217 protein-coding genes, 1 pseudogene and 1 riboswitch (2 of these 219 only partly in view) are annotated in these 223,973 nt (G+C 67.7%); of the genes and pseudogenes, 84 read left to right on the top strand and 134 right to left on the bottom strand.

Translation table 11 applies throughout. The annotated features are described in order from the left end of the window. From FB547_RS07895 to FB547_RS07880, 4 genes are all read right to left on the bottom strand, one after another. Positions 1-642, bottom strand: partial view of a polysaccharide biosynthesis tyrosine autokinase gene (locus FB547_RS07895; RefSeq protein ID WP_145741096.1) — the beginning only. The gene continues 1,611 nt to the left of window position 1, outside the view; 642 of the gene's 2,253 nt are visible here — the first part of the coding sequence; the start codon lies at positions 640-642; its stop codon lies off the left edge, out of view. Then, positions 639-1,094 (bottom strand): low molecular weight protein-tyrosine-phosphatase, encoded by a 456-nt coding sequence (locus FB547_RS07890; protein ID WP_145741094.1) that lies wholly within the window; start codon positions 1,092-1,094, stop codon positions 639-641. The genes FB547_RS07895 and FB547_RS07890 overlap by 4 nt, the downstream gene beginning before the upstream one ends. Continuing rightward, positions 1,091-2,254 carry a polysaccharide biosynthesis/export family protein gene (locus FB547_RS07885; protein WP_145741092.1) on the bottom strand — a complete coding sequence of 388 codons (1,164 nt, stop codon included), beginning with the start codon at positions 2,252-2,254 and terminating at the stop codon, positions 1,091-1,093. Before FB547_RS07885 ends, FB547_RS07890 begins: the two co-directional genes overlap by 4 nt. A gap of 371 nt (positions 2,255-2,625) precedes the next feature. After that, positions 2,626-3,318, bottom strand: a complete 693-nt coding sequence (locus FB547_RS07880; RefSeq protein WP_145741091.1) for a phosphatase PAP2 family protein — start codon at positions 3,316-3,318, stop codon at positions 2,626-2,628. Between the two features lie 111 nt (positions 3,319-3,429). Between FB547_RS07880 and mscL the strand changes: the two genes are divergently transcribed. Then, positions 3,430-3,861, top strand: a complete 432-nt coding sequence (gene mscL / locus FB547_RS07875; RefSeq protein WP_145741089.1) for a large conductance mechanosensitive channel protein MscL — start codon at positions 3,430-3,432, stop codon at positions 3,859-3,861. Positions 3,862-3,884: 23 nt separating this feature from the next. Here the strand turns inward: mscL and pdxA are convergent, their stop codons facing one another. The 3 genes from pdxA to FB547_RS07860 are packed head-to-tail and all read right to left on the bottom strand — an operon-like array spanning position 3,885 to position 7,053. Further along, entirely contained in the window at positions 3,885-4,943 is a 1,059-nt protein-coding gene (pdxA, locus tag FB547_RS07870; protein WP_145741087.1) for a 4-hydroxythreonine-4-phosphate dehydrogenase PdxA, read from the bottom strand. Further along, entirely contained in the window at positions 4,940-5,713 is a 774-nt protein-coding gene (locus tag FB547_RS07865) for a Nif3-like dinuclear metal center hexameric protein (RefSeq protein ID WP_145741085.1), read from the bottom strand. The genes pdxA and FB547_RS07865 overlap by 4 nt, the downstream gene beginning before the upstream one ends. Then, entirely contained in the window at positions 5,710-7,053 is a 1,344-nt protein-coding gene (locus tag FB547_RS07860) for an MFS transporter (RefSeq protein ID WP_145741083.1), read from the bottom strand. The genes FB547_RS07865 and FB547_RS07860 overlap by 4 nt, the downstream gene beginning before the upstream one ends. 288 nt (positions 7,054-7,341) lie before the next feature. Between FB547_RS07860 and FB547_RS07855 the strand changes: the two genes are divergently transcribed. Then, the gene (locus tag FB547_RS07855; protein ID WP_145741081.1) at positions 7,342-8,502 is read left to right on the top strand and encodes a S1C family serine protease; all 1,161 of its coding nucleotides are present in this window, start codon (positions 7,342-7,344) and stop codon (positions 8,500-8,502) included. A 4-nt stretch (positions 8,503-8,506) separates the two neighbouring features. On the opposite strand, the gene tatC is transcribed toward FB547_RS07855, so the two are convergent. From tatC to FB547_RS07810, 9 genes are all read right to left on the bottom strand, one after another. Then, positions 8,507-9,322 carry a twin-arginine translocase subunit TatC gene (gene tatC / locus FB547_RS07850; RefSeq protein ID WP_145741079.1) on the bottom strand — a complete coding sequence of 272 codons (816 nt, stop codon included), beginning with the start codon at positions 9,320-9,322 and terminating at the stop codon, positions 8,507-8,509. Positions 9,323-9,400: 78 nt separating this feature from the next. After that, complete coding sequence (tatB, locus tag FB547_RS07845; RefSeq protein WP_124957405.1) at positions 9,401-9,859, bottom strand: Sec-independent protein translocase protein TatB; 459 nt, start codon at positions 9,857-9,859, stop codon at positions 9,401-9,403. A 13-nt stretch (positions 9,860-9,872) separates the two neighbouring features. Then, complete coding sequence (tatA, locus tag FB547_RS07840; protein WP_012746329.1) at positions 9,873-10,121, bottom strand: Sec-independent protein translocase subunit TatA; 249 nt, start codon at positions 10,119-10,121, stop codon at positions 9,873-9,875. A 65-nt stretch (positions 10,122-10,186) separates the two neighbouring features. After that, positions 10,187-10,546 (bottom strand): histidine triad nucleotide-binding protein, encoded by a 360-nt coding sequence (locus FB547_RS07835; RefSeq protein WP_145741077.1) that lies wholly within the window; start codon positions 10,544-10,546, stop codon positions 10,187-10,189. Further along, positions 10,536-10,925 (bottom strand): DUF4870 family protein, encoded by a 390-nt coding sequence (locus FB547_RS07830; RefSeq protein WP_145741075.1) that lies wholly within the window; start codon positions 10,923-10,925, stop codon positions 10,536-10,538. The genes FB547_RS07835 and FB547_RS07830 overlap by 11 nt, the downstream gene beginning before the upstream one ends. 13 nt (positions 10,926-10,938) lie before the next feature. After that, the gene (locus FB547_RS07825; RefSeq protein WP_012746326.1) at positions 10,939-11,319 is read right to left on the bottom strand and encodes a phosphoribosyl-ATP diphosphatase; all 381 of its coding nucleotides are present in this window, start codon (positions 11,317-11,319) and stop codon (positions 10,939-10,941) included. Continuing rightward, positions 11,316-11,714 carry a phosphoribosyl-AMP cyclohydrolase gene (gene hisI / locus FB547_RS07820; RefSeq protein ID WP_186454139.1) on the bottom strand — a complete coding sequence of 133 codons (399 nt, stop codon included), beginning with the start codon at positions 11,712-11,714 and terminating at the stop codon, positions 11,316-11,318. Before hisI ends, FB547_RS07825 begins: the two co-directional genes overlap by 4 nt. A gap of 31 nt (positions 11,715-11,745) precedes the next feature. After that, entirely contained in the window at positions 11,746-12,525 is a 780-nt protein-coding gene (gene hisF / locus FB547_RS07815) for an imidazole glycerol phosphate synthase subunit HisF (protein WP_145741072.1), read from the bottom strand. 21 nt (positions 12,526-12,546) lie between these two features. Next, positions 12,547-13,383: a D-hexose-6-phosphate mutarotase gene (locus FB547_RS07810; RefSeq protein WP_145741070.1), complete on the bottom strand. Its 837-nt coding sequence runs from the start codon at positions 13,381-13,383 to the stop codon at positions 12,547-12,549. A gap of 189 nt (positions 13,384-13,572) precedes the next feature. On the opposite strand from FB547_RS07810, the gene FB547_RS07805 reads away from it, so the two are divergent. Further along, positions 13,573-14,880: a dicarboxylate/amino acid:cation symporter gene (locus FB547_RS07805; RefSeq protein WP_145741068.1), complete on the top strand. Its 1,308-nt coding sequence runs from the start codon at positions 13,573-13,575 to the stop codon at positions 14,878-14,880. An 8-nt stretch (positions 14,881-14,888) separates the two neighbouring features. Further along, a complete protein-coding gene (locus FB547_RS07800; RefSeq protein WP_145741066.1) occupies positions 14,889-15,809 on the top strand; it encodes an amino acid ABC transporter substrate-binding protein in 921 nt (306 codons plus the stop codon). Between the two features lie 12 nt (positions 15,810-15,821). Here FB547_RS07800 and FB547_RS07795 read toward each other — a convergent pair whose 3' ends face one another. The 32 genes from FB547_RS07795 to FB547_RS07640 all read right to left on the bottom strand — a co-directional run bounded on the left by FB547_RS07795 (position 15,822) and on the right by FB547_RS07640 (position 47,965). Next, complete coding sequence (locus FB547_RS07795; protein WP_145741064.1) at positions 15,822-16,994, bottom strand: AAA family ATPase; 1,173 nt, start codon at positions 16,992-16,994, stop codon at positions 15,822-15,824. A 23-nt stretch (positions 16,995-17,017) separates the two neighbouring features. Beyond that, entirely contained in the window at positions 17,018-17,761 is a 744-nt protein-coding gene (gene hisA, locus FB547_RS07790) for a 1-(5-phosphoribosyl)-5-[(5-phosphoribosylamino)methylideneamino]imidazole-4-carboxamide isomerase (RefSeq protein WP_012746319.1), read from the bottom strand. 63 nt (positions 17,762-17,824) lie between these two features. Continuing rightward, positions 17,825-18,481, bottom strand: coding sequence for an imidazole glycerol phosphate synthase subunit HisH (hisH, locus tag FB547_RS07785; RefSeq protein ID WP_145741045.1), 657 nt, complete (start codon positions 18,479-18,481; stop codon positions 17,825-17,827). A gap of 19 nt (positions 18,482-18,500) precedes the next feature. Next, a complete protein-coding gene (hisB, locus tag FB547_RS07780) occupies positions 18,501-19,109 on the bottom strand; it encodes an imidazoleglycerol-phosphate dehydratase HisB (RefSeq protein ID WP_145741043.1) in 609 nt (202 codons plus the stop codon). Next, entirely contained in the window at positions 19,106-20,197 is a 1,092-nt protein-coding gene (hisC, locus tag FB547_RS07775) for a histidinol-phosphate transaminase (RefSeq protein ID WP_145741042.1), read from the bottom strand. The genes hisB and hisC overlap by 4 nt, the downstream gene beginning before the upstream one ends. Then, positions 20,194-20,565: a hypothetical protein gene (locus FB547_RS07770; RefSeq protein ID WP_145741040.1), complete on the bottom strand. Its 372-nt coding sequence runs from the start codon at positions 20,563-20,565 to the stop codon at positions 20,194-20,196. The genes hisC and FB547_RS07770 overlap by 4 nt, the downstream gene beginning before the upstream one ends. A gap of 32 nt (positions 20,566-20,597) precedes the next feature. Continuing rightward, positions 20,598-21,920: a histidinol dehydrogenase gene (hisD, locus tag FB547_RS07765; protein WP_145741038.1), complete on the bottom strand. Its 1,323-nt coding sequence runs from the start codon at positions 21,918-21,920 to the stop codon at positions 20,598-20,600. A gap of 14 nt (positions 21,921-21,934) precedes the next feature. Then, positions 21,935-22,576 carry an ATP phosphoribosyltransferase gene (hisG, locus tag FB547_RS07760; protein WP_021005882.1) on the bottom strand — a complete coding sequence of 214 codons (642 nt, stop codon included), beginning with the start codon at positions 22,574-22,576 and terminating at the stop codon, positions 21,935-21,937. Continuing rightward, a complete protein-coding gene (gene murA / locus FB547_RS07755; protein WP_145741036.1) occupies positions 22,573-23,862 on the bottom strand; it encodes a UDP-N-acetylglucosamine 1-carboxyvinyltransferase in 1,290 nt (429 codons plus the stop codon). The genes hisG and murA overlap by 4 nt, the downstream gene beginning before the upstream one ends. Positions 23,863-23,899: 37 nt before the next feature. Next, a complete protein-coding gene (locus FB547_RS07750) occupies positions 23,900-24,142 on the bottom strand; it encodes a BolA family protein (RefSeq protein ID WP_012746311.1) in 243 nt (80 codons plus the stop codon). A 19-nt stretch (positions 24,143-24,161) separates the two neighbouring features. Further along, the gene (locus tag FB547_RS07745) at positions 24,162-24,917 is read right to left on the bottom strand and encodes an ABC transporter permease (protein WP_145741997.1); all 756 of its coding nucleotides are present in this window, start codon (positions 24,915-24,917) and stop codon (positions 24,162-24,164) included. Between the two features lie 5 nt (positions 24,918-24,922). Continuing rightward, positions 24,923-25,870 (bottom strand): ABC transporter ATP-binding protein, encoded by a 948-nt coding sequence (locus FB547_RS07740; RefSeq protein ID WP_124957422.1) that lies wholly within the window; start codon positions 25,868-25,870, stop codon positions 24,923-24,925. 87 nt (positions 25,871-25,957) lie between these two features. Next, positions 25,958-26,230 (bottom strand): lipid asymmetry maintenance protein MlaB, encoded by a 273-nt coding sequence (locus FB547_RS07735; protein WP_124957423.1) that lies wholly within the window; start codon positions 26,228-26,230, stop codon positions 25,958-25,960. Between the two features lie 4 nt (positions 26,231-26,234). Further along, positions 26,235-26,894 carry a phospholipid-binding protein MlaC gene (locus FB547_RS07730; protein ID WP_145741035.1) on the bottom strand — a complete coding sequence of 220 codons (660 nt, stop codon included), beginning with the start codon at positions 26,892-26,894 and terminating at the stop codon, positions 26,235-26,237. Between the two features lie 183 nt (positions 26,895-27,077). Next, a complete protein-coding gene (locus FB547_RS07725) occupies positions 27,078-27,824 on the bottom strand; it encodes a VacJ family lipoprotein (RefSeq protein WP_145741033.1) in 747 nt (248 codons plus the stop codon). After that, positions 27,821-28,312 (bottom strand): outer membrane lipid asymmetry maintenance protein MlaD, encoded by a 492-nt coding sequence (gene mlaD / locus FB547_RS07720; protein ID WP_012746305.1) that lies wholly within the window; start codon positions 28,310-28,312, stop codon positions 27,821-27,823. Before mlaD ends, FB547_RS07725 begins: the two co-directional genes overlap by 4 nt. 38 nt (positions 28,313-28,350) lie before the next feature. Then, positions 28,351-29,133, bottom strand: coding sequence for a lipid asymmetry maintenance ABC transporter permease subunit MlaE (gene mlaE / locus FB547_RS07715; protein WP_145741031.1), 783 nt, complete (start codon positions 29,131-29,133; stop codon positions 28,351-28,353). A gap of 82 nt (positions 29,134-29,215) precedes the next feature. After that, complete coding sequence (locus FB547_RS07710) at positions 29,216-30,076, bottom strand: ABC transporter ATP-binding protein (protein ID WP_145741028.1); 861 nt, start codon at positions 30,074-30,076, stop codon at positions 29,216-29,218. Between the two features lie 65 nt (positions 30,077-30,141). Further along, positions 30,142-31,620, bottom strand: coding sequence for a glutamate synthase subunit beta (locus tag FB547_RS07705; RefSeq protein ID WP_145741027.1), 1,479 nt, complete (start codon positions 31,618-31,620; stop codon positions 30,142-30,144). Between the two features lie 34 nt (positions 31,621-31,654). Next, a complete protein-coding gene (locus tag FB547_RS07700) occupies positions 31,655-36,403 on the bottom strand; it encodes a glutamate synthase-related protein (protein ID WP_145741025.1) in 4,749 nt (1,582 codons plus the stop codon). Positions 36,404-36,586: 183 nt separating this feature from the next. Next, positions 36,587-37,282 carry a transposase gene (locus FB547_RS07695; RefSeq protein ID WP_145741023.1) on the bottom strand — a complete coding sequence of 232 codons (696 nt, stop codon included), beginning with the start codon at positions 37,280-37,282 and terminating at the stop codon, positions 36,587-36,589. Positions 37,283-37,316: 34 nt separating this feature from the next. Beyond that, positions 37,317-38,201, bottom strand: coding sequence for a class I SAM-dependent methyltransferase (locus tag FB547_RS07690; RefSeq protein ID WP_145741021.1), 885 nt, complete (start codon positions 38,199-38,201; stop codon positions 37,317-37,319). Next, a complete protein-coding gene (locus FB547_RS07685; protein WP_145741019.1) occupies positions 38,198-38,773 on the bottom strand; it encodes a DUF1415 domain-containing protein in 576 nt (191 codons plus the stop codon). The genes FB547_RS07690 and FB547_RS07685 overlap by 4 nt, the downstream gene beginning before the upstream one ends. Further along, complete coding sequence (locus tag FB547_RS07680) at positions 38,770-40,026, bottom strand: CynX/NimT family MFS transporter (protein WP_145741017.1); 1,257 nt, start codon at positions 40,024-40,026, stop codon at positions 38,770-38,772. The genes FB547_RS07685 and FB547_RS07680 overlap by 4 nt, the downstream gene beginning before the upstream one ends. Further along, on the bottom strand, positions 40,023-41,153 hold the full coding sequence (locus FB547_RS07675) for a deoxyguanosinetriphosphate triphosphohydrolase (RefSeq protein WP_145741015.1): 1,131 nt from the start codon (positions 41,151-41,153) through the stop codon (positions 40,023-40,025). Before FB547_RS07675 ends, FB547_RS07680 begins: the two co-directional genes overlap by 4 nt. A gap of 22 nt (positions 41,154-41,175) precedes the next feature. Further along, positions 41,176-42,288: a 3-dehydroquinate synthase gene (gene aroB / locus FB547_RS07670; RefSeq protein ID WP_145741013.1), complete on the bottom strand. Its 1,113-nt coding sequence runs from the start codon at positions 42,286-42,288 to the stop codon at positions 41,176-41,178. A 31-nt stretch (positions 42,289-42,319) separates the two neighbouring features. Then, positions 42,320-42,868 (bottom strand): shikimate kinase, encoded by a 549-nt coding sequence (locus tag FB547_RS07665; RefSeq protein ID WP_145741012.1) that lies wholly within the window; start codon positions 42,866-42,868, stop codon positions 42,320-42,322. A 23-nt stretch (positions 42,869-42,891) separates the two neighbouring features. Next, the gene (pilQ, locus tag FB547_RS07660) at positions 42,892-45,042 is read right to left on the bottom strand and encodes a type IV pilus secretin PilQ (RefSeq protein WP_145741010.1); all 2,151 of its coding nucleotides are present in this window, start codon (positions 45,040-45,042) and stop codon (positions 42,892-42,894) included. Next, positions 45,039-45,581, bottom strand: coding sequence for a pilus assembly protein PilP (locus FB547_RS07655; RefSeq protein WP_145741008.1), 543 nt, complete (start codon positions 45,579-45,581; stop codon positions 45,039-45,041). The genes pilQ and FB547_RS07655 overlap by 4 nt, the downstream gene beginning before the upstream one ends. Next, positions 45,578-46,261 carry a type 4a pilus biogenesis protein PilO gene (locus FB547_RS07650; protein ID WP_145741006.1) on the bottom strand — a complete coding sequence of 228 codons (684 nt, stop codon included), beginning with the start codon at positions 46,259-46,261 and terminating at the stop codon, positions 45,578-45,580. Before FB547_RS07650 ends, FB547_RS07655 begins: the two co-directional genes overlap by 4 nt. A 7-nt stretch (positions 46,262-46,268) precedes the next feature. After that, on the bottom strand, positions 46,269-46,889 hold the full coding sequence (locus FB547_RS07645; RefSeq protein ID WP_145741004.1) for a PilN domain-containing protein: 621 nt from the start codon (positions 46,887-46,889) through the stop codon (positions 46,269-46,271). Further along, on the bottom strand, positions 46,886-47,965 hold the full coding sequence (locus FB547_RS07640; protein ID WP_012746289.1) for a pilus assembly protein PilM: 1,080 nt from the start codon (positions 47,963-47,965) through the stop codon (positions 46,886-46,888). Before FB547_RS07640 ends, FB547_RS07645 begins: the two co-directional genes overlap by 4 nt. A 238-nt stretch (positions 47,966-48,203) precedes the next feature. On the opposite strand from FB547_RS07640, the gene FB547_RS07635 reads away from it, so the two are divergent. Beyond that, complete coding sequence (locus tag FB547_RS07635; RefSeq protein ID WP_186454127.1) at positions 48,204-50,612, top strand: penicillin-binding protein 1A; 2,409 nt, start codon at positions 48,204-48,206, stop codon at positions 50,610-50,612. Positions 50,613-50,622: 10 nt separating this feature from the next. On the opposite strand, the gene cyaY is transcribed toward FB547_RS07635, so the two are convergent. Further along, positions 50,623-50,955 (bottom strand): iron donor protein CyaY, encoded by a 333-nt coding sequence (cyaY, locus tag FB547_RS07630; protein ID WP_145740999.1) that lies wholly within the window; start codon positions 50,953-50,955, stop codon positions 50,623-50,625. A 63-nt stretch (positions 50,956-51,018) separates the two neighbouring features. Here cyaY and lptM point away from each other — a divergent pair, with 63 nt between their 5' ends. Continuing rightward, positions 51,019-51,240 carry an LPS translocon maturation chaperone LptM gene (gene lptM, locus FB547_RS07625; protein ID WP_145740998.1) on the top strand — a complete coding sequence of 74 codons (222 nt, stop codon included), beginning with the start codon at positions 51,019-51,021 and terminating at the stop codon, positions 51,238-51,240. Next, complete coding sequence (gene lysA / locus FB547_RS07620; protein WP_145740996.1) at positions 51,237-52,520, top strand: diaminopimelate decarboxylase; 1,284 nt, start codon at positions 51,237-51,239, stop codon at positions 52,518-52,520. Before lptM ends, lysA begins: the two co-directional genes overlap by 4 nt. Positions 52,521-52,550: 30 nt before the next feature. On the opposite strand, the gene FB547_RS07615 is transcribed toward lysA, so the two are convergent. The 5 genes from FB547_RS07615 to FB547_RS07595 all read right to left on the bottom strand — a co-directional run bounded on the left by FB547_RS07615 (position 52,551) and on the right by FB547_RS07595 (position 58,641). Then, complete coding sequence (locus FB547_RS07615) at positions 52,551-53,219, bottom strand: sulfite oxidase heme-binding subunit YedZ (RefSeq protein ID WP_145740994.1); 669 nt, start codon at positions 53,217-53,219, stop codon at positions 52,551-52,553. 27 nt (positions 53,220-53,246) lie between these two features. Then, the gene (msrP, locus tag FB547_RS07610) at positions 53,247-54,257 is read right to left on the bottom strand and encodes a protein-methionine-sulfoxide reductase catalytic subunit MsrP (RefSeq protein ID WP_145740993.1); all 1,011 of its coding nucleotides are present in this window, start codon (positions 54,255-54,257) and stop codon (positions 53,247-53,249) included. Between the two features lie 117 nt (positions 54,258-54,374). Beyond that, positions 54,375-55,691, bottom strand: coding sequence for a c-type cytochrome biogenesis protein CcsB (ccsB, locus tag FB547_RS07605; protein WP_145740991.1), 1,317 nt, complete (start codon positions 55,689-55,691; stop codon positions 54,375-54,377). After that, positions 55,688-57,856 (bottom strand): cytochrome c biogenesis protein ResB, encoded by a 2,169-nt coding sequence (locus FB547_RS07600; protein ID WP_145740989.1) that lies wholly within the window; start codon positions 57,854-57,856, stop codon positions 55,688-55,690. The genes ccsB and FB547_RS07600 overlap by 4 nt, the downstream gene beginning before the upstream one ends. Positions 57,857-57,972: 116 nt before the next feature. Then, the gene (locus FB547_RS07595; RefSeq protein WP_145740987.1) at positions 57,973-58,641 is read right to left on the bottom strand and encodes a c-type cytochrome; all 669 of its coding nucleotides are present in this window, start codon (positions 58,639-58,641) and stop codon (positions 57,973-57,975) included. A gap of 70 nt (positions 58,642-58,711) precedes the next feature. Here FB547_RS07595 and yihA point away from each other — a divergent pair, with 70 nt between their 5' ends. Then, positions 58,712-59,455: a ribosome biogenesis GTP-binding protein YihA/YsxC gene (gene yihA, locus FB547_RS07590; RefSeq protein WP_145740985.1), complete on the top strand. Its 744-nt coding sequence runs from the start codon at positions 58,712-58,714 to the stop codon at positions 59,453-59,455. A gap of 78 nt (positions 59,456-59,533) precedes the next feature. Continuing rightward, positions 59,534-60,445, top strand: a complete 912-nt coding sequence (locus tag FB547_RS07585) for an alpha/beta fold hydrolase (protein ID WP_145740983.1) — start codon at positions 59,534-59,536, stop codon at positions 60,443-60,445. A gap of 12 nt (positions 60,446-60,457) precedes the next feature. On the opposite strand, the gene FB547_RS07580 is transcribed toward FB547_RS07585, so the two are convergent. After that, positions 60,458-61,342, bottom strand: coding sequence for a lipid A biosynthesis acyltransferase (locus FB547_RS07580; protein WP_145740981.1), 885 nt, complete (start codon positions 61,340-61,342; stop codon positions 60,458-60,460). Continuing rightward, positions 61,339-62,235 (bottom strand): lysophospholipid acyltransferase family protein, encoded by an 897-nt coding sequence (locus tag FB547_RS07575; protein ID WP_012746276.1) that lies wholly within the window; start codon positions 62,233-62,235, stop codon positions 61,339-61,341. Before FB547_RS07575 ends, FB547_RS07580 begins: the two co-directional genes overlap by 4 nt. Before the next feature lie 216 nt (positions 62,236-62,451). Here FB547_RS07575 and metK point away from each other — a divergent pair, with 216 nt between their 5' ends. From metK to FB547_RS07545, 6 genes are all read left to right on the top strand, one after another. Then, complete coding sequence (gene metK / locus FB547_RS07570; RefSeq protein ID WP_145740980.1) at positions 62,452-63,633, top strand: methionine adenosyltransferase; 1,182 nt, start codon at positions 62,452-62,454, stop codon at positions 63,631-63,633. Positions 63,634-63,781: 148 nt separating this feature from the next. Continuing rightward, complete coding sequence (locus FB547_RS07565) at positions 63,782-64,429, top strand: helix-turn-helix domain-containing protein (RefSeq protein ID WP_261380248.1); 648 nt, start codon at positions 63,782-63,784, stop codon at positions 64,427-64,429. Positions 64,430-64,459: 30 nt separating this feature from the next. Then, the gene (locus FB547_RS07560) at positions 64,460-65,221 is read left to right on the top strand and encodes an ABC transporter substrate-binding protein (RefSeq protein ID WP_186454125.1); all 762 of its coding nucleotides are present in this window, start codon (positions 64,460-64,462) and stop codon (positions 65,219-65,221) included. 39 nt (positions 65,222-65,260) lie between these two features. Beyond that, the gene (locus tag FB547_RS07555) at positions 65,261-65,911 is read left to right on the top strand and encodes an amino acid ABC transporter permease (RefSeq protein WP_145740976.1); all 651 of its coding nucleotides are present in this window, start codon (positions 65,261-65,263) and stop codon (positions 65,909-65,911) included. Then, positions 65,908-66,639 carry an amino acid ABC transporter ATP-binding protein gene (locus FB547_RS07550; RefSeq protein ID WP_145740974.1) on the top strand — a complete coding sequence of 244 codons (732 nt, stop codon included), beginning with the start codon at positions 65,908-65,910 and terminating at the stop codon, positions 66,637-66,639. Before FB547_RS07555 ends, FB547_RS07550 begins: the two co-directional genes overlap by 4 nt. 13 nt (positions 66,640-66,652) lie before the next feature. Next, positions 66,653-67,957 carry an NAD(P)/FAD-dependent oxidoreductase gene (locus FB547_RS07545; RefSeq protein WP_145740972.1) on the top strand — a complete coding sequence of 435 codons (1,305 nt, stop codon included), beginning with the start codon at positions 66,653-66,655 and terminating at the stop codon, positions 67,955-67,957. 3 nt (positions 67,958-67,960) lie between these two features. On the opposite strand, the gene FB547_RS07540 is transcribed toward FB547_RS07545, so the two are convergent. The 4 genes from FB547_RS07540 to FB547_RS07525 all read right to left on the bottom strand — a co-directional run bounded on the left by FB547_RS07540 (position 67,961) and on the right by FB547_RS07525 (position 73,671). Further along, entirely contained in the window at positions 67,961-70,090 is a 2,130-nt protein-coding gene (locus FB547_RS07540; protein ID WP_145740970.1) for a TonB-dependent receptor, read from the bottom strand. A gap of 63 nt (positions 70,091-70,153) precedes the next feature. Then, complete coding sequence (locus FB547_RS07535) at positions 70,154-70,336, bottom strand: hypothetical protein (protein ID WP_145740968.1); 183 nt, start codon at positions 70,334-70,336, stop codon at positions 70,154-70,156. After that, complete coding sequence (locus FB547_RS07530) at positions 70,333-71,520, bottom strand: PepSY-associated TM helix domain-containing protein (RefSeq protein ID WP_145740966.1); 1,188 nt, start codon at positions 71,518-71,520, stop codon at positions 70,333-70,335. Before FB547_RS07530 ends, FB547_RS07535 begins: the two co-directional genes overlap by 4 nt. A gap of 30 nt (positions 71,521-71,550) precedes the next feature. Then, positions 71,551-73,671 (bottom strand): TonB-dependent siderophore receptor, encoded by a 2,121-nt coding sequence (locus FB547_RS07525; RefSeq protein WP_145740964.1) that lies wholly within the window; start codon positions 73,669-73,671, stop codon positions 71,551-71,553. Positions 73,672-73,855: 184 nt separating this feature from the next. Between FB547_RS07525 and FB547_RS07520 the strand changes: the two genes are divergently transcribed. The 5 genes from FB547_RS07520 (at position 73,856) to groL (ending at position 80,572) form a co-directional block, all read left to right on the top strand. Beyond that, on the top strand, positions 73,856-75,460 hold the full coding sequence (locus FB547_RS07520; protein WP_145740962.1) for a phospholipase D family protein: 1,605 nt from the start codon (positions 73,856-73,858) through the stop codon (positions 75,458-75,460). Positions 75,461-75,526: 66 nt separating this feature from the next. Next, positions 75,527-77,632: a TonB-dependent siderophore receptor gene (locus tag FB547_RS07515; protein ID WP_145740960.1), complete on the top strand. Its 2,106-nt coding sequence runs from the start codon at positions 75,527-75,529 to the stop codon at positions 77,630-77,632. Between the two features lie 47 nt (positions 77,633-77,679). Then, the gene (locus FB547_RS07510; RefSeq protein WP_222431235.1) at positions 77,680-78,429 is read left to right on the top strand and encodes a DUF4198 domain-containing protein; all 750 of its coding nucleotides are present in this window, start codon (positions 77,680-77,682) and stop codon (positions 78,427-78,429) included. 169 nt (positions 78,430-78,598) lie between these two features. Then, complete coding sequence (locus FB547_RS07505) at positions 78,599-78,889, top strand: co-chaperone GroES (RefSeq protein WP_018907465.1); 291 nt, start codon at positions 78,599-78,601, stop codon at positions 78,887-78,889. Positions 78,890-78,919: 30 nt separating this feature from the next. Further along, on the top strand, positions 78,920-80,572 hold the full coding sequence (gene groL / locus FB547_RS07500) for a chaperonin GroEL (protein ID WP_028259335.1): 1,653 nt from the start codon (positions 78,920-78,922) through the stop codon (positions 80,570-80,572). 154 nt (positions 80,573-80,726) lie between these two features. Here groL and xylB read toward each other — a convergent pair whose 3' ends face one another. From xylB to FB547_RS07445, 11 genes are all read right to left on the bottom strand, one after another. Next, the gene (gene xylB / locus FB547_RS07495) at positions 80,727-82,196 is read right to left on the bottom strand and encodes a xylulokinase (protein WP_145740957.1); all 1,470 of its coding nucleotides are present in this window, start codon (positions 82,194-82,196) and stop codon (positions 80,727-80,729) included. A gap of 39 nt (positions 82,197-82,235) precedes the next feature. Then, a complete protein-coding gene (locus tag FB547_RS07490) occupies positions 82,236-83,174 on the bottom strand; it encodes an AraC family transcriptional regulator (RefSeq protein ID WP_186454124.1) in 939 nt (312 codons plus the stop codon). A 13-nt stretch (positions 83,175-83,187) separates the two neighbouring features. Continuing rightward, positions 83,188-84,156 (bottom strand): carbohydrate kinase family protein, encoded by a 969-nt coding sequence (locus FB547_RS07485; protein ID WP_145740953.1) that lies wholly within the window; start codon positions 84,154-84,156, stop codon positions 83,188-83,190. A 20-nt stretch (positions 84,157-84,176) separates the two neighbouring features. Beyond that, positions 84,177-84,848, bottom strand: a complete 672-nt coding sequence (locus FB547_RS07480) for a transaldolase family protein (protein ID WP_186454123.1) — start codon at positions 84,846-84,848, stop codon at positions 84,177-84,179. 6 nt (positions 84,849-84,854) lie between these two features. Next, positions 84,855-85,643 (bottom strand): L-iditol 2-dehydrogenase, encoded by a 789-nt coding sequence (locus tag FB547_RS07475; protein WP_145740949.1) that lies wholly within the window; start codon positions 85,641-85,643, stop codon positions 84,855-84,857. Continuing rightward, entirely contained in the window at positions 85,640-87,040 is a 1,401-nt protein-coding gene (gene dalD / locus FB547_RS07470; protein WP_186454138.1) for a D-arabinitol 4-dehydrogenase, read from the bottom strand. The genes FB547_RS07475 and dalD overlap by 4 nt, the downstream gene beginning before the upstream one ends. Positions 87,041-87,119: 79 nt before the next feature. After that, on the bottom strand, positions 87,120-88,157 hold the full coding sequence (locus FB547_RS07465) for an ABC transporter ATP-binding protein (RefSeq protein ID WP_145740947.1): 1,038 nt from the start codon (positions 88,155-88,157) through the stop codon (positions 87,120-87,122). A gap of 17 nt (positions 88,158-88,174) precedes the next feature. Further along, positions 88,175-88,999: a carbohydrate ABC transporter permease gene (locus FB547_RS07460; RefSeq protein WP_145740946.1), complete on the bottom strand. Its 825-nt coding sequence runs from the start codon at positions 88,997-88,999 to the stop codon at positions 88,175-88,177. A gap of 10 nt (positions 89,000-89,009) precedes the next feature. After that, positions 89,010-89,867, bottom strand: coding sequence for a carbohydrate ABC transporter permease (locus tag FB547_RS07455; protein ID WP_145740944.1), 858 nt, complete (start codon positions 89,865-89,867; stop codon positions 89,010-89,012). A 154-nt stretch (positions 89,868-90,021) separates the two neighbouring features. Continuing rightward, a complete protein-coding gene (locus tag FB547_RS07450; RefSeq protein ID WP_145740942.1) occupies positions 90,022-91,332 on the bottom strand; it encodes an ABC transporter substrate-binding protein in 1,311 nt (436 codons plus the stop codon). 177 nt (positions 91,333-91,509) lie between these two features. Continuing rightward, entirely contained in the window at positions 91,510-92,445 is a 936-nt protein-coding gene (locus FB547_RS07445) for a LysR family transcriptional regulator (RefSeq protein ID WP_225612785.1), read from the bottom strand. A 91-nt stretch (positions 92,446-92,536) separates the two neighbouring features. Here FB547_RS07445 and FB547_RS07440 point away from each other — a divergent pair, with 91 nt between their 5' ends. Continuing rightward, a complete protein-coding gene (locus tag FB547_RS07440) occupies positions 92,537-93,514 on the top strand; it encodes a Bug family tripartite tricarboxylate transporter substrate binding protein (protein ID WP_145740940.1) in 978 nt (325 codons plus the stop codon). Positions 93,515-93,551: 37 nt separating this feature from the next. Beyond that, positions 93,552-94,616 (top strand): PdxA family protein, encoded by a 1,065-nt coding sequence (locus tag FB547_RS07435; protein ID WP_145740938.1) that lies wholly within the window; start codon positions 93,552-93,554, stop codon positions 94,614-94,616. 7 nt (positions 94,617-94,623) lie between these two features. Here FB547_RS07435 and FB547_RS07430 read toward each other — a convergent pair whose 3' ends face one another. The 3 genes from FB547_RS07430 to tal form a co-directional block, all read right to left on the bottom strand. Further along, positions 94,624-94,953 carry a DUF805 domain-containing protein gene (locus FB547_RS07430; protein ID WP_145740936.1) on the bottom strand — a complete coding sequence of 110 codons (330 nt, stop codon included), beginning with the start codon at positions 94,951-94,953 and terminating at the stop codon, positions 94,624-94,626. Positions 94,954-95,111: 158 nt separating this feature from the next. Then, positions 95,112-96,674, bottom strand: a complete 1,563-nt coding sequence (pgi, locus tag FB547_RS07425) for a glucose-6-phosphate isomerase (protein WP_145740934.1) — start codon at positions 96,672-96,674, stop codon at positions 95,112-95,114. Between the two features lie 2 nt (positions 96,675-96,676). Beyond that, positions 96,677-97,633, bottom strand: a complete 957-nt coding sequence (gene tal, locus FB547_RS07420) for a transaldolase (protein ID WP_145740932.1) — start codon at positions 97,631-97,633, stop codon at positions 96,677-96,679. 250 nt (positions 97,634-97,883) lie between these two features. On the opposite strand from tal, the gene FB547_RS07415 reads away from it, so the two are divergent. Next, a complete protein-coding gene (locus FB547_RS07415) occupies positions 97,884-98,564 on the top strand; it encodes a lipocalin family protein (protein ID WP_145740930.1) in 681 nt (226 codons plus the stop codon). On the opposite strand, the gene FB547_RS07410 is transcribed toward FB547_RS07415, so the two are convergent. From FB547_RS07410 to FB547_RS07395, 4 genes are read right to left on the bottom strand one after another with little or no spacing between them, the layout of a single operon-like run. Then, positions 98,551-99,183 carry an HAD family hydrolase gene (locus FB547_RS07410; RefSeq protein WP_145740928.1) on the bottom strand — a complete coding sequence of 211 codons (633 nt, stop codon included), beginning with the start codon at positions 99,181-99,183 and terminating at the stop codon, positions 98,551-98,553. The two genes, FB547_RS07415 and FB547_RS07410, sit on opposite strands and share 14 nt — an antisense overlap. Positions 99,184-99,195: 12 nt before the next feature. Next, complete coding sequence (locus tag FB547_RS07405) at positions 99,196-100,245, bottom strand: ABC transporter ATP-binding protein (protein WP_145740927.1); 1,050 nt, start codon at positions 100,243-100,245, stop codon at positions 99,196-99,198. Between the two features lie 19 nt (positions 100,246-100,264). Further along, positions 100,265-102,538 carry an ABC transporter permease gene (locus tag FB547_RS07400; protein WP_145740925.1) on the bottom strand — a complete coding sequence of 758 codons (2,274 nt, stop codon included), beginning with the start codon at positions 102,536-102,538 and terminating at the stop codon, positions 100,265-100,267. Further along, the gene (locus tag FB547_RS07395) at positions 102,539-103,552 is read right to left on the bottom strand and encodes an ABC transporter substrate-binding protein (RefSeq protein ID WP_145740923.1); all 1,014 of its coding nucleotides are present in this window, start codon (positions 103,550-103,552) and stop codon (positions 102,539-102,541) included. Between the two features lie 144 nt (positions 103,553-103,696). Between FB547_RS07395 and zwf the strand changes: the two genes are divergently transcribed. Further along, positions 103,697-105,166 carry a glucose-6-phosphate dehydrogenase gene (zwf, locus tag FB547_RS07390; RefSeq protein WP_145740921.1) on the top strand — a complete coding sequence of 490 codons (1,470 nt, stop codon included), beginning with the start codon at positions 103,697-103,699 and terminating at the stop codon, positions 105,164-105,166. Positions 105,167-105,176: 10 nt separating this feature from the next. Here zwf and ygiD read toward each other — a convergent pair whose 3' ends face one another. From ygiD to FB547_RS07350, 8 genes are all read right to left on the bottom strand, one after another. Next, positions 105,177-106,109, bottom strand: a complete 933-nt coding sequence (gene ygiD, locus FB547_RS07385) for a 4,5-DOPA dioxygenase extradiol (RefSeq protein WP_145740920.1) — start codon at positions 106,107-106,109, stop codon at positions 105,177-105,179. A 61-nt stretch (positions 106,110-106,170) separates the two neighbouring features. Continuing rightward, entirely contained in the window at positions 106,171-107,169 is a 999-nt protein-coding gene (locus tag FB547_RS07380) for an ABC transporter ATP-binding protein (RefSeq protein ID WP_145740918.1), read from the bottom strand. Beyond that, positions 107,166-108,236, bottom strand: a complete 1,071-nt coding sequence (locus tag FB547_RS07375; RefSeq protein ID WP_145740916.1) for an ABC transporter ATP-binding protein — start codon at positions 108,234-108,236, stop codon at positions 107,166-107,168. The genes FB547_RS07380 and FB547_RS07375 overlap by 4 nt, the downstream gene beginning before the upstream one ends. 24 nt (positions 108,237-108,260) lie before the next feature. Continuing rightward, positions 108,261-109,172 (bottom strand): ABC transporter permease, encoded by a 912-nt coding sequence (locus tag FB547_RS07370; protein ID WP_145740914.1) that lies wholly within the window; start codon positions 109,170-109,172, stop codon positions 108,261-108,263. A gap of 72 nt (positions 109,173-109,244) precedes the next feature. Next, on the bottom strand, positions 109,245-110,831 hold the full coding sequence (locus FB547_RS07365) for an ABC transporter substrate-binding protein (RefSeq protein ID WP_145740912.1): 1,587 nt from the start codon (positions 110,829-110,831) through the stop codon (positions 109,245-109,247). A 33-nt stretch (positions 110,832-110,864) separates the two neighbouring features. After that, positions 110,865-112,139, bottom strand: coding sequence for a M20 aminoacylase family protein (locus FB547_RS07360; protein ID WP_145740911.1), 1,275 nt, complete (start codon positions 112,137-112,139; stop codon positions 110,865-110,867). A gap of 1 nt (position 112,140) precedes the next feature. Beyond that, positions 112,141-113,121, bottom strand: coding sequence for an ABC transporter permease (locus FB547_RS07355; protein ID WP_145740909.1), 981 nt, complete (start codon positions 113,119-113,121; stop codon positions 112,141-112,143). A 200-nt stretch (positions 113,122-113,321) separates the two neighbouring features. Further along, positions 113,322-114,566 (bottom strand): porin, encoded by a 1,245-nt coding sequence (locus tag FB547_RS07350; RefSeq protein WP_145740908.1) that lies wholly within the window; start codon positions 114,564-114,566, stop codon positions 113,322-113,324. Positions 114,567-114,848: 282 nt separating this feature from the next. Here FB547_RS07350 and coq7 point away from each other — a divergent pair, with 282 nt between their 5' ends. After that, positions 114,849-115,478, top strand: a complete 630-nt coding sequence (gene coq7, locus FB547_RS07345; RefSeq protein WP_145740906.1) for a 2-polyprenyl-3-methyl-6-methoxy-1,4-benzoquinone monooxygenase — start codon at positions 114,849-114,851, stop codon at positions 115,476-115,478. Positions 115,479-115,490: 12 nt separating this feature from the next. Here coq7 and FB547_RS07340 read toward each other — a convergent pair whose 3' ends face one another. Beyond that, positions 115,491-115,940: an OsmC family protein gene (locus FB547_RS07340; RefSeq protein WP_012746235.1), complete on the bottom strand. Its 450-nt coding sequence runs from the start codon at positions 115,938-115,940 to the stop codon at positions 115,491-115,493. 262 nt (positions 115,941-116,202) lie between these two features. Here FB547_RS07340 and FB547_RS07335 point away from each other — a divergent pair, with 262 nt between their 5' ends. Continuing rightward, positions 116,203-117,390, top strand: coding sequence for a porin (locus FB547_RS07335; protein ID WP_145740903.1), 1,188 nt, complete (start codon positions 116,203-116,205; stop codon positions 117,388-117,390). A 91-nt stretch (positions 117,391-117,481) separates the two neighbouring features. Here FB547_RS07335 and FB547_RS07330 read toward each other — a convergent pair whose 3' ends face one another. After that, the gene (locus FB547_RS07330; RefSeq protein WP_145740901.1) at positions 117,482-118,612 is read right to left on the bottom strand and encodes a hypothetical protein; all 1,131 of its coding nucleotides are present in this window, start codon (positions 118,610-118,612) and stop codon (positions 117,482-117,484) included. A 49-nt stretch (positions 118,613-118,661) separates the two neighbouring features. Between FB547_RS07330 and ilvA the strand changes: the two genes are divergently transcribed. Next, a complete protein-coding gene (ilvA, locus tag FB547_RS07325; protein ID WP_145741990.1) occupies positions 118,662-120,275 on the top strand; it encodes a threonine ammonia-lyase, biosynthetic in 1,614 nt (537 codons plus the stop codon). Between the two features lie 15 nt (positions 120,276-120,290). Here ilvA and FB547_RS07320 read toward each other — a convergent pair whose 3' ends face one another. Further along, a complete protein-coding gene (locus tag FB547_RS07320; RefSeq protein WP_145740899.1) occupies positions 120,291-120,914 on the bottom strand; it encodes a type II secretion system protein N in 624 nt (207 codons plus the stop codon). Between the two features lie 49 nt (positions 120,915-120,963). Here FB547_RS07320 and gspG point away from each other — a divergent pair, with 49 nt between their 5' ends. From gspG to FB547_RS07250, 14 genes are all read left to right on the top strand, one after another. After that, complete coding sequence (gene gspG / locus FB547_RS07315) at positions 120,964-121,404, top strand: type II secretion system major pseudopilin GspG (RefSeq protein WP_047783707.1); 441 nt, start codon at positions 120,964-120,966, stop codon at positions 121,402-121,404. Next, on the top strand, positions 121,379-121,843 hold the full coding sequence (locus FB547_RS07310; RefSeq protein WP_145740898.1) for a GspH/FimT family pseudopilin: 465 nt from the start codon (positions 121,379-121,381) through the stop codon (positions 121,841-121,843). Before gspG ends, FB547_RS07310 begins: the two co-directional genes overlap by 26 nt. Further along, the gene (gene gspI / locus FB547_RS07305; RefSeq protein ID WP_145740896.1) at positions 121,840-122,214 is read left to right on the top strand and encodes a type II secretion system minor pseudopilin GspI; all 375 of its coding nucleotides are present in this window, start codon (positions 121,840-121,842) and stop codon (positions 122,212-122,214) included. The genes FB547_RS07310 and gspI overlap by 4 nt, the downstream gene beginning before the upstream one ends. Continuing rightward, positions 122,214-122,897: a type II secretion system protein J gene (locus FB547_RS07300; protein ID WP_145740893.1), complete on the top strand. Its 684-nt coding sequence runs from the start codon at positions 122,214-122,216 to the stop codon at positions 122,895-122,897. The genes gspI and FB547_RS07300 overlap by 1 nt, the downstream gene beginning before the upstream one ends. After that, on the top strand, positions 122,894-123,895 hold the full coding sequence (gene gspK, locus FB547_RS07295; protein ID WP_145740891.1) for a type II secretion system minor pseudopilin GspK: 1,002 nt from the start codon (positions 122,894-122,896) through the stop codon (positions 123,893-123,895). Before FB547_RS07300 ends, gspK begins: the two co-directional genes overlap by 4 nt. Positions 123,896-124,031: 136 nt before the next feature. Next, positions 124,032-125,243, top strand: coding sequence for a type II secretion system protein GspL (gspL, locus tag FB547_RS07290; protein ID WP_145740889.1), 1,212 nt, complete (start codon positions 124,032-124,034; stop codon positions 125,241-125,243). Next, complete coding sequence (gene gspM, locus FB547_RS07285) at positions 125,240-125,773, top strand: type II secretion system protein GspM (RefSeq protein WP_145740888.1); 534 nt, start codon at positions 125,240-125,242, stop codon at positions 125,771-125,773. Before gspL ends, gspM begins: the two co-directional genes overlap by 4 nt. Positions 125,774-125,783: 10 nt before the next feature. Beyond that, positions 125,784-126,584 carry a type II secretion system protein N gene (gene gspN / locus FB547_RS07280; protein WP_145740886.1) on the top strand — a complete coding sequence of 267 codons (801 nt, stop codon included), beginning with the start codon at positions 125,784-125,786 and terminating at the stop codon, positions 126,582-126,584. A gap of 2 nt (positions 126,585-126,586) precedes the next feature. Then, complete coding sequence (gene gspD, locus FB547_RS07275; protein ID WP_145740884.1) at positions 126,587-128,908, top strand: type II secretion system secretin GspD; 2,322 nt, start codon at positions 126,587-126,589, stop codon at positions 128,906-128,908. A 5-nt stretch (positions 128,909-128,913) separates the two neighbouring features. Then, a complete protein-coding gene (locus FB547_RS07270; RefSeq protein ID WP_145740882.1) occupies positions 128,914-130,305 on the top strand; it encodes a GspE/PulE family protein in 1,392 nt (463 codons plus the stop codon). 16 nt (positions 130,306-130,321) lie between these two features. Further along, positions 130,322-131,557, top strand: a complete 1,236-nt coding sequence (gspF, locus tag FB547_RS07265) for a type II secretion system inner membrane protein GspF (RefSeq protein WP_145740881.1) — start codon at positions 130,322-130,324, stop codon at positions 131,555-131,557. Positions 131,558-131,581: 24 nt separating this feature from the next. Further along, positions 131,582-132,481 (top strand): 5'-nucleotidase, encoded by a 900-nt coding sequence (locus tag FB547_RS07260; RefSeq protein ID WP_047783717.1) that lies wholly within the window; start codon positions 131,582-131,584, stop codon positions 132,479-132,481. A 198-nt stretch (positions 132,482-132,679) separates the two neighbouring features. After that, the gene (locus FB547_RS07255) at positions 132,680-132,886 is read left to right on the top strand and encodes a hypothetical protein (protein WP_145740880.1); all 207 of its coding nucleotides are present in this window, start codon (positions 132,680-132,682) and stop codon (positions 132,884-132,886) included. Between the two features lie 26 nt (positions 132,887-132,912). Further along, positions 132,913-135,117 (top strand): phosphocholine-specific phospholipase C, encoded by a 2,205-nt coding sequence (locus tag FB547_RS07250; protein ID WP_145740878.1) that lies wholly within the window; start codon positions 132,913-132,915, stop codon positions 135,115-135,117. Between the two features lie 9 nt (positions 135,118-135,126). Here the strand turns inward: FB547_RS07250 and FB547_RS07245 are convergent, their stop codons facing one another. Continuing rightward, positions 135,127-136,380 carry an MFS transporter gene (locus tag FB547_RS07245; protein WP_145740876.1) on the bottom strand — a complete coding sequence of 418 codons (1,254 nt, stop codon included), beginning with the start codon at positions 136,378-136,380 and terminating at the stop codon, positions 135,127-135,129. 105 nt (positions 136,381-136,485) lie between these two features. Continuing rightward, on the bottom strand, positions 136,486-136,620 hold the full coding sequence (locus FB547_RS33570; protein ID WP_259347628.1) for a hypothetical protein: 135 nt from the start codon (positions 136,618-136,620) through the stop codon (positions 136,486-136,488). A 159-nt stretch (positions 136,621-136,779) separates the two neighbouring features. Between FB547_RS33570 and FB547_RS07240 the strand changes: the two genes are divergently transcribed. Then, positions 136,780-137,340, top strand: coding sequence for a phosphonate degradation HD-domain oxygenase (locus tag FB547_RS07240; protein ID WP_145740875.1), 561 nt, complete (start codon positions 136,780-136,782; stop codon positions 137,338-137,340). A 105-nt stretch (positions 137,341-137,445) separates the two neighbouring features. Next, complete coding sequence (locus tag FB547_RS07235) at positions 137,446-139,227, top strand: ABC transporter ATP-binding protein/permease (RefSeq protein WP_145740874.1); 1,782 nt, start codon at positions 137,446-137,448, stop codon at positions 139,225-139,227. Here FB547_RS07235 and queC read toward each other — a convergent pair. Continuing rightward, a complete protein-coding gene (gene queC, locus FB547_RS07230) occupies positions 139,224-139,937 on the bottom strand; it encodes a 7-cyano-7-deazaguanine synthase QueC (RefSeq protein WP_145740873.1) in 714 nt (237 codons plus the stop codon). The two genes, FB547_RS07235 and queC, sit on opposite strands and share 4 nt — an antisense overlap. Before the next feature lie 150 nt (positions 139,938-140,087). Between queC and FB547_RS07225 the strand changes: the two genes are divergently transcribed. Next, positions 140,088-141,194: an acyltransferase family protein gene (locus FB547_RS07225; protein ID WP_145740872.1), complete on the top strand. Its 1,107-nt coding sequence runs from the start codon at positions 140,088-140,090 to the stop codon at positions 141,192-141,194. A 10-nt stretch (positions 141,195-141,204) separates the two neighbouring features. Here FB547_RS07225 and FB547_RS07220 read toward each other — a convergent pair whose 3' ends face one another. Beyond that, positions 141,205-141,681, bottom strand: a complete 477-nt coding sequence (locus FB547_RS07220; protein WP_145740871.1) for a DUF1854 domain-containing protein — start codon at positions 141,679-141,681, stop codon at positions 141,205-141,207. Beyond that, entirely contained in the window at positions 141,681-143,963 is a 2,283-nt protein-coding gene (locus FB547_RS07215; protein ID WP_145740869.1) for an ABC transporter ATP-binding protein, read from the bottom strand. The genes FB547_RS07220 and FB547_RS07215 overlap by 1 nt, the downstream gene beginning before the upstream one ends. A 139-nt stretch (positions 143,964-144,102) precedes the next feature. Between FB547_RS07215 and cphA (FB547_RS07210) the strand changes: the two genes are divergently transcribed. From cphA (FB547_RS07210) to FB547_RS07190, 5 genes are all read left to right on the top strand, one after another. Further along, entirely contained in the window at positions 144,103-146,349 is a 2,247-nt protein-coding gene (cphA, locus tag FB547_RS07210; RefSeq protein ID WP_261380245.1) for a cyanophycin synthetase, read from the top strand. Positions 146,350-146,364: 15 nt separating this feature from the next. Further along, the gene (gene cphA / locus FB547_RS07205; RefSeq protein WP_145740866.1) at positions 146,365-148,932 is read left to right on the top strand and encodes a cyanophycin synthetase; all 2,568 of its coding nucleotides are present in this window, start codon (positions 146,365-146,367) and stop codon (positions 148,930-148,932) included. 170 nt (positions 148,933-149,102) lie between these two features. Next, positions 149,103-149,510 carry a hypothetical protein gene (locus FB547_RS07200; protein ID WP_145740864.1) on the top strand — a complete coding sequence of 136 codons (408 nt, stop codon included), beginning with the start codon at positions 149,103-149,105 and terminating at the stop codon, positions 149,508-149,510. Positions 149,511-149,590: 80 nt separating this feature from the next. Beyond that, positions 149,591-150,100 carry a hypothetical protein gene (locus FB547_RS07195; RefSeq protein ID WP_145740862.1) on the top strand — a complete coding sequence of 170 codons (510 nt, stop codon included), beginning with the start codon at positions 149,591-149,593 and terminating at the stop codon, positions 150,098-150,100. A gap of 165 nt (positions 150,101-150,265) precedes the next feature. Next, complete coding sequence (locus FB547_RS07190; RefSeq protein ID WP_145740860.1) at positions 150,266-150,520, top strand: hypothetical protein; 255 nt, start codon at positions 150,266-150,268, stop codon at positions 150,518-150,520. Positions 150,521-150,548: 28 nt separating this feature from the next. Here the strand turns inward: FB547_RS07190 and FB547_RS07185 are convergent, their stop codons facing one another. After that, entirely contained in the window at positions 150,549-151,328 is a 780-nt protein-coding gene (locus tag FB547_RS07185) for an SDR family NAD(P)-dependent oxidoreductase (protein WP_145740858.1), read from the bottom strand. Positions 151,329-151,447: 119 nt separating this feature from the next. Here FB547_RS07185 and FB547_RS07180 point away from each other — a divergent pair. Next, positions 151,448-152,317, top strand: a pseudogene (locus FB547_RS07180) (LysR family transcriptional regulator); the annotation flags it as partial. 46 nt (positions 152,318-152,363) lie between these two features. Here FB547_RS07180 and FB547_RS07175 read toward each other — a convergent pair. The 10 genes from FB547_RS07175 to FB547_RS07130 form a co-directional block, all read right to left on the bottom strand. Continuing rightward, positions 152,364-153,281 carry a dihydrodipicolinate synthase family protein gene (locus FB547_RS07175; protein WP_145740856.1) on the bottom strand — a complete coding sequence of 306 codons (918 nt, stop codon included), beginning with the start codon at positions 153,279-153,281 and terminating at the stop codon, positions 152,364-152,366. A 6-nt stretch (positions 153,282-153,287) separates the two neighbouring features. Beyond that, positions 153,288-155,039, bottom strand: coding sequence for an IlvD/Edd family dehydratase (locus FB547_RS07170; protein WP_145740854.1), 1,752 nt, complete (start codon positions 155,037-155,039; stop codon positions 153,288-153,290). A gap of 38 nt (positions 155,040-155,077) precedes the next feature. Beyond that, positions 155,078-156,106: a galactofuranose ABC transporter, permease protein YjfF gene (gene yjfF, locus FB547_RS07165; RefSeq protein ID WP_145740850.1), complete on the bottom strand. Its 1,029-nt coding sequence runs from the start codon at positions 156,104-156,106 to the stop codon at positions 155,078-155,080. Further along, positions 156,103-157,137 (bottom strand): ABC transporter permease, encoded by a 1,035-nt coding sequence (locus FB547_RS07160; RefSeq protein ID WP_145740848.1) that lies wholly within the window; start codon positions 157,135-157,137, stop codon positions 156,103-156,105. Before FB547_RS07160 ends, yjfF begins: the two co-directional genes overlap by 4 nt. A 145-nt stretch (positions 157,138-157,282) precedes the next feature. Continuing rightward, complete coding sequence (locus tag FB547_RS07155) at positions 157,283-158,803, bottom strand: sugar ABC transporter ATP-binding protein (RefSeq protein WP_145740846.1); 1,521 nt, start codon at positions 158,801-158,803, stop codon at positions 157,283-157,285. A gap of 4 nt (positions 158,804-158,807) precedes the next feature. Then, the gene (gene mmsB, locus FB547_RS07150; RefSeq protein ID WP_145740844.1) at positions 158,808-160,022 is read right to left on the bottom strand and encodes a multiple monosaccharide ABC transporter permease; all 1,215 of its coding nucleotides are present in this window, start codon (positions 160,020-160,022) and stop codon (positions 158,808-158,810) included. Next, a complete protein-coding gene (gene mmsA, locus FB547_RS07145) occupies positions 160,009-161,574 on the bottom strand; it encodes a multiple monosaccharide ABC transporter ATP-binding protein (protein ID WP_145740843.1) in 1,566 nt (521 codons plus the stop codon). Before mmsA ends, mmsB begins: the two co-directional genes overlap by 14 nt. Before the next feature lie 8 nt (positions 161,575-161,582). Then, on the bottom strand, positions 161,583-162,653 hold the full coding sequence (gene chvE / locus FB547_RS07140) for a multiple monosaccharide ABC transporter substrate-binding protein (protein WP_145740841.1): 1,071 nt from the start codon (positions 162,651-162,653) through the stop codon (positions 161,583-161,585). 12 nt (positions 162,654-162,665) lie between these two features. Further along, a complete protein-coding gene (locus FB547_RS07135) occupies positions 162,666-163,631 on the bottom strand; it encodes an ABC transporter substrate-binding protein (protein ID WP_145740839.1) in 966 nt (321 codons plus the stop codon). Between the two features lie 56 nt (positions 163,632-163,687). Beyond that, positions 163,688-165,139 (bottom strand): aldehyde dehydrogenase family protein, encoded by a 1,452-nt coding sequence (locus tag FB547_RS07130; protein WP_145740837.1) that lies wholly within the window; start codon positions 165,137-165,139, stop codon positions 163,688-163,690. Between the two features lie 158 nt (positions 165,140-165,297). Here FB547_RS07130 and FB547_RS07125 point away from each other — a divergent pair, with 158 nt between their 5' ends. Then, entirely contained in the window at positions 165,298-166,257 is a 960-nt protein-coding gene (locus FB547_RS07125; RefSeq protein WP_145740835.1) for a LysR family transcriptional regulator, read from the top strand. Here FB547_RS07125 and FB547_RS07120 read toward each other — a convergent pair whose 3' ends face one another. Next, positions 166,258-167,034 (bottom strand): SDR family NAD(P)-dependent oxidoreductase, encoded by a 777-nt coding sequence (locus FB547_RS07120; RefSeq protein WP_145740833.1) that lies wholly within the window; start codon positions 167,032-167,034, stop codon positions 166,258-166,260. A 137-nt stretch (positions 167,035-167,171) separates the two neighbouring features. Here FB547_RS07120 and FB547_RS07115 point away from each other — a divergent pair, with 137 nt between their 5' ends. Continuing rightward, positions 167,172-168,125: an SMP-30/gluconolactonase/LRE family protein gene (locus FB547_RS07115; protein ID WP_145740832.1), complete on the top strand. Its 954-nt coding sequence runs from the start codon at positions 167,172-167,174 to the stop codon at positions 168,123-168,125. Here FB547_RS07115 and FB547_RS07110 read toward each other — a convergent pair. After that, positions 168,115-169,002 (bottom strand): LysR family transcriptional regulator, encoded by an 888-nt coding sequence (locus FB547_RS07110; protein WP_145740831.1) that lies wholly within the window; start codon positions 169,000-169,002, stop codon positions 168,115-168,117. The two genes, FB547_RS07115 and FB547_RS07110, sit on opposite strands and share 11 nt — an antisense overlap. A gap of 117 nt (positions 169,003-169,119) precedes the next feature. Here FB547_RS07110 and FB547_RS07105 point away from each other — a divergent pair, with 117 nt between their 5' ends. Next, complete coding sequence (locus FB547_RS07105) at positions 169,120-169,992, top strand: NmrA family NAD(P)-binding protein (RefSeq protein ID WP_145740829.1); 873 nt, start codon at positions 169,120-169,122, stop codon at positions 169,990-169,992. Then, positions 169,989-170,237 (top strand): DUF2798 domain-containing protein, encoded by a 249-nt coding sequence (locus FB547_RS07100; RefSeq protein WP_145740828.1) that lies wholly within the window; start codon positions 169,989-169,991, stop codon positions 170,235-170,237. The genes FB547_RS07105 and FB547_RS07100 overlap by 4 nt, the downstream gene beginning before the upstream one ends. Here FB547_RS07100 and FB547_RS07095 read toward each other — a convergent pair. The 3 genes from FB547_RS07095 to FB547_RS07085 form a co-directional block, all read right to left on the bottom strand. Further along, a complete protein-coding gene (locus FB547_RS07095) occupies positions 170,216-171,289 on the bottom strand; it encodes an aldose epimerase family protein (RefSeq protein WP_145740826.1) in 1,074 nt (357 codons plus the stop codon). The genes FB547_RS07100 and FB547_RS07095 overlap by 22 nt on opposite strands. Continuing rightward, the gene (locus tag FB547_RS07090) at positions 171,286-172,932 is read right to left on the bottom strand and encodes a Mur ligase (protein WP_261380243.1); all 1,647 of its coding nucleotides are present in this window, start codon (positions 172,930-172,932) and stop codon (positions 171,286-171,288) included. Before FB547_RS07090 ends, FB547_RS07095 begins: the two co-directional genes overlap by 4 nt. 90 nt (positions 172,933-173,022) lie before the next feature. Next, on the bottom strand, positions 173,023-173,898 hold the full coding sequence (locus tag FB547_RS07085) for a LysR family transcriptional regulator (protein WP_145740824.1): 876 nt from the start codon (positions 173,896-173,898) through the stop codon (positions 173,023-173,025). Between the two features lie 138 nt (positions 173,899-174,036). On the opposite strand from FB547_RS07085, the gene FB547_RS07080 reads away from it, so the two are divergent. Then, positions 174,037-175,023: a DMT family transporter gene (locus FB547_RS07080; RefSeq protein WP_145740822.1), complete on the top strand. Its 987-nt coding sequence runs from the start codon at positions 174,037-174,039 to the stop codon at positions 175,021-175,023. Here FB547_RS07080 and FB547_RS07075 read toward each other — a convergent pair. From FB547_RS07075 to FB547_RS07050, 6 genes are all read right to left on the bottom strand, one after another. After that, positions 174,993-175,544, bottom strand: a complete 552-nt coding sequence (locus FB547_RS07075; protein WP_145740820.1) for a GNAT family N-acetyltransferase — start codon at positions 175,542-175,544, stop codon at positions 174,993-174,995. The two genes, FB547_RS07080 and FB547_RS07075, sit on opposite strands and share 31 nt — an antisense overlap. Before the next feature lies 1 nt (position 175,545). Further along, a complete protein-coding gene (locus tag FB547_RS07070) occupies positions 175,546-176,133 on the bottom strand; it encodes a helix-turn-helix domain-containing protein (protein WP_145740818.1) in 588 nt (195 codons plus the stop codon). 37 nt (positions 176,134-176,170) lie between these two features. After that, a complete protein-coding gene (locus tag FB547_RS07065) occupies positions 176,171-177,835 on the bottom strand; it encodes an alpha/beta fold hydrolase (RefSeq protein ID WP_145740816.1) in 1,665 nt (554 codons plus the stop codon). 42 nt (positions 177,836-177,877) lie between these two features. After that, the gene (locus tag FB547_RS07060; RefSeq protein ID WP_145740814.1) at positions 177,878-179,137 is read right to left on the bottom strand and encodes a putative Na+/H+ antiporter; all 1,260 of its coding nucleotides are present in this window, start codon (positions 179,135-179,137) and stop codon (positions 177,878-177,880) included. 109 nt (positions 179,138-179,246) lie between these two features. Next, positions 179,247-180,566, bottom strand: coding sequence for a lytic murein transglycosylase (locus FB547_RS07055; protein ID WP_145740813.1), 1,320 nt, complete (start codon positions 180,564-180,566; stop codon positions 179,247-179,249). A 126-nt stretch (positions 180,567-180,692) separates the two neighbouring features. Beyond that, positions 180,693-181,622, bottom strand: a complete 930-nt coding sequence (locus tag FB547_RS07050) for a LysR substrate-binding domain-containing protein (protein WP_145740810.1) — start codon at positions 181,620-181,622, stop codon at positions 180,693-180,695. 110 nt (positions 181,623-181,732) lie between these two features. On the opposite strand from FB547_RS07050, the gene FB547_RS07045 reads away from it, so the two are divergent. The 15 genes from FB547_RS07045 to FB547_RS06975 all read left to right on the top strand — a co-directional run bounded on the left by FB547_RS07045 (position 181,733) and on the right by FB547_RS06975 (position 193,832). Further along, positions 181,733-182,797: a tartrate dehydrogenase gene (locus tag FB547_RS07045; protein WP_145740809.1), complete on the top strand. Its 1,065-nt coding sequence runs from the start codon at positions 181,733-181,735 to the stop codon at positions 182,795-182,797. A gap of 40 nt (positions 182,798-182,837) precedes the next feature. Beyond that, positions 182,838-183,836, top strand: coding sequence for a Bug family tripartite tricarboxylate transporter substrate binding protein (locus FB547_RS07040; protein WP_145740807.1), 999 nt, complete (start codon positions 182,838-182,840; stop codon positions 183,834-183,836). 97 nt (positions 183,837-183,933) lie between these two features. After that, entirely contained in the window at positions 183,934-184,233 is a 300-nt protein-coding gene (locus tag FB547_RS07035) for a hypothetical protein (RefSeq protein WP_225612790.1), read from the top strand. A 3-nt stretch (positions 184,234-184,236) separates the two neighbouring features. Continuing rightward, a riboswitch (cobalamin riboswitch) is annotated at positions 184,237-184,500 on the top strand. A 156-nt stretch (positions 184,501-184,656) separates the two neighbouring features. Next, positions 184,657-185,502: a precorrin-4 C(11)-methyltransferase gene (gene cobM / locus FB547_RS07030; RefSeq protein WP_145741988.1), complete on the top strand. Its 846-nt coding sequence runs from the start codon at positions 184,657-184,659 to the stop codon at positions 185,500-185,502. Further along, positions 185,499-186,428, top strand: a complete 930-nt coding sequence (locus FB547_RS07025) for a sirohydrochlorin chelatase (protein WP_145740805.1) — start codon at positions 185,499-185,501, stop codon at positions 186,426-186,428. Before cobM ends, FB547_RS07025 begins: the two co-directional genes overlap by 4 nt. After that, positions 186,425-187,114: a precorrin-8X methylmutase gene (locus FB547_RS07020; protein WP_145740803.1), complete on the top strand. Its 690-nt coding sequence runs from the start codon at positions 186,425-186,427 to the stop codon at positions 187,112-187,114. The genes FB547_RS07025 and FB547_RS07020 overlap by 4 nt, the downstream gene beginning before the upstream one ends. Further along, entirely contained in the window at positions 187,111-188,208 is a 1,098-nt protein-coding gene (locus FB547_RS07015; protein ID WP_145740801.1) for a cobalt-precorrin-5B (C(1))-methyltransferase, read from the top strand. The genes FB547_RS07020 and FB547_RS07015 overlap by 4 nt, the downstream gene beginning before the upstream one ends. A gap of 17 nt (positions 188,209-188,225) precedes the next feature. Next, positions 188,226-189,533, top strand: a complete 1,308-nt coding sequence (gene cbiE, locus FB547_RS07010) for a precorrin-6y C5,15-methyltransferase (decarboxylating) subunit CbiE (RefSeq protein ID WP_186454122.1) — start codon at positions 188,226-188,228, stop codon at positions 189,531-189,533. Then, a complete protein-coding gene (gene cobI / locus FB547_RS07005) occupies positions 189,530-190,330 on the top strand; it encodes a precorrin-2 C(20)-methyltransferase (protein ID WP_145740797.1) in 801 nt (266 codons plus the stop codon). Before cbiE ends, cobI begins: the two co-directional genes overlap by 4 nt. Continuing rightward, positions 190,320-191,057, top strand: a complete 738-nt coding sequence (locus FB547_RS07000; RefSeq protein ID WP_145740795.1) for a cobalamin biosynthesis central domain-containing protein — start codon at positions 190,320-190,322, stop codon at positions 191,055-191,057. The genes cobI and FB547_RS07000 overlap by 11 nt, the downstream gene beginning before the upstream one ends. Beyond that, positions 191,054-191,458: a cobalamin biosynthesis protein gene (locus FB547_RS06995; protein WP_145740793.1), complete on the top strand. Its 405-nt coding sequence runs from the start codon at positions 191,054-191,056 to the stop codon at positions 191,456-191,458. The genes FB547_RS07000 and FB547_RS06995 overlap by 4 nt, the downstream gene beginning before the upstream one ends. A gap of 34 nt (positions 191,459-191,492) precedes the next feature. Next, on the top strand, positions 191,493-191,693 hold the full coding sequence (locus tag FB547_RS06990) for a CbtB domain-containing protein (RefSeq protein ID WP_145740791.1): 201 nt from the start codon (positions 191,493-191,495) through the stop codon (positions 191,691-191,693). A 14-nt stretch (positions 191,694-191,707) separates the two neighbouring features. After that, positions 191,708-192,502, top strand: coding sequence for a CbtA family protein (locus FB547_RS06985; RefSeq protein ID WP_145740789.1), 795 nt, complete (start codon positions 191,708-191,710; stop codon positions 192,500-192,502). Further along, entirely contained in the window at positions 192,499-193,479 is a 981-nt protein-coding gene (gene cobJ, locus FB547_RS06980; RefSeq protein ID WP_145740787.1) for a precorrin-3B C(17)-methyltransferase, read from the top strand. The genes FB547_RS06985 and cobJ overlap by 4 nt, the downstream gene beginning before the upstream one ends. After that, positions 193,476-193,832, top strand: coding sequence for a (2Fe-2S) ferredoxin domain-containing protein (locus FB547_RS06975; RefSeq protein WP_145740786.1), 357 nt, complete (start codon positions 193,476-193,478; stop codon positions 193,830-193,832). Before cobJ ends, FB547_RS06975 begins: the two co-directional genes overlap by 4 nt. A 16-nt stretch (positions 193,833-193,848) precedes the next feature. Here FB547_RS06975 and FB547_RS06970 read toward each other — a convergent pair whose 3' ends face one another. The 4 genes from FB547_RS06970 to FB547_RS06955 all read right to left on the bottom strand — a co-directional run bounded on the left by FB547_RS06970 (position 193,849) and on the right by FB547_RS06955 (position 197,727). Then, positions 193,849-195,087, bottom strand: coding sequence for a dihydrolipoamide acetyltransferase family protein (locus tag FB547_RS06970; protein ID WP_145740785.1), 1,239 nt, complete (start codon positions 195,085-195,087; stop codon positions 193,849-193,851). Next, positions 195,088-196,101, bottom strand: a complete 1,014-nt coding sequence (locus tag FB547_RS06965) for an alpha-ketoacid dehydrogenase subunit beta (RefSeq protein ID WP_145740784.1) — start codon at positions 196,099-196,101, stop codon at positions 195,088-195,090. 4 nt (positions 196,102-196,105) lie between these two features. After that, positions 196,106-197,347, bottom strand: coding sequence for a 3-methyl-2-oxobutanoate dehydrogenase (2-methylpropanoyl-transferring) subunit alpha (locus tag FB547_RS06960; protein WP_145740782.1), 1,242 nt, complete (start codon positions 197,345-197,347; stop codon positions 196,106-196,108). 101 nt (positions 197,348-197,448) lie between these two features. After that, positions 197,449-197,727, bottom strand: coding sequence for a GIY-YIG nuclease family protein (locus FB547_RS06955; RefSeq protein WP_145740781.1), 279 nt, complete (start codon positions 197,725-197,727; stop codon positions 197,449-197,451). A gap of 167 nt (positions 197,728-197,894) precedes the next feature. Here FB547_RS06955 and FB547_RS06950 point away from each other — a divergent pair, with 167 nt between their 5' ends. Continuing rightward, positions 197,895-198,206, top strand: coding sequence for a hypothetical protein (locus tag FB547_RS06950; protein WP_145740779.1), 312 nt, complete (start codon positions 197,895-197,897; stop codon positions 198,204-198,206). Between the two features lie 111 nt (positions 198,207-198,317). Here FB547_RS06950 and FB547_RS06945 read toward each other — a convergent pair whose 3' ends face one another. The 3 genes from FB547_RS06945 to glmS form a co-directional block, all read right to left on the bottom strand. Next, positions 198,318-198,665, bottom strand: coding sequence for a DUF2200 domain-containing protein (locus FB547_RS06945; RefSeq protein WP_145740777.1), 348 nt, complete (start codon positions 198,663-198,665; stop codon positions 198,318-198,320). Positions 198,666-198,673: 8 nt separating this feature from the next. Beyond that, the gene (locus tag FB547_RS06940; RefSeq protein ID WP_145740775.1) at positions 198,674-199,798 is read right to left on the bottom strand and encodes a 3-deoxy-7-phosphoheptulonate synthase; all 1,125 of its coding nucleotides are present in this window, start codon (positions 199,796-199,798) and stop codon (positions 198,674-198,676) included. A gap of 78 nt (positions 199,799-199,876) precedes the next feature. Then, complete coding sequence (gene glmS / locus FB547_RS06935) at positions 199,877-201,757, bottom strand: glutamine--fructose-6-phosphate transaminase (isomerizing) (RefSeq protein ID WP_145740773.1); 1,881 nt, start codon at positions 201,755-201,757, stop codon at positions 199,877-199,879. Between the two features lie 138 nt (positions 201,758-201,895). Here glmS and FB547_RS06930 point away from each other — a divergent pair, with 138 nt between their 5' ends. Beyond that, on the top strand, positions 201,896-202,378 hold the full coding sequence (locus tag FB547_RS06930) for an Lrp/AsnC family transcriptional regulator (protein ID WP_145740771.1): 483 nt from the start codon (positions 201,896-201,898) through the stop codon (positions 202,376-202,378). Positions 202,379-202,486: 108 nt separating this feature from the next. Here the strand turns inward: FB547_RS06930 and glmU are convergent, their stop codons facing one another. Beyond that, positions 202,487-203,905, bottom strand: coding sequence for a bifunctional UDP-N-acetylglucosamine diphosphorylase/glucosamine-1-phosphate N-acetyltransferase GlmU (glmU, locus tag FB547_RS06925; protein ID WP_145740769.1), 1,419 nt, complete (start codon positions 203,903-203,905; stop codon positions 202,487-202,489). 31 nt (positions 203,906-203,936) lie between these two features. Between glmU and FB547_RS06920 the strand changes: the two genes are divergently transcribed. Continuing rightward, entirely contained in the window at positions 203,937-204,791 is an 855-nt protein-coding gene (locus tag FB547_RS06920; RefSeq protein ID WP_261380241.1) for a DUF6279 family lipoprotein, read from the top strand. On the opposite strand, the gene FB547_RS06915 is transcribed toward FB547_RS06920, so the two are convergent. Then, positions 204,788-205,480, bottom strand: coding sequence for a Crp/Fnr family transcriptional regulator (locus tag FB547_RS06915; RefSeq protein ID WP_145741984.1), 693 nt, complete (start codon positions 205,478-205,480; stop codon positions 204,788-204,790). The two genes, FB547_RS06920 and FB547_RS06915, sit on opposite strands and share 4 nt — an antisense overlap. Before the next feature lie 168 nt (positions 205,481-205,648). Here FB547_RS06915 and FB547_RS06910 point away from each other — a divergent pair, with 168 nt between their 5' ends. After that, positions 205,649-206,053: a BLUF domain-containing protein gene (locus FB547_RS06910; protein WP_145740767.1), complete on the top strand. Its 405-nt coding sequence runs from the start codon at positions 205,649-205,651 to the stop codon at positions 206,051-206,053. Positions 206,054-206,105: 52 nt separating this feature from the next. Here the strand turns inward: FB547_RS06910 and FB547_RS06905 are convergent, their stop codons facing one another. Beyond that, positions 206,106-206,426: a DUF2917 domain-containing protein gene (locus tag FB547_RS06905; protein WP_145740765.1), complete on the bottom strand. Its 321-nt coding sequence runs from the start codon at positions 206,424-206,426 to the stop codon at positions 206,106-206,108. 166 nt (positions 206,427-206,592) lie between these two features. Here FB547_RS06905 and FB547_RS06900 point away from each other — a divergent pair, with 166 nt between their 5' ends. Further along, complete coding sequence (locus FB547_RS06900) at positions 206,593-207,576, top strand: LysR substrate-binding domain-containing protein (protein WP_145740764.1); 984 nt, start codon at positions 206,593-206,595, stop codon at positions 207,574-207,576. Between the two features lie 132 nt (positions 207,577-207,708). Here the strand turns inward: FB547_RS06900 and FB547_RS06895 are convergent, their stop codons facing one another. Further along, positions 207,709-208,326 carry a 5-formyltetrahydrofolate cyclo-ligase gene (locus tag FB547_RS06895; protein ID WP_145740762.1) on the bottom strand — a complete coding sequence of 206 codons (618 nt, stop codon included), beginning with the start codon at positions 208,324-208,326 and terminating at the stop codon, positions 207,709-207,711. A gap of 36 nt (positions 208,327-208,362) precedes the next feature. On the opposite strand from FB547_RS06895, the gene FB547_RS06890 reads away from it, so the two are divergent. From FB547_RS06890 to FB547_RS06880, 3 genes are all read left to right on the top strand, one after another. After that, positions 208,363-210,366 carry a transglycosylase SLT domain-containing protein gene (locus FB547_RS06890; protein WP_410000795.1) on the top strand — a complete coding sequence of 668 codons (2,004 nt, stop codon included), beginning with the start codon at positions 208,363-208,365 and terminating at the stop codon, positions 210,364-210,366. Position 210,367: 1 nt separating this feature from the next. After that, a complete protein-coding gene (locus tag FB547_RS06885) occupies positions 210,368-210,940 on the top strand; it encodes an MgtC/SapB family protein (RefSeq protein WP_145740758.1) in 573 nt (190 codons plus the stop codon). A gap of 115 nt (positions 210,941-211,055) precedes the next feature. Further along, entirely contained in the window at positions 211,056-211,739 is a 684-nt protein-coding gene (locus FB547_RS06880; protein WP_145740756.1) for a glutathione S-transferase family protein, read from the top strand. Between the two features lie 119 nt (positions 211,740-211,858). Here the strand turns inward: FB547_RS06880 and FB547_RS06875 are convergent, their stop codons facing one another. Beyond that, positions 211,859-212,584, bottom strand: a complete 726-nt coding sequence (locus FB547_RS06875; protein ID WP_145740754.1) for an OmpW/AlkL family protein — start codon at positions 212,582-212,584, stop codon at positions 211,859-211,861. A gap of 160 nt (positions 212,585-212,744) precedes the next feature. Between FB547_RS06875 and FB547_RS06870 the strand changes: the two genes are divergently transcribed. The 4 genes from FB547_RS06870 (at position 212,745) to otsA (ending at position 218,157) form a co-directional block, all read left to right on the top strand. Further along, a complete protein-coding gene (locus FB547_RS06870) occupies positions 212,745-214,004 on the top strand; it encodes a multifunctional CCA addition/repair protein (protein WP_145740753.1) in 1,260 nt (419 codons plus the stop codon). A 75-nt stretch (positions 214,005-214,079) separates the two neighbouring features. Beyond that, on the top strand, positions 214,080-214,856 hold the full coding sequence (gene otsB, locus FB547_RS06865) for a trehalose-phosphatase (protein WP_145741982.1): 777 nt from the start codon (positions 214,080-214,082) through the stop codon (positions 214,854-214,856). Further along, the gene (locus FB547_RS06860) at positions 214,853-216,775 is read left to right on the top strand and encodes a glycoside hydrolase family 15 protein (RefSeq protein WP_145740751.1); all 1,923 of its coding nucleotides are present in this window, start codon (positions 214,853-214,855) and stop codon (positions 216,773-216,775) included. Before otsB ends, FB547_RS06860 begins: the two co-directional genes overlap by 4 nt. Next, positions 216,772-218,157, top strand: coding sequence for an alpha,alpha-trehalose-phosphate synthase (UDP-forming) (gene otsA, locus FB547_RS06855; RefSeq protein ID WP_145740749.1), 1,386 nt, complete (start codon positions 216,772-216,774; stop codon positions 218,155-218,157). Before FB547_RS06860 ends, otsA begins: the two co-directional genes overlap by 4 nt. 12 nt (positions 218,158-218,169) lie before the next feature. On the opposite strand, the gene FB547_RS06850 is transcribed toward otsA, so the two are convergent. Continuing rightward, positions 218,170-218,499, bottom strand: a complete 330-nt coding sequence (locus FB547_RS06850) for a hypothetical protein (RefSeq protein ID WP_145740747.1) — start codon at positions 218,497-218,499, stop codon at positions 218,170-218,172. 173 nt (positions 218,500-218,672) lie between these two features. Here FB547_RS06850 and FB547_RS06845 point away from each other — a divergent pair, with 173 nt between their 5' ends. Next, positions 218,673-220,181: a PLP-dependent aminotransferase family protein gene (locus FB547_RS06845; protein WP_145740745.1), complete on the top strand. Its 1,509-nt coding sequence runs from the start codon at positions 218,673-218,675 to the stop codon at positions 220,179-220,181. Here the strand turns inward: FB547_RS06845 and FB547_RS06840 are convergent. The 3 genes from FB547_RS06840 to hisN all read right to left on the bottom strand — a co-directional run bounded on the left by FB547_RS06840 (position 220,154) and on the right by hisN (position 222,372). Next, on the bottom strand, positions 220,154-221,080 hold the full coding sequence (locus FB547_RS06840) for an ROK family protein (RefSeq protein ID WP_145740743.1): 927 nt from the start codon (positions 221,078-221,080) through the stop codon (positions 220,154-220,156). The two genes, FB547_RS06845 and FB547_RS06840, sit on opposite strands and share 28 nt — an antisense overlap. A gap of 43 nt (positions 221,081-221,123) precedes the next feature. Then, positions 221,124-221,318: a DUF2905 domain-containing protein gene (locus FB547_RS06835; RefSeq protein WP_012746130.1), complete on the bottom strand. Its 195-nt coding sequence runs from the start codon at positions 221,316-221,318 to the stop codon at positions 221,124-221,126. Between the two features lie 265 nt (positions 221,319-221,583). After that, positions 221,584-222,372: a histidinol-phosphatase gene (hisN, locus tag FB547_RS06830; protein ID WP_145740741.1), complete on the bottom strand. Its 789-nt coding sequence runs from the start codon at positions 222,370-222,372 to the stop codon at positions 221,584-221,586. Between hisN and FB547_RS06825 the strand changes: the two genes are divergently transcribed. Continuing rightward, positions 222,371-222,874 (top strand): DUF5329 domain-containing protein, encoded by a 504-nt coding sequence (locus FB547_RS06825; RefSeq protein ID WP_261380239.1) that lies wholly within the window; start codon positions 222,371-222,373, stop codon positions 222,872-222,874. The two genes, hisN and FB547_RS06825, sit on opposite strands and share 2 nt — an antisense overlap. 26 nt (positions 222,875-222,900) lie before the next feature. Here FB547_RS06825 and FB547_RS06820 read toward each other — a convergent pair whose 3' ends face one another. Beyond that, positions 222,901-223,764: a TauD/TfdA dioxygenase family protein gene (locus tag FB547_RS06820; protein ID WP_145740740.1), complete on the bottom strand. Its 864-nt coding sequence runs from the start codon at positions 223,762-223,764 to the stop codon at positions 222,901-222,903. 113 nt (positions 223,765-223,877) lie between these two features. Further along, a protein-coding gene (locus FB547_RS06815; protein ID WP_145740739.1) for a class I SAM-dependent methyltransferase crosses the window boundary here: on the bottom strand, positions 223,878-223,973 show its end. The gene runs 1,020 nt beyond the window's last position; only the last 96 of its 1,116 coding nucleotides appear in the window; its start codon lies beyond the right edge, outside the window — the gene reads right to left on this strand; it ends in the stop codon at positions 223,878-223,880.

The following is a 223,973-nucleotide window of genomic DNA, read 5'->3' as shown; positions in this document are numbered from 1 at the left end:
GCTGACCAGCAGCCGGAGGCTGCCGCCCGGAACGTTGGCCACGAGCGGGGTTCCGACGGTGCCCTTGAGCGGGGTGTCGACGTTGGGAACGAGCAGCTCGTAGCGGTTGTCCGGCCCGAGAGTCAGCATGAATTGCTTCGCTTCGAGATCCGCGGGCACGTCGAACTGCGGAACCATGATCGCCTCGGCCCCGGTCACGTAGCCGGAAAGCCCCATGAAGCCCGGGTCCGACAGCTCGGTGGCGCGCCGCGCGAGCCAACTGCCCACGATGGGGGCATAGCGCGGCTGCGCGCTGATGTACAGCTTGGTGTTCTCCACCGCCTGACCGAGGATGGCGCGCGACTTGATGATTTCGATCTCGCCCGCGGCCGGCGTCTTCACGCTCAGCAGCGACGACGCCGCATCGCCCAGGAAGCTGCCTGCCGAATTGCCGGAGTCCTCGACCTGCACGGCCACATTGGTTTCGTACATCGGCTGCCCGAAAAGGGCGTAGGCCGCGCCGAGCAGCAAGGCCACGGCAACCACGACGGCAATGAACCACCGGTGGTCGATCAGGATGTCCAGGTACTCGACGAAGTTGAACCCGTCGTTCTCCTCTTCCAGCGCGGGCATCGGCAGGGCGGCTTGCTGGGGTGCGTTCATGTCGGTTGCTGCTCAGGTTTTGTAATTTTCAAAATGCGGTCGATCCATGTCCTGGCTCCCACGTCGATGAGCGCCAGGGCATGCTCGAAGGCCGCCTCGTCCTGTTTGTAGGGATCGGGCACGTCCTGCTTGGCGGCCTCGGCGATGCGAAAGACCTTGCCGCGCACGAAGGGGTAGGCCGACTCGAGATGGCGGCGCTGCGCCATGTCCATGACAAGGATCAGGTCCGCCTGCCGGCACAGCATCTGGTTCACCTGCTGTGCCAGGTGGCCGGAAATGTCGATGCCGCGCTCCTGCATGAGCTTCTGCGCCATCGCGTCGGCCGGCTTGCCCACGAGAGCGCCGGTGCCGGCCGACACCACGCGAAGATGCGGCAGGCCCGCGGCCAGGATGCCTTCCGCCATCGGGCTGCGGCAGATGTTGCCGATGCAGACTGTCAGGACCGATTTCATCTGTGGCGGCTCCAGACTTCGTCGCCGGCGTTGATCACTTGCGCGGCCGGCAGGACCAGGCTGGCCAGGCGGTTCCAGGTAACCAGCGGCACCGAATCGATGTAGACGACGTCGCGCGGCTGCAGCGGGAAGCGTTCGGCCAGGCCCAGCGCGGCCGGGTTCTTGGCATTCAGGTGGAAGATGGCCGGCAAGCCCCGCGCGTTGTTGCGGATGACGTAGATCTGGCCCGTGTTGGCCGAAGTCAGGCTGGGGCCGCCAGCCTCGCCCAGCGCCTCATTGAGGCTGAGCCGCCCGTTGTGCATGAGCAGCGCCGACGGACGGGCAATTTCGCCCATCACGAACACCTTGCTCTCGTCGCGGTGCCGCACCTGGACCACGTCGCCGTTGCGCAGCGGAATCCTGCTCGCGTCCGCGCCCAGGTCCTGCAGGTTGGGCAGGTTGATGAGCGTGGTCTTGTCGCCGCGCGTGAGCGTCACGAACGAGCGGTCGCCATTGGCGGTGATGCCGCCGGCCCGGCTGAGGGCTTCGGCCAGCGTCATCGGCACGTCGGTGAAGATCTGCAGCCCCGGGTTTCGCACTTCGCCCTCGACAAAGGCGCGGCGGCTTCGGAAGGACTGGATGCGCACCGTGACCTGCGGCGCCTTGATGTAGGTGGCGATGCGGTCCGCGATGAGGTCGGAGGCCTCGATTTCGGTCAGCCCCTGGAGCTTGACGCGGCCGATATAGGGGAACGTGATCTGCCCGTCCGCGCCGACGATGAAGCCGGGCGCCACGCTGATGCCCGTCGGGTCTGCCTGCTGCGTGATCACCGCACCGGCATTCGGCAGCAGTTCCGGATGGTCATAGACGATCACGCCCACGACGTCGCCCGGGCCGATGGTGTAGACCGGCGATTCGCCGAAAAGCGCCTTCACCTCCGCAGGAACCGCTGCCGGCTGAGACTCGGCCATCGTGCGGATCAAGGCCGGCGAAATGGACGTGATGACGCCATCCGGCGCACCATCGGCCGGCAGGTACTGGAACTCCGGCGGCAGGCTCTGGTCCGCCTCGTAGGCGCCCACGGAATTGAAGCCCGGTGCGCAGCCCTGCAGCAATAACGCGCCCATTAGGGCAAAACCCCACCCCTTCGGGTTCACGAAGCGTGTCAAATTGATCCCCATTGCACAAATTGGTTTTCAGCAGCCGCGATTCATATGCAAGGCCCGAGCCCAGTTGATATTGGGCGGGACTTTTTTTGCCGCGGTTTGTCAAAGCAAAGCCCGCGCATCGTGGACAGGCGGGCCGGAACGAATTGTCGCTGCCCGCACATTGACCCTTTTCCGTTCAATAGATGCAAAAAATGTGTCTATATGCGGATTAACCCGGGACTCGATGGGGTTATCTCGGGAATCAATGTCTGAAGCGCCTCTTTCATTGGGAAAAGGGGCTTCGATGACACGCTTTCAGCTGTGTCTTGCAGTTTGCAAATGTGAACTATCAATTAACTGGTTGCGCGGAGCAATTGTGGCGCTCCGACCACAAATCTTCCGCGTCAATCGCCCGCCGAAAAGCTTTGCTCTTTTGTAAGAAACTGTGTGCTTTTGGCAGGCTGACGCACGGCCCTGCGGTTCTGCAGGAGATCGGCTCGGGTGAAAGGGCGCTCGATGCCCGCCATCCACGCTGCGAGGGCCTCCAGCGCGTCCTGTGTGGGTGCAGGCCGCCCCACTATGAAAAAGAGGAGCGGCAGCGCCATCGCCCAGGCGAGCCAGCGTGGTGTTTTGACCGACATGGACTGGTGCCAATGCAACAGCAAAAAGCTTGCGCTTACAACTGTTCCAAGCATCGCCCCCGTGACGACCTCTGCGGTGGAGTGAACTTCGAGGGCCAGGCGCGACGCACCAATGAAGGCGCCCCATACCCATCCCGATACCGCAGCCACCATGCGCACGTTTGGTGCGCGCCGCCGCGCCGCCAGCCAGAAAACGACCGGCCAGACGCTGGTTGCCAGCGCGGTATGCCCGCTGAAGCCGATGAAATCAAAATGGGCGCTGCCAATGCCCCAGCCCATGAAGAGGAGCTTGGACAGCATCACGATGAAACCGCAACCGCCGAATAGCAGCGCCCATCGCACCGCCGCCGGGCGCGTGCTGCGGTCGATTGCAAGCCAAATTGCAATTCCCAATGCAGTGGGCAACAGGAAGCCGCTGTCACCGAAGCCGGTGGCAATTAACCAGAAATTATTCATTAACGTGAAATATGTGCGCTTTTCTATTGGTGCGCCATCGCCGGCCGGAGCCGTTCCGAAGGCATACTTGCGGCACCTTCAACACCAGCGCTCCTGGAGCATATTGAAATCATGAGCATCCTCAGTGAGTTCAAGGAATTTGCCGTCAAGGGCAACGTGATCGATCTCGCAGTCGGCGTGATCATTGGCGCGGCATTCGGGAAGATCGTCGATTCGATCGTTGCCGACATCATCATGCCGGTCGTCGGGCTGGTGTTCGGCAAGCTGGATTTCTCGAACCTGTACGTGGTACTGGGCACCGCGCCGCCGGGTGTCGCCAACAACCTGGCCGACCTCAAGAAGGCCGGCGTGCCGGTGCTGGCCTATGGCAATTTCATCACCATCGCGGTCAACTTCGTCATCCTTGCCTTCATCATCTTCATGATGGTCAAGCAGATCAACAAGCTGCGCAAGACGCATGCGGAGGCGCCCGCGGCGCCGGTGGCACCGCCGGAGGACATTGCCCTCCTGCGCGAAATCCGCGACAGCCTGAAGCGCCCCTGAGCCGCCGCCGCGAGCCTTCCTGATCAGGCGCCCACCAGGGTTCTGGCCATGCGCAGCGCCTCGATGAGGCTCGACGCATCGGCCCGGCCGGTGCCCGCAATATCGAATGCGGTGCCGTGGTCGGGGCTGGTGCGCACCAGCGGCAGGCCTAGCGTCACGTTCACGCCCTTCTCCACGCCAAGGTACTTGACCGGGATCAGGCCCTGGTCGTGGTACATCGCAATCACCACGTCGAACTCGCCGCTTCCCGGCACGCCGGGCCTGGCGCGCGCGCGCATGAAGACGGTGTCGGGCGCATAAGGCCCGTGGGCGTCGATGCCCTCGGCCTGGGCGGCTCCAATGGCCGGTGCAATGATGTCGCACTCTTCGGAGCCGAACAGTCCGCCCTCGCCCGCATGCGGATTGAGGCCGGCCACGCCGATGCGCGGCGCCCGCCCGAGCATGCGCTGCAAGGCGCGGTGGGTGATGCGCAGCGTCTCCAGCACGCTGCCGAAGCTCACGGCCGTGATGGCGTCGCGCAGCGACATGTGGATGCTCACCAGCACGGTGCGCAACTCGTCGTTGGCCAGCATCATGCGCACCGGCATGCCGTCCACCGCGACGCCCGCGTGCGCGGCGGCTTCGGCCTGCAGCAGTTCGGTGTGGCCGGGATAGGGAAACCCGGCCGCGGCCAGTGCTTCCTTGTGCAGCGGCGCCGTGACGATGGCGGCGATCTCGCCCCGCAATGCGGCGCGTGCAGCCCAGACCACGCAGTTGCCAGCCACGCGGCCGGCTTCGGCGCCGATCCGTCCCGGCACGATGTCTTGCGCCGGCGCCGCCACCACCTGCAGCACCGGAATGCAGCCCGGCGGCATCTCGGCCGCTTCGGCAATGCGCTCGATCTGCGCCACCGGCCAGGCGGGTTGCCCCGGCGACGCCAGCGCCTGCGATGCCCGGCGCATCGCGGCCACGTCGCCGGCCACGAAAGCACCGCGCGTGGCGTCGGGCGCCTGGCGGAAAGCCTTGGCGATGATTTCCGGGCCGATGCCCGCGGGATCGCCCAGCGTGATGGCGACGGGAGCGCGGGGAGCCTGGCCGCTCATGCCGGATTGTCGATGTCGATGAACTCGTGCTTCAGCCCGAGCTGGGCCGCCACGTGGCCGGCCACCGCCTGCGCGCCATAGCGCTCGGTGGCATGGTGGCCGCAGGCCAGGAAGGCGACGCCCATCTCCCGGGCGTAGTGGGCCTGGGGTTCGGAGATCTCGCCGGTGATGAAGGCATCGGCCCCGGCCGCAATGGCCGCCTCGAAGTAGCCCTGGGCGCCGCCCGTGCACCAGGCGATGTTCTTGATCGGACGGTGCGTCGTGTCCACCAGGGTGACGGGCCGCTGCAGCACCTTCTCCGCATGCGCGGCCAGTTCCTTGGCGCTGGCAAAGGCTTCCCCGTTGTTGCGCGCGCCGAGGAAGCCCAGCTCCTGCTCGCCGAAGCGTCCCGTCGCGCCCGCATGGGCGAGCAAGCCGAGCTGCAGGCCGAGCTGCGCGTTGTTGCCAAGCTCCGGATGCGCATCGAGCGGCAGGTGGTAGGCGAAGAGGTTGACGTCGTCGCCCAGCAGCAGGCCCAGGCGCTGCTTCATCCAGCCGGTGACGCAACCGTCCTGGCCGCGCCAGAACAGGCCGTGGTGCACGAAGATGGCGTCGGCCTCGGCATGGATGGCGGCCTCGATGAGCGCGCGGCTCGCCGTCACGCCGGAGACGATCTTCCGCACCACGGTGCGGCCCTCGACCTGCAGGCCATTGGGTCCGTAGTCCTTGAAGCGCGACGGCGCAAGGAGCAGGTCGAAGGCATGCAGCAATTCATGGCGAGTGGTGCTCATCGCGCCATTGTCGCGCTCCCGATGCCGTCGCGCATCGCATGGCCGCGCGCCGCCAATGGCCACAGGGCCAGCACGAAACCCAGCCCGGCCAGCACGGCGACGTAATGCGCCGGCGCCATGGTGTCGTGCTGCAGCCAGAGCGTGAGGATCACGGGCGTCAGTCCGCCGAACACGGCATACGACATGTTGTAGGCGAACGAAAGCCCCGTGAAGCGCACCGGCGCCGGAAACGCGCGCACGCCGGCAATCGGCACGGTGGCGATGGTGCCCACGAACAATCCCACCAGGCCGTAGTGCCAGAACAGCGTGGCCGGCGCGCCGGGCAGCCCCGTGTAGAAAAGGTAAGCCGTCACGAACAGGCCGCCCCATCCGACGAGCATCACGGCGCGCGTGCCGATGCGGTCGCTGGCCCAGCCGACCAGCATGCAGCCGATGGTCAGCGTCAGCGTGGCGAGTGCATTGGCTTCCAGCGCCAGCGCAGCCGGGATGTGGTGCACCTTCTGCAGGTAGGTGGGCGTGTACAGCACCACCACCACGATGGCGGCCGACAGCACCCAGGTCAGCAGCGCCACGTAGACACTGGCCGCGCGGTGCTCGCGCAGCACGGTGCGCAGCGGCAGCTCGCGCGCCACGGTCTTGCGGTCTGCCAGCTCCTTGAAGACCGGCGTCTCGTGCAGGAAACGGCGCAGATACACCGAGACGAGGCCGAACACGCCGCCCAGCACGAAGGGAATGCGCCAGGCAAAACCGCTCACCTCCGCCGGCGAATAGTGGCGGTTGATGGCCACGGCCACGAGAGAGCCCAGCAGGATGCCGCCCGTGATGCCCGAGGTCAGCATGCCGATGCCAAAACCGTAGCGCCGCGCCGGCACGTGCTCGCCGATGAACACCCAGGCACCGGGCATTTCGCCGCCGATCGCCGCGCCCTGCAGCACGCGCATGGCCAGCAGCAGCAAGGGTGCGGCGATGCCGATGCTCGCGTAGGTAGGCAGAAGGCCGATGACCAGCGTGGGCGCCGCCATCAGGAAGATCGACAGCGTGAACATGCGCTTGCGGCCGAGCAGGTCGCCGAAATGCGCGATGACGATGCCGCCCACCGGGCGGGCCAGGTAGCCGGCGGCGAAGATGCCGAAAGTCTGGAGCTGCCGCAGCCAGTCGGGCATGTCGGCGGGAAAGAAAAGCGCACCCAGCACGGTGGCGAAGAACACGTAGATGACGAAGTCGTAGAACTCCAGCGTTCCGCCGAGCGCAGACAGGGCCAGGGTCTTGTAGTCGCGCGCGCCGAGCGCGCGCGCCGGCGCCGGCTGCGTGCCGTCCGGGGAGATTGCGTGAGAAGTCATTGCGGGCAGGGAGGTCGTTGCCGCGCGCCGGGCCGCCGAGGGATGGGAAGCGGAAAATCGGCGCGCAGGCGAAACGCCAGGCCGCGCCCACCGGGTGGGCGGCGCGGAAGGCCGGAACTCGGAGCCGTGTGGGCTCGCTGTGCGATGCTAAGGGTTATCCCTTATTGGCGCACCGGACCTTTGTCATTCTCGACCGCAGCGCGCGGTTTCTGGCGGATGGGGGTTGAGGGACAATGGACCCGTTGGCGCCGCGTGGACGGCGTATTCCCCCGTTTTATCTCAAGCTTCATGAAACGCACCTGGCTGCTCTTTGCCCAAGCCGTGACCGTCCTTTTGGCGGCCTATTTCGTTGTTGCCACGCTCAAGCCCGAGTGGATCAACCGCCGCGCCACCTCGCTGGGAGGCGTGGTGTCGATCGTCGAAGCACCTGCGGGCGTCCCCGCGGCGCCAGCGGCCGGCAGCCTGAGCGCGGCCGCAAAGAAAGCCTCGCCGGCTGTCGTGAGCATCAACACCAGCAAGGCCGCGCAGCGCCATCCCCGCAGCAACGATCCGTGGTTCCGCTTTTTCTTCGGCGACCAGGGCGACCAGCCCCAGGTCGGGCTGGGCAGCGGCGTGATCGTGAGTGCCGAGGGCTACATCCTGACCAACAACCACGTGGTCGAAGGCGCGGACGAAATCGAGGTCACGCTCAACGACAGCCGCCACACGCGTGCCAAGGTGATCGGCACCGACCCGGACACCGACCTTGCCGTGCTCAAGATCGAGATGGACAAGCTGCCCGCGATCGTGCTGGGCAATTCCGACGAGCTCCAGGTGGGCGACCAGGTGCTGGCCATCGGCAATCCCTTCGGCGTGGGGCAGACGGTCACCAGCGGCATCGTCTCGGCGCTGGGGCGCAACCAGCTCGGCATCAACAACTTCGAGAACTTCATCCAGACCGACGCGGCCATCAACCCCGGCAATTCGGGCGGCGCGCTGATCGACGTGAACGGCAACCTGCAAGGCGTCAACACCGCCATCTATTCGCGCTCGGGCGGCAGCATGGGCATCGGCTTCGCGATTCCCGTTTCCATGGCGAAGATCGTGCTCGAAGGCATCGTGAAGGACGGCCAGGTGCGCCGCGGATGGATCGGCGTCGAGCCGAACGAACTCTCGCCCGAACTGGCCGAAACCTTCGGCGTGAAGGCCGATGCCGGCGTCATCATCACCGGCGTGCTGCAGAACGGCCCCGCGGCCAAGGCCGGCATCCGTCCGGGCGACGTGATCACCTCGGTCGGCGAAAAGAAGACCGACAACGTGCAGGCCCTGCTGACCGCCGTGGCCGGCCTCAAGCCCGGCAGCACCACGCGCTTCGCGCTGCAGCGCGGCACCGACAAGATGGAACTGGACGTGACGCCGGGCCTGCGGCCCAAGAGCCCGATGCGGCAGGTGCCGAACCAGCCCGAATGACCGGTCAGGAAGACGCCGAGGAATCGGCGCTTTTCTCTTCCTCTTCGGATTTCTTGCCGGTACTCGCGAAATAGCGCGCACCGATGATGCCGACCTCGTAGAGCAGGCACATCGGCACCGCCAGCGCGAGCTGCGACACCACGTCCGGCGGCGTGAGCACCGCGGCCACCACGAAGGCCACAACGATGAAGTAGCCGCGGAAGGACTTGAGCTTCTCGATGGTGACCATCTCGAAGCGCACCAGCAGCATCACGACGATCGGCACCTGGAAGGCCACGCCGAACGCGATGTAGAGCGAGAGGATGGCTTCGACATACGAGGAGATGTCGGGCGTGGCCGCCACCGCGGCCGGCGTGAACTTCTGGATGAAGCTGAACATCTTGTCCAGCACGAAGAACTGCACGAAGGCGATGCCCGCATAGGCCAGCAGGCTGCCGAAGAAGATCAGCGGCAGCGCAAAGCGCTTTTCATGGCTGTAGAGGCCCGGCGCAATGAACATCCAGGCCTGGTACATGAGCCAGGGCAGCGCCAGCAGCACCGCCGTCATCATGAGCACCTTGAGCGGCACGAAGAACGGCGAGAACACGCCGATGGCGATGAGCTTGGCGTCCGGCGGCATGTGCGCGCGGATCGGCATCGCGATCAGGTCGATCAGCCCGCCCGGGCCCGGCCAGATGGCCAGCAGGATGCCCGCGACCGCCAGGCCGTAGACGCAGTAGAGCAGCCGGTCGCGCAGCTCGACCAGATGTTGCACGAACGGTTGCTCGGTGCCTGCCAGCTCGTCTTCTGCGTCTTTGTTCTTGTTGTCGGAATCGGCCATTGGAAAGAGAAAAAGCAGAAGAAAAGCGTGGCTTCGGCCGGCGTGCGGCGCACGAGGAACGCGCTGGTGGGAAAGCCGCTAGTTGATCTTGTGGGGACGGAAGCGGGCGACGCGCGCGGCCCCCGAGAGCGCCTTGGTGCGCACGCCGTTGCGCGCCTTGTACCACTGCGGCGTGGCACCCTGCTTCAGGCGCCAGTTCTTGCGGGGATGCCTGTATTCGGGCACCGCGGGCTCGGGTTCGGCCAGGGCCGAAAGCGTTTCGCCCGAGCCGGAGAACTGCTTCTCGAGTTCGCTTGCGCCGCTGTGGATGCTCTGCTCGACGTCCCGGGCGGCATCTTCCACCGTGCCCTTCATCTTGCGCAGTTCGTCCAGCTCCATCGAGCGGTTGACTTCAGCCTTGACGTCGTTCACATAGCGCTGCGCCTTGCCCAGCAGGGTGCCGACGGTGCGCGCCACCCGGGGCAGTTTTTCCGGCCCGATGACGATCAGAGCCACGACGCCGATCAGCGCCAGCTTCTCAATGCCGAGGTCGAGCACTTATGACCTGCGCTCAGGACTTCTGACGCGCTTCGACGTCGATGGTGGACTTGTCGCTGTTGGCCGGCTGGCCGGTCACCTGCGCTGCAGGAGCCGACGAAGCGGCGGGTGCATCGGTGGTGCTGCCGTCCTTCATGCCGTCCTTGAAGCCCTTGACGGCGCCACCAAGGTCGGAACCCATGTTCCGCAGCTTCTTGGTGCCGAAGATCATGACCACGACGAGCAGCACGATCAGCCAGTGCCAGATAGAAAAAGAACCCATGGAAGACTCCTAAGAATGTGTCCGATTTTAGTCGGGCTGAATGTGACAGTTCGGATTAATGGGATTCAGCCGCGCAGCCACGGGCGGGGGCCGCCCATGACGTGGACATGGAGATGGTGGACCTCCTGCCCGCCCTCGGCGCCGGTGTTGACGACGACCCGGTAGCCGCCCTCCGGATAGGGCCTGCAGCCCTGCTCCAGCGCGAGCCGGGGTGCCAGCGTCATGATCCGGCCCATCAGCGCGGCGTCGTCGGGGGTGAGCTGCGCCATCGAGGCGATGTGCCGCTTGGGCACGAGCATGAAGTGCACCGGCGCCCAGGGGGAGATGTCGTGAAAGCCGAACAGCTCGTCGTCCTCGTAGACCTTGCGCGAAGGAATCTTGCCTTCGATGATTTTGCAGAAGACGCAGTTCGGATCAGATGACATCTTTGGGTTCCATGGGATGGCTGCCGTTCATGCGGATCATGCCCTTCACGATCCGGTAGAGAAACCACAGCGAAATGAGGCTCCAGGCGATCCAGCCCGGCACGAGAAAGAGCAGCCAGAGCCACGAGGTCAGGATGTACAGCAGGCCCGCCCACAGCACCGAGCGGATGCGCCAGCTGAAATGCGTGGCCTGCCAGGTGCCGGCCGCGTCGTCGCGCTTGATGAAATCGATCAGCAGCGCCAGCAGCAGCAGCGCCACCGAGGCCTGCGCGCCCGGCAGGACGGCGCCAATGGCCACGATCAGGTGCAGGATGTAGCTGACCCAGCCCCAGGTCTTGAGCGAGTCGTCGGGCTCCACGTTCACGATGTCGTTGGCCATGGGACGCGTCCTTTCAATCGTTGGATGCCTCGCGGGCCTGCGCCTTGCGCAGGGCTTTTTCCTCGATGCCGCTGGTGCCCTCGCGGCGCTCGAGCTCCGCGATCACCTCGCCGGGCGAGAAACCGTAGTGCGCCAGCGCCACCATGGTGTGGAACCACAGGTCGGCCACTTCGTTCACTATTTTTGTGCGGTCGCCGCCATGGTCGGCATCCTTGGCGGCCATGACCACCTCGGTGGCTTCCTCGCCGATCTTCTTGAGAAAGGCATCGGGGCCCTTGTGCAGCAGGCGCGCCACGTAGCTCTTGTCGGGGTCGCCGCCGCGCGCGGGCAGGCGGCTTTCGATGACCGCGGCCAGGCGTGCGAGGGCGTCCGAGGTGTTCACTGTGGCTGTCATTTGTAGATCGACCCCGGGTCTTTCAAGACCGGCTCGACCACGTGCCACTGGCCCTTCTCGTATTTGCTGAAGAAGCAGCTGTGGCGACCGGTGTGGCAGGCAATGCCGGGCGCGTGGCCGAGCTGGGTGACCTTGAGCAGCACCACGTCGTTGTCGCAGTCGAGGCGGATCTCGTGCACGGTCTGCACGTGGCCCGATTCCTCGCCCTTGAACCAGAGCTTGTTGCGCGAGCGGCTGAAATACACGGCGCGCCCGAGCTCGGCGGTCTTTTCGAGCGCCTCGCGGTTCATCCAGGCGAACATCAGCACGTCGTTGCTGCCCTGTTCCTGCGCGATCACGGGCACCAGCCCGTTCGCGTCCCATTTCACTTCGTCAAGCCAATTCATGGCGGGTATTGTCCCACCGCCCGGGCGGCCCTGAAGCGGATCAAGTCCGAACGGGAATGCCCCGCGCGGCCATGCGGGCTTTCGCCTCGCCGACGGTGTGCTCGCCGTAGTGGAAGATGCTGGCGGCCAGCACCGCGTCGGCCCCGCCGGCCTGGATGCCGTCGGCCAGGTCGTCGAGGCTGCCCACCCCGCCCGAGGCAATGACCGGCACATTGACGGCGTCGCTCACCGCACGGGTGAGTTCGAGATCGAAGCCGCTCCTGGTGCCGTCCCGGTCCATGCTCGTGAGCAGGATCTCGCCGGCGCCGCGGCGCACCATCTCGGTCGCCCATTCGACGGCGTCCAGGCCGGTGTTCTTGCGCCCGCCGTGGCTGTACACGTCCCAGCCCGCGCCGCGCGTGGCGGCTTCTTCGGGGCTGCGGCGCTTGGCATCGATGGCCACGACGATGCATTGCGAGCCGTACTTCTGGGAGGCGTCGTTGATCACCTGCGGATCGGCAATGGCCGCCGAATTGAAGCTGGTCTTGTCGGCGCCCGCATTGAGCAGCCGGCGCACGTCGGCCACGGTGCGCACGCCGCCGCCCACCGTCAATGGAATGAAGACCTGCGAGGCCACCGCCTCGATGATCGGCAGGATCAGGTCGCGCCCATCGCTGGTGGCCGTGATGTCGAGAAAGGTGAGTTCGTCGGCACCCTGCGCGTTGTAGCGCGCCGCAATCTCGACCGGATCGCCGGCGTCGCGCAGTTCGAGAAAGTTGACGCCCTTGACCACGCGGCCGCCGGTGACGTCGAGACAGGGAATGATGCGTTTTGCGAGCATGGTCGGTCGTAAGGGAAGAAATCAGAGAACGCGAAGCTGCTGCCAGCCCTGCCATTGGGCGCCGGGCACGAGCATGACCTGCTCGTCGATGCGCGCGGCCTCCACGCAGAGCATGTGCCTGTAGCCATCTTCGGGCATGTCGGCGAGTTTCGCACCCAGCACGGCACCGGGGTTCCAGACCACGGTTTCGCTGCAGCTGGCGCTTTGCGCAATTTCGAGCGTGCCGCCGGGCTGCACCAGGCGCAGCGGCTTCGCGGGCGCGGCGTAGACGCTGTCGAATTCGGCATCGAAATGCAACGACGGGGCCGTTTCCACATGGCGGTCGTCGCGCAGCGAATCCCAGCGGTTGGCACCCTGCAGGCCTTCGAGGCGCACCTGCGCGATGTCGCCGACGCGCAGGTAGGTGTGCAGCGCCGCGGCGAAGCTGAACGGCCCATGGCCGGTGTTGAGCAGCGTCAGCATGGTGCGCAGCCGGCCCGCGGCCATGCCGATCTGCAGCCGCGCCTCGAAAGCGTGCGGCCAGAGCTTGCGCGTGGCCTCGCTGTCGCGCAGCCGCAGGGTTAGTTCGCCCGATGCGGCGTCGATGCCTCTGTTTTCCCAAGGCAGATTGCGCATGAATCCATGCTTGGGCAACATGCCGCGCTGGTTGAATTGGGGGCAGCAAATGGGCACGCCGCCGCGGATTGCCGCCTGCCCGTCGAACACCGCGCGGGGGCTCAGGTAGAGCCTTTGCGTCCCATCGGCCGTGGTCCAGGAAAGCAGCTGCGCCCCGTGCAAAGACACGGTGAAGGTGCTGCCATCGGCGCCGGCGGCACGCAGCGCGGGCTGGCCGCGAAACTCGATCGAGCTGATATCCATTGGAGAATTGTAGGCAGCGGAGATTCCGTGGCACGGAATTGGCATTGGACACTTAAGACTTCATTGCCGCCGCACCGGTGCCGGTTGCGTGCAGGGGACCTTCTTGGATACCCTTCGCTGCCGCGCAAGAACAGGGCGCCGGCCGATGCGCGCCCGCTCCAGAACCACACACACCTCGAAGGGACACACATGAAGAGAAAACTGCCGGCCGCCGCCTGGATCCTGATCGCCATGGTGCTCGGGATTCTTGTCGGCTACATGATCTTCACGAGCTTTCCCGACAAGAAGGCCGCAGCGCAGATCGCAGGCTACGTGTCGATTGTGTCGGACGTGTTTCTGCGCCTCATCAAGATGCTGATCGGCCCGCTGGTGTTCTCCACGCTGGTGGTGGGCATCGCGCACATGGGCGACGCCAAGTCGGTGGGCCGCGTGTTCGGCAAGTCGCTCGGATGGTTCTTCACCGCTTCGCTGATCTCGCTGGTCATCGGCCTGGTCATGGCCAATGTGCTGAAGCCCGGCGAAAACCTGGGCCTTCCGCTGCCGGACATCGGCGCTTCGGCCAACCTCGCGACGGCGAAGTTCACGCTCAAGGACTTCGTGAGCCACATGGTGCCGAAGTCCTTTGCCGAGGCCATGGCCAACAATGAGATCCTGCAGATCGTGGTGTTCTCGATGTTCTTCGGCGTGGCGCTCGCTTCGCTCGGCGACAAGGCCCGCACGCTGGTGGCCGCCATCGACGAACTCTCTCACGCCATGCTCAAGATCACAGGCTACGTGATGAAGCTGGCGCCCCTTGCCGTCATGGCCGCCATGGCGGCCACCGTTGCGACGAACGGCCTGGGCATCCTGCTGAAGTTCGCTGTCTTCATGGGCGACTTCTACCTGGGCCTGTTCGTGCTGTGGGGCGTGCTGGTTCTGGCGGGCTTTTCGTTCCTGGGCCCGCGCGTGTTCAAGCTGCTGGCACTCATCAAGGAAGCCTTCCTGCTTTCGTTCGCCACCGCGAGTTCGGAAGCGGCCTACCCGAAGATCCTGCAGGCGCTCGACCGTTTCGGCGTGAGACGCAAGATCTCGAGCTTCGTGATGCCGATGGGCTATTCGTTCAACCTCGACGGCTCGATGATGTACTGCACCTTCGCGGTGCTCTTCATCGCGCAGGCCTACAACATCCACATGCCGATCAGCACGCAGATCACGATGCTGCTGATCCTGATGCTCACCTCCAAGGGCATGGCCGGCGTGCCGCGCGCCTCGCTGGTGGTGATTGCGGCCACGCTCAACCATTTCGACATTCCGGAAGCCGGCCTGCTGCTGATCCTGGGCGTCGACACCTTCCTGGACATGGGGCGCTCGGCCACCAACGCGGTGGGCAACTCCATCGCCACGGCCGTGGTCGCCAAGTGGGAGGGCGAGTTGCTCTCCGAGAGCGATGCGGCGGTGAATGCCAAGGCACTCGACGCCGAAGCCGCAGCCACCCTCGCCCATCCGGCCCACGCATGAGGCTCGCCATGAAGGCCAAGGCCGCGCTGTCGCTTCTTCTTGCCGGACTGCTGGCGGCCGCTTCGCTTGGCGCGGCAACCCCGGCCAGGGCGCAGCAGCAGGCCCCGGAGACCTTGACGGGCACCCTCGCCAAGGTGCGCGAGAGCGGCACCATCGCCATCGGCTACCGCGAGTCATCGGTGCCGTTTTCCTTTCTCAATGCACGCCAGGAGCCTGTCGGCTATTCGATCGAGCTCTGCCGCGAATTGGTCACGGCCATTGAAGAGGCGGTGAACAAGAGCCTCGCGATCAAGTGGGTGCCGGTGACCTCCGATTCGCGCATGGATGCGGTCGAGCGCGGCACGGTCGATCTCGAATGCGGCTCGACCACCAGCAACCTCGAGCGGCAAAAGCGCGTGAGCTTCTCGCCCACCATCTTCGTCTCTGGCACCAAGGTGCTGGTGAAGAAGGGGTCGCCGATCAGGTCGTTCCGCGACCTGGCGGGCAAGCGGGTGGCCGTCACCGCAGGCACCACCAACGAGAAGACGCTGCGCGAGCTGTCGCAGAAGTTCAGGCTCGATATCGACCTGCGGGTGGCGCGGGACCATGCCGACTCCTTCGGGCTGGTGAAAAGCGGCCAGGCCGACGCCTTTGCCACCGACGACGTGCTGCTCTATGGCCTGATCGCGCGGGAAGCCGCCAAGGCCCAGTACGAAGTGGTCGGCGACTACCTCTCCTACGATCCCTACGGCATCATGTACCGCAAGGGCGATACGCAATTGGGCAAGGTGATCAACGACACCTTCCAGGTGCTGGCGCAGGACGGCGAAATCGAGCGCCAGTACAAGCGCTGGTTCCTGCGCAAGCTGCCCACCGGGGAAAGCATCGACCTGCCGATGAGCGCGCAGCTGCAGGCGATCATCCAGACGATGGCGGTGAAGGCGGAATAACCACCCGGGCGGTCAGCGCGCCGGCCACGCCCAATGCGGGATCTCGCTCATGTCGAGATTGGCGATGCGGGTTTCGCCGAAGCGCTTCTCGAGCACCACGGATTGCAGCTCGCCGCTGTCCTCGAGGGCGGCGATCAGCCGCGCGGCATGCGACACCACGATCACTTGCGACCCGCGCGCGGCCTGCGCGATCAGCCGGCCGAGCGCGGGCAGCAGGTCGGGATGCAGGCTGGTCTCGGGCTCATTGAGCACCAGCAGCGCCGGCGGCCGCGGTGTCAGCAGCGCGGCAATCCAGAGCAGGTAGCGCAAGGTGCCGTCCGAAAGCTCCGCCGCCGTCAGCGGCCGCAACAGGCCGTGCTGGTGCATCAGCGTCTCGAAGCGGTCTTCGATCGCGCGCACCTCGACGCGCGCGCCCGGAAAGGCATCGTCCACGGCGCGGTCAAGCGCCTCGCCGTCGCCGATCTCGCGGATGGTCTGCAGCGCCGCGGCCAGGTCGGCGCCGTCGTTGGCGAGCACCGGCGTGCGGGTGCCGAGCTGCGGCTGGCGCGCGGGCGCATCGGCGTCGGAGCGGAAGTGGTCGTAGAAGCGCCAGGAGCGCATCTGCTCGCGCAGCGCGAGCATCTCGGGCGCGGCTTGCGGATCGGCATACTCGGTCATCATGCTGGCGAAGGCGGGAATGGGCCGGCCGATGGCCTGCCAGCCCTTGCCCTCGCGCAGGCGCAGTGCCGCGCCCTTGCGGTCGACCAGCTGCGCCGCGGGCCGCAGCAACGCGCCGTGCCAGATGGCTTCGTGCTTGATCTCGGGGTCGCGCGAGAAGGCCGTTGCCGGAATCGGCGGCGGCAGGCCGATGTCGATGGCATAGCCGAATTCATCGGCCTCGGTGCCGGCGAAGCCCAGCTTCAGCGCAACCGGCTCGCTGCGGATAGTGCCCTGCACCGGCGCATCGCCGCGCAGCATGGCGGCCGAAAAGCGCTCGGGCCCGGCCCACAGGGTGGAAGAGAGGCCGCCCTCGCGCACCAGCGACCGGATCACGCCGCCGTTGGCAATGTCCGCCAGAAGCCGCATCGCGCGGTAGACGCTCGATTTGCCGCTGCCGTTGGGCCCGGTCACCACCGTGAGCCGCCCGAGCGGCACTGTCAGCTGGCGCAACGAGCGGTAGTTGGCAATGGCAAGCGCGGAGAGCACGCCGCGCTACGGAAGGAAGTGCCTCAGGCGCCGGCGAGTTCGTCCGCGCGGGCTTGCGCGGCGGCGAAATCGAGGTCGCCCGAATAGATGGCCCGGCCGCAGATCACGCCTTCGACGCCTTCGGACTCGACCGCGCAGAGCTGGTCGATGTCGGCCATGTTCGACAGGCCGCCCGAGGCGATCACCGGGATGGTCAAGGCCTGCGCGAGCTTCACGGTGGCATCGATGTTGATGCCCGAGAGCATGCCGTCGCGGCCGATGTCGGTATAGATGATCGATTCGACGCCGTAGTCCTCGAACTTCTTGCCCAGGTCGGCCACCTCGTGGCCCGTGAGCTTGCTCCAGCCGTCGGTGGCCACCTTGCCGTCCTTGGCGTCGAGCCCCACGATGATGTGGCCGCCGAAGGCCACGCAGGCGTCCTTCAGGAAGCCGGGGTTCTTGACCGCGGCGGTGCCGATGATCACGTAGCGCAGGCCGTCGTCGATGTAGCGCTCGATGGTGTCCAGGTCGCGGATGCCGCCGCCCAGCTGCACCGGAATGTCGTCGCCCACCTCGCGCAGGATCGCCTTGATGGCCGCGTGGTTCTGCGGCTTGCCGGCAAAGGCGCCATTCAGGTCGACCAGGTGCAGCCGCCGCGCGCCGGCTTCGACCCACTTGCGGGCCATGGCGGCGGGGTCTTCGCTGAAGATGGTGGACTGGTCCATGTCGCCCTGCTTGAGGCGAACGCAGTGGCCGTCTTTGAGATCAATGGCGGGAATGAGGAGCATGGAAGTGACGCGAGTGTGCGGAATCCGGGCTGAGGAAGGTTCGGCCCGGGCGGGAATATAAGGTCAGGGATTCCAGTGGAGGAAATTTCGGTAGAGCTGCAACCCGTGGTCCGCACTCTTCTCCGGGTGGAACTGGGTGGCAAAAATGTTATCGCGTGCGACGGCGGCGGTAAAGCATGCGCCGTAATCGGCCTCGCCCACGCTGTGCCGGGTGTCGGCCGGCCGGGCATAGAAGCTGTGCACGAAATAGAAGTAGCTCATGTCCGGAACGCCCGCCCACACGGGGTGCGGCCGGGCCTGGCGCACCTGGTTCCAGCCCATCTGCGGCACCTTGAAGCGGCTGCCGTCGGGCTGCAGCCGGCCGGCCAGGTCGAACTTGACGACCTCGCCCGGAATCAGGCCAAGCCCGTCGGTCGGGCCCTCGTCGCTGCGCGACAGCAGCATCTGCATGCCCACGCACACGCCGAAGAGCGGCTTGCTCGCGGCCGCCTCGAGCACCGACTCCTGCAGGCCGGAGTCGTGCAGTTCGCGCATGCAGTCGGGCATCGCGCCCTGCCCCGGCAGCACCACGCGCGTGGCCTTGCGCACCACCTCGGGGTCGGAGGTGACGAAGACCTGCACGCCCACCTGGTCGGCCGCATGCTGCACGGCCTGCGAGACGGAGCGCAGGTTGCCCATGCCGTAGTCGACCACGGCGACGGTATTTGCTACAGATTTCATAGCTTGGCGACGGGGATGTTCAGAGCGAACCCTTGGTCGATGGAATGACGCCGACGGAGCGTGGATCGAGTTCGAGCGCGCCGCGCATCGCGCGCGCAAAGGCCTTGAACACGGTCTCGCACTGGTGGTGCGCATTGACGCCCTTGAGGTTGTCGATGTGCAGCGTGACGAAGGCGTGGTTGACGAAGCCCTGGAAGAACTCGTAGGTGAGCTGGCTGTCGAAGGTGCCGATCATGCCGCTCGTGAACGGCACGTGCATCGCCAGGCCGGGGCGGCCCGAGAAGTCGATGACCACGCGGCTCAGCGCCTCGTCGAGCGGCACATAGGCGTGGCCGTAGCGGCGGATGCCCTTCTTGTCGCCCACGGCCTTGGCCACCGCCTGGCCCAGCGTGATGCCCACGTCTTCCACCGTGTGATGGCCGTCGATGTGCAGGTCGCCCTGGCAGTCGATCTCGAGGTCGATCAGGCCATGGCGGGCGATCTGGTCGAGCATGTGGTCGAAGAAGCCGATGCCCGTGGAGAGCCTGGCCTTGCCGGTGCCGTCCAGGTTGACGCTGACGGTGATCTTCGTCTCGGCGGTGTTGCGGGTGACCGATGCGGTGCGATCGGCGGTCTGGGGGGTGGTCATAGTGAGGCTTCGAGTGCCGCGAGCATCCGCGCATTCTCGTCGGCCGTTCCGACGGTGAGGCGCAGGCAGTTTGCGAGCAGTTCGTGCATTTTAGAAACGTTCTTCACAAGAATCCCGCGCGCCTTCATGCCCTCGAAGGCCTTGGCGGCATCGGGCACGCGCACGAGGATCATGTTGGCGTCGCTCGGCCAGGCCTTCACGCCCGCAAGCCGGCCCAGCCCCATCATGAGGCGGTGGCGCTCGTCGCGGATCTGCCGCGCCTGGGCCTCGAACACCTCGGCGTGCTCGAGCGCGAACAGTGCGCATTCGCAATTGAGCACGCTGATGTTGTAGGGCGGGCGCACCTTGTCGATCTGGGCGACCAGCGCGGCCGGGCCCATGAGGTAGCCGAGGCGGATGCCGGCCAGGCCGAACTTGCTGAGCGTGCGCATCAGCAGCACGTGGCCATGCCGCGCGAGGCGGTCGATGTAGCTCCGGGCCGCAAAGGGCTGGTAGGCCTCGTCGATCACCACCAGGCCGCCCTGCTCGCCCTGGGCCTGCACGATCTTCTCGATGGCAGCATCGTCCCAGAGGTTGGCGGTGGGATTGTTCGGATACGCCAGGTACACGAGGGCCGGCTTCTCGCGCGCAATGGCCGACAGCATGGCCGCCTCGTCGAGCTCGAAATCGGCCGTGAGCGGCACGCCGACGAAGCGCAGGCCCTGCAGCTTCGCGCTCATGGCGTACATCACGAAGCCCGGAACGGGCGCGAGCACCGCGGCGCCAGGCACGTCGCAGGCGATGGCGAGCAGCGAGATCAGTTCGTCGGAGCCGTTGCCCAGCATCAGCGAAAAGCCCTCGGGCATCTGTGCGTGCGCGGCCAGTGCGCGCTGCAGGTCGGTCCCGCGCTCGCCCGGATAGCGGTTGAGCGCCAGCGCGCCGAGCCGCGCGCCAAGCTCGGCCTGCAGCGCGGACGGCAGGCCGAACGGGTTTTCCATGGCGTCGAGCTTGACGAAGCCACGTGCGTCCTGCACTGCATAGGCGTGCATGGACTGCACGTCGGAGCGGATGCGGTCGATCGGGCGGGCGGCGGGGGAAGAAGATGTCATCGGGTGCAGCGGTAGCTGTTTCGGAGGGCGCCGGCCATGACCAGTTGGACCGGCATGTCGGCTTCGTAGCTGTCGGCGTTGCGGGTCAGCTCGGTTTGATAGAGGGAGCGTGCCATCGAAGGCTCCAGGCGCCGGCCCTCGATGCAGAAGATCGGCTTCTGGCCGTTGCGCTGCGAGGCTTCCACCCCTTCGCGCAGGCCTTCGAGCACGCCGACGAGGTAGTAGCTCGCGTAGGCCTTGCCGTCCTTCTCGCTCGCTTCGAGCGTGCGCAGTTCGCGGATGCTCATGGCGTGCGCCGAGCCCGCCGCCGCGAGCGCCAGCAGCCATGCCGCCGCGCGCGAACGATGAAAGGAACGGCGTCGCGCCATCTTGCTTTGCTCCAGCCGGCGGCGGGCGGGCTTCAGATCCTGCGCAGCCGCATGCGCGCCGCCTCGGCGTGCGCCTGCAGGCCTTCGCCTTCGGCCAGCGTGACGGCGATAGGGCCGAGCACCTGCGCGCCGGCTTCGCTCACTTCGATGAGGCTCGAGCGCTTCTGGAAGTCGTACACGCCCAGCGGGCTCGAGAAGCGCGCCGTGCCGCTCGTGGGCAGCACGTGGTTGGGGCCCGCGCAGTAGTCGCCCAGGCTCTCGCTGGTGAAGGCGCCGAGGAAGATCGCGCCGGCGTGGCGCAGCAGCGGCTCCCAGCGCTGCGGCTCGCGGCTGCTCACCTCCAGGTGCTCCGGGGCGATGCGGTTGCTGATCTCGCAGGCCTCTTCCATGCTCCTGGTGTGGATGAGCGCGCCGCGGCCGTTGAGCGAAGCGGCGATGATCTCGGCGCGCGGCATGCCGGGCAGCAGGCGGTCGATTTCGGCCTGCACGCGGTCGATGTACGCGGCATCGGGGCACAGCAGGATGCTCTGCGCGAGCTCGTCGTGCTCGGCCTGGCTGAACAGGTCCATCGCCACCCAGTCGGGCGGCGTGCTGCCGTCGGCCAGCACGAGGATTTCACTCGGGCCCGCGATCATGTCGATGCCCACGGTGCCGAACACGCGGCGCTTGGCGGCGGCCACGTAGGCGTTGCCGGGGCCGGTGATCTTGTCGACCGCGGGAATGGTGGCGGTGCCGTAGGCCAAGGCGGCCACGGCCTGCGCGCCGCCGATGGTGAAGCCGCGCGTCACGCCGGCCACGTAGGCGGCAGCGAGCACGAGCTGGTTCTTCTCCCCTTTAGGAGTCGGCACGACCATGATGATCTCGCCCACGCCCGCCACGTGCGCCGGAATGGCGTTCATCAGCACGCTCGACGGATAGGCGGCCTTGCCGCCCGGCACGTAGATGCCCACCCGGTCGAGCGGCGTGACTTTCTGGCCCAGCAGCGTGCCGTCGGCGTCGCGGTAGCTCCAGCTCTCACCGCCGGCCTTCTTCTGGGCCTCGTGATAGCTGCGCACCCGGCGCGCGGCGGCTTCGAGCGCATCGCGCTGCGCCGCGGGCAGTGCCTCGAATGCGGCCTTCAATTCGGCTTGCGTCAGTTCCAGTTCGGGCAGCGTCTTCGCGTCCAGCTTGTCGAAACGGTTCGTGTATGCGAGCACCGCCTCATCGCCGCGCTTCTGCACGTCGGCCAGGATGTCGGCCACCACCTTCTCGATGGCCGCGTCGGCATCCGCGGACCAATGCAGCCGCGCCTTGAATTCAGCGTCGAAGCTGGCTGAAGCCGTGGACAGGCGAAGGGGGGCTGCTTTCGAGGTCATGGGGACGGAAGGGTTCAGGCGGAAGGAATGGCCGACGCGAAGGCGTCGATGATGCGGCGGATCGGCTCGCGCTTGAGCTTGAGCGCGGCCTGGTTGACCACGAGGCGCGCGCTGATATCCATGATGCGCTCGACCTCGACCAGGTGGTTGGCCTTGAGCGTGCTGCCGGTCGAGACCAGGTCGACGATGGCGTCGGCCAGGCCGGTGAGCGGTGCGAGCTCCATGCTGCCGTAGAGCTTGATCAGGTCGACGTGCACGCCCTTGGTGGCGAAGAAGTCGCGCGCCAGGCCCACGTACTTGGTGGCGACCCGAAGGCGCGAGCCCTGCTTCACGGCCGAGGCGTAGTCGTAGTCGGCCCGCACTGCCACGCTGAGGCGGCAGGCCGCGATGCGCAGGTCCAGCGGCTGGTACATGCCCTGGTTGCCGTTTTCGAGCAGCACGTCCAGACCGGTCACGCCGAGGTCGGCGCCGCCGTACTGCACGTAGGTGGGCACGTCGGAGGCGCGCACCAGCACCACGCGCACGTCGGGCCGGGTGGTGGCCAGGATCAGCTTGCGCGATTTTTCGGGGTCTTCGGTGACCTCGATGCCGGCCGCGGCCAGCAGCGGCATCGTCTCTTCGAAGATGCGGCCTTTCGAGAGCGCCAGGGTGATCATGCGGCGGCTCCCGAAATGCGTTCGATGTCGGCGCCCAGGCCGCGCAGCTTGGCTTCCATGCGGTCGTAGCCGCGGTCCAGGTGGTAGATGCGGTCGACCAGCGTCTCGCCCTCGGCCACGAGGCCGGCGATCACCAGGCTGGCCGAGGCGCGCAGGTCGGTCGCCATCACGGTGGCGCCCGAGAGCTGCTGCACGCCCTCGACCATCGCGACCTTGCCCTCGACGTGGATCGTCGCGCCCAGGCGCACCATCTCGTTCACATGCATGAAGCGGTTCTCGAAGATGGTTTCAGTCACCATCGAGGCGCCGCGCGCGATCACGTTGAGGGCCATGAACTGGGCCTGCATGTCGGTCGGGAAGCCCGGGTATTCGGTGGTGCTGAAGCTCTGCGCCTTGAGGTGCTCGCAGGCCGGCGCGCTGGAGCTGATGCGCACGCCGCCTTCTTGCGCCGCGACGGTGCAGCCGGCGTCGCGCAGCTTGTCGATCACCGCGTCCATGTGGTCGGCCCGTGCATGGCGCAGGAACACGTCGCCGCCCGTGGCCGCAACGGCGCACAGGAAGGTGCCGGCCTCGATGCGGTCGGCCACCACGGCGTGCTCGCAGCCGTGCAGCCTCTCCACGCCCTGGATGCGGATGTGGCTGGTGCCGTGGCCCTCGATCTTCGCGCCCATGCGGATCAGCATTTCGGCCAGGTCGACGATCTCGGGCTCCTGCGCGGCGTTTTCGAGCAGCGTTTCGCCCTCGGCGAGCGCCGCCGCCATGAGGAAGTTCTCGGTGCCGGTGACGGTGACCATGTCGGTCAGGATGCGCGCGCCCTTCAGGCGGGTGCGCCCGGCCGGCAGGCTGGCGATCATGTAGCCGTGCTCAACCACGATCTCGGCGCCCATCGCCTGCAGGCCCTTGATGTGCTGGTCGACCGGCCGCGACCCGATGGCGCAGCCGCCGGGCAGCGACACCTTGGCATGGCCGAAGCGCGCGAGCAGCGGACCCAGCGCCAGCACGGAGGCGCGCATGGTCTTCACCAGTTCGTAGGGCGCCTCGGGGTTGCTGAGGTCGCCCGCATCGAGCCGTACCGTGCCGTTGTCGTCGCGCTCGGCCGAAACGCCCATGTTGCGCACCAGCTTGAGCATGGTCGACACGTCCTGCAGGCGCGGCACGTTGTGCAGCGTCACGGGCTGGTCGGTCAGGAGCGCGGCGCACAGTTCCGGCAAGGCTGCGTTCTTGGCGCCGGAAATGAGTACCTCGCCGCGGAGCTGGCGCCCGCCGCGAATCAGAAGTTTGTCCATCGAATTTCCAGCGAATCAGGGCCCGGGGGCCGGAGAGTTATTTTTCCAACGCCGCCCATTCGGCCGGCGTGTAGGTCTTCATCGAGAGCGCATGCACCTCGTCGGTATGCATTTTCGCACCCAGGGTCGCGTAGACCCGCTGATGGCGCTGAATCGCGCGCTTGCCCTCGAATTCGGCCGAGACGATGGTGGCGTACCAATGCCGGCCGTCGCCTTCGAGCGTGATGTGCTCGCAGGGAAGGTGGGACTGGATCAGGGCCTGGAGTTGTTCGGCGGTCATGGGGATCTGGAAAAAGCGGTCAACCGCGGATTTTGTAGCCGATGCGCAGCAGGTGGACGGCAATGGCGCTCACCACCAGCCAGGCCGCGCCGACGATGCCCAGGCTGAGCCAGGGCGAGGCGTCGCTCACGCCGAAGAAGCCGTAGCGGAAGCCGTCGATCATGTAGAAGAACGGGTTCAGGTGGCTCACGCCCTGCCAGAACGGCGGCAGCGAGCCGATCGAATAGAACACGCCCGAGAGAAAGGTCATGGGCATGATCAGGAAGTTCTGGAACACCGCCATCTGGTCGAACTTCTCGGCCCAGAGCCCGGCGATGAGCCCCAGCGTACCGAGCATGGCGGAGCCCAGCAGCGCGAAAACGAGAATCCAGACGGGCGCAACGAAGCTCGGCATCGCGAAGAACATCGTGACCACGAACACGCCGAGCCCCACGGCCAATCCGCGGATTACCGACGAACCCACGTAGGCAAAGAACCAGCCCCAGTGCGACAGCGGCGTGAGCAGCACGAACACCAGGTTGCCCATGATCTTGCTCTGGATGATCGAGGACGAGCTGTTGGCGAAGGCGTTCTGGAGCACGCTCATCATCACGAGGCCCGGCACCAGGAAGGCGGTGTAGCCGACCGAGCCGTAGACCTTCACATGGTCTTCGAGCACATGGCCGAACACCATCAGGTAGAGCAGCGCGGTGAGCACCGGCGCGCCGACGGTCTGGAAGCCGACCTTCCAGAAGCGCAGCGTTTCCTTGTAGAGCAGCGCGCGCCAACCCGTCACCGCCATCATCTTGCAACCTCCAACGGCGTCTGCTCGCCCGCCATCAGGTCGATGAACACGTCTTCCAGGTCGGCCTTGCGCATTTCCACGTCTTCCACTGCGACGCCGGCTTCGCGGATCGCAGCCAGCAGTTGTTCGACTTCATGGGCGTTCTGCGCCGGCAGCTGCACGATGCGCCCGGTGATGCGCGCGTGCTGCGCGATGGCCCAGGGCAGCATGGCGTCGGTCTTGAAGCGCAGCACGTTGCTGGCGGCCGACTTCAAGAGCTCGCTGGTGCGGTCCAGGGCGATCACCTTGCCGAGCTTGAGCATCGCGATGCGGCTGCACAGCGCCTCGGCCTCTTCGAGGTAGTGGGTGGTCAGCAGCACGGTGCTGCCCTCTTTGTTGAGCCTGGCGACGAACTGCCAGAGCGTCTGGCGCAATTCGACGTCGACCCCGGCGGTAGGCTCGTCCAGCACGATCACGGGCGGCTTGTGCACCAGCGCCTGCGCCACCAGCACCCGGCGCTTCATGCCGCCCGAGAGCTGGCGCATGTTGGCCGTGGCCTTGTCGGCCAGGCCCAGGCTTTGCAGCAGCTCGTCGATCCAGGGCTCGTTGTTCTTGATGCCGAAGTAGCCCGACTGGATGCGCAGCGATTCGCGCACGTTGAAGAAGGGGTCGAACACCAGCTCCTGCGGCACGATGCCGAGCTGGCGCCGGGCCTCGGCATAGTCGCGCTGCACGTCGAAGCCATGGACGCTGATGGCGCCGGCCGTGGGACGGGACAGGCCGGCCAGCATGCTGATGAGCGTGGTCTTGCCCGCGCCATTGGGCCCGAGCAGGCCGAAGAACTCGCCCGGCTCGATCTGGAAGCTGACCTCGTCGACGGCGCGCAGCCCCTGCTTGCCTTGGGCCCGCTGCTGTCTGGAGGGAGGGTAGGTCTTGGAGACCGATTGGAATGAGATCGCGGGCATGGGAGCCGGCGATTTTACGGGCCCTCCCCGCAGGCCGCTTGGCGGCGGCCGGATGCCCTGACGCGGCCGCTGCCGGGCCGCCTGCGGTCAGGGCGCCGCCGGTAGAAGCCCCGCGATGCCGTAGAGCGCAGCCAGTTCGCGCAGCCGCGGCGAAAGCCCCTTGACCGCGAAGCCCCGGCCGAGCGCGCTCGACTCGCGGCGGCACTCCAGCAGCACCGCCAAGGCCGAGGAATCGAACTGCGCGAGCGCGCTGGCGTCCACCACCGTGGATGTGTCGGTCTGCCCCGTCAGCCCCTGCTGCAGCATGCGCATGCAGGCCGGGGCTTCATCGTGGGTGAGTTTGGAGGGCAGGACCAGCATGGCCTCAGCTCTTGCCGTTGTTGCCCTTGTTGCGCGCCGCCAGCGCTGCAATCAGGCCGTCGATGCCGCGGGCGTTGATTTCCTGCGAGAACTGGGTGCGGTAGGTGTCGACCAGCCAGACGCCCAGCACATTGAGGTTGTAGACCTTCCAGCCGCCACCCTGGCCGGGCGTTTTCTCGAGCCGGTAGTCGAGCTGCACCGGATCGCCGCGGCCCTTGACCTCGGTGCGAACCAGCACCTCGGTATCTTCAGGCGACCCGCGGAACGGGCGCACCGTGACCGTCTGGTCGCTCACCTGGTCGAGCGCGCCGGCATAGGTGCGCACCAGCAGGGTCTTGAATTCTTCCTGCAGCTTCTTCTGCTGCTCGGGCGTGGCCTGGCGCCATGCCGGGCCGACGGCGGAGGCCGTCATGCGCTGGAAGTTGACGTTGGGCATGATCTTGCTGTCGACCAGCACCATGATCTTGTTGATGTCGCCCGCCTTGATGGAGGTGTCGGCCTTGATGGTTTCGAGCACGTCGGTCGACAAACGCTTCACCAGCGCGTCAGGCGCTTCGTCGGCGGCCTGCGCCGGACGCACAAAAGCCGTCGCGGCACCGAAGAGCAAGGCGCTGGCCAGCACCAGGCGGCCGAAGCCGCGCCGTTTCAAGATCTTGTTGTTCATGACAATCCCTTCGAGTTTGAAAATCTGCAGGCGGGCGAAGGCCGCGCCTCCTGCAAAGAACGTGTTCGACAGGTTCCCGGCCGACCAGGTTCCTGAAGCGCAGGTGAAGCCCTGAAACCGGATGCAAGCGGGAAAACCACTTGTCCGGCTGCGAAAAGCCCCTCTTCCGCGCCTTTTTGTATTTTATTTTCCGCCTTCGTCGTCAGGCGGATTGCCGTCGTAGACGTCGTTGCGGCGATGCTGCAGGAAGGCGTCGCGCGTGAAGGTGTACTTGTCGAGCGCCGCATCGTCGAGCAAACGGCCGGCGCGCAGGTACTTCGCCCGGGTATCGACAGCCTCTAGGAAAGACAGCGAATTGCGCCAGGCCACGTCGTTCATGTTGCCGAGCACGCTGCCGGCGCGGTCCACCGGCAATGCGGCCGTATCGCGCAGGGTCGACGGGCCGAACACCGGCAGCACCACGTACGGTCCGGCGCCCACGCCCCAGCGGCCCAGCGTCTGGCCGAAATCCTCTTCGTGGCGGTCGATGCCCGCCTCGGTGGCAATGTCGAGAAGGCCGCCGAGCCCGAACAAAGTGTTGACATTGACCCGCATGAAGGTCTCGGCACTGTTCTGCAGCTTGAGCTGGGCCACGCTGTTGACGAAGCTCCAGACGTCGCCCAGGTTGCCGAAGAAATTGCCCACGCCGGTGCGCACCATGGAAGGCAGCACGCGCTGGTAGGCGGTGGCCACGGGCACGAGCACGGCCTCATCGACCGTGTCGTTGAAGCGGGTGACGCCTCGGTTCATGGGCTCGAAAGGGTCGGCCGGATTGGCTCCGGGACCGGTTGCGCATCCCGCGATGAGCGAAAAAGCGAATGCTGCACCCGCCCAGCGGGCGTATCTCGCTATGTTATTGATAGCAAAGGACGAAAAAAAGCTTGTTTTCATTTCTTGTTGGCTGTTCCCGGCGTCGAAGTGTTTCCTTCGGCCGCCTTGCTGTAGAGGAACTGGCTGATCAGGTTTTCCAGCACCACGGCCGACTGGGTCGAGGTGACGGTGTCGCCGGCTTGCAGGTTCTTCTCCTCGGCGCCCGCCTCGATTCCGATGTACTGCTCGCCGAGCAGGCCACTGGTCAGGATCTTGAGCGAGCTGTCCTTGGGAAAACTGTAACGGTTTTGCAATGCCAGTGTGACGCTGGCCTGAAAAGACTTGTCGTCGAACGAGATGGATTCCACGCGGCCGACCACCACGCCGGCGCTCTTGACCGCCGTTTGCGGCTTGAGGCCGCCGATGTTGTCGAAACGCGCGGTGACGTTGTAGGTCTTCTGGAAATTCAGGCTCAGCAGGTTGGCCGACTGCAGCGCGAGGAACAGCAGCGCCGCGCCGCCGATCAGCACGAACAGGCCGACCCAGATGTCGTTGTTGGAACGTTGCATGGTTTGCACTCTCTAGAACGATTGGAGCCGGAGCTCCTTCAAATACTGAACATCATGGCCGTGAGCAGGAAGTCGAGCCCGAGCACCGAGAGCGACGCCATCACCACCGTGCGCGTCGTCGCGCGCGACACGCCTTCGGGCGTTGGCTGGGCCTCGTAGCCCTGCAGCAGCGCGATGAAGGTCACGGTGAAACCGAACACGATGCTCTTGATCACGCCGTTGCCCACGTCGCGCCAGACGTCGACGCCGCCCTGCATCTGGCCCCAGAACGCGCCCGGGTCGACACCCAGCATCAGCACGCCCACCACGTAGCCGCCCATGATGCCGACCGCGCTGAACACGGCCGCCAGCAGCGGCATCGTGATCACGCCGGCCCAGAAACGCGGCGCAAGAATGCGCTGCACCGGGTCGACCGCCATCATCTCCATGGCGCTGAGCTGCTCGCCGGCCTTCATGAGGCCGATCTCCGCGGTGAGCGAAGTACCGGCACGCCCCGTGAACAGCAGGGCCGCCACCACCGGCCCGAGCTCGCGCACCAGGCTCAGTGCCACCAAAAGTCCGAGCGCCTCGGACGAGCCGTAGCGCTGCAGCGCGTAGTACATCTGCAGGCCCAGCACGAAGCCGACGAAGAGCCCCGACACCGCAATGATGGCCAGCGAGTAGTTACCCAGGAAATGGATCTGGTCGCGCACCAGGCCGAAGCGCTGCAAGCTTCGTGCCCCCCGCACCAGCAGGCGCAGGAACAGCTTGGCGCCGTAGCCCAGGTCGGCCAGCTTGCTGCGCACGGCAAAGCCGATGTCGGCGGGGTTCCACCAGCTCATGGCTGCCCCCACGCTCGGCACTTCGTGCCCTCGCTGCCCCCCGAGGGGATCTTCGCTTGCTGGGGGCGGTCCATCGCTGCGCTCATGCCTGCCCTCCTCCATTGCCGAAATCTTCCTCGATGCCGACGACGGGGTAGTGAAAGTGCACCGGCCCGTCGGGCAGTGCATTGACGAACTGATGCACCAATGGATCGGCGCTCTCGCGCACCTCTGCAGGCGTGCCCTGCGCAGCGATGCCGCCGTTGGCCAGGATGATCACGTGGTCGGCGATGCGGAAGGTTTCCTCGAGATCGTGCGACACGACGATGCTGGTCAGCCCCAGCGTGTCGTTGAGCTGGCGGATCAGCCGCGCGGCCGTGCCGAGGGAAATCGGGTCGAGGCCGGCAAAGGGTTCGTCGTACATCACGAGGTCGGGATCGAGCGCAATGGCGCGCGCGAGGGCCACGCGCCGCGCCATGCCGCCGGACACCTCGCTGGGCATCAGGTCGCGCGCGCCGCGCAAGCCCACCGCGTCGAGCTTCATGAGCACGATGTCGCGCACCAGCGCTTCCGAGAGCTGCGTGTGCTCGCGCAGCGGAAACGCGACGTTGTCGAACACGCTCATGTCGGTGAACAGGGCACCGAACTGGAACAGCATGCCCATGCGGCGCCGCGCCTTGTACAGCCCGGCGGCATCGAACCTGCCGACGTCCTGGCCGTCGAAAAGCACCTCGCCGCGCTGCGCCCGCTGCTGGCCGCCGATGAGCCGCAGCACGGTGGTCTTGCCGCCGCCCGAGGCGCCCATCAGCGCCGTCACCTTGCCGCGCGGCACGGCAAACGACACACCGCCGAGGATCGCCCGCGCGCCGTAGCCGAACGAAACGTCGCGGAATTCGACAAAGGGGTGTGGCGGTGGTGCGGCTGATTCCATCTCAATAAAAAAGCCGGGCACCTTCTCAGGCATCCCGGCATGCGGTTTCCGCGAATGATAGCGGGGCCGTGGCCGGCCCCGCAAAACTGAAACAAAAATCAGCGCGGCAGGTCGCTGAAACCCATCAGGAACTCATCCACCGAGCGCGCAGCCTGGCGCCCTTCGCGAATCGCCCACACCACCAGCGACTGGCCGCGGCGGATGTCGCCTGCAGCAAACACCTTCGGCACGTTGGTGGCATAACCACCAACGAAGTCGACCGTGGCCTTGGCGTTGCCGCGCGCATCCTTCTCGACGCCGAAGGCCTCCAGCACGTTGGCCACCGGGCTCACGAAGCCCATCGCCAGCAGCACGAGGTCGGCCTTGAGGATCTGCTCGCTGCCGGCCACTTCCTGCATGCGGCCGTCTTTCCACTCGACCCGCACGGTCTTCAGGCCCGTGACCTTGCCTTTTTCGCCGATGAACTCCTTGGTGGAAATGGCGAACTCGCGCTCGCAGCCTTCTTCGTGGCTGGAGCTCGTGCGCAGCTTGATCGGCCAGTAGGGCCAGGTCAGCGGGCGGTTTTCTTCCTCGGGCGGCTGCGGCATCAGCTCGAACTGGGTGACGCTGGCCGCGCCATGGCGGTTGCTGGTGCCCACGCAGTCGGAGCCGGTGTCGCCGCCGCCGATCACGATCACGTGCTTGCCGTCGGCGCGCAGCTGGCCCTTGACCTTGTCGCCTGCGTTGACGCGGTTCTGCTGCGGCAGAAACTCCATCGCGAAATGAATGCCGTCGAGATCGCGGCCGGGCACCGGCAGGTCGCGCGACTGCTCGGCGCCGCCGGTCAGCAGCACGGCGTCGAACTCCTTCTGCAGCTGCTCGGGCGTGACGGTTTCCTTGGCCAGGTTGGTGACCTTGGAGCCCTTGCCCAGCGGGTCCTTGGCGGCACCGACGATGACGCCGGTGCGGAAGCTCACGCCTTCGGCCTTCATCTGCTCGACGCGGCGGTCGATGTGCGTCTTCTCCATCTTGAAGTCGGGGATGCCGTAGCGCAGCAGGCCGCCGATGCGGTCGTTCTTCTCGAACAGCGTCACATCGTGGCCGGCGCGCGCGAGCTGCTGCGCGGCCGCCATGCCGGCCGGGCCCGAACCCACCACCGCCACCTTCTTGCCGGTCTTGTGCTTGGCAACGCGCGGCGCCACCCAGCCTTCGTCCCAGGCGCGGTCGATGATGGCGTGTTCCAGCGACTTGATGCCGACCGGGTCGTCATTCACGTTGAGCACGCAGGCGGCCTCGCAGGGCGCGGGGCAGATGCGGCCGGTGAATTCCGGGAAGTTGTTGGTCGAGTCGAGCACCGCGAAGGCGTTCTGCCAGTCGTTGCGGTACACGAGGTCATTGAAGTCCGGAATGATGTTGTTGACCGGGCAGCCGCTGTTGCAGAACGGCGTGCCGCAGTCCATGCAGCGCGCGCCCTGCACCTTGGCCTGCTCGGGCGTCAAGGCAACGACGAATTCCTTGTAGTGCTTGACGCGCTCCTCGACGGGCTTGTAGCCCTCTTCGATGCGCTCATGCTCCATGAAGCCGGTGATCTTTCCCATCGTGCTTTCCTCTGTTCTTCGTTTTCGTTGCCGCTCAGACCGCAGCCGTCGCGGCCGGCGCGACCAGAGCATGCGGCTCCAGGCCCATGTGCGCGTTGTTGCCGCTGCTCGTGAGTTCGACCTTGCGGTCGTGCAGCTCGGCGAGCGCGCGCTTGTACTCGTTCGGGAACACCTTGACGAACTTGGTGCGCGACACGGCCCAGTTGTCGAGCAGTTCGCGCGCGCGCTTGCTGCCGGTCCAGCGGTGGTGCTCTTCGAGCAGCTTCTTGAGCTGGGCCTCGTCGGTCTCGCCACCGTGCCAGACCTTACGGTGCATGCTCGCCGTCTGCTCGGCCGAAGTCAGCACCTTGTCGAGCGACACCATCGAGAGATTGCAGCGCGTGGCGAACTGGCCGTCCTCGTCGTAGACGAAAGCCACGCCGCCGCTCATGCCGGCCGCGAAGTTCCGGCCCGTCTTGCCGAGCACCGCAACCGTGCCGCCCGTCATGTATTCGCAGCCATGGTCGCCCGTGCCTTCGACGACCGCCGTGGCACCCGAGAGGCGCACGGCAAAACGCTCGCCGGCCACGCCGCAGAGGTAGGCCTCGCCGGTGGTCGCGCCGTAGAGCGCGGTGTTGCCCACGATGGTGTTGCGCACCGCTTCGCCGCGGAAATCGAGGCTCGGGCGCACCACCACGCGGCCGCCCGAGAGGCCCTTGCCGGTGTAGTCGTTGGCATCGCCGATCAGGTAGAGCGTGATGCCGCGCGCCAGGAACGCGCCGAACGACTGCCCGCCCGTGCCCTCGAGCTGGATGCGGATCGAATCGTCGGGCAGGCCCTGCGGATGCACCTTGGTCAATGCACCCGACAGCATGGCGCCCACCGAGCGGTTGACGTTGCGCGCCACCTCGATGAACTGCACCTTCTCGCCGCGCTCGATGGCCGGACGCGACTTCTCGATGAGCTTGACGTCGAGCGCGCGCTCCAGGCCGTGGTCCTGGTTTTCGACGTGGAAGCGCGGCACCTCGGCCGGCACGTTCGGCAGCGCGAACAGGCGGCTGAAATCGAGGCCCGAGGCCTTCCAGTGCTCGATGCCCTTGCGCATGTCGAGCAGGTCGGCGCGGCCGATCAGGTCGTCGAACTTGCGGATGCCGAGCTGGGCCATGATCTGGCGCACTTCCTCGGCCACGAAGAAGAAGTAGTTGACGACGTGCTCGGGCTTGCCCGAGAACTTCTTGCGCAGGATCGGGTCTTGCGTGGCCACGCCCACCGGGCAGGTGTTCAGGTGGCACTTGCGCATCATGATGCAGCCCTCGACCACCAGCGGGGCCGTGGCAAAGCCGAACTCGTCGGCGCCCAGCAGCGCGCCGATGGCGACGTCGCGGCCGGTCTTCATCTGGCCGTCGGCCTGCACGCGGATGCGGCTGCGCAGGCGGTTGAGCACCAGCGTCTGCTGCGTTTCGGCCAGGCCGATTTCCCACGGGCTGCCCGCGTGCTTGATCGACGACCAGGGCGATGCACCCGTGCCGCCGTCATGGCCGGCGATCACCACGTGGTCGCTCTTGCACTTGGCCACGCCGGCCGCGATGGTGCCCACGCCGATTTCGCTCACCAGCTTGACGCTGATGCTCGCGTGCGGCGCGGCGTTCTTCAGGTCGTGGATCAGCTGCGCCAGGTCTTCGATCGAGTAGATGTCGTGGTGCGGCGGCGGCGAGATCAGGCCCACACCCGGCACGGCATAGCGCTGCTTGCCGATGTATTCGGTGACCTTGCCGCCGGGCAGCTGGCCGCCCTCGCCCGGCTTGGCGCCCTGCGCCATCTTGATCTGGATCTGGTCGGCCGAATGCAGGTACTCGGCCGTGACGCCGAAGCGCCCCGACGCCACCTGCTTGATGCGCGAACGCAGCGAGTCGCCGTCCTTCAGGGGCAGGTCGACCTCGACGTTGGCCGCGCCGATCACGCTCTTGAGCGTGTCGCCCTGCTTGATCGGGATGCCCTTGAGCTCGTTGCGGTAGCGCGCCGGGTCTTCGCCGCCTTCGCCCGTGTTGCTCTTGCCGCCGATGCGGTTCATGGCAATGGCGAGCGTGGAGTGCGCCTCGGTGCTGATCGAGCCGAGCGACATCGCGCCCGTGGCAAAGCGCTTGACGATCTCTGCAGCGGGCTCGACCTCGTCCACCGGAATGGCCTTGGCCGGATCCAGCTTGAACTCGAACAGGCCGCGCAGCGTGAGATGGCGGCGGTTCTGGTCGTTGATGAGCTGCGCGTATTCCTTGTAGGTGTTCCAGTTGTTGGCGCGCGTGCTGTGCTGCAGCTTGGCGATGGCGTCGGGCGTCCACATGTGCTCTTCGCCGCGCGTGCGCCAGGCGTATTCGCCGCCGGCGTCGAGCATGTTGGAGAGCACCGGGTCGTCGCCGAACGCGGCCTTGTGCATGCGGATGGCTTCCTCGGCGATCTCGAACACGCCGATGCCCTCGACGCGGCTGGCGGTGCCGGTGAAGTACTTGTTGACCGTCTCGGTGTTCAGGCCGATGGCTTCGAACAGCTGCGCGCCGCAGTAGCTCATGTAGGTGCTGACACCCATCTTCGACATGATCTTGGACAGGCCCTTGCCGATCGCCTTGACGTAGTTGTAGACCGCTTTCTCCGCGCTCATGTCGCCCGGCAGGTCGGCGTGCATGGCCGCCAGCGTTTCCATGGCGAGGTAGGGGTGCACGGCTTCCGCGCCGTAGCCCGCGAGCACGCCGAAGTGATGCACTTCGCGGGCCGATCCGGTTTCGACGACAAGGCCGGCCGTGGTGCGCAGGCCTTCACGGACCAGGTACTGATGGACAGCGGAGAGAGCCAGCACGGCGGGAATCGCCACCTGCGTCGGGCTCACGCCGCGGTCGCTCACGATCAGGATGTTGTGGCCGCCCTTGATGGCATCCACCGCTTCGGCACAGAGCGACGCCAGCTTGGCCTCGACGCCCTCGTAGCCCCAGGCGAGCGGATAGGTGATGTCGAGCACGTAGCTCTTGAACTTGCCCTGCGTGTAGGTGCCGATGTCGCGCAGCTTGGCCATGTCGGCGAAGTCGAGGATCGGCTGGCTCACTTCGAGCCGCATCGGCGGGTTGACCTGGTTGATGTCCAGCAGGTTGGGCTTGGGGCCGATGAAGGACACCAGCGACATCACGATCGCCTCGCGGATCGGGTCGATCGGCGGGTTGGTCACCTGCGCGAACAGCTGCTTGAAGTAGTTGTAGAGCGGCTTGTTCTTGCTGGAGAGCACGGCCAGCGGGCTGTCGTTGCCCATGGAGCCGATGCCCTCTTCGCCGGCCTGCGCCATCGGGCTCATCAGGAACTTGATGTCTTCCTGGGTGTAGCCGAAGGCCTGCTGGCGGTCGAGCAGCGCCACCTGCGAGAGCGGCGCGGGCACCGGCTCGGCCTCGACGCTGTCGAGCTTGATGCGCAGGTTCTCGATCCACTGCTTGTAGGGCTTGCTGTTGGCGAGGGTGGCCTTGACCTCCTCGTCGTCGATCATGCGGCCCTGCTCCAGGTCGATCAGGAACATCTTGCCGGGCTGCAGGCGCCACTTGCGCACGATCTTCTGCTCGGGCACGGGCAGCACGCCCGACTCGGAGGCCATGATGACCAGGTCGTCGTCGGTCACGCAGTAGCGCGAGGGGCGCAGGCCGTTGCGGTCCAGCGTGGCGCCGATCTGGCGGCCGTCGGTGAACACGATGGAGGCCGGGCCGTCCCACGGCTCCAGCATGGCGGCGTGGTATTCGTAGAACGCGCGGCGGCGCGGGTCCATGGTGGCGTGCTGTTCCCAGGGCTCGGGAATCATCATCATCACGGCCTGGCTGATGGGGTAGCCGGCCATCGTCAGCAGCTCGAGGCAGTTGTCGAAGGTGGCGGTGTCGGACTGGCCGGCGAAGCTGATCGGGTAGAGCTTCTGCAGGTCGGCGCCCAGCACGGGCGACGACATCACGCCTTCGCGCGCCTTCATCCAGTTGTAGTTGCCCTTGACCGTGTTGATCTCGCCGTTGTGGGCGACATAGCGGTACGGGTGGGCCAGCGGCCACTCGGGGAAGGTGTTGGTGGAGAAGCGCTGGTGCACCAGGCCGAGGGCCGAGACGCAGCGCTTGTCCTGCAGGTCGAGGTAGTAGGTGCCGACCTGGTCGGCGAGCAGCAGGCCCTTGTAGACCACGGTGCGGCTCGACATGCTCGGAACGTAGTATTCCTTGCTGTGCTTGAGCTTCAGGCGCTGGATGTTGGCGCTGGCAGTCTTGCGGATCACGTAGAGCTTGCGTTCCAGCGCGTCCTGCACGATCACGTCGTTGCCGCGGCCGATGAACACCTGGCGCAGCAGCGGCTCCTTGGCGCGCACCGTGGGCGACATCGGCATGTCGCGATTGACCGGCACGTCGCGCCAGCCCAGCAGCACCTGGCCTTCGGCCTTGATCGCGCGTTCCATTTCCTGTTCGCAGGCTTCGCGCGAGGCGTGTTCCTTGGGCAGGAAGATCATGCCGACGCCGTATTCGCCCGGCGGGGGCAGCGCCACGCCCTGCTTGGCCATTTCCTCGCGATAGAGGCGGTCGGGCAGCTGGATCAGGATGCCGGCGCCGTCGCCCATCAGCTTGTCAGCGCCCACTGCGCCGCGATGGTCGAGGTTCTCGAGGATCTTCAGGCCCTGCAGCACGATGGCATGGCTCTTCTCGCCCTTGATGTGCGCGACGAAGCCGACGCCGCAGGCATCGTGCTCATCGGCACCGGAATACAGACCGTGTTGTTGGAGATGTTCGATCTCGGCAGCCGTCGTCATGGCGCACTCCTTCAGTTTTTCGCAGGGAAGAGAAGGATATTGCGATGCACAAAGAATGCCAAACACTTTAAATGGGGTCAGATTCCAATTAAATCCCGACTCTTATGGTCAGAATAAAATTAGGGACATATCAATAAAGATAGCAAAGACTCCCTTCGAAGTCGTGCGCTGGGAAGCTTCAGCTCAGGAATCGGACGCCGCCGGCGGACGCCCGGCCTTGGCTTTGGCAACGCGGCGTTCGGTCGCTTTCTGAAGCGACGCAAGAAAATCCGCATCGCCGGCTGCCCAGCCCCGCAAGGTGGCCTCGGTCAGCGTGCCCTGGTCGGCCGCACGCACGCCGCCGCGCACCAGTTCGACGTACGCCGCCTCGCGGGCAAAGGGGGTGTTGCCCAGCTCCCAGTAGAGCGGATGCGGCGTCAGCAGCTTGTCATGCCGCAGGCCTGCGTAATGTCCATGGCTGGACCATGGAAAGTCGCGCGCGTCCGACACCATGCCGGCCCGCACGGGGTTCAGGTCGATGTACGCCATGCAGGTCAGCAGATAGCGGTCGGTCTGGATCAAGGTCGATCGGTAGCGCCCTTCCCACAGGGTGCCGCTGCGACCGTGGCGGTCGTTGAAATAGCGCACGTAGCTGCGCCCCACCGCCTGCATGAACTGCGGCAGCCCGGTGGCCGTGTCGGGCGTGGCCAGCAGATGGAAATGGTTGTCCATCAGCACATAGGCATGCAGTGCCACGCCGAAGCGCGGGGCCGCGTCCGCCATCAGGCCGAGCAGCCGCTCGTGGTCGGCGCGGTCGACGAAGATGGCCTGGCGGTTGTTGCCGCGCTGGATCACGTGGTGTGGCAGGCCGGGGAGCGTGAGACGGGGCAGGCGGGCCATGGCGTGACGTGACGCTATGTGCTTTGGAGGGAGCTCAGTGCAGGCGAAACCGCGTCTCGCCCAGGGTGTCGAGCCCGAACTGCGACAGCAGTTCGCCGAGCCGCGCCGCCGCACCGGCCTTGCGCTGCCCGGTGTGGCGCGCCAGGATCAGCTCGTTCTTCATGCTGTGCTCCCAGCCCACCAGTTCGGTGACGGTGACGCTGTAGCCATGGGCCTCGAGGTACAGGCAGCGCAGCACGTTGGTGAGCTGGCTGCCGATTTCGCGCGTGTGCAGCGGATGGCGCCAAAGCTCGGCCAATGGCGTGCGCGACAGGGCCAGCGCCTTGGTTTCGCGCAGGCAGGCCGCCACCTCGGCCTGGCAGCAGGGCACCAGCACCATGCAGCGCGCCTTCTTCGCGAGCCCGAAGGCGATCGCGTCGTCGGTGGCCGTGTCGCAGGCGTGCAGCGCGGTGACCACGTCGATGCGCTCCGGCAGCTCGCTCGCCTGGGCCGACTCGGCCACGGTGAGGTTCAGGAAGGACATGCGGTCGAAGCCGAGCTGGCGTGCCAATGCGCGCGATTTCTCGACCAGTTCGCTGCGCGTCTCGATGCCGTAGACGTGGCCACCCTGGCGCGAGCGGAAGAACAGGTCGTAGATGATGAAGCCCAAGTACGACTTGCCGGCGCCATGGTCGGCCAGCGTGGCTTCCGCGCCGCCGCCCGGCAGTTCGCGCAGCAGCTGCTCGATGAACTGGAACAGGTGGTAGACCTGCTTGAGCTTGCGCCGCGAATCCTGGTTGAGCCGACCTTCGCGCGTGAGGATATGCAGCTCCTTCAAAAGCTCGATGGACTGGCCCGGCCGCAGGATCTCCGCCAGTTCGGCCTCGGCCTTGGCGGTCTTGGCCGTCTTCACGGCCCTGCTGGTTGCTTGCGCGCTCATGGCCGGGCGCTCCCCGGGCCTACATCCAGCGCGGCCCAGCCATCCGGCCCCAGCGCTTCAAGCGTCTCGATGTTGCGTTCGAAAATGGCTTCGGCCTCGGGAAAGGCCTCGACCGCGCGGCTCATGCTGTCTTCGCGCAGCAGGTGCAGCGTGGGGTACGGCGCGCGGTTGGTGGCATTGCCGATGTCGTCGGCCTCGGTATCTGCAAACTGGAACCGCGGATGAAAGCTCGCGAGCTGAAACACGCCGTCGAAACCCGCGCGCGCGAGCCGGCGTTCGGCGCGCGCCGTGAAGTCGTTGAAGTCCAGAAAATCGGCCAAGGTGTTGGGTGCTATCAGCAAGGTGGTGTCGCGCACGGAGGCATCGAGCGCGGCGAGTTCATCGGCCTCTGCCAGGAGCATGTCGATCAGCGCGGCTTCGTCGGTGGGCAGGTACACGGCATAGCGGATCTGCGCCTTCACGTGCACCGCTTTCGCGAACGGGCACAGGTTGAGCCCGATCACCGCGCGTTCGAGCCAGCGCCGCATGTCGGCTTCGGCCTGGATGGCATCGATTGTCGCCGGACCGGTCATGCCACCTCCGCCGCAGGGCGAATTTTGCCGAGGCGCCGCGCCAGGGCCATGCCCGCCAGCGAACATGCGAGCGTGGCAGTCCAGGTCCAGTGCCAGCCGCCGGCGCGCAGCGCCACCCAGGCCACCGCCGGCGGCGCCAGAAACTGCCCCAGCGAAGACGCCTGCTGCATGAGCCCGACGGTGGTGGAAACCGTGGACGGGCCCGGCGCCAGCCGGACACCGAGCAAAAACAGGGTCGCCGGCACCATGCCGCCGCCGAGCGAAAAGACGCAGACTGCGGCGTAGCGAAGCACCGGCGGCAGGCCAAGTGAGTCGGCGCCCTGCCCCACCTGTGCGAAGGCCGCAAGACCGCCCAGCGCCATGGCCAGGAAACCCGCCTGGAGCAGGCGCTCGGGCGCGACACCGCGCTGCAGCCAGCGGCCGCCCGCGACGTTGCCGACGATGTTCATCGCGGCCGCCACCGCAGTGAGCACCGCGCCCCAGCCGGCCGGCACGCCGGCACCGGCATAGATGGCCGGAAGAAAGCCGATCACCGCCATCCACTGGGCCGAATACACGGCAAAGGTCAGCGCGATCATCCAGGGAGCGCGTGCGCCGACCGTGGCGCGCAGGCGCGACGGCCAGCCGCCGGCCATGCCGCCAGCCGCACGAAACGCGTCCGCGGGCACCGCCAGCCACAACCAGAGCGCCGCCGCGGCCGACACGGCCGACAGCGTCCACCACCAGTCGGCCCATCCGCCCCAGGCGATCAATGCGGGCCCGAAAAGCAGCGCAAGCGCAACACCGAGCGGCATGTAGGCGCCCCAGACGCCCAGCGCGGCCTTGTCCGCACCAGCAGGGGTCAATGCGCGGATCAGCCCTGGCCCCGGCATGACCGCCAGCAGAAAGCCGATGCCTTCGAGCGCGCGCAGGCCGAGCAGCCATTGCACCGCAAAGGTGCCGCCCAGGAGCCCCGCGCCGACGGCGCCGCCCAGCAGGCTCGCCACCGTCAGCACCACGAGGCCGGTCAGCATGCTGCGGCGCAGGCCGATCGTGTCGGCCGCGAGCCCGGCGATCAGTCCCATGCTCATGCTCGCCACCTGCACCAGCGACAGCAGGAACCCGGCCTCGACCAGGTCGATGCCGAGCGACGCCTGCAGCGCCGGCACCGCGGGCGGCAGCTTGCCCAGGTGCAGCGCGGCGCTGACGCCGCCGAGCACCACGGCAAAGGCGGCGGCGGGAACGCGCGCGGAGGCGATGGCCGCAGAATTCATGAAATCCCCCGCCGGCCGGTCAGCCGTTCATGCTCGCGCATGGCGAAGCGGTCGGTCATGCCGGCGATGTAGTCGGCCACGGCGCGATGCCGGTCGTAGCGGTCCGCGTAGGAAACGGGCATCTCGGCGCCGCGCTCCAGATAGGCCTCGAAGAGCTCCCTCACCACCTGCTGCGCCTGGTCGGTGGTCTGCCTCACCTGCGGATGGCGGTAGAGGTTGCGGAACAGGAAGGTCTTGAGCTCGTTGGATTGCGCCTGCATGGTTTCGCTGAACGCAACGAGCGGCGGCGCGTTGCGCACACCGTCGGCATCGACCGGCTTCGCGGTTTCCAGGGCCGCACGGGTGGCGTCGATCACATCGTAGACCTGGGCGCTCAGCATGCGCCGGATGGTTTCGTAGAGCACGCGCCGCCCTTCCAGCCGGGGGTACTCGGCCAGCGCTTCGCGGCGGTAGCGCTCGAACAGCTCCACCTCGCCGAGCTGCTCGACGTTGATGAGCCCGGAGCGCACGCCGTCGTCGATGTCGTGCGCGTTGTAGGCAATCGCGTCGGCCAGGTTGCAGAGCTGCGCCTCGAGGCCCGGCTGCGTGCGGTCCAGGAAGCGACGCGCCACGCCGTTCGGCTCGCCTGCCTCCAGGCGCTCGGCATTGGCGCGCGAACAGTGCTTGAGGATGCCCTCGCGAGTCTCGAAGCTGAGATTCAGGCCGTCGTACTGCGGATAGCGATGCTCCAGGGCGTCGACCACGCGCAGGCTCTGCAGGTTGTGCTCGAAGCCGCCGTGGCCTTCCATGCAGGCGTTGAGCGCGTCCTGCCCCGCATGGCCGAACGGCGTGTGGCCAAGGTCGTGCGCGAGGGCGATCGCCTCCACCAGATCCTCGTTGATGCGCAGGGCCCGTGCGATGGAACGGCCCAGCTGCGCGACTTCGAGCGAATGCGTGAGCCGGGTGCGGAACAGGTCGCCTTCGTGGTTCAGGAAAACCTGCGTCTTGTAGACCAGCCGCCGGAACGCGGTGGAATGCACGATGCGGTCGCGGTCGCGCTGGAAGGCGTCGCGCGTGGGCGCCGGCGGCTCGGCATGGCGCCTCCCGCGCGAGCGCGCGGGGTGGCAGGCATAAGCCGCGAGGCTCATCGGTGCACCCTCGGCGCCGCGCTCATTCCGCCTGGCAGCACCGCGCGAGCACTTCGCGCACCAGCGCGTCGGGCGCGCTGCTGACGGCAGCGGAGCCCGGTTTGTCGATCACCACGAAGCGGATCTCGCCGGCTTCGGATTTCTTGTCGACCCGCATCAGTTCGAGATAGCGCTCCGCTCCCAGCGCGGGGCCGACGGTCGGCAGGCCGGCACGCCCGATCAGCCGCGTGAGCCGTTCGACGAACGCCGCATCGACGCCGCCGAGCCGCTGCGACAGGTGCGCCGCCATCACCATGCCGCAGCCGACCGCTTCGCCATGCAGCCACTCGCCGTAGCCCAGGCCCGACTCGATCGCATGGCCGAAGGTGTGGCCGAAGTTCAGGATGGCCCGCAGGCCGGTCTCGCGCTCGTCCTGGCCGACGACCAGCGCCTTGATCTCGCAGCTGCGCTTGACCGCGTAGGCGAGTGCCGCCGGCTCGCGCGCCACCAGCGCGTCGACATTCGCCTCGATCCAGTCGAAGAAAGCCATGTCGTGGATCGGACCGTACTTGATGACCTCGGCCAGGCCCGCGCTGAGCTCGCGCGGCGGCAGCGTCTGCAGCGTGCCCAGGTCGCACACCACCAGCTGCGGCTGGTAGAACGCGCCGATCATGTTCTTTCCGAGCGGGTGGTTGATGGCGGTCTTGCCGCCGACCGACGAATCGACCTGCGCCAGCAGCGTGGTCGGCACCTGCACAAAGGGTACGCCGCGCATGTAGCTGGCGGCGGCAAAGCCCGTCATGTCGCCCACCACGCCGCCGCCCAGGGCGAACAGCACGGTCTTGCGGTCACTGCCGTGGCCGAGCAGCGCATCGAAGATGAGGTTCAGGGTCTCAAGGTTCTTGTGCACCTCGCCGTCGGGCAGCTCGAGCAGGTGCACGGTGCGGAAGCGCCCGGCCAACGCCGCTCGCAAGGCCTGGGCGTAGAGCGGCGCCACCGTGGTGTTGCTGACGACCAGCGCACTGGCGGCCGCGGGCACGGCGGCGAAGCTCTGGGGGTCGTCCAGCAGGCCGGCGCCGATCAGGATCGGGTAGCTGCGTTCGCCGAGCTGGATGTCGACGCGTTCTGGCGGTGCGGAGGGTGCGGGCAATGGCATGCAGCGAGTTTAGGCGCTGCGCGCCGGCGCTTCAGTCGGAGGGCTCTTCGGGCGGCGTGCCCGCGGCCACGATGCCGGCGAGCTCCAGCTGCATCACGATGATGTTCACCAGCATGGTGATCGAGGGGCGGCCGGTGTCGACCACCTCGTGGGCCGTCTCGCGGTAGAGCGGATCGCGGGCATCGTGCAGTTCGCGCAGCCGCCCCAGCGGATCGGCCACCTGCAGCAGGGGCCGCTTGACGTCGTGGCGCAGGCGCCGGAACAGGTCTTCGGGCGAGGAGCGCAGGTAGATTACATGGAAGTGGTCGCGCAGCTGCCGGCGGTTGGCCTCGCGCAGCACGGCGCCGCCACCCGTGGCCAGCACGCCGTGGGGCCGGACGGCGAGGTCGGCGATGACGGCCTGCTCGAGGTCGCGGAAGGCGATTTCGCCCTCGCGCTCGAAGTAATCGCGGATCGAGCAGCCGATGCGCTGCTCGATCACGTGGTCGGTGTCGACGAAGGGAAGGTCCAGGCGTGCGCCCAGGCGCCGGCCCACTGCGGACTTTCCGGCGCCGGGCAACCCGACGAGTGCGATCGCCACGCGGTGGCTGCTACGCCCGCGCGTCAGCGCGCGGCGTTGCGGTCGGTAATCATCTTCGGAGTGATAAAGACGAGCATTTCGGTCTTGTTGGCAACGCGTTCGCGCTTGCGGAACAGTGCACCCAGGTAGGGCACTTCACCCAGCACCGGCACGCGCGATTCGTCATTGGTTTCGGTGAGTTCGAAGATACCACCGATGACGACCGTGCCGCCGTTCTCGACCAGCACCTCGGTCTGCACGTGCTTGGTGTTGATGGCCGGGCCGGCCGAGGTGTTGACGCCGCGGGCATCCTTGCTCACGTCGAGCGTGAGGATGATGTTGCCTTCGGGCGTGATCTGCGGCGTGACCTCGAGCTTCAGCACCGCCTTGCGGAACGAAATGGAGGTGGCGCCGCTGGACGTGGCCTGCTGGTAGGGAATTTCCTCGCCCTGCTCGATCAGCGCCTTGGTCTGGTCGGCCGTGATGACGCGGGGGCTCGAGACCAGCTTCCCCTTGCCGTCGGCCTCGAGCGCCGAGATCTCGAGGTTCAGCATGCGCGAAAAGCTCGAGTTGAACAGCGAGATCGCGAAGGTGCCTGCCGCATTGCCGGTGCCGCCGGCATCGCCTGCGGGCAGGTTGATGAAGTTGGAGTTGGTCCAGGTGGTCGTCGCAGTGTTTCCGCTGCCGTTGGTACCTGCGGTGACCGTGGGCATCATGCCCAGGTTGGCGAAGGCCCGGTTCCCCGACGAGGAGGCGAAGCGCTCGCCAGCGATACCGCCGCCGAGCCGCACGCCCAGCGACTTGCCGAAGGTGTCGGAGGCTTCCACGATCCGCGCCTCGATCAGCACCTGGCGAACCGGAATGTCGAGCTTCTGGATCAGGTCGGCCACCTGCGCCAGGCGAGACGGGATGTCCGACACGAACAGCTGGTTGGTGCGCGACTCGGCGATCACGCTGCCGCGCGGGCTCAGGATGCGCGTGGTGGTGCCGGAGCCGCCCCCGCCGCCGGCCGAGGCGCCGGTGCCGGTCAGGCCCTGCGCAATGGCGATCGCCTTGGTGTAGTTGAGCTGGAACGACTGGGTGCGCAGCGGCTCCAGGTTCTCGATGGCGGCCTTGGCTTCGAACTCGAGCTTTTCCTTGGCGTTGATTTCGTCCTTGGGCGCGATCCACAGCACGCTGCCGTTCTTGCGCATGCCCAGGTTCTTCGCCTGCATGATGATGTCCAGGGCCTGGTCCCAGGGCACGTCCTTCAGCCGCAGCGTCAGCGCGCCGGTGACCGAGTCGGAGGTCACGATGTTGAAGTTGGTGAAGTCGGCGATCACCTGCAGCAGCGAGCGGATCTCGATGTTCTGGAAGTTCAGCGAGAGCTTCTCGCCGGTGTAGCCCACGCCCTGCGTCAGCTTGGTCGGGTCCACCTTGCGGGCGCGAACCTCCACCACGAACTGGTTTTCGCTCTGGTAGGCGCTGTGCTCCCAGTCGCCCTTGGCCTCGATCGTCATGCGCACGCGGTCGCCCGACTGCTGCGAGGTGATCAGCTGCACCGGCGTGTTGAAGTCGGCCACGTCGAGGCGGCGGCGCAGCCCCTCGGGCAGGGTCGACTTGGTGAACTCGACCACCAGGTTCTTGCCCTGCTGGCGGACGTCGACGCCCACCTGGTTGTTCGGCAGGTCGACGATCACGCGGCCGGTGTTGTCCGCACCCAGGCGGAAGTCGACGTCGCGCAGCGGCAGGGTGTCGCGGTTGCGGTTCTCGGCAAAGACGGTGGGCGTGGACGACGCCAGCGCGGTGCCGGCCGCGGGCTCGAGAATCACCAGCAGCGACTTGCCCTGGATCTCGGTCTTGTATGCGGTTGCCTGCTTGAGGTTGAGCACCACCCGGCTGCGCTCGCCGGCCTGAACCACATTGACGGAACGCAGGTTGCCCTGGTTCACCTCAATGGCGGAGCGGCCGATGGCGTTGGTGACGCCCGGGAAATCGAGCGCGATGCGCGCCGGCGTCTGCACGGCGAAGCCGGTCGGCAGGGCCGTGAGTGGCTGGGCGAGGTCGATGCGGATCACCTCCGCGCCGGACTGCGTCGAACTGGTCACCGCCTCGATGGCGTTTTGCGCATGGGCCAAAGCGAAAGCGCCAAGTGCCAGCAGACCCAGCCCCGCAGCTCGCAGCCGCTGTGCCATCGTTGATTTTTTATGATTCATTTCGCACTCTCTTGCAGCTGCAATGTCGCCACGCGTTCGATCCATTCACCGGCGGCGTCCTGCACGATCTCACGCAGGGCGATTTCGGTTTCGTTGATACGGGTAATGCGCCCGTAGTTGAGGCCCAGGTACTCGCCCACCCGCACCTTGTAGAGCAGCTTGTCGACGCGAACCAGCGCCACCGGCTGGCCGTTGCGGTTCATGCTGCCCACCATGGCCATCGAGTCGAGCGGGAAGGCTTCGAGCGCCTCCTTGCGGCGCACCAGCTCGGGGGCGATCAGTTCCGACGTGCTGGGCTGGTTCGATTCCCGGCGCAGCGCCTGGGTCAGCTTCAGCAGGTTGAACGGCTCGAACGCCGCGCCCTCGGTGTAGGCCTGGGGGGTGAATTTCTTGGGTTCCGTGATCGGCGGCACCGTGGGCTTGACCTGGGCGCGCTGCTCGACCATCCAGCGGCGCAGGTCTTCCTGCTCCGAGTCGGCGCAGGCGCTCAGGCCCAGGGCGGCCGCAACCAGCCAAAGGAGTTTGGCGGTCGTCCTCATTTCTTCGCCTTCGGCGCCGCGGCGCGTTTCTGGGCCGCTCGCTCTTCGTCATCGAGATAGCGGTAGGTGCGTGCCGTGGCATCCATCGTGAGGGTGCCGTCCTTGTCTTTTTGCTGCGGAGTGATCGTGAGGTTGTTCAGCGTCACGATGCGCGAGAGGCTCGCGATGTCGGCGGCGAAGGAGCCGATGTCGTGGTAGCGGCCGGTCACGCGCACGGCGATCGGCAGTTCCGCGTAGTAGTCCTTCACCGAAACCTGTCCCGGGCGGAACAGCTCGAACTGCAGGCTGCGTCCGAGGCCGGCCTGGTTGATGTCGGACAGCAATGCGTCCATTTCCGCCTTGCTGGGCAGCTGCTTCTCGAGCAGCGTCACGTATTGCTGCACCTGCTCGCGCTGCTTCTTCAGCAGATCGAGGTTGGCGGCCAGCGCCACCTTCTTCTGGTAGTCGGCGCGCAGCGTGACTTCCTTGGCGCGCTCGCTCTCGAGCTCGTCGTTCGAATTGGTGAGCCAGAGGAACCACAGGCCGGCCAGCACCAGCGCGGTCACCGCCAGGCACAGGGCGTAGCGGGGCACCGCCGGCCATGCGGACGGGTCGTTCGGGTTCAGGTTGCGGAACTGGTCGCCGAAGCCGCGCAGCGCCGCGCCGACGTCCATTTTTTGAGAGGGGCGATTGCTTGCCATGATCCGTCTACCCCTTGACTGGCGCCGCTGCAGCCAGCGCCTTGTCGGCGGCGGCCTTCTGCGCGTCGGTCGGCCGCTTGAGGCCGATGCGCATCGTGAAGTTCGCCACGCGGCGCTGGTCGCGCTGACTCAGGCTCACCGTCGCGGACGTGATTTCGACCAGTTCGGGCTTGACCAGCCACGGACTGTTGTTGCCCAGGTTGCGCAGCAGCTCCGAGACGCGCTCGTTCGACTGTGCCATGCCCTGCAGCGTGACGGTCTGGTTGTCCTGCTTCATGCTGGTCAGGTAGACGCCGTCGGGCAGCTGGCGAACCAGTTCGTTGAGCAGGTGCACCGGCAGGTTGCGGTCGCCCTGGAGGTCTTCGACCGCCTGCTGGCGTGCGCGCAGCGCGGCAATTTCTTCCTGCAGGGTCGAGATTTCCTTGATTTCGACTTCGAGCTTGGTGATCTCGGTCTTCAGGAAATTGTTCTTGGCCTGCTGGGCCGAGATCTGAGCCTCGAACCACAGATAGCCCAGGCCGGCGATCAGCACGCCCAGCAAGGCGGCTGCGCCTAGGGTGCCGTAGAACGCTTCGCGGCGCCGCTTGCGCGCGGCTTCGCGATGCGGAAGCAGGTTGATGAGGATCACTGCACGAACCTCCGCATGGCCAGGCCGCAAGAGGTCAGGTAGGAAGGCGCTTCGCGCCGAACCTTCTTCTCGCGGATGTTCGGACCCAGTTCCATGCCGTCGAACGGGTTCACGAGCGAACACGCGAACGATGTCTGGCGCGTCACGGCGCTGGTGAGGCTGGGCAGCGAGGCCGAGCCGCCTGCAAGCAGCACGTAGTCCACACGGTTGTGGGGCGTGCTGGTGAAAAAGAACTGCAGCGCACGGGCAATTTCCTGCGCGATGCTTTCCACGAAGGGCTTCAGGACGCCCGAGCCGTAGTCGTCGGGCAGGTCGCCGCTGCGTTTCTTGGCTTCGGCCTCTTCGGCCGAGAAACCGTACTGGCGCACGATCAGCTGGGTCAGCTGCGCGCCGCCGAAAGCCTGGTCGCGGTCGTACAGCACTTCCTGGTTGCGCAGCACCTGCATGCTGGTGGTGAAGGCACCCACTTCGAAAAGCGCCACCACGGCATCGAGGCCCTTGCCGGGCAATTGCTCGATCAGGCGGGCGGTCGCGAGCCGGGAGGCATAGGACTCGACGTCGAGGATCACCGCCTTCAGCCCGGCCGCTTCGGCCAGGCCTTCGCGGTCCTGGACCTTTTCCTTGCGGGACGCGGCAATCAGCACCTCGACGTCGCCGGCAGAGGCGGTGCTCTGCCCGGTGACGCAGAAATCGAGGCTGACTTCGTCGAGCGAGAACGGGATGTACTGGTTGGCTTCGGACTCGACCTGGATTTCGAGCTCCTGCTCGCTCATGCCGCCCGGAAGAATGATCTTCTTGGTGATGACCGCCGAAGGAGGCAGCGCCAGCGCGACGTTGCGGGTGCGGGTGCCGCTCTTGCGCACGACGCGGCGGACGGCTTCGGCCACTTCGTCGAACTTCTCGACGTTGCCGTCGGTGATCCAGCCCCGTTCCAGGGGTTCGATCGCGCAGCGCTCGAGAACCAGCTTGCCACTGGCTTCACGGCCGAGCTCGACCAGCTTCACGCTGGAGGAGCTGACATCCAGGCCGAGCATGGGGGCGTTCTGACGGCGAAACAATGATCCGAAAGCAGCCAAGTTAGGTCCCTTTACCCCTGCATTTGTAACCAATGGAAAAATTTGCGTTCGGTTGCATGCTAGCAGCAGGCGTACCGGCGACCAAGCAACCCCCGCCGGCAAAATGGCGGACCGTTGTCAAAAGCTGACGCCGAAGCCACATTTGGTAACTTTTGGTTTAGCCCGCAACGATGCACACAAGTTCGGCCCGTGGCAAGGGGGCGGCTTTTTATAATGTGCGGTGACTCCCCGGGCCCACATGCAAGAAACTTCACGCCCCAAAGGGCCAGCCAAGACCCCTCCTTCCACACGACCAGCCTGGCTGAAATGGCTGCTGCGCTTCATGGTCTGGGGGTTCGGCATCGCCGCGGCCGGTGTTCTGGCGTTGCTGTGCGTGATCGCCGTCGCCCTGGCTGTGGCCTACCCCAACCTTCCCGACATCTCCGAGCTGTCGGACTACCGGCCGAAACTGCCGCTGCGGGTCTTCTCCGCGGAGGGCATCCTGATTGGCGAATTCGGCGAGGAGCGACGCAATCTAACCCCGATCGCGGCAATCCCCAAGCTCGTGAAGGAGGCGGTGTTGGCTGCTGAAGACACGCGCTTCTACGACCATGGCGGCGTCGACTACAAGGGCATGGTGCGCGCCGGGCTGGCCAACATGAACCGCGTGAAGAGCCAGGGCGCGTCGACCATCACGATGCAGGTGGCGCGCAACGTCTACCTGAGCTCCGAGAAAACGCTGACCCGCAAGATCTACGAGGTGCTGCTCACCTTCAAGCTGGAGCACCTGCTCACCAAGGACCAGATCTTCGAGATCTACCTGAACCAGATCTACCTGGGCAACCGCGCCTACGGCTTCGCGGCCGCATCGGAAGCGTATTTCGGCAAGCCGCTGCAGGAGCTCTCCATTGCGCAGGCGGCCATGCTGGCGGGCCTGCCGAAGGCGCCGGGCGCAAACAACCCCGTCAACAACCCGCAGCGCGCGCGTGGCCGCCAGTTCTATGTGATCGACCGCATGCAGGATGCAGGCTTCATCACCGCCGAGCAGGCCGCCGAAGCCAAGAAAGAGGAATTGCACCTGCGCGATGCGGCCGACCCGAACCGGCTGCACGCCGAATACGTGGCTGAAACCGTGCGCCAGCTGATGTATGCGCAGTATGGCGACAGCACCTACACGCGCGGACTCAAGGTCTACACCTCGCTGGTCGCCGCCGACCAGGCTGCGGCATACAAGGCCCTGCGCAAGGGCATCATGGATTACGAGCGGCGCCAGATTTACCGCGGCCCCGAGAAATTCGTCGATTTGCCCAACGACCCGAAGGAGCTCGACGATGCGGTGGACGACGCCCTGACCGACCATCCCGACAACGGCGACGTGATGGCGGCGGTGGTGCTCAAGGCCAATGCCAAGGAAATCTCGGCCGTGCGCGGCAACGGCGACCCGGTGCAGATCACAGGTGAGGGCCTCAAGCCCGCACAGTCCGGCCTTTCCGACAAGGCGCCGCCCAACATCAAGATTCGGCGCGGCGCGGTGATCCGCGTGGTGAAGACGCCCAAGAACACCTGGGAAATCACCCAGCTGCCCGAAGTGGAAGGCGCCTTCGTCGCCATGGATCCGCGCGACGGCGCCATCAAGGCGCTGGTGGGCGGATTCGATTTCGGCAAGAACAAGTTCAACCACGTCACGCAGGCCTGGCGCCAGCCGGGCTCGAGCTTCAAGCCCTTCATCTATTCGGCTGCGCTCGAAAAGGGCTTCACGCCGGCCACGGTCATCAACGACGGGCCCCTGTTCTTCGATGCCGGCACCACCGGCGGCCAGCCCTGGGAGCCCAAGAACTACGGCGGGGGCTACGACGGCCCGATGTCGATGCGCACCGCGCTCATGAAGTCGAAGAACCTGGTCTCGATCCGCATCCTGCAGTCGATCGGTACGCGCTACGCCCAGGAATGGATCACCAATTTCGGCTTCGACAAGGACAAGCACCCGGCCTACCTGCCGATGGCGCTGGGCGCCGGCGCGGTCACGCCGATGCAGATGGCCACCGCCTATTCGGTGTTCGCCAACGGCGGCTACCGCGTCAATCCCTACCTGGTGACGCGCATCACCGACCACAAGGACAAGGTGCTGGTCGACAAGCAGCCGCCGCTGCTCAACGAAACGATCCGCGCCATTCCCCAGCGCAACGCGTTCATCATGGACACGCTGCTGCAGTCGGTGGCGCGCGCCGGCACCGCCGCCAAGGCCCAGGCCATGCTCAAGCGGCCCGACCTCTACGGCAAGACCGGCACCACCAACGACTCACTCGATGCCTGGTTCGCCGGCTTCCAGCCCACGATGACGGCCATCTCCTGGATCGGATACGACACGCCGCGCAACCTGGGCGACCGCGAAACCGGCGGCGGCCTGAGCCTGCCGATCTGGATCAACTACATGGAAACGGCGATCAAGGGCGTGCCCGTGACCGATCTTTCCGCCACGCCGCCGTCCGGCGTCGTGAGTGTGGGGGGCGAGTGGTACTACGACGACTACGCGCCGGGCCGCGGCGTGTCCAGCCTCGGCGTGGACACGCCGTCATCGCCGCCGGCCGAGTCCCTGAGCGGTGTTCCGGTGAGCCCGCCTCCGCCGCCCGAGGAGCGCAATCGCATCCTCGACCTCTTCAGGAACTGAAACTGATGGTTCAGGCAGCCGCAAACTCCAGCGGCTGCCCGGCCTGAAGGCTCGCTTCACGCGAAAGATTTCCGAAGAATTCCTCGCCGGTCTTGGTGTCGACCCAGGCCTTGCCATCGTAGCGGTAGTGGTAGCCGCCGGAGCGCGCGGCAAGCCAGATTTCCTGCAGGGGCTTCTGCAGGTTCACGATCAGCTGGCTGCCGTTCTTGAATGAAATCGTGATCATGCCGCCCACGCGCTGGTTGTCGATGTCGGCGTCGGTCGCATCGTTGATGCGATCGCAGCCCAGCTCGATGGCGGCGAGCGCGGCTTCGGCGCGGTCCATGTATTCGGAGTCGGTCATTACAATTTCGTTATGTTGAATGTTCGTCAAATTCTAGTGAGCGCCCCCGCCCGCGCTGTGCTCATGGTCAGTCTTGCCGCGGCGGCGGCCGCTTTGTCTGCCTGCGGCCAGCGCGGACCGCTGTTCCTGCCGACCGATCCGGCGGCGGCCCAGCGTGCCACCCTGCCTCAGCTGCTGACCCCCGGCGGCCCGCGCGCCGCTTCGGACGCAGAAGCCGCGCCCAAGCCCGCTGCGGCCAGCAGCGCCCCGGCTCCGGCCACCCCCAGCACCGGAACGCAAAAGTGACGAACGCTTCCTCGACCCTTCCCGGCCATCCGCACATTGCGCATCGCGACGGCGCGCTCCACGTCGAAGGCCTTGGCCTGGACGCGCTGGCCCGCGAGCATGGCACGCCGCTGTTCGTCTATTCGAAGCAGTGGATGCTCGACGCGCTGGCCGCCTACCAGCGCGGCTTCGAGGGCCGCAGGGCCCTGATCTGCTATGCAATGAAGGCGAATTCGTCGCTCGGCGTGCTGCGCGTGTTCGCCGAAGCCGGCTGCGGCTTCGACATCGTCTCGGGCGGAGAGCTGGCGCGCGTGCTTGCCGTGGGCGCCGACCCGGCCAAGATCATCTTCTCGGGTGTGGGCAAGACCCGCGCCGAAATGCGGCAGGCGCTGGCGGCCGGCATCGCCTGCTTCAACGTCGAGAGCGAAGCCGAGCTCGACGTGCTCAACGAAGTGGCGCTGGCCGAAGGGCGCCGCGCGCCCATCAGCATCCGCATCAATCCGAACGTCGACCCGAAGACGCATCCCTACATTTCCACCGGCCTCAAGGGCAACAAGTTCGGCATTGCCCATGACCGTGCGGTCGAGGCGTATCGGCATGCCGCCAGGCTGCCGGGACTCGAGGTGGTCGGCATCGACTGCCACATCGGCTCGCAGATCACCGAGGCCTCGCCCTACCTGGACGCCTGCGACCGGGTGCTCGACCTGGTCGAGGCCATCGAGGCGGCCGGGGTGCCCATTCACCACCTCGACTTCGGCGGCGGCCTGGGCATCGACTACAACGGCGAAGTGCCGCCCAAGGCCGATGCGCTGTGGCAGCAGCTGCTCGCACGGCTCGACGCCCGCGGCTTCGGACAGCGCAAGCTCGTCGTCGAGCCGGGCCGTTCGCTGGTCGGCAATGCGGGCGTGTGCGTGACCGAGGTGCTCTACACCAAGCCGGGCGAAGACAAAAATTTCTGCATCGTCGACGCGGCCATGAACGACCTGCCGCGGCCCGCGATGTACCAGGCGTTCCAGAAGATCGTGCCGCTGCGCATCCGCGGCGGCGACGCGCCGGCCTACGACGTGGTCGGCCCGGTCTGCGAAAGCGGCGACTGGATCGGCCGCGACCGCGCGCTCAACGTGGTGGCCGGCGACCTGCTGGCGGTGCTGTCGGCCGGTGCGTACTGCATGAGCATGGCCAGCAACTACAACACGCGCGGCCGGGCCGCCGAAGTGCTGGTGAGCGGCCGGACCGCCACGCTGATCCGCCGCCGCGAGACGATTGAAGACCAGCTGCGCAGCGAGCAGATCGAGGGCTGATCCGCGCGGGATCGGCGTGGTTCGCGCCGGTCAGCCGGTGCTGCTGCGCAGCGCCTTCTCGCTGCTGCTGCCGCCGCGCACGCCGGCCGACGGCTTCGGCCTGCGCTTGCTCGCGTAGTTCCACACGCGCCACCCGAGCAGCGCCGCGATGATCGCGGCGTAGACGAACACCTCGGCAAAGTTGTTCTTGCCCGCACGCATCCAGAAGAAGTGCAACAGGCCCAGGCCGGCAATCAGGTAGACCAGCTTGTGCAGCATCTGCCAGCGCTTGGCCCCCATGGCCTTGATGGCGCGGTTGAACGAGGTGGCCGCCAGCGGCGTCAGCAGCACGAAGGCCGAGAACCCCACCAGGATGAACGGCCGCTTGGCAATGTCCTTGGCGATGTCGGCCCACTCGAAGCCCATGTCGAACCAGCTGTAGCACAGCAGGTGCAGCACCACGTAGAAATACGCGAACAGGCCCAGCATGCGGCGAAAGCGCGCCAGCGCATTGGTCTTGGTCATCACGCGCAGCGGCGTCACCGCGAGCACGATGCAGATGAAGCGCAGGGTCCAGTCGCCGGTGGCGCGGATCAGGAACTCGGCCGGATTCGCGCCCAGCCCGTCGGTGAACGCGCCATAGGCCAGCCACGCGAACGGCAGCAGGCACAGCAGGAAGATGGCCGGCTTGGCCGCCGGATGCATGAGCAGCTTGTTCATGGGGCAAGGGCCGCGTGCGGTGCCGGCTCAGTAGTTCTTCTTCAGGTCCATGCCCGCATAGAGCTGGCCGACCTGGGCTTCGTAGCCGTTGAAGATCAGCGTCTTGTTGCGCTTGGCGAAGAGTCCGCCGCCGTCGCCGATGCGCCGCTCGGTGGCCTGGCTCCAGCGCGGATGGTCGACATTCGGATTGACGTTCGAATAGAAGCCGTATTCCTGTGCCGCCGCCTTGTTCCAGGCCGTGCCCGGCTCCTTCTCGACGAAGCGGATCTTGACGATCGACTTGGCCGACTTGAACCCGTACTTCCACGGCACCACGATGCGCACCGGCGCGCCATTCTGGTTGGGCAGCACCTCGCCGTACATGCCGAAGGCCAGCAGCGTGAGCGGGTGCATGGCTTCGTCCATGCGGAGCCCCTCGGTGTAGGGCCAGTCGAGCACGCGCGAGCCCACGAAGGGCATGGTCTTGGGATCAGCCAGGGTCACGAACTCCACGTACTTCGCATTGCCCTGCGGCTCGACCCTCTTGATGAGCTCCGCCAGCGAATAGCCCACCCAGGGAATGACCATCGACCAGCCCTCGACGCAGCGCAGGCGATAGATGCGCTCTTCCTGCGCGCTGAGCTTGAGCAGGTCTTCGATGCCGTACTTGCCGGGCTTCTTGACCAGGCCCTCGACCTCCACGGTCCAGGGACGGGTCTTGAGCGTGCCGGCGTTCTTGACCGGGTCGCCCTTGTCGGTGCCGAACTCGTAGAAGTTGTTGTAGCTCGTCGCGTCCTTGTAGTCGGTGAGCTTTTCCATCGTCTGCGCACCCGGCACGGCGGACTTGGCCCCCGGCAGCAGCGCCAGCTTGTGCGGGCCCGTGGCCTGGGCGAAGGCCTCGCGCCCCGCAAAGCTCGCGAGCGCGGCACCGGCTGCGCCGCCGGCCATCAGCTTGAGCAAGTCGCGCCGGCTCTCGTAGACGGCGCGCGGCGTGATCTCGCTCGAAAGCGGATGGATGAAACCGCTGCTGCGACCCTGCGGACGGGAATGGAACGACATGTGATGGCCTTTCGCGTGAATCGTTGTGCTCAGGGTAGTTCGTGGAATTCCCTGGTCCGGTTACGCGCGATCGCTGCGCGTGGTTTCAATTCTTCGCGAAAAGGCCGGCAGCCCCGCCTACAGCGTGCCGTAGCTGTGCAGTCCGCTCAGGAACATGTTCACGCCAAGGAACGCGAAGGTGGTCACCGCCAGGCCGCCCAGCGCCCACCAGGCGGCCACGGTACCGCGCAAACCCTTGACCAGCCGCATGTGCAGCCAGGCCGCGTAGTTGAGCCAGACGATCAGGGCCCAGGTTTCCTTCGGGTCCCAGCTCCAGTAGCCGCCCCAGGCGTCGGCCGCCCACAGGGCACCGAGCACGGTGGCAATGGTGAAGAATGCGAAGCCGACCGTGATCGACTTGTACATCACGTCGTCGAGCACCTCGTTGGCGGGCAGCCGGGCGGCAATGCGCCGGCGGCCGAGCAGGATGCCCGCAGCAATCAGCGCGGAAATGCCCGCATAGATCACCCAGTAGCTGCCGCCGGCCTCCTGCACGCGCTGGCGGAAGGCCACCGGCACGAAGCACAGCGCCACGCCCAGGAGCCAGATCGGCGTGAGCTTGTACCAGCGCGTTTCCTCAGCCTGCTCCTTGATGAGGTAGGCGAAGGCCACCATGGCAGCGAGCGCGAAGGTGCCGTAGCCAATGAAGTTGGCGGGCACGTGCAGCTTCATCCACCAGCTCTGCAGCGCGGGCACCAGCGGCTGGATCTCGTGCGCATTGCGCACCAGCGTGTACCAGAGCAAAAAGCCGACCGCCGCGCTCACCACCAGCATCACGAAGGCGCCGAGCGTGCGCGTGCCGTAGCGCGATTCGAAGTAGAGATAGAAAGCCGTCGTGAGCCAGCAGAACAGCACGAACACTTCGTACAGGTTGCTGACCGGAATGTGGCCGATATCGGGCCCCAGCAGGTGGCTCTCGTACCAGCGCACCATGGTGCCGATGAGCGCCATGGCAATGGCGGCCCAGGCCAGGCGCGAACCGATCAGCTCGAAGGTGTCGCCCTGCTTGCCGCCGAAGAAACCGAGCCAGTAGAACAGCGTGCTCATGAAGAACAGCACGCTCATCCAGAGAATGGCCGACTGGCTCGACAGGAAGTACTTGAGCCAGAACACCGTGTCCGCGCGGGCCAGGTCGCCCTGGTAGGAACTGATGGCCAGCAGCGAGGCCGCGGCCACCACGATGGCCAGCACCCGCAGCGGACGCCAGAACCAGCCAATCGCAATGACCGAGATCATCGCGGCGGCGAGGATGGGCTTTTCGTAGGAGTCCATCGAGCCCGCATAGCGCGCAAAGGCGAACAGGCCGCCCGCCAGCACCAGCGCCGCAAACACCCAGTCGAAGAGGTTGCGGCGCGAAAACCAGCTTTCGTGCAGCGTGAGGGTGGTGGTATTCATGGTGACGCCGGTCCTTCTGTCTTCAAGGCAAGCAGCTTGTGCTTGAGGTGCTCGAACTCGCGATCGCTGTCGATGGTCTTGCGGTTGACCGAGAAGGCCATCGTGGCGGCCGTGGTGTTGTCTCCAGAGCCCGCGCCATCGGGGGTGAGCCACACCCAGAGCCGGCGCTCGCGCACGTACAGCATGGCAAAAATCCCGACGATCAGCAACAGGCAGCCCAGATAGACCACGTTCTTGCCGGGCGCGCGCGCCACCTGGAACACGCTGGCCTGCACCTGGGTGAAGTCGGTCATCATCATGGCGACCGGCGCCGGATAGAAGTACGCGTCGCTGATGGCCAGCACCGCCTGGGTCAGGAAGGCCTGCGACTTCTCGTCGCTCGGCAATGCTGCGAGCCCTGCGCCTTCGCGGCTCAGGTTGAGCGCCTCGAACAGTACGTCGTTGAGGATGCGCACCAGCACCGCACCGGCGCGTTCGCGCTCGGCCTCGGGCACGTTGGCTTCCATGAATTCCGCAATCGCCTGCCAGCCCCCCAGCGTGGTGGCGTCGGCCTTGGCGCGCTCGCTGCCTGCAAACAGGGCGAGCGCGCGCGCCGCCGAAACGCGCAGCTGTTCGGCCATTTCGGGCCGCTTCGGATCGACCGCCTTGGCGATGTAGCGCTCGACCGCGCGGTTGCGGGTGTCGGCGTCGGCCAGCGCGCTGCGCATGCGCACGAAGCCGTCCATGGAGCCTTGCTCGTCGGCCGGCACGCGCAGGTAGCGGAACGGCTCCTCGGGCTTCTCGCGCATGCCGAGCAGGAACACCGGCTGGCCGTCGCCGGTATCGACCGGCACCATGTAGTTCTGGTACTCGCGCGCCTGGCCGGCGGCATCGCGCAGCTTGTAGCCGATGCTCGGGCCGATGTTGCGCAGCACCTTGGGCTTGCTGGTCTTGTTGGCGGCGCCCAGGCGCGATTCGATGTCGTGGCGCAGGTCGACCTTGCGTACGTCGGCGCCGCTGCCCATGGCGCCGCCGTCGGCGAAGTTCTCGACGTTGATCACGCGCAGCGCGGCGTATTCGAGCGTGAGCTTTTCGCGGCCGTTGGTGATTTCGGTGCTCGGCCCGCCGATGACGCCCTCGACCTCGAAGGGCTTGGCCGCAGCCGCCATCGGCACCGCCTTGAGCTTCACCTTGGAGCCGCCGTCGTCGAAGCTCGACTGGTAGATTTCCACGCCCTTGTAGCTGGCCGGATGGTTGACCTCGATGCGCGCGGGCACCTGGGCGCCGGTCTCGCGGTCATGCAGCACCACCTCGCTCGCGAACAGCTTGGGCATGCCGGTCGAGTAGTAGTCGACGATGAACTTCTTGAGCTCGATCGAGAACGGCAGCTCCTGCAGCAGCACGCCGTCGGACTGCTGCAGGATGGCCACGCTGCCCTGCGCGCCCTCGGGCACCAGGATGTTGCCGCGGAAGGTCGGGTTGCGCGGCGACAGCCGGTGCTGTGGCGGCACATCGGCGATCATGCCGCCGCCGGTGAACACGCTCTTGCCGTTGAACCAGGTCTGGGCCCGCACCACCAGGTCGCCGTCGAGCAGGCCGCCGATGCACACCAGCACGATCGCGCTGTGGGCGGCGATGTAGCCCAGCTTGTGGGCACCGCCCGCGCGCGCGGCCACCATCCAGCCGGCTTCGGCATGGCCGCCCGCGGCTTCGCGCTGCTGGAGCTTGACCTTCCATCCGCCGCTCACCAGCAACTGGCCGATGCGGTTGGCCGCCGCGGCGGGCGCCTCGTCGAGCCGGCTCTCGGCGCGCTGGCCGAAGGCCTTGAGGCTCTGCGCGCGGATGCCTTCCTTGAAGGTCTTCAGGTCGATGAAGATGCGCGGCGTGTTGCGCGCGATGCACAGCGAGGTGCTGATCACCAGGAACAGCAGGATCAGCAGGAACCACCAGGCGCTGTAGACCGAATCGAGCCTGGCCGCGCGGAACAGCTCGGCCCAGAACGGCCCGAACTGGTTGATGTAGTTGTTGATCGACTCGTGCTGCTTGAGCACGGTGCCGATGATCGATGCGATGCAGATGACGGTGAGCAGCGCAATCGCGAAGCGCATCGACGAAAACAGTTCCACCGCAGCGCGGAGCACTTGCGGGCCGCGATGAACGCGAAGGCCGTGGGTGGAGACAGACATCGGTCGATGGGAAAAAAGAAACAGGGAAAAAGCAAAGGGCGGGCCATCCAGCTGGATCGGCCCGCCCTCTGTTTGGGTTTTTTATCGGCGGTTAGTTCACGCTGAAGCGCGTGGTGTCAGCGCAGGCCGGCGATGTAATCTGCAACAGCCTTGATTTCGCGGTCGTTGAGCTTTGCGGCCACGCCGGTCATGGGAGCGCTGTTCTGGCGCACGTTGTCCCGGAAAGCAACAAGCTGTGCCACCGTGTAGTCGGCATGCTGGCCGCCCAGGCGCGGGTACTGCGCGGGCATGCCGGCGCCATTGGGGCTGTGGCAGCCGGCGCAGGCCGGGATCTGGCGATCGGAAACGCCGCCGCGGTAGATCTTCTCGCCCAGCGCGACCAGGTCCTTCTCCTTGGAGAAGCCGGTCTTGATCTTCTTGGAGCCCACGAACCAGGCGATGTTGCGCATGTCCTCGTCGGACAGCTTGGCCGCCATGGGCTGCATGATCGCGCTCTTGCGCTTGCCGGACTTGAATTCCTGCAGCTGCTTTAGGATGTATTCGGGGTGCTGCTGCGCCAGCTTGGGGTTGGCCGCAATGGCCGAGTTGCCGTCCGCGTTGTGGCAGGAAGCGCAGGCCTGGGCGGCGGAATTGAACAGCGCGTCGCCCTTGGCGGGATCGGGCTTGGCCGGCTTGGCCGCGACGGGTCCGTCAGCTGGCGCGGCGGCGTGCTCGTCGGCCGCGAGGCTAGCGCTGGCTGCGACGCCCATGAGGGCTGCAAGCAGAAAATTGGCAAACAACTTCATATCGGGGGCTCGATTTATTGGCGCAAAACCGCGCGATTCTACAATGGCAGCCCGTTCCGAAAGCTCATTGATGATCACCCCGTCGCGCAAGCACGCTGCTCCCCCTTCCCGCGCGACCCCTGCCGTGGACCCTCTTGTCGCCGAGCGCGAACGCACCGCGCTCGGCTGGCTGCACACGGCGCACTTCCTCACCAGCGCCCCGCAGCTGGAGCATCTGCCCCCGCTCGACCTGCCCGAAATCGCCTTTGTCGGCCGCTCGAACGCGGGCAAATCGACCGCCATCAACACGCTCACGCAGCAGACGCGCCTGGCCTTCGCCTCCAAGACGCCGGGCCGCACGCAGCACATCAACCTGTTCGGCGTCGGCAAGCAGAAGGCCGACGACGCCGTGCTGGCCGACCTGCCCGGCTACGGCTATGCCGCCGTTCCCAGGGAAGCCAAGCTGCGCTGGCAGCGCGTCATGGGCAACTACCTGATGACGCGCGAGAACCTGCGCGGCGTGGTGCTGATGTGCGACCCGCGCCACGGCATGACCGAGCTCGACGAGATCCTGCTCGACGTGATCCGTCCGCGCGTGGAGCAGGGGCTCAAGTTCCTCGTGCTGCTGACCAAGTCCGACAAGCTCACGCGCAGCGAGGGCGCCAAGGTGCTGTCCATTACGCGACTGCAGGCCGGCGGTGGCGAGGTCAAACTGTTCTCCGCCCTCAAGAAACAGGGCGTGGGCGAAGCCGCCGAGCTGCTGTGGCGCTGGGCGCATCCACCCGGAGAAGAAAAACCGGAGGCGGCCCAGCCGGCCGCGCCGCAAGACACCTAGGCGAAAACCGGCGCGGGCCGTTTCATCTGCGTGATCCACTATGAAAACAATAGCAACGAAAGTTGAAGGAGACCCCGCATGATCGAGACGTTCCAGCGCAGCCTGCCCAACGGAATCACGCTGAGCTGCCGCGCAACCGGCACGCCCGGGCGACCGCTGATGATGTTCCTTCATGGTTTTCCCGAAGCCGCCTTCATCTGGGACGAACTGCTCGAGCACTTCGCCCAGCCTGAACACGGCGGCTACCGCTGCGTCGCGCCCAATCTGCGCGGCTTCGAAAAGTCGAGTGCGCCCACCGAGGTGGCCGCATACAAGGCCCACCTGCTGATCCAGGACATCCAGCAACTGGCGGCCACCGAAAGCGCCGACGGCACCATGGCTGCCCTGGTCGCGCACGACTGGGGCGGCGCTTTCGGCTGGGGCTATGCCAATGCCTTTGCGCAGCAGGTCGGCAAGCTGGTCATCATCAATTCGCCGCACCCCGGCACCTTCACGCGCGAGCTGCGCCACAACCCGGCGCAGCAGCAAGCCAGCGCCTACATGAACTTTCTCGCCAGGCCCGATGCCGAGGCCCTGCTCTCGGCCGACGACTTCAAGCGCATGTGGCCCTTCTTCACCTTGATGAAGGCCGGGCCCGATGGCTTCGGCTGGCTGACCGAGGATGTGAAGCAGCGCTACCGAGAAGTGTGGAATGCGGGCCTCACGGGCGCCTGCAACCTGTATCGCGTCACGCCGATGAAGCCGCCGTTGCCGGGCCAGAGCATCGACGGCATTCCGGTGCTGCCGCGCGAGCGGCTCACCATCGACGTGCCGACCTTCGTCTTCTGGGCGCTCGACGACGCTGCGCTGCTGCCGGGCCTGCTCGAAGGCCTGGAAGACTACGTGCCGAAACTCGAGGTCAAGAAGGTGCCCAACGCCACCCACTGGATCGTGCACGAGCAGCCGCAGCTGGTCGCGCGCGAGATCGAAGCCTTTCTTGCCAGGGGCTGAAGCGGCTCCGCTTCAGTAGATCGGCGGCGCGCCTTCGGGCCGCGTCTTGAAGCGGCGGTGCACCCAGTAGTACTGCGAAGGCATCGTGTCGATGTAACCCTGCAGCCGCTGGTTCATGAGCGCCGTGTCGGCCTCGACGTCGTCGGTCGGGAAGTTCTGCCAGGCCGGCCGCACTTCGATCTCGTAGCCGCCAGGCGTGAGCTTCGCGATCACCGGCACCACCTTCGCCTTGCCCAGCCGCGCGAAGCGCGAGAGCGAGGGCACCGTGGCCGCCTGCACGCCGTAGAACGGCACGAAGATCGTCTGGTCGCGGCCGAAGTCCATGTCGGGCAGCAGGTACAGGAGGCCGCCCTTGCGCAGGCCCGCGAGCACCGGCTTGATGCCGTCGACGCGGTTGAGCGCCGCGACGTTGCCGAAGCGCGTGCGGCCTTCGCGGATCCATTCGTCGACCATCGGATCGCGCTGGGTCGTGTAGATGGTGGCCGAGGGCCGCGCCGTGTGCATGGTCAGCGCAGTGGCTGCCGCGTCGAGGCCGTAGAAATGCGGCGCAAACAGGATCATCGGCTCGTCGCCATCGGCAATCTCGCGGATCTCCGCCGCCGCGCCGACCACCTTGAGCCGGCGGGCCACCACCTTTTCGGGCGCATGCCAGAGCCAGCTGCGGTCGAGCCAGGACTGCGCCACGTAGACGAAGGTCTCGCGCGCGATGCGGCGGCGTTCGGCTTCGGATTTGCCGGGAAAGCACACGGCCAGGTTGGTGTCGACCACGCGCCGCCGCGGCAAGGCGATGGTGTGCAGCACCCGGCCGAGCAGCGCGCCGAAACCGCGCACCAGCGGCAGGGGCAGCGGCGCGATCGCGCGCATGAAAGCGATGCCGAGGCGGGAACCGAGACTCATCGTGCCTGCTCCCCGGGCTGGGCCGCCACCGCGGTTTCGCCGCGCGGCTCCTTGTAGCGCGCGTAGTCCCACACGTACTGCCCCGGCAGGCTGTGGATCAGGCGCCCGATGGCGTCGTTCATGGCGGCAGCCGCGGCCTCGATGGGCGCCGCCGGATCGGTGAGCGGCGTACCCACGATCGGCTCGAAGCGGATCACGTAGCCCGCGCCGCGCGGCAGCCTTTCGCACACGCTCAGGAAGCAGGCGGCGCCGGTTTGCTGCGCGAGCCGCGGCAGCAGCGTCATGGTGTAGGCCGGCCGGCCGAGAAAGGGCGCCCACACCCCCTGCCCCAGCGGCGGCACCTGGTCGGGCAGGATGCCGGTGTAGCCGCCGCTGCGCAGCGTGCGGATGAGGCCGCGCACGCCGGTGTTGTTGGTGGGCAGAGTCTGCAGGCCGGGCCGGTCGCGCGAGCCGGCGGCGATGAGCTCGGCCATCCACTTCTTGCGCGCGGGACGGAACAGCGCGGTGATCGGCCCGAAGGTCTCGAGAAAGCGTTCGCCGATCGCCTGGCCGCACATCTCCCAGCTGCCCAGGTGCGGCGCCACGAGGATCACGCCCTTCTTCTCCCGCATGGCGGCCTCGAAGGCCTCCACGCCTTCCCAGCGCACCACGCGGCGCAGCACGCTCTCGCCCTGCGGACGCAGCCAGAGCCAAGGCAGCTCGGCGGCCATCTGGCCGGCGGCTGCGATGGCGGGTCGGTATTGCCCGGGGGTGAAGCCGGCGCTCTCGGCATTGGCCTTGAAGCGGCGGCGGTAGTCGGGCGCGCAATACCAGACGATCCAGCCCAGCAGTGCGCCGAGTCGATGCATCACGGGCATCGGTACGCGGGCAAGCAGGCGGAACAGGGTGACCATAGGCAACAGGGAGTGAAAACCAGGACGCGCGCGCACGATTTGGCGCGGCTCGAATAGAATGCAAATTGTCGCCGAGTTACGGAACAACTTGCAGGGCGACAAACACAAGCGCAAAAGCGATTGTGCCCCGCCGATTCGTCGGCATCTGCTAAAGCGTTCGCCAGGGCTCCGCAGAGTTGGCAACGCGCCAAATCACTTCAAGGAGCTTTGAACAAAATGGCGAACGACTTCCTCTTCACGTCCGAATCGGTTTCCGAAGGCCACCCCGACAAGGTCGCCGACCAGATCTCGGACGCCATCCTGGACGCGATCTTCGAGCAGGACCCGCGCAGCCGCGTGGCCGCCGAAACGCTGACCAACACCGGCCTCGTGGTGCTCGCCGGCGAAATCACGACCAATGCCCACGTCGACTACATCCAGGTCGCGCGCGACACCATCAAGCGCATCGGCTACGACAACACCGACTACGGCATCGACTACAAGGGCTGCGCCGTGATGGTCTGCTACGACAAGCAGTCCAACGACATCGCCCAGGGCGTGGACCACGCGAGCGACGACCACCTGAACACCGGCGCCGGCGACCAGGGCCTGATGTTCGGCTACGCCTGCGACGAAACGCCCGAGCTGATGCCCGCGCCCATTTACTACGCGCACCGCCTCGTCGAGCGCCAGGCCCAGCTGCGCAAGGACGGCCGCCTGCCCTTCCTGCGGCCCGACGCCAAGAGCCAGGTCACGATGCGCTACGTGGACGGCAAGCCGCACAGCATCGACACCGTGGTGCTCTCCACCCAGCACAGCCCCGACCAGAGCGAAACGCCCACCAAGATGAAGGCCTCGTTCAACGAAGCCATCATCGAGGAGATCATCAAGCCCGTGCTGCCGAAGGAATGGCTCAAGGACACGCGCTACCTGATCAACCCGACCGGGCGCTTCGTCATCGGCGGTCCGCAGGGCGACTGCGGCCTCACGGGCCGCAAGATCATCGTCGACACCTACGGCGGCGCCTGCCCGCACGGCGGCGGCGCGTTCTCGGGCAAGGACCCGTCGAAGGTCGACCGCTCGGCCGCCTACGCCGCGCGCTACGTGGCCAAGAACATCGTGGCCGCGGGCCTCGCGCGCCAGTGCCAGATCCAGGTGGCGTACGCCATCGGCGTGGCCCAGCCGATGAACATCACGGTCTACACCGAAGGCACCGGCGTGATCCCGGACAGCAAGATCGCGGAACTCGTGCGCGAGTTCTTCGACCTGCGTCCCAAGGGCATCATCCAGATGCTCGACCTGCTGCGCCCGATCTACCAGAAGACCGCCGCCTACGGCCACTTCGGCCGCGAGGAGCCCGAGTTCACCTGGGAAGCGACCACGCAGGCGGCTGCGCTGCGCGCTGCGGCCGGCCTGTAATTCCCCGGGGCTTTCCGCCCTCCTCCCACGCAAATGCCGGCCTCGCGCCGGCATTTGCGCTTCTGGAATACCCCCGCCGAATTTGCTGGCGGTGCGCGGCGTTGTGTGTAAAACTTGAGCGTCTTGTGAAAATTTTACAAAGGCTCTGGTGTCGCAATTGCCGGTTCGTCCGCCTCCCGCCCCCATTCCGGCCCCCGATGCCGGCCGGGCACAGCGCATCCATTCGGTCATCGACCTCTGGCTCGGGGAGCAACTGCGCAGAAGGCGCCAGGCCCTCGGCCGCTCGCTGCAGCAGGTGGCGCAGGCCTGCGGAATTTCGGTCAGCCTGCTGAGCCAGCTCGAACGCGGGCACCGCTCCATCTCCATCCGCACGCTCGGCGCGCTGGCGCAGGAACTGCAGTTGCCCATCGAAACCCTGGTGCGCAACACCCAGTACAGCGAGGGCGAGGCCGAAGGCGCGGTGGCGCGCGCCGGCACGCACAAGCGCATCGACCTTGGCGACAAGGGCATCCACAAGGAAAACCTCACGCCGCCCGCCGCCGCGGGTGGCGTCGAGATGTACCGGGCGGTGATCGATCCGGGCGGCTCCACGGGCGACGACCTGTTCTTCACGCGCAAGGGCGAACAGGTCGGCTACGTCATCGAGGGGCAGCTCGAACTCTTCGTGCGCGAGCGCCTGCTCAAGCTGAAGGCCGGCGACAGTTTTTGCTACGACGGGGGCATGCCGCGCCGCTGGCGCAACCCCGGCACCACACCCACCACCGTCCTTTGGGCGATCACCCATTCACCCGCATAGGCCCGATCTTTTTTTGAAGAGGAACCCACCATGAAAATCGCTTCTTCCCTCGCAGCCTTCGTGCTGGCCACGTTCACCCTGGCCTTCGGCGGCCAGGCCTCGGCCCAGACGGTGCTCAAGGTGGGGTCCACGCCCACCGGCAATCCGTTCACTTTTCTCGACACCAAGACCAACACCATCGACGGCATCATGGCGGACATCGTCAAGGCCGTCGGCAAGACCTCGGGCTTCGAGGTGCAGATCGAGCCGATGCAGTTCTCGGCGCTGATCGGCTCGCTCACGTCCAAGCGCATCGACCTGATCTCGGCCGCGATGTTCATCACGCCGGTGCGCCAGGAGGTGGTGGACTTCTCGCAGCCGATCTACAGCTACGGCGAAGGCATCGTGGTGCCGGTGAAGGACACCACCGCCTACCGCAGCTTCGCCGAGTTCAAGGGCAAGCGCATGGGCGTGCAGGTGGGCACGGCCTTTGTCGAGCCGCTGCAGAAACTCGGCATCTTCAGCGAGGTCAAGCTCTACGACACCACCGCCGACCTGATGCGCGACGCCAATGCCGGGCGCATCGACGCGGGCGTGCTCGACTCGCCGATTGCCGCCTACGCGATCTCCAAGAACGTGTTCCCGAACCTGCGCCTGGTGACGACCTACCAGCCGACGATGGTCAACAGCATCGGCATTGCCACGCGCAAGGGCGACACCGAAACCATGGGCAAGGTGAATGCGGCGCTCACCAAGCTCAAGGCCGACGGCAGCATCGACGCGATCCTCAAGAAGTGGGGCCTCAACAGCTGAGCGGCACTTGCATTGCCTGCCCTCTGACAGACCCTGCCCATGAGCACCTTCCTGCACAACGTCTGGGAGTTCCTGCCGATCCTGCTCCAGGGCGCCAAGCTCACGGTGCTGGTGACGCTGGGCTCGCTGGTGATCTCCACGCTGCTCGGCCTGGTCTGGGCAGCGATGCGGGTCTCGGGTATTCCGCTGCTCGCAAAGATCAGCGCGGGCGTGATCAACCTGCTGCGCGGCATTCCGATCATCGTGCTGCTGTTCTTCATCTACTTCGTGATGCCCGACTTCGGCCTCTCGCTGACGGCGCTGCAGGCGGGCATCCTGGGTTTGGGCATCGCCTACTCGGCCTACCAGTCGGAGAACTTCCGCGCCGGCATCGAAGCCGTGGACCACGGCCAGGTGGAGGCGGCACAGGCCATGGGCATGAGCTGGCGGCTCACGATGCGGCGCGTGGTGCTGCCGCAGGCCTTCCGCATCACGCTGCCCTCCTACGGCAACATCATGATCATGATGCTCAAGGACTCGTCGCAGGCCTCGACCATCACCGTGGCCGAGCTCGCGCTGCAGGGCAAGCTGATCGCCACTTCCACCTTCCAGAACGCCACCGTGTTCTCGCTGGTGGCGCTGCTCTACCTCATCATGTGCGTGCCGCTCATCCTGCTGGTGCGCCACTTCGAGAAGCGGGGCAGGAAATGATCGAGATCCGCGGCCTGCAGAAATCCTTCGGCAGCCACCATGTGCTCAAGGGCATCGACGCCTCGATCTCGCAGGGCGAAGTGGTCTGCATCGTCGGGCCTTCGGGTTCGGGCAAGTCGACCATCCTGCGCTGCATCAACGGGCTCGAGAGCTACTCGGGCGGCAGCGTCGACATCGATGGCCGGCGCGTGGACAACCGCCATGCGTCAATCAAGGCGATCCGCGCCGAAGTGGCCATGGTGTTCCAGCGCTTCAACCTGTTCCCGCACCGCACGGTGCTCGAGAACGTGATCGAAGGGCCTGTGTACGTGAAGGGCGAAGACCGCGCCGCTGCCATCGAGCATGCGAAGGAGCTGCTCGCGAGCGTCGGCCTGGCCGACAAGGCCGGGGCGCATCCGCCGGAACTCTCGGGCGGGCAGCAGCAGCGCGTGGCCATTGCGCGCGCGCTGGCGATGCGCCCCAAGGCCATCCTGTTCGACGAGCCCACCTCGGCCCTCGACCCCGAACTCGTCGGCGACGTGCTGCAGGTGATGCGCAAGCTCGCCGGCACCGGCATGACGATGGTGGTGGTCACGCACGAGATGCAGTTCGCGCGCGAAGTGGCCGACCGCGTGATCTTCATCGACGGCGGCGTGATCGTCGAACAGGGCCCTGCCGCCGAGCTGCTCAACAACCCGCGGAACCCGCGCACGCAGGACTTCCTGCGCCGCGTGCTCCATCCGCTCTGAAGGGCCTTCATTCATGCCGAACGCGCCGCAGGAATTCTTTCCGCTCGCCCCATCGCTCTGGGCCGCCACCGCGGTGCCCGCACCGGCAACCGCGCCGCTGGACACCGACGCGCAGGCCGACGTGATCGTGGTCGGCGCCGGCTATTGCGGCCTCAGCACGGCGCTGCATCTGGCCGAGCGCGGCGTGCGCGTGGTGGTGCTCGAAGCGAAGGAGATCGGTTTCGGCGGCTCGGGCCGCAACGGCGGCCAGGTCATCCCGGGCCTCAAGCACGACCCGAGCGAACTGCTGCGCATGTTCGGCTCCGACGAAGGCCAGCGCCTGGTCGACTTTGCCAAGGGCACGGCCGACGCGGTGTTCGACCTGATCGACAAGCACGGCATGGACGTGCCCCGCGCGCGCCAGGGCTGGATCCAGGGCGCGCACACGCCGGCCGCCGTGCAACTGGCCGAGCGCCGCGCGCGCGACTGGCAGATGCAGGGCGTGGCCGCGCGCCAGCTCGACCGCAACGAAACCGCGCGCCTGCTGGGCACCGACAAGTACTTCGGCGGCTGGCTCGATCCGCGCGGCGGCGGCGTGCAGCCGCTGAGCTACGCGCGCGAACTGGCGCGCGCGGCGCAGGCGGCCGGCGTGGTCATCCACACCGGCACGCCCGTGACGCAGCTCACCCAGGCCCACGGCAAGTGGCAGGCCGCCACCGCACGCGGCCCGCGCGTGACGGCCGAGCGCGTGGTGATGTGCACCAACGGCTACACCGACGGCCTGTGGCCCGGCCTGCGCAAGACCATCATCAATGCGAACTCGTTCCAGGTCGCGACCGAGCCGCTGCCCGAGGCAATACGCAAGACCGTGCTGCCCGAAGGCCACGTCTCCTCCGATGCGCGCAACCTGCTGCTCTATTACCGCCTGGACCACGCCGGCCGCCTGCTGATGGGCGGGCGCGGCACCTTCCGCGAGCCCGATGCCGGCCAGCCGGGCGACTGGTCGCACCTGGAGCACGTGATTGCCAAGCTGTTCCCGCAGGCGGCGGGCGTGCCCATTGCCTACCGCTGGTGCGGCCATGTCGCGATCACGCGCGACTACCTGCCGCACCTGCACGAGCCCGCGCCGGGCCTCTTGATCGACATCGGCTGCCAGGGCCGCGGGGTCGGCCTGCAGACGCGCATGGGCCAGGCCCTGGCGCAGTACATCGCCACGGGCGACAGGAGGGCGCTGCCGGTGCGGCCCTCGGAGATGCGGCCATTCCCGCTCTATGGCCTGCGCCGCCTCTATGTGTCGGCCGTGATCGGCTGGTACCGCATGACGGACGGCGGCGTCTGAGCCTCAGAAGCGGTAGGCCCCGCTCAGGCCCACCGTCCAGTTGCGGCCCGGCGCGGGCTCGTAGTAGCGCGCGTTGCCCTCGTTGACGATCAGCGAACCCACGTAGCGGCGGTCGAACAGGTTGTCGACGCGCGCAAAGGCGTTGAACTCCCAGCGCTCCCACTTCTTCAGGTAGCCGGCGTACAGCGCGGCGACGGCATAGCCCGGCGCGCTGTCGGTGTTGGCGTCGTTGGCCTGCATGCGCCCGAGCGCGCGCATCTCGACACCGGCGCGCCAGCCTTCGGGCGGCACCCAGCCCAGCGATGCGAAGAGCGATTGCCGCGCGATGCCCGGAATGCGGTTGCCCGCCGCCACCGTGTTGGATGCCGCGCAGGGCGACGGCGAGCAGAAGGCATCACGGTAGCGCGCGTCAAGCCAGGTGTAGGCCAGCTGGGTGCGCCAGTGGCTGGCCGTCTCGTGCTGCCAGGCCAGTTCGAAGCCGTTGCGCCGCGTGCGGCCCGCGTTCTGGAAAGTGGCGCGGCCGCCGATGTTGGTGTCGGTCACGATCTCGTCGCGCGTGCGGGTCTGGAACAGCGCGGCCGTCAGCAGCCCTCCGCCCAGCCTTGCCTTCGCGCCCAGCTCGATGCTGTCGTTGACCGAGGGCCGCAGCGCGAAGTTGAGCCCGCTGGCGCCGCCCGCTCGATACGACAACTCGTTGAGCGTCGGCGTCTCGAAGCCCCGGCCGATCGAGCCATACAGCGCGAGATCGGGCGTGGCCTGGTAGCGCAGCGAGGCCACGGGCAACGTCTTGCTGTAGCGCGCGCTGCCGCTGTCGTCGCGGTTGGCGCCCACGATGTAGCGGTCCTGCGAATCGAAGTGCACGCTGCTGCGGCGCACGCCGGCCTCGAGCGTCCATTGCTCCGCGAGGCGCCAGGTGGCCTGCGCGTAAGGGTCGAGATTCCAGACCTCGTTGCGTTCGCTGCGCCGCAGTCGCCCCTGCACGCCCAGCACGGGCGAAGCCACGCGGCCGAGGTAGTTCTCGTAGCCGCGGCGCTGTTCGCGCAGGCTGTCGTAGCCCAGGCCCGCCACCAGTTCGAGCGGCCGGTCGGCCAGTTGCAGCGCGGCGGTCCAGCGCAGATCGAGCCCGCCGTACTGGCGCGTGAGGTCGATCACGCCGCCCGCATGCAGCGGGTTCTGTTGCGCCGACGGCGGAATCGACTGGTACTGCACGGTCTTGCGCTCGCCGCCGTAGACCATGAGCCGCAGCGACTGCGCGGCATCGATGCGCCGTTCATAGAGCAGGCCGGCCTGGGTCTGCTCCACGGTCTTGCGGGTGTCGAACTGGGTGGCGAGCGGTGCGCTGCGCGGCGCCAGCGCGTACTGCCCGGCCGTGAGACCCAGCGGATCCTGCGCGCTGATGCGCACGCTGTTGAGCACCAGCGTGAGTTTGTCGCCGTTGTCCAGCGCGATGCCGAGCTTGCCGTTCGCAATGTCGCGCCGTGCCGCACTGTGCTCGCGCCAGCCGTCGGTCTGGAAGCGGCTCGCGTTCAGCAGGTAGTCGACTGCGCCCTGCGACCCGCTGGCCTGCAACGACTGGCGCCAGGTGCCGAAGCTCCCTCCGGCCGCCGAGTACGAAAGCCGCGGCGCACCCTCGCCCGACGCGGTGAAGGCCTGCAGCACGCCGCCCGACGAGTTGCCGTAGAGCGCCGAGAACGGCCCCCGCAGTATCTCGATGCGGTCGAGCGAGCCGATGTCGATGTTGGAGGTCTGGCCCTGGCCGTCGGGCAGCGTGGCGGGAATGCCGTCGACATACAGCCGCACGCCGCGCACGCCGAAGGTGGAACGCGCGCCGAAGCCGCGGATCGACAGCTGCAGGTCCTGCGCATAGTTCATGCGGTTCTGCACCTGCAGGCCCGGAACGCCGCCCAGGCTTTCGGAAAGATTGACCTGCAGCCGGCTGTCGCGCATCTCGGCGCCATCGACCCGGTCCACCGAGCCAGGCACGTTGAACGGCGCAACCTCGCCGCGCGGCGTGGAGACGGTGACTTCGGGCAGGCTGCCGCGGTCGGCCTGCTGCGCCGCCGCGGCGAGCGGAACTCCCAGCAGGAGCAGGCGGACGGCGGCAGTGGCGGTAGCGGAAAGTGCAGGCTTCATTGCGCCGATTCTGCGTCGGCGCGCGCCCCTGCCCGTACTAGCAGGAACCCGGTCGGGCCGGATTCAGCTTCTTCTGCGCCAGCCGTACCAGCCGCAGACGGCAACGGGAATGCCCAGCGCAAACCAGGCCAGCATGTCTCCCAGGCCGCCGTCGCTGAACAGCGCCGAGACCAGCCCGAAGGTGGTCAGCATGCCGAGCACGATCGGCCAGCCCCACATGTGCCGGAAGCTGTGGCGCGGCTTCATGCCTGCACCTTCATGGCGGGCGCCGGATCAGGCTGCTGATGCCCACCATGCGGCGGCCGCTGGCCCACCGGCGAGGCCGCAGCAGGCACGCTGTTGCCGCGCTTGAGCCACAGGTACAGCCCGCTGCCCAGCACGATGATGGTCGCGATGTCGAGCAGCGCCCAGATGATCTGCATCGGCATGCCGCCGTAGTCGCCGAAGTGCAGCGGCTGAGACACCAGCAGCGCCGTCAGGTACCAGGGCATCTTCGGCGCGGCGGTCACCTGGGCCGTCTTGGCATCGACCAGCACCGGCTGCAGCAGCTTCGAGGTGAAGGGCTCGCTGCCGCGCATGAAGAAGGTGGTGTGGTGCGGGCTCGAGAACGCGGTGCCGGGGAACGCGACGAAGGACAGCTTCATGCCGGGCGTCTGCTGGAGCGCGACCTCCATCGAGCGCTGCACCGATGCGCGCTGGGCCACCGGCACCGTCGGCTCGTCCTTGTAGGGCGCAAGAAGCGCGCTGAGCTGGTCGTACTGCCAGTACTTGATGACCAGGTCGGCCCAGGTGTTGATCATGCCGGTTGAGCCCACCACGAACAGCCAGACCAGCGTGACGATGCCCAGCAGGTTGTGCAGGTCGAGCCACTTCAGGCGCGGGCGCTTCTCGCGCCGCACCGTGCCGAAGTCGAGCTTGCGCATGAACGGCGCATAGAGCACCACGCCGGAGACGATGGCCACCAGCAGCAGCAGGCCCATGAAGCCCAGGAACAGCTTGCCCGCGAGTCCGGCAAACAGGTCGACGTGCAGCTTGAACATCACGTACATGAAGCCTTCGTCGAGCTTGGGCTGGGCAAGCACGGCGCCGGTGCGCGCGTCCACCGCCACCGACTTGAAGTCGTCCGTGGGCGCAGGCGTTGGCGTGAGCGTGACGAACCAGAGGCCGTCGTCATCCTCGGGCTGCGAAACGAACTGCACCACGCGGTCAGGGTGTTTCGCACGCGCCGTTTCGAGCACGCGGTCCAGGCTCACGCGCGGCGTGTTCGCGGGCATCTTGGGCGACTCGACCTCGGTGCCCAGCAGGTGCCCGATCTCGTGATGGAAGATCAGCGGCAGGCCCGTGATGCACAGGAGCAGCATGAACACGGTGCACACGAGGCTGCTCCACTTGTGCACCCAGGCCCAGGTCTTGATCTTTCGGCTGTTCATGTCGTTGCTGCCCTCGTCGAAAGTGAGCTGTTAGAAACGGTAGGTCGCGCTGGCCACGATGTTTCGGCGCGAGCCGTACCAGCAGTCGCCGCGCGACAGGCAAGTGCTGAAATAGATCTTGTCGGCCGCATTGTTGATGTTCAGGGCATAGCGCCACTTGTCCGACTCATAGGCAAACATCAGGTCCAGCAGGGCCACGGCAGGCAGGCGCGGTCCCACGCTGCTGCCTTCCACGTCGCGAAAACCTCCCATGTAGCGCAATCCGGCACCGGCCGAGAAGCCCGGCACACCGGCGATGGAGAATCGGTATTTACCCCAGACTGACACCTGATTGCGCGGCATGTCGGTGAGCTTGTGATCAACGTCGATGTAGGTGTAGTTGGCAATGAGATCTAGGTCACGCGCCACGGTTGTCTTCAGCTCGAGTTCCAGCCCCTTGTTCTTCGTCGAATCGACTTGTCGGCCGTAATCAGGATTAGTGCTGTCGGAGACGATGCGGTTCTTTTCCTTGAGCGAGTAGACCGAGGCGGTAAAGCTCGTCGCCGAACCTTCCGGCTGGTACTTGACACCCGCCTCCACCTGCTCGCCGCGCAACGGCTTGAACAGCGTGCCATTGATATCGGTGCCGGCTTGCGGGGTGAAGGATTGCGTGAAGCTGACATAGGGCGACCAACCGGAAGGAAGCGTGTACATCACACCCAGTCGGCCCGAGTCGGCGCTGGTCGTCTCCGACGCGCTGCCCGCGGTCCCCGAGGTGCTGCGGTCATGGCGCAGGCCGGCAACGAAGATCCAGTTGTTCCACTTCATCTGGTCCTGCACGTAGACGCCGGCATTGCGCTGGGTGGTGCGGGGACGGTCGGTGAACTCGGTCACCGGCACGTAGCCGATACCGTAGACAGGGGCATAGGCGTCGATGGAGCTGTAGGCAGAGCCCTCGCGCTTGTCCTGGCGCTGGCGGGAATATTCGGCGCCGATCAGCAGCGTATGGCGCAGCGCGCCGGTGTTGAAATGGCCCTCGACATGGTTGTCGACGCCTGTCATTCGAGTCCAGGTCAGCGACTTGTCATTGACACGGCCAAGCAGGCGCTGACCGACGGGGTCCAGCCCCCAGCCACCAGGAAGCGAAAAGAAGTCACCGTAGTGGTAGTGCGAGTCGTTGAACGTCCGCGACATGCGGAAGTTCTGCCGAAAGGTCCACTGATCATTGAATTTGTGCTCGAACAGCCAGCCGAAGGTCTTGCGCTCGGTGTCGTAACCGTCGCCCGGCTCGCCGATGAACCGGTTGACCGGCAGCGGGCCATTGACATTCGGCAAGATGGTGCCCTGCCAAGGGAAGAACTGCGACGTGCTGCCAGTCTTGTCCTTTTGCCACAGGCCCTGCAGCGTCAGCGAGGTGCCGGCATTGGGTCGCCAGGTAAGCGAGGGCATGACGAGCGAGCGGTCGTCCGGTACATAGTCCACCTGCGTATCGGCCTTGCGTTGAAGCGCCACCAGGCGGTACGACCAATCACCGTCCGCCGTCAGCGGGCCGGTCAGGTCGGCCTGCAGCTGTTTGCGGCCCCAGGAGCCGATCTGCACCCCCACCTCGCGATATGTCTGCTGCTGCGGACGCTTGCTGACCATGTTGACCACCCCACCTGCGGTGCCAGCGCCGAACAACATGCCCGCCGGCCCGCGCAGCACTTCGAGGCGCTCCAGCGTATAGGGGTCGGGGCGCGCTGTCGCGGTGTACCAGCCGGCGGAATTCATCTGCAGCCCGTCGAGGTACCCGGATGGCTCGCTCCCGCGCACTAGGAAGCTGTCTGTGCGGGAGTCCAGGCCATAGGCATCGGAGCGCACGCCGGCCGCGTAGTTGAGCGCGTCCTGCACGTTGGTTGCGCCCTGATCCACCATCTGGTCGCGCGTGACCACGGTCACGGACTGAGGCGTTTCTGCCAGCGGCGTGTCGGTCTTGGTGGCGGTGGCGGCGTTCCTGGCGCGGTAGCCGATCACCGGTGAAGTCGCGGTTTCGAGCTCGGCGCTTGCATCGACCTTCACTTCCGGCAGGGCGCCGGGCGCCGTGGTCTGGGCCAGAACCTGGTGATGCACGTAAATCGCCATGCAGCCTGCCAGCACCGATGCGACCTTGCGCCCCACCATGAACCTCTTCATTCCTTCTCCACTCCGAAACATTATTAAGAACGATTCGCATTCTAATAGTTATAAAGTCTCATCTGTTCCGATTTCCCCGCCTGGACAAGGGGGCGTTCCGGCAGCGCTCGCGCCGGAGGTGCGGCGCGCCACAAGGCAAAGCGGCTACGATCCCGGCCGCACATCGTGTGCGTCCGCAGGCCCCATGCCCGACAAGCTCATCGCCTCTTCGTTTCCTGCGCTGCGCGGCCTGGCGCTCTGGCTGGTGGCCACCGGCATCGCCTGGGTGCTCGCAGGCTGCGCCGGCCTGCCTCCGCGCACGCCCGAGCCGCCAACGCTCTCGATTGCCGCCTCCCCTTCCACCGCGCTCGGCCGCGCCGCGGCCAGCCTGGACGACGCGCACGACGGCCTGTCGAGCATCCGGCCGCTGGTGGAGGCCTCCTTTGCGCTCGATGCGCGCTTCGAGCTGATGCGGCGGGCGCAGGCCTCGCTGGACGTACAGACCTATCAGCTCGGCAACGACAAGACCGGCCGCCTGCTGCTGCGCGAATTGCGCGATGCCGCGCGGCGCGGCGTGCGGGTGCGCCTGCTGCTCGACGACTTCTACACGGCCGGCATGGACCGCCTCCTGCTCGGCCTGGCCGCGGAACCCAACGCCGAAGTCCGGCTGTTCAACCCCTTCGTGAACGCCCGCGACCACTCGGCCACGCGCTGGATGGAATTCTTCGGCGATTTCCGCCGCCTCAACCATCGCATGCACAACAAGCTCTTCGTGGCCGATGGCGCCATGGCCATTGCCGGCGGCCGCAACCTGGCCGACGAGTATTTCCTGCGCAGCGAGGGCGCCAACTTCATCGACTTCGAACTGATCATGGCCGGCCCCGTGGTTCCGGAGGCCGCCCGCATCTTCGACACCTACTGGAACAGCGACGTCGTCTACCCGCTCCAGCGGATCGCCAACGCCAGCGGCACCCCGGAGGCGCTGAAGTCCGAGTTCGAAGCCGCCACCTCGCCGGTCCATGCCCCGCCGCCCGCCGCCCTGCAGGGCACCGACCTGATGGGCGATCCGCCGCTCGGCGCCCAGCTGGCCGACAGCGGCCGCATGAAGTGGATGCGCGCCGACGCCCATGCCGCGGCCGACAGCCCCAACAAGGCGCTGGGCACCCTCGCGTCACCGGCCGAATCGCTGGCCGCGCGTTTCCATGAAATGACCGCCACGGCGCGTTCGGACGTGGTGGTGATCTCGCCCTACTTCATTCCAGGCGAGGAAGGCATGGCGCGCATCCGTGAGGGCCGGGCGCGCGGCGTGCGCATCAGTGTCATCACCAATTCGCTGGCCGACAGCGACGAGCCGCTGGTCAACATCAACTACAACCGCTATCGCGTCGACATGCTGAAGCTGGGCGTGAACCTGTACGAGGTCAGCACCCGGCAGCTCAAGCGCAACCGGCAGTTGCGCGACCTGCTCAAGAAGGCGCGCGGCCGGCTGCACGCCAAGCTCGCGCTGGTCGACCGCGAATGGGTGCTGCTGGGCTCCATGAACCTCGACCCGCGCTCGGCGCGGCTGAACACCGAGTTCGGCGTTCGCGTGCGAAGTTTCGAGCTGACCCAGGCGCTTCTCTATGCCTACCAGCTCGACGACATCGAGGGCGTCTACCGCGTCGTGCTGCTGCCCGACGGCGAGAACGTGCAATGGATAGGCACCGGCGACGTGGACAACGAGGTGCTCGACAGCGAGCCCGATTCGAGCCTGCTCACGCGGCTGCAACTGCTGCTGTTTTCCTGGTTCGTGCCGACCGACCAGCTGTAGCGGACGTCTACAATAGGTAATGAGATTTATTCTCATTAACTGTAAATAAAACGTCAACAAATTTCAATGAGATCCCGCATCCGGTCGTCACGCATCGCTTTTGCCCTGCTCCCCCTCGCTTCCATTTCCCCGCTCTCCATGGCACAAGGCACCGGCACCGGACAGCCGGACCCTGCGAGCACATCGCTGCCCGAAGTGCATGTTGTCGCCGAGCCCGAATCCGGGGGCTACAACCCCACGACCAGCAGCGGCGCCACGCGCACCAGCACGCCGCTGCGGGAGGTGCCGCAATCGGTGCGCATCGTCTCCAGCCAGCTGATCGAAGACATGGGTGCGACGCGCCTGGCCGACACGGTGGGTTTTGTCAGTGGGATCACGCGCCTCAACGACTTCGGTGGCACCTGGGACAACTTCGGCATCCGCGGGTTCAGCAGTACCGACATGGGATTCCTGGTCAACGGCTTTCCCGGATCGCGCGGCTACAACCCGCCGCGCGACACCGCCACGGTCGAGCGCTTCGAGTTCCTCAAGGGCCCGGCTTCGGCGGTCTACGGCAGCAGCGAGCCCGGCGGCACCATCAACATCGTCACGAAAAAGCCGGAATTCACGCGTCGCAACACCGCCGACTTCAGCATCGGCAGCCAGGGCCTGCGCCGCAGCACGCTGGACAGCACCGGCGCGCTGAGCCGGAGCGTGGCCTACCGGCTGAACCTGGCGGTGGAAGAAGGCGACAGTCGAAGCGACCTGCTGAGCAACCGGCGCACCCTGGTCGCGCCGGCGCTGACCTGGGTCATCGACGACAAGACAGTGCTCAACTACGAGTCCGAGTTCCTGCGTTCGAAAACGCCGCTGGACCGCGGGCTGATCAACGTTCGCGGCCTGCTCGGAACCCTGCCGCGCGACCGGGTGCTCAACGAGCCCGGCGACGGCAACATGACGCTCACCAGCAATACCCACCAGCTCACGCTGGACCGCCAGCTGTCGGAAAACTGGCGCGCGCGCATCGGTGCGAGCTACAAGGAAAGCACCTTCTCCGGCAACTACACCGAAGCGACTTCCCTGGCCAGCGACAACCGGACGCTCAACCGCCGCGCCACCTGGCGCCAGCTGCCGTCGCGCGACACTTCTTTCCAGGCGGAGCTGGAAGGCAAGTTCACGACCGGCGCGCTGGCCCATACGCTGCTGGTCGGCGTGGAAGCGTCCAGGCTGTGGATGAACACCGAAATCCTCCGCTCGGGCAACTACCCGATCGACATCTACCAGCCCGTCTATGGCAGGCCCCGGCCGCCGCTCACCTCGCTCACTTCCAGTTCGGACGAGCACCAGCGCGCGAGCGCCGTTTTCCTGCAAGACCAGATCAGCCTGTCGCCGCAGTGGAAGCTGCTGGTGGGCGCCCGCTACGACCACTTCAGGCAGAGCATCGAGGACCGCGTGAACCGCAACAGCGCCCAGAAGCACGATGCCGTTTCGCCGCGCGCAGGCCTCACCTACCTGCCGAACGACTGGAGTTCCTGGTACGTCTCCGCCGGCAAGTCGTTTCGCGGCAACAGCGGCACCGACAAGAACGGCCAGGCCTTCGATCCGCAGCGCTCCACCGCGCTGGAGGCCGGCGTGAAGCTGCAGACGCCGGACCAGCGCCTGGGCGCCAACCTGGCCGTGTTCGACATCAAGAAGACGAACGTGCTGACGGCCAGCGACACGCCCGGCTTCTCCGTGGCGGCCGGCGAGGTCAAGAGCAGCGGCTTCGAGGCCGACGTCTATGGCCAGATCGACAGGAACTGGCGGGTGAGCGGAAATTTCGCCTACGTCGACGCCCGGATCTCGAAGGACGCAACGCTGGCGCCCGGCACGCGCATCGTGAACATCCCGAAGACGAGCGCCGGCCTGTTCGCCATCCGCGAGGATGCGCTGGCCGATGGCAGCCGCTATGGGGTGGGTGCCGGCATCAACTACGTGGGCAACCGTTCGGGCAACAGCGCCGACACCTACGCGCTGCCGGCCTACACCACCGTCAAGCTGGTGAGCTTCTGGCAGATCAACAAGACCGCCCGCGTGTCGGTCGACGTGCACAACCTCTTCAACCGGAACTACTACACCGCCTCGTGGGGCAACCTGTACGTGATTCCGGGCGCCAAGCGCAGCGTCGTGGCCAGCCTGAAGCTGGACCTCTGAAGCCCGTGCATTCACCCCGTATCCGCATTTTTTCGACTGGACTCCCAATGATGAACAGGCTGCACCGAATCGCCGCCCTGGCCACGCTCGCAGCGGCGGCCGTACTTTCTTCCGCGGGCGCGCAGGCGCACGGCATCTGGTTTGCCCAGCGCTCGGGCGATCTCGCATTGATCTATGGCGAGGGCGCCGACGACCTGGACACGGTCAAGCGGCAGCCGCTGATCACCGCGGTCAGCGCCTATGACGCATACGGGAAGCCCGTGCCGACCGCCCTGGAGGTGAACGGGCGCCTGCTGCTTGTGGACACCAAGGAGAAACCCGCCATCGTCGCAGCGGTGCTCGACAACGGCATCTGGAGCAAGACGCCGGAAGGCAAATGGCTCAAGAAGGGCAAGAACGAAGTTCCCGGCGCGCTCACGAGCGGCCACAACTTCAAATATGCGGTGCATCTGCGCAGCCCGCTGCGCAATGCCTTGCCGCCGCTGCCCGGGCATGCGCTGCAGATCGTCCCGGTCGATGCCGCCCTGCCCGAGAAGCTCGGGCAAGACCTGCGCCTGCGCGTGCTCTACCAGGGCAAGCCCGTGGCGGGCGCCCTGGTGCTGAGTGATTTCGTCAACGATCCCGACGCCAGGCCCATGGAAAGCGGCGCCGACGGCAGTGTGGTCATCAAGGTGCGCAACCAGGGGCTGAACGTCGTCACCGCCCAATTGGCCGCACCGCCGGAAGATCCGCTCAAGACCGACAAGGTGGAGCACCTGGCATCGCTCTCCTTTGTGCTGGCGCACGCGCCGGAATAGGCGGGCAGCGCCGCAGATGCGCGCCCGGGCCCTTGAAAGTCCCCCGATTGCCCTTATGATTAGCACTCGCTGCTGATGAGTGCTAACAAAGCCTCGCTTCCAGTCGATGGGCTGCCGGTCTTTCCCGCCGGCGCCCGACCACAACCCCGTTTCTTATCCAGGAGATGCAATGAAACTTCGTCCTTTGGCCGATCGCGTGATCGTCAAGCGTGTTGACAGCGAAACCAAGACCGCCTCCGGCATCGTCATCCCCGACGCAGCCGCCGAAAAGCCCGACCAGGGTGAAGTCCTGGCCGTCGGCCCCGGCAAGCGCACCGATAAGGGCGACCTGACCGCACTGACCGTCAAGGTCGGCGACCGCGTCCTGTTCGGCAAGTACAGCGGCCAGACCGTCAAGGTCGATGGCGACGAACTGCTGGTCATGAAGGAAGACGACCTGTTCGCAGTCGTCGAGAAGTAATCCATCCATCCCCATTCGGAGTAATAAAACATGGCAGCAAAAGACGTAGTCTTCGGCGGTGAAGCCCGCGCACGCATGGTCGAGGGTGTCAACATCCTCGCCAACGCCGTCAAGGTGACCCTGGGCCCCAAGGGCCGCAACGTGGTGCTCGAGCGCTCGTTCGGCGCCCCGACCGTCACCAAGGACGGTGTGTCGGTCGCCAAGGAAATCGAACTCAAGGACAAGCTCCAGAACATGGGCGCCCAGCTCGTGAAGGAAGTGGCCTCCAAGACTTCGGACAACGCCGGTGACGGCACCACCACCGCGACTGTGCTGGCCCAGGCCATCGTTCGCGAAGGTTTCAAGCTGGTGGCTGCCGGCATGAACCCGATGGACCTGAAGCGCGGCATCGACAAGGCCGTCACGGCCCTGGTCGCCGAGCTGAAGAAGGCTTCGAAGCCCACCACCACGTCGAAGGAAATCGCTCAAGTCGGCTCGATCTCGGCCAACAGCGACGAAACCATCGGCAAGCTCATCGCTGACGCGATGGACAAGGTCGGCAAGGAAGGCGTGATCACCGTGGAAGACGGCAAGTCGCTGGACAGCGAACTCGACGTCGTCGAAGGCATGCAGTTCGACCGCGGCTACCTGTCGCCCTACTTCATCAACAACCCCGAGAAGCAATCGGCGCTGTTGGACAACCCCTTCGTGCTGCTGTTCGACAAGAAGATCAGCAACATCCGCGACCTGCTCCCCACGCTGGAACAAGTCGCCAAGGCTGGCCGTCCGCTGCTGATCATTGCCGAAGAAGTCGAGGGCGAAGCCCTGGCTACCTTGGTCGTGAACACGATCCGCGGCATCCTGAAGGTCGTCGCTGTCAAGGCTCCTGGCTTCGGCGACCGCCGCAAGGCCATGCTGGAAGACATCGCCATCCTGACGGGCGGCAAGGTCATCGCTGAAGAAGTGGGCCTGACGCTCGAGAAGGTGACGCTGGCCGACCTGGGCCAGGCCAAGCGCATCGAAGTGGGCAAGGAAAACACCATCATCATCGACGGTTCGGGCGCTGCAGCCGACATCGAAGCCCGCGTGAAGCAAGTGCGCGTGCAGATCGAGGAAGCCACCAGCGACTACGACCGTGAAAAGCTGCAAGAGCGCGTGGCCAAGCTGGCCGGCGGCGTTGCAGTGATCAAGGTTGGCGCTGCCACCGAAGTCGAAATGAAGGAAAAGAAGGCTCGCGTCGAAGACGCCCTGCACGCCACCCGCGCTGCAGTGGAAGAAGGCGTCGTGGCTGGCGGCGGCGTGGCTCTGCTGCGTGCCAAGCAAGCCGTGGGCGACTCGATCAAGGGCGACAACGCTGACCAGGACGCCGGCATCAAGCTGGTGCTCAAGGCCATCGAAGCACCCCTGCGCGAAATCGTGAACAACGCCGGCGGCGAAGCCTCGGTGGTGGTGAACGCGGTGTTGGCCGGCAAGGGCAACTACGGCTTCAACGCTGCGAACGACACGTACGGCGACATGCTCGAGCTGGGCATCCTGGACCCGACGAAGGTCACCCGCACCGCACTGCAGAACGCCGCCTCGGTGTCCTCGCTGCTGCTGACGACCGAAGCCATGGTCGCCGACGCACCGAAGGAAGAAGCCGGTGCTGGCGGCGGTATGCCCGACATGGGCGGCATGGGTGGCATGGGCGGCATGGGCATGTAATTGCCCACCCCCGAAGCGGCTCACTACTGCGTGTAGCCGCCTCCCCCTCCAGGGGCGACACCTGCGGACCGGCGGACCCGGATCCGCGGTGTCTCCCGAATAAAAAAACCCGTCTCTCGACGGGTTTTTTTATGGGCGCTTCACAATGCGGCGCTCATCGGAACTGATCGCGCAATGCTGTGTAGAGGCGCTTGAAGCGCGCATGGCGTGCCGCGTGCGCGGTGGCGCCGTCTTGCGAGGGCACGAGCCGCTGCTTGACCGGCGGCAGCGTGCACACCTCGGCCACGGTGCCTCCGTCGGCCAGCCAGGCAAGGCGAGCCGCACCCAGCGCCCCACCCGTCTCGCTGCCCGCATAGAGCGTGAGCGGCACCTCGAAGATGTCGGCCAGCAACTGGCCCCACCAGACGCTGCGCGCGCCGCCGCCCACCAGCGCCACTTCGCGCAGCGGCATGCCGGCCGGCAGGCGCAGGGTGTCGAAGCCGTCGCGCAACCCGAAGCTCACGCCCTCGACCACGGCATAGGCGATCTCCGCCGGACCGTGCGCATGCGTGAGCCCGAACAGCACGCCCTGCGCGTTCGGGTTGTTGTGCGGAGAACGCTCGCCCGAGAGATACGGCAGGAACAACGGGCAACGTTCGCGCTGTGCCGGTGCAACCGACGCGGCAGCTTCGAGCAATGCCGCCTCATCGGCGAACTTGAATGCCTTGGCGGCCCAGCTCACGGCGCTCGCGGCCGAAAGCATCACCGACATCTGGTGCCAGCGCCCGGGCAGCGCATGGCAGAAGGCGTGCATCGCCTGCGCGGGGTTGGGCAAAAAACGGTCGGTCGAGACGAACACCACGCCCGAGGTGCCGAGCGACACGAAGCCCTGCCCCGGCTCCACCAGCCCCATGCCGACGCCGCTGGCGGCGTTGTCGCCCGCGCCGCCAGCAATGAGCACGGTGCTGCTGCCCACACCCCAGCGCGCGGCCAGCTCGGGCTTGAGCCGCGCCGACACTGCACTGCCCTCGACCAGCCGCGGCATGTGGCCGCGCGTGAGCCCAGTGGCCGCGAGCAGTTCGTCGGACCAGTCGCGCGCGCCGACGTCGAGCCACAGCGTGCCGGCCGCATCGGACATTTCGCTGACGGCCTCGCCGCTGAGCATGAAGCGCAGCCAGTCTTTCGGCAACAGCACGCGCGCCACGCGCTCGAAGATGTCGGGCTCGTGCTCGCGCACCCACAGCAGCTTGGGCGCGGTGAAGCCAGGCATCGCGAGGTTGCCCGCGATCTCGCCCAGCCGCGGCACGGTACGCGCCAGCGCCTCGCACTGCGGGCCGCTGCGTCCGTCGTTCCAGAGGATGGCGGGTCGCAGCACCTCGCCGGCGGCGTCCAGCAGCGTGGCGCCATGCATCTGGCCCGACAAGCCGATGGCGCGCACGGCCGCCAGCTCCTCGGGATGCGACTTTCCGAGCGCGCGCATCGCCTCCTCGAGCGCATGCCACCATTGGCTCGGCGCCTGCTCCGACCAGAGCGGCTGCGGCCGCTCGACGGTGAGCGGCGCGCGTGCCACGCCGACGATGCGGTGATCGTCGGCGAGCAGCAGCGCCTTGAGCTCGGACGTGCCGAGGTCGAGTCCCAGATACAAGATGGTGCCCCCTGATTGCGCCTTGGAAAAAGCCTGTGGTCAGCCGAACCGCGTGTCGGCCTGGCGCCTGAACTCGCTCGGCGTCATGCCCTTGATCTCGAGGAAGCGGCGGTTGAAGTTGGCCACGTTGTTGAAGCCGACCTGATAGCAGATGTCGGTCACGTAATGGTCGGTCTGCATCAGCAGGTGGCAGGCGCTGTTGATGCGCACCCGGTTGACGAAGTCGGTGAAGCTGTTGCCGGTGGAGCGCCGGAAGAAGCGGCTGAAGCGGCTTTCGCTCATGCCCAGTTCGGCCGCCACCTCCGACATGGAGATCGGCTCCGCCATGTTGCTGGTGATGCGGTTGACGATGTCGTTGATCTGGTCGACCTGGGCGTCGCCCTCGATGCCTTGCGCGCCCTGCATCTGCACGCTCGAAAGCAGCCGGTAGTCGGTGCAGTGCGCGAGGTCGGCCATGAACTCGAGGAACAGTCCGAGCCGGCGCACGCCGCGCGCGGCCTTGATGTTGTCCCAGTGCGCTTGCGCCTGCTGCGACATGCCGAAGAACTCGATGCCGTGCCGCGCGCGTTCGAACAGCTGCATCACCTCGCGCAGTTCCGGAATCTCGGCCGCGGCGCGCTCGATGGGCTCGTGGCGGAACTGGATCACCCGGTCGCGTCCCGCGGCGCCGCCTTCGGGCACGTCGAGCGAGATCCAGTTGTGCGGCAGCCGCGGCCCGCACAGCACGAGGTGCCCGGGCTGGAACGGCCCGATCCAGTCGCCGATGAAGGCCTTGCCAGAGGTCTCGGTGATCAGGTGCAGCTCGTAGTCTTCATGGAAGTGCCATCGCACCAGCGGGCTCGGAAAGCCGTGCGCGAGGCAGCGCACCAGGCCGGTTTCGGGGGCCTCGTAGCCCAGCGACGGCGAGCGCGCAATGTCACGCTCCAGCTCGGGTTGGCGCTGACGGGGAATCGAGCGTTTGCGTGTGGACGTTGTCATGGCAGCACGGGGGTCAGGGCCGGGAAGCGACGGCCCCATTGTCTTCCTGCGCCAGCGCGGCGTGCACCGCGTCGAGCGTGGGCGGATCGGCACCTTCGCGGGTGCAGTTGAGTGCGGCGGCGGTGGCGGCGAAGCGCATCACTTCGCGCCAGGCGTCGTCGCCCAGTTCGCCGAGCCGGGCCGGGTGCTCGACGCCGTGCGCGAGCAGCGCCACCGAGAGTCCGGCCGTGAAGGTGTCGCCCGCGCCGATGGTGTCGACCACCTGGACCTGCGGCGCCGCCACGGTGAGGGGCGCGTGCCCCGTGCGCCAAAGTGTGGCGCCCGCGCCGCCGCGCGTGACGACCACGGCGTGCGCGCCGGCCTGGAGGCATTCCGCGGCCAGCGCATCGACCGGCTGGCCGGGGGCGAGCAGTTCGGCGTCCTCGTCGCTGAGCTTGACGAGGTCGGCCATGGCGAGCCAGCCCGTCACGCGCTCGCGGTAGGCGGCCATGTCGGGAATCAGGCTGGGACGCACGTTCGGGTCGAACACGATCACGCGGCGCCCGGCGCTGGCCGTGACCAGCTCGGCAATGCGCGTGGCCGCCGGCTCCTGCAGCATCGAGATCGAGCCGAAATGCAGGAAGCGGCACTCCGCCGGCAACTGCGGCAGCGGTTCGGGCGCCCAGGTGGCGTCGGCGCTGCCGCGCGTGTAGAAGGCATAGCGGTTGGTCCGCGGCGTGCGCTCGACGAAGGCCAGCGTCGACGGCGCATTGCTGCGCAGGATGAAGCTGGTGTCGACGCCGTTGCGTTCGAGAAAGCCCATCAGCCGTTCGCCGAACAGGTCGGTCGACAGCTGCGTGAGAAAGCCGGTGGGCTGGCCAAGGCGCGCGCAGGCCACGGCGGTGTTGAGCGGCGAGCCGCCCTCGTGGCCCAGGAATTCGAGCGTGCCGGCCTCGCTGGCGGTGAAATCGATGAGGGCTTCGCCCGTGAGTGCAATGCGCATGGTTCTCGGATTCTCTTCTCTCAGGGCAAGGTGCGCGCATCGGCCAGGAAGCCGCGCTCCGCGGCCAGCGTGGCGGGGTGGTCGAGCAGTTCGGCAAAGAGGCGCGGCGGGATCGTGATGGCGGCCACGCCCAGCGCCAGCAGCGAAAGATAGGCTTCGCGCGAGCGGATGCTGGCCACCAGCAGCCGCGTACCCGAAGAAGGCCGCTGCGCGATCAGCGCCTGCATCTGCGCGATCAGCGCGAGCCCGTCGACACCGGCATCGTCGAGCCGGCCGAGGTACGGTGCCGCGTAGGCCGCGCCCAGTTGCGCGGCGAAGTGCGCCTGCTCGGGCGCATAGACGGCTGTCCACGTGACGGGCACGCCTTGCGCGATGAGCCGCGCGCCGGCATCCAGGCCCTGGCGCGTGGCGGGGATCTTCACCACCAGCTGGCCCCGGTCGAAGTGCGAGAGCAAGGCATCCGCGTCTTCGAGCATGCCGTCGACCTCGCTCGAATACACCTGCGCCTGCACCTGGCGCGCGCCCAGTTCGATGCAGCGCTTCAGCAAAGCGGGCACTTCGCCGCGGCCGATGCCCGCACGCTGCAGCAGCGTGGGGTTGGTCGTCACGCCGTGCACTACCGGGTGCGGCAGGCAAGTCTTCAGTTCGGCCAGGTCCGCGCTGTCGAGGTACAGATGGAAGTCTTCGGTCATCACTCGTCAGCTCATGACATTGCCGCCATCGACGTTGAGGGTCTGCGCCGTGATGTAGCGCGCCTCGTCGCTGGCCAGGAATACCGCCGCGCCTGCGATGTCGGCCGGCACGCCCATGCGGCCGAGCGGCACCTCCAGGCCCACGCGGCGCTTCTTCTCGCCGGGCGGCAGCCCTTCGGCCTTGGCGAACAGGCTGTCGACATGGTCCCACATCGGCGTGTCGACCACACCGGGTGCAATGCCGTTGACACGGATGCCGTGCGGCGCCATGGCCAGCGCGGCGCTCTGCGTATAGCTGATGACCGCGGCCTTGGTGGCGCAGTAGTGCGACACCAGCGCCTCGCCGCGCCGCCCGGCCTGCGAGGCCATGTTGATGACCGACGCGCCTTGCGTGCCGGCCTCCACCATGTGGCGCAGCACGGCCTGCATCACGAAGAACATGCCTTTCACATTGACCGCGAACAGCCGGTCGAACGAAGCCTCGTCGCTGTCGAGCAGCGGCGCCAGGTCGAACACCGCGGCATTGTTGAACAGCGTGTGGATCGGCCCGAAGGCGACCTGCGCCTCGGCCAGCATGTGCGCGATGGCCTGTGTGTCGGTCACGTTGGCCGCGATGTAGGCCAGATGGTCGGGGTGCTGCTGCTGCAGCGCGCGCACCGCCTCGGGTGCCGCCGCGGCGCGGTCGATCACGCTGCAGCGCGCGCCCTCCGCAATGCAGGCCTCGGCCACGGCCAGGCCGATGCCGCCACCGGCACCGGTCAGCAGCACGTGGCGGTTCTTCAAACGTTCGCTCATGTCGTTGCTCCAGGGTTCAGGAAATTTGCCACGCGACCGCTCGCCGCGCGCACCGCGTCGACCAGCCGTGCATCGCCCGCGGCGGCGCCCCACAGGCCCGGGTCCGAGCACAGCGCGAGCACCGGATCGGCGGCATCGCAGATCGCGTGCGCCGCGGCTTCGTCCATGCCCTGGTCCTGGTAGGCATAGGGCAGCGCCCCGCGATGCCAGCGCTGCAGGAAGGCCAGGAACAGCGCGGGCAGCATCGCAACGCTGTCGATCGGCTGCCCCGCGGCCAGCCGCTCGCGCACCGTGGGCGCGATGAAGCCCGGGATCTTCGAGAAGCCGTCGGCCGCCACGCGCTGGTTGGTGTCGCGGATCGCGGGGTTGCCGAAGCGGTCGAGCACCACGTCGCGGTAGGCCGCGAGGTCGATCGGGCTCGGACTCAGGCATGGGATCACGTCGTCGGTCACGTAGTCGAACGCCATCCTGCGGATGGCGGCGTCGTGCGTGCCTTCGTGGATGAAGTTGAGCCCCGCCAGGGTGCCCGCCCAGGCGATGCAGCTGTGCGTGGCGTTGAGGATGCGGATCTTGGCCTCTTCGTAAGGCTGCACCGATTCGACCAGCTCCACGCCCACGCGGCCCCAGTCGGGCCGCCCGGCCGCGAAGTTGTCCTCGATCACCCACTGGATGAAGCTCTCGCCGGTGATGGCGGCCGCATCGTCGCGGCCGGTCGCGGCCTTCACGCGCGCGCGCAGCTCGGGCGGCGGGCGCGGCGTGATGCGGTCGACCATCGCGTTCGGGCAGGCGGTGTTCGCTTGCACCCATGCCAGCAAATCGCCATCGCCCGCGCGTTCGATGAATTCGAGCAGTCCGGCACGGAAGCGGTCGCCGTTGTGGCGCAGGTTGTCGCAGTTGAGCAGCGTGACCGCGCCCGCTTGCGCGGCCTTGCGCGCGCGCAGGATCGCGCAGACGGCGCCGTAGATCGTCACGCCCTCGCCACCCTCATTGCGGGCATTGCCGCGCCGCGCGCGCTCGATATCGGCTGCGAGATCGCCGAACGACAGGTCCAGGCGGCCCTTGGTGTCGAGGTAGTAGCCGGCCTCGGTCACGGTGAACGAAACGATGCGCGTGGACGGCGCCGCGCCGCGCGCGACCACCGCGGCCAGCGAAGGCTCCCACGGCAGCACTTCACGGATGGCCTCGATCTGCTCGTACCGGTACTCGCCGGCCGGCGACACGGTTTCGAGCGTGTAGCGGCCGTCCTGCGCTTGCAGCGCGGCGACGACCTCGGCCATGTCGGGCCGGATGTTGGCGCCCGAGAGCGACCAGCGGGTGTCGCCCGCATCGATCAGCCGCTGCAAATAGACGGCCTGGTGGGCCCGATGGAACGAGCCGAGTCCAAGGTGAAGCACCATGAACTCCGACGGAGCCGGGGGTGGAGTTGGCGCATCGAGAGGCGCTGCTGCGAGGGTCACGGGAATGTTCCGGAAGAAGTCAGGCGGAGACCGAACGGCCTTCGCGGTTGAACAAATGGAGCACCGACGGATCGAGCTCGACCGCCACGTCGTCGCCCGCATGCAGCGGCGTGCGCTCGTTCTGGCGCGCGATCAGCGGCACGCCGCCCACGTCGACGTGGATCAGCGTGTCGGCACCCAGCGCCTCGATCAGCTCCACACGCCCCGGCACGCCCGTGGCGGCGGCCTGCTTCGGATGCACGCGCAGGCCTTCGGGCCGCACGCCCAGGAAGCCGTCGCTCGGCAGGCGCCCGCCGGTGGCGGCGGAGAAGCTCGGAATCGCGCTTGCCGCCACCATGTTCATCGACGGCATGCCGATGAACTGCGCGACGAACTGGTTGGCCGGGTGGTCGTAGAGCTCGAGGGGCGTGCCGACCTGCTCGATGAGGCCGTCCCTGAGCACCACCACGCGGTCGGCCAGCGTCATGGCCTCGACCTGGTCGTGCGTCACGTAGATGGTGGTGGCGCCGAGCGATCGGTGCAGCTTGTGGATCTCGACGCGCGTGTTGCCGCGCAGCGCCGCGTCGAGGTTGGACAGCGGCTCGTCGAACAAAAACACCTTGGGCGCGCGCACTATCGCGCGGCCGATCGCCACGCGCTGGCGCTGCCCGCCCGACAGGTCCTTGGGCGTGCGGTCGAGGTACTGCGTGAGGTTGAGCGTCTTCGCCGCGTACTCGACCTTGGTCTTGATCTCGTCCTTCGGCACGCCCGCGAGCTTGAGCGCGAAGGACATGTTGTCGTACACGCTCATGTGCGGATAGAGCGCATAGCTCTGGAACACCATCGCCAGGTCGCGCTTGCCCGAAGGCGCCCAGGTGATGTCCTTGCCGTCGAGCAGCAGCTTGCCGCTGGTGATCGGCTCGAGCCCCGCAATGAGGCGCAGCAGCGTCGACTTGCCGCAGCCCGAAGGCCCGACGAAGACGATGAACTCGCCCTTCTGGATTTCGAGATCGACGCCCTTGATGATGTCGACGTCGCCGAAGCTCTTCTTGATGTCTTTGAGTTGCAGGTAGGCCATGGGGTGTCTCCCTTTCTTTACTTGACGGCGCCGAAGGTCAGGCCCTGGACGAGCTGCTTCTGGCTGAACCAGCCGAACACGACGATGGGCGCAATGGCCATCAGCGAGGCGGCCGACAGCTTGGCCCAGAACAGGCCCTCGGGGCTGGAGTACGAGGCGATCAGCGTGGCCAGCGTGCCGGCCTTGGCCGAGCTGAGATTGAGCGCCCAGAAGGCCTCGTTCCAGCTCAGCACCAGGCACAAGAGGCCGGTCGATGCGAGACCGCCCACCGACAACGGCAGCACGACGTGGCGGAACTCTGTCCACAGGCTGGCGCCGTCCATGCGCGCGGCTTCGAGGATTTCGTTCGGAATGTCCTTGTAGGCGCTGTAGAGCATCCACACCATGATCGGCAGGTTCGACAGCGTGAACACGATGGTCAGCGCGGTGAGCGAATCCAGCAGGCCCGCAGTCTGCGCGAGCACGTAGATCGGCACCAGCGCCCCGACGGCCGGCATCATCTTGGTGGAGAGCATCCACATCAGGATGTCGCGCGTCTTCTTCGTGCGGAAGAAGGCCATCGAGTACGCGGCGGGCGCCGCGATCAGGAGGCCGATGATGGTCGAGCCCAGGCTGGTGATGAGCGAGTTGCGCGCATACAGCAGGTAATCGCTGCGGCGCTGCACTTCGCTGAAGTTGCCGAGCGTGGGCTCGAAGATGAAGAGCGGCGGCACGTGGATCGCCTGCAGCTCCGTCTTGAAGGCCGTGAGGAACAGCCAGCCGAGCGGAAAGAACAGCAGAAGCGCCACGGCCCATGCACCGGCGGTGCGCAGCAGTTGCGGAAGGAAATTGCTGGGTTGCATGGTCGTTCCTTCAATCCAGGTTCTTGCCGATGATGCGGATCAGGAACACGGCCACGATGTTGGCCAGCACCACCGCGAACAGCGCACCGGCCGAGGCCACGCCCACGTCGAAGTTCATCAGCGACTGCTTGAAGATCAGGTAGGTCATGTTGGTGCTCTCGTTGCCCGGGCCGCCATTGGTGGTGATGGCAATTTCGGCGAACACGCTGAGCAGAAAGATCATCTCGATCATGATCACCACCGCCATCGGCCGGCCGAGGTGCGGGATGGTCAGGTAGAAGAAGCGCTGGAACGCGCTCGCGCCGTCCATGCGCGCGGCTTCCATCTGCTCGCGGTCGAGCGACTGCAGCGAGGTGATGAAGATCAGGCAGGCGAACGGCAGCCACTGCCAGGCCACCATGACGATCACCGAGAACAGCGGCACATCGGTGAGCCAGTCGACCGGCGTCGCGCCGAAGAAGCGCCACACGTCGGCCAGGATGCCGTAGATGGGATTCATCATCATGTGCTTCCACAGCAGCGCGTTGACCGCGGGCATGACGAAGAAGGGCGAGATCAGCAGTACCCGCACGATGCCGCGGCCCGGAAAGGGTTCGTTCACCAGCAGCGCAAGCAGCACGCCGAGCACCACCGTGATGGCGATCACGCTGCCGATCAGCACCAGCGTGTTCCAGGTCGCGGGCCAGAAGTCCGGATCGGTGACGAAGTAGTGAAAGTTCTCGATGCCCGCGAAGGTGCGTTCGCCGGGCTGCATGAGGTTGTAGTTCACGAACGAGAAGTACAACGTCATCGCGAGCGGCACGATCATCCACAGCAGGAGCGTGAGCACGGCGGGCGCCATGAGGGCGCGGGGCAGGAGTCGTTTCATGAAGAGGTTCCTTCTCGTTGTCTCTGGCTCCTTCCCCCTCCGGGGGAAGGCGGGGATGGGGGCTCGCTGCTCGAGCGCTGCGGCGATTGGTGCGCCGCGTGCCCCCACCCCTCCCCTCCCCCGGGAGGGGAGGGAGCAAGAAAGAAAGCCTGGCTTACTTGTAGTACCCGGCCTTCTTCATCTCGCGCTCGGCCGCCGTCTGCGAGGTCTTCAGCGCCTGGTCGACCGTGACCTTGCCCGACAGCGCCGCGCTCATCTGCTGGCCCACGGCCACGCCAATGGCCTGGAACTCGGGGATGGCCGCGTACTGGACGCCGGCGTAGGGCGACTTGGGCAGCGTGCTGTCGGTGAGGTTGGCGGTGTCGATGGCCCTTTTCTCGGCTGCAGCAAACTTCGCAACCTTCTGGAACTCGGGGTTCGCATAGGTCGACTTGCGCGTGCCGGTCGGCACCGAAGCCCAGCCGGTTTCCTTGGCCACGAGGTTGACGTAGTCCTTGGACGTGGCCCACTTGATGAACTTCTGCGCGGCGTCGTCCTTGGTCGAGCTGGCCGGAATGGCCAGGTTCCACGACCACAGCCAGTTGGCGCCCTTGGGCGTGACGGCGATCGGCGCCTGCGCGAACGCCACCTTGTCAGCCACCTTCGACTGCTTCGGGTCGCTGATGAACGAGGCCGCGATGGTCGCGTCGACCCAGGCCGCGCACTTGCCTTCGTTGAAGAGCGCGAGGTTCTCGTTGAAGCTGTTGGCCGAGGCGCCCGGAGGGCCGTTCTTCTTCATCAAGTCGACGTAGAAGGTGATGGCGTCCTTCCATGGCTTGGTGTCGATCTGCGGCTTCCACTGCATGTCGAACCACTGGCCGCCGTGCGTATTGACCAGCGTGGTCAGGAAGGCCATGTTGTCGCCCCAGCCCGGCTTGCCGCGCAGGCACATGCCGTACACGCCGGCCTTCGGGTCATTGGCCTTGTCGGCGAACTCCTTCACCTGCGCCCAGGTCGGCTGCTCGGAGAACTTCACGCCCACCTTGTCGGCCAGGTCCTTGCGGTACATGAGCATCGAGCTCTCGCCGTAGAACGGCGCGGCGTAGAGCTTGCCGTCGGTCGACAGGCCGTTGCGGATGGCGGGCAGCAGGTCGTCCACGTCATAGGCGGCGTCGGTGGCAATGGGCTTGAGCCAGCCCTTCTTCGACCAGATCGGGGTTTCGTACAGGCCGATGGTCATCACGTCGAACTGGCCGCCCTTGGTGGCGATGTCGGTGGTCACGCGCTGGCGCAGCGTGCCTTCTTCCAGCGTGACCCACTTGAGCTTGATGTCGGGGTTGGCTTTTTCGAAGAAGGGGGTGAGCTTCTGCATCTCGATCATGTGGCCGTTGTTGACGGTCGCGATCACGAGTTCGGTGGCGGCCTGGGACATCGCGCCCGTGCCGATGAGTGCGAGGACGAGGCCCGCTTTCAGAAAACGCTTCATGTTGTCTCCTAGAGGTGAGCGACGCCCGCTCTGTTTGGGTCGCCGTGGCGGGATTCTGGAGAAACGCGCTTGCGGGTTTGGTACTTCACCGGCTCGCTATGGTACTTTCATGCACCAGTTGGCTAGGAGATTCCCTAGTTGGTGCAATACAGCATGGAAAATCTCAATCCAAAGGCTTCAGGCGCCGCCCAGCAGCTGGCGCCGGAACTGCGCCGCGGCCGGTGAGAGCGCGCGGTCCTGCCGGGTGACGAGGCAGATTGGCGGTACGCGCACCGGCAGTTCCACCGGCACCGTGCGCAGCACGCCCAGCCGGGCGTAGTGGCTGGCCTGCGAAGCCGGCATCACGGCCGCCATGTCGGAGTTCTCGAGCAAGGCGGTGATGGCAATGGGCGATGCCGTTTCGATGATGTCGAGCCGCGCCTGGATGCCCGCCTCCCGCATCGCCGCCTCGAAGCGCCCGCGCTGCGGCGAGCCCGGCGGCTGCAGCACCCAGGACCAGTTGGCCATCTCGGCCAGCGTGACGGTGGCGCGCTCGAACACCGGGTGCGTGGCGCGCACCACCACCACCTGCGATTCGCCCAGCAGCGGCACGCTCGCGTACTTCGCCTCGTCGTGGCCGTCGGTGAGCCGGCCCAGCACCAGGTCGACATCGCCCTGTTCCAGCTGCGCCTGCATCACGTCGCTGGTCTCGACCACCACCGACACGGCCACCTGCGGATGGCGGCGGTGGTACTCGACCAGTGCCGGCGCCAGCAGTTCGGGCACGGCGCCCGGCACGCTGCCCACGCGCAGCGAGCCGCTGAGGCCGGAGCGCAGCGCGAGCATTTCCTCGCGCGCGCTGCCGAAGTCGCTGAGCACGCGGCGGGCATAGCGGATCAGGATCTCGCCGTAGGGCGTGGGCTCCATGCCGCGCGCAAGGCGCTCGAAAAGCCTTTCGCCGAGCGAGTCCTCCAGCTGCTGCAGCAGCTTGGTGGCGGCCGGCTGGCTGATGTTCATGGCCTCGGCCGCGCGGCCCAGGTGGCGGTGGGTATCGAGCCGCGCCAGCAGGAGCAACTGGCGCGGCCGCACGTGGAGCATCAGCGATGCGTCGGTCAGGCCGGAACCGGAAGTCATGCACAAAAGTATATGGAGCTTCGGGCTTTTTTGATTGGATCGGCCGCATGAAGCTGCCTAAGCTCGCGCCAAACAAGCAGGAGACACCCCGATGAAGCAATCTTTTCTGGCCCGCGCGGCGGGCACGGCCGCGCTGGCGCTGATGGCCGCCACCGCCGGTGCGCAGCAGCCGGCCTACCCCGACAAGCCGCTGCGCATCCTGGTCGGCGCCTCGCCCGGAGGCGGCACCGACATCCTGGCGCGCGTGCTGGCCGACAAGTTCGCGCCGGTGCTCAAGCAGCCCGTGACGGTGGAGAACCGGCCCGGCGCCTCCAACACCATTGCCGGCGAGCTCACGGCGCGCGCCGCGGCCGACGGCAGCACGCTGCTGCTGGCCACCAACACCGCGCAGGCGGTGGCGCCCCACATCCTCAAGCTCAAGTACGACCCGCTGAAAGACCTGCAGCCGATCGGCCTGGTGGCGGTGATGCCCAACGTGCTGGTGGTCTCGGCAAGCTCTCCCTACAAATCGGTGAAGGAGCTGGTGGCGGCCATGGGCGCCAGGCCGGGCGGCTTCAAGTACGCCTCCTCCGGCATCGGCAGCACCCAGCACGTGGGCGGCGAGGCCTTCAACCTGGCCACCGGCATGAAGTCGATCCACGTGCCCTACAAGGGCAGCTCGCAGGCCCACGTCGACATCATCGGCGGCGAAGTCGACATGATGTTCGACAGCACTTCCTCCGCCATGGGCCAGATCAAGGCCGGCAAGTTCCGCGCGCTGGCCGTGAGCGCGCCGCAGCGCTCGCCCGAGCTGCCCGACGTGCCCACGCTGGCCGAGCAGGGCATCAAGGGCGCGGACGTCTCCACCTGGTACGGCCTCTACGTGACGGCCGGCACGCCGCGGCCCGCGGTCGAGCGGCTGAACGCCGAGCTCGTGCGCACGCTGAAGCTGGCCGACGTGCAAACGCGCATCAAGGCCCTGGGCGGCGAGCCCGGCACGCTGACCGGCGAAGCCTTCGCGGCGATGAACAGGCAGGAGTTCGACCACTACGGCCAGCTGGTGCGCGACGCCAACATCAAGGCCGAATGAGGCCTCTCTTCTTCATCATCATTTCATTCCTGCCCACATGTCCACTTCATCGAAGACCCCCAGCCTGATCTCCGCCAAGCCCCGCATCGCCGTGCTGCTCGGCGACCCCGGCGGCATCGGCCCCGAGATGGCCGTGAAGCTGCTCGCGCGCCAGCGCAACCTGGACGCCGCGCGCGTGCTGCTGATCGCCGACCCCGCGGTGCTGGCCGCGGGCGAGCGCGTGGCGGGCATGAAGCTGGATCCGCTGCGGGTCGGCGGACTCGACGACCTGCGCTTCGAAGACGGCCGCCTCACCGTGCTGCTGCACGACTGGATGGAAGGCCGGGAGCCGGTGCTCGGGGCGTCGAACGAGGCCTCGGGCCGCGCTTCCTTCGAGGCGCTCGAACTCGCCACCGCGGCCGTGCGGCGCGGCCAGGCCGAGGGCATTGTCTTCGCGCCGCTCAACAAGCATTCGCTGCGGCTCGGTGGCCTCGTGCACGAGGACGAGCTGCGCTACATGCAGGAGCGCTTCGCGGTGACGGGTTTTGTCTGCGAGTTCAACCTCACGGGATCGCTCTGGACCTCGCGCGTGACCTCGCACATTCCGCTGAAGGACGTGGCAAGCCACATCACGGTGGAGGGCGTGAGCGACGCGGTGAAGATCATTGCGTCGGCGCTGCGCCGCGCGGGCGTGGCACAGCCGCGCATTGCGGTGACGGGGCTCAACCCGCATGCGGGCGACGGCGGCTCCATCGGCATGGAAGAGATCGAGATCATCGCGCCGGCCATCGAGCGGTTGCGCGCCGAGGGCCACGATGCGCGCGGCCCGTTCTCGCCCGACACGGTGTTCATCGGTGCGCGCCGCGGCGACGTGGATGCGGTGGTGTCGATGTACCACGACCAGGGCCAGATCGCGATGAAGCTGATGGGCTTCGAGCAGGGCGTGACGCTGCATGGCGGCCTGCCCGTGCCGGTGGCCACCTCGGCCAGCGGCAGCGCCTTCGACATCGCGGGCAAGGGCATCGCGCAGATCGAAGGGCTGCAGCAGGCCTTCGACCTGTGCGTGCGCATGGCCAGTGGCGGGCCGGTGCGCGCGCTTTCCAGCGCGGAAACTGCAGCCTGACCGAGGCTCAGGTGGCGGGCGCCCCGTGCGGGTTGGTTTCGGGCTGCGTGGGCTGCACGTAGAAGTAGATCAGCACCAGGTTGACGATCGGAATGATCATCAACAGCTGGAGCCAGCCGCTCTTGCCGATGTCGTGCAGGCGGCGCGCGCCCACGGCCAGCGCGGGCAGCAGGAAGCCCAGCGCCGCGATGACGTACACATATTGATGGATCAGGCTCGCCACGATGAGAACGACGACCTCGGCCAGCACGAACCACCAGTACTCCGAACGCGATGCGCGCCCGTTGAAATCGGCGTATTTGCTGAAACAGGTCTTGACTGCTGTCTGAAAGTCCATTGATCGACTCCTCTTGATTGAATCCCAGGGAAATTCCCCGGGCCGATCATATCGACGCATCTTTCAACGGCAAATTCGGCCATCAGTTCGCAAACAAACGGCCTATGAATCGGCCTGTCGCGGCCTATCCGGACCTGCTGCCCCGGCCTTTCAGCGGATCAGGCCTGCGTGCCCAGGCGTTTCAGGAGGCCGGCCGTCGAGGCGTCGAGCCCCATGATGTCGCCCGAGGCGAGGCGCGGCTCGATGTCCTTCGCAAGCACCTTGCCGAGTTCCACGCCCCACTGGTCGAAGCTGTTGATGCCCCACAGCGCGCCGCTGGTGAACACGCGGTGCTCGTACAGCGCAAGGAAGGCGCCCAGCGATTCGGGCGTGAGCTTCTCGAACACGAAGAAGCTGCTCGGCCGGTTGCCCGGGAAGTTCTTGTGGCCGCCGGCATCGAGCTTGCCGACCATCAGCGCCTGCGCCTGCGCGAGCGCATTGGCCAGCAGCTTGGGGTGGTGGCCGTCGAGGTCGTGCGCCGCATCGCGCACCGCCACGAATTCGAGCGGGATCACGTCGGTGCCCTGGTGCAGCATCTGGAAGTAGGCATGCTGGCCATTGGTTCCGGGCTCGCCCCAGAGCACAGGCGAGGTGCCGAGGCCGGCGGGCAGCGGCGCGCCGCTCGCATCGACCTGCTTGCCGTTGCTCTCCATCTCGAGCTGCTGCAGGTAGGCCGGCAGGCGCTTCAGGGCGCTGTGGTACGGCGCGATGCCGCGGCTCGTGAACTTGTGGAAGTTGCGGTACCAGACGTCGAGCAGGCCGAGCCGCGCCGGCAGGTTCTGCTCGAGCGGCGCGTTGCGGAAGTGCTCGTCCATTGCGTGCGCGCCTGCCAGCAGCCGGCGGAAGCCCTCGGCGCCGATGGCCAGCGCAATCGGCAATCCGATGGCCGACCACAGCGAATAGCGCCCGCCCACCCAGTCCCAGAAACCGAAGGTGGTGTCGATGCCGAATTGCTTCGCCGCCTCGACGTTGGTGGTGAGCGCGGCAAAGTGGCCGGCAATGTCGGTGCCGCCCGACTGCTCGTACCAGCGCCTGGCCGAGAGCGCGTTGGCCATGGTCTCGGCCGTGGTGAAGGTCTTGGAGGCAATGAGGAACAGCGTGTGCTCCGGCGCCAGGTCGCGCAGCACGCCGGCCAGCTCGTGGCCATCGACGTTCGAGACGAAGTGGAAGCGCTTGCCCGGCGCGGCGAACTCGGCCAGCGCGAGCACCGCCATCTGCGGCCCGAGGTCGGAACCGCCGATGCCGATGTTGACCACGTCGGTGATCGTGTGGTCGGCGCGCACCTTCTCGGCAAAGGCCAGCATCGCATCGAGGGTTTGGTGCACCTCGCGCAGCTTGTCGGCCGTCTTGCCCACTTTCGCATCGGCGGGGGCGCGCAGCAGCGTGTGCAGCACGGCGCGGTCTTCGGTGTTGTTGATGTGCTCGCCCGCGAACATCGCGTCGCGGTGCGCCTCGAGGCCGCACTCGCGGGCCAGCGCGAAGAGCAGTTCTTCCGTGCGCGCATCGATCAGGTTCTTCGACAGGTCGGCGAACAGGTACGGCGCTTCCTGGCTGAAGCGTTCGAAACGGCCGGCATCGTCGACGAAGGCGTGGCGCACGTCGAACTGGCGGCCCGCGGTCTCGAAGGCGGCCTGCAATTGCGCCCAGGCGGGCGCGCGGTCGCAGCGAAGGGTCATGGCCATGCTTACTTGCCGCTTTCCTGCATGAGTTTTTCGAGCTTCACGGCATCGGCCGCAAAGGCGCGGATGCCCTCGGCGAGCTTCTCGGTGGCCATGGCGTCTTCGTTGAGCGCGAAGCGGAAGCCGGCCTCGTCGTAGCTCACTTTCTGCATGTCGGCCGTGGGCGCGGCGGAGGCGTCGAGCGCATGCGCGAGGGGCTCGTTGCTTGCGGCCAACTCGGCCAGCAGCTCGGGGCTGATGGTCAGCAGGTCGCAGCCGGCCAGGGCCCGGATCTGTCCCACATTGCGGAAGCTCGCGCCCATCACCTCGGTCTTGATGCCGTGCTGCTTGTAGTACTCGAAGATCTGGCGCACCGACTTGACGCCCGGGTCGTTTGCGCCCGCGTTGGCGGCCTCGTTCCACTGGGCCCCGGCCGATTTCTTGTACCAGTCGTAGATGCGGCCCACGAAGGGCGAGATGAGCTGCACGCCGGCCGCGCCGCAGGCCACGGCCTGCGCGAACGAGAACAGCAGCGTGAGGTTGGTGCGGATGCCCTTCTGCTCCAGGGCGCGCGCCGCCTCGATGCCCTCCCAGGTGGAGGCCACCTTGATCAGCAGGCGCTTCTCGGTGTCGATGCCTTCGGCCTTGTAGAGCGCCACGATGCGCTCGCCGCGCGCAACGGTGGCGGCCGTGTCGAACGAGAGGCGCGCGTCGACCTCGGTCGACACGCGGCCCGGGATGATCGAGAGGATTTCGGTGCCGAAGCGCACCAGCAGCCGGTCGATGACCTCGTCGAGCGGCTTGCCCGCGTGCTTGCTGACGGCTTCGTCGAGCAGCGGCCGGTACTCGGGCTTCTGCACCGCCTTCAGGATGAGCGACGGATTGGTGGTCGCATCCTGCGGCCTGGAGATGGCAAGTTGCTTGAAGTCGCCGGTGTCGGCGACCACGGTGGTCCATTGGCGGAGAGCATCGAGTTGGTTCATGGAGAAAGATTATCCAGTGCGGGTGATGACAAGTCCTGCACGCTGTTGCGCCGGGTCCGATGTTTTCATGCGCACCGTAGCACGGGTTTTCACCGCCCCGCATCAGCCTGCCGCCGACAGGGTTGTAAGTGGCCGGCCGGCCGCGCTGCCCTACAGCGGCTGTGGTCCGCCGCTGACGGCGCGCCGCCCCGGCCGGGGACTAGGCTGGCCGTTTCCGATTGATGCTTCCGACCACAGGAGTGCCACGCCCATGCCCCTTCGCCATCGCTCCGCCGCGGCTGCCGCCGCCAGCCGCGCTCCTTCCTTCGATGACCGCCGCACCAGCCACGCCATCGGCACCCTGGCCACGGCCTTCGTGGTGGGCGGCGTCGCCACCTGGATCGCCATGGGTGCGGGGCGCACCGGGCGAGCCCAGCTGCCCGGGCCGCCCGATGGTGCGCCGCTCATGCGTGCGCCGCTGCAGGTGGTGGCGCCGGTCGATCTGCAGCGCTATGCGGGCATCTGGCACGAGCAGGCCCGCCTGCCCAACCGCTTCCAGAAGCAGTGCGCCGGTCCCGTGAGCGCCGAGTACACGCTCCAGGTCGATGGCACCATGCAGGTGCTCAACCGCTGCGTGCGGCCCGATGGCAATTTCGACGAAGCGGTGGGAACGGCCCGTGTGGTGCCGGTGGCCGGCCAGCCCGGCGCGGGCCGGCTCGAAGTGCGCTTTGCACCGTCGTGGCTCAGCTGGCTGCCGATGGTGTGGGGCGACTACTGGATCCTGAAGCTCGACCGCGACTACCAGGTGGCGCTGGTCGGCACGCCCGACCGCGAATACCTCTGGGTGCTTTCGCGCGCGCCGCGCCTCGAGGACGACGCGCTGCAGGCCGAGCTGGACTACGCCGCCAGCCTGGGCTTCGACACCTCCAAGGTGGTGCTCACCGGCCGGTAGCCGGCAGGTAGCGCGCCAGCTGCGCCGCCAGAGCTGGCGGGTAGGTGCAATGGATGGCCTGCCAGCCGAAGGCACGCGCGGCCTCCACATTGGCGGCCGAGTCGTCGATGAACACCGTCTGCGCGGGATCGAGCGCATGGCGCACCGCCAGCAGTTCGTAGATTTCGCGATCCGGCTTGATGAATTTCACGTCACCCGAGAACACGCCGCCGTCGAAGCGCCGCATGAAGCCGTGCCGGCGCTCGACCGCGCGTGCGTAGGGCGCCGGCATGTTCGAGAGGTAGTACAGGCGCAGCGCCTCGCCGGCCTCGCGCCGGACGAACAGGTCCTCCAGCAGTTCCACGGTGACGGCAATGGGCTCGAGGCGCTCCCCGAGCGTGCCGAGCATGGCGTCCAGCCGCTCCGCCGGCAGCGACAGCCGCCGGGCCAGGCGCGCGATGGCCTCGTCCAGCGAGCGCATGCCGCAGTCGAAGCTCATCCAGTCGTCATGGTGGAAAAGCGCTCGGCCCAGCGCCGCTGCGGCAGCCTCGGTGGGGGCATGCTCGGGAAGATGGGTCTGCACCAGCCGGGTGGGCTCCCATGCCAGCAGCACGGCGCCAAGATCGAAAACCACGTTCATGGCGCCATTGTTTCACGCGGCGGGCACCACGCTCACACCATGCGCCGCCAGCGACAGCGTGGCCTCGGCGCCCGCGGCCAGGGGCGTCGACAGATCGGTCGACACCACGAAGACCGGCCCCAGCGGCGTGTCGAAGCCGTATTCGTAGAAGCTCCCGAGGTAGGCCGCCTTGCGCAACGTGGCCGGCAGGCCCTCGCGGGTGCCGTCCAACCCGATTTGCCAGGCCTCGGGCCGCACCGCCACCTTCACCGCGCCGGGCGCCACCGCATGGCGCGGCTGCAGCCGCAGCGGACCGAGCGCGACGCTGCCGTCGGCTTGCGCCACCGCCGGAAACACCATCGCCTCGCCCATGAAACCGGCCACGAATTCGCTCTCGGGCCGGGCGTAGAGCTGCTCGGGCGTGCCACGCTGGGCGATCACGCCGTGGTCCATCACGATGATCTGGTCGCTCACGGCCAGGGCCTCGCTCTGGTCGTGCGTGACGTAGGCCACCGTGAGCTTCAGGCGCTGCTGCAGCGCGCGGATCTCCTCGCGCATTTCGCGCCGCAGCCGGGCGTCGAGGTTGGACAGCGGCTCGTCGAACAGCAGCACCGCGGGCTCCAGCACCAGTGCGCGCGCCAGCGCCACGCGCTGCTGCTGGCCGCCCGAGAGTTCGCTGGGCAGCCGCTCGTCGAAGCCGACCAGCCCCACGCCCTTGAGCGCGCCGCGTGCCCGCGAGGTGGCCTCGTCCTTCTTCACGCCGCTCATGCGCAGGCCGTAGCCCACGTTCTCGATCACGTTCATGTGCGGGAACAGCGCGTAGCTCTGGAACATCATGCTCACGTTGCGCTCGGCCGGGCCCAGCGTGGTCACGTCGCGGCCGCCCATGAAGATCGAGCCCGAGGTGGCCGATTCGAGCCCCGCGATCATGCGCAGCGTGGTCGTCTTGCCGCAGCCCGAGGGCCCGAGGATGGTGGTGAGCGTGCCCGCAGGCACCTCGAAGCTGATGCCCTTGACCGCCAGCGGCCCGTTCCTGTCGGTGCCGTAGCGCTTGGTGACGTTGCGCAATTCGATGCCGTTCATTCAATGATCTCCGCGCGGCTCATGCCGCCAGGCTTTCCATCTTGTGATGCCCCTGGTGCGGCGGCGTGGCCCCGCGCCGCCCCAGCCTGCGCTCCCCCACCACGAACTGCACCAGCGCAATCGCGACAGACATCAGGATCATCAGCACCGTGCAGTAGGCCAGCGCGATGCCGTAGTCGCCATTGCCCACGCGGCCGATGATGTAGGTGGTGGCCAGTTCGTTCTCGGCCGTGACCAGGAAGATCACCGCGCTCACCGTGGTCATGGCGCGCACGAAGCTGTAGACCAGCGCGGCCACCAGCGCAGGTTTGAGCAGCGGCAGCACCACCCTGAAGAGCGTCTGGGCCGTGGAGGCGCGCAGCATCAGCGAGGCTTCGTCCAGCGACCGGTCCAGCTGCTTGAAGGCCGCCGTGCCGGCCCGCACGCCCACCGGCAGGTTCCGGAACATGAAGCACAACACGATGATGAGCCCGGTGCCCGTGAGCTCGAAGGGCGGCACGTTGAAGGCCAGGATGTAGCTCACGCCCAGCACCGTGCCCGGGATGGCAAAGGCCAGCAGCGCGCCGAACTCGAAGACGCCCTGCCCCTTGAACTCGTTGCGCGCCAGCAACCACGCAATCAGCAGGCCCAGCGCGGCCGTGATGGGCGCCGAGATGCCCGCGAGCTTGAGCGTGGTGAGCAGCGAGTTCCACGCGGTGCCGGCCCACACCAGGCCGAACTGGCCCCATTCGAGCGCGAACGCGTTCTTGAAATGGTCGAGCGTGAAGCTGTAGTCGCGCCCCCAGGTCTGCACGAAGCCGCCCGCAAAGGCGAACAGGTAGACCACCGCGGTGAACGCGATCCAGGGCAGCGCGATGCACTGGATGGTGCGCCGCACGCCGTCGGGCAGCGCCATCGCGATGCCCGCGTCGCCCTTGCCGCTCACGGTGGTGTAGTTCTGCCGGCCGAGCACGCCGCGCTGCAGCGCGAACACGCCAAGCGCAAAGATCGTCAGCACCCACGCCAGCGAAGCCGCGCGGCCCTGGTCGTACTGCGCGCCGACGATCGCAAAGAAGATGTCGGTCGACAGCACCGAGAACTGGCCGCCCACCACCACCGGATTGCCGAAGTCCGCAATGCTTTCGATGAAGCCCACCAGGAAGGCATTGGCCAGCCCGGGCTTCAAAAGCGGCAGCGTGATGGTGAAGAAGGTGCGGCGGCGGTCGGCACGCAGCATCTGCGCCGCCTCTTCCAGGCTGGGCGCAATGCCCTGCACCACCCCGCGCATGATCATGAAGGCAATGGGCGTGAAGGCGAACAGCTGCGCCACCAGCACGCCCGGCATGCCGTAGAACCAGCGCGTCGGCTCGACGCCGAACACGCTCTCGAGCAACTGGTTGACGATGCCCGCGCGGCCGAACAGCAGGATGAGCCCGAGCCCCACCACGAAGGGCGGCGTGATGATCGGCAGCAGCGCGAGCACGCGCAGCGCGCCCTGGCCGCGCTTGCTGCCGCGTTCGGCCATCAGCGCCATCAAGGTGCCGAGGAAGGTGGTGCCAGCCGCCGTCAGCAGCGCCAGCACGAGCGTGTTCCAGGCCACGCCGCAGCGCACGCCGCCGGCCAGGCAGCCCACGCCCCAGATGCGTTCGGCGAACACGCGCGCGGCAAAGGCCGCGATCGACCAGCGGCCGTCCTCGTCGAGGAAGGCACCCGCGAGCGCCTTGCTCACCGGGTAGGCGATGAACAGCGCCATCAGCACGCCGCAGCCGATGACCGCGGCCGCCACGAACAGGTCGCCCTTGAAAAGCCCGAGCCGCGCAATGCCGAAGGCGGCCAGCATCGTGAGCGCCGTGAGCGCCACGAAGCCGCCCGCGCCAATGCCGAACTGGTTGATTGCGAGTTCGCCGAACAGCGCGTTGAGCGCTTCGAAGCTCCAGCCGCGCGCGCCGATGGCGAACCCGGCAATGGCCAGGCCGAAGGCACCGATGGCGCCACCCGCCAGCAGCCAGCGCCCCTGCGCGCGGCCGGCCCGCAGCCAGGCGCCGATGGCGCACATCGCCAGGCCGGCAAGCCCGATGAAGAGCCAGCCGCGCCCCTGCGTGGCCGCCTGCATCAGGCCGTTGGCACCCTCGGCCCGGCCGAAGACCTGCGGAACGGCTTCGTACCAGGTGGCGTCCTGGATCGCGTACCAGGGCAGCAGCAGGTAGGCCGCAAGGCCCAGCGCCACCCAGGCCCGGATCCAGCGCTGCGCCCGCCGGGCGGCGGCCACCGACGCCGGATTGGCCGGCGCGCCGCCGATGGAAAAGGCTTGCACTTAGCGCGGCAGCGAATTGACGTCTTTTTCCCAGCGCGCGATCAAGCGGCGGCGCTCGGCGCTGGCGCCGTACTTGGCGTAGTCGTAGTTGATGAACCTGATCTTCTTGAAGTCGGGAATGCGCGGATCGAGCTTGGCATTCGCGTTGCTCGGCAGCTGGAACTGCTTGTTGGCGGCGCCGAGCTCCTGCGCGGCCGGCGTCAGCGCCCATTCGTAGAACTTCTTTGCGGCCTCGAGGTTGCGCGCACCCTTGATGATGCTCATGGAGCCGATCTCGGCGCCGGTGCCGTCGGCCGGCGTGATGGTCTCGACCGGAAAGCCCTGCATTTTCTCGCCCGGGCCGTCGTGCACGAAGCTGATCGACACGGCCGTTTCGCCGCGCGCCACCGCCTTGATGGGACCGGTGCCCGAGCGCGTGTACTGGCCGACATTCTTGTGCAGCGCCTTCAGGTAGTCGAAGGCCTTGTCCTCGCCCATCAGCTGCACCAGCGTGGCGATCATGGTGTAGGCCGTGCCGCTCGATGCGGGGTTGGCCACCTGGATGTCGCCCTTGTATTCGGGCTTGAGCAGGTCGGCCCAGGTCTTGGGCACCGGCAGCTTCTTCTTGGCGAGCAGCTCGGGGTTGTAGCCGAAGCCCAGCGGGCCGGAGTAGATGCCCACGGTCCTGTAGCCCGACTGCTTCGCCTGCTGCTGGGCCCAGGGGTGCAGCTGCGCCAGCGTGGGCGACTTGTACTCGAGCGTCAGGCCCTGCTCGGCCGCCTGCAGGTGCGGGTCCCCGGTGCCGCCGAACCAGATGTCGGTCTTGGGGTTGTCCTTCTCGGCGATGAGCTGGGCCAGCGCCTCGCCCGAGCCCTTGAGCGACATGTTGATGCGGGTACCCGTGGTGCGCGCATACACGGTGGCGATCACGTTGCACCATTCGGCCTGGACCGAGCAGATCACGTTGACCGTTCCCTGGGCCGACGCGGCAGCCGACAAACCCACCAAGGCCGCTGCAGTAAAAAGCTTCTTCATGTGAAAACCCCGCCTCCAAAACAAAAATAGGCCTCCCGGCCGGGGTTGAGCGTAGCTTTCGTACAGGTTTCATGAATTGGTACAAGTACCATTCGGTTGAAACAGAGAGCCCACTCGGCACCAAGACAAAAGGAATTTCGACTCATGAGCTTCGATCTCGTTCTGTTCGGCGGCACTGGCGATCTCGCATGGCGCAAGCTCATGCCCGCGCTGTTCCAGGCCTTCAGGCACGGCAGCCTTCCGAAAGACGGACGCATCGTCGGCGTGGCCCGCGACGACCTCTCGGACGACCAGTACCGCGAACTGATCCAGTCGCGCTTCAATGCCGTCGAAGGCGCCAAGCGCCCTTCGGCCGAGGAGTTCGAGAAGTTCGCCTCGCTGCTGTACTACCTGCGCATGGACCTGTCCAAGCCGGCCGACTACGCCCGGCTTTCCGAACTGCTCAAGCAGCGCAATGCCGACACGGTGGTGATGTACGTGGCCACGGCGCCCGCGCTCTTCACCCAGGTGGTCGAGCAAATTGCCGCGGCCGGCCTCAACGGAGCGTCGACGCGGGTGGTGCTCGAGAAGCCGCTGGGCCACGACCTGGCCTCCAACCGCGCGATCAATGCCGCGGTGTGCAAGGTGCTCGACGAGAAGCAGGTCTTCCGCATCGACCACTACCTGGGCAAGCCCTCGGTGCAGAACCTGTTCGCCATGCGCTTCGGCAATGCGCTGTTCGAGCCCATCTGGCGCCGCGAGCACATCGCCAACATCCAGATCACCATCGCCGAAGACCTGGGCGTCGAAAAGCGCGGCGCCTTCTACGACCAGACCGGCGCACTGCGCGACATGGTGCAGAACCATGCGCTGCAGCTGGTCTGCGCCATCGGCATGGAGCCGCCGATCAACTCGCATGCCGACGCCATCCGCGACGAGAAGCTCAAGGTGCTGCGAGCACTCAAGCCCTGGACGCCCGAGACGCTGGGGCTGCATGCGATTCGCGGCCAGTACACGGCCGGCACGGCCTACGGCGAACGCGTGCCGGGCTACAGGGACGAGCCGGGCGTCGACCCCGAGAGCCGCACCGAGACCTTCGTGGCGCTGCGCACCGAGATCGCCAACTGGCGCTGGGCCGGCGTGCCGCTGTACATCCGCACCGGCAAGCGGCTGGCCTCGCGCGACGCGCGCATCGAGGTCAACTTCAGGCCCACGCCGCATGCGATCTACCGCGCACCCGCCGGTGCGGTCAACAAGCTGGTGATCAACCTCCAGCCGCGGGACGGCCTGGAGCTGCACATGCTCGCGCAGGCGCAGGACAACCGCCGCAGCAGCAACGGCCACCACAGCGCCTCACAGCTCGCGCCCGTGCAGCTGGACCTCGACTTCGACAAGCGCTTTGGCGCCGAGCGCGTGGGTGCCTACGAGCGGCTGCTGCTCGACGTGATCGACGGCCGCCTGAACCTGTTCGTGCGCAGCGACGAGCAGGAAGAGGCATGGCGCTGGGTCGAGCCGCTGATCGACAGCTGGGCATCGGACGGCGGGCCGCGCCCCTACGCCGCCGGCACCTGGGGCCCGAGCGCCTCGAGCGCGATGATTGCGCGCGACGGCTTTTCGTGGAGCGAGGAACAGTAGGTCCGCGCGCTCAGCCGAACTGCACGCAGCGCATGCTCAGCGTGCCCGACTGGAAGCCCTCGTGGACCGTTTTCGCACGCTCGCTCGTCCCCGCGGCGCCGAGCGCGTAGAGAAACGGAAAGTAGTGGTCCGGCGTGGCGACCGCGGTGGCGGCACCCGCCAGCTTTTCATAGCCGACCAGCGCGCGGTCGTCCCGCCCCGCGAGCGCGGCCTTCACCGCGTCGTCGAACGATTGCGCCCAGGGCCGGCTGGCTGTGAGCCCATCGGCCGTGCCGCGGTCGGTGACCCGCAGGTTGTGCACCACGTTGCCACTTCCCATCACGAGCACGCCCTGGTCTCGCAGCGCCGCCAGGTCGCGGCCCACCGCGTAGTGGAAGGCGGCCGGCTGGTCGTAGTCGATGCTGAGCTGGAACACCGGAATGTCGGCCTTCGGATAGAGGTGCTTCAGCACCGTCCAGGTCCCGTGGTCCAGGCCCCACTGCTGGGTGCCCACCACCGGGGCCTGCTTCACCGCGCCGACGGTTTCGCGCGCGAGCGCGGGATGGCCCGGTGCCGGGTACTCGATGTCGAACAGCGCCTGCGGGAAGCCGCCGAAGTCGTGGATCGTCTTCGGCCGCTCCTGCATTCCGACGCCGGTGGCGCCGCGGCTCAGCCAATGGGCCGAAACGCTCAGGATGGCCGAGGGCCGCGGCAGTTCCCTGCCCCAGGCGGACAGCCGGCGCGTGAAGGCATTGTCGGCCAGCGCGTTCATGGGCGAGCCGTGGCCGATGAAGATGACCGGCATCCGCTGCGACGCGGCCGCGCCCGCCGCGTGCGACAGCGAACAAAGCGAAGCCAGCGTCGAAGTGGCCGCTAGCGCGGACCCCATGAGAAAGCCGCGCCGGCCCAGCGCCGACTGGATCGCCGGGTTGCCGCCGGTGCCTGTGTTCTGCTTCATCGTCATGGCCGCACTCTGCGCCGCTTTGCCGCGCTTGTCGGTGCGTTTACGCACACCTCGGCTCGGGCTAGATCCGGCCTTCCTCCGCCGCGTGGCAAGCCACCTGCACACCCCTGATGGTCAGCAGCTTCGGCCGCTCGGCCGAGCACCGCGCATTCGCATGCGGACAGCGCGGATGAAACGCGCAGCCGGCCGGCGGGTTCAGCGGGTTCGGCACTTCGCCCTGCACCGGCGTGCGCGCGCGGCCGGTGTGCTTCATCTGCGGAATCGCGTCGAGCAGCATGCGCGTGTAGGGATGCTGCGGCTCGGCAAAGAGCTTCTGCTTGTCCGCCACCTCGACCAGCCGGCCCAGGTACATCACGCCGACCTGGTCGGCCACGTGCCGCACCACCGCGAGGTTGTGCGAGATGAAGAGATAGGTCAGGCCCTGCTGGCGCTGCAGGTCCTTCATGATGTTGAGCACCTGCGCCTGCACGCTCACGTCGAGCGCCGAGGTGGGCTCGTCGCACACCAGGAACTCGGGCTCGGTGGCGAGTGCGCGCGCAATCGAAATGCGCTGGCGCTGGCCGCCCGAAAACTGGTGCGGGTACTTGCTCATGTCCAGCGGCGAGAGGCCGACCGACTTGAGAAGCTCGCCCACGCGCTCGCGCAGCTCGGCCTTGCCGCTGAGGATGCCGTGCTCGCGCAGCGGCTCGCCGACGATGTCTTCCACGATCCAGCGCGGGTTCAGGCTCGCGTACGGGTCCTGGAAGATCATCTGGATGCGGCGGCGCAGCTTGCGGCCTTCGGGGGTCTTGAACGCGGCGTGCGCGTCCTGCCCGTCGAACTGCAGGCCGCCGCGCGTGGGTGCGTAAAGGCCGACCAGCAGCCGCGCCACGGTGCTCTTGCCGCAGCCCGACTCGCCCACCAGCGCCAGCGTCTTGCCGCGCTCGATCGAAAAGCTCACGCCGTCCACCGCATGCAGCAGCACGCGCGGCTTGCGTTCGAGCACGCGGTTGAGCCACGGCGGCGAGACGTCGAAGGTGCGCGCGAGGTCGTGCGCCACCACGAGCGGTGCGGCGCTCATCGGCTCACCTCCGCAAGCGGCGCGGCCGCATCGGGCACGGCGCGCTCGCCGGCCAGCTGCGCATCGTGGTGCCGGGCGGCCAGCTCGGCCTGGCCCTTGTGCGGATCGGTGGCATCGTGCAGCCAGCATGCGGCACGCGTGGCGCCGGCATGCATGAGCTCGGGCCGCTCGGTCAGGCAGCGCGCAAAGGTGCGCGGGCAACGCGGGTTGTACGCGCAGCCCTGCGGGATGGCATTGAGCCGCGGCATGGCGCCGTCGATCTGGTTGAGCCGTTCGCGGTCGCTCGTCATGTCGGGAATCGAGGCCATCAGGCCCGAGGTGTAGGGATGCGCCGGCTGGTGGATCACTTCGTGCACCGGCCCGATCTCGGCGATGCGGCCCGCGTACATCACGGCCACGCGGTCGCAGGTTTCGGCGATCACGCCCATGTCGTGTGTGATCAGCATCACGGCGGCGCCGCGGTCCTTGCAGATGCGCTTGAGCAGCTGGATGATCTGCGCCTGGATCGACACGTCGAGTGCGGTGGTCGGCTCGTCGGCCACGATGAGCTTGGGCTCGGCCGCCAGCGCCAGGGCAATCACCACGCGCTGGCGCATGCCGCCCGAGAACTGGTGCGGGAAGTGGTCGATGCGCTGCTCGGCGGCCGGAATGCCGGTGTCCTGCAGCAGGCCGATGGCGCGGCGCCGCGCTTCGGCCTCGGTCACCGGCAGATGGGCGCGAATGGTTTCCACCAGCTGCCGGCCCACGGTGTAGAGCGGGTTCAGCGAAGTCAGCGGATCCTGGAAGATCGCGCCGATCTTGCGGCCGCGGATGGGCCGCATCGCATCGAAGCCGAGGTTGTCGATGCGCTGGCCTTCGAGCAGGATCTCCCCGCTGGCCACGCGGCCCGGGGGCTCGAGCAGCCCGATGATGGCCGCGCCCGTGAGCGACTTGCCGGCGCCCGACTCGCCCACCACGCCCAGGATTTCCCCGGGCGCGATGTCGAATGAAATTCCGTCGAGCGCGCGCAGCGTGCCGCGGCGGTGCGGGAACTCGACCACAAGGTTCTTGACCTGGAGCAGCGTCATGGCGGCGTTGTCCTTTTTTCCATCTCAGCGCAGGCGCGGGTTCAGCGCATCGCGCAGCCAGTCGCCCAGCAGGTTCACGCTGAGCGCGATCAGCACCAGCATCAGGCCCGGGAACACGGTGATCCACCACTCGCCCGAGAACAGGTACTGGTTGCCGATGCTGATCAGCGTACCCAGCGAAGGCGAGGTCGGCGGCACGCCGACGCCGAGGAACGACAGGGTCGCCTCGGTGATGATGGCGGTGGCCACCTGGATGGTGGCCAGCACCATCACCGGGCCCATCACGTTGGGCAGCACGTGGCGCAGCATGATGCGCAGCGGCGCCACGCCGGTCACGCGCGCCGCCTGCACGTATTCCTTGTTGCGCTCCACCAGCGTGGAGCCGCGCACCGTGCGCGCGTACTGCACCCAGCCGGTCAGCGAGATGGAGATGATGAGCACACCGAAGGCCAGCGACTCATGCGCATTGGGAAACAGCGCGCGGCCGACGCCGGCAATCAGCAGCGCCACCAGGATGGGCGGGAACGACAGCATCACGTCGCACAGGCGCATGAGGAACGAATCGAGCCAGCCGCCGAGGAAGCCGGCCAGCAGGCCGAGCACCACGCCCACCGTGATCGACAGCGCCACCGACACGATGCCGACGATCAGCGAGATGCGCGCGCCGTAGATCACGGCCGAGAGAATGTCGCGGCCCTGGTCGTCGGTGCCCAGCAGGTACTTGGAAGAACCCTCGGCGCTCCAGGCGGGCGGCAGGCGGGCATCGCCAAGTTCGAGCGTCGCCAGGTCGAAGGGATTGTGCGGCGACACCCATCCGGCGAAGACCGCGCAGAACAGGCAGGCCAGCGCGATGAGCGCCGCCGCCATGGCCACGGGCGAAGTGCGGAAGCTGTAGCCGACATCGCTGTCGAGCCAGCGGGCAAGTGTTTTTTTCATCGTGGGGCGAAAAAGGATGGGCCCGCAAGAAGCGGGCCCATGATCAGGCCGCCCGATGAGCGGCCTGCGGGATCACGGCTTGATGCTCATCCACTTGAAGGGCATGTAGTTGTCGGCCATCTGCGTCAGCGCCACCTTCTTGCTCACGCCCCAGGCCAGCGTCTGCTGGTGCAGCGGCAGGTGGCCGACGTCCGCGGTGTGCAGGTCGAAGGCTTCCTTGATCATCGCGTCGCGCTTGGGCTTGTCGGTCTCCGACTGGATCTTCTTGGTCAGCTCGTCGACCTTGGGATTGCAGTAGGCGCCCAGGTTGAACTGGCCGGCGCCGGTCTTGTCGTCGGGGCAGGCCATCAGCGCCGTGAGCGCGTTGTGCGAGTCGTAGGTGGTTGGGGTCCAGCCCAGCATGTAGAAGCTGGTGTCGCGGCGCAGCACCTTCGGGAAGTAGGTGCCCTTGGTCTCGGCCGCGAGGTTGATCTTGACGCCGATCTTCGCGAGGTTGGAGGCCACGCTCTGGCAGATCTGGCCGTCGTTCACGTAGCGGTCGTTCGGGCAGTTCATCGTCACCTCGAAACCGTTCGGGTAGCCGGCTTCGGTCAGCAGCTTCTTGGCGGCCTCGACGTCGTAGGGCAGGCGCTTGTCCTGCGCTTCGTTCCAGCCGTTGATGCCGGGGCCGACCATCAGCGCAGTGGGGCGCGAGGCCCCGCGCATCACCGTGCGCTGGATGCCGGCGATGTCGATGGCCTGGTAGAAGGCCTGGCGCACGCGCTTGTCCTTGAACGGGTTCTTGCCCTTGACGCTGGAGTACAGCAGCTCGTCGCGCTTCTGGTCCATGCCCAGGAAGATGGTGCGCAGCTCGGGGCCGGAGATGACGCGTGCCGTCGGGCTGGCGTTGACGCGCGCGATGTCCTGCACGGGCACCGGCTCCATGACGTCGACTTCGCCCGAGATCAGCGCGGCGACGCGCGTGGCCGGGTTGGCGATCGGCGTGAAGATGATCTCCTGCGCGTTGCCTTCGATCTTGCCCCAGTAGGTGGGGTTGCGCACGAACACCGTGCGCACGTTCGGCTGGCGCTCGCGCACGCGGAACGGGCCGGTGCCGTTGGCCTTGAACGAGGCGGTGTTCTCGATGCCCTTGCGGCGGTCGACGGGCGTGACGGCTTTGTTCTCTTCGCACCACTTCTTGCTCATGATCATGAGCTGCGTGATGACGTCGGGAAGAATGGGGAACGGCCCCTTGGTCTCGATCTCGATGGTGTGCGAGTCGACCTTGCGCACTTCCTTGATGTCGGTGGTGTTGGACTTCATGTCCGAGCCGTCGCCCGAGGCGCGCGCGAAGCTGAAGAGCACGTCGTCGGCCGTGAAGGGCGTGCCGTCGTGGAACTGGACGTTCTTGCGCAGTTCGAAGCGCCACACGGTGGGCGAGGTCTGTTTCCAGCTGGTGGCCAGCAGCGGCGCGACGCTCAGGTCCTTGTTGCGGCCGACCAGCGTTTCATAGACGTTGGCGGTGGTGCTCAGCTGCAGCGACTCGTTGAGCGAGTGCGGGTCGAGCGACAGCGCGTCCCCCTGGTTCGCCACGCGAATGGTCTGCGCGCCGGCCATCAGGCTGGCGGTGCCCAGCATGCACAAAACTGCGACCGCAGCCGCCTTCTTCTGAAAACTCATGGAAACACTCCTCGGGTTGGAATCTGAAGTACATCAAGACGCCGCGGTAGCGGCGTCTTTCACGGGCTGCTGGCTGCGGGTGGCAGCCAGCGGCATGCCCTGCTCGATCAGCCCCGCATGCAATGCGGCACCGAGCGGCAGGATCTCGTCGTTGAAGTCGTAGCGGCTGTTGTGCAGGAAGGCGCCGCACTTGGCGTCCTGGCCGATGCGCAGGTAGGCCCCGGCCTTTTTCTGCAGCATGAAGGAGAAGTCCTCGGCGCCCATGCTGGGCTCCATGCTGCGCTCGACGTTGGAAGCGCCCACCAGCGACTCGGCCACGTCGGCCGCGAACATCGCCTCCGGTGCGGTGTTGATGGTGGCGGGGTAGATGCGCTCGTACCTGATGGTGGCCGTGGCGCCGAAGCCCGCAGCCACCGCGGTGCAGAGTTCGGTCAGGCGCTGCTCGACCTGCGCCTGCACGCGCGCGCTGAAGGTGCGCACGGTGCCCACCAGCGTGGCCTCGCCCGGAATCACGCTCATCGCGCCCAGGTCGCCCGCCTGCACCGCGCAGATGCTGACCACTGCCGCATCGATCGGCCGCACGCTGCGCGACACGATGGTCTGCGCGGCCGTGATGATGTGCGCGGCGACCACCACGGGGTCGATGGTCTGGTAGGCATGGGCACCGTGGCCGCCCTTGCCCTTGATCTCGATCGTGATGCGGTCGGCCGCCGCCATCATGGCGCCGCGGTTGATGCCCACGGTGCCCGCGGGCATGGCGGGCCAGTTGTGCATTGCATAGACCGCGTCGACCGGAAAGCGGTCGAACAGGCCGTCCTCGATCATCACGCGCGCGCCGGCAAAGCCTTCTTCGCCAGGCTGGAAGATCAGCACCGCGGTGCCGTCGAAACTGCGGGTCTCGGCCAGGTAGCGCGCCGCGCCGACCAGCATGGCCGTGTGCCCGTCGTGCCCGCAGCCGTGCATCAGGCCGTCGTTGGCGGAGCGCCAGCCGAAGTCGTTGTCTTCGCGCATGGGCAGTGCATCCATGTCGGCGCGCAGGCCGATCATCCGCCCGCTCGCCGTGGACCGGCCGCGGATGACGCCCACCACGCCGGTCTTGCCGATGCCCTCGTGGATCTCGTCCACGCCGCAGGCACGCAGCGCCTCGCGCACGCGGCCGGCCGTGTAGACCTCTTCGAAGCCGAGTTCGGGGTGGGCGTGCAGGTCGCGGCGAAAGGCCGTGATCTCCGGATAGAAGCTCGCGATGTGCGCAAACGCCCTGCCCGAGGCCTGCAGTCGCGGTGCTGCAGCTGCTGCGACAACCGTCATTTCAATGTCCTCCCGCCTTGCCCACGCGCAGCCGCGGATCGACCACGAAATAGAGCAGGTCGACCACGAGATTGATCACCACGAAGATCAAGGCAATGAGGCACAGGTAGGCCGCCATCACCGGAACGTCGGCAAAGGTCACGGCCTGGATGAACAGCAGCCCCATGCCGGGCCACTGGAACACCGACTCGGTAATGATGGCAAAGGCAATGAGGCCGCCCAGCTGCAGGCCCGTGATCGTCATCACCGGCACCAGCGTGTTCTTGAGCGCATGGCCGAAATGAATGGCGCGGTTCGTCAGGCCGCGCGCGCGCGCAAACTTGATGTAGTCGGTGCGCAGGACCTCGAGCATTTCGGCGCGCACCAGCCGCATGATCAGGGTCAGCTGAAAGATCGCGAGCGTGACCGCCGGCAGGATGATGTGATGCCATCCGTCGGCCCGGAACAGGCCGCTGCTCCACCAGCCGAACTGCACGGTCTCCCCGCGCCCGAAGCTCGGGAACCAGCCCAGAATCACCGCAAACACCAGGATCAGCAGGATCCCGATCAGGAAGGTGGGCAGGGACACGCCGAGCAGCGACACGGTCATGAACACCTGGCTCAGGAAGGTGCCGCGGCGCAGCGCGGTGTACACGCCCATCGGAATGCCGATGAACAGAGCCAGCACGGCCGCAACCAGCGCGAGTTCGAGCGTGGCCGGAAAGCGCTCGCCGATGAGGCGCGAGACTTTCGCGCCCTGGCGCAGGCTCAGGCCGAACTCGCCCTGGGCCGCATTGACGAGAAAGTGCCAGAACTGCACGAAGAAGGGCTGGTCGAGCCCCAATGCGGCGCGCAGCTCGCGGATCTGCTCGGGCTTGGCGTCCTGGCCCAGCAGAAACACGACGGGGTCGCCCACATATTGAAAGAGGAGAAAGGCGATGAACGCGACCGCGATCATGACGATCACGGCCTGGATCAGGCGGCGCAGGACGAAGGCAATCATTCAGCAAGCAGAGTGAACAGGCATGCTAGCAGTGCAAGCTGCGTGCCCGCACGGTGGTTCCCCGGGGGTGCACGCAGATGGTGCGCTTCGCTTGAGCTCATGCACAACCAACCAGCGAAGCACAAATAAAAAAGCCACCCGACTTTCGTCGAGTGGCTTTTGAGTCTTTCGATTCAAAGCTGGCGAAAGCCAGCCTCAAATTAGAAAGCGTGACGGATACCGAAGTCGTAGCCGGTCGAGGTCTTCGGGGTGAAGACGCCGTTGCTGATGAAGGCCGGGCCGCCAACGGTCAGGGCTGCACCGTTCTTGTTGCTCACGCGAGCGATCGTTGCGTACAGGGCCGTGCGCTTCGACAGGTTGTGCACGTAGCCCAGAGCCAGCTTGTTGGCCTTCGGATCTTCGACGGCAGGAGCGAACAACACCACAGGTGCGTTGTTGTCGTACTTGACGTGCGAGTAAGAAGCGCGGATCAGGCCAGCACCGACCGGCACGGTCACGCCGAGCAGGTAGCCGGTGAGGTCCACGTCAGGACGGCCGCCGAGGAAGGGCTCGATTTCGTAGTCGACCTTGTTCTTGGCCTTCGACACTTCACCGAAGAGCTTCACGGGACCGAAGTCATACGAAGCGCCGAGGTTCAGCGTGTTGACCTTGGTGGTCGTGCCAACGTAGTACTGATCGCCAACCGTGCTGCTGCCGTAAGCGATTGCAACGTCCAGAGGACCGTTGGCGTAGCCGAAGCGGCCACCGACATAACGGCCGGCGCGCGAGTTGTTCGCGACGTTAGGCGTGGCGAGGCCCGGATCGTACTTGGTCTTCTCGCTGAAGGCGTACTGGATCTGGCCGTAGAAACCACCCAGGTTCGGCGGCAGGAAGTAGCCGATCGAGTTGCTGGCGCGCACGTAGTTGCTGTTGCCGACGTTGGTGAACGGAGCCGTCGAAGCTGCCGGGGTCAGGAAGCTGCCGAAGCTGTCGTTCGCCGTGTTGATCAGGTTGCTGCCAACGCCGTTGGTGCCGAACGGATCGAACACGGTGTCGTTCCAGAAGGTCGGGGTGTAGTCACGGCCGAGGCGGACTTCACCGAAACCACCCGACAGGCTCACGGTCGAGCGACGTGCGAAGGTGGCGATACCTTGCTGGCCGTCGTCGTTGGAGATCGGGGCTTCGAGCCAGAAGCTGGCGGCCAGGCCACCACCGAGGTCTTCCGTACCACGGAAGCCGATACGGCTGGAGTTGTAGCCCGAGTTAGCCAGTACACGACGGCTGACCTTGACGCTGCCTTGGTTCAGGTAGAACGGGTTCAGGAACGTGGCACCGTTCAGGTCACGCGAGGTGCTCGAATAGCCGCTGATCGACGCGTCGACCACGCCGAACAGCGTGACGGACGACTGAGCCGAGGCAACACCGGCAACAGCCAGGGCAGCCAGAGCAACTAGAGATTTTTTCATTGCAAGTTTCTCCAAGGTTAAACATAGGGCTCCGGTGCGAAGGGCTCACCGTGACTGGCACTTTTGTGCTCCCACCGGACCCCGGGCCAACCTCCTTTTGGGAAGTTGATGCTATTGCACCAGAGCCGCTGCGGCAGGGCAAAACAAATCGCCCGAAATCTCCAGCGGCCCCTGCGTTTCGTTGCAGTCCTGCAACAAAGGACTTTGGCGCGCTCACAAACCACCATATGAAATGAAGCAACTGTTTCGCGCTGCTCTTTCCGCATACGTTCAAATACGGGCATGACTTCCACGCTCGACCCCGTCCTGGCTGCGGCTGATGCGGCATTGCGCACTCTTTTTGCCCGGCCCCATGCAACGCGGGCCACGCCTGCGCCCATCCAGGCGCCCGGCGAGATGACTGATTCGGAACGGCGCGAGGCCGGAGCATTGATGCGGGTGAACCACGTGGGCGAGGTGTGCGCCCAGGCGCTCTACACTGCCCAGGCCGCGGTGGCGCGCGATCCTGTCCTCCGGGCCCGCTTGCTCGAAGCCTCGCACGAAGAAACCGATCACCTGGCCTGGACGCGCCAGCGGCTGGACGAACTCGGCGCCCGGCCTTCCATGCTGAACCCGCTCTGGTATGCCGGAGCTTTCGGCCTGGGCCTGATGGCCGGACGCCTGGGGGACCCGCTGAGCCTCGGGTTCGTCGCGGAGACCGAACGCCAGGTGGAAGCCCACCTGGAGAGTCATCTCGGCCGCCTGCCGGCCGCCGACAGTGCCTCCCGGGCGGTGGTCGAGCAGATGAAGATCGACGAGGCGCGGCACGCCGCGCAGGCCGTCGATGCCGGCGCGGCGGAGCTGCCGGCGCCGGCCAAGGCCCTGATGCGGCTCGCCTCCCGCGTGATGACCACGGTGGCGCACCGGATCTGAGGCTTGGCGGACTCAGGTTTCGATCAGGTCGAAGCTGGTGGTGATCTCGGCGGTCTTCGCGAGCATGATGCTGGCCGAGCAGTAGGTTTCGTGGCTCAGGGCAATCGCACGCTCGACGGCGGCGGCAGGAATGCCCTTGCCCGCCACGGTGAAGTGCATGTGGATCTTGGTGAACACCTTGGGATCCTTTTCTGCCCGTTCGCTGGTCAGCTTGACGCTGCAGCGCTCCACGCGGTGGCGGCCCCGCTTCAGTATCAGCACCACGTCATAGGCGGTACAGCCCCCGGTGCCGGCGAGCACGGTTTCCATGGGCCTGGCCGCCAGGTTCTGGCCGCCGTTCTCGGGTTTGGCGGCATCGGGCGCGCCGTCCATCATCAAGACATGGCCGCTGCCGGTCTCGGCCACGAAACCCATGGCCGAGCGGGTTCCGGCATCGCCGGTCCAACTTACTGTGCATTCCATCTGTGTCAGATCCATTCAGGATATTCAGCAAAAAATCACGCCGACATCCATTAGTGTGTGGGGAAATCGTCACTTGCTTGTTGCAACGCAACAAACAACCGATATACTTTATTTCATCGCGTACGAAACCGTGCGCACCGGTTGTCTCCTCCACCCTTCCAATTGGTGGATTTAGCCCCGAGCTGCAAGGCTCGGGGCTTTTTTCTTGGGGTCCGCGGCGCTGCGGGCCCACTCTAGTTTCTGGGCCTGAAGGGCAGTTGCTCTGGCTGTTGCCGGTGTTGCCTCGGCCCAGTCGTCCGTCACGCTGTTCGGCCTGGTCGATGCGTCGATCAGCGGCTATTCGAACAGCTCGCGTGACCTGAACCACGGCGTGACGTACAACGCCCTCGGCTTCCCGGTTGCCTACAACCCGTTCTATGTGAACCAGGGCAGCGTCAGGGTCAGCCGCCGTGAACTGGCCAACTCGGCCTACAACTCCAGCAAACTCGGCTTCCGTGGCACGGAAGACCTCGGCGGCGGCTTGGCAGCCAGCTTCTGGCTCGAAGCTCCGATCAAGAACGACGACGGCTCGGAAGGTGTTGCAACCTTCAACCGTCGTTCGACCGTGAGCCTGTCGGGTGGTTTCGGTGAAGTCCGCCTCGGCCGCGACTACACCCCATCGTTCTGGAACAACACCGTGTTCGATCCGTTCGGCGCCAGCGGCGTTGGCACCAACCTGATCCAGACGGCTACCGGTGCATTCGGCAACCCCACCCGCGCCAGCAACACCGTCGGCTACTTCCTGCCGCCGAACCTCGGCGGTTTTTATGGCCAATTGCAGTACGGCTTCCATGAAAAGGACAAGTACAGCCCTGCCTTGGCCACGCCTCATGCGGTCAACAATTCGCGCACCGGCCGATACGTCGGCGGCCGCTTCGGCTACGCCAACGGCCCCCTGGACGTTGCAGTGGCTTATGGCAGCAACACCGTCGGCGACGACTACTACGCCGGCACGACCACCAAGGTCAATACACTGAACCTCGGCGCTTCGTATGACTTCGGTCCCGTGAAGCTCTTCGGCGAACTGTCTCGGGCCAAGGAAAAGACCGACATCGACGGCGACTTCTTCGTCCAACCGGCGTCCGTGGCATCGAACAAGCTCAACGGCTGGCTGCTGGGCGTGACGGCCCCTGTGGGCGCCGGTCTGATCCGCGCATCGTATTCGGCCGTGACGTACAAGACGGACGACAACAATCCGTTCTTCGACGAACCGGACCGCAAGGCCAACAAGCTGGCGCTCGGCTACGTGCACAACCTGTCGAAGCGCACGGCCCTGTACGCAACGATCGCTCGCGTGAGCAACAAGAACGGTGCAGCCCTGACCGTTGGCGGCCCGAAGTTCATCAGCAACAACGTCTTCACCCCGAAGACCTCGACCGGCTACGACTTCGGCATCCGCCACGCTTTCTGATCGCGGCCTGATTCCAATGCTGGCTTCAGCCAGTTCGAATCGGTCCAGTCCCAAACCGCCCAGCGCAAGCCGGGCGGCTTTTTGGCTTTGCTCAGTTCGCGCGGCCGCGCCTGCTTTGCAGCAAGCCCACATTCATTTCTCCGCTCAGAACCGATGCGTAGAAACGTTCGACCATGTTGACGCTCGTGCGCGCATTGCGCGCCAAGGTCAGCATGTCGATGCCCTGCCCGTACAAAAGCCGCAAGGTGATGGCGGTATGGCGCAAGCAGTAAAGCGTCCTCGACTGACCCTGCGGTCCTTTCTGGAGCGACGTTGCTTCCAAGGCCCAATGGAAAAGAAAGTTGAGCACGGCCAGCGCGTGCTCGCGGTTCTTCAATTGCGGCATGAAGAGGTAGTCATCCGCGCCGCCAAAGCCCTGCTCGCGACGATGCGCAAGCAGGCATTCATAGACCCGCACAGCCGGGCGCAGGCTCACGATGGGCTGGCTGTGCCGCTTGGTTTCGGGCAGGTTCATGCGCAGGTAGACATGCTTGCCGCGCACGATGTCGATGTGCCGGTGCTTCATGAGCTTGATGTCGCTCGGGCGCACGAAGGTGTTGACCATCCAGCGGATCAGCCAAGGCAACTCCTGCGGCATGACGAGCAGCTCGCGCGCGATCCAGAAGCGCTCGCCGGAAGCCAGTTCATCGAGCACCGGATGCGGCTGCCCGCGCAGTCGGCGTGCAGCCGCCACCACGGCCCGGTATTCCGCAACGCTGAAGCTTCCGCGCGGCTGGCTGCGCACCTTGACCTTCGGGAAGGCAGGTACATCGCGAACCACGCCGATGTTCACACCGTGCATCAACACCTTTCGCAGCAACACAAGGTACTGCGCGATCGTCGTGCTGGTGAAGCCCTGCGCGCCAAGGTGATCGATCAGGCGCTGCGCATCGGAAGTAGCGAATGCCTGCGCCGGCACGGCACCCAGCAAAGGAATGACGTGCGCGCGCAATCTGTTGCCCATCACCTGCCAGGTCGGCCGTCCGATTTCGCCGCGCTGCACGCGCGCCGCTTCTGCCTGCATCAACCCTTTGGAAAGGTCGCTGACAAAAAGGGTTAACAGATTTTGCTCATTTGTTAAATGACTGGCGGGTACCTCGCTCGCGGGATAGCTGCGCGCAAAAAAACCCGAATCGTTCGCAGCCGGGGCTCTCTGGATGAGGTTTATGACATTTGTGTCCATGCCATATCCCGTACGCAATCCCGATGCCTCTTATCATTGCCATTTAACAATTGAGCCTCCCTTGGAAAAAACCGTGCGCGACGTACCTGTGCCGGCACTGACGCCCGCCGACTATCTCAGAAAAATTTTGAACGCCCGCGTTTACGACGTGGCGGTCGAATCCGCGCTCGAGAAGGCCAATGCGCTCAGCGAGCGGCTCGGCAACACCGTGCTGCTCAAGCGCGAAGACCAGCAGCCCGTGTTCAGCTTCAAGCTGCGCGGTGCCTACAACAAGATGGCGCACCTCACACCCGAGCAGCTGGCGAGCGGCGTCATCTGCGCATCGGCCGGCAATCACGCGCAGGGCGTGGCGCTGGGCGCACGCAAGCTGGGCACACGCGCGGTGGTGGTCATGCCGGTGACCACGCCCAGGCTCAAGATCGATGCGGTGCGCGGCTTCGGCGGCGAGGTGGTGCTGCATGGCGACAGCTATTCGGATGCCTACCTGCATGCGCTCGAACTGCAGGCGCAACAAGGCCTGACCTTCGTGCACCCCTTCGACGATCCCGACGTGATCGCGGGCCAGGGCACCATCGCCATGGAAATCCTGCGCCAGCACCAGGGACGGCTCGACGCGGTGTTCGTGGCCATCGGCGGCGGCGGGCTCATCTCGGGCGTGGCCAACTACATCAAGGCGGTGCGCCCGGAGATCAAGGTGATCGGCGTGCAGATGAACGACTCCGACGCGATGATGCAGTCGGTGGCGGCGCGCCAGCGCGTGAGCCTGCCCGACGTCGGGCTGTTTTCGGACGGCACGGCGGTCAAGCTGGTGGGCGAGGAGACCTTTCGCATCGCCAGCAACCTGGTCGACGAATACATCGCGGTCGACACCGACGCCGTCTGCGCGGCCATCAAGGACGTGTTCGTCGACACCCGCAGCATCGTGGAACCGGCGGGTGCGCTCGCAGTGGCGGCCATCAAGCAGTACGTGGCCGGGCATGGCCGCCATGGCGAGACCTACGCGGCCATCCTGTGCGGCGCCAACATGAACTTCGACCGGCTGCGCTTCGTGGCCGAGCGCGCGGAGGTCGGCGAAGAACGCGAGGCGCTGTTCGCGGTGACCATTCCCGAAGAGCGCGGCAGCTTCCGCCGCTTCTGCGAGCTGGTGGGCGAGATGCCGGCCAGCGAGTCGCAGGAAACGGGCTCGACCGGCGGTGCGCTGCGCAATGTGACGGAGTTCAACTACCGCATCAGCGACGCGGCCAAGGCGCATGTGTTCGTGGGCCTCACCACCTCGGCACGCGGCGAATCGACGACCATCGCGCAGACCTTCATTGCCCATGGCTTCGACGCGCTCGACCTCACGCACGACGAGCTCGCCAAGGAGCATCTGCGGCACCTGGTGGGCGGGCGCACGGGCCTTGCACACGACGAACGGCTGCTGCGCTTCGTGTTTCCGGAACGCCCCGGGGCGCTGCTCAAGTTCCTGAGCCTGATGCGGCCGAACTGGAACATCAGCCTCTTCCACTACCGCAACCAGGGCGCCGACTACGGCCGCATCCTGGTGGGCCTGCAGGTGCCCGCCGGCGACGCCGCGGCCTTCGACGACTTCCTTGAAACGCTGGGCTATCCCTACGTCGAGGAAACGGCGAATCCGGCGTACAGGCTGTTCCTGCAGGCCTGAGCGGCCGCCTGGTCCTTACTGCGCAGACTGTGCCGGTGGCTGCTGCTCAGACCCCGGCTGCGGCGATGGCGGCGCCTGTAGCGGTGCGGCCCCGCCGGCAGGCGGTGCCACCACCGGAGGCACCGTGGCCGGGAAAAGTCCGCTGGGCCTGGCCGTCGGCGTTGGCGCGGCCGGGCTGCTGACGCTGATCGGCGCGCGCACGGGCAACTGCAGCGTGAAGGCCGCCGGTCCCTGCGCGCTGGTGCCGAGCGTCGCCGCGCGCACCCCGACCGACTGCAGCACGTAGTTGTCGCCGACGCGCGAGCCGACGCGGAACGGACGCGGCGGCTTGCCGTCGATGGAAATCAGCGCAGCGCCCTGGTTGAACGGATCCGCGACCACGCCCGACAGCGCAAAGCGGCTGGCCGCCTCGGGTGCGGCGGGCGCTGCTTCGGTGCCCGAAACCACGCCGAGCAGCCGCGCAACCGCATCCGCGTCGGCCGAGACCGCCGCCCGGGGCATGGTGGCCGCCGCGGCCACGGGCTCGGGCGGCGCCGCGAGCCGCAGCCCCCAGAACACCGCCGCACCGGCGGCCAGCGCCCACAGGCCCGTGGTTACAACGGGGGCGTGCCAGCGCGCGGCGGAATAGGGACTTGTCATGGGCGCGGATTATCATGCAGCGCGCCTTCCGAACCATGTCATCCAAGCTATGAAAAAAATCCTACGCGACGCCACCCGCGCTGCCCAGCGCGGCTTCACGCTGATCGAGCTGATGGTGGTGCTGGTCATCATCGGCGTGCTGGCCGCGCTGATCGTGCCGAACGTGATCGAGCGCGCCGACGATGCCCGCGTGACCGCCGCCAGGACCGACATCAACAACCTGATGCAGGCGCTCAAGCTCTACCGCCTGGACAACCAGCGCTACCCGACGGCCGAGCAGGGCCTGCAGTCGCTGCTCGTGCGCCCGACCGTGGGGCCGGCCGCGCCCAACTGGAAGCCCTATGTCGAAAAGCTGCCGAACGATCCGTGGGGCCATCCGTACCAATACATGAATCCGGGTATCAAGGGCGAAATCGACGTGCTCTCGCTCGGCGCCGATGGCCAGGCCGGCGGCGAGGGCAAGAATGCCGACATCGGCAGCTGGCAGTAGGCGCGCGGGCGGCTTCACGCTGCTCGAGCTGATCGTGGTGATCGCGATCATCGCGATCGCAACGGCCAGCGTGAGCTTTGCGATGCGCGACACCAACGCAGCCCGGCTCGACCGCGAGGCCGACCGGCTGGCCGCACTGCTCGAATCGGCCCGCGCCCAGTCGCGCGCGAGCGGCGTCGCAGTGCGATGGCGCATCGTGGAAGGCGGCAGCTTCGTGTTCGACGGCCTGCCGCCCGATGCCTTGCCCAGCGGCTGGGCCGCGAGCGGCATCAGCGCCACGGCTTCGCTGGCCAGCGGCGCGCCGGTGGCGGCGGTGCAATTGGGCCCCGACCCGATCATTGCCGCGCAGCAGATCGTGCTGTATTCCGAAGGCCCGCCTGCGCGCTCGCTGCGCGTTGCCACCGACGGCCTCAGGCCCTTCACCGTGAGCACGCCATGAAGCCCCGGCGCCCATCGGCATGCGGCGGATTCACGCTGATCGAAGTGCTGATTGCGCTCGGCATCGTCGCGCTCGCGCTCGCGGCGGGCTCGCAGGCCACGATGTCGCTGACGCGCAATGCGCAGCGCCAGTCCGACCTGCTGCTGGCCGACCTGTGCGCGGAAAACGAGCTCGCCAAGGCGCGGCTCGCCAGGCAGATGCCGGCCGTGGGCGATTCGGGCTCGATCTGCGTGCAGGCCGGCGTCTCGTTCAACGTGACCACCTCCACCATCGCCACGCTCAACCCCAACTTCCGGCGCGTCGACGTGCAGGTGCGCGACGAGGCCAATGCGCCGGTGCTGCGCGTCTCGACCGTGGTGGGCCGCTTCTGATGCGACGCTTCGCAAGCCAGCGAACCTGCGGCGGTTTCACGCTGATCGAGCTGCTGGTGGCCATTTCGGTGATGGCGCTGCTCGCGCTCGTGAGCTGGCGCGGACTGGACAACATGTCGCGCGCCACCACGCAGAACCAGCAGCGCGCCGACGCGGTACTGGCGCTGCAGACCACGCTCTCGCAATGGGGCGCCGACCTCGACGCCGTGACCCCGATCGCGCAGACCCGCCCGATCGACTGGGACGGCCGCGTGCTGCGGCTCACGCGGCGCGGCAGCGATGCGGGCGCTCCCGCCATGCTGGTGGTGGCGTGGGCGCTGCGCACCGGTGCCGACGGCACCCGCTGGCGGCGCTGGCAGTCGCCGCCCTTCACCACGCGCGGCGAATGGCAGCAGGCGTGGAACATGGCCGCCTCGTGGGCGCAGGAAGGCGGCGGCGGCGACGTCGCGCTGATGCCGGCCACGAGCTGGCAGCTCTACTACTTCCGCGAGAACGCCTGGACGCCCGCAGGCGAGCTGCCGGCCAGCGCGCCCAATCCGGCGAACCCGGCCAATCCTGTCGGCGCCCTCGTGAACATGCCGGACGGCGTTCGCCTGGTGCTGACCCTGGCTCCGGGCGAAGGGCTGTCGGGCACGCTCACGCGCGACTGGGTCAAGCCCACGGTGGGAGCGCCGCGCTCATGACCGCATCCACGGTTTTTCGACCCACCGGGCAACGCCAGCGCGGCGCCGCGCTGCTCGCGGCCATGCTGACCGTGATGCTGGTCGCCACCTTCTCCGCCGCGGCGCTGTGGCAGCAGTGGCGCGCGTCCGAAGTCGAGGCGGCCGAGCGCGGACGCGTGCAGGCGGCATGGGTGCTGATTGGCGCGCTCGACTGGTCGCGCCTGATCCTGCGCGAAGACGCCCTCACCGGCGGGCCCGACCACCTGGCCGAGCCCTGGGCCGTGCCGCTCGCGGAAGCGCGGCTCACGAGCTTCCTGTCGGCCGAGAAGAACGTGGCGAGCGACAACCTCGAAGGACTGCCCGACGCCTTCCTTTCAGGCCGCGTGGTCGATGCGCAATCCAAGCTCAACGTGCTGTCGCTGGTCGACGGCAACAAGCCGGTGCCGGCCAGCGTCGCCACCTTCACCAAGCTGTTCAACATCCTGGGCCTGCCGGCCTCCGAGCTCAGCGCGATGACGGCCTCGCTCGTGCGCGCGCTCGCCACCGGCACCGATGCCGCCGGCGGCGGCGACGCCGGGGCGGCGCCGCTGATGCCGCAGGAGGTCTCGCAGCTGGTGTGGCTCGGCCTTTCGCCCTCGACCGCGGCCGCCCTCGAACCCTACGTGACGATCCTCCCGATCCGCACGCCGCTCAACATCAATACCGCCAGCGCCGAAGCCCTCAGCGCGAGCCTGCCATCCCTGAGCATCAGCGACGCGCGCCAGCTGGTGGAAAAGCGCACGCGCTCGTACTTCAAGCAGATTGCCGACGCCAATGCCGCGCTCCCGAACGGCGGCACGCAGTTCAACGCCGGCCAGCACAGCGTGGGCACCCAGTTCTTCGAGGTCTACGGCCGGCTGCGGCTCGACCGCACCTGGGTCGAGGAGCGGTCGCTGCTGCAGCGCGACGGCGTCACGGTGAAGACGATCTGGCGCAACCGCGGCGCCGGCCTTGCCACAGCCACTCCGGCTAAACCCTGAGTGCGGCTTCCTTTCCTCATTTTTGTTGCTTCAATACATCGTCCAGAGCCCGTCGCATCTACGTCAAACGCTACAAATAGAGTAGCAATGGCACCATCGGTGCACCCCTACAATCACCCGCCCTCCTGAAATCGAAATGACCCCGCTGCTGCTCATCGCCCCCCTCCCCCCGGCCGACGCCGCGGGCGAGTACGACTGGGCCCAGGCTGGCGACGACGGCATCGCCCTGCGCAACCATGGCCGCGCGCTGCTCGCGCTGTTGCCGGCCAGCGCGGAAGTCACGCTCGGCATTCCGGCCGCGGCGATGTCCTGGCACCGCGTGACGCTGCCCAAGGGCAGCATGAGCAGCGCATCGAAGCTGCGCGCCGTGCTCGACGGCCTGCTCGAAGAGCATCTGCTCGACGATCCCGAGGCCCTGCACTTCGCGCTCGAACCCGAGGCCAAGGCCGGCGCACCAGTCTGGGTGGCCGCCTGCAACCGCATCTGGCTGCGCACGCTGGTGCAGGGGCTGGAGTCGGCGGGGCGGCGCGTGGTGCGCATCGTTCCCGAATTCGCGCCGCAGCCCGTGGACGGCCCGCCGCTGCTGCAGGTCACCGGCGAGGCCGAGGCGCCGCAGCTCACGGTGTGCGATGCCGATGGCGTGGTCTCGCTGCCGCTCGCGGGCGCCGGGCTCGCGCTGGCCGCCGGCCTGCCGCTGGACACCGCCGTGATCAGCGCCGAGCCCGCCGTCGCGCAGGCCGCCGAGCGCCTGCTCGAGCGCCGCGTGCCCATCGTGCAGGCGCCGCAGCGCTGGCTGCAGGCGGCGCGCTCGCCCTGGGAGCTCGCGCAGTTCGACCTGGCCGTGACGGGGCGTGCCCGCGCCGGCAAGAAATTTGCGTCGGTGGTGCAGGCGCTGCGCTATGCGCCCGAGTGGCGCGCCGCGCGCTGGGGCATCGCCGCCCTGCTGCTGACCCAATTGATCGGCCTCAATGCCTGGGCCTGGAAGGAGCGCAATGCACTCGAGGCCAAGCGCCAGGCCGTCAAGACCATGCTGACCCAGACCTTCCCCTCCGTGAAACTCGTGGTCGATGCGCCGCTGCAGATGGCGCGCGAGGTCGCGGCGCTGCAGCAGGCCGTGGGCGATGTCGCGGGCAGCGACCTCGAACCGATGATCGGCGCGCTTGCTCCCCATCTCCCGCCGGGCAAAACGCCCAGCGCCATCGACTACAGCGCCGGCCAGCTGCGCCTGCGCGGGCTGGGCCTGCAGCCTTCCGAGCTCACGCGGCTTTCGGGCGCGATGGGCCCGCGCGGCTACAGCGTGCGCGCCGAAGGCGATCTGCTGCTGGTGCAGGCCGAGGCTGCGCGATGAACTTCGGCGAACAGCTCCGGGCCCGCTGGGCCGCCCTCGAACTGCGCGAGCGGCGCATGGTCGCCATCGCGGCCGTGCTCGTGTCGCTCGCGCTGCTGTGGTGGATTGCGCTCGCACCCGCGCTGCGCACGCTGGCCGCAGCGCCGGCCGAACATGCGCAACTCGACGCGCAGCTGCAGCAGATGGCCATGCTGCAGAACCGCGCCAAGGCGCTGCAGGCGCAGCCGCGGCTGAACCGGGACGACGCGCTGCGCGCCCTCGAAACCTCGGTGCGCGAGAGCCTGGGCACCAATGCCCAGCTCATGACGGCCAGCGGCGATGGCGCCGCCACCCTCACGATGCGCGCCACGCCGGCCGAGGCCGTGGCCCAGTGGCTGGCGCAGGCGCGCGGCAATGCGCACGCGGTGCCGCGCGAGGCCCACCTGACCCGCGCGGCCGCCACGCCGCCGGCCTCCGGCAGCAAGGACCCGCAGCCCGCGAAGGTGCGCTGGGAGGGCACGCTCGTGATGGCGCTGCCCGCAGCCCGTTGAGCACGGCCGCATGGTGACGCGCTCCTCCCTTGCCGAATCGGCGCCGCGCCGCGGCTGGCGCTGGGCCCTGCTCGGCATCGTGCTGGGGGCGCTGCTGGCCCTGGTGCTGTTCGCGCCGGCGCGCTGGCTGGCCGCGGCGCTCTCGAACTGGAGCCAGGGCCGGCTGCTGCTGGTCAACCCGCGCGGCACGGTCTGGAACGGCACCGCGGCCGTGGTGCTTGCCAGCGGCGCCGGCGGCGCCGAGGCGGTGTCGCTGCCCGGCGCGCTCAACTGGCGCATGCGTCCGGCGTGGAGCGGCATGTTCGCGGTGCTCGACCTGCCCTGCTGCGCGGCGCGGCCGCTCCAGCTCAAGGCCAGCCCGCGCGCAAGCGGCATGCAGCTGCAGTGGGGCGACGGCAGTTCGCGCTGGCCCGCCACCTTGCTGACCGGCCTGGGCGCGCCCTGGAACACGCTCAGGCTCGAAGGCACGCTCGACCTCTCCACCCGGGGCCTCTCGATGCAGTGGGAGGGCCCCGTGCTGCGCATCGCGGGCCAGGCCACGCTCGACGCCACCGATGTCTCGTCCAGCCTGTCGACACTCAAGCCGATGGGCAGCTACCGCCTCACGCTCGAAGGCGGCAGCCGCCCGAGCCTGCTGCTGAGCACGCGCGAAGGCAGCCTCCAGCTGAACGGCAGCGGCAGCTGGAACGGCACCGCCTTTCGCTTCAATGGCGAAGCCAGTGCCGCGGCCGGCCGCGAAGACGCGCTTTCCAATTTGTTGAACATCATCGGGCGGCGCGACAACGCGCGTTCGATCATCACCCTGGGTTGATCATGATGAAGCCACTGACTTCGCCCGGCAGCCGCCTCGCCGTCGTTGCACTCGCAGCGCAGATGCTGGTTGCCGCCACCTTGCTGCAGGCCGCGCCGCCCGTGTTCGCGCAGTCCGGCGACGCGCCGCGCCGGGGCGAGCCCATCACGCTCAACTTCGCCAACGCCGACATCGAGGCCGTGGCCCGCACCATGGCGGTGGTCACCGGCCGCGACGTGGTGGTCGACCCGCGCGTGAAGGGCACGATGAACCTCGTCACCGACCGGGCCATCGCGCCGGCCGCGGCGTTCAACCAGTTCGCTTCCGCGCTGCGCCTGCAGGGCTTTGCGGTGGTGGAGGCCGAAGGGCTCTACAAGGTGGTGCCCGAAGCCGACGCCAAGCTCCAGACGCAAACCGTCAACACCGCGACGCCCAGCGCCGGCTCGGTGGCCGGCAACCAGATCGTCACGCAGATCTTCAGGCTCAACTACGAATCGCCGAACAGCCTGCTGCCGGTGCTGCGCCCGCTCATTCCGCCCAACAACACCATCAACGTGAACCCGGGCAACAACTCGCTCGTGATCACCGACTACGCGGACAACATGCGCCGGCTGGCGCGCATCATCGCGGCGCTCGACGTGCCCAATGCGTCGGACATCGAGGTGATCCCGCTCAAGCATTCGATCGCCACCGACATGCTGCCGCTGATCACCCGGCTGGTCGACGGCAGCGGCTCGGGCGCCACGCCGGGCGCCGCCGCGCCGGGCACGGCCGATGCCTCGTTCCGCACCACCTTGCTGGCCGACCCGCGCAGCAACGCGCTGATCCTGCGCGCGGCCAACCCGGCGCGTGCGGCGCTGGTGCGCACGCTGGTCGAGAAGCTCGACCGCGCACCCGCCGAGAGCAGCAACGGCGCGGCCGGCAACATCTACGTGGTCTACCTGAAGAACGCCGATGCGGTGCGGCTGGCGGCCACGCTGCGCGCCGCCATGGCAGCCAACCAGCTGCCCGGCACGCCGGGCGCACCGGGGGCCGCCGGTGGCGGCGGCGCACCGCAGCAGCAAGCCAACGTTCCGCAGGCCATGCCGGTCAATCTCAGCGGGCAAGGCGGCGGCTCGGCGGCCGCCAACGCGCCGCTCAACAATGCCAACCAGCCGTCGACCGGCGGACAGATCCAGGCCGACCCGTCGACCAACTCGCTGATCATCACGGCGCCCGAGCCGCAGTACCGGCAGATGCGCGCCGTGATCGACAAGCTCGACGGCCGGCGCGCGCAGGTGATGATCGAAGCGCTGATCGTCGAGGTCAGCGCGAAGAAGGCCGCCAACTTCGGCGTCCAGTGGCAGAGCGCGCTGGGCAACAACGCGGTCATCGGCACCAATTCGAGCCTGGCCAGCGCCAACATCCTGGCGCTGACGCAGGCACTGGCCACCCGCGACGTGGCCAACGTGCGGCCGTCGTCGGGGCTGAACCTCGGCATTGCCGGCAAGATCGGCGGGCAGTACATCCTGGGCGCGATCGCCAACTTCTTCAACAGCGACGGCGACGCCAACGTGCTCTCCACGCCCAACCTGCTGACGCTGGACAACGAGGAAGCCAAGATCGTGATCGGCCAGAACGTGCCCTTCGTCACGGGCCAGTACGCCAGCACCTCGGGCTCGGTGGGCATCAACCCGTTCACCACGGTGGAGCGCAAGGACGTGGGCCTCACGCTGCGCGTGCGCCCGACCATCAACGAGAACGGCACCGTGAAGATGACCATCTTCCAGGAGACCTCGACCGTCGACGGCAACACCATCAACAACCCCAACGGCCCGACCACCAACAAGCGCTCGATCGAATCGAGCGTGCTGGTGGAAGACGGCGGCCTGGTCATGCTCGGTGGGCTGCTGTCGGACGACTACGGCAACACGGTCGAGAAAGTGCCGGTGGCGGGCGACATCCCGGTGCTCGGCAACCTGTTCAAGAACGAGATCCGTACGCGCAACAAGAGCAACCTGATGATGTTCCTGCGCCCCGCCGTCATGCGCGACGGCGCCTCGACCGAAGCCTTTGCCTACGACCGCTACGACGAGATCCGCGGCATGCAGCAGCGCACCCAGCCGAACACCGACAACGTCATGCTGCGCGGCGTGGATGCCGCGCCCGTGCTGCCGGAGGCACCGCTGCCGCGCGCGGGCAGCCGCGACACCAGCAGCAATAGCAGCGGCAGCGACCGCATCCAGGGCACGCAGCTGATCCCGCCGCCGCGCCCGCCCGCCGACACGCGCAGCCTGCGCCCGAGCCCGCTGCGCGGCGCACTGCCGCCCACGGCCGACCCGACCAGCTCGCGCGAATTGCCCTGAAGCCCATGCGCCATCCCCTGCCCTACGCGTTCGCACGCAGCCAGCAGCTGCTGCTCGAAGAAGCCGACGACGGCAGCCACACGCTGTGGATGTCGAGCCATCCCTCGCGCAGCGCGGTCGGCGAGGTCACGCGCAAGTACGGCGTGCAGGCCTTCGAGGTGCTGGCCGACGGCCCGCTCGCGCAGCGCATCAGCGCGGCCTATGCGCAGGGCGAATCGAGCGCCGCCGCGGTGGTGAGCGAAGTGCAGAGCGATGCCGACCTCTCGCGCATGATGCAGGAGCTGCCGGCGGTGGAAGACCTGCTGGAAAGCGCCGGCGACGCGCCGATCATCCGCATGCTCAACGCGCTGCTCACGCAGGCCGCGCGCGACGGCGCGAGCGACATCCACATCGAGCCCTACGAGCGCACCTCGTCCGTGCGCTTTCGCATCGACGGCACGCTGCGCGAGGTGGTGCAGCCCAACCGCGCGCTGCACGCCGCGCTGATCTCGCGCCTGAAGATCATGGCCGACCTCGACATCTCCGAGAAGCGGCTGCCGCAGGACGGGCGCATCAGCCTTCGCATCGGCACGCGCGCGGTCGACGTGCGCGTCTCCACGCTGCCCAGCGCGCATGGCGAGCGCGCGGTGCTGCGCCTCTTGGACAAGAGCGAATCGAAGCTCACGCTCGAATCGGTGGGCATGCAGGGCGACACGCTCGCGCGCTTCGAGAAGCTCATTGCGCAGCCGCACGGCATCATCCTGGTAACCGGCCCCACGGGCTCGGGCAAGACCACCACGCTGTATGCCGCGCTGGCCCGGCTCGATGCCAGCCGCAGCAACATCATGACGGTGGAAGACCCGATCGAGTACGAACTGCCGGGCGTGGGCCAGACGCAGATCAACGCCAAGATCGAACTCACCTTCGCGAAGGCGCTGCGCGCGATCCTGCGGCAGGACCCGGACGTGATCATGATCGGCGAAATCCGCGACTTCGAGACCGCGCAGATCGCCATCCAGGCCTCGCTCACCGGCCACCTCGTGCTGGCGACGCTGCACACCAACGATTCGGTCAGCGCCGTCACGCGGCTGACCGACATGGGCGTGGAACCTTTCCTGTTGAGCTCGTCGCTTTTGGGCGTGCTCGCGCAGCGGCTGGTGCGCAAGGTCTGCACGGCCTGCGGCGGCGCCGGCTGCGAGGTGTGCGGGCAAACCGGCTACCAGGGCCGCACCGGCATCTTCGAGCTGCTGGTGGCCGACGAGACCGTGCAGGGCCTGATCCACAGCAAGGCGGCCGAGAGCGAACTGCTCCAGGCCGGCGCGCGCGGCGGCCTGCGCCTGATGCGCGAAGACGGCGAACGGCTGGTGCAGGCCGGCATTACCTCGCGCGCCGAACTGCTCCGCGTCACGCGCGACTGATCCGCCCGGCACCGCCATGCCCGCCTATTCCTTCGAAGCCATCGATGCCAGCGGCCAGTCGCGCGAAGGCGTGCTCGAGGCCGACACCGCGCGCAGCGCCCGCAGCCTGCTGCGCGCGCAGGCGCTCATTCCGCTATCGGTCACGCCAGTCAGCAGCAGCCACGTCAACGGCACCGGCAATGGCGGCCTGCGCCGCTGGCTGGGCGGCGGCGCCAGGGTCTTCAGCTCCACCGGCCTCGCGGTCTGGACGCGCCAGCTCGCGGGCCTGGTCTCTTCCGGCCTGCCGCTCGAACGCGCGCTGACCGCGCTCACCGACGAAGCCGAGACCGAGCCGCAGCGCAACCTGGTCGCTTCGCTGCGTGCCGAGGTCAACGCGGGCTCGCCCTTCGCGCGCGCGCTCGCGGCCCATCCGCGCGAGTTCTCGCCCATCTACACCGCCGTGATCGGCGCAGGCGAGCAAAGCGGCAACCTCGGCCTCGTGCTCGACCGGCTCGCCGACGACCTGGAGGAGCGGCAGGCGCTGCAGCAGAAGCTCATCGGCGCCGCGCTCTATCCGGCCATCGTCACGCTGGTGGCGATCGTGATCGTGATCTTCCTCGTGAGCTACGTGGTGCCGCAGGTGGCGCAGGTGTTCGCGGGCACCAAGCGCTCGCTGCCCTTCCTCACCACGGTCATGCTGTCGCTGAGCGCGGCGGTGCGCAACTACGGGTGGTGGATGCTGGGCGGCGTGGTGTTCGCCGCCATTGCCGCGCGATTGGCGCTGGCGCAGGAGGCCTTCCGCCTGAAGTTCGACGCCGCCTGGCTGCGGCTGCCGCTGGTGGGCAAGCTCGCGCGCGGCTACAACGCAGCGCGCTTTGCCAGCACGCTGGCCATGCTGGCCACCGCCGGCGTGCCGATCCTGCGCGCGCTGCAGGCGGCGTCCGAGACGCTGGGCAACCGCGCCATGCGCGCGGACGCGCTCGACGCGCTGGTGCTGGTGCGCGAAGGCGCGCCGCTGGCCTCGGCACTGGCGCAGAAAAAACGCTTTCCCGGACTGGTCTCGATGTTCGCGCGGCTGGGCGAGCAGACCGGCACGCTGCCGCTGATGCTGCAGCGTGCCGCCAACCAGCTGGGCGCCGAGGTGCAGCGCCGCGCCATGCACCTGGCCACCATCCTCGAGCCGCTGCTGATCGTGGCCATGGGCGGCGTGGTGATGCTCATTGTGCTGGCGGTGATGCTGCCTATCATCCAGCTCAATCAGTTCGTCAAGTAAGTCCGCCAGGAAGCACTGCACGCCATGCCCGTCACGCTCGAAGACAAACTCGTGGTCGCGATCTCCTCGCGCGCGCTGTTCAACCTCGAAGAGGAAAACAGGATCTTCGAGGCCGGCGACAACGAGGGCTACATGAAGCTGCAACTCGACCGCATCGACGTGCCGGCCGCGCCGGGCATCGCCTACTCGCTGATCCGCAAGCTGCTGCGCTTCAACGACGACGGCGTGCAGCGCGTCGAGGTGGTGATCCTCTCGCGCAACGACCCGGTCTCGGGCATGCGCATCTTCCGCTCGAGCGCGGCGGCCGACATCAAGCTGCAGCGCGGCGTGTTCACGCAGGGACGCCCGCCCTTCGGCTATCTGCGGCCGCTGCGCGCGCACCTGTTCCTCTCGGTCAATGCGCAGGACGTGCGCGAAGCGCTCAACGCGGGCTTTCCGGCCGCGCGCGTGCTGGTCGAATCGGTGAAGGCCAGCGATGCCTGGCCGAACGAAGTGCGCATTGCGTTCGACGGCGATGCGGTGCTGTTCTCCGACGAGGCCGAGCGGGTATTCCAGGCCGAAGGCCTGGACGCCTTCCAGGCGCACGAGCTCAGCAAGGCCGACCTGCCGCTGCCCGAAGGGCCCTTCAAGCCGCTGCTGACGGCGCTGCATCGCCTGCAGATGGCGGGCAATGCGCAGATGCGCATCCGCACCGCGCTGGTCACTGCGCGCAGCGCCCCGGCGCACGAGCGCGCGATCCGCACGCTCATGAAGTGGAACATCCGCGTCGACGAAGCGATGTTCCTCGGCGGCCTTCCGAAGGGCGAATTCCTGCGCGAGTTCGAACCCGACTTCTTCTTCGACGACCAGACCGGCCACGTCGATGCCGCAGCACGCCACGTGCCCGCGGGCCACGTCTCGAGCGGCATCAGCAACGAGCGCTGAGCGCTCCCGCGGCGCGCCCTGCGCCGCTGCCCTGTCATCGCTTGTTCATGGCGATGTAACGCGATCTCCCTAGTCTTGCGGCCTGCCTCCGCGCGGGTGCTTCGCGATGCCTTTTCGGCGCTGCGTCTTCGAGCCCGCGCGGTCTTTTTTCAGCGCTCTTCCGGGCGCCCACGCAACGACGACTCCCAAGGAATCCCCATGCGACTTTCATCCCTGCCTGCGCGGCTCGTTCCCGCGCTGATCCTGGCCTGCGCCCTTTCCGCCTGCGGCGGCGGCAGCGGCGGTGGCGGCGGCTTCTTCGGCGGCCTGCCCGGCGTGGGCACGCCGACGCCCACCACGCCAACCACGCCCACCACGCCGCCGCCCGACACCGGCGCAAAGCCCGAGATGCGCTGCGCACCCTGAACACCCTCCCACACCAGAACAACACCATGACCTCACGCCGCAGTTTCCTCACAGGCACAGCCACCACCGGTGCCGCCGCGCTCGCACTCTCGGCCTTTCCGCCGAGCATCCGCCGCGCGCTCGCCATTCCCGCCAACAACAAGACCGGCACCATCAAGGACGTCGAGCACATCGTCATCCTGATGCAGGAGAACCGCTCGTTCGACCACTACTTCGGCACGCTCATGGGCGTGCGCGGCTTCGGCGACCGCTTCACCATCCCGCTGCCCAAGGGACGCAGCGTGTGGCAGCAGCTCGACGACGTCGGCAAGGAAGTGCTGCCCTACCACCTCGACGGCTCGAAAGGCAACGCGCAGCGCGTGGCCGGGACGCCGCACAGCTGGAGCGACGGCCAGGCTGCGTGGGCTGGCGGCCGCATGTACGAATGGGTGCGCTACAAGAAAACCAAGACGGCGCCTTTCACGCAATCGATGGGCTACCTCGAAGAAGCGGAGCTGCCCTTCCAATTCGCGCTGGCCAACGCCTTCACGCTCTGCGATGCCTACCACTGCAGCATGCACACCGGCACCAATTCGAACCGCATGTTCCTCTGGACCGGCACCAACGGCCCCACCGGCGCGAACGTGGCCACGGTCAACAACGAGTGGGATTCGATCGACAGCTCGGCCAATGGCTACAGCTGGAAGACCTACCCCGAGCGGCTGCAGGAAGCCAAGGTGAGCTGGATCGTCTACCAGAACATGCCCGAGAACTTCGGCGACAACTCGCTGGCCGGCTTCAAGCAGTACCGGCTCGCCAACGAAGCCTCGGGCAAGCCCGTGAGCAACGACGCCATCTCGCCCGCCTACGACCCGGCCAGCGACGACGCCGGCAATCCGCTCTACAAGGGCATTGCCAACACCATGCCGGACGGCGGCTTTCTCGAGCAGTTCCGCCAGGACATCAGGAACGGCAAGCTGCCGCAGGTCTCGTGGATCGTCGCGCCTGCGACCTATTCCGAGCACCCCGGCCCGTCGAGCCCGGTGCAGGGCGCCTGGTACATCCAGGAAACGCTCGATGCGCTCACCGCCGTTCCCGAGGTGTGGAGCAAGACCGTGCTGTTCATCAATTTCGACGAGAACGACGGCTACTTCGACCACGTTCCTTCGCCGGCCGCGCCTTCGATCAACGCCGACGGCACGCCCGCGGGCAAGACCACGCTGCCAGTGCAAGCGCTCGCGCCCGAATACTTCAACCATCCGAATCCGCCCGGCACCACCGACCAGCCGCCGCCCGATGGCCGCGTCTACGGCCCCGGCGTGCGCGTGCCGATGTACGTGGTGTCGCCGTGGAGCCGCGGCGGCTGGGTCAATTCGCAGGCCTTCGACCACACCTCCGTGCTGCGCTTCATCGAGACGCGCTTCGGCGTGAAGGAAACCAACATCAGCGATTTCCGCCGCGCAGTGTGCGGCGATCTCACCAGTGCCTTCAACTTCGCCACGCCCAATACGGAAGCGCTGCCCACCCTGGCGGGGCGCACGACCAGGGCCGACGCCGACAAGCTTCGCGCCGACCAGCAGGCCCTGGCGCAAGTGGCACTGCCGCTCGACCCGCTGCTGCCGCGCCAGGCCACCGGCACGCGGCCCTCGCGCGCGCTGCCCTACGAGCTGCACACGAGTGCCCGCGCCGATGCCATCGGCGGAAAGATCCAGCTGCTGTTCTCGAACACCGGCACGGCCAGCGCGGTGTTCCATGTCTATGACAGGCTCAACCTCGACCGCCTGCCGCGCCGCTACATGGTCGAGCCCGGCAAGACGCTCGACGATGCATGGAGCGCGATGCGCGACGACAGCGGCTTCTACGACCTCTGGGTGCTCGGCCCCAACGGCTTCCACCGCCATTTCAAGGGCGACCTGAACGCCCTGCGCGCCGGCGACGCCGCCATGCCCGAGGTGCGCGTGTGCTACGACATCGCCAACGGCAACGTCTACCTGGAATTGCTCAACGGCGGCAAGAACGCCTGCAAGTTCAGCGTGCGCGCCAAGGCCTACCGCAGCGACGGCCCGTGGACCGCGACGGTGGCAGGCGGCGCCAAGGCCGAGCTGCACTGGGACCTCGCAGCCAGCGGCGCGTGGTACGACTTTGCCGTGAGCTGCGATGCCGACACGAGCTTCGTGCGCCGCTTTGCCGGCCGCGTCGAGACCGGCCGGCACACGGTCAGCGATCCGGCGATGGGCATGCCCGACCTCTGACGCAGCGAGCTACGCCGCGGCGGTGCGAAGCCGCAGATGCCGGACCCTGAACAGCAGCATCGCCGCGATGCTGACGTTCAGCAGGTTCCAGCCGATGCCGTTGAGGAACGCCGCGTGGTAGCTGCCGGTGAGGTCGAACACCTTGCCCGACATCCAGCCGCCCAGCGCCATGCCGAACAGCGTGAACATCAGCACCGTGCCCACGCGCGCGCCGGCCTCCTCGGGCGGGAAGTGCTCGCGCACGATGATCGCGTAGGACGGCACGATGCCGCCCTGGAACAGTCCGAACAGTGCCGAGATCACGTAGAGCGGCACCAGCCCGTCGAACGGCAGGAACAGCAGCAGCGCCACGCCCTGCAGCGCGCCGCCCAGCAGCAGCGTGCGCAGCCCGCCGATGCGGTCGCAGATCGCGCCCGACACCAGCCGGCTCACCACGCCGAAGCCCAGCATCAGCGACAGCATCTGCGCGCCCTGCGCCGCGCCGTAGCCGAGGTCGCCGCAGTAGGCCACGATGTGCACCTGCGGCATCGCCATGGCCACGCAGCAGGCCACGCCCGCCACGCACAGCAGGCCCTGGGCCGTGCCCATGCTGAAACCGAAGGGCCGCGTCAGGTCGCGCCGCCGCGCGGCATGGCCGGCATGGCTGGCGGGCACGACGGCCAGTGCCGGTGGCCGCGCACGGAAGAAGAGCGCGAGCGCCGCCATCGCGAGGCCGCAGAAAAGGCCCATGCCGATGTAGGTCTGGCGCCAGCCGACCGTCTCGATGAAGTGCTGCGCGATCGGCGGCCAGATGGCGCCGGCCACGTAGTTGCCGCTCGCGCACACCGCCACCGCGATGCCGCGCCGCTTGACGAACCAGAGCGAAGTGTCCGCCACCAGCGGCGCAAAGGCCGCGGCGCTGCCGAGCAGGCCGACCAGCACGGCCTGCGCCGCGATGAAGGAAACGATGCCATCGGCCATGCCGCAGGCGACATAGCCCACGCCAAGGCTCAGCGCGCCGATCAGCAAGGGCCACATCACGCCGAAGCGGTCGGCCAGCCGCCCCATCAGCACGCCGCCCACGCCGAAGCCGAGCATCAGCAGCGTGTAGGGCAGCGAGGCGTCCGCGCGCGCGACGCCGAACTCGGCCTGCACGGCAGGCAGCATCACCGAGACCACGTACATGCCGCTGCTGCCGACCGTCATGGCCAGCAGCGTGAGGCCGAGCCGCAGCATGGCGTAGCGCGAATCCGCCGCGTGGGCGCTTGTCTCGAAAGTCTTCATTGTTTTTTGCTCCGCGCCAAGGATATCGCCGGGCGCGGACATGCCAAGGCGAGCACGCGCAATGCCCGGCGGCGCATGGCCGCCCGCACGCCCGGGAGGGGCGAATCAGCCCGCGAACGGGACCGGCATCACGACATCGGCCGAAGCCTTCGGCACCGGGACGCCGGGCTTGGGCTTGTCGTTGCAGCCGGCCGCTACCAGGCCGATGCAGAGCAGAAGAACAAGGACTGTGCTTCTCATGCGGCGGATGCTATGCCCGCCTTCCCGCAAGTCAAGTCGGACGCCATGCCGACTGAGCGGTGCGCCGGTGCAGCGCCGCGGGCTTCGTCATGCCCCGGTCATCGGAATGCGCGAAGCTGCGTGCCCTCGCTCCGCGCATTCCGCCTTCGCTCCAGCTCCATGACACTCGACCTCGCCGAAATCGCCCGCCTGTTCGCCGAACGTGGCGGGGTCGCGTATGCGGGCGAGCCGGTGTCGCAGCTCGAGCATGCGCTGCAGTGCGCGTGGCTCGCGGAGCAGGCCGGCGCGGGCGATGCGCTGGTCACGGCCTCGCTGCTGCACGACCTCGGACACCTCTTGATCGCCGAGCACCAGACGCTGTCGCGCTCGCCCACCGAACTGGGCATCGACGACCGCCACCAGTACATCGCCATGCCGCTCCTGCGCGGCGTCTTCGGCGCCGAGGTGCGCGAGCCGATCCGGCTGCACGTGGACGCCAAGCGCTATCTTTGCGCGACGCGGCCGGGCTACTTCGCGCGGCTTTCGCCCGATTCGGTACGCAGCCTCGCGCTGCAGGGCGGCGTGATGGACGACGAAGCGGCGCGGCGCTTTGCCGATCAGCGCTGGGCCGCGGATGCCGTGCGGCTGCGGCTGTGGGACGAGGAAGCGAAGGTGCAGGGACTCGAGACGCCGCCGCTCAAGCACTTCCTGGAGATCGCGGCGCGCACCATGCTGCGCTGAGCGCTTGCCGAGCATCCGGGCCGGTTCAGCCCTGCTTAAGGAACATTTGACTACCATCGATTCCTCACGATGTCCGGCGCACCCGCGCCCAGCGAGGAAACCTGCATGTCTTTATCCGTCACGGCGCGTGCCGCCACGTTCGCCCAGGTAGTGAAGCGCGTCTTCGCGCTTGCGGCGCCCTACTTCCGTTCCGAGGAAAAATGGCGCGCCCGCGCGATGCTGCTGGGCATCGTCGCGCTGAACCTGTTCTACGTGTACGTGGCGGTGCTGGGCAACCAGTGGTATGGGCGCTTCTACGACGGACTGCAGAACAAGGATTCGGCGGTCTTTTGGCGCGAGGTGGGCGTCTTCGGCTGGATCGCCTTCTTCAACATCGCGGTGCAGGTGCTCAAGTTCTATGTGACGCAGCTGCTGCAGCTGCGCTGGCGCAGCTGGATGACGCGCGACTACCTGTCGCGCTGGATGTCCGACCGCACTTTCTATCACCTCGAACTCGCGCGCTACGCGAACCAGGACGGCCAGGCGCCCGACAATCCCGACCAGCGGATCCAGGAGGACATGCAGATGTTCACCGACTACACGATGACGCTGTCGATGGGCCTCCTGAACGCCGTGGTCACGCTGGTGAGCTTCGTGGGCATCCTCTGGGGACTGTCGGGCAGCTTCGCGTTCTCGATGGGCGGCAGCAGCTACCAGATCGCGGGTGCGATGGTCTGGCTGGCGGTGGCCTACTGCGTGGTGGGCACGGCCATCACGCACTTCATCGGCCGCCCGCTGATCGGCACCAACTTCCGGCAGCAGCGCTTCGAAGCCGACTTCCGGCACCACCTGGTGCGGGTGCGCGAGTACAGCGAGGCGATTGCGCTGGACAAGGGCGAGAAGGTCGAGCACGGCCAGCTCGACCTGCGCTTCGGCAGCGTGCTGCGCAACTACCTGATACTCATCAAGCAGCAGAAGAACCTGATCACCTTCACCTCGTTCTTCGGGCAGGCGGCGGTGATCTTTCCGTTCCTGGTGGCCGCGCCGCGCTTCTTCAGTGGCGCCATCCAGCTCGGCCAATTGATGCAGATCTCGTCGGCCTTCGGCAAGGTGCAGGATTCGCTGAGCTGGTTCGTCGACAACTACGACCGCGTGGCCGTCTGGCGCGCCACCACCGACCGCCTCACCAGCTTCGACGATGCGATGCGCGCGCACGCCGCGCGCAGCCAGTCGCTCGAGCGCGACGGCAGCGCGCCCGCGCTGCAGACCGGCGATCTCACGGTGGCGCTGCCCAACGGCACCTCGCTGCTGGCCGGTGCGGCGCTGGCGGTCCAGCCGGGCGACAGCGTGCTGCTGCAGGGGCCGTCGGGCAGCGGAAAGTCGACCCTGTTCCGCACCTTTGCCGGCATCTGGCCGTTCGCGCGCGGCCATGTGAAGGTGCCCGATGGCGCGGTGTTCATGCCGCAGCGTCCCTACGTGCCCGACGGCACCCTGCGCAATGCGCTGACCTATCCGAATCCGGCCGAGAACTACAGCGATGCCGAGCTGCGCCAGGCACTGGTCGACGCGCTGCTGCCCAACCTCGTGGACCGCCTCGACGACAGCGATGCCTGGAGCCAGAAGCTCTCGGGCGGCGAGCAGCAGCGGCTGTCCATCGCGCGCGTGCTGCTGAAGAAGCCGTCATGGCTCTTCGCCGACGAGATCACCAGCGCGCTCGATGCCGAGGCCGAGGGCGTGCTCTACAAGCGGCTCTCCGACCGCGTGAAGGCCGCGGGCGGCGCCATGGTGTCGATCGCGCACCGCGCGGCGGTCGGCGATTTCCACAACCAGCGCTGGACGCTGGTGCCCCAGCCCGAAGACGCACCGGCGGGCGGCGCGCGCTACCGGCTGGAAACGGCGGCTACCTAGGCCTCCTGGGGGCGCGAAGCATAGCGCTCCCAGCCCTTCTTGCGCAGCTCGCAGGCCGGGCACTCGCCGCAGCCATAGCCCCAGGCCTGGCGATGTTCGCGGTCGCCGAGGTAGCAGGTGTGGGTTTCTTCCACGATCAGGTCGACCAGCGGCTCGCCGCCCAGGCGGTGCGCCATCTGCCAGGTCTCGGCCTTGTCGATCCACATCAGCGGCGTCTCGATGACCAGGCGGCGCTCCAGCCCGAGCGAGAGCGCGAGCTGCATCGCCTTCATGGTGTCGTCGCGGCAGTCGGGGTAGCCGGAGAAGTCGGTCTCGCAGACGCCGGTGACGATCACCTGCAGCCCGCGCCGGTAGGCCAGCGCGCCGGCCAGGGTAAGGAACAGCAGGTTGCGCCCCGGCACGAAGGTGTTGGGCAGGCCGTCCGCCTGCATCTCGAAGGCGACTTCCTCCGTGAGCGAGGAGCCGCCGAGCTGGGCCAGCGCGGCCAGCGTGAGCACGTGGTCTTCGCCCAGGCGCGGCGCCCAGTCGGGAAAGCGCTCGCGCATCTTCGCAAGGATGGTGCCGCGCACGTCGAGCTCGACGCGGTGCCGCTGGCCATAGTCGAAGCCCAGCGTCTCGACGCGCTGGTACCTGGACAGCGCATCCGCGAGGCAGGTGGTCGAATCCTGGCCGCCGGAGAACAGGACGAGGGCGGTGGTGTGCAGGGGCATGTCCGTCTCTTCAAAACCGCGATTTTCGCAGCCCTTGCGGCGCAGCGTGGCGCCGCACCAACAGCCGCGGCCGCCCGGCCCTGCCAATGCACCACGAAAGTGCTATCTCGGGCAGAATCCGCGCGATTCGAAGGAGAGGCACCGCTCAACATGCGCGAACAAGGGTCGATCCACGGCCCCGACGATTACCTGGAGACCCGCAATTTCGCAGCACTCGATGGGCTGCGGGCGGTGGCCGTCTTCCTTGTTTTCGGGTTCCACTTCGGCGGGCCGCGCTGGGACAAGTTCTCGGGCTGGCTCGGCGTGCATGCCTTCTTCGTGCTTTCCGGCTTCCTGATCACCACGCTGCTGCTGCGCGAGCGCGATGCCACGGGCACAGTGTCGCTCAAGGCGTTCTACATCCGGCGCGCGGCCCGGATCCTGCCGCTGTATTTTCTGGTCTACCTGCTGGTGCTCGCGCTGAGCTATGTTGCCCAGGGTGCGGCCTGGGAGCAGATGAAGGCGGCCACGCCCTACTACCTCACGCTGCTGAACGAGTTTGCCGGCTTCGCGCCGCTGCAGATGACCTGGACGCTGGGCATCGAGTGGAAGTACTACCTGGTGTGGCCGGCGCTGTTCGCGCTGTTCGGTTCCACGGCCGCCTCGCGCTTCGGAATCGCCGCGTGCAGCCTCGCGCTGCTGGCGGCCGTCTGGATGACGGGCGCCCACCCGGCCGGATTCTCGCCCTGGCACTACCTTGGGATGCTGGTGGGCTCGATGGTGGCGATGGCGATGCACACGCGCCGGACCTTCGCATGGATGCGCGGCCTCATGACGCAGGCGGCCGCCATCGCCATTGCGCTGGCCCTGTTCCTGGTGCACCGCAAGTCGCTCACGATCAGCGCCCGCTTCGGCGAGCCGCAGCTCATCGCGGTGTACGTGGTGCTGGTGGGCCTGTGGCTGCCCTCGCTGGTTGCGGCGAACAGCTGGCTGCGCAGGCTTCTTTCGTCGCGCTTCATGCTGTTCGTGGGGCGCCGCTCGTACGCGATGTACCTGGTGCAGTACCTGGCAGCGCAGGCCGTGATCGGCATCTCGCCCACCACGGTGGCGGGGGCAACGCTGCTGTTCGCGTCCTTCGGCGCAGCGCTGGTTGTCTCCGATTTTCTCTACCGCCGGTTCGAGAAGCCGATCACCGAGTGGGGCCACCGCCAGGCCCGCGCGGCCACGCAGCCGGCACCTGCATTGCCGGCCGCACCGGGCAGCGCGGCCTCGGCCTGAACGGGGCGGTCTAGAGAAAGCGCTCCAGCAGTTTGCGCGAGGCGCGGTCGAGCGCCTTGACGTCGGGAATGCGGAACTGGACGCCGTGCGCGCTGGCGATCAGCAGTGCGCCGCCTTCGAGGCGGCGGATGTCTTCCTCGGCCTTGAGCACGAAGCTGGTGTCGCCGCGGTCGGTGCTCACGGTCCAGGTGCTGGGCACGCCGAAGCTCGACACGCGGTGCAGTTTCAGCAGCGTGGGCGCGAAGTCGCGCACCGCGAGTTCCTGCTCGAGCAGCGCGCTGATCTGTGGAGGCAGCGCTTCGAGGCGGTCGATCCAGACCAGTTCGCGCCCATCGCTGCCGACCAGCGACACGCCCTCGCCGGGCGCGCTGAGCGGAAAGGCGCGCACGGGCGTCACGCCCTCGTGGCGCTCGCCCTCGGCATCGGTCAGCACCAGGCGGCCGAAGGCATCGCGCTCGAGATCGAAAGTGGGAATGGTGTCGCTCATCATGCTTCTCCGGCCGGGTGGGCCGCGTGGCTGATGGCCAGCGGCAGCTGCGCGCCGGCGCGTTCGTCGACGGCGCCTTCGCTCGCCTCCTCGTCGGCCTGGCGCAGCTGCGCCTGGTAGAGCCGCCAGTAGGCGCCCTGCCTGGCCATCAGGTCGTCGTGCGGACCGACCTCCACCACCTCGCCGCGGTCCATGACCACCAGCCGGTCGGCCTTGCGCAGCGTCGACAGGCGGTGCGCGATGGCAATGGTGGTGCGGCCCTGCACGAGGTTGTCGAGCGCCTTCTGGATTTCCTTCTCGGTCTCGGTATCCACCGCCGAAGTGGCCTCGTCGAGGATCAGGATGCGCGGATCGATGAGCAGCGCGCGCGCAATGCTGATGCGCTGGCGCTCGCCGCCTGACAGCCCCTGGCCGCGCTCGCCCACGAGCGAATCGTAGCCGTGCGGCAGGCGAAGGATGAAGTCGTGCGCATGCGCGGCCCGCGCGGCGGCCACCACTTCGGCGCGCGTGGCGTCGGGCTTGCCGTAGGCGATGTTCTGCGCAATGGTGCCGAAAAAGAGAAACGGCTCCTGCAGCACCAGCCCGACATGGCGCCGGTAGTCGGCCACGGCGAAGCGGCGGATGTCGGTGCCGTCGACCTTGATGGCGCCGTCGGTCACGTCGTAGAAGCGGCAGATCAGGTTGACCAGCGTGCTCTTGCCCGAGCCGCTGTGGCCCACGAGGCCGATCATCTCGCCGGGCTCGATGGTCAGGTCGAGGTCGTGGATCACGGCGCGCGAGCCGTAGCGAAAGCCCAGCCCGCTCATCTCGATGCGGCCCTGCACGCGCTCGATCTTCACCGGGTTGGCGGGCTCGGGCACGTTGCTCACGTGGTCGAGGATGTCGAAGATGCGCTTGGCGCCGGCCGCCGCCTTCTGCGTGACCGAAACGATGCGGCTCATCGAGTCGAGCCGCGTGTAGAAGCGGCCGATGTAGGCAATGAAGGCCGTGAGCACGCCCACCGTGATGCTGCCGCGCGCCACCTGCCAGATGCCGAAGCCCCAGACCACGAGCAGGCCGATCTCGGTCAGCAGCGAGACGGTGGGCGTGAACAGCGACCAGGTGCGGTTGAGCTTGTCGTTGACCTGCAGGTTGTAGGCGTTGGCCACGCGGAAGCGCTCGGCTTCGCGGCGCTCCTGCGCAAAAGCCTTGACCACGCGGATGCCCGGGATGGTGTCGGCCAGCACGTTGGTCACCTCGGACCACACGCGGTCGATCTTCTCGAAGCCGGTGCGCAGCCGGTCGCGCACCACGTGGATCATCCAGGCGATGAAGGGCAGCGGCACCAGCGTGACCACGGCCAGCAGCGGATTGATGGAGACCAGGATGACCGCGGTCATCACGATCATCAGCACGTCGTTCGCAAAGTCGAGCGCATGCAGCGAGAGGAACACGTTGATGCGGTCGGTTTCCGAGCCGATGCGCGCCATCAGGTCGCCGGTGCGCTTGCCGCCGAAATAGTCGAGCGGCAGGGTCAGCAGATGCTCGTAGGTGGTGGTGCGCAGGTCGGCGCCGATGCGCTCCGACACCAGCGCCAGCAGGTAGGTGCGCGCCCAGCCCAGGCCCCAGCCGACCAGCGCCGCGCCCAGCAGCCCGCTCAGGTAGAGCCCGACGCGGGCCGGGTCGATCTTCTGCCCGTTCTGGAACGGGATCAGGATGTCGTCCATCAGCGGGATGGTCAGGTAGGGCGGCACCAGGGTCGCGGCCGTGGAGACCAGCGTCAGTAGAAACCCTGCGATCAGCTGCTTCCGATAGGGCCTGGCGAAGCGGCCCAGCCGCAGCAGCACCCAGGTCGACGGCGGCGTCTGGAGTTCGGCGTCGGGCGAGGCCAGGTCGTCGCCGTCGGGCTCGGCTGTCACCTCGGCGACAGTGCCGCTGCCGCGCTGGCCGAAGAGCTTGAGCAGCCGCAGTGCCGCCGGCTGGCTCGCCAGCGTGTAGCGCCAGCGCGCCAGGCGGCCCTCGGCACCCACCAGATCGAGCGCGCCGACGCCCGAATGGTCGCTCAGGTGCAAGCCGAGGGTGGAATCTGATAGTGTCCACTCACACCATTGGCCACCGGGCTGCAGCGCCAGCAGGCGCCGATCGGTCAGGGCCACCAGCCCGGAGGTAAACCGAAGTTCTTCGTCAAGGTCAACCGGTAATGTGACCAGAACGTTTTCCGCGGCTGCGAGCCGGCTTTTCAGCGCGTCTGAGGCCGCCTCGATTTCGCCCTCCCGGGTGCCGACTGGATCGTGATGTTGCATTGTGTTTCTTTGACTCTTGCCCGTCGCGGGCCTCAGGGACCGCGCCATGGCGTCCTTTGTCGGGCGCCGATTCTGACCGATTGCCATGGGCGCGCTTGAAGGCGCCGCGGTGCTCGGCCAAAGCACATCGAACGTTTGCATGACCCGTTTCGACGACATCCGCCTGCTGCGCATCAACTATTTGCGCGGTCCCAACCTCTGGACCTACCGGCCCGTGCTGGAAGTCTGGCTCGACCTGGGCCAGCTGGAGGACTACCCTTCCAACAAGATCGACGGCTTCACCGACCGGCTCACGGCCCTGCTGCCGGCGCTCATCGAGCACCACTGCGGCGTGGGCGAGCGCGGCGGCTTCATCCAGCGGCTGACCGAAGGCACCTGGTCGGGCCACGTGCTCGAACACGTGGTGATCGAGCTCCTGAACCTGGCCGGCATGCCGACCGGCTTCGGGCAAACCCGCAGCACCTCGGAGCACGGCGTCTACCGCATGGTGTTCCGCGCGCGCGACGAGCAGGTGGCCCGCGTGGCGCTGGCCGAGGGTCACCGCCTGCTGATGGCGGCCATCAACAACGACCCGTTCACTTCGGCCGACGTGCAGAAGGCGGTCGATGCGGTCAAGGCCAAGGTCGAGGACTGCTACCTGGGCCCGAGCACCGCGGCCATCGTGTCGGCCGCCACCGACCGCGGCATTCCGCACATCCGTCTCAACAGCGGCAACCTGGTGCAGCTGGGCTACGGCGCCAACCAGCAGCGCATCTGGACCGCCGAAACCGACTACACCAGCGCCATCGGCGAATCGATCGCCAGCGACAAGGAGCTCACCAAGTCGCTGCTCGCGAGCTGCGGCGTGCCGGTGCCCGAGGGGCAGGTGGTGGCCAGCGCCGAGGAAGCCTGGGAAGCGGCCGAAGACATCGGCCTGCCGGTGGCCGTGAAGCCTTCGGATGCCAACCACGGGCGCGGCGTCTCGCTCGAGCTGACGACCCGCGAGGAAGTCATGGCCGCCTTCGCGGTGGCCGAGCCCGAAGGCAGCGACGTGATGGTCGAGCGCTTCATCCGCGGCCACGAACACCGCCTGCTGGTGGTGGGCGGTGAAGTGGTGGCGGCCGCGCGCGGAGAGATCATCACCGTGACCGGTGACGGCAAGAGCACCGTCGCCGAGCTGATCGAGAAGCAGCTCAACAGCGATCCGCGCCGCGGCGCCGAAGAGGAATATCCGCTCGACCTGATCGTGCTGGAGACCGACGCCAAGCTGCAGCTCGAACTGAAGCGCCAGGAACTCGACGGCGCCTCGGTGCCGGCCGCCGGCCGCGTGGTCACGATCCAGCGCAACGGCAACATGGCCAACGACTGCACCGACCAGGTCCACCCTGAAGTCGCGCATGCCGCCGTGCTGGCCGCTCGCGTGGTGGGCCTCGATATCGCCGGCATCGACCTGGTGGCGCAGGACATCGGCAAGCCGCTGGGCCCGCAGCGCGGCGCCATCGTGGAAGTGAATGCCGGCCCCGGCCTGCTGATGCATCTGAAGCCGGCCGTCGGCTCGCCGCGCCCGGTGGGTCGCGCGATCTGCGACCACCTGTTCCCGGGCGATGCGCCGGGCCGCATCCCCGTGATCGGCGTGGCCGGCTCGCGCGACACCGCGGTGCTCGCGCGCCTGGTCGCCTGGCTCATCAACCTGGGCGGGCGCCACACGGGCCTGGCCTGCCGCGACGGCCTGTTCCTGGAGCGCCGCCGCGTCGATGCGCGCGACAGCGCCAACTGGGAGGCCGGCCGCCGCCTGCTGGTGAACCGCGCGGTGGAAGCCGTGGTGATCGAGAACGGCGCCGAGACCATCCTGCGCGACGGCCTGGCCTACGACCGCTGCGAGATCGGCATCGTGACCGACCTCGAAGGCGCCGAGGCGCTGACCGACTACGACATCACCGAGAGCGACCAGATGGTCAAGGTGCTGCGCACGCAGGTCGACGTGGTGCTGGGCGAAGGCACCGCGGTGCTCAATGCAGGCGATCCGCGCGTGGCAGGCCTGGCGCCGCTGTGCGACGGCGCCGTCATTCTCTATGCGGTCGACCCGCAAGCTGCCGCGCTCGCCGCGCACCAGGCCGCCGGCGGCAAGGCCGTGCTGGTGCGTCAGGACCGCGTGGTGCTGGCCAACGGCAGCAGCGAATCCTTCCTGCCCGGCCTCGGCCGGCTGACCGTCTGGCGCGCCACGCACGTGGGCGTGAGCCTGGAAAGCCTGCTGGCCGCGGTGGCCGCGGCCTGGGCGCTGGGCATTCCGCTGAACCTCATCGGCGCCGGCGTCGAGGCCTTCGAGGCTGACCTGCAGGCGGCGCTGGCCTCGCTGCAGCTGTCGCAGACCCAGCCGCTCTCGTCCCCCCAACTGCAACTCGCCTGAAGCGCACCGCCGCCCATGAAAGTCACCCGTATCCGCGCCCTGCGCGGCCCCAACCTCTGGAGCCGCCACACCGCCATCGAAGCGGTGGTTGCCTGCGAAGGCGACGAGAACGCCATCAGCCGCCTGCCGGGCTTCGAAGCCCGCCTGCGCGCACGGTTTCCCACCATCGGCGAGCTGCATCCCATGGTGCTGGGCCAGCCGCTGGCACTGGCGCATGTGCTCGAGAACGCCGCCGTGGCGCTGCAGGCCCAGGCCGGCTGCGCGGTCAACTTCGGCCACACCTCGCCCACGGTGGAAGACGGCGTCTACCAGGTCGTGTTCCAGTACAGCGAAGAGGCCGTGGGCCGCCGCGCGATCGAACTGGCCGAACAGCTGATCGCGGCCGCGCAGGCCGACACCGCCTTCGACGCCGCCGCCGCCATCACCGAGCTGCGCGACCTCGACGAGTCCGAGCGCCTCGGCCCGAGCACCGGCTCCATCGTCGATGCCGCCGTGGCGCGCGGCATTCCCTACCGCCGGCTGACCAGCGGCAGCCTGGTGCAGTTCGGCTGGGGTTCCAAGCAGCGCCGCATCCAGGCGGCCGAAGTCGACAGCACCAGCGGCGTGGCCGAGTCGATCGCGCAGGACAAGGAACTCACCAAGCAGCTGCTCAACGCCGCCGGCGTGCCGGTGCCGCTGGGCCGGCCAGTCTCCGATGCGCAAGACGGCTGGGCCGCGGCCATGGAAATCGGCCTGCCGGTGGTGGTGAAGCCGCAGGACGGCAACCAGGGCAAGGGCGTCACGGTCAACATCACGACCGAGGAGCAGCTCACGGCCGCCTACGACTCGGCCGCCGTGTACGGCGAAGTCATGGTCGAGAAATTCCTGCCCGGCTTCGACTTCCGCCTGCTGGTGGTGGGCGACCGCCTCGTGGCCGCCGCGCGGCGCGATCCGCCGCACGTGATCGGCGACGGCAGCGCCTCCGTGCGCCAGCTGGTGGAGGCAGTGAACCTCGACCCGCGCCGCGGCGAAGGCCACGCCACCTCGCTCACCAAGATCCGCCTGGACGACATTGCCATCGGCCGCCTCGAGGCCCAGGGCCTCACGCCCGACAGCGTGCCCGCGCGCGGCCAGCGCGTGGTGCTGCGCAACAACGCCAACCTGTCCACCGGCGGCACCGCCACCGACGTGACCGACACCGTGCACCCCGAAGTGGCCGCGCGCGCGGTCGATGCGGCGCAGATGGTCGGGCTGCACATCTGCGGCGTCGACATGGTCTGCGAGAACGTGCTGCGCCCGCTCGAGGAACAGCACGGCGGCGTGGTCGAGGTCAATGCCGCGCCCGGCCTGCGCATGCACATCTCGCCCTCGTTCGGCCGCGGCCGCGCGGTGGGCGAGGCCGTCATGGACACCCTCTTCGCGCACGGCGACGACGGCCGCATTCCGGTGGTGGCCGTCACCGGCACCAACGGCAAGACCACCACGGCGCGCCTCATCAACCACCTGCTCGCCTCGAGCGGCCTGCGCACCGGCATGACCAACACCGACGGCGTGTACGTCGACGGCCGCCAGACGGACAGCGGCGACTGCAGCGGCCCCAAGAGCGCGCGCAACGTGCTGATGCACCCCGACGTGGATGCGGCCGTGTTCGAAGTCGCGCGCGGCGGCATCCTGCGCGAGGGCCTCGGCTTCGACCGTTGCCAGGTGGCCGTGGTCACCAACATCGGCAGCGGCGACCACCTGGGCCTGAACTACATCACCACCGTCGAAGACCTCGCGGTGCTCAAGCGCGTGATCGTGCGCAACGTCGCGCCCGACGGCTATGCGGTGCTCAATGCGGCCGACGTCAACGTCGCCGCCATGGCCGCGGGCTGCCCGGGCCACGTGATCTTCTTCACCGCCGACCGCCAGCATCCGGTGATGGCCACGCACCGCGCGCAGGGCAAGCGCACCGTCTATGTGGACCAGGACACGCTGGTGGCCGCCGAGGGCTCCTGGCGCGAGCGCATCGCGCTGCGCGACGTGCCGATCACGCGCGGCGGCACCATCGGCTTCCAGGTCGACAACGTGATGGCGGCCGTGGCCGCCGCATGGGCCGTGGGCCTGGACTGGGACACCATCCGCAGCGGCCTCGCGAGCTTCATGAACGACGCGGCCGGGGTGCCGGGGCGCTTCAACGTCATGGACTACCGCGGCGCCACCGTGATCGCCGACTACGGCCACAACACCGACGCCATGCGCGCACTGGTCTCGGCCGTGGACACCATGCCGGCCAACAAGCGCTCGGTGGTGATCAGCGGCGCGGGCGACCGGCGCGATTCCGACATCCGCGACCAGACCGCCATCCTCGGCCAGGCCTTCGACGACGTGATCCTGTACCAGGACGCGGCCCAGCGCGGCCGCGCCGACGGCGAGGTGATGGCGCTGCTGCGCCAGGGCCTGCAGGGCGCGGCGCGCACGCGCTATATCGACGAGATCCGCGGCGAGTTCGTCGCCATCGACACCGCACTGGCGCGCCTGCAGCCGGGCGACCTGTCGCTGATCCTGGTCGACCAGGTCGAGGAAGCGCTCGCGCACCTCGCGCAGCGCATCGCGGCGGGCTGACACGCACCGGACCGGCCGCGCGCCGGCCCATGCCGGACACGTCCCACACGCAGGGGCGAGTCCGGCCGGGGCTGCTGTCTGTGCCGTCCCACACCCCGCACGGCCTGCACCGGACCACACTGCATGTCCGGTCGCGCTTTCGGAGGGCGCGCCCTAACCAGGAGCACCCGATGACAACAACAGTTCGTTCCACCCTTTGTGCTGCCGCGCTTCTTGCAGCAAGCGGTTTGCTGGTGCCAGGCGCATCGTTCGCGCAGGCGCCCGGCACAGCCGCGCGCGCGCAGCAGGAGCGCGCCACCTGCGACGGCGTGCAGCAGGACCGCGCGGCGTGCCTGCGCGAGGCTGCCGCTGCGCGCCAGGAAGCGGGGCGCAATGGCCTCACGAGCGCCAGCCCCGGCCGCTACGACGCCAACGCGATGGCGCGCTGCCGCGAACAGCCCGCGGCCGACCGCGCCGACTGCGAGGCCCGCCTGCAGGGCGGCGCGCGCACCAGCACCGAAGGCAGCGTGATGGGCGGCGGCGTCATCCGCGAAACAGTGACCCCGCTGCCGGCGCAGCCGGCCGCACCCACGCGCTGATGGACGTCGGCCGCGCGGAACCCGAGGCGGCCCACCCCGTCCAACATTTTCATGTCTCAGGTCACTCCAAGGAGCACCCCATGAACAGCACCACCCGTTCGATGATTGCCGCCCTGATTGCCGTGGGCGGCCTGGCCGCCGCCACCTCGGCCCCGGCCCAGTCGCGCCGCGGCGACTCCACCTACCAGCAGGAACTCGCGGTCTGCGGCCACAACCAGCAGGACCGCGCGGCCTGCATCCGCGAGGCCGGCGCCGCGCGTCAGGAAGCTGCGCGCGGCGGCTTGACCAGCGCACCCGACTACCAGCGCAATGCCCTCGCGCGCTGCGGACTCCAGCCACCGGCCGATCGCGCGGACTGCGAGGCCCGCGTGATGGGCGGCAGCGGCAACACCCGCGGCAATGTGGATGGCAGCGTGATGGGCGGCGGCGTGATCCGCGAATCGGTCACCACCGTCGTCATGCCGGCGCCCGCTGCCGCGATGCCGGCGCCGATGCCCGCGCCTTCGCGGGTTCCGCCACCGGCCATTGCACCCATCGCGCCCATGGAGCCGATGCCCATGCCGGCCCCGATGCCGGCGCCGACACGCTGAAGCTCGCTGCCCGGCGGCGTCCGCCGCTGCCCGGACCGGGCGGCGGCGGACGCGTGCACCACGCCCGTCAAGGGCAATGACCCTCGCTTGTCACACGACTGTCATAAAGCACGAGGGCGTGCTAGCTATAGTTCTCGGTCTCTGCCTACCGAGGAACACTATCCCATGAATGCCATCAAGGTCGCTCGCCGATTCATAGAAACGGACCCGGCCAACGAGTCGGCCAAGATCCTGGCGCAGCTCGTGTTGGCGCTCGAATCCGAACGCAGCTTCGAGCTGGTCAGGCTCTACAGCCTCGACTACAAGAGCTTCGAGCTCGCCATGGACATCCTGAAGGAATGGCGGCTCGACCGCTATTACGCGAGCAAGTCGAAGCTGTTCGACCTGTCTCTGCAAGTGAGCGAGCTCGAGAAGAGCTGAACCCCAACCTGCCGGGTGCGCCGCACGCTCAGACCAGCATCCCTCCGGATGCTTCGATGCGCTGGGCATTCACCCAGCGATTGCCCTCCCCCAGCAAGCCCGCGATCACTCCGCCGATATCGTCGGGCTGGCCTGCGCGCCCAAGCGCGGTGAAACCCGCCACCATCGCGTTCACCTGCGGGTTGTCACGCACCATGCCTCCACTGAAGTCGGTTTCGATCGCACCCGGCGCAATCGTGTTGGCCGCAATGCCGCGCGCGCCGAGTTCCTTCGCGAGGTAGCGCGTGAGCGTTTCCACGCCGCCCTTCATCGCGGCATAGGCAGACGCACCGGCCATGGAAAACCGGGTGAGCCCGGACGACACATTGACGATGCGTCCGCCGTCGTTGATGAGCGGCAGCAGTTTCTGCGTGAGGAAGTACGGGCCCTTCAAGTGCACGTTGAAGAGCATGTCGAACTGGGCTTCTGTCGTGTCCTCGAAGTTCGCATGCAGGCCCACGCCGGCGTTGTTCACCAGGAAGTCGAAGCGCTCGCGCTGCCAGGTGGCAGCCAGCGTCGCCTTCACCGAGTCCGCGAACGCCGCGAAGGCCGTGCTGTCGCCGACGTCGAGCCGGAGCGCGACGGCACGGCGCCCCTTCGCCTCGATCTCCGACACCACCGCCTGCGCGCTGGCTTCGTTCGACACATAGGTCAGGATCACGTCGACGCCATCGGCGGCGAGCGCCAGCGCGGCACTGCGGCCGAGGCCCCGGCTGCCGCCGGTGATAAGTGCGATGCGGGAGGGATGAGAGGTGTTGGAAGCGGTCATTTCAAAGTCCTTGGTGGTTCATCGGTAGATCGATGGATGGACTTTAAAAATTACCGGCAGAAAGATAAATTCCGCCAAACTACGCACACTGTTATCCGAAAAAGAAACAATCAGCCGCCATGATCATCGACGAACTGCGCATCTTCTCGAAGGTGGCCGAACTCGCGAGCTTCAGCCGGGCCGCGGACCAGCTCGGCCTGACCCGCGCGCGCGTCTCGGTGGCCGTGCAACAGCTCGAAGAACGCCTGGGAACGCGGCTCCTGCAGCGCACGACGCGCAGCGTGCGGCTCACAGAAGACGGCGCGCGCTTCCTCGACCGCTGCAAGGACTACCTCGCCGAAGGCGAGCAACTGGCCACCATGTTCCGCTCGAACATCGGCGGCCTCACGGGGCGCCTGCGCATCGACCTGCCGGCCACCGTGGCGCGCGACCTCGTCATTCCGCGGCTGCCCGAATTCCTCGCGCGGCATCCCGCGCTGGAGATCGGCATCAGCACGACCGACCGCCGCGTCGATCTCGTGAACGAGGGCTTCGACTGCGTGCTGCGCGTGGGCGTGCTGGGCGATTCCGAACTCGTCGCCAGGCCCCTCGGTTTCATGCGGATGGCAAATGCCGCGAGCCCGGCCTACCTGCAGACGCACGGCACGCCGCAGACGCTCGCCGACCTCGCGCAGCACCGCATCGTGCACTTCGCACAGACCCTCTCGCCGAACGACGCAGGTTGGGAATACTTCGACGCGGCCCAGGGCCGCTACCGGATGCAGCCGATGCGCTCCATCGTCACGGTGAACGGCACCGACGCCTACAACGCCGCGGCAGTCGCGGGCCTCGGGCTGATCCAGGCGCCGATCGGCGGCCTCCTGCCGTGCTTTGCGGCCGGCTCGCTCATGCAGGTGATGCCGGCGTTCACCGCCCGCGCGATGCCGGTGTCGCTGGTGTACGTCAACCGGCGCCACCTCGCGCCGCGCGTGCTCGCCGTGATGAACTGGCTGACCGAGATCCTCGCGCCCTACTTCGTCGAGAACGGCGAACCGGCTATCTCCCCCAGCGCAGCACCAGCGGATCCAGCCGCTTCGCCGTCTCGATCAGGCCGGCGCGCGTCTCGGGGTGCATCGCCGGCAATGGATGGCGCGGTGCCTCGCAAGCGATCACGCCGCCCTCCTTCATGAGCGACTTGCAGGCCAGCAGGCCCGCCTGGCGGTTCTCGTAGTTGATGAGCGGCAGCCATTGCTGGTAGAGCGCGAAGGCCTTGTCGCGGTCGCCCGCGCGGTGCGCCTCGATGATCGGCCGGATGCCGTCGGGATAGCCGCCGCCCGTCATCGAGCCGGTGGCGCCGGCATCGAGGTCGGGCATCAGCGTGATGGCCTCCTCGCCGTCCCACGGGCCTTCGATGGCATCGCCGCCGAGGCGGATCAGCTCGCGCAGCTTGGATGCGGCACCGGCGGTCTCGATCTTGAAATACGCGACGTGCTCGATCTCCCTGGCCATGCGCGCGAGAAACGGAGCCGACAGCAGCGTGCCGCTTGCCGGCGCGTCCTGGATCATGATTGGAATGCTCACCGCATCGGAGAGGCCGGCATAGAACTCGAAGATCTGCGGCTCCGGCACCCGGAAGGTGGCGCCGTGGTAGGGCGGCATCACCATCAGCATGGCGGCGCCCATGTCCTGCGCGCGCCGGCTGCGTTCGGCGCAGATGCGGGTGCTGTAGTGGGTGGTGGTGACGATCACCGGCACGCGGCCCGCCACATGCTCGAGCACCGTGCGCGTGAGCACCTCGCGCTCCTCGTCGGAGAGCACGAACTGCTCGGAGAAGTTGGCCAGGATGCACAGGCCGTCGGAGCCCGCGTCGATCATGAAGTCGACGCAGCGCTTCTGGCTCTCGAGGTCGAGCGCGCCCTGTTCGGTGAAGGTGGTCGGCACCACCGGGAAGATGCCGCGGTATCTGGGGGTCATGATGGATCAGTGTGAATGGCGGGGAACGGCGGAGCCTCTGCAGCCCACCAGAAAATCGAAGTCGCAGCCTTCATCGGCCTGCAGCACGTGGTTGACGTAGAGCTTCTGGTAGCCGCCGCCGCGCGTGCTCATGGGCTGCGCATCGACGCTGGTCAGCGAAGCCAGGCGCGAGGCCAGTTCTTCATCGCTGATGTCGAGGTGCAGGCGGCCCGCATCGCAGTCGAGCTCGATCCAGTCGCCGTCGCGCACCGCCGCGAGCGGTCCGCCGTCGGCCGCCTCCGGCGCGACGTGCAGCACCACCGTGCCGTAGGCCGTGCCGCTCATGCGCGCATCCGAGATGCGCACCATGTCCTTGATGCCTTGCCGCAGCAGCTTGGGCGGCAGGCCCATGTTGCCGACCTCGGCCATGCCGGGGTAGCCCTTGGGGCCGCAGTTCTTCATCACGAGCACCGAGCTCGCATCGACCTCGAGGCTTTCGTCGACGATGCGCTCCTTGTAGTGCTCCAGGTTCTCGAACACCACCGCGCGGCCGCGGTGCTTGAGCAGTTCGGGCGATGCGGCCGAAGGCTTGAGCACCGCGCCGCGCGGCGACAGGTTGCCGCGCAGGATGCGGATGCCGCCGTCGGCGATCAGCGGCTTGTCGAGCGGGCGGATCACTTCGTCGTTGAGGCTCGGCGCCTCGCGCACGTTGTCCCAGATCGACTGGCCATTGACGGTGAGCGCGCCGGGGTGCGGCAGCAGGCCGCTCTCGCCCAGGCGCCGCAGCACCGCGGGCAGGCCGCCCGCGTAGTAGAACTCCTCCATCAGGAAGCGGCCCGAGGGCAGCAGGTCGACGATGGTCGGCGTGTTGCTGCCGATGCGCGTCCAGTCTTCCAGCTCGAGGTCGACGCCGATGCGCCCCGCGATGGCCTTCAGGTGGATCACCGCATTGGTCGATCCGCCGATGGCGGCGTTGACGCGAATGGCGTTCTCGAAAGCCTCGCGCGTGAGGATCTTCGACAGCGTGAGCCCCTCCTTCGCCATCTCGACCGCGCGCATGCCCGACATCTGCGCGAGCACGTAGCGCCGCGCGTCGACCGCCGGAATGGCCGCGTTGTGCGGCAGCGAGGTGCCCAGCGCCTCGGCCATGCAGGCCATGGTCGAGGCCGTGCCCATGGTGTTGCAGGTGCCGGCCGAACGCGACATGCCGCCTTCGGCCGAGAGGAACTGGTGCAGGTTGATCTCGCCGGCCTTGAGCGATTCGTGCAGCTGCCACACGGCCGTGCCCGAGCCGATGTCCTTGCCGTCGAGCTTGCCGTTGAGCATCGGCCCGCCCGTGACCACGATGGCCGGGATGTCGCAGCTCGCCGCGCCCATCAGCAATGCCGGCGTGGTCTTGTCGCAGCCCGTGAGCAGCACCACCGCATCGACCGGGTTGCCGCGGATGGCCTCCTCCACGTCCATGCTCGCGAGGTTGCGCGTGAGCATGGCGGTGGGCCGCAGGTTCGATTCGCCGTTGGAGAACACCGGAAACTCGACCGGGAAGCCGCCCGCCTCCGAGATGCCGCGCTTCACGTGCTCGGCGATCTTGCGGAAGTGCGCGTTGCAGGGCGTGAGCTCCGACCAGGTGTTGCAGATGCCGATGATCGGCCGGCCGTCGAACTCGTGGTCCGGTATGCCCTGGTTCTTCATCCAGCTGCGGTACATGAAGCCGTTCTTGTCGGCCGAGCCGAACCATTCGGTCGAGCGCAGCTTCTTCTTGGGGGTTGGGTCCGGCATGCGGAAGTTTCCTGAAAGCGAGAGAAAAAAAGAACGCGTCAGCGCCGCGGCGCACGCGAGGTGAAGAAGCGCTGCAACAGGCAGAACACGAACAGCAGCGCACCGACGACGATGCGCGTCCACCACGAGCTCAGCGTGCCGTCGAAGGAGATCAGCGTCTGGATGATTCCGAGCATCAGCACGCCGAACAGCGTGCCCGCCACGTAGCCCACGCCGCCCGTGAGCAGCGTGCCGCCGATCACCACCGCCGCGATGGCATCGAGTTCCAGCCCCAGCGCATGCAGGCCGTAGCCCGAGAGCATGTAGAAGGTGAAGATCACGCCCGCCAGCGCCGAGCAGAAGCCCGACAGCGTGTAGACGCCAACGAGCGTGGAGCGCACCGGCAGGCCCATGAGCATGGCCGACTGCTCGCTGCCGCCAATGGCGTACACCGCGCGGCCGAAGGGCGTGCAGTGCGCAATGAACACCGCCGCCAGCAGCACGCCGATGGCGATCACCGCGCTGATCGACAGCGAGGCCTCGCCCCAGACCGGAATGCGGATCTGCGAGACCTCGGCATAGAACGCGTTGGTGATGCTGATGGAGTCGATGCTGATCAGGTAGCAGAGCCCCCGCGCGAGGAACATGCCCGCGAGCGTGACGATGAAGGGCTGCAGCCTGAAGCGCTCGATGAGCAGGCCCATGAACGCGCCGAATGCGGTGCCCATGGCCAGCACCAGCGGAATCACCACCGCCGGGCTCCAGCCGTGCTTCTCGACCAGCGAGGCCGACACCATCGTGGTGAGCGCGATCACCGAGCCCACCGACAGGTCGATGCCGCCCGATAGGATCACGAAGGTCATGCCCACGGCCACCACGATCAGGAAGGCGTTGTCGATCAGCAGGTTGAGGAACACCTGCGCCGAGAAGAAGCCGTCGTAGAACACCGAGCCGAGCGTGGCCACCAGCACGAACAGCGAAATGGTCGCCGCGAGCGGCAGGTACTTCGGGTTGAGCCCTGCCTTGCCCCCTCTCCCGCTCGCGGGAGAGGGCTGGGGTGAGGGTGCCGCCTCGATCACCGCGCTCATGACTGCATCCCCTCATGCACCGGCCGCTGCACCAGCGCCCGCACCTCTGCCCTGAACTCCGGCGACTGCAGCAGCATCACCGCGAACACCACCACGGCCTTCACGACGAGGTTGATCTCGGGCGGCACGCCCAGCGAATAGATCGCATAGGTCAGCGTCTGGATGATGAGCGCGCCGATCACGCTGCCCATGAGGCTGAAGCGCCCGCCCGTGAGCGCGGTGCCGCCCAGCGTCACGGCCAGAATCGCGTCGAGCTCCAGCAGCTGGCCGGCGTTGTTGCCGTCCGCGCTCTTGACGTTGGAGCTGATCAGAAGGCCCGCCACGCCCGCGCACAGGCCGCAGAACGCATAGGCGCCCACGATGAGCCTGCGCGCCTGCACGCCGGCCACGCGCGCGGCCGTCGGGTTGATGCCGACCGCCTGGATGAAAAGCCCGAGCGCCGTGCGCGTGATGGCCAGGTAGAGCAGCACGAACACCGCGGCCACGATGAACAGCGAGAACGGCAGGCCCAGCAGGTAGCCGCTGCCGAGGAAGAAAAAGGGCTTGTAGTAGATGGTGATGATCTGCCCGTCGGCAATGAGCTGCGCGACGCCGCGGCCGGCCACCATGAGGATCAGGGTGGCGATGATCGGCTGCATGCCGACCTTGGCGACCAGCATCCCGTTCCAGAGGCCGCAGAGCAGTGCAACGCCGAGCGCCGCGAGGATCGCAAGCGGCATCGGGAAGCGGCTCACGTCGCTCGCCACCGATCCGCCGATCATCCAGGCCGCGACGGCCGCCGCAATGGCCACCACTGCGCCCACCGAAACATCGATGCCGCGCGTGGCAATCACCAGCGTCATGCCCAGCGACACCAGCACCAGCGGCGCCGCGCGGTTCAGGATGTCGACCAGGCTGCCGTACAGATGGCCGTCGCGCCATTCGAGGTGCAGGAAGCTGGCATTGAACGCGGTGTTGACTGCAAGCAGCAGCAGCAATGTGATGATGGGCCAGGCGAGGCGATGACTCATCAGGGACGAGAGGCGCTTCATGTCTTCTGCCTTGCTCCTTCCCCTTCCGGGGGAAGGCTGGGATGGGGGCACGCGGCCTCGAACACTGCGCGGCAGTGAAGGCCGCTGGCCCCCACCCCGGCCCCCCCCCAGCGGGGGAGGGAGAAAGACAAGACATCACGCTGGTTCATGCCGCCGCAATCATTTCGTAGACTTCGTCCTCGCTCGAGCCGCCCGGCAGCTCGCCCACCTTCTTTCGGTCGCGCAGCACCACGATGCGATGGGCCACGCGCACCACCTCGCTCATCTCCGAGGAGATGAAGATCACCGCCATGCCCGCCTTCGCGAGCCGCAGGATCTCTTCCATGATTTCCTGCTTGGCCGCCACGTCGATGCCGCGCGTGGGCTCGTCGAGGATCAACAGGCGCGGCTCGGTCGCGAGCCAGCGCGCGATCATGGCTTTCTGCTGGTTGCCGCCCGAGAGCAGGCCGATGGGGGTTTCCACGCTCGCGGTCTTGATGCCCAGCGACGCGACGAAACGCTCGGCGATCGCCGTCTGCTCGGCACGCGACAGGAAGCGCCGCACGCCGAGGCGCGCCTGCAGCGCAAGCGCGATGTTCTCGCGCACCGACAGCTCGGCCACGATGCCATCGGTCTTGCGCTCTTCGGGGCACAGCGCGAGCCCTTCGCGGATGGCGTCGGCGGGGTTCGAGAAGCTGACGGAACGGCCATTGATGCTCAGCACCCCGCGGTCGGGCGCCTCGAGCCCGAACAGCAGGCGCGCCAGCTCGGTGCGGCCGGCGCCCAGCAGGCCCGCGATGCCGACCACCTCGCCGGCGCGCACGCGCAGGTCGGTGGCCTGCAGCTGCCCCGATTGGCCCAGGCCCTCGGCCTGCAGCAAGGCGGGCGCGGCTTCATCGAAGGCCGGCAGCGCCGCGGGCCGGGCCGACTGGGCTGCCAGCTCACGCCCCAGCATCGCGGCAATCAATGCCTGCGGGCCGAGGTCCGCGGCGCGCCACTCGCCCACCCAGTTGCCGTTGCGCAGCACCGTGATGCGATCCGACACCGCATACATCTGGTTGAAGAAGTGCGTCACGAAGACGATCGCGAGCCCTTCGCTGCGCAGGCGCCTCAGCACCTCGAACAGCTTCTCGACCTCGTCGTCGTCCAGGCTCGAAGTCGGCTCGTCGAGGATCAGCACCTTCGACGACACGCCCAGCGAGCGCGCAATGGCCACCATCTGCTGCACCGCGACCGAATAGCTCGACAGCAGCCGGCTCACGTCGATGTCCAGCCCGATGCGCGCCAGCAGTTCTTCGGCACGCCGGTTCACCGCCGCCCAGTCGATGCGAAAGCCCTGCGCCGCGCCGCAGCGCGGATAGCGGCCCGCAAACACGTTCTCGGCCACCGAGAGGTTCGGGCACAGGTTGACCTCCTGGTAGACCGTGCTGATGCCGAGCTTCTGCGCCTCCAGCGGCGAGGCGGGATGAATGGGCTTTCCCTCGAGGTGCATCTCGCCGCCGCTCGACGGAAGAACCCCCGTGAGCACCTTGATGAGCGTCGACTTGCCCGCGCCGTTCTGCCCCATCAGCGCATGGATTTCGCCGGGGTACAGCCGCAGTTGCACGTCGCGCAGCACCGGGATGCCGCCGAACTGCTTGTGGATGCCCCGCAGTTCAAGCACGGGGCTGATGCCGCTCTGGCTCATGCGCCTACTTGTTCTTGTTGTAGACGTCGATGAACACGGCCGCCAGCAGCACCAGGCCCTTGATGACCTGCTGGTAGTCGATGCCGATGCCCAGGATCGACATGCCGTTGTTCATCACGCCCATGATGAAGGCACCGATCACCGCGCCCATCACCCGGCCCACGCCGCCCGAGGCCGAGGCGCCGCCGATGAAGCAGGCCGCGATCACGTCGAGCTCGAAGCCCAGGCCCGCCTTGGGCGTGGCCGTGTTGAGCCGCGCCGCGAACACCAGGCCCGCGAGCGCGGCCAGCGCGCCCATGTTGACGAAGGTCAGGAAGGCAAGCCGCTGCGTCTTCACGCCCGACAGCCGCGCCGCCTTCTCGTTGCCGCCGAGCGCATAGATGCGCCGGCCGATGGTGGTGCGGTTGGTGACGAAGTCGTACACCACGATCAGCACCGCCATCACGATCAGCACGTTGGGCAGGCCCTTGTAGGTCGAGAGTAGGTAGCTGAAGAAAAGGATGATGGCCGCGAAGAACAGGTTCTTCACGAGGAAGAACACATAGGGCTCCGTCTCCATGCCGTGCGCCGCGAGCTTGGCGCGCCCGCGCAGCTTGAAGAACACCAGTGCCGCCGCGGCCAGTGCGCCGACCACCAGCGAGGTGGTGCGCAATGCGTCGCCGCCCAGCGGATCGGGAATGAAGCCCGAGCTCAGCCGCTGGAACTCGACCGGGAACGGTCCCACCGACTGCCCCGCCAGCAGCGCCAGCGTGAGCCCCTTGAACACCAGCATGCCCGCGAGCGTGACGATGAACGACGGGATCTTGCGGAACGCGACGAACCAGCCCTGCGCGGCGCCGATGGCCGCGCCCGCCGCAATGCTGATGATGGCCGTCGGCACGAAGTGCCATTCGTACTCCACCATCAGCACCGCCGCCAGCGCGCCGATGAAGCCGCAGACCGAGCCCACCGACAGATCGATGTGCCCCGCCACGATCACCAGCAGCATGCCCAGCGCCATGATGACGACGTAGCTGTTCTGCAGCAGCAGGTTGGTCAGGTTCAGCGGCCGCAGCAGCGTGCCGTCGGTCAGCACCTGGAACAGCACCATGATCGCGACCAGCGAGATCAGCATGCCGTATTCGCGCAGGTTGTTCTTCAGGAAGCCGGCGTGCAGCTTCGGGGCGGCCTCTGCAATGGGGACGGCGGCGTTCACCGCGTTGACTTCAGGCTGCGACATGGACGGAACTCCCCGCACTCACGATGGCATGCATGATGCGCTCCTGCGAAGCCTCGGCAGCCGGAAATTCGGCCACGAAGCGGCCCTCGTTCATCACGTAGATGCGGTCGCACATGCCGAGCAGTTCCGGCAGTTCGGAAGAAATCATGAGAATGCCTTTGCCCTCGCTCGCGAGCTGGTCGATGATGGTGTAGATCTCGTACTTGGCGCCCACGTCGATGCCGCGCGTGGGTTCGTCGAGAATCAAAAGTTCGGGTTGGGTGAAGAGCCATTTGCTGAGCACCACCTTCTGCTGGTTGCCGCCCGACAGATTGACCACCAGCTGCTCCACGCCCGACGAGCGGATGTTGAGTGCACGGCGGTAGTCGCTCGCCACCTTGAATTCGCGCGCGTCGTCGATCACCATCGAACTCGAGACCGCCTCCAGGTTGGCCAGGCTCACGTTCTTCTGGATGTTTTCCTCCAGCACCAGCCCCAGGCCCTTGCGGTCTTCGGTGACGTAGGCAATGCCATGGTCGATGGCCTTGCGCACCGTTCCCACGTCCACCGGCTGTCCGTGCATCAGCACCGTGCCGCTGATGCGCTGGCCGTAGGACTTGCCGAACACGCTCATCGCGAGTTCGGTGCGGCCCGCGCCCATGAGGCCCGCAATGCCGACGATCTCGCCCTTGCGCACATGCAGGTCCACGCCCTTGATCTGTTCGCGGTCGGCATGCAGCGCATGGTGCACGCGCCAGTCGCGCACCTCGAACACCGTCTCGCCGATCTTCGGATTGCGCTGCGGATAGCGGTGCGCCATGTCGCGCCCCACCATGCCGCGGATGATGCGGTCCTCGCTGATCGGCTGGCCGCGGCAGTCCATGGTCTCCACCGTGGCGCCGTCGCGCAGCACGGTGATGGAGTCGGCCACCTTGGCAATCTCGTTGAGCTTGTGCGAGATCAGGATCGATGCGATGCCCTGGCGCTTGAGCTCGAGCAGCAGCATCAGCAGGGCATCGCTGTCGTTTTCGTTGAGGCTGGCGGTGGGCTCGTCGAGGATCAGCAGCTTGACCTCCTTGGCCAGCGCCTTGGCGATCTCCACCAGCTGCTGCTTGCCCACGCCCAGGTCGGTCACCAGCGTGGTGGGCGGCTCCTTCAGGCCCACCTTGGCGAGCAGCTCGCGCGTCTTCGCATAGGCGGCGAACCAGTCGATCACGCCGCCGTGCGCAATCTCGTTGCCAAGGAAGATGTTCTCGGCGATGGACAAGAGCGGCACCAGCGCCAGCTCCTGGTGGATGATGATGATGCCGAGCTTCTCGCTGTCGGCAATGCTCCGGAAGCGGCGCAGCTCGCCCTCGAAGTGGATCTCCCCGGTGTACGAGTCGCACGGATAGACGCCGCTCAGCACCTTCATGAGCGTCGACTTGCCCGCGCCGTTCTCGCCGACCACCGCATGGATCTCGCCCGCGCGCACCGCCAGGTTGACATCGCTGAGCGCCTTCACGCCCGGAAATGTCTTGGTGATGCCGCGCATCTCGAGGATGCTGCGGCCGTCCGCTTCTGCTGCTGCCATTCCGACGCTCACTTGACCTGGCTTTCCTTGTAGTAGCCGCTGTCGACCAGCACCTGCTTCCAGTTGCCGCCGTCCACGCTCACGGGCTTGAGCAGGTACGAGGGCACAACCTTGATGCCGTTGTTGTAGGTCTTGGTGTCGTTCACCTCGGGCGTCTTGCCCGACAGCATGGCGTCGACCATGGCCACCGTGACCTTGGCCAGCTCGCGCGTGTCCTTGAACACGGTCGAGGTCTGCTCCTTGCGCAGGATCGACTTGACCGACGGGATCTCGGCGTCCTGCCCCGACACCACCGGCATCGGCTGCGACGCCGAGCCGTAGCCCACACCCTTGAGCGACGAGAGAATGCCGATCGACAGGCCGTCGTACGGCGACAGCACCGCATCGACGCGGTCCTTGGTGTAGTAGGCCGACAGCAGGTTGTCCATGCGGGCCTGCGCCACCGCGCCGTCCCAGCGCAGCGTGCCGACCTTGTCCATGCCCATCTGCTTGCTGCGCACCACCAGCTTGCCGCTCTTGATGTACGGCTCCAGCACCGACATCGCGCCGTTGTAGAAGAAGAAGGCGTTGTTGTCGTCGGGCGAACCGCCGAACAGCTCGATGTTGAACGGGCCCTTGCCGCTCTTCAGGCCCAGCGCCGCCTCGATCGACTGCGCCTGCAGCACGCCGACCTGGAAGTTGTCGAAGGTGGCGTAGTAGTCGACGTTCTTCGAGCCTTTGATGAGCCGGTCGTAGGCAATGACCTTCACGCCCTTGTCGGCCGCCTTCTGCAGCACGTCGGACAGCGTGGTGCCGTCGATGGCCGCGATGACCAGCACCTTGGAGCCCTTGGTCACCATGTTCTCGATCTGCGCGAGCTGGTTCGGAATGTCGTCGTCGGCGTACTGCAAGTCGGTCTTGTAGCCCTTCTCCTTGAAGTACTTGACCATGTTGGCGCCATCGGCGATCCAGCGCGCCGACGACTTGGTCGGCATCGAGATGGCGATCGGGCCCTTGTCCTGCGCATGCGCGAGCGGCGCGATGCCGGCGATGGCCAGTGCGATGCCTGCGAGCGAGGCCTTGAGGAAGTTGCGTTTCATGGGTGTGGGCTCTCAGTACTTGCGATTGGGAAACTCTTTGGCGGCGACTTCCATCGGGAAGATCGTCTCTTCGGTCACGATGCGCTTGGGCAGCGGCTTGCCGGCCTTGATGTCCTTCACGGCGCTCATCAGCTGGGGGCCGAGCAGCGGGCTGCATTCGACCGACACGTTGAGCTTGCCAGCGATCATGGCTTCGAAGGCACCCTTGACGGCATCGATCGAGATGATCGTGATGTCCTTGGCCGGCTTCAGGCCCGCTTCCTCGATGGCCTGGATGGCGCCGATGGCCATGTCGTCGTTGTGCGCGTAGAGCACGTTGATCTTCTTGCCCTCGGCCTTCAGGAAGGCTTCCATCACTTCCTTGCCCTTGGCGCGCGTGAAGTCGCCGGTCTGCGAGCGCAGGATCTTGAACTTGGGGTCGGCCTTGATGATTTCCTCGAAGCCCTTCTTGCGGTCGATGGCCGGTGCCGAGCCCACGGTGCCCTGCAGCTCGACGATGTTCACGTCGCCCTTCTGGTCCTTCATCTTCTCGACCAGCCAGCGGCCCGCCTTGCGGCCTTCCTCGACGAAGTCGGAGCCCATGAAGGTCACGTAGAGCGAGTCGTCCTTGGTGTTCACCGATCGGTCGGTCAGCACCACCGGGATCTTCGCGGCCTTGGCTTCGCGCAGCACGGTTTCCCAGCCCGACTCGACCACCGGCGAGAAGGCGATCACGTCCACCTTCTGCGCGATGAACGAACGGATCGCCTTGATCTGGTTTTCCTGCTTCTGCTGCGCGTCGGAGAACTTGAGCTCGATGCCCGCTTCCTTGGCCGAGGCCTTGATCGACTCGGTGTTGGCGGTGCGCCATTCGCTCTCGGCGCCCACCTGGCTGAAGCCGAGCACGATCTTCTTCTGCGCCAGCGCGGTGGCAGGCAGGAGCCCGCCGAGCGAGGCGGCGGCGAGTGCGATATTGAGGGTGCGGCGATTGAGTTTCATTGGAATGTCTCCTTCTTTCTGAGTGCTTGCTTGTTGATGAAAACCATCCGTGGTGGTCAGGCCAGCATGTAGCCGGTCTTGACCGTCGTGTAGAACTCCGCGGCGTGGCGCCCTTGTTCGCGCGGCCCGTAGCCCGACCCCTTGCGCCCGCCGAAGGGCGCGTGGAAATCCACGCCCGCCGTCGGCAGGTTGACCATCGTCATACCGACTTCGGCATGGCGCCTGAAATGCATCGCGTGCTTGAGCGAGTTGGTGCAGATGCCCGCGCTCAGGCCCGAAGGGGTGTCGTTGCACAGCGCCAGCGCCTCGTCGTAGTCGGCCGCCCGCAGCACGCAGGCCAGCGGGCCGAAGATTTCCTCGCGCGCGATGCGGTGCCCGGGCGTGGCCAGGAACAGTGCGGGGCTCATGTAGTGGCCGGCGGTTGCGCGCTGCAGCGGCTCGCCGCCCCATACGTGCTCGGCGCCCTCTTCGCGCGCAATGCCGACCCATGCCAGGCTGCGCGCCAGCCGCTCTTCATCGACCAGCGGCCCGACGTCGACGCCGCGTTCGAGCGCATGGCCGATCTTCAGCGCCTTGAGCCGTTCGCGGAGCCGCGAGACGAACGCGTCGTGCACCGCGGCCTCGACGATCAGCCGGCTCGATGCCGTGCAGCGCTGGCCGTTGGAAAAATAAGCGCCCTGCACCGCGCAGTCGACCGCATGGTCGATGTCGGCGTCGGCCAGCACCACGAGTGCGTTCTTGCCGCCCATCTCGAGCTGCACCTTGGCGCGCCGCGCGGCGGCCGCCTGCAGGATGCGCTCGCCGTTGCGCGCCGAACCGGTGAAGCTCAGGGCATCGACCAGCGGGCTGTCGACCAGTGCCTGGCCCGCCTCGCGGCCGCTGCCCATCACGAGGTTGAACACGCCCGCGGGCAGCGCGGCGCGGCTGATGATCTCGGCCAGCGTCCAGCCGCAGGCCGGCGCCAGCTCGGCGGGCTTGAACACCACGCAGTTGCCGTGCGCGAGCGCCGGCGCAATCTTGGTTGCCGGCACCGCGAGCGGCGAGTTCCACGGCGTGATGAGCCCGGCCACGCCGACCGGTTCGCGCGTGACGTCGACCTGCACGCCCGCGCGCAGCGAGGCCATGTTCTCGCCGCCGCCGCGCAGCGCCTCGCCCGCGAAGAACTTGAACACCTGCCCCGCGCGCGCCGCCTCGGCCACCGCTTCGGGCAGGGTCTTGCCGACCTCGCGCGCCAGCAGCAGGCCCAGTTCGTCCTTGCGCGCCAGCAGTTCGGTGCCGATGCGGTCGAGCACGTCGGCCCGGCGCTGCGGCGTGCTGTGGCTCCAGTGGGAAAAGGCGTCGGCGGCCGCGCGGATCGCGGATTCCACCTGGCGGCGATCGGCGCGTGCGTATTCGGCCACCACTTCGCTGGTGTCCGAAGGATTGGCGCTCACACCGGTGGTCGCGCTGGTTTCCCAGCGGCCGTTGATGTATTGCCGCACGTTCTGATGGATCTCGCCGTGAATCACCTGCGCGCCGACCTTGTCTCTCGTTTTGGAAAAGTGCGGCGAGTCTATGAACAGAATTGATATCAATCCAATCATTTTTTCGACAAAATGCATATCAATCGCTGGATTCTGGAAAACCCTCTGAGCACAAAGCTCTCACAAACAACAACCCACGAGACATGACCAACTACAACCACTGGTTCATCCGTGCGCGCCTCAAGACGCGGCAGCTGCTCTTGCTGGTGGCGCTGGCGGAGGAAGGCAACATCCACCGCGCGGCCCAGGTGCTCAACATGACCCAGCCGGCCGCTTCCAAGCTGCTGAAGGACCTGGAGGACGTGCTGGAAGTGCCGCTGTTCGACCGGCTGCCGCGCGGCATGCGCCCCACCTGGTATGGCGAAACCATGATCCGCCACGCCCGCGTGGCGCTGGCCAGCCTGAACCAGGCGCACGACGAACTCACCGCGCTCAAGGCGGGCCGCTTCGGCCAGGTGGGCGTGGGCGCCATCACCGCGCCGGGCCTCACGCTGATGCCGCCCGCGGTGGCGATGGTGAAGCGCGAGCAGCCCGATTTGCGCGTGTCGCTCGAGATCGAGACCAGCGCGGTGCTGATCGAGCGGCTCGAGCAGGGCAAGCTCGACATCCTGGTGGCGCGGCTCTTCGCCGAGCACGACAAGTCGCAGCTGCGCTACGAGGCGCTGGCCGAGGAGCCGGTGTGTGCGCTGGTGCGCCCCGGCCATCCGCTGCTGGGCATGAGCGGCCTCACGCTGCGCGACGTGGTGGGCGCCGGCTGGATCGTGCCGCCCGCGGGCAGCGTGCTGCGCCACCGTTTCGAGCTGATGTTCCAGGAGGAGGGCCTGGTGCCGCCGAACAACATCATCGAGAGCTCGGCCCTGCTCTTCATCACGCGCATGCTGCAGCAAAGCGACATGGTCGCCGTGCTCGCGACCGACGTGGCGCGCTACTACGCCGCGCACGGCATCGTGTCGCTGCTGCCGCTGGACATGCCCTGCCACATGGACGCCTTCGGCATCATCACGCGCACCGACCGGCTGCTGTCGCCGGCGGCCAAGGTGATGATGAAGGCGCTGAAGACCGCGAGCCTCAGCGTCTACGGCCGCAAGCTGGAACTGGACTGATCAGGTCCAGCCCGCATCCACGGTGAACTCCTGCGCGGTGCACATCTTCGCGTCGTCCGACGCGAGGAACAGCACCATGCGCGCGATGTCCTCGGGCATCAGCTTGTCGGGCAGGCACTGGTTGCGCTTGAGCGATTGCTCACCCTCGTCGTCGAGCCACAGCTGCACCTGCCGCTCGGTCATCACCCAGCCGGGCGATACGGTGTTGATGCGGATGCGGTCGCGGCCCAGTTCCACCGCCAGGCCGCGCGTGAGGCCATTGACCGACGACTTGGCAATCGCATAGCAGGGATAGCCCGAGCCCTTGGTCTGCCAGCCCGTGGAGCCCAGGTTGACCACCGAGCCGAAGCCCAGCCGCCGCATGCCCGGCACCACCGACTGGATCGCGAACAGCGCGGGCCGCTCGTTGATGGCCATGCGGTTGTCGTAGTAGTCGGGCGTGACCGATTCGAGCGTGTGGCGGTCGTCGCTCGCCACGTTGTTGACCAGCACCGCAAAGTCGCCGAGCTCGGCGGCCGCATCGGCAATGGCCTTCTGCAGCGCGCCGATGTCGCGCACGTCGCAGGCGCGCCACCATGGCGCGGCATGGCCTTCTTGTGCGATGCGCTGCGCGAGCGCGGCGCTGGCGCCTTCGGCAATGTCGACGAAGGCCACGCGTGCGCCCTGCGCGGCAAACGCGGCCACAATCGCCGCGCCAATGCCGCTGCCGCCGCCGGTGACGAACACCGTGCGTCCCTTCAGGCTGGGATGAATCGAAAGCTGCGGGGAATCCTTCAAGATGGGGGTCTCCAGAGAGCTGGCTGTGACATTGCAAAATCAATATCACTTGATGCCAAATAGTTTGGTTTCTATTATCAATATGCCTTGATACGATCCGCCGCGTCAAGGACCGAGACAACAAAGGCGCAAAACAAATGACCCAGACCGGCAGCACCGCATCCACTCCCACGCCCCTTGGCGTGCCATCGATCGTCGGCCAACCCGAGTGCCTGTGGCCCGCGGGCGCCACGCTCGGCGAAGGCACGCTGTGGTCGCCGCGCGAACGGGCGCTCTACTGGATCGACATCCTCGAAAGCCGCCTGTACCGGCTCGATCCGGCCAGCGGCGCGCGCCGCAGCTGGCAGTTCGACGAGGAGATCACCGCGCTGGCCGAGCGCGCGGACGCGCCGGGGCTGATCGTCACCATGCGCCGCGGCTTCGCCTTCTTCGATCCCGCGGTCGATGCGCCGCCGCGCTACCTGCACCAGCCCGAGCCCGACCGGCCCGGCAACCGCTTCAACGACGGCAAGTGCGACCGGCAGGGCCGCTTTTGGGGCGGCACCATGGACTTCGATTGCGTGGCGCCCACCGGCGCGCTCTACCGCTTCGACGCCGATGGCCGCTGCACGCGCCACGACGACGGCTTTGCGGTGACCAACGGGCCGACCTGGTCGCTCGACGAACGCACGATGTACTTCAACGCCACGGTCGAAGGCTGCGTCTACGCCTACGACTTCGACAGCACGGCCGGCACCGTGGGCAACAAGCGGGTGTGGCTTCGCTTCGCCGAGGGCGACGGCCTGCCCGACGGCATGACGACCGACGCGGCCGGCCGCCTCTGGATCGCGCGCTGGGGCGGCCATTGCGTGAGCTGCCACGACCCGGTGAGCGGCGCCGAGCTGTGCCGCATCGAACTGCCCGCGAGCAACGTCACGGACTGCGCCTTCGGCGGCGAGGACCTGTGCACGCTCTACATCAGCACCGCGCGCAGCGGGCTCACGGCCGAACAGCTCGAGGCCGAGCCGCTGGCCGGCGGATTGTTCGCGGTGCGCATCGGCAGCCCGGGCCTGCCCGCGGCCGAGTTCGGCGCGGCGGCCGTCAAGGCCTAGGCAGGTTCTCGGCGGCGAAGTCCGCAAACAGCTTCGCCCTTGCCTGGCTTCCCCTGGCGGCGGGCCACACCACGTGCACCGGTATTTCGGGCGGTTCGAAATCGGTCAGCACCAGTTCGACGCGGCCGCCCTCCAGCAGATGGCGAATCTGCCAGAGCGGCGTGAAGCACAGGCCCAGGCCCTGCGTCACGGCCGCATAGATGGCCGCCGTGTTGTCGGCCCGGAACCGCCCCGAGACCTTGACCCGCCTTGGCCTGCCGTTGACCGTGAAGGGCCAGTGCGCATCGGTCTCGTGCGTGGTCCGCACGAGGCACTGGTGGCCGGCCAGGTCTTCGGGCCGCTGCGGGCGGCCATGGCGCTCGAAATACGCCGGAGCGCCCGCCACGATCATGCGCAAGCCGCCGAGCCGCCGGGCGGCGAGTTCGGAGTCGGGCAGCTCGCCGATGCGGATGGCGAGGTCCAGGTCGCCGTCGATCAGGTTCACGAAGCGGTCCGAGGCGGTGAGTTCCACTTCCATGGCCGGATAGCGCCGCATGAAGGCGGCGATCAGCGGCACCACGAAAGCCGGCGCGAACTGCACCGGCGCGGCAATCCGCAGCAGTCCCCTGGGCGATGCGAGCTGGCTGCTCGCCTCGGCGGCCGCCGCATCGATTTCGGCAAGCGCCGCCTGCACGCGGCGGTGGTAGGCGAGGCCGACCTCGGTGACCGAGGACTGCCGCGTCGTGCGCCGGAGCAGCTGCACGCCGAGGCTGCGTTCCAGCGCGCCGAGCGAGCGGCTGACCGACTGGACCGAGCGCCCGAGGTGCCGCGCCGCTGCGCTCTGGCTGCCGTGGTCGACGATGGCCACGAAGGCCCGGATGTCCTGGATCTGCTCCATGAGATCTTTCCGTTTTGAATGAAGGTCTATGTCGATTTGCATGGATTCTCAAACTTTTCGGCAATTCGTATCGTTCTTCGGCCGCGGTCTTGAACCGCTCAACCGAAGGAGAGATGCATGCAAGAGCAAAGAAAAGCCACCGTACTGGTGGTCGGCGCGACCGGCCGGGTCGCGCACTGGGTGGTGTCTGCCCTGCTGGCGCGCGGCGCCGCGGTGCGCGCGCTGGTGCGCAACGAAGAAGGCGCGCGCGCCGCCCTGGGCAACGGCGCGGCCGAAGCGGTCGTCGGCGACCTGCGCGACCCGGCGAGCCTTGCGCGCGCGGCCGCGGGCGCCGGCGGCGTGTTCCACATCGGCCCCGCCTTCCAGCCCGACGAAGCACGGATGGGATGCAACATGGTGGCCGCAGCCGCCGGCGCGGGCGTGCGGAAGTTCGTTTTCTCCTCGGTGATCCAGCCCACGCACGCCACGCTCGCCAACCATGCGAGCAAGGTCGCGGTCGAGACGGCGCTGTTCGAATCGGATCTTGAATACACGCTGCTGCATCCCGCCAACTTCTTCCAGAACCTGAATGCCGCCTGGCCCGCCATCGTGAAGGACGGCGTGCTTGCCGAGCCCTACCCCGTTTCCACGCGCATCGCCCGGGTCGACTTTCGCGACGTGGCGGAAGTCGCCGCCCTCGCGCTGACGGGCGACCACCTCGCCTTCGGCAGCTTCGAGCTGTGCGCGCCTGACCGCTTCAACCGGCTTGAAATCGCGCGCATGGCCAGCGAGGCGCTGGGGCGCCCGGTGTCGGCCGAGCAATGGAGCTTCGGCGACTGGGTTGCGCGGGCCAATCCGCCCTACGACGAGCGCCAACGCCTGCTGCTCTCGAGGGTGCACGCGCACTATGCCGCGCACGGGCTCGGCGGAAATCCACTGACGCTGCGGGCGATCCTCGGCCGCGAGCCGCGCACCTTGAACCGATACATCCAGGAGCTGGCCCGCCCATGAACCGCAGAAAACTTCCCGCCCGCTATGCGGGCATCGTCATGCCGTTTTTCCTTTCGGTCTTCATGTCCTGCATCGTCGCCGGCGTCTCCACGCTCAAGAGCGTGGGGCTCGCGAGCGGGCTCCTGCAGATGTGGATGAGCGCCTGGGGCGTCTCCTGGCTGGTCGCGTTTCCGTCGCTGCTGGTGGTGCTTCCGGTGGTCCGCAAGCTCGTTGCGGCCACGGTTCAGGAAATGCCGAAGCGGTGAAGTGTGCTGCTGCCGAACACCTCTCCCGGCCGCAGCACCGTCGAAGGAAAGTCCGGCTGGTTCGGCGAATCGGGGCAGTGCTGTGTTTCCAGGCACAGCCCCGCACCGCGCCGCAAGCTCTCGCCATCGGCACCGCGCAGGCTGCCGTCGAGGAAGTTGCCCGAATAGAACTGCAGCGCCGGCTCGGTCGTGTGCACCTCCATCACGCGCCCGGATGGCGGATGTTCGAGCCTGGCCGCCAATGCCAGGCCGGCCGGCTCGCGGTCGAGCACCCAGTTGTGGTCGTAGCCGCCGGCGATGCGCAACTGCTCGTGCGGCGCATCGATGCGCGCGCCGATGGGCGTGGCTGCGCGGAAGTCGAACGGCGTTCCGGCCACCGGCGCGAGGCCGAGCGGAATCAGGCCCGCATCGACCGGGCAGTAGCGGCTCGCGGGAATCGTGAGCCGATGGTCCAGCACCGCACCCTCGCCCGCGAGGTTGAAGTAGTCGTGATGGCTCAGGTTCAGCACCGTGGGCCGGTCGGCCACGGCGCGGTAGTCGATGCGCCAGGTGTTCTCGCTGGTGCTGAGCGCGTAGCGCACCGTCACCTGCACCTCGCCCGGAAAACCCTCTTCGCCGTCGGCGCTGGTGTAGCGAAGCTCGATGGCGATGTCGCCCGCCGCGCTGTCCGCCGGCACCGGCTCGATCTGCCAGAAGCGCGTGCCGAAGCCCCGGTGCCCGCCATGCAGCGAGTTGGCGCCGTTGTTCAGCGGGAGCTGGTGCGCAACGCCATCGAGCGTGAAGCGCCCGCCTGCGATCCGGTTCGCGTAGCGCCCGACGATGGTGCCCAGGTGCGGATGCGGGCCGAGGTAATCGGCGAGGCTCGGCAGGCCGAGCACGATGTTGCCGCTGTGCCCATGGCGGTCCGGCACGTGCAACGCAGTGACGATGCCGCCATGGTTGATGGCGCTGAGGCGCAGGCCCCAGCCGTTGTCCAGGGTGTATTCGGTCACGACGCGCCCGTCGGGCATGCGGCCGAATTCGCGGGTGGTGATATTGCTGCTGCTGTTCATCGACGGTGCTTCCAGTAGGCAATGAGCCCGGACAAATAGTGCTCCACGTCGTCGATGCGAACGCGGAAGCTGTGGTGCTTGATGAAGAACGAACCGGCGATGCGGTCCGGGTTGCGGAAGAACATCGCGAGTTCGGGCCAGAAGTAGCCGTTGGCCAGGTAGCGCGCGCGATGCTCGAGCGCGCGGTCGAACTTGGCGCGGTCGAAGCCTTCGAGCAGCGGGCGCAGCGCGGGGTCGGCGGCCAGGCGCTCCACCATCTCGCGCGCAGCCATCATGAGCTCGAGCAGGGTCGGGAAGGTGGTGATGCGCTCCAGCACGAAGTCCAGGTAGTCGGCCACGTTGCGCAGGCCGAACTGGTAGTAGCGCGTTTCGGGCCGAACCCTTGTGAGCTCGTTGACGCAGTAGCTCAGCCAGTGGTCGTGCGCGCGCCAGTGCTCCGCGGCAATGAAATGCTCGAAGGCCTTCTCGACCACCGCGAGCCAGCGCTCGTCCCGCGTAAGGCCGTACAGGCGCATCAGGCCGAAGGCCGCCTCGCCGTCGTAGTAGATGACGCGGAAGGCGTCCTTCACCTCGAGCGAGGGGTAGTTGAGCACGTGCACGAAGCGCCCGGTGGCCGGATCCTGCATGGCCTGGATGCCGAGCGCGAGCTGCTCCATCAGCGGCAGGTGCTGCGGATCGCCCGTGAGCTCCGTGTACTTGACGAGCGCCAGCAGGCACACCGCATTGCCGCCGAGCTTGACCTCGTCGCCGATGTCCAGCAGGTAGGCCGCGCGCGTGCCGCCGGGCAGCTCGGCCTGGCGGATCAGCCGCTGCGTCAGCAGCGACAGCGAGCGGTCGATGGCCGCCTTCTGGCTGTCGCTGCGGGTCAGCTCCCAGGCCTCGAGCAGCGCATAGGTCGAGCTCGCGTGGCGCAAGGTGTTGTAGGTGGGAATCGCGCGGTCGAAGCACGGGAACCAGCCGTAGTGGAACTCGCCCGTGGGCTTGATCTGCGCCGCGAGATAGTCGCTCGCGCTGTCCACCAGGCTGCGCACCTGGCCGGCGCTCCACTCGGGCAGCGTGCGGTAGCCCGCCGCCTGTCCCTTGGGGGTGATGGGCCACGCGCCCTCCGCATCGGCATAGGCCGCGCGCGTGGTGAAGCACCACACCGGCGCCGCGTCGTCCTGCGGAAAATCGAGCTCGACACCGAAGCGCCGCTTCGCATGAAGGCGCAGGTTGCCCGGATTGGGCTCGGCATGGCCCACCGTGCCGTTGTAGAAGATGGCGCTGCCGTTGATCTCCGGCGCGAGCAGCGCCGCGTCGAACGCCGCATCGAGGGACACGCCCTGGTTGAAGTAGTTGCGCTTGGTACGCGCCAGGCGGTCCTTCAGCGCGCCCCAGCTCATGGGCTCGACCTGGTCGACCAGCTCCACGCGCACGCGGCGCGGCTGCATGCCGATGCGCTGCGCGAGCGCAATCGCCGCATCGCTGGCCTTTTGCCAGGCCTGCTCGGCGCTTTCGGCGCGCCCGGCGACCACGCGCGCGCGGCTCGCGCCGTCGCCCAGCGCAATCAGCACCACGCAGCCGGCCTCGGGCGTGGCGGCGGCGCCGGGCAGCGTGCCGTCCGGAGCGGCCAGGAGCTGCCTGGCGCGGTTCAACAGATCCATGGAGAGAGTCGGTTCTTGGGTCATTGCAGGCGCGAATGATGACAGGCCGCGCGCGCCCGCTGCAAATTCGGCGGCCTCTACGCGCGCCGCTCAGGTCCAGGTTTCGAGCACCGCGCTGCGCACCGCCTCGACGGCGCTCGCGTGCCGGCCTTGCGCCGCGAGCCAGCACAGCCAGGTGCGCGAGCGCCAGCCGTTCCAGATCGCAAGCTCGCCGTTGCGCTCGCCCTGCTCGGCCTGGTCGAGCCGCAGCAGGCCCGCGCCCATGCCGCTTGCGACCATGCTGCGCACGGCGCTTTCGCTGTCGGCCGTGCGGCCCTGCCGGTAGTCGCGGCCGGCGCCCGCGAACAGCTTCTCGAGGTGCGTGCGCAGGATGCACGTGGGCGGCGTGCCCACCCACGGCAGCTGGGTGAGTTCGTCGAGCGTGAGGCCCGGGTGGGCCTCGGAAACCGGCAGCGGCAGCGCCACGACCAGCTCGACCGGAACGAGGCGCAGCAGCTCCATGCCTTCGACCTGCTCGCTGTCGCTGAGCGCGTAGGCGCAGTCGAGCTCGCCGCGCTGCACCGCCGCCAGGGTCTCGAACGACAGGCCCTGCCGCAGCTGCAGCGTGACCTGCGGATGGCGCTCCGCAAGCTTGACCAGCACCTCGCCGAGCCTCAAGGCCACCGGATCGACCACGGTGCCGAAGCGCACCACGCCCTGCGCCGCGCCGCGCAGCTGTTCGGCGGCCGAGCGCATGCGCATGGCCGAGGCCAGCGTGCGTTCCGCTTCCTCGAGCAGGCTGCGGCCGGCCTGCGTGGGCACCATGCCGCGCGGCGTACGCTCGAACAGCTTCACGCCCAGTTCGTCCTCCAGTGCCTTGAGCTGCGCGCTGACGGCCGGCGCGCTGGTGAACACGCGCTCGGCGGCGCGGGTGAGGCTGCCCTCCTTCGCAATGGCAACGAAGGTCTTCAGTTGGTAGAGCTCCATGGCACAAATTGTGAGCGCTGGCGCGGCCTGCGTCCGTTCGTTTTTTCGGAGACCCCCGTCCAAAGAAGCGAATGGCCGCGCAACGCGGAAAAGCCGAAGCTTGGCGCCATCGATTCAATGCAACGAGGCTCGCACAGCATGTTCACCGCCAATCCACGCCCGCTCGGCATTGCCGCGCTGCTGCTCGCCACCTCCGGATGGGGCGCCATGTTCCTTGTCGGCAAGGACGTCCTGCCGCACGTCGAGCCCGTGTGGCTCACGCTGATCCGCTACAGCATGTCGGCCCTGCTGTTCGCTGCGCTGCTGCTGCCGCGCGGCGCGGCGCCCTGGCGCAAGCTGCGCCTGCACGCGCTGCCGCTGGCGCTGCGGGGCGCCGCGGGCTTCGGCGTCTTCAGCGTGATGCTGTTCGTCGGGCTCGCGCATTCGGTGCCCTCGCACGGCGCGGTGATCGTGGCCACCACGCCCATGACCACGCAACTGGTGCGCTGGGCCTTCGACGGCGTGCGGCCCGCGCGCCTGGCGCTGCTGGCGACGGCGCTGGCGCTCGCGGGCGTCGCCATGGTGTCGGGCCTGCTCTTCGGCACCGCTTCTTCGTCCGCCGGCTCGACGCTCTTCGGCGATGCGGTCGCCTTTGCCGGCACGCTGGGCTGGATCTGGTACACGCGCGGCGCGGCGCGCTTTCCCACGCTCGACGTGGTCGAGTATTCGGCCCTCACCGTGCTGGCTTCCTGGCCGCTGCTGCTGGCGGGCGCGCTGATCGTCACCGCCTTCGGCGCGAGCCATGCACCCACTGCCGAGGGCCTGCGCCTCTCGTGGCACGCGCTGCTGTTCGTGGGCCTGGTGCCGTCCGCCATCTCCGTGCTGGCCTTCAACTACGGCGTGCGCACGCTGGGTGCCGTCACCGGCACGGCGTTCCTGAATTTCGTTCCGGTGTCGGCGCTGTTGATGGGCGTTGCGCTGGGCAAGCTGCCATCAGCCAACGAGCTGGCCGGCATGGCGATGGTGGTCGGCGGGCTGCTGCTGCATACGGCCGCGAGCCGCAGGGCGGCAGCCGCACCCGCGGCGCGCTCCGCGGGCGGCAACAGCACTGCGGGCTATCGCGCCTGCGGCGCCAGCGCGCGATAGAAGTAGGTGGTGTCGCACGGCGCGCCGCCGGGCAGCAGTGCATAGCCTGGAATCACGCCGACGCGGGTCCAGCCGAGCCGGGCGTAAAGCCGCTCGGCCTCGGCGCTGGAGGTGTCGAGCACGAGCAGGGTCTTTCTGTGTTCGAGGGCGAGTTGCTCGGCGGCCTGCATCAGCAGCGCGCCGATGCCCTGGCGCCGGGCACGCCGGTGCACCAGCATCTTCGAGACCTCGGCGCGGTGCGGCTGGTTCTCGGGCTGCCCGAGCACGAGCTGCACGGTGCCGACGATGCCTTGCGCATCTTCGGCCACCAGCAGCGCGCGCTCGCCGCTTGCCACGCCCTCGGCCACGCGCTGCCAGAAAGCCTGGGCGCGCTCGGGCGTGAGCGGCAGCATGAAGCTGACCGAGGCGCCACCTTCGACGCAGTCGACGAGCACGTCGGCCAGCTGCCGGACATGCGCGTCGCCGACGCTGGAGAGAAGGCGGATGCGTGGCGCGGAAGTTGTTGCCGCAGGGTGTGTCATGTCATCTCCAGGAAGAGGGCGAGGTGGCGATCACGACGGCATAGCGCGCGATCTGCCGGGTGGGGTTGTAGTAGCTGGTGGGACGGTCGAGCACCAGCGCCAGGCAGTCGCCCGCGCCGAGCCGGTGGCGGTCGTCGCCGAGCGTGACTTCGATGATTCCTTCGAGCACCCACACCTGCTGGTGAACCTGCGGTTCCCGCGCACCGGTTTCGTAGGCCACGCGCGCCTTTGGCGGAAAAAGAATCTCGACGATGTGGATCGGCGATGCGGAGCCGCCGGGCGACACGTTGCGGCGCACATAGCCCGAATGCGGATCGCGCCATTGCGGCTGGTCGGCCAACCGGGACACCGGGCCCGGCTCGGGCAGGGGCACATCGAACAGCGACGCCAGCGGAACGCCGAGGCCGGTTGCGAGTTTCTCGAGCAGCACCGCCGTCGGGCTGCTTTCGCCGCGCTCGATGAGCGAGATCATCGAGCGGCTGACGCCGCAATGCGCCGCCAGCGCATCGAGCGAAAGGCCGCGGTCGGCGCGCAGGTCTCGCACGCGCTGCGCGATCCGGTCGTTGAGGCTAGATGGCTGATTTTCCATGATGTCGGAAAGAATATCCAACAAAATGGAAGAACAGTCAAGGCAAGCCGTCGGCTGCCCTGGGCCTCGACGACGGCTCCCACGAATCAGGCGTGGTCGCGACCAGTTCCTTGAGGTTGGACCAGGGCTTTGCGCCCGGCACGGTCGTGCCGCCCGTGATCGCCACCTTCGCGAAGGCCACCATCCGCTCGCGCAAATACTGCCTGTCGCCGTCCGGCCAGGTCTCGATCGAATGGGGTGCGCGGGCCACCACGATTTCACGTGCACCAGGGATGCGGTCGTAGGCGGCCACGGTGCCTTCCAGTGTTTCCGCACGGTCCCACAGGCCCTTGCCGAAGAACGCGGCCGGCCACTTGTGCATGCCCGCGAGCGGCGCCGAGTTCGGATAGAACAGGATGTGATGGTCCGCCGCCATGCCACCGAGGAACAGGTTGCGGTCGGCCAGGTCGGGCGATGCCGGCAGGTAGCCCGCGCCGCTCGCGAATGAAGACAGCAGGATCGCGCCCTTGATGTTCGAAAGCCCCTTGGGCGGCTGGCATTCGGGCACCGGCATGTCGTAGCTGCACGCACCCGAAAAGTTCTTGGCCATGGCCCAGGCCGTGGACATCGAGCCGCGCGAATAGCCGCCGAGCAGGATCGGGATGCGCGTCGACTTCATGCCGCCCAGCAGCCTGCCTACCGCCTCGCTGCCCTCGAGCACGCGGCCGTCCGGCGTGAGCAGCCGCAGGCCTTGGCCGGTGTCGAGTTGCGCGAGCACGCGAAACACGTCCTCGCCCTGCTCCAGCGTGTGGGTGTCGCTGAATCCGCCCGAGATGCCCTCGCCGCGCCGGTCGTAGGCCAGCACGTCGAAGCCCGCCTGGTGGAGCGCATCGAGGTTCTCGCGCCACCAGCGCTGGCCCATGGTCTCGGTGGTGGCGTTCGGAAATTTGACCTCGACCGCGCGGCCCGTGGCCGGGTCGATGCGGTAGGGCTTTTCGTCGGGGTGCTGGATCGCGGTGAGCTGCCCGCCGCCGCCCGGCGCCATGATCACCAGCGCGCGCATCCTGCCGCCCTTGCCGTCGTCGACGCCGCGGCCCTCGATGTACCAGCCGCGCAGCTTGACCGGATCGGCCATCTTCAGGTCAAGGCGCTCGAAGCTGTCGCGCGGCACGGTGAACTCGACCACGAAGGTGCTGCCATCGGCGCGCGCAATGGCCTCGGCATAGGGTGCCTTGGCGAAGAAGGCCGGGCGCCGGATCTGCCGCAGGTCGACGAGCCCTTCCGGATCGATCCTGCCGGAGGGATCGACCACGCCGGTCGAGCGCGTCGAGCGCGCCTTGTTCGGCGGCAGCCAGCGCTGCATCTGCGCATCGATGCGCGCGAAGCAGGCGGCATCGGCCTTGCAGGCGCGCCAGCGTTCCTTCAGGCGCGCATCGGTGAATTCATCGACGTAGTAGTCGCTGCCGGCATACCCCGCGGGCGGCCGATAGGCGTTGACGCCGAACGGCACGCAGACGGTGCGGCCATCGGGCTGCCGCAGCCGGTAGCCGGGCAGCTCGTGGTTGCGGTCGACGCCCACCCAGGCGCTGCAATCGGTGGGCGGCGGCTCGGCCCTCGCGCTTCTGGATGAAACGGCGTCGCCGTGCGAAGAGCAGCCGCCGATGGCCAGGGCCGCTGCGAGCACCGCGCCTGCGGCCGGACCGATGTGAAAGAACGCGTGCATGTTCCTGTCTCCTTTCGATCCGCGCCGCGCGCGGTTCCACTGCTACAACAGCATGAAGGCCGCGGCGGCCACGAGCGTGGGCCCGAGCGCACCCAGCAGCAGTCCGCCAGCGCCGATGGTCTCGTCGGAGAAGCCGCGCTTGAGCAGCGCGACGCCCGCGGGATTGGGCGCGTTGGCAATCACCGTCAGGCCGCCGCCGGCCACCGCGCCGGCGACGAGCATGTACTTGGATTCGTCCGAGATGTTCGTGATCAGCGAGCCCAGGTAGGTGAGCGCCGCGTTGTCGGTGATGGCCGTGAGGCCCAGCGCACCGAAGAACAAGGCCAGCGGCTGCAGGCTCGATACGACCGGCTCCAGCCACCACTGCTGCATGCCGCCCAGCACCACCAGCCCGGCCAGGAAGAAGCCGACGAGCAGCGCTTCCTTGATGATCAGCGGGCTCTGGTGGCGCTCGTAGGCCTGCGTGAATCCGAGGAACATCAGGAACAGCCCGAGGAACGCGACCGGATGATGCGCGAACAGCACGATGCCGGCCAGCAGCACCAGGTGCACCAGGGCCACGGCGGGCGGCACGGGCGCTTCGGAGAGCGCCGCGTCCGCGGCCGATGCGGCGGGCAGGTGCTTGCGCAGCACGAAGGTGGCCACGGTGGCGTTGACGAGCACGGCGATGGCGGCCTTCCAGCCGAAGGTGGCGAGCATGAAGGCGCTGTCCCATTGCCAGGTCGAGGCCACCATCAGCACCGGCGGCGCGGCGTACGACGTGAGCGTGCCGCCGATCGACACGTTGACGAACAGCACGCCCAGCGCGAGGTACTTCACCGCTTCGGGCACCTGCGGCCTGAAGGTCTGCGGCGCGAGCATGAGCGCCGCGATGGTCATGGCCGCGGGCTCGGTGACGAGCGAGCCCAACAGCGGCACGGCGGCCAGCCCGAGCCATGCCGCCGCGACGGGCGTGGGCAGCGGCAGCACGCGCGCAATGAGGCTCACGCCCGACATGACGGTGCGCAGCACGGGCCGCGAGGCGGCCACCACCATCACGACGAAGACGAACAGGGGTTCGGTGTAATTGCGCGACTCCGCATAGCCGAGCGCCGGCCCGCCTCCGACCAGCAGGGCCATCGCAAGAACGAGCACGATGGCCCAGAAGCCGAACACGACCTCCACCTCGCCCAGCAGGTGGAACAGGCCGGCATGACGGGGAAAGCGGTGCGACAGCCGCTCGAACTGCTTGGCGGCAAAGGTGTGGAGGAGCGCCACGGCAAAGATGGCTGCGGCAACGTACTGGATGGTGGGCTCTTGCATGGGAGGGTGGCGTGGCTGATCCGCGTGGCGGCCCGACCATCGCATGAACCTGCGGCGCCGCCAACCAGAAGCAAGGGCCCCGCACCCGGCCCCAGTTTAACGGTGCCCGCTAGGGTTGTTGCTGCAGGCGCTGCAGCAGCTCCGCGCTCGGATAGCCATCCGCGGGCAGGCCGACGCTGCGCTGGTAGCGGCGCAGCCCTTCGCGCGTGGCCGGGCCCATGACGCCGTCGGCCGCGCCGGTGGCAAAGCCGCGCTGGGTGAGCGCAGTCTGCAACTCGACCATCTGGCTGCGCGAGAGCGCCGACAGGCTTCTTGGCCATGGCGTCTGCACGTCGGGGCCGCCGCCAAGGCGCTGCGCGAGCAGGCCCACGGCGAGCGCGTAGTTGGTCGAGTTGTTGTAGCGCAGCACGGCGCGGAAGTTCGGCCCGACCAGGAAGGCCGGCCCCTGTGCGCCCGCGGGCAGCAGCACCGAGCCGTCGGCAAATTCCGGCAGCGGCTGGCCGTCCATCGTCGTGATTCCCTCGGCCGCCCACTGCGTGCTCGGCTGGCGTACGGCCATGTCGGCGCGGCCGTAGTCGAAGCTCGCCGGCAACTTGACCTCCACGCCCCACGGCATGCCGGCCTGCCAGCCCGAGCGCGAGAGAAAGTTGGCCGTCGAGGCCACCACGTCGGGCATGCTGCCCCAGATGTCGCGGCGTCCGTCGCCGTCGGCATCGACCGCGTAGGCCAGGAAGTTCGACGGCAGGAACTGGGTCTGGCCCATGGCACCCGCCCAGGAGCCGATCATGCGGTCGCGCGCGATGTCGCCGCTGTCGAGGATCTTGAGCGCCGCGAGCAGTTCGCGGCGCGCCCAGTCTTCGCGCCGGCCCTCGAAGCCGAGCGTGGCCAGCGCGTCGATCACCGGCGTGCTGCCGTAGTTGCCGCCGTAGTTGCTTTCCATGCCCCAGATGGCGACGACGATGGTGCCCGGCACGCCGTAGCGCGCGGCCGCCGCATCGGCTTCGGCGCGAACCTGCAGCAGCTTGTCCTGGCCCGTGGCAATGCGCTGGGGCGAGACGGTGTTGTCGAGATAGTCCCAGGCCGTGCGCGTGAACTCGGGCTGGGCGCGGTCCAGCTCGATCACCCGCGGAAGAAACTGCACCTGGTCGAAGGCGCTTCGCAAGGTGGCCTCGCTGATGCCGGATGCGCGTGCGGTGGCGCGGAAGTCTGCGACCCATTTGGCAAAGCGCTGCTGCTCGAGCGCGGCAGTGTCCGTAGCTGCGGGCGTGGGCGCAGTTGCGGGCCGCTGCCCCGCTGTGGTGCCCGGCGGCTGCGTTGCCGATCCGGGCGGTGCGGAAGCGCAGCCTGCGACAAGCGCCGCGATGGCTGCGGCCATGAGGGCGGGCCTGATGGTGGACTGCAGGAATGAGGTGCTGCTGGTTGGATGCATCCGCGGATTCTCACCCGTGCTGCACGGCGGCAACCCGTTCTCACGCGCCGACGCGCCCCTTTCCTACACCTGCGGTGGACGGGCTGGCAAGCATGGGTCTTTCGGCAGCGACCCTCCTCGGCTCGGCTATGCCTTGCCCGACGCCGCCTGCTGCGTGAAGGAGAGCGCCAGGAAATCGACGAAGGCCCGCACCCGCGCGGCCAGCTGGTGCCGCTGCGGGTACACGGCATAGATGTCCGCATCGGGCGTGAAGTACTGCGGCAGCACCTGCACCAGGCGGCCGCTGCGCAGGAAGCGGTTGATGTCCCACTCGGCGCGCATCAGGATGCCGTGGCCTTCGAGGGCCCAGTTCACGGCGATCTCGCCGTCGTTGGTCGCCAGGTTGCCGCGCGTCCTGACGGACTCGGTGCGCGCATGGCGCCCTCTGCCGCTCGTCAGGCGCCAGACCCCATAGGCCTCCTCGCCCTGGCGGATGCCGATGCAGTTGTGCCTGGACAGGTCGTTCGGCACCTTGGGCATGCCGCGCGCCGCCAGGTAGGCGGGCGATGCGCACAGCAGCCGGCGGTTCGACGCGATATGCCTTGCCACCACGCGGCTGTCCGGCGGCGCGCCGAAGCGCACGCAGACATCGAACAGGTCCTCGCTCGGCGCCGGCGGATTGACCGACAGTTGCAGCTGCACTTCCACGGCCGGATGCTTGCGCACGAAGCGCGAGATCAGCGGCGCGACATGGCTGCGCCCGAAGCCCAGCGTGGCATTCACGCGCAGCAGGCCGCGCGGCGTGGCGCGCGACACGCCCAGCAGTTCTTCCATGCCGTCGATCTCGCCGAGGATGCGGCGCGCATGCTCCAGGTACAGCTCGCCCTCGGGCGTGAGGCTCATGCGGCGCGTCGAGCGGTTGACCAGCAGCACGCCGGCGCGCGATTCCATCAGCGCCAGGTGCTTGCTGACCGCGGGCGTGGTGATGCCCAGCTCCCGCGCGGCGGCGCTCAGGCTGCCGGCGCTGGCCAGGGTGGAGAAGAAGCCGAGATCGGCCGGAAGGATGGCGCTGCTCATCGTGGCCCCACTGTTGAATACAGGTTAACGATGGCTTCACTTTAGCGCCGATTCCGCGGGCTCCTGCTTCCTACAGTCGAAGCTCTTTCCAACCTCCCGCAGACATCGCCATGAAGACGTACAAGATCGCAACCATCCCCGGAGACGGCATCGGCAAGGAAGTCGTTCCCGCAGGCCAGAAAGTGCTCGAAGCGCTGGCTTCGGCCAGCAGCAGTTTCGGCTTTGAGTTCGAGAACTTCGGCTGGGACGGCGACTACTACCGCGCGCACGGCAAGATGATGCCGGACGACGGCCTCGACGCGCTGCGCGGCAAGGACGCGATCCTGTTCGGCTCGGCGGGCGATCCGCACATTCCCGACCACATCACGCTCTGGGGCCTGCGGCTGAAGATCTGCCAGGGCTTCGACCAGTACGCCAACGTGCGCCCGACGCGCATCCTGCCCGGCATCGATGGCCCCCTCAAGCGCTGCGGCCCGGACGACCTGAACTGGGTGATCGTGCGCGAGAACTCCGAAGGCGAGTACGCGGGCGTCGGCGGCCGCGTGCACCAGGGCCATCCGATCGAAGCCGCCACCGACGTGTCGATGATGACCCGTGCCGGCGTCGAACGCATCATGCGCTTCGCCTTCAGGCTGGCGCAGTCGCGGCCCCGCAAGCTGCTCACGGTCATCACCAAGAGCAACGCCCAGCGCCACGCCATGGTGATGTGGGACGAGATCGCGCTGCAGATATCGAAGGAGTTCCCGGACGTCACCTGGGACAAGGAACTGGTCGATGCATCGACCGCGCGCATGATCAACCGGCCGGCCTCGCTCGACACCATCGTCGCGACCAACCTGCATGCCGACATCCTCAGCGACCTGGCCGCCGCGCTCGCGGGCAGCCTGGGCATCGCCCCCACCGGCAACATCGATCCCGAGCGGCGCTACCCGTCGATGTTCGAACCGATCCACGGCTCCGCCTTCGACATCATGGGCAAGGGCCTGGCCAATCCGGTCGGCACCTTCTGGTCGGTCGTGATGCTGCTGGAGCACCTGGGCGAGGCCGAGGCCGCGCGGCGCGTCATGCAGGCGATCGAAGCCGTGACGGCCGATCCCGCGCTGCACACGCGCGATCTCGGCGGCAGCGCCACCACGGCGCAGGTCACGCAGGCCGTGTGCGCGCGGCTCGCCTAACGAAAACACACGGCACAGACCGTCAGCCAGGAGACAAAACATGATGAAGCAACCATGCGCCACCAGGCGCCGCGCCCTCGCGGGAACCGTCCTGACGGCCCTCGGCCTTTGCATCGCGCCCTGGGCCGCCGCCCAGGAGCCATGGCCGGCCAAGCCGATCAGCCTGGTCGTGCCCTTTCCTTCCGGCGGCACCACCGACGTGCTGGCCCGCGCGCTGGCCGATGCGCTCTCCAAGGCCCTGGGCCAGCCCGTGATCGTGGAAAGCAAGCCCGGCGCCGGCGCCACGCTGGGCGCCGACTATGTCGCCAAGGCCAGGCCCGATGGCTACACGCTGCTGATGGGCGCAGTGCACCACACCATCGCGACCAGCGTCTACAAGAAGCTGCCCTACGACTTCCAGAAAGACTTCGCGCCCATCACCACGGTGGCGATGGTGCCGAATGTGCTGGTGATCAACGCTGCGCTCACGCCGGCGAAATCGGTCGCCGAACTGGTCGCGCTCGCCAAGTCGTCACCGAAGGAGCTGGCCTACGGCTCCAACGGCAACGGCACGGCACAGCACCTGATCGGCACCCAGTTCCAGGCCAGCACCGGCGTCAGGCTGCTGCACGTGCCATACAAGGGCAGCGGTCCGCTCACCACCGACCTGCTGGGCGGACAGGTGGACATGTCCTTCGACACCATCACGCCCGTGCTGCAGCACATCAAGGGCGGAAAGCTGCGCGCGCTGGCCGTCACCACCGCGAAGCGTTCCGCCGTGCTGCCCGAGGTGCCGACGCTCGAAGAGGCCGGCCTGAAAGGCTTCGACATCGGCACCTGGTTCGGCGTGCTGGCGCCGGCCGGCACGCCGAAGGACATCACCTCGAAGCTTCACGCCGAGATGGCCAGGATCATCAAGTCGCCGGAGTTCGCCGAGCGGATGCGTGCCATCGGCGCCGAGCCGATCGGCGACAGCTCCGCCGAGATGGCGGCCCGCATCCGCGAGGAGACGGTGAAGTTCGCGAGGCTGGTCAAGGAGGGCAAGGTCGCGGTCGAGTAGGGCCGGATTCACGACGATCTTGTTACTCCCCGCTGCGCCCGCCAATCCATAGAGTTGCCTTGCGGCGCCATCCACGGCGCGCCACAAGGAGCCGGCGATGAGCATCGAGAGCAGCAACGACAGCAGCAGGAAAACCCGCGTCGCGCAGGCGCTCGGCGTGTATCGGAGCATCGCTGCGTGCCATGAGCGCCTTGCACGCGGCGATGACGTCCACGCGCTCACCGCGGCGCTGATGCTGCCCTGCTACCAGGCCGGGTTCAGGCGCCTGGCGCGCGAGCTGGGCCCTGCGGAGCAGGACGAGCTGAGCGCCGCGCTGCGGCGGATGGAGCGCGCCGATGCGCCTTCCCTTCCCCGGCATGGGGCTCCTTCCGCCGTTCATCGAGCCCAGACCGCCTGATACACTTTGCGCGCGTTGTCAGGTGTCCTGGCGCCCCGTATCAACGGCGGGGTGGCCAGGGTGAAACGGGAAGTCGGTGCGCGGCGGTGGAGAGAACACCGCGCAATGCCGACGCTGCCCCCGCAACGGTAAACGAGTCAGAAGCAAGGCCCCGGGATTCGGTCCCGCGCCACTGTGCCGCGAACGGCATGGGAAGGTGGTCTTGCTGGAGAGCCGATGGCCTTCCGCTCGTGAGCCCGGAGACCGGCCTGACGACCAGCGCATGACCTTGCGGTGGGCGAGGATCGGCGGGCGGCGCATGGCGTCCGGCTCGATGCAGGTGTGCATCCGCCGGAACCGCATCCACTGACGCCCCTCCGATTTCTCCCGCTGCCCGGTCCTACCGACCATCTATCGCGCGGCGGGCGCGGAGGAATCATCATGATGAACGAGCGAGCCATCGCTCCAGGCAGTGCGCCGGCGCCGGGAACCGTGTGGTTCGTCGGTGCGGGCCCGGGCGATCCGGAACTCATCACCGTCAAGGGCCGCGGCCTCGTCGAGCGCGCCGGGGCGATCCTGTTCGCGGGCTCGCTGGTGAGCGAAGCCGCGATGCGCTGGGCGCATCCGGACTGCGCCATTGCCGACAGCAAGGACATGACGCTCGAGCAGATGTCGGCCTGGCTGATCGCGCAGGCCGCGCGCTGCGAGACCGTGGTGCGCCTGCAGACCGGCGACCCGGGCCTGTACGGCGCGCTGATCGAACTGGTGCAGCCGCTGGATGCGGCGGGCGTGCCGATCGGGGTGGTGCCGGGCGTGTCCTCCGCCATGGCATCGGCGGCCGCGGCGGTGGAAAGCCTCACGCTGCCCGAGGTCACGCAGACGGTGATCTTCACGCGCGTCGAAGGCCGCACGCCGATGCCCGAGGGCGAGTCGCTCGAGGCGCTGGCCGCGCACCACAGCACGCTGTGCATCTTCCTGAGCATCACGCTGCTTGGCAAGGTCACGGCCGCGCTCGCGGCCGCCGGCTGGTCGCCCGATGCGCCCGTGGTGGTGGTCCACAAGGCGAGCTGGCCCGGCGAAGAGAAGATCGTGCGCGGCACGGTGGCGACTATCCAGGCGCTGTGCCGCGAGGCCCGCATCGCGACCCAGTCGATGATCATCGCCAGCCCCACGCTGGGCGCGCGGCAGTGGACCACGCTCGCCAAATCCAAGCTCTACGACGCGAGCTTCACGCACCGCTTCAGGCGCGCGAGCGTTCCCGCCGAAACCCTGCGCCAGGAACTTCCATGAACTCCGAAACCATTCTGCTGGTGGGCCACGGCTCGCGCGAAAAATCCGGCAACGACGAGATCGAGGCCTTCGCCGCGCAATGGCGCCAGCGGCAGCCGGGCTGGCGCATCGAGGTCTGCTTCATCGAGTTCTCCGAGATCACGATGAGCGAGGGCCTGCGCCGCGCCGCCGAGAGCGCGCGGCGCGTGATCGTGGTGCCGCTCATCCTCAATGCCGCGGGCCACGTGAAGATGGACATCCCGCAGGCCATCGACGGCGCCCGCCTCAAGTACCCGATGGTGCAGTTCCTCTATGCGCCGCACCTCACGGCCTGCGACCCGATCCTGGCGATCCTGCGGCGCCGCCTCAAGGACGCGATGCAGGCGCTCGACATGCCCGACCCGACCACCACCGGCGTGGTGATCCTGGGGCGGGGTTCGTCGGACCGCCAGGCCAACGGCGACATGGCCAAGATGGCGCGCTGGCTGATGGAGGAGACCGACCACGAGCTGGTCGACCTTGCCTTCACGGGCATCACCTATCCGCGCCTGGAGCGGGCCGTGCAGCGCCAGAGCCTGCTGGGCATGAAGCAGGTGGTGGTGCTGCCGTACTACCTGTTCAACGGCACGCTGGTCGAACGCATCGCGCGCCAGGTCGAGCACCTGAAGGCGCAATACCCGACGATCCGTTTTGTCTCCACGCGCTACTTCGGCTTCGAGCCCGAGATCTTCGCGCTGCTGGAGCAGCGCGTGGACGACCTGCGGCGCGGCGCGCCGGCCGCGCTCATGCCCTGCGACGGCTGCAAGTTCCGCGACTTCGCGGTGGAACACGGGCTGGGCGGCCATCACCACGGCGACGCGGCGGCGCATGGCCACGATCACGGCCACGACCACGACCACGCGCATGGCCACACCCATGCGCACGATCCGGTGCCGGTGCTGCGATGAAGCCGGCGTCTTCCACGGCGGCCAACGTCGTCACCGAGCAGCTCACCGCGGCGGGCCGCGCCATCGAGCACGACTCCTTCGCGGTGATCGACCGCGAGGTGGCATCGCATGCCTACACCGCCGACCAGTGGCCCGTGGTGCGCCGCATGATCCATGCGAACGCCGACTTCGACTTCAACGGCCTGACCGACTTCCATCCTGAAGCGGTCGATGCCGCCATCGCCGCCATCCGCTCGCGCGCCAGCCGCGTGCTGGCCGATGTCGAGATGATCTGCGTCGGCCTCTCGGCGCCGCGCCTGGCGCACTTCGGCATGGGCACGCACCAGTTCATCAGCGACCCGGACGTGATCTCGCAGGCGATGGCCGAAGGCACCACGCGTGCGGTGCAGGCCATGCGCAAGGCGCATCGCCTCGGGCTGGTCGACGGCGCGATCGTCGGCATCGGCAATGCGCCCACCGCGCTGATCGAGATCGTGCGGCTGATCCACGAAGAGGGCGCGCGCCCCGCGCTGGTGGTCGGCATGCCGGTGGGCTTCGTGTCGGCGGCCGAGTCGAAGGACCTGGTCGCGCTCGAAAACGACGTGCCCTGGATCGTGATCCGCGGGCGCAAGGGCGGCTCCACGCTGGTGGTGGCCGCGATCCACGCGCTGCTGGGCCTGGCCGAGGCGCGCGAACACGCCGCATGATGGACAAGGGCGCGCCCCGCGGCACCCGCACCGGTTTCACGACCGGTGCGTGTTCAGCCGCGGCGGCGCGCGCGGCGGTGATCGGCCTGGTCACGGGCCAGGTGCCCGGCGAGGTCGAGTGCCTGCTGCCCAACGGCGACCTCGTGCGCTTCGCGGTGCACGACGGCCGCGTCGACGGCGCGAGCGCGCATGCGATGGTCATCAAGGACGCCGGCGACGACCCCGACTGCACCGACAAAGCCCATCTCACGGCCGACGTGCGCCTGCTGCCCGAGCTCGCGGGCCAGGTGGTGCTGGCCGGCGGCGCCGGCGTGGGCACCGTCACCATGCCGGGCCTCGGGCTCGCCGTGGGCGGCCCCGCCATCAACCCGGTGCCGCGCCGCAACATCGAGGCCAACGTGCGCGCGGTGGGCGCGGCGCTGCTCGACGAGGTCGGCCTCGAAGTCGCCATCTCCGTGCCGCAGGGCGAGGAGATGGCCAGGAAGACGCTCAACGCGCGCCTGGGCATCCTCGGCGGCATTTCCATCCTGGGCACGACCGGCATCGTCAAGCCGTACTCCACCGCCGCCTACCGTGCGAGCGTGGTGCAGGGCGTGCAGGTGGCGGGCACCTTGGGCCACGGCGTGGTCGTGCTCACGACCGGCGGGCGCACCGAGAAATTCGTGATGGCCGAAATGCCGGAACTGCCCGAGCCGGCCTTCGTGCAGATGGGCGACTTCCTGCGCTATGCGATGGGCGCCGCGGTCAAGGCCGGGATCCGGAAAGTGGTGATCGGCGGCATGGTCGGCAAGCTCACCAAGATCGCGCAGGGCGAGACCATCACCCACGCCGGCCGGGCCGAGGTCGACACCGGCCTGCTGGCCGACCTGGCCGCCGGACTCTGCGCGCCGCCCGATGTGTGCGAGGCGATCCGCGGCAACGAGACCGCGCGCTATGCCGGCGAGCGCATGGACGCGCTCGGGCTCGGCACCGCCTTTCACACGGCGCTTGCGCAGCGCGTCATCCAGACGCTGCGCACGCGCTACCCCGACCAGTTCGAACTGAAGGTGCTGGTCTGCGACTTCGAAGGCCGAAAGATCGCGGAGGCGCCGTGAACGACAACCACAACAACATGACCCACAAATGCCGCATCCTCGGCGTGCTGGACGATGGCGATGCGAGCCTCGGGCGCAGCGCGATGGCCCATCTGCAGCAGGCGCAGCTGGTGATCGGCGCCGCACGCACGCTGGCGCTGTTCGCGCCGCACATCGCACCCGGCGCGGTGCAGCGCGACCTCACCGGCGCACTGTCGCAGGTGCCCGAATGGATCCGCGCCGCACAGGCCGAAGAGCGCCGCGTGGTCGTGCTGGCCACCGGCGATCCGCTGTGCCACGGCATCGCGGCCTTCCTGGCCGCGCGCCTGTGCATCGAGGCGATCGAGGTCATTCCCAACGTGTCGACGCTGCAGCTGGCCTGCGCGCGCCTCGGCCTGCCGTGGCAGGAGATGAAGTTCGCCTCGGTGCATGCGAAGGACGCGGGCGACTGGCTGCCGGGATCGCCGCCCGCGCACGGCCTTTACGCGCTGCTGCGCGACATCCGCCAGCACGATCGCCTCGCGGTGCTCACCAGCCCCGACAACACGCCCGACCGCATCGCGCGCATGCTGGTGGCCGAGGGCCTGGCCGACGATCTCGAGATGGCCGTCGCCGAGCGCCTGTGCCAGCCCGAGGAACGCGTGGTCAGCGGCATGCAGATCGCGGCGGCAGCACAGATGCGTTTTGCCGACCCGAACGTGGTGCTGCTCTGGCGCACCCGGCTGCGCGCGCCGCAGGTGCTGTTCGGCCTGCCGGACGCGAGCTTCGAACAGCGCCATCCCGAGAAGGGCCTGATCACCAAGAACGAGGTGCGCGCCGTCTCGCTCGCGCGCATGCAGCTGCGCGCCGACAGCGTGGTGTGGGACATCGGCGCGGGCTCCGGCTCGGTCGGGCTGGAGGCGGCGCGGCTGTGCTGGCGCGGCCATGTCTACGCGATCGAGAAGAACGCCGACGACAGCGCCATCGTCGCGCGCAACCGGCAGGCCATGGGCATCAGCAACCACAGCCTGGTGCACGGCAAGGCGCCCGAGGGCCTGGCGGCCTGGGCCGATCCGGACGCCGTCTTCATCGGCGGCTCCGGCGGCGAACTGGCCGAGCTCATCGCGCTGGTGCTGCGGCGGCTGCGCCCGGGCGGCTGGCTGGTGATGAACTTCGTGACCATCGAGAACCTCGCAGGTGCGGTCGAGGCGCTCAAGGCGCAGGGTGCGAGCTGGGACGTGCTGCAGCTGCAGGCCTCGCGCAGCAAGCCGATCCTGCACATGCACCGGCTCGCGGCCGAGAACCCGGTGTGGCTGGTCTGTGCGCAAAGGACTGAGGTCCGCGTGCTGACGGGCGGTGCGGCATGACGGCACCCGGCATGCTCCACGGCGTATCGCTCGGCCCGGGCGATCCTGACCTGATCACGCGCCGCGCCTGGTCCCTGCTGACGCGCACCGACGCGGTCTGGACCTACCCCGTGCGCAGCCTGCGCAAGGAAAGCTACGCGCTCGACATCGCGCTGCGCGCCGGGCTTTCGGCGCCCGCGCAGCACCAGGCGCTGCTGTTCCCGATGACGCACGACGCCGAGAAGCTCGCGCGCCACTGGCTGAAGGCCGCCGAGACCGTGCAGGCGCTGCTGGCGACCGGGCAGGACGTGCTGTTCCTGGTCGAGGGCGATGCCTCCACCTACGCAAGCTTCTGCTACCTGGCGCGCGTGCTGCGCGAACTCGACCCGGCCGCGCGCATCGACGTGGTGCCCGGCGTCACCTCGTTCAACGCAGCCTGCGCGCGCCTGCAGCTGCCGCTCTCGGAGCAGGACGACACCGTGGCCATCGTGCCGGCGGCCTACGGCATTGCCGCGGTCGAGAAGATGCTGGACGACTTCGACACGCTGGTGCTCATGAAGGTCAAGCCGCTGCTCGACGACCTGATCGACCTGCTGGCGCGGCGCGGACTGCTCGCGCACAGCCGCTTCATCGAGAAGGCCGGCTCGCCGGTCGAACGCATCGTGCACGACGTGGCCAGCCTGAAAGGCAGCAAGGTCAACTACCTGTCGCTGCTGCTGGTGAAGAACCCCGGCCGCGAACGCGGCGAACTGGTGCGCGGCTGCCGCAAGAAAACCAGCACCGAAATCGAAGAGGACGAAAACCCGAATGACGAATGAAGCCGCACCCCGCGTGGTGCTCGTGGCCATCACCAAGCACGGCGCGCAGCAAACGGCCGGACTGGCCCGCCTGCTGCCCGAGGCCAGCGTGTGCGTGGGCTACAAGTTCGCGCCGCTCATGGCCGGCCTGCCCAACCCGGTGCGCGCCTACGCGGGTGCCTTCCGCGACGAGATCGCGGCGCTGTTCGCGGACTTCGACCAGATCGTGTTCTTCGTCTCGCTCGGCGCCGTGGTGCGCCTGATCGCGCCACACCTCAAGAGCAAGGACGAAGACCCGGGCGTGCTGGTGGTGGACGACGCCGCGCAGTTCGTGATTCCGGTGCTCTCGGGCCACGTGGGCGGCGCCAACGCGATGGCCGAGCAGGTCGCCGCGCTGCTGGATGCCACGCCCGTGCTGACCACCGCGTCGGACGTGGGCAAGACCATCCCGGTCGACATCCTCGGGCGCGAACTCGGCTGGAAGGTGGAGGCGCCCAAGATCAACATCACGCGCGTCTCGGCCCATGTCGTGAACGGCGAGCCGGTCGCGGTGGTGCAGGAAGCGGGCAGCACTGATTGGTGGAACCGCCCGACTCCCCTGCCCGCCAACATCCACCGCTTCGCGCGCTTCGATGATGTGGATCTCGCGCGCTTCAAGGCCGTGCTGTGGATCACGCAGGCCGAAGTGAGCGCCGAGCGCTGGCGCACGCTGGCCGAGCGGCTCGTCGTCTACCGGCCGCCGCAATGAGCACCGTGCGCTACGCCATCGGCCTGGGCTGCGACCGCGGCACGCCCCAGCACACGCTGCAGCAGGCGATCGACGAGGCGCTGGCCGGCATCGGCGCGCAGCTCGCGCAGGTGGCCGCGGCCGCCAGCATCGACCTGAAGGCCGACGAGCCCGGCCTGCTGGCGCTGGCCGCGGCCCACGGCTGGGCGCTGCGCTTCTATCCCGCCGCGCAGCTGGCCGAGGTGCCCGTGCCGCATCCGTCGGAAACGGTGCGCCGCCACACCGGCACGCCTTCGGTCAGCGAGGCGGCCGCGCTGCTGGCCGGCGGCGGCCTGCCGATGGCGGCGCTGGTCGTCCCCAAGCACAGGCACCGCGGCGCCGACGGGCGCCACGCGACGGTCTCGATCGCGCGCATGTCCTGATGAATCCCAACCCTCACCTCGAATGGAACCCGCAATGAACACCTCCTCCACGCACACCACTTCCCACACCGGCGGCTTCGCCCATGCCGGCACGCCGCGCAGCCTGCTGCTGCAACTGGCCGGCGCCGCGGCGCTGGGCCTGTTCGTCTTGTATGGCGTCGCCTTCGCCGAAAGCCCGCTCGCGCACAACGCCGCACACGACGTGCGCCACGTCACGGTCAAGCCCTGCCACTGAGCACGGAACATTCCATGATCTTCCAACGATTGATCTGGTGCGCACTGGCGGCGGCCGTGCTGGTGGGCAGCGTGCAGACCGGCGTGCAGCAGTGGCAGGCCACGCCGATCATCCAGGCGGCCGAAAGCTACGAATCGCAGAAGGCCGCGCCCCTGCCGGACCACGGCCATGACGCGGCGCATGCCCACGGCGCTGCCGCGGATGAAGTGCAGTGGCAGCCCCAGGACGGCGCCGAACGCAGCTTCTGGAGCTGGGTCGCCAACATGCTGCATGCCTTCAGCATGGCGCTGCTGGTGCTCGCGGCGATGGGTGTCTGCCTCTGGCGCGGCGCCCGCATGCGCTCGCTGCCGCTGGCGCTGCTGGTGTCTGCCGCCGGCTGGCTGAGCTTTCACTTCTGGCCCTCGCTCGGGCTGCCGGCCGAAATCCCCGGCATGGATGCGGCCCGGCTGGGTTCGCGCCAGGGCTGGTGGGTGCTGGCCGCGGCCGGCGCGGCGCTGGCCTGCACCTCGCTCGCGGGGCTGCGCAGCGCCTTGCGCTGGCCCGCGGCCGCGGCCTGGCTCGCGCTGCCCTTCGTGGTGGGTGCGCCGCAGGCCGCGGGCGATCCTTTCGCGGGCTTCGGCGCCGAGGCACAGGCCGCACTGCGGATGCTCGATGCGCGCTTCATCTGGGTGACCACCTGGATCTCGCTGAGCTTCTGGGCCTCGACGGGCGTGGCCTGCGGCCTGGCGTTCGAGCGCTGGCTGCGGCCGGCGCTGGCCGCTGCGTTCGATGATTCGCGCACTGCGCCGGCACTGGAGGTGAATCCATGAGCGGCAAGATTTCATTGGTCGGCATCGGCCCCGGCCACCACGACCACATGACGGGCCGCGCGCTGGCCGCGATCGCCGAAGCCGATGTGGTGGTCGGCTACAGCACCTACATCAAGCTGGTGGCCGACCTGCTCGAGGGCAAGGAGGTGATCCGCAAGGGCATGACCGAGGAGCTTGACCGCGCCGTCAACGCGCTCGAGCGCGCCCGCGAGGGCAAGAAGGTGGCGCTGATCTCCAGCGGCGACTCCGGTGTCTACGGCATGGCCGGACCGACCTACGAGGTGCTGTTCCAGGCCGGCTGGACGCCGGACTCCGACATCGCCGTCGAGGTGGTGCCCGGCGCGTCGGCCATCAACGCCTGCGCGGCGCTGGTGGGCGCGCCGCTCACGCACGACTTCTGCTCGATCTCGCTGAGCGACCTGCTCACGCCCTGGCCCGTGATCGCGCGGCGGCTCGACGCGGTGGCGGCGGCCGACTTCGTGGTGGCCCTGTACAACCCGAAGAGCGGACGGCGCACGCAGCAGATCGTGCAGGCGCAGCAGCTTTTCCTGCGGCACCGGCGGCCGGACACGCCGGTGGCGGTGGTCAAGTCGGCCTACCGCCGGCGCGAGCGCATCGAGTTGACCACGCTCGCCCACATGAGCGAGTGCGACATCGGCATGCTGACGACCGTGCTCATCGGCAACAGCCACACCTTCGTGCAGCACGGCCTCATGGTCACGCCGCGCGGCTATGCCAACAAGTACGACCTGGACGACGGCGGCAACACGCGCAGCGGCGAGAAGCCCGGCCGCTCGCTGTCGACCGGCCTGCTGGGCTGGATGGCCAACCTGCGCGCCGACCATGCCGAAGGGGCAAGCGCCGCCGCGCTGGCGGCCCAGCACCGCCTGCCCGCCGACTACATCGAGGCCGTGCTGGCCGCACCGGCCGAGGAAGAAAGCGCCGCGGCCGCGCCGCTCGAGGAGGCGCAGGAATGAGCGAAGTGGTCAAGCCGAAGATCGGCGGCTACAAGCGCCACCTGCTGGTCTGCACCGGACCGCGCTGCAGCCCCGACGGCACCTCGCAGGACCTGTTCGACAGCCTGGGCGACAAGTTCAAGGCCGCGGGCCTCCACGAGGGTGCGCTGCGCGTCAAGCGCAGCCGCGTCGGCTGCTTCGCGGCCTGCAAGGGCGGACCGGTGATGTGCGTGCAGCCCGACGGCACCTGGTACTACAACGTCACGCCCGAGAACATGGACCGCATCCTGTCGCAGCACCTGGTGGGCGGCGTGGTGGTGGAAGACCTCGTGTTCCACCAGGGACCGGGGCTCGCGCCGGACGGCGAGGCCTGAGGCGCCGCGGCGCCGGCTACTCGGCAAAAAGCAGCGCCGGGCATTCGAGCGAGGCGCGCACGGCCTGCACGAACTCGGCCGCCAGCTGGCCGTCGACCACGCGGTGGTCGAAGGAGGACGACAGGTTCATCATGCGCCGCGCGGCCACCGCGCCATCCTTCATCACCGGGCGCTGCACGATGCGGTTGACGCCGACGATCGCCACCTCGGGCGCATTGATGATCGGCGTGGACGCGATGCCGCCCAGCGCGCCCAGGCTGGTGACGGTGAGGGTCGAGCCGCTCAGTTCGTCGCGCGTGGCCCGGCCCGCGCGCGCGGCCTCGGCCAGCCGCGCGATCTCGGTGGCGCTCGACCAGGGATCGCGTGCTTCGGCGTGGCGCAGCACCGGCACCATGAGACCGACCGCGGTCTGGGTCGCGATGCCGACGTGCACCGCGCCATGGCGCGTGAGCACGCCCGTCTCGTCGTCGAAGCGGGCGTTGATCTGCGGAAAGCGCGGCACCGCCAGCACGATGGCGCGCACCAGCAGCGGCAGCAGCGTCAGGTGGGCCCGCTCGCTGTCCCAGCGTTCGTTGAGCCGCGCGCGCAGCAGCTCCAGCTCGGTCACGTCGACTTCCTCGACGTAGGTGAAGTGCGGGATGCGGCGCATCGCATCCTGCATGCGCTGCGCGATGCGGCGGCGCACGCCGGTCACGGGCACGGCCTCCTCGTCGTTGCGCTCCGCGTAGCGCGGCGGGCTCGGCGCCTGCGCGCGCTGCCGGCGGAGCAGCCAGGCGTCGAGATCCTCGTGCAGGATGCGGCCGTCGGCGGCGCTGCCCTGAATCTGCTGCAGATCGATGCCGAGCACTGCGGCGCGGTGGCGCACCGCGGGTGCGGCGAGCGGCTTGCCGGCCGAGGGTGGCGTGCGCACGGCCGGTGCGGATGCCGTTGCGGCTGCTGCCGCCACGGCTGGTGCAGGTTCAGGTGCCGGCGCACGTGCGGGTGCGGCCGGCACCTGCACCGCCTCACCCTGCGCTGCCACGTCGATCCGGATCAGCTCCGCGCCCACCGCAAGCTGCTGCCCCACTTCGCCGCCGAGCGCGAGCACCCGGCCCGCGACCGGCGAGGGAATCTCGACGGTGGCCTTGTCGGTCATCACGTCGGCCAGCACCTGGTCCTCGACCACCGTGTCGCCGGGCTGCACGCGCCATGCCACCAGCTCCACCTCGGCAATGCCTTCGCCGAGGTCCGGCACCTTGATTGCATGCGTGGCCATTCAGTTCTCCATGACGCGGCGCATCGCCGCACCGACGCGCGCCGGCCCCGGAAAGTAGGCCCACTCCTGCGCATGCGGATAGGGCGTGTCCCAGCCGGCCACGCGCTCGATCGGCGCCTCCAGGTAGTGGAAGCAGTGCTCCTGCACCAGCGCCACCAGCTCGGCACCGAAGCCGTTGGTGCGCGTGGCCTCGTGCACGACCACGCAGCGGCCGGTCTTCTTGACCGAAGCGACCAGCGTCTCCAGGTCCAGCGGCCACAGGCTGCGCAGGTCGATGATCTCGGCATCGATGCCGGTCTCCTGCGCGGCCGCTTCCGAGACGAAGACCATCGTGCCGTAGCTGATCACCGTCAGGTCGGCGCCGGGGCGGAACACGGTGGCCGACTCCAGCGGCACCGTGTAGTAGCCCTCGGGCACTTCGCCCAGCGGATGCGCCGACCAGGACACCAGCGGCCGCTCGTGATGGCCGTCGAAAGGGCCGTTGTACAGCCGCTTGGGTTCGAGAAAGATCACGGGGTCGTCGTTCTCGATCGAGGCGATCAGCAAGCCCTTGGCGTCGCGCGGATTCGAGGGCATCACCGTGCGCAGCCCGCAGACGTGCGTGAACAGCGCCTCGGGGCTCTGGCTGTGGGTCTGGCCGCCGTAGATGCCGCCGCCGCAGGGCATGCGGATGGTGATCGGTGCGGTGAAGTCGCCCGCCGAGCGGTAGCGCAGGCGCGCCGCCTCGGACACGATCTGGTCGTAGGCCGGATAGACGTAGTCGGCGAACTGCACTTCCACCACCGGGCGCAGGCCGTAGGCGCCCATGCCGATGGCCGAGCCGACGATGCCGCCCTCGTTGATCGGCGCATCGAACACGCGCGAGCGGCCGTACTTGGCCTGCAGGCCTTCGGTGCAGCGGAACACGCCGCCGAAGTAGCCCACGTCCTGGCCGTAGATGATCACGTTGTCGTCGCGCCCGAGCATCACGTCCATGGCGGAGCGCAGGGCCTGGATCATGGTCATCGAGGCCATGGCGTCATCCCTCGGAGGACAGCTGCGCGCGCTGCCGCTTCAAGTGTTCGGGCATCTCCTTGTAGACGTCCTCGAACATGGTCGCGGCGCCGGCGACGTGGCCGTCGGCCATGGAGCCGAAGCGCTCGGCCTCCTTCAGCGCGGCGTTCACCTGCGCTTCCAGGTCGGCCTGCGTCTGCTCATGCTCCTGCTGCGACCAGGCGCCGATGGCCGTCAGGTGCTGCGCCAGACGCGGGATCGGATCGCCCAGCGGAAAATGCGCCCAGTCGTCGGCCGGGCGGTAGCGCGAGGGATCGTCCGAGGTCGAGTGCGCGCCGGCGCGGTAGGTCACCCACTCGATCAGCGTCGGCCCCAGGTTGCTGCGCGCGCGCTCCGCGGCCCAGCGCGAGGCCGCCAGCACCGCGAGAAAGTCGTTGCCGTCGACGCGCAGCGACGCGATGCCGCAGCCCACGCCGCGCGCCGCGAAGGTGGTGGCCTCGCCGCCGGCAATCGCCTGGAAGGTCGAGATCGCCCACTGGTTGTTGACCACGTTGAGGATCACCGGCGCGCGGTACACGTGGGCGAAGGTCAGCGCGGTGTGGAAGTCGGACTCGGCGGTGGCGCCGTCGCCGATCCATCCCGAGGCAATGCGCGTGTCGCCCTTGATCGCCGAGGCCATGCCCCAGCCCACCGCCTGGATGAACTGCGTGGCCAGGTTGCCCGAGATCGAGAAGAAGCCGGCGCGCTTCATCGAATAGCACACCGGCAGCTGCCGGCCCTTGAGCGGGTCGCGCTCGTTGGACATCAGCTCGCAGATCAGTTCGAGCATCGTCACGTCGTCGCGCGCCAGCAGCAGGCCCTGCTGGCGGTAGGTGGGAAAGCACATGTCGCCCTGCTGCAGCACCAGCGCGTGGCCGGTGGCAATGGCTTCCTCGCCAAGGCACTGGATGTAGAACGAGATCTTCTTCTGCCGCTGCGCGATCAGCATGCGGGCATCGAAGGCGCGCGTCTTCATCATCGCGCGCAGGCCGCGGCGCAGCAGCTCGGGGTCGGCCTCGGGCGTCCACGGACCGACCGCGCGGCCCTCGTCGTCGAGCACGCGCACCAGCGTGTAGGCCAGGTCGCTGGTGTCGGCCGGCGATGCGTCGATTGGCGGTTTTCGCACCTCGCCGGCACGCGACAGGTGGAGGTAGGAAAAGTCGGTCTCGTGCCCCGGCCGCCCCGTGGGCTCCGGCACATGCAGACGAAGAGATGCGCCCTGGCTCATCGCGTTGTCTCCGCGCTCGATGGGATCGTTCGCCAGCAAAGCCTAGCGAATTTCAGGCGGGAGCGCAGCCGGTCAACCGCGTATTCTTTCTTGCGGGCGCGTCAGTCCTTGGTTTCGAAGAAGGCGAGCTTGCGCGCGCGGGGCAGTGCCTTGACCCTGATCTCCGCCCGCAGCGCGGCCCCCTTGTCAGGGTAGGGGCGCGCCGCAAGCACGCGCAGCGGAGGACGCGCGCGCGTGAATTTGGCGCCCAGCCCGAACACATGCTGGAAGAAGCGCTGCTCCACGTCGAGCGCGATCCCCGTGTAGTACACGCCGCCTTCGCATTCCAGGAGGTAGAGCCAGTAAGGCACAGGACCGGGGTCGGGCAGGGATCGGGGCATGGCGCGGATTGTGCAGCCGCGGCCGCTGGAAGCCGCCCTTCGCCAGAGTCGGCTTTGGCGCAACGGCGAGGAGACGCGCCGTTGCGGGCGTACAGTGGGTGGCCGAGCCCAGGCCCAGGGCGGTTGCCGCCGCCCCGCGGGGGGCTCTCCACGAATGGAGGTTGAACATGGCCCAGCATGCAATTACCGCTGTTCATTTCAGCGATGGGAAGATCGATCTCGTCGCCATTCACCCGGTGGTGGAGCAGGAGTTCGGCTCGACCGAGTTTGCGCTTGGCGCGGCACGGCGGATCGGCATCGGCGAATGCGCCGAGCTCCTTGCCGCCGGCGAGGAAGTGTGCCTTGCACGGCGCACCGAAAGTCATGCCTGGGAAGTGGTTTGCGACGTCCAGCTCCTGCCGGGCGGCGCCGGCATCACCGGCGTCGACATCGTGGGCCGACCCAACGATGCGCTGCAGAAGCTTCCTGCGTGGGACTGAGGGCTGGCGGGCAGATGCCCTTTGAGGCCTGCGCGCCCGTGGGTGGTGCCGCACTTGGGACAGACGTGGACATGCAGCTGCCGTGAACTGCTTTCCGGCCGGATCGTCCTGCTACCGGAGGATCTTCTCCATCTTCTTGCCCTTCGCGAGCTCGTCGACCAGCTTGTCCAGATAGCGGATCTTCTGCATCAGCGGATCGCCGACTTCCTCGACGCGGACACCGCAGACCACGCCCTTGATCAGCGAGCTGTTCGGGTTCATGGCGGGAGCCTCCGCAAAGAAGGTCTCGAAATCGTTCTCCAGTTCGATCTGCCGCTCCAGGCCCGCCTGGTCGTAGCCGGTCAGCCAGCGAATGACTTGATCCACCTCTTCCTTCGTGCGGTTCTTGCGCTCGGCCTTCTGGACGTACATCGGATAGACCTTCGCAAACGCCATCGTGAAAATTCGATGCGCTGGCATGGCCGCTCTCAGGCCTTGGGCAGGCGCCGCCTTGCCTTGACCGCCGATGCGAGCCCTTCGAGCACCGGCACCGTCTGCGCAAAGCCGATGCAGGCATCGGTGATCGAGACGCCGTGCTTCAGCGCCGCGCCGGGCTTCAGGTCCTGCCGCCCTTCCTCGACATGGCTCTCGATCATGAGGCCCGTGATGCGCCGCTCGCCGGCCGCGATCTGCGCCGCCACGTCTTCGGCAACCACGATCTGCCGCTGGTGCTGCTTGCTGCTGTTGCCGTGCGACACGTCGATCATCACCTGCGGCCGCAGCCCGTTCGCCAAAAGCGCCTCGCAGCTGGATGCGACATCCGCGGCCGAGTAGTTGGGAGCCTTGCCGCCGCGCAGGATCACGTGGCAGTCGTCGTTGCCGCGCGTCTCGAAGATCGCCGCCATGCCCATCTTGGTCATGCCCATGAAGGCATGCGGCGCGCGGGCCGCGAGGATCGCATCGGCCGCCACCTTCACGCTGCCGTCCGTGCCGTTCTTGAAGCCCACCGGGCAGCTCAGGCCCGACGCCAGCTGCCGATGGCTCTGGCTCTCGGTGGTGCGGGCGCCGATGGCACCCCAGGCAATCAGGTCGGCAATGAACTGCGGACTCAGCAGGTCGAGGAATTCGGTGCCGGTCGGCAGGCCCAGCGTGGTCAGTTCGAGCAGCAGTCGCCGCGCGCGCTCCAGCCCTTCGTTGATCGCGAAGCTGCCGTCCAGGTGCGGGTCGTTGATGTAGCCCTTCCAGCCCACGGTGGTGCGCGGCTTCTCGAAGTAGGCGCGCATCACGATCAGCAGGTCGTCCTGCAGCGAGTCGGCGACGGCCTTCAGGCGCTGTGCGTATTCGATGGCCTGGTCGTGGTCGTGGATGGAGCAAGGGCCGACCACGACGACCAGCCGGTCATCGCGGCCGTGCAGCACGTCGGCGATTGCCGCGCGGCTGCCTTCGACCAGCGCCAGCGTGTTGTCGCGCACGGGCACGCGCTCCTGCAGCAAGGCCGGGGTGATGAGCGGACGGACGGCGCCGATGCGCACGTCGTCGATCCGGGTGGTGTCGAGCGTGCTGTCGCGGGAGCCGATTTCGGCATCGTGCAGGGGGTCGTCGAGGCGGGGCATGGTGGTGGCAGGCTGTGATTTCGAACTGAGTTTCTTCGATTGTCCTCTCGAAGGCGCCGGTCCCCGCACCCCGCCCACTCACTCCACCGTCACGCTCTTCGCCAGGTTGCGCGGCTTGTCCACGTCCGTCCCCCGCGCGCACGCCGTGTGATAGGCCAGCAGCTGCAGCGGCACCACATGCAGGATCGGCGACAGCGCACCGTAGTGCTCGGGCATGCGGATCACGTGCAGCCCTTCGCTGCTCTTGATCTTCGTGTCGCCATCGGCCAGCACATAGAGCACGCCGCCGCGCGCACGCACTTCCTGCAGGTTGCTCTTGAGCTTTTCGAGCAGGGTGTCGTTGGGCGCCACGGCCACCACGGGCATCTCGCTCGTGACCAGAGCCAGCGGGCCGTGCTTGAGCTCGCCGGCGGCGTAGGCCTCGGCGTGGATATAGGTCACTTCCTTGAGCTTGAGCGCGCCTTCGAGCGCGATCGGATAGTGCAGCCCGCGGCCCAGGAAGAGTGCGTTGTCCTTGCGCGCGAAGTCCTCGGCCCAGCCGATGATCTGGGGCTCGAGCGCGAGCACCGATTGCAGCGCGACGGGCAGGTGCCGCATCTCCTTCAGGTAGCGCGCCTCGTCGGCCTCGCTGAGGCGCCCCTTGGTCTGCGCAATGGCGAGCGTCAGCAGGAACAGCCCGGCCAGCTGCGTGGTGAAGGCCTTGGTCGAGGCCACGCCAATCTCCACCCCGGCACGCGTGATGTAGGCCAGCTTGCATTCGCGGACCATCGCGCTGGTGGCCACGTTGCAGATGGTCAGCGTCTGTTCCATGCCGAGCGAGCGCGCATGCTTGAGCGCGGCCAGCGTGTCGGCGGTTTCGCCCGACTGGCTGATGGTGACCACCAGCGTCTTCGGATCGGGCACCGAATCGCGGTAGCGGTACTCGCTCGCGATCTCGACCTGCGTCGAGATCTTCGCGATGCTCTCGAGCCAGTACTTGGCGGTGCAGCCGCTGTAGTAGCTGGTGCCGCAGGCCAGGATGAGGATCTTGTCGATGTCCTTGAACACGCGGTGCGCGCTCGCGCCGGTGGCGCCGTCCTGCCCGATGCCGTCGAACAGCTCGGGCACGATGCCGGCCACGCCCTCGAGCGTGTCGCCGATGGCGCGCGGCTGCTCGAAGATTTCCTTCTGCATGTAATGGCGATACGGGCCCAGCTCGGCCGCGCCGCTGTGCGCCTGCACGGTGCGCACCTGGCGCTGCACGGGCTTGTGATTGCGGTCGACGATCCAGTACTTGCCGGGCTGCAGGTCGACCACGTCGCCTTCCTCGAGATAGACGATCTGGTCGGTCACGCCGGCCAGCGCCATGGCGTCGCTCGCGAGGAAGTTCTCGCCGCCCTCCTTGCCCGCGCCCAGGATCAGCGGCGAGCCCGCGCGCGCACCGACCACGCGCTGTGGTTCGTCGCGGCAGATCACGGCAATGGCATAGGCGCCGTGCAGTTGCAGCACCGCGGCCTTCACGGCCTCGAACAGGTCGCCGTCGTAGAGGCTGTCGACGAGGTGGGCGATGACCTCGGTGTCGGTCTGGCTCTCGAACACGTAGCCCTTGGCTTCGAGCGCCGCGCGCAGGGTTTCGTGGTTCTCGATGATGCCGTTGTGCACCAGCGCGATGCGGCCCGGCCGCGCGCCTTGCGCATCGGCGCCCGGGCCATGGCTGAAGTGCGGATGGGCGTTGTGCACGGCGGGCGCGCCGTGCGTGGCCCAGCGCGTGTGGGCGATGCCGGTCAGGCCTTCGACATGGTCTTCGCGCACCTGCGTGACGAGGTCCGCCACGCGCGATGTGGTGCGCGCCCGCGCGAGCCCGCCCGCATGGACCGCCACGCCGCAGGAGTCGTAGCCGCGGTATTCGAGCCTCTGCAGGCCCTGGACCAGGACCGGAACGATGTTGCGATGGGACGCTGCGCCGACGATGCCGCACATGGTGAGCTGCCTTTGAATGAAGTAGAGGCTCGATGGTAGGAAGCAGTTGAAAAAATATGCATCCGAAATTCATGAAATTTCAAACTTTTCTTTCATCAATCGAGATGTCTGGATTTTTATTCCATAATTCAATTGAATATGGAATCAATTTCCCTGGATGCAATAGATCTCCGTCTGCTCGATGCGCTCCAGCGCGACGCCTCGCAGACCAACCAGCGGCTGGCCGCCGAGGTGGGCATCTCGCCGCCCACCTGCCTGCGCCGCGTGCAGCGCCTGCGGCAGGAGCGGCTGATCGAGCGCCAGGTTGCGCTGCTCTCGCCCGACCGGCTCGCCACGGTGCTGGGCCATGGCTTGCAGGCGGTGGTCGAGATTTCGCTGGACCGGCAGGACGCCGCGGCCCTCGATGCCTTCGAGGCCCGCGTGATCGCCGACGACGCCGTGCAGCAATGCTGGCGCGTCTCGCCGGGGCCGGACTTCGTGCTGGTGGTGGCGGCGCGCGACATGCCGGACTACGGCGCGCTGGCGCAGCGCCTGTTCACGGCCGACGCCAATGTGCGCAACGTCAAGGCTTTCTTCAGCCTCAAGCGCGCGAAGTTCACCCCACTGCTGCCATTGCAATAGGGGCACATTTTCGTGAAACACCGCGGAACCGGCTTTGCCGGGCCGCTGGTGTTGCCCCCGGTAGGGGGTTGGCGAAGCGACACGAAGTGCGCGAAGACTGGGGGCGAGCTACTTTTTCGGCCGCTTCCAGTTCGCAAAGCTGACCTGCTTGCCGCGCGCCACGGTGAGCGCGCCAGGCTCGGTCGATTTGTTCACCGTCGAGCCACCGCCGATGGTGCCGCCCGCGCCAATGGTGACCGGCGCCACGAGCACGCAATTGCTGCCCACGTGCACGTCGTCCTCGATGACGGTTCGGTGCTTGTTGGCGCCATCGTAGTTGGCCGTGATGCTGCCCGCGCCGTAGTTCACGCGCTGCCCCACGCTGGCATCGCCCAGGTAGGCCAGGTGGTTGGCCTTGGCGCCGGCGGCCAGCGTCGAATTCTTCACTTCGACGAAGTTGCCGATGTGCACCTCGGCGCCCAGCTGCGCGCCCGGCCGCAGCCGCGCGAAGGGACCGACCAATGACCTTTCGCCCACGCTCACGCCGGCCTTCTCGCCGTCGATGTGGGTGAACGGATGGATCACCGCGCCCGCCTCGATGCGCGCGTTGGCAATCACGCAGTTGGCGCCGATGCGCACGCCCTCGCCCAGGAACACCGATCCCTCGAACACGCAGTTGACGTCGATCTCGACGTCGGCCTCGCAGGCCAGCGCGCCGCGCAGGTCGAAGCGCGCGGGATCGGCGAGCCGCACGCCTTGCGCCATCAGCGCATCGGCCTGCCGCAGCTGCCAGGCGCGCTCCAGCGCCGCCAGCTGCGCGGGGCTGTTGATGCCGGCGACCTGGAGTTTGTCGGTGATCACGTGCGCGACCACGGGCACGCCATCGGCCGCGGCCAGCTTGACGATGTCGGTGAGGTAGTACTCGCCCTGCGCGTTGCGGTTGTCCAGCCGCGAGAGCCAGCCCTTGAGCAGCGCGGCGGGCACGGCCATCACGCCGCTGTAGATCTCGCGGATCTCGCGCTGCGCCTCGGTGGCGTCCTTCTGCTCGACGATGGCCCTGACTTCGCCCCCCGCCTGCCCTTCGGCGCGCACGATGCGCCCGTAGCCGGTGGGATCGTCGAACTCGATGGTCAGCAGCGCGAGCCGCCGGCCGCTGCTGGCGGCGATCAGCGCGCGCAGCGTGTCCTCGCCGATCAGCGGCACGTCGCCCGACAGCACCAGCACCGTGCCGTCGTCGGGCAGGAGCGGGGCCGCCTGTTGCACCGCGTGGCCGGTGCCCAGCTGCGGCTCCTGCCGCGCGAACTGCAGCGCGGCGCCAATGGCGTTGCCGGCCATGGCGGCCTCGACCTCGGCCGCACCGTGGCCGGTGACGACGACCACATGGCGCGCGCCGATGCGCGCGGCGGTATCGGTCACGTGCCCGAGCAATGCGCGCCCGGCCAAACGATGCAACACTTTGGGCAGCCTGCTTTTCATGCGCGTGCCCTTGCCGGCCGCCATGATGACGACGTCGACCGGTCCCTGGTTGTCTTGCGGAATCTGATTCATGCTTCTTTCTACCCGAATGCGTTGCGCCAAGTTGGCGCGGATTATCGGCGTGCTGCTGATGGCCGCCGCGCTCGCAGGCTGCAGCACGGTCAGGCTGGCCTACAACAACCTGCCCGAGGTGAGCTATTGGTGGCTCGACACCTACCTCGACTTCGACGGCTCGCAGACGCCCAAGGTGCGCGACGAGCTCGGGCAATTGCTGAGCTGGCACCGGCAGAACGAGCTGCCGCGGATTGCCGGCCTGCTGCGGGAAGCGCAGGCCCTGGCGCCGCACGACGTGACGGCGGCCCAGGCCTGCCGCATGGCGGACCAGATCCGCGAGCGCCTGCTGGCGGTCACCGAGCGTGCCGAGCCGGCGGGCACCGAGCTGGCATTGAGCCTGACCGCGGCGCAACTGCAGCAGCTCGAGCGCAAGTACGCGAAGAACAACGCCGATTACCGCAAGGACTGGCTCGAGCGCAGCGCCGCCGATGTGCAGGAAAAGCGATACGACCGCTTCCTCGACCGCCTGGAGGATTTCTATGGCCGGCTGAGCCCGGAGCAGCGCGAGCTGCTGCGCCGGCAGGTGGCGCAGTCGGTGTTCGACCCGCGGCTGGCCGATGCCGAGCGCCGCCAGCGCCAGCAGGAGGCACTGCAACTGCTGCGCGGCTTCAACGCCACCAAGCCCCCGGTGTCCGAAGCGCGCGCGGCCATCCATGCCTACGTGATGCGCATCGCCGAGCCGCCCCCCGGCCCCTGGCGCGACCACCAGCAGGCCCTGCTGCAGGAAGGCTGCCGCAACCTGGCCGCGCTGCACAACACCACGAGCGCCGGCCAGCGGGAGCAGGCGGTGCGCCGGCTGCAGGCCTACCAGGACGACCTGCGGCAGCTGGTGGCCGCGCGTTAGATCAGCGGCGTCGGCCGCATCGGGCGCTCGAAATAATCCCCCAGCGCCTCGAGCGCACGCGGCTCCAGGATGCGCAGCCAGCCTGCGTCGAGCTTGTAGAGCCCCAGGCTCTGCAGCCGGCGCAGCGTCTTGTTGGTATGCACCAGCGACAGCCCCAATGCATCGGCCAGGTGCTGCTGGCTGAACGGAAACTCGACCCAGCCGTCGCGCACCATGCCCACGCGCTGGGCCCGGCGGTACAGGTGCATCAGCAGCATGGCCACGCGCTCGGCCGCGTTGCGGCGGCCCGTGGTCACCAGGTTGTCGTCCACCAGCTTTTCTTCGCGCGCGGCCAGCCAGGTGATGTCGTAGCCGAGCTTCGGCTGGGCATGGAACAGCTCCCAGAGCCTGCCGCGCGGAAACACGCAGAGCGTGGCTTCGCTGGCGGCCTCCACGCCGTGCGTGTGGCCGTCGGCAAACTCGTCCTGCAGGCCGATGAAGTCGCCGGGCAGCAGAAAGCTCAGGATCTGCCGCCGGCCGTCGCTCAGCGTCTTGTAGCGAAAGGCCCACCCGGCATAGAGCGTGAACAGCTCGGCGCTCGGCCGGTGCTCGTCGATGATGGTGGCGCCGGCGGCGACGCGGCGGGAGCCGGCCCTGAAGGATGCGATGGCTTCGAGCTCTTGCGGCGCGACCGGCAGGAAGGCTTCCATCCTGCGCAGCGCGCAGGCCTCGCAGGGATGGGGCCCCGGAGGGGGCGAGGCGGGGGGTGCATGGTCCTCGAATTTCACGCGCCACTATAGGCTTCGGGCCTGTGTCTTTTGACATTTCGCAGGGCCCGGGAGATTCATACACTTCGCACGCCTTCCGCTTCCGAACGCATGACAGAAAAGCAAGCTCTCCACGAAGTCTTCTATTGCAGCATGCTCACGCCGGACCTGCCACCGGCCACCGTGGGCTCGATCGTGACCCAGGCCCGCGCGCGCAATGCCCAGTACGGCATCACCGGCCTTCTGGTCTTCGACGGCATGCGTTTCTGCCAGCACCTCGAAGGCCCGCACGGGGCGGTGGAGACGCTGATGCGCCGCATCGAACGCGACCCTCGGCACACCGACATCAAGGTCTTCCGCCGCGGCCCGCTCGCGGCGCGCCGCTACAGCGGCTTTGGCGTGGGCCTGGCCGAAAGCGAGGGGCCCGACCTCATGGCCGGCATCCGTGCACTGCAGGGCGAAGCCGCGCTGGCGCACTTCCTGGCGCTGCGCCCCAGTTTCGACATCAACGGCTGAAAAAGAAAAAGGCGGCCGAAGCCGCCCTTTGCGTCCATGGAGGGATGACCGTTCAGGCCTGGTCCCACGAGTAGGTGGCACCGTAGCCATCCCATGCTTCCATGACGATGCGCTGGCCTGCGGCCACGTTCAGCGATTCGCCCGGGGCCAGCACCAGGTCTTCGCTGGGGCTGGCGGCCGTGGCGTCCGGCGTGACCCAGACCCGGCCTTGCCTGACCCGCAGCACACTGGCCGACCGCGCCTTCAGGCTCATCGCCTCGCCGGGGGCAATCTGCCAGGCACCGCGGCGCACGGCCGGCGGAACGGCGGAAGCGGTGCGGGTGGAAGACGGCAGGGAAGCAAGCGATTCGGTGGTGCAGACGGCAGTGGACATGATGAAACTCCTTGGGCGTTCTCCGAAGTGCGATGACAAGACAGAGGCAATAGCGCAGTTCGGGAATGAATGATCGTTTCCATGGCGTTGGCAGTCCAATGAAAACGAGGTAGCCTACTGATTCCGAATCCGCATCAATGCTCCGATGCCGCCCATGTCCCCATCCATGCAGCATTCGCAAACCCACCTGCGCTCCCGCCCCATTTCCGCGGGGCACCTGCGCGCCTTCGAGGCGGTGGCGCGCCACCTCAACTTCCGCGCCGCCGCCGAAGAAATGGCGCTCACCCAGTCCGCCGTGAGCCGCCAGATCCAGTCGCTCGAGGAAGAAGTGGGCGTGGCGCTGTTCCTGCGCCACACCCGGGCCGTGGAGCTCACGAGCGCGGGGGCGCAGCTGCTGCTCGCGGTGCAGCAGTCGCTGCCGCGCATCGATACGGCGGTACGCCAGATCCGCCAGAGCGCGGGGCGCAAGAGCGTGTCGCTCACCACCTTTGCGTCTTTCGCATCGATGTGGCTGATTCCGCGGCTGGAGGCCTTCCAGCGCGACAACCCCGAGATCGACATTCGCATCGACGCCAGCGACGTGGCGGTCGACCTGGAGGTGGCGGACGTCGACATCGCGCTGCGCTACGGCACGCGCGAGGTCATGCCGCCCAACGCCGTGCGCCTTTTCGGCGAAACGCTCACGCCGGTGGCGAGCCCCTGGCTCCTGAAGAGCAGCCCGCCCATCAAGACACCCGCCGACATCACCGGCTTCACGCTGATCGAGGCCGGCGACGCGCACCGCACGCACCTCGAATGGCTGACCTGGCGGCGCTGGTTCGAGGTCAACGGCCTGGAGCGCGCGCAGCCCAGGCGCTGGCTCTACTTCAACTACGCCTACCAGATGGTGCAGGCCGCGCTCACCGGCCAGGGCGTGACGCTGGCGCGCAGTTCGCTCATCGCCGAAAGCCTGGCCAACGGCGACCTGGTGGAGGTGCTGCCGCAGCACCGCATGGATTCGCCGATGGGCTACTGGCTCATCGCCGGGCCGCGCAATGCGCTGCGGCCCGAGATCAAGGCCTTCTGGGACTGGCTGCAGGTGCAGGCCATCACCACGCGCGAGACCATCGGCGAGGTGCCCGATCCGGACACCGTCGACAACCTCGATTGAAACGAGCCCACCCCCCGTCCCTCGCTCACTCCGTGTAGCTCGACTCCCCCCTCGAGGGGGGCAACACCGGCGGCCCGGCAAAGCCGGTTCCGCGGTGTTCCTGGCCTGGGCCGCGCTCGTTTCGCGACGGGCTCAGCCGGCAGGCCAGACCACGCCGTTGTCGTTGAGGATGGCGTCCAACGGCAGGTCGTGCGCCTCGGGCTCGAAGTCTTCGAGGAAGCCGTTGGTGAAGCCCAGGCCCACCGTGAACGGGCGCGGCTCCAGCGCGGCCAGCGTGCGGTCGTAGAAGCCGCCGCCGTAGCCCAGCCGGTAGCCGCCGGCGCTGTAGCCCACGCAGGGCACGAAGAGCAGCGTGGGCACGATCAGCTCGGTGTCCTTGGGCTTGGGAATGCCGTAGGCGTCTTCCTCCATCTGGCAGCCCGGATACCAGGCGTGGAAGCTCAGCGTCTTGTGGACCTTGTTCATCACCGGCAGCCCGATGCGGCGGCGCTGAGGCTCGTCGATCAGCTCGCCGTCTTCCTTCCAGCGGTGCAGCGCGGGCAGCGGATCGAACTCGCCCTTGATCGGCCAGTAGGCGCCGATCACGGTGTCGGGCCGGCCCACGAGCCAGATCCGCATCACGCGCTGCAGCAGGTCGGCCCTGGCGAGCCGGTCGGGCATCGCCAGGCGCTGCTCGATCAGTGCTTTTCTCACCTGATCCTTGAGAAAACTCGTGGTCGCCGAGGTGTCGGCATCCTTTGACTTGTCCATAATCCCCCGATGCAGTTCCCAAGCATTTTGGCACCCATGCGGCATCGCCCGCGCAATGCAGCGTCCGCGCTGGTTTTTTCCGCCGTCCTGGCTGCCGCCGCACTGCTTTTCCAGCAGCCCGCCGCCGCACAGGCCAACAGCAACGACGACGTCCTGATCCAGATGAAGCAGGCGTTCCAGCGCGGCGACAAGGGCCGGCTCGCGGCGCTGCTGCCGCAGGCGCGCGGCCATGCGCTCGAACCCTGGGCCGCCTACTGGGAACTCAAGGCCCGCCTGCAGGAAGCCGCGCCGAACGAGGTGCAGGACTTCTTCGCCCGCTACCCCGGCACCTACCAGGAAGACCGGCTGCGCAACGACTGGCTGCTGCTGCTGGGCCAGCGGCGCGACTGGGACGGCTTTTCCGCCGCGCTGGCGGGCTTTCGCATGGGCGACGATCCGCAGGTGCGCTGCTACGCGATCCTGGTCGAGGCGCTGCAGTCCGGCAACACCACGCAGGCCCAGGCCCACGAGGTGCGCCGCAACTGGTTCGCGCAGAAAGAGGTGGACGACGGCTGCCTGACCGCGGCCGACCGCCTGGTCGCGGCCCGCCTGCTGTCGCCGAACGACGCCTGGAAGAAGGCGCGCCTGGCCATGGAGGCCAACCGGCCGCAGGCCGCGCGCGGCGCCGTGACCATTGCCGCGCCCGATGCGCTGCCGCTGTTCGAGGAACTCAACGCCAGCGCGGCCAAGTTCCTGACCGGCCGCGCCTTCGTGGCCGCCAAGTCGCGCAAGGAGCTGGTGGTGCTGGCGCTCATCAAGATCGCCATGGCCGACCCGGAGCAGGCCGCCACTCAGCTCGACAGCAAGTGGGGCCCGATGCTTTCGGCCGAGGAGCGCAACTGGCTCTGGGGCACCATCGGCCGGCAGGCCGCCAGCAAGCTCTCGCCGCTGGCCGGCAGCTACTTTGCCAACGTCACGAAGAACGGCGACCTGTCCGACGACATGCTCGGCTGGCGCGTGCGCGCCGCGCTGCGCAACGGCCAGTGGAAAGAGGTGGTGCCCGCCATCAACGCCATGAGCGAAACCGCCCAGCTGGAGCCGACCTGGGTCTACTGGAAGGCGCGCGCGCTCAGCGCGGTGGGCGGCGACGACCGCCGCGCACAGGCGAGCGAGCTCTACCAGAGCATTGCGGGCACCCGCGGCTTCTACGAGATGCTGGCGCTGGAGGAACTCGGCCAGCGCACCGTGGTGCCCACGCGCCCGGCGCCGCTCACGCCCGAAGAAAAGAACGCCGCGCGCAGCAACATCGCGCTCAACCGCGCGCTCTACGCCATTGCGATCGGCCTGCGCTCCGAGGGCACGCGCGAATGGAACTACGCCACCAACCTGCACGACAAGGGCGGCATGGACGACCGCGCGCTGCTGGCCGCGGCCGACTTCGCCTGCCAGCGCGAGGTGTGGGACCGCTGCATCAACACCAGCGAGCGCACCAAGGGCATGATCGACGTCGAGCAGCGCTTTCCCATGCCCTTCCGCGACACGGTGCTGCGCAAGAGCCAGGACATCGGGCTCGACCCGGCCTACGTCTACGGCCTGATCCGCCAGGAAAGCCGCTTCATCATGGACGCGCGATCTGGCGTCGGCGCCTCGGGTCTGATGCAGGTCATGCCCGCCACCGCGCGCTGGACCGCGCGCAAGATCGGCCTGGCCGGCTTCACGCCCGGGCAGATCAACGACCATGAAACCAACATCACGATCGGCACCAACTACCTGAAGCTCGCGCTCGACGACTTCGACGGCTCCATGCCGCTGGCCGCGGCCGCCTACAACGCCGGCCCGGGACGGCCGCGCAGCTGGCGCAACGGCCCGGTGATGGAAGCCGCCATCTGGGCCGAGAACGTGCCCTTCAGCGAAACACGCGACTACGTGAAGAAGGTGCTGGCCAACACCACCAACTACGCCGCGCTGATCAGCGGGCGCCCGCAGTCGCTGAAGGAGCGCCTGGGCCGCGTGGGCCCGCGCGACGCGTCGGAGCCCGAACCCAACAAGGACCTCCCCTGACATGAGCTGGGCCGGCCAGGTGCTCGACACCGTCGCGGCCGAATTCTCGGACGTGGGCGACGCCGCCCAGTTCACGCGCATCGTCGTTCGGCTGATGCTCGCGGCGGTGATCGGATTCATGCTCGGCTTCGAGCGCGAGCAGCAGGGCAAGGCGGCCGGCGTGCGCACCCACATGCTGGTGGCCATCGGCTCGGCGCTGTTCGTGCTGATTCCGCAGCAGACCGGCATCGCGCCGGCCGACATGAGCCGGGTGGTCCAGGGCCTGGTGGCGGGCGTGGGCTTTCTCTGCGCCGGCACCATCCTCAAGCGCGGCCCGGACGAACATCACGTGCAGGGCCTCACCACCGCCGCGGGGCTGTGGATGACCGCCGCCATCGGCATGGCCTGCGGCCTGGGCCGCGAAGTCACCGCCATCCTGAGCGCACTGCTGGCGCTGGCCGTGCTTGCGCTGGTGCCGCGCCTGGTCGAGATGGTCGAGCGCCTGGTCGGGCCGCCGCGCGGCGAAGCCAAGTCCGGCGATGCGCCGCGCGTGATCGCTTCGCCCGACGACCAGCAGCAGCCGCCGCCGCGCTGAAGAAGAATGCAGCGCCGCGGCGCATCAATTCGGCCGCATTTCGGCATCAATTCGCGGACGCGGCCCCGCTAGCATCGACGGTTTTTCTCTCTCATCCCAACCGCAGGATCGCACCATGCGCAAGCTCTACATCGGCAACAAGAACTACTCGTCCTGGTCCATGCGGCCCTGGGTGCTCATGAAGCAGGCCGGCATCCCGTTCGAAGAGGTGAAGGTCCGCTTCGATTCCTTCGCGCCCGACTCGCACTTCAAGAAGACCATGGGCGCGATCAACCCGGTGGCCGAGGTGCCGGCGCTGGTGGACGGCGAGCTGGTGGTGTGGGACACGCTCGCCATCGCCGAATACCTGGCCGAGAGCTTTCCCGAGAAGCAGCTCTGGCCCCGCGCCGCGGCCGACCGGGCCCGCGCGCGCAGCGTCTGCGCCGAGATGCATGCGGGCTTCGGCAACCTGCGCAGCCTCTGCCCCATGAACATCGAGGCCTCGCTGCCCGACGTCGGCGCACGGCTGCTGAAGGACAACCCCGCCCTGCAGGCCGGCCTCGGCCGCATCGTGCAGATGTGGAGCGGCTTGCTCGACGCCCACGGCGGCCCGCTGCTGTTCGGCGGCTTCAGCATTGCCGACAGCTACTTCGCACCGGTGGGCACGCGCATCAAGACCTACGGCCTGCCGGTGCCGCCGGCCATCAGCGCCTACATCGAGCGCGTGCAGGCGCTGCCCGGCGTCAAGGCATGGATCGACGACGCCCTGGCCGAGAAGGACTTCGTGGCGTTCAACGAGCCCTACCGCCAGCACCGCTGACCAGGGCGCAGCCCAGGCCAGGAACACCGCGGAACCGGCTTCGCCGGGCCGCAGGTGTTGCCCCCTTGGGGGGGGGGGAGTCGAGCTACACGAAGTGAGCGAGGGACGGGGGTGGGCCCTCAGAACCTGTAGGTCGCCGAGAGGTAGGTCACGATCGGGTTCAGCTTGAGCCTGGCCTCGCTGGTGGCGACCGGCAGCCCGGTGAGCGTCGTGGTCGTGAGCTTGGCCTTGGTCTTCAGCGGAATGTAGGAGACCGAGAACGACACGCCCCAGTGCTTGTCGATCTGGTAGGCAAGGCCGGCATTGAGCACGGGCGCGAACGAGCTGTCGAGCTTGGCGGTGGTCGAGGTGGAGAACGGACGCTGGCGCAGCTGGCTGCCGAGCGCACCCTGCAGCTCCGGCGTGAGCTGGATGTCGCTGTACCAGACATAGGTCGCCCCCAGGCCCACGAACGGGCGCAGCGCGGCATTGCCCTCGTTGAAGTAGTACTTGCCGAGAATGGTAGGGCTCCATTGGCGGGCTTCACCGAGTTCGCCCACGCGGGCCAGCGTGCCGGTGCCTTCGAGCTTGAATTTCGGCGGAATGCCGAACACGCCCTCGACGGCCCAGTGGCTGTCGATGAAATAGATCGCGCTCAGGCCCAGCGTGTCCGAATCCTTGACGGATGCGCCCGAACCGGCCACCACGCTGCGCACCGGCGCGGTCAGCGTGAGCGGCTTGCTCGAATCCTGCGGCGCGAAATGAAGCCAACCCGCGCCGACCACCCAGTCTCCAGCGCTCTGCGCCCACGCGCCTCCGGACGCCAGCGCGCCGAAGGCCGTCAGCGCAAGCATTGTTTTCTTCATGACGTGATTACTCCTTTTGGTTTAAAAATCTTAAGCACGCGGCCTCCACTGCGACAGCGGCTACTTTTCGGGCATATCGACGAACGATCGTCCGATCGGCCCAAAAATTATCGAACGGTCGTTCTATTTTTCGATCCCGCGTAATCCCTACACTGGGCGCATGAAAACCTATCTCGTCGGCGGCGCGCTGCGTGACCGGCTGCTGGGGCGGCCGGTGTCGGACCACGACTGGCTGGTGGTGGGCGCCACGCCGGAGGAAATGGCGGCGCGCGGCTACCTGCCCGTGGGGCGCGACTTTCCGGTGTTCCTGCATCCGCAGACGCGCGAGGAATACGCGCTGGCCCGCACCGAACGCAAGAGCGCGCCGGGCTACCGCGGCTTCACCGTGCACGCCTCGCCCGATGTCACTCTCGAGCAGGACCTGGCGCGGCGCGACCTCACGGTCAATGCCATCGCGCTGCCCGCGGAGTTCGTGGACGCCGACGGCCGCTTCGAGCCCGACGCCGACAAGCTCGCCGACCCCTTCCATGGCCGGCGCGACCTCGAGCAAAAGCTGCTGCGCCACGTCACCGACGCCTTTCGCGAAGACCCGGTGCGCATCCTGCGGGTGGCGCGCTTTGCGGCGCGCTTCGACGATTTCTCGGTCGCGCCCGAGACCATGGCGCTGATGCGCGAAATGGTCGAAGCCGGCGAGGCCGATGCGCTGGTGCCCGAGCGCGTCTGGCAGGAGCTCTCGCGCGGGCTGATGGAAACCCGCCCGTCGCGCATGTTCGAGGTGCTGCGCGCCTGCGGCGCGCTGGCGGTGCTGCTGCCCGAGGTCGACCGTCTCTGGGGCGTGCCGCAGCCCGAGGCGCACCACCCCGAAGTGGACTGCGGCGTGCACCTGATGATGGTCATCGACACCAGTGCGAAGCTGCAGGCTTCGCTGCCGGTGCGCTTCGCCTGCCTGATGCACGACCTCGGCAAGGGCACGACCGAGCCCGAGCTGCTGCCGCGCCACATCGGCCATGAGAAGCGCAGCGCCGAGCTGCTGCGCGCCGTGTGCGAGCGCTGGCGCGTGCCGGTCGAGATCCGCGAGCTGGCCGAGGTGGTGGCGCGCGAGCACGGCAACATCCACCGCAGCGGCGAACTCGCGGCCGCGGCGCTGGTGCGCCTGCTGGAGCGCTGCGACGCGTTTCGCAAGCCGGCGCGCTTTGCCGACGTGCTGCTGGCCTGCGAGTGCGATGCGCGCGGCCGGCTCGGCTTCGAGGACCGGCCCTATCCGCAGCGCGAGCGGCTGCTGGCCGTGCTGGCCACCGCGGCCGGCGTGCCCACCGATGCCGTGGCGCGTGCGGCGCAGCAGTCCGGCGCCGCCGGGCCGCAGATCGGCGAGGCGATCCACCGCGCACGCGTGGAGGCCGTGGCGGCCTCGCTGGACTGACGCCGCCGCCGCAGACGTCCGACTTTGGCCGACACGGGAAATGCCAGGCCCGTGTTATGGTTTTCACCGATGCCAATGTCCTCCCAGTTGCCGCCCCCGTTGGGCCGGGATACCGCCCTCTTTCTCGACTTCGACGGCACGCTGGTCGCGCTCGCACCGACGCCCGAGGCGATCGAGATCCCTCCCGCCCTGGTGGGCCTGCTCGAAGACCTGCGCGATCAGCTCGGCGGCGCGCTGGCCGTGGTCTCGGGCCGCCAGATCGATGCCATCGACCGCTTCCTCGCGCCGCTGCGCCTGCCTGCCGCGGGCGAGCACGGCGTGCAGCGGCGCGACGCGCAGGGCCGCATGCAGGAGCAGCATGCGCCCGATCTCGCGCCCATCCTGGACATCGCCAACGAACTGGCCCGCGTGCATGAAGGCCTGCTGGTCGAGCGCAAGCACGCGGCCATCGCGCTGCACTACCGGCTCGCACCGCAGCTGGAGGCCGTGTGCCGCGATGCCATGTCGCGCGCCATCGCGGGCCGGCCGCTGCTCGAGCTGCTGCACGGCAAGTTCGTGTTCGAGGTCAAGCCCACCGGGGTCAACAAGGGCATTGCCATCGAATCCTTCATGACGGAGGCGCCGTTCGCGGGCCGCCTGCCGGTCTTTGCCGGCGACGACACCACCGACGAGAGCGGCTTCGCGGTGGTGCAGCCGCGCGGCGGCATCGGCATCAAGGTCGGCTCGGGCCCGAGCCTGGCGCTGCACCGGCTCGAATCGCCGCGCGCGGTCTTTGAATGGCTGGTGCAGCTGCGCGACCAGCTGGCCGCGCCGGCCCGCAAGAAAAACGAATCCCCGAGGAGCGATGGATGAGCGAGCTGCAATTGTCGAAAGCACCCGAAGATCGCGCGGGCATGTCCATTTCCGGGGCAGCCGGGCCTGCCGACCAGGCGCCGGTCGACCCGCGCGTTGCAGCTTCCGGTGCGCCGCGCGGCTTCGGGCCGCCGGCCGAGCCCTCGCTCAACGTGGGCGTGATCGGCAACTGCGCCTACAGCGCGCTCATCGATGCACGCGGGCGCGCCGTGTGGTGCTGCCTGCCGCGCTTCGACGGCGATCCGGTCTTCAATGCACTGCTGCACCCCGGCGAGGAGGCCGGCGCCTGGGCCATCGAGATCGAGGACTTCGCCTCCAGCAAGCAGTGGTACGAACCCAATACCGCGGTGCTGCGCACGCAGCTGTTCGACAGCGCCGGCCAGGGCATCGAGATCACCGACTTCGCGCCGCGCTTCTACAGCCGCTCGCGCTACTTCCGCCCGCTGATGATGGTGCGCCGCGTGCGGCCGATTGCCGGCGCGCCGCGCATCCGCGTGGCGCTCGACCCGCGCTTCCAGTGGGGCGCCTCGGGGCCGCTGGAGGTCACGCGCGGCAGCAACCACATCCGCTACGTGGGGCCGGACGTGACGCTGCGGCTCAACACCGACGCATCGATCTCGCACATCCTTTCGCGCCAGCCCTTCGTGATCTCGCGCGAATACAACTTCATGTTCGGCGTCGACGAAACCCTGCTCGACGGCATTGCCGACACCGCGCGCAGCTTCGAGCAGGAAACCATCGCCTACTGGCGCACCTGGAGCAAGCGGCTCGCGATTCCATTCGAGTACCAGGAGGCGGTGATCCGCGCGGCCATCACGCTCAAGCTCTCGCTCTACGAAGACACCGGCGCCATCGTCGCCGCCATGACCACGAGCATTCCCGAGGCGCCGGGCAGCCAGCGCAACTGGGACTACCGCTACTGTTGGCTGCGCGATGCCTTCTTCGTGGTGCGCGCGCTCAACTCGCTGAGCGAGGTGGGCACCATGGAAGACTACCTGCGCTGGCTCGGCAACGTGGTGATCGGCTCGCACGGCGAGCACATCCAGCCGCTGTACGGCATCGGGCTGGAGCGCGAACTGCCCGAGTCGATGGTCGAGAACCTGCAGGGCTACCGCGGCATGGGGCCGGTGCGCGTGGGCAACCAGGCGCAGGAGCACTTCCAGCACGACGTCTACGGCAACATCGTGCTCGGCGCGGCGCAGGCTTTTCATGACCACCGTCTGCTGAGCCGCGCGGGCGTGGCCGAGTTTCCGCACCTCGAGGCCGTGGGCGAACAGGCCATTCGCGTGTATGGCACGCCCGATGCCGGCATGTGGGAGCTGCGCACCCGCGCCCGCGTGCACACCAGCTCCGCGCTCATGAGCTGGGCCGCCTGCGACCGGCTCGCCAAGATCGCGCGCGCGCTGGCGCTGCCCGAACGCGCCGCCTACTGGCACGGCCACGCCGCGCGCATGAAAGAGGAAATCCTCGCCAAGTCGTGGTGCGAGGAGCGCCAGGCCTTTGCCGAAAGCTTCGGCGGCCACGAGCTCGATGCCAGCATCCTGCTGATGGTGGAGGTGGGGCTGATCGACGCGCGCGACCCGCGCTTCATCTCGACCGTCGACGCCATGGAGAAGACGCTCTGCGACGGCCCCTACATGCGCCGCTACGAGGCGGCCGACGACTTCGGCAAGCCCGAGACCGCCTTCAACATCTGCACCTTCTGGCGCATCGACGCGCTCGCCAAGATCGGCCGCAAGGCCGAGGCGCGCCAGATCTTCGAGACCATGCTGGCCGCGCGCAACCCGCTCGGCCTGCTCTCGGAAGACACGCATCCGGTCACGGGCGAGATGTGGGGCAACTTTCCGCAGACGTATTCCATGGTCGGCATCATCAATGCGGCCGTGCGGCTGTCGGCGCCGTGGGATTCGTGCATATGAGCCGCCTGGTCGTCGTTTCCAACCGCGTGGCCGACCCGCGCAAGCCCGCCGCGGGCGGCCTGGCCGTGGCGCTCGGCGAGAGCCTGCAGCAAAGCGGCGGCATGTGGTTCGGCTGGAGCGGCCAGATCGTCGAGAACGGCCCCACGGGCGAAGGCGAGCTGCACATGCTGCAGGCCGGCAAGGTCACGCTTGCCACCATCGACCTGAGCCGCGAGGACCACGACAGCTACTACCTGGGCTACAGCAACGACGTGCTGTGGCCGGTGTTCCACAACCGCCTCGACCTCGCCCACTTCGACGCCGGCTTCATCGGCGGCTACCGGCGCGTGAACCAGCTGTTCGCGCGCAAGCTCAAGCCGCTGCTGAAGGACGACGACATCATCTGGATCCACGACTACCACCTGATGCCGCTCGCGGCCGAGCTGCGCGCCATGGGCTGCAGGCAGCGCATCGGCTTCTTCCTGCACATTCCGCTGCCGCCGCAGATCATCATCGCGGCCGTTCCGCAGCACGAATGGCTCATGCGCTCGCTGTTCGCCTACGACCTGATCGGCTTCCAGGCGCAGCAGGACGTGCAGCATTTCGAGCACTACGTGCGCAACGAGGCGCACGGCGAATACCTGGGCGACGAGATGTACCGCGCCTACGGCCAGACGGTGCGATGCGGCGCCTTCCCGATCGGCATCGACGTCGACGAATTCGCGGCGCTCACGCATGCGAAGGAATCGCGCGACATGTTCGAGACCATGAAGCGCGAGTATTCGCAGCGCCGGCTGCTGCTGGGCATCGACCGGCTCGACTATTCCAAGGGCATTCCGCAGCGCGTGCGCGCCTTTCGCGAGCTGCTCGCCAACTACCCCGAGAACCGCCGCAGCGCCACGCTGATCCAGATCGCCTCGCCCACGCGCGAAACCGTCGATGCCTATGGCGACATCCGGCGCGAGCTCGAATCGCTGTGCGGCGCCATCAACGGCGACTACGGCGAGCTCGACTGGATGCCGGTGCGCTACATCCACCGCATGGTGGCGCGCAAGCGCGTGCCGGGGCTGTGCCGCGCGGCCGCGGTGGGGCTGGTGACGCCGCTGCGCGACGGCATGAACCTGGTTGCCAAGGAATACATCGCGGCGCAGGACCCGGCCGATCCTGGCGTGCTGGTGCTGTCGCGCTTCGCCGGCGCGGCCGAGCAGCTGAAGGAAGCGCTGCTGGTGAATCCGTACGACACGCACGGCACGGCCGAAACCGTGCAGCAGGCGCTGCAGATGCCGCTGGAGGAACGGCGCGAACGGCACCAGAAGCTGCTGTCGCGCATCCGCGAGCAGGACATCCACTGGTGGCGGCGCAGCTTTCTCGAGGCGCTGCGCCATGCCGCAAGCCAGCGGTAGGCTGGACGTCGGCTAGGTTCCGGTCAGCAGCCGCACCAGCCGCATGACGGGCCGGGCCTCTGCTGGCCGGACCGTGGATGCGGGCGCATGCACGCGCAGCCGCACCGGCGCCAGCGCCGACAGCTCGATCCAGCCGCCGCGTTCCAGCCGGTGCACGTCGCCCTCGGTCAGCGCGGTCTTCGCGGTGAACACGGTGTCGCCGAACCATGAAGGCGGCGACACCAGCAGCGCGCGACCCTCCAGCATCTCCAGCCAGGTGGCGGGGTCGAGCGCGGCGCGCAGGGCCTCGCCGGGTTGCAGGACGACGGTATCGGGCAGTCGGTCGAGGGTGGTGGGGGACATGGCGCGCCTTCTGGAGTGGGTGCGTTCATCGTAGGAATTCGGGCGCCCGGAAAACAGGCACACGCCCAGGCGATTCGCACCGGAACAGCGGTGGCCGCGGCGCATCTGTTATGGTCGTTTTCCTTCGCAACTGCATCTGTTTTTGGATGCGCGACAGAGGGAGCATCGAGGCCATGGATTCGCTACCGCTCTACCGCCAGCTCGCAGCGCACTACGTGGATGCGATCCACACCGGCTCGCTCAAGCAGGGCGACAAGCTGCCTTCGCTGCGCAGCCTCATGCGCCTGCACGGCATCAGCCTGTCGACTGCGCTGCAGCTGTGCCGCACGATGGAAAGCGACGGCTGGGTCGAGGCGCGCGACCGCTCGGGTTATTTCGTGCGCCGGCCGCGGCGCCTTGCCATCGCGCCGATGGAGGAGCCCGCGGCCGGCGTGCCGCCCGACCCGGCGCAGTACGTGGGCATCCACGCCAAGGTGTCGGACTTCGTGGCGCGCCGCCGGCAGCTTTCCGAGAAGCTCAACCTTTCGATCGCGCGCGGCGCACCCGAGCTGTATCCCGCGGAGGCGCTGCGCAATGCGATGACGCGCATGCTGCGCCAGCAGCCCGACATGCTGACGGTCGCGGCGCCGCTCAAGGGCCACCGCCAGTTCCGGGAGGTGCTCGCGCAGCGCAGCCTGCGCGTGGGCATGGCGATCTCGCCGGAAGACATCCTGGTCACCAACGGCTGCATCGAGGCGCTCAACCTTGCGCTGCGTGCGGTGGCGCAGCCGGGCGACACGGTGGCGGTGGAGTCGCCCACCTTCTACGGCCTGCTGCAGGTGCTCGAGAGCCTGGGCATGCGCGCGCTGGAGATCCCGACCAGCCCGCAGACCGGCCTCTCGATCGAGGCGCTGGAGCTCGCGATCCGCACCTACGACAACATCAAGGCCGTGGTGGTGGTGCCGCACCTGCAGAACCCGCTGGGCAGCGTGATGCCCGACGCCCACAAGGCACGGCTTGCGCAGCTGTGCGAACGGCATGAGATTCCGCTGATCGAGGACGACACCTACAGCGAGCTCGTCGACGCCCCGACGCCGCCGCGTGCGCTCAAGTCCTGGGACGGCAGCGGCAACGTGATCCACTGCGCCTCGCTGCACAAGATTCTCGCGCCCGGCCTGCGGCTGGGCTGGATCACGGCCGGACGCTGGCACGCGCGGGTGGAGATGCTCAAGTACGCGCAGACCCGCAACAACGAGGGCCTCTCGCAAAGCGGGGCCGGCCTGTTCATGGCCACCGGCGCCTACGACCGCCATCTGCGCCATCTGCGCGGCTGCCTGAAGACGCAGCGCGAACAGACCGCCGATGCGATCGCCGGCTACTTTCCGGCCGGCACGCGCATCAACCTGCCGCCCGGCGGGCTGCAGCTGTGGGTCGAGCTGCCCGAGCGCCTGTCGTCGTCACGGGTCTTCGATGCGGCACTCGCGGAGCGGATCGTGGTGGCGCCCGGCACGCTGTTCTCCAACTCCTCGCGCTTCGATCATTACCTGCGCATCAACTGCGGCTGGCCGTATGGCGAGGAGGTCGACACGGGCCTGCGCCGCCTGGGCCAGATCGTCGAGACGCTGATGAGCCGCCGCGCGCCGGCCTCAGAAGGTGTGAAGGAGCCGTCACCTTCTCAGTCGAGCAGTGCCAGGGCGGCATAGTCGCCGACCTTTTCGCCCAGCCCCGCGGGCACCAGCAGCACGCCGCGCGTGAGCGGCTTGAGCTTGCCGTCGACCTGCGCCTGCAGCCGCGGCAGCAGGAAGTCGCGGTGGTGCCAGAACACGCTGCCGCCCAGGCTGATGCGCTGGAGGTCAAGCGTGGCAACCAGGTTGTAGATCATCCGGCCCATGACGCGGCACAGGGCATCGACGATCTCGACGGCATGCGGCTCGCCGTCCGAGGCGGCCGCGAACAGGTCGGGCGCGGGCTGCCCGAAGCGGCGCGCGATGGAGTTGCCCGCCACCAGCGCTTCCACGTCGCCGAGGTTGCCGCAGCCGCACAGCGCGCCGCTGGCGTCGTCCGCCACGAAGCTGTGGCCCGCATGGCCGGCATTGCCGTTCTTGCCGCGCAGCGCACGGCCGTCCACGCACAGGCCCACGCCCACGCCGGTGCTCCAGGTGACGTAGGCGCAGTGGTCCAGGCCCTGCAGCGCGCCCCAGTGGCGCTCGGCCTCGAGCGCGGCCACGGCGTCGTTCTCGACCCGCACGCGGCCAAAGCGCCGGGCCAGCGGGGCCTCGATGATCGCCGTCATCCAGTTGTTGGGCAGCCCGCGCGCGGGCCCCGCAATGCCGCCGCAGATGTTGGGCGTGGCCAGTTCCACCATGCCGTCGCGCAGCTCGAAGGGGCCGGTGGACGAGACGCCCACGCGGTCGATGTCGGCCGGCGCGATGCCCTGCTCGGCGCAGACCTCGTCGATCATGCGCATGATCTGCACCGCCACGGCGTCGTTGTCGCCGGTCTTGGCCGTGGGCTCGCTGCGGCGGCCGGCCAGCGGCGCATCGCTCGAAGGGGAAAGGCTCACGGCCACCTTGGTGCCGCCGATGTCAACGCAGGCTCTCATCGCGTGGTTCTTCTCTCTGGGGTCTCTGGGTTCATCAACGGCGCTAGACGAAGCGCGCCACCAGCGCCGCGATCATGCTGAGCACCAGCGTGCTCGAGATCGGCAGCTGCCATTCGCGGCCGAAGGCGCGGAATTCGAAATCGCCAGGCAGCCGCCCGAAGCCGAACCGGCGCAGCCAGGCCGTGAGGCCGCTCATGAGCACCAGGGCAAGGACGACGACGATCAGCCAGCGGATCATGGGAACAGTCTAGGGCCTGTTAACGCTATGGAAGGGGATCGCGTTGCTTCGCCAAGGGGCTGGCTGCAAGGCGCCCGGGTGCAGCAAGGCTTTGGCCTTGCAAGCGCGGGCAACGCCGCAGACGGCCCCTTGGCAAAGCAACCCGCAGGGAAGCTCGCCACAGCCCGCCCCTCGGCGTTGCGTTCCTTGCGCGTGCGGACGCACGCACGGCGTCACGCGCCTTGATGGGCGGGCTGTGGCGAGCTTCGCGACCCCTTCCATAGCGTTAACAGGCCCTAGAGGCCGCCAGGATGGCCATGGCTTGTCGGTGAAGTTCGGGCGTTGCGGCCGCGATCACCCGGCCGTCGGACGCCAGCCCCAGCGGCTGGCCCTGCCAGTCGGTGATGACGCCGCCCGCGGCCTCGATCACGCCCGCCGGACCGAGGTAGTCGTAAGGCTGCAGCCCGGTTTCCACCACGAGGTCGATGGTGCCGCCCGCCAGCTGGGCATAGCCGTAGCAGTCGCCGCCGAAGCGACGCATCGCGCACTGCCGGCTGAGGCGGTCGAAGGCCTGCCAGTCGGCCGGCGCAAAGATGTCGGGCGAGGTGGTGACGATGCGCGCCTTGGCCACTTCGGTACAGCCACTGGCATGCACCGGCTGGCCATCGCGCGTGGCGCCCTGGCCGGCCTGGCCGACCCAGCGCTCCTTGAGCACCGGCATGTCGATCATGCCCAGCACCACGCGCGAGCCCTGCAGCACGCCGATCAGCGTACCCCAGAGCGGCGATCCGGTGATGAAGCTGCGCGTGCCGTCGATCGGGTCGAGCACCCAGACGCGCTCGGCGTCGAGCCGCTCGAGGCCGTGCTCCTCGCCGAAGATGCCGTCCGCCGCGGCGCGCACGGCAAGGATCTCGCGCATGGCCGTCTCGGCGGCGCGGTCCGCCAGCGTCACGGGGCTCTCGTCGGCCTTGGTGATGATGTCCAGCGGCGTGCGGAAATAGCGCATCGACTGCGCGGCTGCAGCATCGGCCAGGGAATGGGCGATCGACAGCAAATCGGGGGCGGAAGAGCTCATGGGAAACCAAGCATGCCAAAACCTGCGATTAGACCCGAGCCGGGCCCGGTTTGACACGCGGGGGGCCACCGCCCTAGCATGGTCCGGAAATTGCCACATCGACCACATGGCTTCATTTCAACTTCCGCGCCGCGCCCTGTTGGCGCTTGTGCTCGGCCTTGCGGCCGCAGCGGCCCAGGCCACCCCTTCCGCGTCGGAGCAAAAGCTCATCGACACGCTGATTCTGCGCGTCTCGAAGATGACGACGATGACCTTCATGCGCAACGGCAATGAGCACGACGCCGCCGATGCCGCCAAGCACATGCAGGCCAAGTTCGACTACTTCAAAGACGACATCACGACGGCGGAAGACTTCATCGACCGCTGCGCCTCCCGCTCGGAGGTGACGGGCAAGCCCTACAAGGTCAAGATGCCGAACGGCTCGATGCGCGACGCCAACGAATTCCTCAACGCCGAATTGCGTGCGTTGCGCCGGGGCGGCGACAAGGCCGGCGCGGGTTGAGCCCGCTGCATCAGCGGAAAAAGCAGTCAGAAGGGCGTGTCGCCCACGATGGTCGTGCGGTTCAGGCGGCGGCGCAGATGGTCGGGCGTGCCGGCCGCCAGGTGCATCAGCGAGCGGTTGTCCCAGAACACCAGGTCGTGCGGCGCCCATTGGTGGCGGTACACGAACTGCGGCTTCACGCTGTGCGCGAACAGCTCGGCCAGCAGCGCGTCGCTTTCCTGCTGCGGCAGGCCGACGATGCGCGTCGTGAAATGCTCGCTGACGAACAGCGCCTTGCGGCCCGTTTCGGGATGCGTGCGCACCACCGGCTGGACGGCAGGCGCGACCTGGTCGATCTGTTCCTGCGAGAGCTTGGGCCGCCACGGGTTCTTCGCGCGCAGCTCTTCGTACTTGGCGAGATAGCTGTGCTCGGCCTTGAGCGGCAGGATGCGCTGCTGCAGCTCGGGGGAGAGCGTTTCCCACGCAAGATGCTGGTCGGCAAAGAGCGTGTCGCCGCCTTCGCTCGGCAGCTCCTGCGCATGCAGCAGCGAGCCCAGGCTGGGCTGTGGCTTGTACGAGATGTCCGAATGCCAGTAGACGCCCGCATCGCCCAGGCCGATGGGCTCGCCGTTCTCCTTGATGTTGGAGACGATCAGGATCTCGGGATGGTTCTTCAGATGGAACTGGTGCAGCACATGGATCTCGAGCGGACCGAAGCGGCGGCTGAATTCGATGTGCTCGGCCGGGGTGATCTGCTGGTTGCGGAACACCAGCACGTGATGGTCCAGATGGGCGCGGTGGATGCGTGCGAAGTCTTCGTCGTTGATGGGCTTCGCGATGTCGAGGCCGAGGATTTCTGCGCCTACGGGGGCGTTGAAGGGGCGCACTTCGAAGTGCTGGGGGGCGGTCATTGCGCCAATGTAGGTTTTGACGGGGGGTTTCTCAAAGAAATCTTTGTTGGTTGCTTATGGTTCTTTTTGAGGTCGGGGGCCGGGTCTCGCCCCGGCCCCGGAAAACAAACATTTCAAAGGGTATGGCTCCGATCCCCCTCCAGGAACCCCATCGCCTCCCACCCCTCCCCCACCGCAAACCCCACCACCTTGAACAGCTCCCCCATCTC

The sequence above is a fragment of the Variovorax beijingensis genome, assembly GCF_007828835.1.
Lineage (GTDB): Bacteria > Pseudomonadota > Gammaproteobacteria > Burkholderiales > Burkholderiaceae_C > Variovorax > Variovorax beijingensis_A.
Note: the sequence above shows the minus strand (reverse complement) of the source record. Positions and strands in the feature narration are given on the sequence as shown.

Bases quoted from the DNA above. Each gene is read 5' to 3' on its own strand.
- gspD (WP_145740884.1), top strand. From the start codon at position 126,587: ATGATGAAGCCACTGACTTCGCCCGGCAGCCGCCTCGCCGTCGTTGCA.
- FB547_RS07770 (WP_145741040.1), bottom strand. From the start codon at position 20,565: ATGGCGCGACGCCGTTCCTTTCATCGTTCGCGCGCGGCGGCATGGCTG.
- FB547_RS07095 (WP_145740826.1), bottom strand. From the start codon at position 171,289: ATGAACAGCAGCAGCAATATCACCACCCGCGAATTCGGCCGCATGCCC.
- FB547_RS07465 (WP_145740947.1), bottom strand. From the start codon at position 88,157: ATGGCCTACCTGCAACTCAAAGACATCAAGAAGAGCTTCGGCGACGTC.
- FB547_RS07025 (WP_145740805.1), top strand. From the start codon at position 185,499: ATGAACTCCGAAACCATTCTGCTGGTGGGCCACGGCTCGCGCGAAAAA.
- mscL (WP_145741089.1), top strand. From the start codon at position 3,430: ATGAGCATCCTCAGTGAGTTCAAGGAATTTGCCGTCAAGGGCAACGTG.
- cobM (WP_145741988.1), top strand. From the start codon at position 184,657: ATGAACGAGCGAGCCATCGCTCCAGGCAGTGCGCCGGCGCCGGGAACC.
- FB547_RS07520 (WP_145740962.1), top strand. From the start codon at position 73,856: ATGCCCGACAAGCTCATCGCCTCTTCGTTTCCTGCGCTGCGCGGCCTG.
- gspG (WP_047783707.1), top strand. From the start codon at position 120,964: ATGAAAAAAATCCTACGCGACGCCACCCGCGCTGCCCAGCGCGGCTTC.
- FB547_RS07805 (WP_145741068.1), top strand. From the start codon at position 13,573: ATGAAGAGAAAACTGCCGGCCGCCGCCTGGATCCTGATCGCCATGGTG.
- FB547_RS07800 (WP_145741066.1), top strand. From the start codon at position 14,889: ATGAAGGCCAAGGCCGCGCTGTCGCTTCTTCTTGCCGGACTGCTGGCG.
- msrP (WP_145740993.1), bottom strand. From the start codon at position 54,257: ATGTCGTTCCATTCCCGTCCGCAGGGTCGCAGCAGCGGTTTCATCCAT.
- FB547_RS06840 (WP_145740743.1), bottom strand. From the start codon at position 221,080: ATGAGAGCCTGCGTTGACATCGGCGGCACCAAGGTGGCCGTGAGCCTT.
- yjfF (WP_145740850.1), bottom strand. From the start codon at position 156,106: ATGAGCGCGGTGATCGAGGCGGCACCCTCACCCCAGCCCTCTCCCGCG.
- aroB (WP_145741013.1), bottom strand. From the start codon at position 42,288: ATGCCATTGCCCGCACCCTCCGCACCGCCAGAACGCGTCGACATCCAG.
- FB547_RS06915 (WP_145741984.1), bottom strand. From the start codon at position 205,480: ATGGAAGCCTTCCTGCCGGTCGCGCCGCAAGAGCTCGAAGCCATCGCA.
- FB547_RS07435 (WP_145740938.1), top strand. From the start codon at position 93,552: ATGTCCACTTCATCGAAGACCCCCAGCCTGATCTCCGCCAAGCCCCGC.
- FB547_RS07575 (WP_012746276.1), bottom strand. From the start codon at position 62,235: ATGGTCACCCTGTTCCGCCTGCTTGCCCGCGTACCGATGCCCGTGATG.
- FB547_RS06990 (WP_145740791.1), top strand. From the start codon at position 191,493: ATGAACACCTCCTCCACGCACACCACTTCCCACACCGGCGGCTTCGCC.
- glmS (WP_145740773.1), bottom strand. From the start codon at position 201,757: ATGTGCGGCATCGTCGGCGCAGCGTCCCATCGCAACATCGTTCCGGTC.
- FB547_RS06895 (WP_145740762.1), bottom strand. From the start codon at position 208,326: ATGGACAAGTCAAAGGATGCCGACACCTCGGCGACCACGAGTTTTCTC.
- FB547_RS07070 (WP_145740818.1), bottom strand. From the start codon at position 176,133: ATGGAAAATCAGCCATCTAGCCTCAACGACCGGATCGCGCAGCGCGTG.
- FB547_RS07380 (WP_145740918.1), bottom strand. From the start codon at position 107,169: ATGAGCGCCGCACCGCTCGTGGTGGCGCACGACCTCGCGCGCACCTTC.
- gspF (WP_145740881.1), top strand. From the start codon at position 130,322: ATGCCCGCCTATTCCTTCGAAGCCATCGATGCCAGCGGCCAGTCGCGC.
- FB547_RS07000 (WP_145740795.1), top strand. From the start codon at position 190,320: ATGACGAATGAAGCCGCACCCCGCGTGGTGCTCGTGGCCATCACCAAG.
- FB547_RS07410 (WP_145740928.1), bottom strand. From the start codon at position 99,183: ATGAACGTGGTTTTCGATCTTGGCGCCGTGCTGCTGGCATGGGAGCCC.
- dalD (WP_186454138.1), bottom strand. From the start codon at position 87,040: ATGGTGCTTCACCTTGGACTCGGCTCGTTCCATCGGGCCCACCAGGCC.
- FB547_RS07060 (WP_145740814.1), bottom strand. From the start codon at position 179,137: ATGCAAGAGCCCACCATCCAGTACGTTGCCGCAGCCATCTTTGCCGTG.
- FB547_RS07235 (WP_145740874.1), top strand. From the start codon at position 137,446: ATGTCTTTATCCGTCACGGCGCGTGCCGCCACGTTCGCCCAGGTAGTG.
- otsA (WP_145740749.1), top strand. From the start codon at position 216,772: ATGAGCCGCCTGGTCGTCGTTTCCAACCGCGTGGCCGACCCGCGCAAG.
- FB547_RS07600 (WP_145740989.1), bottom strand. From the start codon at position 57,856: ATGTCTGTCTCCACCCACGGCCTTCGCGTTCATCGCGGCCCGCAAGTG.
- FB547_RS07545 (WP_145740972.1), top strand. From the start codon at position 66,653: ATGCCGAACGCGCCGCAGGAATTCTTTCCGCTCGCCCCATCGCTCTGG.
- FB547_RS07015 (WP_145740801.1), top strand. From the start codon at position 187,111: ATGATGGACAAGGGCGCGCCCCGCGGCACCCGCACCGGTTTCACGACC.
- FB547_RS07405 (WP_145740927.1), bottom strand. From the start codon at position 100,245: ATGAACGGCATCGAATTGCGCAACGTCACCAAGCGCTACGGCACCGAC.
- FB547_RS07550 (WP_145740974.1), top strand. From the start codon at position 65,908: ATGATCGAGATCCGCGGCCTGCAGAAATCCTTCGGCAGCCACCATGTG.
- gspK (WP_145740891.1), top strand. From the start codon at position 122,894: ATGACCGCATCCACGGTTTTTCGACCCACCGGGCAACGCCAGCGCGGC.
- cobI (WP_145740797.1), top strand. From the start codon at position 189,530: ATGACGGCACCCGGCATGCTCCACGGCGTATCGCTCGGCCCGGGCGAT.
- FB547_RS07655 (WP_145741008.1), bottom strand. From the start codon at position 45,581: ATGAGGACGACCGCCAAACTCCTTTGGCTGGTTGCGGCCGCCCTGGGC.
- FB547_RS07340 (WP_012746235.1), bottom strand. From the start codon at position 115,940: ATGGAATGCACAGTAAGTTGGACCGGCGATGCCGGAACCCGCTCGGCC.
- FB547_RS07100 (WP_145740828.1), top strand. From the start codon at position 169,989: ATGAACCGCAGAAAACTTCCCGCCCGCTATGCGGGCATCGTCATGCCG.
- FB547_RS06930 (WP_145740771.1), top strand. From the start codon at position 201,896: ATGGAATCAATTTCCCTGGATGCAATAGATCTCCGTCTGCTCGATGCG.
- FB547_RS07370 (WP_145740914.1), bottom strand. From the start codon at position 109,172: ATGAAAAAAACACTTGCCCGCTGGCTCGACAGCGATGTCGGCTACAGC.
- FB547_RS07135 (WP_145740839.1), bottom strand. From the start codon at position 163,631: ATGAAACTCAATCGCCGCACCCTCAATATCGCACTCGCCGCCGCCTCG.
- cyaY (WP_145740999.1), bottom strand. From the start codon at position 50,955: ATGACCGACTCCGAATACATGGACCGCGCCGAAGCCGCGCTCGCCGCC.
- FB547_RS07250 (WP_145740878.1), top strand. From the start codon at position 132,913: ATGACCTCACGCCGCAGTTTCCTCACAGGCACAGCCACCACCGGTGCC.
- hisC (WP_145741042.1), bottom strand. From the start codon at position 20,197: ATGACATCTTCTTCCCCCGCCGCCCGCCCGATCGACCGCATCCGCTCC.
- FB547_RS33570 (WP_259347628.1), bottom strand. From the start codon at position 136,620: ATGAGAAGCACAGTCCTTGTTCTTCTGCTCTGCATCGGCCTGGTAGCG.
- FB547_RS06850 (WP_145740747.1), bottom strand. From the start codon at position 218,499: ATGTCCCCCACCACCCTCGACCGACTGCCCGATACCGTCGTCCTGCAA.
- cbiE (WP_186454122.1), top strand. From the start codon at position 188,226: ATGACCCACAAATGCCGCATCCTCGGCGTGCTGGACGATGGCGATGCG.
- FB547_RS07195 (WP_145740862.1), top strand. From the start codon at position 149,591: ATGAACAGCACCACCCGTTCGATGATTGCCGCCCTGATTGCCGTGGGC.
- ygiD (WP_145740920.1), bottom strand. From the start codon at position 106,109: ATGACGATGAAGCAGAACACAGGCACCGGCGGCAACCCGGCGATCCAG.
- FB547_RS07445 (WP_225612785.1), bottom strand. From the start codon at position 92,445: ATGACTTCCGGTTCCGGCCTGACCGACGCATCGCTGATGCTCCACGTG.
- FB547_RS07360 (WP_145740911.1), bottom strand. From the start codon at position 112,139: ATGACGGTTGTCGCAGCAGCTGCAGCACCGCGACTGCAGGCCTCGGGC.
- FB547_RS07885 (WP_145741092.1), bottom strand. From the start codon at position 2,254: ATGGGGATCAATTTGACACGCTTCGTGAACCCGAAGGGGTGGGGTTTT.
- FB547_RS07705 (WP_145741027.1), bottom strand. From the start codon at position 31,620: ATGGGAAAGATCACCGGCTTCATGGAGCATGAGCGCATCGAAGAGGGC.
- FB547_RS07065 (WP_145740816.1), bottom strand. From the start codon at position 177,835: ATGCACGCGTTCTTTCACATCGGTCCGGCCGCAGGCGCGGTGCTCGCA.
- mmsB (WP_145740844.1), bottom strand. From the start codon at position 160,022: ATGTCGCAGCCTGAAGTCAACGCGGTGAACGCCGCCGTCCCCATTGCA.
- FB547_RS07505 (WP_018907465.1), top strand. From the start codon at position 78,599: ATGAAACTTCGTCCTTTGGCCGATCGCGTGATCGTCAAGCGTGTTGAC.
- FB547_RS07125 (WP_145740835.1), top strand. From the start codon at position 165,298: ATGACCAACTACAACCACTGGTTCATCCGTGCGCGCCTCAAGACGCGG.
- FB547_RS06995 (WP_145740793.1), top strand. From the start codon at position 191,054: ATGAGCACCGTGCGCTACGCCATCGGCCTGGGCTGCGACCGCGGCACG.
- mlaD (WP_012746305.1), bottom strand. From the start codon at position 28,312: ATGCAACGTTCCAACAACGACATCTGGGTCGGCCTGTTCGTGCTGATC.
- FB547_RS06940 (WP_145740775.1), bottom strand. From the start codon at position 199,798: ATGCCCCGCCTCGACGACCCCCTGCACGATGCCGAAATCGGCTCCCGC.
- FB547_RS07595 (WP_145740987.1), bottom strand. From the start codon at position 58,641: ATGAAGTTGTTTGCCAATTTTCTGCTTGCAGCCCTCATGGGCGTCGCA.
- FB547_RS06985 (WP_145740789.1), top strand. From the start codon at position 191,708: ATGATCTTCCAACGATTGATCTGGTGCGCACTGGCGGCGGCCGTGCTG.
- FB547_RS06975 (WP_145740786.1), top strand. From the start codon at position 193,476: ATGAGCGAAGTGGTCAAGCCGAAGATCGGCGGCTACAAGCGCCACCTG.
- FB547_RS07080 (WP_145740822.1), top strand. From the start codon at position 174,037: ATGTTCACCGCCAATCCACGCCCGCTCGGCATTGCCGCGCTGCTGCTC.
- FB547_RS07040 (WP_145740807.1), top strand. From the start codon at position 182,838: ATGATGAAGCAACCATGCGCCACCAGGCGCCGCGCCCTCGCGGGAACC.
- FB547_RS07580 (WP_145740981.1), bottom strand. From the start codon at position 61,342: ATGAGTCTCGGTTCCCGCCTCGGCATCGCTTTCATGCGCGCGATCGCG.
- FB547_RS07225 (WP_145740872.1), top strand. From the start codon at position 140,088: ATGCGCGAACAAGGGTCGATCCACGGCCCCGACGATTACCTGGAGACC.
- murA (WP_145741036.1), bottom strand. From the start codon at position 23,862: ATGGACAAACTTCTGATTCGCGGCGGGCGCCAGCTCCGCGGCGAGGTA.
- FB547_RS07375 (WP_145740916.1), bottom strand. From the start codon at position 108,236: ATGACGCTGCTCCAGGTCAAGAACCTTGTGGTCGAGTTCCCGCACCGC.
- FB547_RS07430 (WP_145740936.1), bottom strand. From the start codon at position 94,953: ATGGACTTTCAGACAGCAGTCAAGACCTGTTTCAGCAAATACGCCGAT.
- gspL (WP_145740889.1), top strand. From the start codon at position 124,032: ATGACCCCGCTGCTGCTCATCGCCCCCCTCCCCCCGGCCGACGCCGCG.
- FB547_RS07725 (WP_145741033.1), bottom strand. From the start codon at position 27,824: ATGAAAACAAGCTTTTTTTCGTCCTTTGCTATCAATAACATAGCGAGA.
- FB547_RS07810 (WP_145741070.1), bottom strand. From the start codon at position 13,383: ATGGATATCAGCTCGATCGAGTTTCGCGGCCAGCCCGCGCTGCGTGCC.
- FB547_RS07865 (WP_145741085.1), bottom strand. From the start codon at position 5,713: ATGAGCACCACTCGCCATGAATTGCTGCATGCCTTCGACCTGCTCCTT.
- FB547_RS07540 (WP_145740970.1), bottom strand. From the start codon at position 70,090: ATGAAGCCTGCACTTTCCGCTACCGCCACTGCCGCCGTCCGCCTGCTC.
- FB547_RS07440 (WP_145740940.1), top strand. From the start codon at position 92,537: ATGAAGCAATCTTTTCTGGCCCGCGCGGCGGGCACGGCCGCGCTGGCG.
- FB547_RS07740 (WP_124957422.1), bottom strand. From the start codon at position 25,870: ATGCCCGCGATCTCATTCCAATCGGTCTCCAAGACCTACCCTCCCTCC.
- FB547_RS07050 (WP_145740810.1), bottom strand. From the start codon at position 181,622: ATGAGCAGCGCCATCCTTCCGGCCGATCTCGGCTTCTTCTCCACCCTG.
- cphA (WP_261380245.1), top strand. From the start codon at position 144,103: ATGACCCGTTTCGACGACATCCGCCTGCTGCGCATCAACTATTTGCGC.
- tatA (WP_012746329.1), bottom strand. From the start codon at position 10,121: ATGGGTTCTTTTTCTATCTGGCACTGGCTGATCGTGCTGCTCGTCGTG.
- FB547_RS07830 (WP_145741075.1), bottom strand. From the start codon at position 10,925: ATGGCCAACGACATCGTGAACGTGGAGCCCGACGACTCGCTCAAGACC.
- metK (WP_145740980.1), top strand. From the start codon at position 62,452: ATGGCGAACGACTTCCTCTTCACGTCCGAATCGGTTTCCGAAGGCCAC.
- FB547_RS07860 (WP_145741083.1), bottom strand. From the start codon at position 7,053: ATGACTTCTCACGCAATCTCCCCGGACGGCACGCAGCCGGCGCCGGCG.
- FB547_RS07835 (WP_145741077.1), bottom strand. From the start codon at position 10,546: ATGTCATCTGATCCGAACTGCGTCTTCTGCAAAATCATCGAAGGCAAG.
- FB547_RS07690 (WP_145741021.1), bottom strand. From the start codon at position 38,201: ATGAGCGCGCAAGCAACCAGCAGGGCCGTGAAGACGGCCAAGACCGCC.
- FB547_RS06835 (WP_012746130.1), bottom strand. From the start codon at position 221,318: ATGATCCGCTGGCTGATCGTCGTCGTCCTTGCCCTGGTGCTCATGAGC.
- FB547_RS07555 (WP_145740976.1), top strand. From the start codon at position 65,261: ATGAGCACCTTCCTGCACAACGTCTGGGAGTTCCTGCCGATCCTGCTC.
- FB547_RS07350 (WP_145740908.1), bottom strand. From the start codon at position 114,566: ATGAAAAAATCTCTAGTTGCTCTGGCTGCCCTGGCTGTTGCCGGTGTT.
- otsB (WP_145741982.1), top strand. From the start codon at position 214,080: ATGTCCTCCCAGTTGCCGCCCCCGTTGGGCCGGGATACCGCCCTCTTT.
- FB547_RS07220 (WP_145740871.1), bottom strand. From the start codon at position 141,681: ATGAGCGACACCATTCCCACTTTCGATCTCGAGCGCGATGCCTTCGGC.
- FB547_RS07475 (WP_145740949.1), bottom strand. From the start codon at position 85,643: ATGAGCGAACGTTTGAAGAACCGCCACGTGCTGCTGACCGGTGCCGGT.
- hisH (WP_145741045.1), bottom strand. From the start codon at position 18,481: ATGAAATCTGTAGCAAATACCGTCGCCGTGGTCGACTACGGCATGGGC.
- FB547_RS06950 (WP_145740779.1), top strand. From the start codon at position 197,895: ATGGCCCAGCATGCAATTACCGCTGTTCATTTCAGCGATGGGAAGATC.
- pilQ (WP_145741010.1), bottom strand. From the start codon at position 45,042: ATGAATCATAAAAAATCAACGATGGCACAGCGGCTGCGAGCTGCGGGG.
- FB547_RS07300 (WP_145740893.1), top strand. From the start codon at position 122,214: ATGCGACGCTTCGCAAGCCAGCGAACCTGCGGCGGTTTCACGCTGATC.
- FB547_RS07635 (WP_186454127.1), top strand. From the start codon at position 48,204: ATGCAAGAAACTTCACGCCCCAAAGGGCCAGCCAAGACCCCTCCTTCC.
- FB547_RS07395 (WP_145740923.1), bottom strand. From the start codon at position 103,552: ATGAAGAAGCTTTTTACTGCAGCGGCCTTGGTGGGTTTGTCGGCTGCC.
- tal (WP_145740932.1), bottom strand. From the start codon at position 97,633: ATGAACCAACTCGATGCTCTCCGCCAATGGACCACCGTGGTCGCCGAC.
- ccsB (WP_145740991.1), bottom strand. From the start codon at position 55,691: ATGAATACCACCACCCTCACGCTGCACGAAAGCTGGTTTTCGCGCCGC.
- FB547_RS07490 (WP_186454124.1), bottom strand. From the start codon at position 83,174: ATGACAACGTCCACACGCAAACGCTCGATTCCCCGTCAGCGCCAACCC.
- FB547_RS07330 (WP_145740901.1), bottom strand. From the start codon at position 118,612: ATGGACACAAATGTCATAAACCTCATCCAGAGAGCCCCGGCTGCGAAC.
- cphA (WP_145740866.1), top strand. From the start codon at position 146,365: ATGAAAGTCACCCGTATCCGCGCCCTGCGCGGCCCCAACCTCTGGAGC.
- FB547_RS06945 (WP_145740777.1), bottom strand. From the start codon at position 198,665: ATGCCAGCGCATCGAATTTTCACGATGGCGTTTGCGAAGGTCTATCCG.
- FB547_RS07270 (WP_145740882.1), top strand. From the start codon at position 128,914: ATGCGCCATCCCCTGCCCTACGCGTTCGCACGCAGCCAGCAGCTGCTG.
- FB547_RS06870 (WP_145740753.1), top strand. From the start codon at position 212,745: ATGAAAACCTATCTCGTCGGCGGCGCGCTGCGTGACCGGCTGCTGGGG.
- FB547_RS07245 (WP_145740876.1), bottom strand. From the start codon at position 136,380: ATGAAGACTTTCGAGACAAGCGCCCACGCGGCGGATTCGCGCTACGCC.
- FB547_RS07090 (WP_261380243.1), bottom strand. From the start codon at position 172,932: ATGGATCTGTTGAACCGCGCCAGGCAGCTCCTGGCCGCTCCGGACGGC.
- FB547_RS07255 (WP_145740880.1), top strand. From the start codon at position 132,680: ATGCGACTTTCATCCCTGCCTGCGCGGCTCGTTCCCGCGCTGATCCTG.
- FB547_RS07680 (WP_145741017.1), bottom strand. From the start codon at position 40,026: ATGAATTCTGCGGCCATCGCCTCCGCGCGCGTTCCCGCCGCCGCCTTT.
- coq7 (WP_145740906.1), top strand. From the start codon at position 114,849: ATGACTTCCACGCTCGACCCCGTCCTGGCTGCGGCTGATGCGGCATTG.
- hisN (WP_145740741.1), bottom strand. From the start codon at position 222,372: ATGAGCTCTTCCGCCCCCGATTTGCTGTCGATCGCCCATTCCCTGGCC.
- groL (WP_028259335.1), top strand. From the start codon at position 78,920: ATGGCAGCAAAAGACGTAGTCTTCGGCGGTGAAGCCCGCGCACGCATG.
- FB547_RS07110 (WP_145740831.1), bottom strand. From the start codon at position 169,002: ATGGAGCAGATCCAGGACATCCGGGCCTTCGTGGCCATCGTCGACCAC.
- FB547_RS07260 (WP_047783717.1), top strand. From the start codon at position 131,582: ATGCCCGTCACGCTCGAAGACAAACTCGTGGTCGCGATCTCCTCGCGC.
- FB547_RS06960 (WP_145740782.1), bottom strand. From the start codon at position 197,347: ATGAGCCAGGGCGCATCTCTTCGTCTGCATGTGCCGGAGCCCACGGGG.
- hisA (WP_012746319.1), bottom strand. From the start codon at position 17,761: ATGCTCCTCATTCCCGCCATTGATCTCAAAGACGGCCACTGCGTTCGC.
- FB547_RS07160 (WP_145740848.1), bottom strand. From the start codon at position 157,137: ATGAAGCGCCTCTCGTCCCTGATGAGTCATCGCCTCGCCTGGCCCATC.
- FB547_RS07155 (WP_145740846.1), bottom strand. From the start codon at position 158,803: ATGAGCCAGAGCGGCATCAGCCCCGTGCTTGAACTGCGGGGCATCCAC.
- FB547_RS07485 (WP_145740953.1), bottom strand. From the start codon at position 84,156: ATGCGCATTGCACTCACGGGCGAAGCCCTCATCGATTTCACCGCCAGC.
- FB547_RS07460 (WP_145740946.1), bottom strand. From the start codon at position 88,999: ATGCAACCCAGCAATTTCCTTCCGCAACTGCTGCGCACCGCCGGTGCA.
- FB547_RS07455 (WP_145740944.1), bottom strand. From the start codon at position 89,867: ATGAAACGACTCCTGCCCCGCGCCCTCATGGCGCCCGCCGTGCTCACG.
- FB547_RS07510 (WP_222431235.1), top strand. From the start codon at position 77,680: ATGATGAACAGGCTGCACCGAATCGCCGCCCTGGCCACGCTCGCAGCG.
- FB547_RS07055 (WP_145740813.1), bottom strand. From the start codon at position 180,566: ATGCATCCAACCAGCAGCACCTCATTCCTGCAGTCCACCATCAGGCCC.
- FB547_RS06885 (WP_145740758.1), top strand. From the start codon at position 210,368: ATGAGCTGGGCCGGCCAGGTGCTCGACACCGTCGCGGCCGAATTCTCG.
- tatC (WP_145741079.1), bottom strand. From the start codon at position 9,322: ATGGCCGATTCCGACAACAAGAACAAAGACGCAGAAGACGAGCTGGCA.
- FB547_RS07105 (WP_145740829.1), top strand. From the start codon at position 169,120: ATGCAAGAGCAAAGAAAAGCCACCGTACTGGTGGTCGGCGCGACCGGC.
- FB547_RS06965 (WP_145740784.1), bottom strand. From the start codon at position 196,101: ATGGCCTCGATGACCATGATCCAGGCCCTGCGCTCCGCCATGGACGTG.
- hisB (WP_145741043.1), bottom strand. From the start codon at position 19,109: ATGACCACCCCCCAGACCGCCGATCGCACCGCATCGGTCACCCGCAAC.
- glmU (WP_145740769.1), bottom strand. From the start codon at position 203,905: ATGAATCAGATTCCGCAAGACAACCAGGGACCGGTCGACGTCGTCATC.
- zwf (WP_145740921.1), top strand. From the start codon at position 103,697: ATGAGCTTCGATCTCGTTCTGTTCGGCGGCACTGGCGATCTCGCATGG.
- FB547_RS07750 (WP_012746311.1), bottom strand. From the start codon at position 24,142: ATGACCGCCGAACAACTCCAGGCCCTGATCCAGTCCCACCTTCCCTGC.
- FB547_RS07825 (WP_012746326.1), bottom strand. From the start codon at position 11,319: ATGACAGCCACAGTGAACACCTCGGACGCCCTCGCACGCCTGGCCGCG.
- FB547_RS06910 (WP_145740767.1), top strand. From the start codon at position 205,649: ATGACAGAAAAGCAAGCTCTCCACGAAGTCTTCTATTGCAGCATGCTC.
- pgi (WP_145740934.1), bottom strand. From the start codon at position 96,674: ATGGCCATGACCCTTCGCTGCGACCGCGCGCCCGCCTGGGCGCAATTG.
- FB547_RS07535 (WP_145740968.1), bottom strand. From the start codon at position 70,336: ATGAAGCCGCGCCACAGCTTCCGGCACATGTGGGGCTGGCCGATCGTG.
- FB547_RS07045 (WP_145740809.1), top strand. From the start codon at position 181,733: ATGAAGACGTACAAGATCGCAACCATCCCCGGAGACGGCATCGGCAAG.
- FB547_RS06880 (WP_145740756.1), top strand. From the start codon at position 211,056: ATGCGCAAGCTCTACATCGGCAACAAGAACTACTCGTCCTGGTCCATG.
- gspM (WP_145740888.1), top strand. From the start codon at position 125,240: ATGAACTTCGGCGAACAGCTCCGGGCCCGCTGGGCCGCCCTCGAACTG.
- FB547_RS07585 (WP_145740983.1), top strand. From the start codon at position 59,534: ATGATCGAGACGTTCCAGCGCAGCCTGCCCAACGGAATCACGCTGAGC.
- FB547_RS07890 (WP_145741094.1), bottom strand. From the start codon at position 1,094: ATGAAATCGGTCCTGACAGTCTGCATCGGCAACATCTGCCGCAGCCCG.
- FB547_RS07190 (WP_145740860.1), top strand. From the start codon at position 150,266: ATGAATGCCATCAAGGTCGCTCGCCGATTCATAGAAACGGACCCGGCC.
- FB547_RS06875 (WP_145740754.1), bottom strand. From the start codon at position 212,584: ATGAAGAAAACAATGCTTGCGCTGACGGCCTTCGGCGCGCTGGCGTCC.
- FB547_RS06860 (WP_145740751.1), top strand. From the start codon at position 214,853: ATGAGCGAGCTGCAATTGTCGAAAGCACCCGAAGATCGCGCGGGCATG.
- FB547_RS07480 (WP_186454123.1), bottom strand. From the start codon at position 84,848: ATGACCGAAGACTTCCATCTGTACCTCGACAGCGCGGACCTGGCCGAA.
- FB547_RS07075 (WP_145740820.1), bottom strand. From the start codon at position 175,544: ATGACACACCCTGCGGCAACAACTTCCGCGCCACGCATCCGCCTTCTC.
- gspN (WP_145740886.1), top strand. From the start codon at position 125,784: ATGGTGACGCGCTCCTCCCTTGCCGAATCGGCGCCGCGCCGCGGCTGG.
- FB547_RS07880 (WP_145741091.1), bottom strand. From the start codon at position 3,318: ATGAATAATTTCTGGTTAATTGCCACCGGCTTCGGTGACAGCGGCTTC.
- FB547_RS06955 (WP_145740781.1), bottom strand. From the start codon at position 197,727: ATGCCCCGATCCCTGCCCGACCCCGGTCCTGTGCCTTACTGGCTCTAC.
- gspI (WP_145740896.1), top strand. From the start codon at position 121,840: ATGAAGCCCCGGCGCCCATCGGCATGCGGCGGATTCACGCTGATCGAA.
- FB547_RS07365 (WP_145740912.1), bottom strand. From the start codon at position 110,831: ATGAGTTTTCAGAAGAAGGCGGCTGCGGTCGCAGTTTTGTGCATGCTG.
- FB547_RS07115 (WP_145740832.1), top strand. From the start codon at position 167,172: ATGACCCAGACCGGCAGCACCGCATCCACTCCCACGCCCCTTGGCGTG.
- FB547_RS07240 (WP_145740875.1), top strand. From the start codon at position 136,780: ATGACACTCGACCTCGCCGAAATCGCCCGCCTGTTCGCCGAACGTGGC.
- FB547_RS07185 (WP_145740858.1), bottom strand. From the start codon at position 151,328: ATGACCGCTTCCAACACCTCTCATCCCTCCCGCATCGCACTTATCACC.
- hisF (WP_145741072.1), bottom strand. From the start codon at position 12,525: ATGCTCGCAAAACGCATCATTCCCTGTCTCGACGTCACCGGCGGCCGC.
- hisG (WP_021005882.1), bottom strand. From the start codon at position 22,576: ATGATCACCCTGGCGCTCTCGAAAGGCCGCATCTTCGAAGAGACGATG.
- yihA (WP_145740985.1), top strand. From the start codon at position 58,712: ATGATCACCCCGTCGCGCAAGCACGCTGCTCCCCCTTCCCGCGCGACC.
- mmsA (WP_145740843.1), bottom strand. From the start codon at position 161,574: ATGGCAGCAGCAGAAGCGGACGGCCGCAGCATCCTCGAGATGCGCGGC.
- FB547_RS07710 (WP_145741028.1), bottom strand. From the start codon at position 30,076: ATGCCTGAGAAGGTGCCCGGCTTTTTTATTGAGATGGAATCAGCCGCA.
- FB547_RS07730 (WP_145741035.1), bottom strand. From the start codon at position 26,894: ATGAACAACAAGATCTTGAAACGGCGCGGCTTCGGCCGCCTGGTGCTG.
- FB547_RS07020 (WP_145740803.1), top strand. From the start codon at position 186,425: ATGAAGCCGGCGTCTTCCACGGCGGCCAACGTCGTCACCGAGCAGCTC.
- FB547_RS06900 (WP_145740764.1), top strand. From the start codon at position 206,593: ATGCAGCATTCGCAAACCCACCTGCGCTCCCGCCCCATTTCCGCGGGG.
- FB547_RS07310 (WP_145740898.1), top strand. From the start codon at position 121,379: ATGCCGACATCGGCAGCTGGCAGTAGGCGCGCGGGCGGCTTCACGCTG.
- FB547_RS07450 (WP_145740942.1), bottom strand. From the start codon at position 91,332: ATGAAGCGTTTTCTGAAAGCGGGCCTCGTCCTCGCACTCATCGGCACG.
- FB547_RS07085 (WP_145740824.1), bottom strand. From the start codon at position 173,898: ATGGAGCTCTACCAACTGAAGACCTTCGTTGCCATTGCGAAGGAGGGC.
- FB547_RS06905 (WP_145740765.1), bottom strand. From the start codon at position 206,426: ATGTCCACTGCCGTCTGCACCACCGAATCGCTTGCTTCCCTGCCGTCT.
- FB547_RS07685 (WP_145741019.1), bottom strand. From the start codon at position 38,773: ATGACCGGTCCGGCGACAATCGATGCCATCCAGGCCGAAGCCGACATG.
- FB547_RS07215 (WP_145740869.1), bottom strand. From the start codon at position 143,963: ATGCAACATCACGATCCAGTCGGCACCCGGGAGGGCGAAATCGAGGCG.
- cobJ (WP_145740787.1), top strand. From the start codon at position 192,499: ATGAGCGGCAAGATTTCATTGGTCGGCATCGGCCCCGGCCACCACGAC.
- chvE (WP_145740841.1), bottom strand. From the start codon at position 162,653: ATGAAACGCAACTTCCTCAAGGCCTCGCTCGCAGGCATCGCACTGGCC.
- FB547_RS07615 (WP_145740994.1), bottom strand. From the start codon at position 53,219: ATGAACAAGCTGCTCATGCATCCGGCGGCCAAGCCGGCCATCTTCCTG.
- FB547_RS06825 (WP_261380239.1), top strand. From the start codon at position 222,371: ATGGGAAACCAAGCATGCCAAAACCTGCGATTAGACCCGAGCCGGGCC.
- hisD (WP_145741038.1), bottom strand. From the start codon at position 21,920: ATGACCTCGAAAGCAGCCCCCCTTCGCCTGTCCACGGCTTCAGCCAGC.
- FB547_RS07525 (WP_145740964.1), bottom strand. From the start codon at position 73,671: ATGAAGAGGTTCATGGTGGGGCGCAAGGTCGCATCGGTGCTGGCAGGC.
- FB547_RS06845 (WP_145740745.1), top strand. From the start codon at position 218,673: ATGGATTCGCTACCGCTCTACCGCCAGCTCGCAGCGCACTACGTGGAT.
- FB547_RS07855 (WP_145741081.1), top strand. From the start codon at position 7,342: ATGAAACGCACCTGGCTGCTCTTTGCCCAAGCCGTGACCGTCCTTTTG.
- FB547_RS07735 (WP_124957423.1), bottom strand. From the start codon at position 26,230: ATGCTGGTCCTGCCCTCCAAACTCACCCACGATGAAGCCCCGGCCTGC.
- FB547_RS07560 (WP_186454125.1), top strand. From the start codon at position 64,460: ATGAAAATCGCTTCTTCCCTCGCAGCCTTCGTGCTGGCCACGTTCACC.
- lptM (WP_145740998.1), top strand. From the start codon at position 51,019: ATGGTCAGTCTTGCCGCGGCGGCGGCCGCTTTGTCTGCCTGCGGCCAG.
- FB547_RS07515 (WP_145740960.1), top strand. From the start codon at position 75,527: ATGAGATCCCGCATCCGGTCGTCACGCATCGCTTTTGCCCTGCTCCCC.
- FB547_RS07415 (WP_145740930.1), top strand. From the start codon at position 97,884: ATGCCCCTTCGCCATCGCTCCGCCGCGGCTGCCGCCGCCAGCCGCGCT.
- FB547_RS07035 (WP_225612790.1), top strand. From the start codon at position 183,934: ATGAGCATCGAGAGCAGCAACGACAGCAGCAGGAAAACCCGCGTCGCG.
- FB547_RS07700 (WP_145741025.1), bottom strand. From the start codon at position 36,403: ATGACGACGGCTGCCGAGATCGAACATCTCCAACAACACGGTCTGTAT.
- pdxA (WP_145741087.1), bottom strand. From the start codon at position 4,943: ATGAGCGGCCAGGCTCCCCGCGCTCCCGTCGCCATCACGCTGGGCGAT.
- FB547_RS07355 (WP_145740909.1), bottom strand. From the start codon at position 113,121: ATGATTGCCTTCGTCCTGCGCCGCCTGATCCAGGCCGTGATCGTCATG.
- FB547_RS06970 (WP_145740785.1), bottom strand. From the start codon at position 195,087: ATGGCCACGCATGCAATCAAGGTGCCGGACCTCGGCGAAGGCATTGCC.
- FB547_RS07675 (WP_145741015.1), bottom strand. From the start codon at position 41,153: ATGAGCCTCGCGGCTTATGCCTGCCACCCCGCGCGCTCGCGCGGGAGG.
- mlaE (WP_145741031.1), bottom strand. From the start codon at position 29,133: ATGAGCTGGTGGAACCCCGCCGACATCGGCTTTGCCGTGCGCAGCAAG.
- FB547_RS07530 (WP_145740966.1), bottom strand. From the start codon at position 71,520: ATGAACAGCCGAAAGATCAAGACCTGGGCCTGGGTGCACAAGTGGAGC.
- FB547_RS07650 (WP_145741006.1), bottom strand. From the start codon at position 46,261: ATGGCAAGCAATCGCCCCTCTCAAAAAATGGACGTCGGCGCGGCGCTG.
- FB547_RS06890 (WP_410000795.1), top strand. From the start codon at position 208,363: ATGCGGCATCGCCCGCGCAATGCAGCGTCCGCGCTGGTTTTTTCCGCC.
- FB547_RS07200 (WP_145740864.1), top strand. From the start codon at position 149,103: ATGACAACAACAGTTCGTTCCACCCTTTGTGCTGCCGCGCTTCTTGCA.
- FB547_RS07695 (WP_145741023.1), bottom strand. From the start codon at position 37,282: ATGGCCCGCCTGCCCCGTCTCACGCTCCCCGGCCTGCCACACCACGTG.
- FB547_RS07320 (WP_145740899.1), bottom strand. From the start codon at position 120,914: ATGACAAGTCCCTATTCCGCCGCGCGCTGGCACGCCCCCGTTGTAACC.
- FB547_RS07175 (WP_145740856.1), bottom strand. From the start codon at position 153,281: ATGACCCCCAGATACCGCGGCATCTTCCCGGTGGTGCCGACCACCTTC.
- FB547_RS07170 (WP_145740854.1), bottom strand. From the start codon at position 155,039: ATGCCGGACCCAACCCCCAAGAAGAAGCTGCGCTCGACCGAATGGTTC.
- FB547_RS06820 (WP_145740740.1), bottom strand. From the start codon at position 223,764: ATGACCGCCCCCCAGCACTTCGAAGTGCGCCCCTTCAACGCCCCCGTA.
- queC (WP_145740873.1), bottom strand. From the start codon at position 139,937: ATGCCCCTGCACACCACCGCCCTCGTCCTGTTCTCCGGCGGCCAGGAT.